194 protein-coding genes and 5 pseudogenes (1 of these 199 running past the window's edge) are annotated in these 230,686 nt (G+C 63.8%); 100 read left to right on the top strand and 99 right to left on the bottom strand.

The window, feature by feature from the left end; all coding sequences use genetic code 11:
- Positions 1-1,070, bottom strand: partial view of a D-amino acid dehydrogenase gene (locus KMZ29_RS17945; protein WP_215620473.1) — the 5' portion only. 196 nt of this gene lie to the left of the window's left edge; the window shows 1,070 of its 1,266 coding nt (coding positions 1-1,070); the start codon lies at positions 1,068-1,070; its stop codon lies off the left edge, out of view.
- A gap of 74 nt (positions 1,071-1,144) precedes the next feature.
- The gene (gene aptA / locus KMZ29_RS17950) at positions 1,145-2,425 is read right to left on the bottom strand and encodes an omega-aminotransferase AptA (RefSeq protein ID WP_249779957.1); all 1,281 of its coding nucleotides are present in this window, start codon (positions 2,423-2,425) and stop codon (positions 1,145-1,147) included.
- Positions 2,426-2,637: 212 nt separating this feature from the next.
- Between aptA and KMZ29_RS17955 the strand changes: the two genes are divergently transcribed.
- Positions 2,638-3,186, top strand: coding sequence for a cupin domain-containing protein (locus KMZ29_RS17955; RefSeq protein WP_215620475.1), 549 nt, complete (start codon positions 2,638-2,640; stop codon positions 3,184-3,186).
- Positions 3,187-3,277: 91 nt separating this feature from the next.
- On the opposite strand, the gene KMZ29_RS17960 is transcribed toward KMZ29_RS17955, so the two are convergent.
- The 6 genes from KMZ29_RS17960 to KMZ29_RS17985 are packed head-to-tail and all read right to left on the bottom strand — an operon-like array spanning position 3,278 to position 9,299.
- Positions 3,278-4,729 carry an aldehyde dehydrogenase gene (locus KMZ29_RS17960; RefSeq protein ID WP_215620476.1) on the bottom strand — a complete coding sequence of 484 codons (1,452 nt, stop codon included), beginning with the start codon at positions 4,727-4,729 and terminating at the stop codon, positions 3,278-3,280.
- 46 nt (positions 4,730-4,775) lie between these two features.
- On the bottom strand, positions 4,776-5,501 hold the full coding sequence (locus KMZ29_RS17965) for an ABC transporter ATP-binding protein (protein WP_215620477.1): 726 nt from the start codon (positions 5,499-5,501) through the stop codon (positions 4,776-4,778).
- Entirely contained in the window at positions 5,494-6,243 is a 750-nt protein-coding gene (locus KMZ29_RS17970; protein WP_215620478.1) for an ABC transporter ATP-binding protein, read from the bottom strand. Before KMZ29_RS17970 ends, KMZ29_RS17965 begins: the two co-directional genes overlap by 8 nt.
- Positions 6,240-7,178: a branched-chain amino acid ABC transporter permease gene (locus KMZ29_RS17975; protein WP_215620479.1), complete on the bottom strand. Its 939-nt coding sequence runs from the start codon at positions 7,176-7,178 to the stop codon at positions 6,240-6,242. Before KMZ29_RS17975 ends, KMZ29_RS17970 begins: the two co-directional genes overlap by 4 nt.
- Positions 7,175-8,044, bottom strand: coding sequence for a branched-chain amino acid ABC transporter permease (locus tag KMZ29_RS17980; RefSeq protein WP_249779727.1), 870 nt, complete (start codon positions 8,042-8,044; stop codon positions 7,175-7,177). The genes KMZ29_RS17975 and KMZ29_RS17980 overlap by 4 nt, the downstream gene beginning before the upstream one ends.
- A 31-nt stretch (positions 8,045-8,075) precedes the next feature.
- Positions 8,076-9,299: an amino acid ABC transporter substrate-binding protein gene (locus tag KMZ29_RS17985; protein ID WP_215620480.1), complete on the bottom strand. Its 1,224-nt coding sequence runs from the start codon at positions 9,297-9,299 to the stop codon at positions 8,076-8,078.
- A 151-nt stretch (positions 9,300-9,450) separates the two neighbouring features.
- Here KMZ29_RS17985 and KMZ29_RS17990 point away from each other — a divergent pair, with 151 nt between their 5' ends.
- Positions 9,451-10,374 carry a helix-turn-helix domain-containing protein gene (locus KMZ29_RS17990; RefSeq protein WP_249779958.1) on the top strand — a complete coding sequence of 308 codons (924 nt, stop codon included), beginning with the start codon at positions 9,451-9,453 and terminating at the stop codon, positions 10,372-10,374.
- Positions 10,375-10,384: 10 nt separating this feature from the next.
- Here KMZ29_RS17990 and KMZ29_RS17995 read toward each other — a convergent pair whose 3' ends face one another.
- Positions 10,385-10,888, bottom strand: a complete 504-nt coding sequence (locus tag KMZ29_RS17995; RefSeq protein WP_215624326.1) for an Lrp/AsnC family transcriptional regulator — start codon at positions 10,886-10,888, stop codon at positions 10,385-10,387.
- A 154-nt stretch (positions 10,889-11,042) separates the two neighbouring features.
- Between KMZ29_RS17995 and ald the strand changes: the two genes are divergently transcribed.
- The gene (ald, locus tag KMZ29_RS18000) at positions 11,043-12,158 is read left to right on the top strand and encodes an alanine dehydrogenase (RefSeq protein WP_215620482.1); all 1,116 of its coding nucleotides are present in this window, start codon (positions 11,043-11,045) and stop codon (positions 12,156-12,158) included.
- Between the two features lie 4 nt (positions 12,159-12,162).
- Here the strand turns inward: ald and KMZ29_RS18005 are convergent, their stop codons facing one another.
- Both KMZ29_RS18005 and KMZ29_RS18010 read right to left on the bottom strand, forming a co-directional pair.
- Entirely contained in the window at positions 12,163-12,375 is a 213-nt protein-coding gene (locus KMZ29_RS18005; RefSeq protein WP_215620483.1) for a hypothetical protein, read from the bottom strand.
- Between the two features lie 108 nt (positions 12,376-12,483).
- A complete protein-coding gene (locus KMZ29_RS18010; RefSeq protein WP_215620484.1) occupies positions 12,484-12,780 on the bottom strand; it encodes a hypothetical protein in 297 nt (98 codons plus the stop codon).
- A 99-nt stretch (positions 12,781-12,879) separates the two neighbouring features.
- Here KMZ29_RS18010 and KMZ29_RS18015 point away from each other — a divergent pair, with 99 nt between their 5' ends.
- The gene (locus KMZ29_RS18015; RefSeq protein WP_215620485.1) at positions 12,880-14,583 is read left to right on the top strand and encodes a thiamine pyrophosphate-binding protein; all 1,704 of its coding nucleotides are present in this window, start codon (positions 12,880-12,882) and stop codon (positions 14,581-14,583) included.
- Positions 14,584-14,593: 10 nt separating this feature from the next.
- Here KMZ29_RS18015 and KMZ29_RS18020 read toward each other — a convergent pair whose 3' ends face one another.
- From KMZ29_RS18020 to KMZ29_RS18030, 3 genes are read right to left on the bottom strand one after another with little or no spacing between them, the layout of a single operon-like run.
- Entirely contained in the window at positions 14,594-15,643 is a 1,050-nt protein-coding gene (locus tag KMZ29_RS18020; protein ID WP_215620486.1) for a hydroxyacid dehydrogenase, read from the bottom strand.
- A gap of 14 nt (positions 15,644-15,657) precedes the next feature.
- A complete protein-coding gene (locus KMZ29_RS18025) occupies positions 15,658-16,551 on the bottom strand; it encodes an amidohydrolase family protein (RefSeq protein ID WP_215620487.1) in 894 nt (297 codons plus the stop codon).
- Positions 16,548-17,516, bottom strand: a complete 969-nt coding sequence (locus tag KMZ29_RS18030; protein ID WP_215620488.1) for a Bug family tripartite tricarboxylate transporter substrate binding protein — start codon at positions 17,514-17,516, stop codon at positions 16,548-16,550. Before KMZ29_RS18030 ends, KMZ29_RS18025 begins: the two co-directional genes overlap by 4 nt.
- A 193-nt stretch (positions 17,517-17,709) precedes the next feature.
- Between KMZ29_RS18030 and KMZ29_RS18035 the strand changes: the two genes are divergently transcribed.
- From KMZ29_RS18035 to KMZ29_RS18045, 3 genes are all read left to right on the top strand, one after another.
- A complete protein-coding gene (locus KMZ29_RS18035) occupies positions 17,710-18,264 on the top strand; it encodes a thiamine pyrophosphate-binding protein (RefSeq protein ID WP_215620489.1) in 555 nt (184 codons plus the stop codon).
- 8 nt (positions 18,265-18,272) lie between these two features.
- The gene (locus KMZ29_RS18040; protein ID WP_215620490.1) at positions 18,273-18,887 is read left to right on the top strand and encodes a thiamine pyrophosphate-dependent enzyme; all 615 of its coding nucleotides are present in this window, start codon (positions 18,273-18,275) and stop codon (positions 18,885-18,887) included.
- A gap of 77 nt (positions 18,888-18,964) precedes the next feature.
- Entirely contained in the window at positions 18,965-19,321 is a 357-nt protein-coding gene (locus KMZ29_RS18045; RefSeq protein ID WP_215620491.1) for a VanZ family protein, read from the top strand.
- Between the two features lie 58 nt (positions 19,322-19,379).
- Here KMZ29_RS18045 and KMZ29_RS18050 read toward each other — a convergent pair.
- A pseudogene (locus KMZ29_RS18050) lies at positions 19,380-19,475 on the bottom strand (DUF1236 domain-containing protein); the annotation flags it as partial.
- Positions 19,476-19,736: 261 nt separating this feature from the next.
- On the bottom strand, positions 19,737-20,033 hold the full coding sequence (locus tag KMZ29_RS18055) for a hypothetical protein (RefSeq protein ID WP_215620492.1): 297 nt from the start codon (positions 20,031-20,033) through the stop codon (positions 19,737-19,739).
- 140 nt (positions 20,034-20,173) lie between these two features.
- On the opposite strand from KMZ29_RS18055, the pseudogene KMZ29_RS26765 reads away from it, so the two are divergent.
- Positions 20,174-20,257: pseudogene (locus KMZ29_RS26765) on the top strand (thiaminase II); the annotation flags it as partial.
- 64 nt (positions 20,258-20,321) lie between these two features.
- Here the strand turns inward: KMZ29_RS26765 and KMZ29_RS18060 are convergent.
- The 5 genes and pseudogenes from KMZ29_RS18060 to KMZ29_RS18080 all read right to left on the bottom strand — a co-directional run bounded on the left by KMZ29_RS18060 (position 20,322) and on the right by KMZ29_RS18080 (position 25,815).
- The gene (locus KMZ29_RS18060) at positions 20,322-21,821 is read right to left on the bottom strand and encodes a tripartite tricarboxylate transporter permease (protein WP_215620493.1); all 1,500 of its coding nucleotides are present in this window, start codon (positions 21,819-21,821) and stop codon (positions 20,322-20,324) included.
- Complete coding sequence (locus KMZ29_RS18065; RefSeq protein ID WP_215620494.1) at positions 21,821-22,324, bottom strand: tripartite tricarboxylate transporter TctB family protein; 504 nt, start codon at positions 22,322-22,324, stop codon at positions 21,821-21,823. Before KMZ29_RS18065 ends, KMZ29_RS18060 begins: the two co-directional genes overlap by 1 nt.
- Positions 22,321-23,289 carry a Bug family tripartite tricarboxylate transporter substrate binding protein gene (locus KMZ29_RS18070; RefSeq protein WP_215620495.1) on the bottom strand — a complete coding sequence of 323 codons (969 nt, stop codon included), beginning with the start codon at positions 23,287-23,289 and terminating at the stop codon, positions 22,321-22,323. The genes KMZ29_RS18065 and KMZ29_RS18070 overlap by 4 nt, the downstream gene beginning before the upstream one ends.
- A gap of 163 nt (positions 23,290-23,452) precedes the next feature.
- A pseudogene (locus KMZ29_RS18075) lies at positions 23,453-23,539 on the bottom strand (IclR family transcriptional regulator); the annotation flags it as partial.
- 146 nt (positions 23,540-23,685) lie between these two features.
- The gene (locus KMZ29_RS18080; RefSeq protein WP_215620496.1) at positions 23,686-25,815 is read right to left on the bottom strand and encodes an acetate--CoA ligase family protein; all 2,130 of its coding nucleotides are present in this window, start codon (positions 25,813-25,815) and stop codon (positions 23,686-23,688) included.
- A 350-nt stretch (positions 25,816-26,165) separates the two neighbouring features.
- On the opposite strand from KMZ29_RS18080, the gene KMZ29_RS18085 reads away from it, so the two are divergent.
- The 8 genes from KMZ29_RS18085 to oxlT all read left to right on the top strand — a co-directional run bounded on the left by KMZ29_RS18085 (position 26,166) and on the right by oxlT (position 35,581).
- A complete protein-coding gene (locus KMZ29_RS18085) occupies positions 26,166-26,858 on the top strand; it encodes a GntR family transcriptional regulator (RefSeq protein ID WP_369810030.1) in 693 nt (230 codons plus the stop codon).
- A 79-nt stretch (positions 26,859-26,937) separates the two neighbouring features.
- Positions 26,938-28,674, top strand: a complete 1,737-nt coding sequence (gene oxc / locus KMZ29_RS18090) for an oxalyl-CoA decarboxylase (RefSeq protein ID WP_215620497.1) — start codon at positions 26,938-26,940, stop codon at positions 28,672-28,674.
- Positions 28,675-28,763: 89 nt separating this feature from the next.
- The gene (frc, locus tag KMZ29_RS18095) at positions 28,764-30,041 is read left to right on the top strand and encodes a formyl-CoA transferase (RefSeq protein WP_215602527.1); all 1,278 of its coding nucleotides are present in this window, start codon (positions 28,764-28,766) and stop codon (positions 30,039-30,041) included.
- A gap of 210 nt (positions 30,042-30,251) precedes the next feature.
- A complete protein-coding gene (locus KMZ29_RS18100) occupies positions 30,252-30,389 on the top strand; it encodes a hypothetical protein (protein WP_215620498.1) in 138 nt (45 codons plus the stop codon).
- A gap of 547 nt (positions 30,390-30,936) precedes the next feature.
- Positions 30,937-31,941: a Bug family tripartite tricarboxylate transporter substrate binding protein gene (locus tag KMZ29_RS18105; protein WP_215615665.1), complete on the top strand. Its 1,005-nt coding sequence runs from the start codon at positions 30,937-30,939 to the stop codon at positions 31,939-31,941.
- Positions 31,942-32,023: 82 nt separating this feature from the next.
- Positions 32,024-32,521 (top strand): tripartite tricarboxylate transporter TctB family protein, encoded by a 498-nt coding sequence (locus KMZ29_RS18110; protein WP_215620499.1) that lies wholly within the window; start codon positions 32,024-32,026, stop codon positions 32,519-32,521.
- Positions 32,522-32,561: 40 nt separating this feature from the next.
- Entirely contained in the window at positions 32,562-34,061 is a 1,500-nt protein-coding gene (locus tag KMZ29_RS18115; protein ID WP_215620500.1) for a tripartite tricarboxylate transporter permease, read from the top strand.
- A 230-nt stretch (positions 34,062-34,291) separates the two neighbouring features.
- The gene (gene oxlT, locus KMZ29_RS18120) at positions 34,292-35,581 is read left to right on the top strand and encodes an oxalate/formate MFS antiporter (RefSeq protein WP_215620501.1); all 1,290 of its coding nucleotides are present in this window, start codon (positions 34,292-34,294) and stop codon (positions 35,579-35,581) included.
- A gap of 301 nt (positions 35,582-35,882) precedes the next feature.
- Here oxlT and KMZ29_RS18125 read toward each other — a convergent pair whose 3' ends face one another.
- Positions 35,883-37,199 (bottom strand): ISNCY family transposase, encoded by a 1,317-nt coding sequence (locus KMZ29_RS18125; RefSeq protein ID WP_215620016.1) that lies wholly within the window; start codon positions 37,197-37,199, stop codon positions 35,883-35,885.
- Between the two features lie 197 nt (positions 37,200-37,396).
- On the opposite strand from KMZ29_RS18125, the gene KMZ29_RS18130 reads away from it, so the two are divergent.
- The 6 genes and pseudogenes from KMZ29_RS18130 (at position 37,397) to KMZ29_RS18155 (ending at position 44,391) form a co-directional block, all read left to right on the top strand.
- Positions 37,397-37,828: a CBS domain-containing protein gene (locus KMZ29_RS18130; protein WP_215620502.1), complete on the top strand. Its 432-nt coding sequence runs from the start codon at positions 37,397-37,399 to the stop codon at positions 37,826-37,828.
- 71 nt (positions 37,829-37,899) lie between these two features.
- Positions 37,900-38,019 (top strand): annotated as a pseudogene (locus KMZ29_RS18135) (2-dehydropantoate 2-reductase N-terminal domain-containing protein); the annotation flags it as partial.
- A 294-nt stretch (positions 38,020-38,313) separates the two neighbouring features.
- The gene (locus tag KMZ29_RS18140) at positions 38,314-39,309 is read left to right on the top strand and encodes an NAD(P)H-dependent flavin oxidoreductase (RefSeq protein WP_215620503.1); all 996 of its coding nucleotides are present in this window, start codon (positions 38,314-38,316) and stop codon (positions 39,307-39,309) included.
- A 27-nt stretch (positions 39,310-39,336) separates the two neighbouring features.
- Positions 39,337-40,311, top strand: coding sequence for a zinc-binding dehydrogenase (locus KMZ29_RS18145; protein ID WP_215620504.1), 975 nt, complete (start codon positions 39,337-39,339; stop codon positions 40,309-40,311).
- Positions 40,312-40,462: 151 nt separating this feature from the next.
- Complete coding sequence (locus tag KMZ29_RS18150) at positions 40,463-41,845, top strand: cation-efflux pump (protein ID WP_215620505.1); 1,383 nt, start codon at positions 40,463-40,465, stop codon at positions 41,843-41,845.
- 221 nt (positions 41,846-42,066) lie between these two features.
- Positions 42,067-44,391: a sensor histidine kinase gene (locus tag KMZ29_RS18155; RefSeq protein ID WP_215620506.1), complete on the top strand. Its 2,325-nt coding sequence runs from the start codon at positions 42,067-42,069 to the stop codon at positions 44,389-44,391.
- A gap of 13 nt (positions 44,392-44,404) precedes the next feature.
- Here KMZ29_RS18155 and KMZ29_RS18160 read toward each other — a convergent pair whose 3' ends face one another.
- Positions 44,405-45,151: a GntR family transcriptional regulator gene (locus tag KMZ29_RS18160; protein ID WP_215620507.1), complete on the bottom strand. Its 747-nt coding sequence runs from the start codon at positions 45,149-45,151 to the stop codon at positions 44,405-44,407.
- A 216-nt stretch (positions 45,152-45,367) separates the two neighbouring features.
- Between KMZ29_RS18160 and KMZ29_RS18165 the strand changes: the two genes are divergently transcribed.
- The 5 genes from KMZ29_RS18165 to hydA are packed head-to-tail and all read left to right on the top strand — an operon-like array spanning position 45,368 to position 50,159.
- A complete protein-coding gene (locus KMZ29_RS18165) occupies positions 45,368-46,363 on the top strand; it encodes an ABC transporter substrate-binding protein (protein WP_369810138.1) in 996 nt (331 codons plus the stop codon).
- A gap of 8 nt (positions 46,364-46,371) precedes the next feature.
- Positions 46,372-47,181, top strand: a complete 810-nt coding sequence (locus tag KMZ29_RS18170; protein ID WP_215620509.1) for an ABC transporter permease — start codon at positions 46,372-46,374, stop codon at positions 47,179-47,181.
- A 3-nt stretch (positions 47,182-47,184) separates the two neighbouring features.
- Positions 47,185-47,973 carry an ABC transporter ATP-binding protein gene (locus KMZ29_RS18175; RefSeq protein WP_215620510.1) on the top strand — a complete coding sequence of 263 codons (789 nt, stop codon included), beginning with the start codon at positions 47,185-47,187 and terminating at the stop codon, positions 47,971-47,973.
- Positions 47,970-48,698 (top strand): maleate cis-trans isomerase family protein, encoded by a 729-nt coding sequence (locus tag KMZ29_RS18180; RefSeq protein ID WP_215620511.1) that lies wholly within the window; start codon positions 47,970-47,972, stop codon positions 48,696-48,698. Before KMZ29_RS18175 ends, KMZ29_RS18180 begins: the two co-directional genes overlap by 4 nt.
- 42 nt (positions 48,699-48,740) lie before the next feature.
- Entirely contained in the window at positions 48,741-50,159 is a 1,419-nt protein-coding gene (gene hydA / locus KMZ29_RS18185; RefSeq protein ID WP_215620512.1) for a dihydropyrimidinase, read from the top strand.
- Positions 50,160-50,190: 31 nt separating this feature from the next.
- On the opposite strand, the gene KMZ29_RS18190 is transcribed toward hydA, so the two are convergent.
- The 13 genes from KMZ29_RS18190 to KMZ29_RS18250 form a co-directional block, all read right to left on the bottom strand.
- The gene (locus KMZ29_RS18190; protein WP_215620513.1) at positions 50,191-53,157 is read right to left on the bottom strand and encodes a bifunctional [glutamine synthetase] adenylyltransferase/[glutamine synthetase]-adenylyl-L-tyrosine phosphorylase; all 2,967 of its coding nucleotides are present in this window, start codon (positions 53,155-53,157) and stop codon (positions 50,191-50,193) included.
- Positions 53,154-54,626: a sensor histidine kinase gene (locus KMZ29_RS18195; protein ID WP_215620514.1), complete on the bottom strand. Its 1,473-nt coding sequence runs from the start codon at positions 54,624-54,626 to the stop codon at positions 53,154-53,156. The genes KMZ29_RS18190 and KMZ29_RS18195 overlap by 4 nt, the downstream gene beginning before the upstream one ends.
- Positions 54,610-55,290: a response regulator transcription factor gene (locus tag KMZ29_RS18200; protein WP_215620515.1), complete on the bottom strand. Its 681-nt coding sequence runs from the start codon at positions 55,288-55,290 to the stop codon at positions 54,610-54,612. The genes KMZ29_RS18195 and KMZ29_RS18200 overlap by 17 nt, the downstream gene beginning before the upstream one ends.
- 369 nt (positions 55,291-55,659) lie before the next feature.
- A complete protein-coding gene (locus tag KMZ29_RS18205) occupies positions 55,660-57,255 on the bottom strand; it encodes a Do family serine endopeptidase (RefSeq protein ID WP_215620516.1) in 1,596 nt (531 codons plus the stop codon).
- 237 nt (positions 57,256-57,492) lie between these two features.
- Positions 57,493-58,836, bottom strand: a complete 1,344-nt coding sequence (locus tag KMZ29_RS18210) for a methyl-accepting chemotaxis protein (protein ID WP_215620517.1) — start codon at positions 58,834-58,836, stop codon at positions 57,493-57,495.
- 166 nt (positions 58,837-59,002) lie between these two features.
- Positions 59,003-59,503 (bottom strand): cytochrome c-type biogenesis protein, encoded by a 501-nt coding sequence (locus KMZ29_RS18215; protein ID WP_215620518.1) that lies wholly within the window; start codon positions 59,501-59,503, stop codon positions 59,003-59,005.
- Positions 59,504-59,645: 142 nt separating this feature from the next.
- A complete protein-coding gene (locus KMZ29_RS18220) occupies positions 59,646-61,628 on the bottom strand; it encodes a heme lyase CcmF/NrfE family subunit (protein ID WP_215620519.1) in 1,983 nt (660 codons plus the stop codon).
- Positions 61,625-62,113, bottom strand: coding sequence for a cytochrome c maturation protein CcmE (gene ccmE, locus KMZ29_RS18225; protein ID WP_215620520.1), 489 nt, complete (start codon positions 62,111-62,113; stop codon positions 61,625-61,627). Before ccmE ends, KMZ29_RS18220 begins: the two co-directional genes overlap by 4 nt.
- Positions 62,114-62,177: 64 nt before the next feature.
- On the bottom strand, positions 62,178-63,281 hold the full coding sequence (gene ccmI, locus KMZ29_RS18230; protein WP_215620521.1) for a c-type cytochrome biogenesis protein CcmI: 1,104 nt from the start codon (positions 63,279-63,281) through the stop codon (positions 62,178-62,180).
- Between the two features lie 145 nt (positions 63,282-63,426).
- Entirely contained in the window at positions 63,427-63,696 is a 270-nt protein-coding gene (locus KMZ29_RS18235; RefSeq protein WP_215620522.1) for a hypothetical protein, read from the bottom strand.
- A 103-nt stretch (positions 63,697-63,799) separates the two neighbouring features.
- A complete protein-coding gene (locus tag KMZ29_RS18240; RefSeq protein WP_215620523.1) occupies positions 63,800-65,200 on the bottom strand; it encodes a hypothetical protein in 1,401 nt (466 codons plus the stop codon).
- Positions 65,201-65,344: 144 nt separating this feature from the next.
- Positions 65,345-66,718 (bottom strand): ATP-binding protein, encoded by a 1,374-nt coding sequence (locus tag KMZ29_RS18245; RefSeq protein WP_215620524.1) that lies wholly within the window; start codon positions 66,716-66,718, stop codon positions 65,345-65,347.
- Between the two features lie 118 nt (positions 66,719-66,836).
- Positions 66,837-67,508 (bottom strand): response regulator transcription factor, encoded by a 672-nt coding sequence (locus tag KMZ29_RS18250; protein ID WP_215602558.1) that lies wholly within the window; start codon positions 67,506-67,508, stop codon positions 66,837-66,839.
- A 354-nt stretch (positions 67,509-67,862) separates the two neighbouring features.
- Here KMZ29_RS18250 and ku point away from each other — a divergent pair, with 354 nt between their 5' ends.
- Positions 67,863-68,828: a non-homologous end joining protein Ku gene (gene ku, locus KMZ29_RS18255; protein WP_215620525.1), complete on the top strand. Its 966-nt coding sequence runs from the start codon at positions 67,863-67,865 to the stop codon at positions 68,826-68,828.
- Between the two features lie 73 nt (positions 68,829-68,901).
- A complete protein-coding gene (locus tag KMZ29_RS18260; RefSeq protein WP_215620526.1) occupies positions 68,902-69,138 on the top strand; it encodes a hypothetical protein in 237 nt (78 codons plus the stop codon).
- Positions 69,139-69,203: 65 nt separating this feature from the next.
- Here the strand turns inward: KMZ29_RS18260 and KMZ29_RS18265 are convergent, their stop codons facing one another.
- A complete protein-coding gene (locus KMZ29_RS18265) occupies positions 69,204-69,368 on the bottom strand; it encodes a Flp family type IVb pilin (RefSeq protein WP_215602560.1) in 165 nt (54 codons plus the stop codon).
- Positions 69,369-69,658: 290 nt separating this feature from the next.
- Between KMZ29_RS18265 and KMZ29_RS18270 the strand changes: the two genes are divergently transcribed.
- From KMZ29_RS18270 to KMZ29_RS18285, 4 genes are all read left to right on the top strand, one after another.
- Positions 69,659-71,203: a thymidine phosphorylase family protein gene (locus KMZ29_RS18270; RefSeq protein WP_215620527.1), complete on the top strand. Its 1,545-nt coding sequence runs from the start codon at positions 69,659-69,661 to the stop codon at positions 71,201-71,203.
- Positions 71,200-72,120 (top strand): ribose-phosphate pyrophosphokinase, encoded by a 921-nt coding sequence (locus KMZ29_RS18275; RefSeq protein WP_215620528.1) that lies wholly within the window; start codon positions 71,200-71,202, stop codon positions 72,118-72,120. Before KMZ29_RS18270 ends, KMZ29_RS18275 begins: the two co-directional genes overlap by 4 nt.
- Positions 72,117-73,715, top strand: a complete 1,599-nt coding sequence (locus KMZ29_RS18280; protein WP_215620529.1) for an MBL fold metallo-hydrolase RNA specificity domain-containing protein — start codon at positions 72,117-72,119, stop codon at positions 73,713-73,715. The genes KMZ29_RS18275 and KMZ29_RS18280 overlap by 4 nt, the downstream gene beginning before the upstream one ends.
- A 160-nt stretch (positions 73,716-73,875) precedes the next feature.
- Complete coding sequence (locus KMZ29_RS18285; RefSeq protein WP_215620530.1) at positions 73,876-75,510, top strand: thiamine pyrophosphate-requiring protein; 1,635 nt, start codon at positions 73,876-73,878, stop codon at positions 75,508-75,510.
- Positions 75,511-75,657: 147 nt separating this feature from the next.
- On the opposite strand, the gene KMZ29_RS18290 is transcribed toward KMZ29_RS18285, so the two are convergent.
- From KMZ29_RS18290 to KMZ29_RS18300, 3 genes are all read right to left on the bottom strand, one after another.
- Positions 75,658-75,879 (bottom strand): hypothetical protein, encoded by a 222-nt coding sequence (locus tag KMZ29_RS18290; protein WP_215602565.1) that lies wholly within the window; start codon positions 75,877-75,879, stop codon positions 75,658-75,660.
- A 107-nt stretch (positions 75,880-75,986) separates the two neighbouring features.
- On the bottom strand, positions 75,987-77,567 hold the full coding sequence (locus KMZ29_RS18295; protein ID WP_215620531.1) for an MDR family MFS transporter: 1,581 nt from the start codon (positions 77,565-77,567) through the stop codon (positions 75,987-75,989).
- Positions 77,568-77,715: 148 nt separating this feature from the next.
- Entirely contained in the window at positions 77,716-78,228 is a 513-nt protein-coding gene (locus KMZ29_RS18300; RefSeq protein ID WP_215620532.1) for a YcgN family cysteine cluster protein, read from the bottom strand.
- 283 nt (positions 78,229-78,511) lie between these two features.
- Between KMZ29_RS18300 and KMZ29_RS18305 the strand changes: the two genes are divergently transcribed.
- The 3 genes from KMZ29_RS18305 to KMZ29_RS18315 are packed head-to-tail and all read left to right on the top strand — an operon-like array spanning position 78,512 to position 81,989.
- Positions 78,512-80,803 carry a transglycosylase domain-containing protein gene (locus KMZ29_RS18305; RefSeq protein WP_215620533.1) on the top strand — a complete coding sequence of 764 codons (2,292 nt, stop codon included), beginning with the start codon at positions 78,512-78,514 and terminating at the stop codon, positions 80,801-80,803.
- 2 nt (positions 80,804-80,805) lie between these two features.
- Positions 80,806-81,384, top strand: a complete 579-nt coding sequence (locus KMZ29_RS18310; protein ID WP_215620534.1) for a DUF1214 domain-containing protein — start codon at positions 80,806-80,808, stop codon at positions 81,382-81,384.
- Positions 81,381-81,989 (top strand): DUF1254 domain-containing protein, encoded by a 609-nt coding sequence (locus KMZ29_RS18315; protein WP_215620535.1) that lies wholly within the window; start codon positions 81,381-81,383, stop codon positions 81,987-81,989. The genes KMZ29_RS18310 and KMZ29_RS18315 overlap by 4 nt, the downstream gene beginning before the upstream one ends.
- A 15-nt stretch (positions 81,990-82,004) precedes the next feature.
- Here KMZ29_RS18315 and KMZ29_RS18320 read toward each other — a convergent pair whose 3' ends face one another.
- The gene (locus tag KMZ29_RS18320; protein ID WP_215620536.1) at positions 82,005-82,769 is read right to left on the bottom strand and encodes a hypothetical protein; all 765 of its coding nucleotides are present in this window, start codon (positions 82,767-82,769) and stop codon (positions 82,005-82,007) included.
- Between the two features lie 17 nt (positions 82,770-82,786).
- Complete coding sequence (locus KMZ29_RS18325; protein ID WP_215615627.1) at positions 82,787-82,984, bottom strand: hypothetical protein; 198 nt, start codon at positions 82,982-82,984, stop codon at positions 82,787-82,789.
- A gap of 229 nt (positions 82,985-83,213) precedes the next feature.
- Here KMZ29_RS18325 and KMZ29_RS18330 point away from each other — a divergent pair, with 229 nt between their 5' ends.
- Entirely contained in the window at positions 83,214-84,188 is a 975-nt protein-coding gene (locus KMZ29_RS18330) for a DUF2336 domain-containing protein (protein WP_215620537.1), read from the top strand.
- 1 nt (position 84,189) lies between these two features.
- On the opposite strand, the gene KMZ29_RS18335 is transcribed toward KMZ29_RS18330, so the two are convergent.
- Complete coding sequence (locus tag KMZ29_RS18335; protein WP_215620538.1) at positions 84,190-84,534, bottom strand: DUF1491 family protein; 345 nt, start codon at positions 84,532-84,534, stop codon at positions 84,190-84,192.
- 334 nt (positions 84,535-84,868) lie between these two features.
- Here KMZ29_RS18335 and KMZ29_RS18340 point away from each other — a divergent pair, with 334 nt between their 5' ends.
- The 3 genes from KMZ29_RS18340 to KMZ29_RS18350 all read left to right on the top strand — a co-directional run bounded on the left by KMZ29_RS18340 (position 84,869) and on the right by KMZ29_RS18350 (position 90,130).
- Positions 84,869-86,845, top strand: a complete 1,977-nt coding sequence (locus KMZ29_RS18340) for a hypothetical protein (protein WP_215620539.1) — start codon at positions 84,869-84,871, stop codon at positions 86,843-86,845.
- Positions 86,846-87,068: 223 nt separating this feature from the next.
- Positions 87,069-88,823 carry a type I secretion system permease/ATPase gene (locus tag KMZ29_RS18345; protein ID WP_249779728.1) on the top strand — a complete coding sequence of 585 codons (1,755 nt, stop codon included), beginning with the start codon at positions 87,069-87,071 and terminating at the stop codon, positions 88,821-88,823.
- Positions 88,820-90,130 (top strand): HlyD family type I secretion periplasmic adaptor subunit, encoded by a 1,311-nt coding sequence (locus KMZ29_RS18350; RefSeq protein ID WP_215620541.1) that lies wholly within the window; start codon positions 88,820-88,822, stop codon positions 90,128-90,130. The genes KMZ29_RS18345 and KMZ29_RS18350 overlap by 4 nt, the downstream gene beginning before the upstream one ends.
- 61 nt (positions 90,131-90,191) lie before the next feature.
- Here the strand turns inward: KMZ29_RS18350 and KMZ29_RS18355 are convergent, their stop codons facing one another.
- Together KMZ29_RS18355 and KMZ29_RS18360 are read right to left on the bottom strand one after the other, a co-directional pair.
- Positions 90,192-90,881 carry a peptidoglycan-binding domain-containing protein gene (locus tag KMZ29_RS18355; protein WP_215620542.1) on the bottom strand — a complete coding sequence of 230 codons (690 nt, stop codon included), beginning with the start codon at positions 90,879-90,881 and terminating at the stop codon, positions 90,192-90,194.
- The gene (locus tag KMZ29_RS18360) at positions 90,874-92,730 is read right to left on the bottom strand and encodes a sensor histidine kinase (RefSeq protein WP_215620543.1); all 1,857 of its coding nucleotides are present in this window, start codon (positions 92,728-92,730) and stop codon (positions 90,874-90,876) included. Before KMZ29_RS18360 ends, KMZ29_RS18355 begins: the two co-directional genes overlap by 8 nt.
- Positions 92,731-93,133: 403 nt before the next feature.
- On the opposite strand from KMZ29_RS18360, the gene KMZ29_RS18365 reads away from it, so the two are divergent.
- Positions 93,134-93,517, top strand: a complete 384-nt coding sequence (locus KMZ29_RS18365; protein WP_215620544.1) for a DUF5330 domain-containing protein — start codon at positions 93,134-93,136, stop codon at positions 93,515-93,517.
- Positions 93,518-93,618: 101 nt separating this feature from the next.
- Entirely contained in the window at positions 93,619-94,044 is a 426-nt protein-coding gene (locus tag KMZ29_RS18370) for a SufE family protein (protein ID WP_215620545.1), read from the top strand.
- Between the two features lie 166 nt (positions 94,045-94,210).
- On the opposite strand, the gene KMZ29_RS18375 is transcribed toward KMZ29_RS18370, so the two are convergent.
- Both KMZ29_RS18375 and KMZ29_RS18380 read right to left on the bottom strand, forming a co-directional pair.
- Complete coding sequence (locus tag KMZ29_RS18375; RefSeq protein ID WP_215620546.1) at positions 94,211-94,627, bottom strand: Ros/MucR family transcriptional regulator; 417 nt, start codon at positions 94,625-94,627, stop codon at positions 94,211-94,213.
- Positions 94,628-94,802: 175 nt separating this feature from the next.
- Positions 94,803-95,693: a DUF308 domain-containing protein gene (locus tag KMZ29_RS18380; protein ID WP_215620547.1), complete on the bottom strand. Its 891-nt coding sequence runs from the start codon at positions 95,691-95,693 to the stop codon at positions 94,803-94,805.
- 329 nt (positions 95,694-96,022) lie between these two features.
- Between KMZ29_RS18380 and KMZ29_RS18385 the strand changes: the two genes are divergently transcribed.
- The 7 genes from KMZ29_RS18385 to KMZ29_RS18415 all read left to right on the top strand — a co-directional run bounded on the left by KMZ29_RS18385 (position 96,023) and on the right by KMZ29_RS18415 (position 102,537).
- Positions 96,023-97,672, top strand: a complete 1,650-nt coding sequence (locus tag KMZ29_RS18385; protein WP_215620548.1) for a glycosyltransferase family 39 protein — start codon at positions 96,023-96,025, stop codon at positions 97,670-97,672.
- Positions 97,673-97,970: 298 nt separating this feature from the next.
- Positions 97,971-99,371 carry a methyl-accepting chemotaxis protein gene (locus KMZ29_RS18390; RefSeq protein WP_215620549.1) on the top strand — a complete coding sequence of 467 codons (1,401 nt, stop codon included), beginning with the start codon at positions 97,971-97,973 and terminating at the stop codon, positions 99,369-99,371.
- Between the two features lie 48 nt (positions 99,372-99,419).
- Positions 99,420-99,854, top strand: coding sequence for a hypothetical protein (locus tag KMZ29_RS18395; protein WP_215620550.1), 435 nt, complete (start codon positions 99,420-99,422; stop codon positions 99,852-99,854).
- Between the two features lie 56 nt (positions 99,855-99,910).
- Complete coding sequence (locus KMZ29_RS18400) at positions 99,911-100,633, top strand: hypothetical protein (RefSeq protein WP_215620551.1); 723 nt, start codon at positions 99,911-99,913, stop codon at positions 100,631-100,633.
- 61 nt (positions 100,634-100,694) lie between these two features.
- Positions 100,695-100,904 carry a hypothetical protein gene (locus KMZ29_RS18405; RefSeq protein WP_215620552.1) on the top strand — a complete coding sequence of 70 codons (210 nt, stop codon included), beginning with the start codon at positions 100,695-100,697 and terminating at the stop codon, positions 100,902-100,904.
- Between the two features lie 254 nt (positions 100,905-101,158).
- Positions 101,159-101,776, top strand: a complete 618-nt coding sequence (locus KMZ29_RS18410; RefSeq protein ID WP_215620553.1) for a hypothetical protein — start codon at positions 101,159-101,161, stop codon at positions 101,774-101,776.
- Between the two features lie 299 nt (positions 101,777-102,075).
- Complete coding sequence (locus KMZ29_RS18415) at positions 102,076-102,537, top strand: hypothetical protein (RefSeq protein ID WP_215620554.1); 462 nt, start codon at positions 102,076-102,078, stop codon at positions 102,535-102,537.
- Positions 102,538-103,445: 908 nt separating this feature from the next.
- Here KMZ29_RS18415 and KMZ29_RS18420 read toward each other — a convergent pair.
- The 3 genes from KMZ29_RS18420 to KMZ29_RS18430 form a co-directional block, all read right to left on the bottom strand.
- Positions 103,446-104,849, bottom strand: coding sequence for a M20/M25/M40 family metallo-hydrolase (locus KMZ29_RS18420; RefSeq protein ID WP_215620555.1), 1,404 nt, complete (start codon positions 104,847-104,849; stop codon positions 103,446-103,448).
- A 118-nt stretch (positions 104,850-104,967) separates the two neighbouring features.
- Positions 104,968-106,287 (bottom strand): glycosyltransferase family 87 protein, encoded by a 1,320-nt coding sequence (locus KMZ29_RS18425; protein ID WP_249779729.1) that lies wholly within the window; start codon positions 106,285-106,287, stop codon positions 104,968-104,970.
- A gap of 48 nt (positions 106,288-106,335) precedes the next feature.
- The gene (locus tag KMZ29_RS18430; RefSeq protein WP_215620556.1) at positions 106,336-107,916 is read right to left on the bottom strand and encodes a helicase HerA-like domain-containing protein; all 1,581 of its coding nucleotides are present in this window, start codon (positions 107,914-107,916) and stop codon (positions 106,336-106,338) included.
- A gap of 358 nt (positions 107,917-108,274) precedes the next feature.
- Here KMZ29_RS18430 and KMZ29_RS18435 point away from each other — a divergent pair, with 358 nt between their 5' ends.
- From KMZ29_RS18435 to KMZ29_RS18505, 15 genes are all read left to right on the top strand, one after another.
- On the top strand, positions 108,275-108,640 hold the full coding sequence (locus KMZ29_RS18435) for a DUF2267 domain-containing protein (protein ID WP_215620557.1): 366 nt from the start codon (positions 108,275-108,277) through the stop codon (positions 108,638-108,640).
- Between the two features lie 22 nt (positions 108,641-108,662).
- Positions 108,663-109,070: a DUF4332 domain-containing protein gene (locus KMZ29_RS18440; protein WP_215620558.1), complete on the top strand. Its 408-nt coding sequence runs from the start codon at positions 108,663-108,665 to the stop codon at positions 109,068-109,070.
- Between the two features lie 83 nt (positions 109,071-109,153).
- Positions 109,154-110,011 carry a dihydropteroate synthase gene (gene folP, locus KMZ29_RS18445; RefSeq protein WP_215620559.1) on the top strand — a complete coding sequence of 286 codons (858 nt, stop codon included), beginning with the start codon at positions 109,154-109,156 and terminating at the stop codon, positions 110,009-110,011.
- Positions 110,008-110,388 carry a dihydroneopterin aldolase gene (folB, locus tag KMZ29_RS18450; protein WP_215620560.1) on the top strand — a complete coding sequence of 127 codons (381 nt, stop codon included), beginning with the start codon at positions 110,008-110,010 and terminating at the stop codon, positions 110,386-110,388. Before folP ends, folB begins: the two co-directional genes overlap by 4 nt.
- Entirely contained in the window at positions 110,381-110,872 is a 492-nt protein-coding gene (gene folK / locus KMZ29_RS18455; protein WP_215620561.1) for a 2-amino-4-hydroxy-6-hydroxymethyldihydropteridine diphosphokinase, read from the top strand. Before folB ends, folK begins: the two co-directional genes overlap by 8 nt.
- 105 nt (positions 110,873-110,977) lie before the next feature.
- Positions 110,978-112,849 carry a methylmalonyl-CoA mutase family protein gene (locus KMZ29_RS18460; protein ID WP_215620562.1) on the top strand — a complete coding sequence of 624 codons (1,872 nt, stop codon included), beginning with the start codon at positions 110,978-110,980 and terminating at the stop codon, positions 112,847-112,849.
- On the top strand, positions 112,846-113,310 hold the full coding sequence (locus KMZ29_RS18465) for a GFA family protein (protein WP_215620563.1): 465 nt from the start codon (positions 112,846-112,848) through the stop codon (positions 113,308-113,310). The genes KMZ29_RS18460 and KMZ29_RS18465 overlap by 4 nt, the downstream gene beginning before the upstream one ends.
- 42 nt (positions 113,311-113,352) lie before the next feature.
- Positions 113,353-115,509, top strand: a complete 2,157-nt coding sequence (gene scpA / locus KMZ29_RS18470; RefSeq protein WP_215620564.1) for a methylmalonyl-CoA mutase — start codon at positions 113,353-113,355, stop codon at positions 115,507-115,509.
- Positions 115,510-115,580: 71 nt separating this feature from the next.
- Positions 115,581-116,342, top strand: coding sequence for an RsiV family protein (locus tag KMZ29_RS18475; RefSeq protein WP_215624328.1), 762 nt, complete (start codon positions 115,581-115,583; stop codon positions 116,340-116,342).
- A gap of 101 nt (positions 116,343-116,443) precedes the next feature.
- A complete protein-coding gene (locus tag KMZ29_RS18480) occupies positions 116,444-117,436 on the top strand; it encodes a tripartite tricarboxylate transporter substrate binding protein (RefSeq protein ID WP_215620565.1) in 993 nt (330 codons plus the stop codon).
- A gap of 45 nt (positions 117,437-117,481) precedes the next feature.
- On the top strand, positions 117,482-117,967 hold the full coding sequence (locus tag KMZ29_RS18485) for a tripartite tricarboxylate transporter TctB family protein (protein ID WP_215620566.1): 486 nt from the start codon (positions 117,482-117,484) through the stop codon (positions 117,965-117,967).
- Positions 117,968-117,970: 3 nt separating this feature from the next.
- Positions 117,971-119,485 carry a tripartite tricarboxylate transporter permease gene (locus tag KMZ29_RS18490; RefSeq protein ID WP_215620567.1) on the top strand — a complete coding sequence of 505 codons (1,515 nt, stop codon included), beginning with the start codon at positions 117,971-117,973 and terminating at the stop codon, positions 119,483-119,485.
- 52 nt (positions 119,486-119,537) lie between these two features.
- On the top strand, positions 119,538-120,530 hold the full coding sequence (gene meaB, locus KMZ29_RS18495; protein ID WP_215620568.1) for a methylmalonyl Co-A mutase-associated GTPase MeaB: 993 nt from the start codon (positions 119,538-119,540) through the stop codon (positions 120,528-120,530).
- A gap of 1 nt (position 120,531) precedes the next feature.
- Positions 120,532-121,191 carry a pyroglutamyl-peptidase I gene (locus KMZ29_RS18500; protein WP_215620569.1) on the top strand — a complete coding sequence of 220 codons (660 nt, stop codon included), beginning with the start codon at positions 120,532-120,534 and terminating at the stop codon, positions 121,189-121,191.
- Between the two features lie 152 nt (positions 121,192-121,343).
- Positions 121,344-122,714, top strand: coding sequence for a TIGR03808 family TAT-translocated repetitive protein (locus tag KMZ29_RS18505; RefSeq protein ID WP_215620570.1), 1,371 nt, complete (start codon positions 121,344-121,346; stop codon positions 122,712-122,714).
- Positions 122,715-122,747: 33 nt separating this feature from the next.
- Here the strand turns inward: KMZ29_RS18505 and KMZ29_RS18510 are convergent, their stop codons facing one another.
- Positions 122,748-124,286: a DHA2 family efflux MFS transporter permease subunit gene (locus KMZ29_RS18510; RefSeq protein WP_215620571.1), complete on the bottom strand. Its 1,539-nt coding sequence runs from the start codon at positions 124,284-124,286 to the stop codon at positions 122,748-122,750.
- A gap of 82 nt (positions 124,287-124,368) precedes the next feature.
- Between KMZ29_RS18510 and KMZ29_RS18515 the strand changes: the two genes are divergently transcribed.
- Together KMZ29_RS18515 and KMZ29_RS18520 are read left to right on the top strand one after the other, a co-directional pair.
- On the top strand, positions 124,369-124,887 hold the full coding sequence (locus KMZ29_RS18515) for a MarR family winged helix-turn-helix transcriptional regulator (protein WP_215620572.1): 519 nt from the start codon (positions 124,369-124,371) through the stop codon (positions 124,885-124,887).
- The gene (locus tag KMZ29_RS18520; RefSeq protein ID WP_215620573.1) at positions 124,884-125,963 is read left to right on the top strand and encodes an HlyD family secretion protein; all 1,080 of its coding nucleotides are present in this window, start codon (positions 124,884-124,886) and stop codon (positions 125,961-125,963) included. The genes KMZ29_RS18515 and KMZ29_RS18520 overlap by 4 nt, the downstream gene beginning before the upstream one ends.
- Positions 125,964-125,984: 21 nt before the next feature.
- On the opposite strand, the gene KMZ29_RS18525 is transcribed toward KMZ29_RS18520, so the two are convergent.
- The 4 genes from KMZ29_RS18525 to KMZ29_RS18540 form a co-directional block, all read right to left on the bottom strand.
- Positions 125,985-126,449 (bottom strand): TIGR03809 family protein, encoded by a 465-nt coding sequence (locus KMZ29_RS18525; protein WP_249779730.1) that lies wholly within the window; start codon positions 126,447-126,449, stop codon positions 125,985-125,987.
- Between the two features lie 539 nt (positions 126,450-126,988).
- Positions 126,989-128,665, bottom strand: coding sequence for a S8 family serine peptidase (locus KMZ29_RS18530; protein ID WP_369810031.1), 1,677 nt, complete (start codon positions 128,663-128,665; stop codon positions 126,989-126,991).
- A gap of 38 nt (positions 128,666-128,703) precedes the next feature.
- Complete coding sequence (locus tag KMZ29_RS18535) at positions 128,704-129,405, bottom strand: hypothetical protein (protein ID WP_215620575.1); 702 nt, start codon at positions 129,403-129,405, stop codon at positions 128,704-128,706.
- On the bottom strand, positions 129,402-129,971 hold the full coding sequence (locus tag KMZ29_RS18540; protein WP_215606762.1) for a sigma-70 family RNA polymerase sigma factor: 570 nt from the start codon (positions 129,969-129,971) through the stop codon (positions 129,402-129,404). The genes KMZ29_RS18535 and KMZ29_RS18540 overlap by 4 nt, the downstream gene beginning before the upstream one ends.
- Positions 129,972-130,413: 442 nt before the next feature.
- On the opposite strand from KMZ29_RS18540, the gene KMZ29_RS18545 reads away from it, so the two are divergent.
- Together KMZ29_RS18545 and KMZ29_RS18550 are read left to right on the top strand one after the other, a co-directional pair.
- The gene (locus KMZ29_RS18545; RefSeq protein ID WP_215620576.1) at positions 130,414-131,562 is read left to right on the top strand and encodes a GGDEF domain-containing protein; all 1,149 of its coding nucleotides are present in this window, start codon (positions 130,414-130,416) and stop codon (positions 131,560-131,562) included.
- Between the two features lie 66 nt (positions 131,563-131,628).
- On the top strand, positions 131,629-132,738 hold the full coding sequence (locus KMZ29_RS18550) for a DUF2336 domain-containing protein (RefSeq protein WP_215620577.1): 1,110 nt from the start codon (positions 131,629-131,631) through the stop codon (positions 132,736-132,738).
- A 34-nt stretch (positions 132,739-132,772) separates the two neighbouring features.
- Here KMZ29_RS18550 and KMZ29_RS18555 read toward each other — a convergent pair whose 3' ends face one another.
- Both KMZ29_RS18555 and KMZ29_RS18560 read right to left on the bottom strand, forming a co-directional pair.
- Positions 132,773-133,411 (bottom strand): NrsF family protein, encoded by a 639-nt coding sequence (locus KMZ29_RS18555; protein ID WP_215620578.1) that lies wholly within the window; start codon positions 133,409-133,411, stop codon positions 132,773-132,775.
- A 2-nt stretch (positions 133,412-133,413) separates the two neighbouring features.
- A complete protein-coding gene (locus tag KMZ29_RS18560; protein ID WP_215620579.1) occupies positions 133,414-133,959 on the bottom strand; it encodes a sigma-70 family RNA polymerase sigma factor in 546 nt (181 codons plus the stop codon).
- Positions 133,960-134,319: 360 nt separating this feature from the next.
- Here KMZ29_RS18560 and KMZ29_RS18565 point away from each other — a divergent pair, with 360 nt between their 5' ends.
- The 3 genes from KMZ29_RS18565 (at position 134,320) to KMZ29_RS18575 (ending at position 137,627) form a co-directional block, all read left to right on the top strand.
- The gene (locus tag KMZ29_RS18565) at positions 134,320-134,952 is read left to right on the top strand and encodes a hypothetical protein (protein WP_369810032.1); all 633 of its coding nucleotides are present in this window, start codon (positions 134,320-134,322) and stop codon (positions 134,950-134,952) included.
- A gap of 105 nt (positions 134,953-135,057) precedes the next feature.
- Complete coding sequence (locus KMZ29_RS18570; RefSeq protein WP_215620580.1) at positions 135,058-135,837, top strand: enoyl-CoA hydratase; 780 nt, start codon at positions 135,058-135,060, stop codon at positions 135,835-135,837.
- A 377-nt stretch (positions 135,838-136,214) separates the two neighbouring features.
- Positions 136,215-137,627, top strand: coding sequence for a TolC family outer membrane protein (locus KMZ29_RS18575; protein ID WP_215620581.1), 1,413 nt, complete (start codon positions 136,215-136,217; stop codon positions 137,625-137,627).
- Here KMZ29_RS18575 and KMZ29_RS18580 read toward each other — a convergent pair.
- Positions 137,579-137,884 carry a hypothetical protein gene (locus tag KMZ29_RS18580; RefSeq protein WP_215620582.1) on the bottom strand — a complete coding sequence of 102 codons (306 nt, stop codon included), beginning with the start codon at positions 137,882-137,884 and terminating at the stop codon, positions 137,579-137,581. The two genes, KMZ29_RS18575 and KMZ29_RS18580, sit on opposite strands and share 49 nt — an antisense overlap.
- 108 nt (positions 137,885-137,992) lie before the next feature.
- Between KMZ29_RS18580 and KMZ29_RS18585 the strand changes: the two genes are divergently transcribed.
- The 5 genes from KMZ29_RS18585 (at position 137,993) to KMZ29_RS18605 (ending at position 145,602) form a co-directional block, all read left to right on the top strand.
- Entirely contained in the window at positions 137,993-141,316 is a 3,324-nt protein-coding gene (locus tag KMZ29_RS18585) for an adenylate/guanylate cyclase domain-containing protein (protein ID WP_215620583.1), read from the top strand.
- Between the two features lie 18 nt (positions 141,317-141,334).
- A complete protein-coding gene (locus KMZ29_RS18590; RefSeq protein WP_215620584.1) occupies positions 141,335-142,015 on the top strand; it encodes a peroxiredoxin-like family protein in 681 nt (226 codons plus the stop codon).
- Positions 142,016-142,413: 398 nt separating this feature from the next.
- Positions 142,414-143,886 (top strand): amidase, encoded by a 1,473-nt coding sequence (locus KMZ29_RS18595; protein ID WP_215620585.1) that lies wholly within the window; start codon positions 142,414-142,416, stop codon positions 143,884-143,886.
- Between the two features lie 94 nt (positions 143,887-143,980).
- On the top strand, positions 143,981-144,895 hold the full coding sequence (locus KMZ29_RS18600; protein WP_215620586.1) for a hotdog domain-containing protein: 915 nt from the start codon (positions 143,981-143,983) through the stop codon (positions 144,893-144,895).
- Between the two features lie 395 nt (positions 144,896-145,290).
- Positions 145,291-145,602, top strand: coding sequence for a hypothetical protein (locus KMZ29_RS18605; RefSeq protein WP_215620587.1), 312 nt, complete (start codon positions 145,291-145,293; stop codon positions 145,600-145,602).
- A gap of 149 nt (positions 145,603-145,751) precedes the next feature.
- Here the strand turns inward: KMZ29_RS18605 and KMZ29_RS18610 are convergent, their stop codons facing one another.
- The 3 genes from KMZ29_RS18610 to KMZ29_RS18620 are packed head-to-tail and all read right to left on the bottom strand — an operon-like array spanning position 145,752 to position 151,568.
- Positions 145,752-149,213, bottom strand: coding sequence for an error-prone DNA polymerase (locus KMZ29_RS18610; protein ID WP_215624331.1), 3,462 nt, complete (start codon positions 149,211-149,213; stop codon positions 145,752-145,754).
- 5 nt (positions 149,214-149,218) lie between these two features.
- Positions 149,219-150,871, bottom strand: a complete 1,653-nt coding sequence (locus KMZ29_RS18615; protein ID WP_215620588.1) for a Y-family DNA polymerase — start codon at positions 150,869-150,871, stop codon at positions 149,219-149,221.
- Positions 150,762-151,568: an ImuA family protein gene (locus KMZ29_RS18620; protein ID WP_215620589.1), complete on the bottom strand. Its 807-nt coding sequence runs from the start codon at positions 151,566-151,568 to the stop codon at positions 150,762-150,764. The genes KMZ29_RS18615 and KMZ29_RS18620 overlap by 110 nt, the downstream gene beginning before the upstream one ends.
- A 269-nt stretch (positions 151,569-151,837) precedes the next feature.
- Here KMZ29_RS18620 and KMZ29_RS18625 point away from each other — a divergent pair.
- Positions 151,838-152,434 (top strand): annotated as a pseudogene (locus tag KMZ29_RS18625) (UdgX family uracil-DNA binding protein); the annotation flags it as partial.
- Between the two features lie 244 nt (positions 152,435-152,678).
- Here KMZ29_RS18625 and KMZ29_RS18630 read toward each other — a convergent pair.
- Positions 152,679-153,851: a M20 aminoacylase family protein gene (locus KMZ29_RS18630; RefSeq protein WP_215620591.1), complete on the bottom strand. Its 1,173-nt coding sequence runs from the start codon at positions 153,849-153,851 to the stop codon at positions 152,679-152,681.
- 242 nt (positions 153,852-154,093) lie between these two features.
- Here KMZ29_RS18630 and KMZ29_RS18635 point away from each other — a divergent pair, with 242 nt between their 5' ends.
- The 4 genes from KMZ29_RS18635 (at position 154,094) to KMZ29_RS18650 (ending at position 159,459) form a co-directional block, all read left to right on the top strand.
- Positions 154,094-155,713, top strand: a complete 1,620-nt coding sequence (locus tag KMZ29_RS18635; RefSeq protein ID WP_215620592.1) for a GMC family oxidoreductase — start codon at positions 154,094-154,096, stop codon at positions 155,711-155,713.
- Positions 155,714-155,997: 284 nt separating this feature from the next.
- The gene (locus KMZ29_RS18640; protein WP_215620593.1) at positions 155,998-156,582 is read left to right on the top strand and encodes a hypothetical protein; all 585 of its coding nucleotides are present in this window, start codon (positions 155,998-156,000) and stop codon (positions 156,580-156,582) included.
- Complete coding sequence (locus KMZ29_RS26930; protein WP_215620594.1) at positions 156,582-158,750, top strand: M10 family metallopeptidase C-terminal domain-containing protein; 2,169 nt, start codon at positions 156,582-156,584, stop codon at positions 158,748-158,750. Before KMZ29_RS18640 ends, KMZ29_RS26930 begins: the two co-directional genes overlap by 1 nt.
- Before the next feature lie 106 nt (positions 158,751-158,856).
- Positions 158,857-159,459, top strand: coding sequence for a hypothetical protein (locus tag KMZ29_RS18650; RefSeq protein WP_215620595.1), 603 nt, complete (start codon positions 158,857-158,859; stop codon positions 159,457-159,459).
- 28 nt (positions 159,460-159,487) lie between these two features.
- On the opposite strand, the gene KMZ29_RS18655 is transcribed toward KMZ29_RS18650, so the two are convergent.
- The gene (locus tag KMZ29_RS18655; RefSeq protein WP_215620596.1) at positions 159,488-159,757 is read right to left on the bottom strand and encodes a DUF3551 domain-containing protein; all 270 of its coding nucleotides are present in this window, start codon (positions 159,755-159,757) and stop codon (positions 159,488-159,490) included.
- Between the two features lie 70 nt (positions 159,758-159,827).
- Entirely contained in the window at positions 159,828-161,219 is a 1,392-nt protein-coding gene (gene hpnO, locus KMZ29_RS18660; protein WP_215620597.1) for an aminobacteriohopanetriol synthase HpnO, read from the bottom strand.
- A gap of 120 nt (positions 161,220-161,339) precedes the next feature.
- Here hpnO and KMZ29_RS18665 point away from each other — a divergent pair, with 120 nt between their 5' ends.
- Entirely contained in the window at positions 161,340-161,951 is a 612-nt protein-coding gene (locus tag KMZ29_RS18665; protein WP_215620598.1) for a DUF2147 domain-containing protein, read from the top strand.
- On the opposite strand, the gene hpnN is transcribed toward KMZ29_RS18665, so the two are convergent.
- On the bottom strand, positions 161,919-164,507 hold the full coding sequence (gene hpnN / locus KMZ29_RS18670) for a hopanoid transporter HpnN (protein ID WP_215620599.1): 2,589 nt from the start codon (positions 164,505-164,507) through the stop codon (positions 161,919-161,921). The two genes, KMZ29_RS18665 and hpnN, sit on opposite strands and share 33 nt — an antisense overlap.
- 445 nt (positions 164,508-164,952) lie before the next feature.
- On the opposite strand from hpnN, the gene ispH reads away from it, so the two are divergent.
- Both ispH and hpnH read left to right on the top strand, forming a co-directional pair.
- The gene (gene ispH, locus KMZ29_RS18675) at positions 164,953-165,879 is read left to right on the top strand and encodes a 4-hydroxy-3-methylbut-2-enyl diphosphate reductase (protein ID WP_215620600.1); all 927 of its coding nucleotides are present in this window, start codon (positions 164,953-164,955) and stop codon (positions 165,877-165,879) included.
- 37 nt (positions 165,880-165,916) lie between these two features.
- Positions 165,917-167,077 carry an adenosyl-hopene transferase HpnH gene (gene hpnH / locus KMZ29_RS18680; protein WP_215620601.1) on the top strand — a complete coding sequence of 387 codons (1,161 nt, stop codon included), beginning with the start codon at positions 165,917-165,919 and terminating at the stop codon, positions 167,075-167,077.
- An 88-nt stretch (positions 167,078-167,165) separates the two neighbouring features.
- Here the strand turns inward: hpnH and KMZ29_RS18685 are convergent, their stop codons facing one another.
- The 6 genes from KMZ29_RS18685 to KMZ29_RS18710 form a co-directional block, all read right to left on the bottom strand.
- The gene (locus KMZ29_RS18685) at positions 167,166-167,900 is read right to left on the bottom strand and encodes a phosphorylase (RefSeq protein WP_215620602.1); all 735 of its coding nucleotides are present in this window, start codon (positions 167,898-167,900) and stop codon (positions 167,166-167,168) included.
- On the bottom strand, positions 167,897-169,870 hold the full coding sequence (gene shc / locus KMZ29_RS18690) for a squalene--hopene cyclase (RefSeq protein ID WP_369810033.1): 1,974 nt from the start codon (positions 169,868-169,870) through the stop codon (positions 167,897-167,899). The genes KMZ29_RS18685 and shc overlap by 4 nt, the downstream gene beginning before the upstream one ends.
- Before the next feature lie 56 nt (positions 169,871-169,926).
- Positions 169,927-171,180 carry a hydroxysqualene dehydroxylase HpnE gene (gene hpnE, locus KMZ29_RS18695; RefSeq protein WP_215620603.1) on the bottom strand — a complete coding sequence of 418 codons (1,254 nt, stop codon included), beginning with the start codon at positions 171,178-171,180 and terminating at the stop codon, positions 169,927-169,929.
- Positions 171,180-172,019, bottom strand: coding sequence for a presqualene diphosphate synthase HpnD (gene hpnD / locus KMZ29_RS18700; RefSeq protein ID WP_215620604.1), 840 nt, complete (start codon positions 172,017-172,019; stop codon positions 171,180-171,182). Before hpnD ends, hpnE begins: the two co-directional genes overlap by 1 nt.
- Positions 172,016-172,894, bottom strand: a complete 879-nt coding sequence (hpnC, locus tag KMZ29_RS18705) for a squalene synthase HpnC (protein WP_215620605.1) — start codon at positions 172,892-172,894, stop codon at positions 172,016-172,018. Before hpnC ends, hpnD begins: the two co-directional genes overlap by 4 nt.
- A 200-nt stretch (positions 172,895-173,094) precedes the next feature.
- A complete protein-coding gene (locus KMZ29_RS18710; RefSeq protein ID WP_215620606.1) occupies positions 173,095-173,337 on the bottom strand; it encodes a hypothetical protein in 243 nt (80 codons plus the stop codon).
- Between the two features lie 500 nt (positions 173,338-173,837).
- On the opposite strand from KMZ29_RS18710, the gene KMZ29_RS18715 reads away from it, so the two are divergent.
- The gene (locus tag KMZ29_RS18715; protein ID WP_215620607.1) at positions 173,838-174,341 is read left to right on the top strand and encodes a hypothetical protein; all 504 of its coding nucleotides are present in this window, start codon (positions 173,838-173,840) and stop codon (positions 174,339-174,341) included.
- A gap of 161 nt (positions 174,342-174,502) precedes the next feature.
- On the opposite strand, the gene KMZ29_RS18720 is transcribed toward KMZ29_RS18715, so the two are convergent.
- From KMZ29_RS18720 to hpaR, 14 genes are all read right to left on the bottom strand, one after another.
- On the bottom strand, positions 174,503-176,851 hold the full coding sequence (locus KMZ29_RS18720; RefSeq protein WP_215620608.1) for an efflux RND transporter permease subunit: 2,349 nt from the start codon (positions 176,849-176,851) through the stop codon (positions 174,503-174,505).
- 328 nt (positions 176,852-177,179) lie between these two features.
- Entirely contained in the window at positions 177,180-177,950 is a 771-nt protein-coding gene (eutC, locus tag KMZ29_RS18725) for an ethanolamine ammonia-lyase subunit EutC (protein WP_215620609.1), read from the bottom strand.
- Between the two features lie 6 nt (positions 177,951-177,956).
- Entirely contained in the window at positions 177,957-179,543 is a 1,587-nt protein-coding gene (locus tag KMZ29_RS18730) for a B12-binding domain-containing radical SAM protein (RefSeq protein ID WP_215620610.1), read from the bottom strand.
- Between the two features lie 158 nt (positions 179,544-179,701).
- Entirely contained in the window at positions 179,702-181,084 is a 1,383-nt protein-coding gene (locus KMZ29_RS18735) for an ethanolamine ammonia-lyase subunit EutB (protein WP_215620611.1), read from the bottom strand.
- Positions 181,085-181,151: 67 nt separating this feature from the next.
- Positions 181,152-182,852 carry a methyl-accepting chemotaxis protein gene (locus KMZ29_RS18740; RefSeq protein ID WP_215620612.1) on the bottom strand — a complete coding sequence of 567 codons (1,701 nt, stop codon included), beginning with the start codon at positions 182,850-182,852 and terminating at the stop codon, positions 181,152-181,154.
- Positions 182,853-182,900: 48 nt separating this feature from the next.
- On the bottom strand, positions 182,901-183,323 hold the full coding sequence (locus tag KMZ29_RS18745; RefSeq protein WP_249779731.1) for a cache domain-containing protein: 423 nt from the start codon (positions 183,321-183,323) through the stop codon (positions 182,901-182,903).
- A gap of 166 nt (positions 183,324-183,489) precedes the next feature.
- Entirely contained in the window at positions 183,490-184,692 is a 1,203-nt protein-coding gene (locus tag KMZ29_RS18750) for a BaiN/RdsA family NAD(P)/FAD-dependent oxidoreductase (protein ID WP_215620614.1), read from the bottom strand.
- Positions 184,689-185,567 carry a transglutaminase family protein gene (locus tag KMZ29_RS18755; protein WP_215620615.1) on the bottom strand — a complete coding sequence of 293 codons (879 nt, stop codon included), beginning with the start codon at positions 185,565-185,567 and terminating at the stop codon, positions 184,689-184,691. The genes KMZ29_RS18750 and KMZ29_RS18755 overlap by 4 nt, the downstream gene beginning before the upstream one ends.
- Positions 185,564-188,008, bottom strand: a complete 2,445-nt coding sequence (locus KMZ29_RS18760; protein WP_369810139.1) for a circularly permuted type 2 ATP-grasp protein — start codon at positions 188,006-188,008, stop codon at positions 185,564-185,566. The genes KMZ29_RS18755 and KMZ29_RS18760 overlap by 4 nt, the downstream gene beginning before the upstream one ends.
- Positions 188,009-188,122: 114 nt before the next feature.
- The gene (locus KMZ29_RS18765; protein WP_215620617.1) at positions 188,123-191,416 is read right to left on the bottom strand and encodes a transglutaminase family protein; all 3,294 of its coding nucleotides are present in this window, start codon (positions 191,414-191,416) and stop codon (positions 188,123-188,125) included.
- A 251-nt stretch (positions 191,417-191,667) separates the two neighbouring features.
- Positions 191,668-193,191, bottom strand: a complete 1,524-nt coding sequence (locus tag KMZ29_RS18770; RefSeq protein ID WP_215620618.1) for a UxaA family hydrolase — start codon at positions 193,189-193,191, stop codon at positions 191,668-191,670.
- A gap of 111 nt (positions 193,192-193,302) precedes the next feature.
- Positions 193,303-194,082 carry an HpcH/HpaI aldolase family protein gene (locus KMZ29_RS18775; protein ID WP_215620619.1) on the bottom strand — a complete coding sequence of 260 codons (780 nt, stop codon included), beginning with the start codon at positions 194,080-194,082 and terminating at the stop codon, positions 193,303-193,305.
- A gap of 54 nt (positions 194,083-194,136) precedes the next feature.
- Entirely contained in the window at positions 194,137-195,222 is a 1,086-nt protein-coding gene (locus tag KMZ29_RS18780) for a malate/lactate/ureidoglycolate dehydrogenase (RefSeq protein WP_215620620.1), read from the bottom strand.
- 220 nt (positions 195,223-195,442) lie between these two features.
- The gene (gene hpaR / locus KMZ29_RS18785) at positions 195,443-195,979 is read right to left on the bottom strand and encodes a homoprotocatechuate degradation operon regulator HpaR (protein WP_215620621.1); all 537 of its coding nucleotides are present in this window, start codon (positions 195,977-195,979) and stop codon (positions 195,443-195,445) included.
- A gap of 109 nt (positions 195,980-196,088) precedes the next feature.
- Here hpaR and hpaH point away from each other — a divergent pair, with 109 nt between their 5' ends.
- From hpaH to KMZ29_RS18815, 6 genes are all read left to right on the top strand, one after another.
- Positions 196,089-196,895: a 2-oxo-hept-4-ene-1,7-dioate hydratase gene (gene hpaH, locus KMZ29_RS18790; protein ID WP_215620622.1), complete on the top strand. Its 807-nt coding sequence runs from the start codon at positions 196,089-196,091 to the stop codon at positions 196,893-196,895.
- Between the two features lie 33 nt (positions 196,896-196,928).
- Entirely contained in the window at positions 196,929-197,327 is a 399-nt protein-coding gene (locus tag KMZ29_RS18795; RefSeq protein ID WP_215620623.1) for a 5-carboxymethyl-2-hydroxymuconate Delta-isomerase, read from the top strand.
- Positions 197,320-198,855 carry a 5-carboxymethyl-2-hydroxymuconate semialdehyde dehydrogenase gene (gene hpaE, locus KMZ29_RS18800; RefSeq protein WP_215620624.1) on the top strand — a complete coding sequence of 512 codons (1,536 nt, stop codon included), beginning with the start codon at positions 197,320-197,322 and terminating at the stop codon, positions 198,853-198,855. Before KMZ29_RS18795 ends, hpaE begins: the two co-directional genes overlap by 8 nt.
- Before the next feature lie 144 nt (positions 198,856-198,999).
- A complete protein-coding gene (gene hpaD, locus KMZ29_RS18805; protein WP_215620625.1) occupies positions 199,000-199,983 on the top strand; it encodes a 3,4-dihydroxyphenylacetate 2,3-dioxygenase in 984 nt (327 codons plus the stop codon).
- A 24-nt stretch (positions 199,984-200,007) separates the two neighbouring features.
- Entirely contained in the window at positions 200,008-200,880 is an 873-nt protein-coding gene (locus tag KMZ29_RS18810) for a fumarylacetoacetate hydrolase family protein (RefSeq protein WP_215620626.1), read from the top strand.
- Positions 200,881-200,908: 28 nt separating this feature from the next.
- The gene (locus KMZ29_RS18815) at positions 200,909-202,537 is read left to right on the top strand and encodes a thiamine pyrophosphate-dependent enzyme (RefSeq protein WP_215620627.1); all 1,629 of its coding nucleotides are present in this window, start codon (positions 200,909-200,911) and stop codon (positions 202,535-202,537) included.
- Positions 202,538-202,633: 96 nt separating this feature from the next.
- On the opposite strand, the gene KMZ29_RS18820 is transcribed toward KMZ29_RS18815, so the two are convergent.
- The 5 genes from KMZ29_RS18820 to KMZ29_RS18840 form a co-directional block, all read right to left on the bottom strand.
- On the bottom strand, positions 202,634-203,866 hold the full coding sequence (locus KMZ29_RS18820; protein ID WP_215620628.1) for an MFS transporter: 1,233 nt from the start codon (positions 203,864-203,866) through the stop codon (positions 202,634-202,636).
- Positions 203,867-203,922: 56 nt separating this feature from the next.
- On the bottom strand, positions 203,923-204,576 hold the full coding sequence (gene alkB / locus KMZ29_RS18825) for a DNA oxidative demethylase AlkB (protein ID WP_215620629.1): 654 nt from the start codon (positions 204,574-204,576) through the stop codon (positions 203,923-203,925).
- Between the two features lie 11 nt (positions 204,577-204,587).
- Entirely contained in the window at positions 204,588-205,337 is a 750-nt protein-coding gene (locus KMZ29_RS18830; protein ID WP_215620630.1) for a 2OG-Fe(II) oxygenase, read from the bottom strand.
- A gap of 162 nt (positions 205,338-205,499) precedes the next feature.
- On the bottom strand, positions 205,500-206,186 hold the full coding sequence (locus KMZ29_RS18835; protein ID WP_215620631.1) for a DUF2848 domain-containing protein: 687 nt from the start codon (positions 206,184-206,186) through the stop codon (positions 205,500-205,502).
- Entirely contained in the window at positions 206,179-207,528 is a 1,350-nt protein-coding gene (locus tag KMZ29_RS18840) for an amidase (protein WP_215620632.1), read from the bottom strand. The genes KMZ29_RS18835 and KMZ29_RS18840 overlap by 8 nt, the downstream gene beginning before the upstream one ends.
- 266 nt (positions 207,529-207,794) lie before the next feature.
- Between KMZ29_RS18840 and KMZ29_RS18845 the strand changes: the two genes are divergently transcribed.
- The 3 genes from KMZ29_RS18845 (at position 207,795) to KMZ29_RS18855 (ending at position 210,377) form a co-directional block, all read left to right on the top strand.
- A complete protein-coding gene (locus KMZ29_RS18845; RefSeq protein ID WP_215620633.1) occupies positions 207,795-208,208 on the top strand; it encodes a Zn-ribbon domain-containing OB-fold protein in 414 nt (137 codons plus the stop codon).
- Positions 208,209-208,213: 5 nt separating this feature from the next.
- Positions 208,214-209,353: a thiolase C-terminal domain-containing protein gene (locus KMZ29_RS18850; protein WP_215620634.1), complete on the top strand. Its 1,140-nt coding sequence runs from the start codon at positions 208,214-208,216 to the stop codon at positions 209,351-209,353.
- A gap of 109 nt (positions 209,354-209,462) precedes the next feature.
- Entirely contained in the window at positions 209,463-210,377 is a 915-nt protein-coding gene (locus KMZ29_RS18855) for an SDR family oxidoreductase (RefSeq protein WP_215602710.1), read from the top strand.
- A 65-nt stretch (positions 210,378-210,442) separates the two neighbouring features.
- Here the strand turns inward: KMZ29_RS18855 and ppc are convergent, their stop codons facing one another.
- From ppc to KMZ29_RS18870, 3 genes are all read right to left on the bottom strand, one after another.
- A complete protein-coding gene (ppc, locus tag KMZ29_RS18860; RefSeq protein WP_215620635.1) occupies positions 210,443-213,241 on the bottom strand; it encodes a phosphoenolpyruvate carboxylase in 2,799 nt (932 codons plus the stop codon).
- Between the two features lie 248 nt (positions 213,242-213,489).
- Positions 213,490-215,034 (bottom strand): acyl-CoA synthetase, encoded by a 1,545-nt coding sequence (locus KMZ29_RS18865; RefSeq protein ID WP_215620636.1) that lies wholly within the window; start codon positions 215,032-215,034, stop codon positions 213,490-213,492.
- Between the two features lie 130 nt (positions 215,035-215,164).
- The gene (locus tag KMZ29_RS18870; protein ID WP_215620637.1) at positions 215,165-215,980 is read right to left on the bottom strand and encodes a crotonase/enoyl-CoA hydratase family protein; all 816 of its coding nucleotides are present in this window, start codon (positions 215,978-215,980) and stop codon (positions 215,165-215,167) included.
- A gap of 107 nt (positions 215,981-216,087) precedes the next feature.
- Between KMZ29_RS18870 and KMZ29_RS18875 the strand changes: the two genes are divergently transcribed.
- Together KMZ29_RS18875 and KMZ29_RS18880 are read left to right on the top strand one after the other, a co-directional pair.
- Entirely contained in the window at positions 216,088-216,960 is an 873-nt protein-coding gene (locus KMZ29_RS18875; RefSeq protein WP_215620638.1) for an SDR family oxidoreductase, read from the top strand.
- Between the two features lie 227 nt (positions 216,961-217,187).
- On the top strand, positions 217,188-218,765 hold the full coding sequence (locus KMZ29_RS18880; RefSeq protein WP_215620639.1) for a fatty acid--CoA ligase: 1,578 nt from the start codon (positions 217,188-217,190) through the stop codon (positions 218,763-218,765).
- Between the two features lie 733 nt (positions 218,766-219,498).
- On the opposite strand, the gene KMZ29_RS18885 is transcribed toward KMZ29_RS18880, so the two are convergent.
- The gene (locus tag KMZ29_RS18885; protein ID WP_215620640.1) at positions 219,499-220,461 is read right to left on the bottom strand and encodes an IS110 family RNA-guided transposase; all 963 of its coding nucleotides are present in this window, start codon (positions 220,459-220,461) and stop codon (positions 219,499-219,501) included.
- A gap of 608 nt (positions 220,462-221,069) precedes the next feature.
- Positions 221,070-222,344 carry an acyl-CoA dehydrogenase family protein gene (locus KMZ29_RS18890; protein ID WP_215620641.1) on the bottom strand — a complete coding sequence of 425 codons (1,275 nt, stop codon included), beginning with the start codon at positions 222,342-222,344 and terminating at the stop codon, positions 221,070-221,072.
- Between the two features lie 223 nt (positions 222,345-222,567).
- On the opposite strand from KMZ29_RS18890, the gene KMZ29_RS18895 reads away from it, so the two are divergent.
- Positions 222,568-223,347 (top strand): enoyl-CoA hydratase-related protein, encoded by a 780-nt coding sequence (locus tag KMZ29_RS18895; RefSeq protein WP_215624333.1) that lies wholly within the window; start codon positions 222,568-222,570, stop codon positions 223,345-223,347.
- 126 nt (positions 223,348-223,473) lie between these two features.
- Here the strand turns inward: KMZ29_RS18895 and KMZ29_RS18900 are convergent, their stop codons facing one another.
- From KMZ29_RS18900 to KMZ29_RS18910, 3 genes are read right to left on the bottom strand one after another with little or no spacing between them, the layout of a single operon-like run.
- Positions 223,474-223,854, bottom strand: coding sequence for a DUF6285 domain-containing protein (locus KMZ29_RS18900; protein ID WP_215620642.1), 381 nt, complete (start codon positions 223,852-223,854; stop codon positions 223,474-223,476).
- 1 nt (position 223,855) lies between these two features.
- On the bottom strand, positions 223,856-224,845 hold the full coding sequence (locus KMZ29_RS18905) for a phosphotransferase family protein (RefSeq protein WP_215620643.1): 990 nt from the start codon (positions 224,843-224,845) through the stop codon (positions 223,856-223,858).
- Entirely contained in the window at positions 224,842-225,633 is a 792-nt protein-coding gene (locus KMZ29_RS18910) for an enoyl-CoA hydratase/isomerase (RefSeq protein WP_215620644.1), read from the bottom strand. Before KMZ29_RS18910 ends, KMZ29_RS18905 begins: the two co-directional genes overlap by 4 nt.
- A 177-nt stretch (positions 225,634-225,810) precedes the next feature.
- On the opposite strand from KMZ29_RS18910, the gene KMZ29_RS18915 reads away from it, so the two are divergent.
- The 3 genes from KMZ29_RS18915 to KMZ29_RS18925 all read left to right on the top strand — a co-directional run bounded on the left by KMZ29_RS18915 (position 225,811) and on the right by KMZ29_RS18925 (position 228,715).
- Entirely contained in the window at positions 225,811-226,590 is a 780-nt protein-coding gene (locus KMZ29_RS18915; RefSeq protein WP_215620645.1) for an SDR family NAD(P)-dependent oxidoreductase, read from the top strand.
- Between the two features lie 156 nt (positions 226,591-226,746).
- Complete coding sequence (locus tag KMZ29_RS18920) at positions 226,747-228,021, top strand: acyl-CoA dehydrogenase family protein (protein WP_215620646.1); 1,275 nt, start codon at positions 226,747-226,749, stop codon at positions 228,019-228,021.
- A gap of 76 nt (positions 228,022-228,097) precedes the next feature.
- Positions 228,098-228,715: a flavin reductase family protein gene (locus KMZ29_RS18925; protein ID WP_215620647.1), complete on the top strand. Its 618-nt coding sequence runs from the start codon at positions 228,098-228,100 to the stop codon at positions 228,713-228,715.
- A gap of 15 nt (positions 228,716-228,730) precedes the next feature.
- Here the strand turns inward: KMZ29_RS18925 and KMZ29_RS18930 are convergent, their stop codons facing one another.
- Positions 228,731-230,404, bottom strand: coding sequence for a flavin-containing monooxygenase (locus KMZ29_RS18930; RefSeq protein ID WP_215620648.1), 1,674 nt, complete (start codon positions 230,402-230,404; stop codon positions 228,731-228,733).
- Positions 230,405-230,686 lie beyond the last annotated feature (282 nt).

A 230,686-nucleotide genomic window follows, 5' to 3' on the forward strand; every position in this document is an offset into this window, starting at 1 on the left:
GGCCGCAACCCGCTCCAGAATGTGGCCTCCGCCAGCCGGCCGCCGCGCGGGAACAGGTCGGTCAGGGAATGGTCGAGCGTCGCCTGTCGGGCCGGATGGAGCTTGTTCGAATAACCTGACACCTCGGCGGTGCCGCCGACACGAATGCGGTCACCAAGCCGCGTGATCGCCACCTTGTAGCTTTCGTCCATCACCGTCGATACCGGCGCCGCATCGGGATCGGCGATCGGCACGGTGATCGAGTAGCCCTTGACCGGATAGACCGGGATCGAAATGCCGAGCGGCCTGAGCAGGCGCGACGACCAGCTGCCGAGCGCGACCACATAGGCGTCGGCCCGCAACACGCCCGCGCTCGTTGCGACACCGGCGATCCCCGTGGCGTCAGCCATCAACCGCTCGATTGTTGTCTCGAGGCGGAACTGAACGCCGAGCTTCGCCGCATGCGCCGCGAGTGCCTGCGTGAACATGTGGCAATCGCCGGTCTCATCCTGCGGCAACCGCAGGCCGCCGGCGATCTTGTGCTTCACGGCGGCGAGCGCCGGTTCCGCGCCGACGCAGCCATCGCGGTCGAGCACCTCGTATGGCACGCCATACTGCTTCAGCACCGCGATGTCGTCGGCGATGCCATCGACCTGGGACTGCTTGCGGAACAGTTGCAGCGTGCCGCGGCTGCGCTCGTCATAACGGATCGCGGTCTCCGCGCGCAGCGTGCGCAGGCAATCGCGGCTGTATTCGGCCAGCGGAATCATGCGGCTCTTGTTGACCGCATAGCGCGCCGAGGTGCAGTTGCGCAGCATCTTGGCGAGCCACAGCCACATCGCTGGATCGAGCTTCGGGCGGATCACCAGCGGTCCGTGCTTCATCAACAGCCACTTGACCGCCTTGACCGGTACGCCCGGCCCGGCCCACGGCGAAGAGTAGCCGGGCGATACTTCCCCGGCGTTGGCAAAGCTGGTCTCGAGCGCAGTCGCCGCCTGGCGGTCGACGACCGTGACCTCGTGCCCGCTCCTTGCGAGATAGTAGGCGGTGGTAACGCCGATGACGCCGCCGCCGAGAACCAGTACCTTCACGATCGTCCATGCTCCCGCTGCGGCCGCTGCGCCATCGCTTTCGAAACTCTCCGCAGCCCGCTGACTAGCAAGGATCAGGCCACGCGCTTCAGCGCGTCGCCGAGTATGGTCACGATTTCGTCGATCTGGCCGCGCTCGATGATCAGCGGCGGCGACATTGCGATGATGTCGCCGGTGACGCGGACCACGAGGCCGCGGTTGAAGCAGTCAACCATGACATCGTAGGCGCGGCTACCTGCCGCATCCGGCCGTGACGACAGCTCGATGCCCGCGACGAGACCGATGGCACGGATATCGATCACGTTCGGCGAGCCCCGCAGCGAATGCATCGCGTCCTGCCAATAATCGGCAAGCTCGGCGCCACGCGTCAGCAAGTTCTCCTTCCGGTAGATTTCCAGCGTCGCAAGCCCGGCCGCGCAGGCGACCGGATGGGCGGAATAGGTATAGCCGTGGAACAATTCGATCTGGCTGGTCGGTCCGACCATCAGCGCATCGTGGATCTTGCGGCTCGCGAATACCGCGCCCAGCGGAATCGTGCCGTTGGTGATTCCCTTGGCGGAAGTGATGAGATCGGGCGTGACGCCGAAATAGTTGGCGGCAAAGGGTGCGCCAAGGCGGCCGAATCCGGTAATCACCTCGTCGAAGATCAGGAGGATGCCGTGCTTGTCGCACAGCGCGCGCAGGCGCTGCAGATAGCCCTGCGGCGGGAGCAATACGCCGGTCGAGCCGGCGACGGGCTCGACGATAACCGCCGCGATCGTCTCGGAGCCGTGCAGCGCGACCAGACGCTCGACGTCGTCAGCGAGTTCGGCGCCATGAGCCGGCAGGCCCCTGCTGAAGGCGTTGCGGGCGAGATCGTGGGTATGGCTGATATGATCGACGCCCGGAAGATGCGTGGCGAACGCCCTGCGGTTGTTGACCATGCCGCCGACCGACATGCCGCCGAAACCGACGCCATGATAGCCGCGCTCGCGGCCGATCAGGCGGGTGCGCGTCGGCTGCCCGGCGGCGCGATGATAGGCCAGCGCAATCTTGAGTGCCGTGTCGACGGACTCGGAACCGGAATTGGTGAAGAAGACGCGATCGAGGCCGGCGGGCGCGATCGCCGCCAGCTTCTCGGCGAAATCGAACGCGATCGGATGCCCGATCTGAAATGACGGCGCATAGTCCAGCGCCATCAGCTGCCGGGAAACCGCATCCGCGATCTCCCGCCGGCCATGGCCTGCGTTGACGCACCACAGCCCAGCCGATCCGTCGATCACCTTGCGGCCATCGACCGTCGTGTAGTGGATACCTTCGGCAGAGGCGATCAGGCGCGGCTCCGCTTTGAACTGCCGGTTTGCCGTGAACGGCATCCAGAATGCGTCGAGGCTTAGCGTGTTCGGGATCTGGTGAATGGTCACGGCGGGCTCCTGCTTGCGGCTTTCCGCATCGACATCATGTTGAAGAATATGCATCAAGTCCTTTTCTTTGATCTCATAAGTCATTGATTTCACGCCTTTTGATTGATAATATTTGTGTGATCCGCAACACCCTCAACAGCAGCATCTCAAGTCCGGGAGTGGCGATGAGCATCGATGTCGGCGACCGGCTGCGCTTCGTCCGCAGCCGTAACAAATTGTCCCAGCGTGAACTCGCCAAGCGTTCCGGGGTGACCAACTCGACGATCTCGCTGATTGAATCCAACCAGATGAATCCCTCGGTCGGCGCGCTCAAGCGCATCCTCGACGGCATCCCGATGGGAATGGCGGAATTCTTCGCGCTCGAGCCCGACCGGCCGCGCAAGGCGTTTTACCGTTCCGACGAGTTGAGCGAGATCGGCAAAGGGCCGATCTCCTTTCGCCAGGTCGGCGACAACCTGTTCGGCCGCGCGCTGCAGATCCTGAAGGAGCGTTACGAACCGGGTGGCGACACCGGGCGCGTTCCGCTGGTCCATGATGGCGAAGAAGGCGGCATCATTCTCAGTGGCCGGCTGGAGGTGACCGTGGACAGCGAGCGCCGCATCCTCGGACCCGGCGACGCCTATTATTTCGAGAGCCGCCGGCCGCATCGGTTCCGCTGCATCGGCGCCAAACCGTGCGAGGTCATCAGCGCCTGCACACCACCGACATTCTGAGGGCGGCAGGGTTTGATCGAAACGACGTTGGCGTCTCTATTCCGTTCGACCTCGCGATCGAAGAAAATTCGATGCCAGCTCTAGCGCCGCCTCAAATCGGATAGTGCTGCGGACCCGTCTCGATCGTGATCCATCGCAGCTCGGTGAACTCGGCGATGCCGGCCTTGCCGCCGAAGCGGCCGTAGCCGGAAGCCTTGACGCCGCCGAACGGCATTTGTGCCTCATCGTGCACGGTCGGCCCGTTGACGTGGCATATGCCGGACTCGATCCGCTTCGCCACTTCGAGCGCCCGCGCAATGTCGCGGCCGAATACCGCCGCCGACAATCCGTACTCGGTATCGTTGGCGACCCGCACCGCTTCGTCCACGCCGTTGACGCGGACGATGGAGACGACCGGGCCGAACGACTCCTCGCCATAAATCCGCATGGTCGATGTCACGTGATCGACCACGGTCGCCGACATCAGGGTGCCGTCGACCTTGCCGCCGGCCACGACGCGCGCGCCCTTCCCGATCGCATCCTGGATCAGGCCCTGGATCCGGTTGGCGGCTTCGACCCCGATCAGGGAGCCGAGCGCGGTATTGCCCTTGCGGGGATCGCCGGCCACCAGCGTTTCCGCCTTGGTCGCGAGCTTGGCGACAAAGGCATCGGCGACTTTCTTGTCGACGACGATCCGTTCGGTCGACATGCAGATCTGCCCCTGGTTCATGAAAGCGCCGAAGGCTGCGGCTGCGACCGCGGCATCGATATCGGCATCGTCGAGAACCAGTAGCGGCGCCTTGCCCCCGAGTTCGAGCAGCACGGGCTTCAGATATTTCGCGGCAGTCAGGGCGATGATGTGCCCGACCCGTGTCGAGCCGGTGAAGTTGATGCGGCGCACGGCAGGATGGGAGATCAGCGCATCGATCAGCCCCGGCGCATCTTCCAGCGCATTGGTGATGACGTTGAGGACGCCCGGCGGCAGGCCCGCCTCGCGCAGGCATTCCGCGATCAGCCGGTGCGTGCCCGGGCAAATTTCGGAAGCCTTGAGGACAACGGTATTGCCGCAGGCCAGCGGCAATGCGATCGCGCGCACGCCGAGGATGACCGGCGCGTTCCAGGGCGCGATACTGAGCACGACGCCGGCGGGCTGGCGGATCGCCATCGCGATGCAACCGGGCTTGTCGGAGGGGATCACCTCGCCGGAAATCTGTGTCGTCATCGCCGCCGCCTCGCGCAGCATGCCGGCGGCAAGATGCACATTGAATCCCGCCCAGCCGGCGGTGGCGCCGGTCTCCGCCGCCATCAGCTCGATGAACTGCGGCGCCTTGCTCGCCAGCACGTCCGCTGCCTTGAGCAGGATCGCGCGGCGCTGGCTCGGCCCGGTCGCCGACCACGCCGGAAAGGCCGCCGCGGCGGCATCGGCTGCGCGCTTGACGTCGGCGATCTTGGCCGCCGCCGCCCGCGTGGCGACCTCTCCCGTCATCGGGTTGAGGCGCTCGAAGGTCACGCCGTCGATCGCCTGAACGTCCTTGTTCTCGAGCAACAGGTTGATCTGATTCATCGCCCTCTCCTCTCCCTAAAGATTCCGCGGCCCTTGTTGGTCCGGCTCATGCCGCGCCGGTCTCGATTCCGCCGAGATAGGCCCGTCGTACCGCCGGATCGGACTGCAGCGCCTGTGCCGTGCCGCTGCCGACGATCCTGCCGTTCTCGATGAGATAGCCGCGATCGGCGAGTGCGAGGCTTTCCCGCGCGTTCTGCTCGACCAGCAACAGGCCGACGCCGGTTTCGCGCACCTGCCGGAGTGCTGCAAACAACTCGCGCACCAGCAGGGGTGACAATCCGAGCGACGGTTCGTCCAGCAGCAGAATGTCCGGGTTCGACATCAGCGCGCGGCCGATCGCCACCATCTGCTGCTCGCCGCCGCTCATGGTCCGCACCATCTGCGGCAGCCGTTCGTTGAGACGGGGAAACAGCGACAGCACCTGCTGGCGCCGCGCCGCCTCGCTGCCGCGCGCCCGTTTCGGATTGGCGCCGAGCAGCAGGTTTTCAGCGACCGTCAGTTCGCCGAAGATACCGCGGCCTTCCGGCACCGACGCCAGTCCCGCCTCGACGATCTCATGCGCCGGGAGGCGGGAAAGGTCGCGCCCGGACAGAGTGACATTCTTGCCGGGCAGGCACGGGACGATGCCGGCGATGGCCTTCAACAGCGACGTCTTGCCGGCGCCATTGGCGCCGAGGATGACGACGATCTCGCCGCGGCCGACGGTCAGCGCCGCATCGCTCAGCGCGCGATGCTGGCCATAGGCGACGCTGACGGCCGAGACATCAAGCATCGGTCGTTACTCCGAGATAGGCCTCGACGACGGCCGGATCGGCCAGCACTTCGTCAGGGCGGCCTTCGGCGATCCGGCGGCCGCTGTTCATGACCACGCAGCGGTCGCAAAGCGAGCGGATCGCGTCCATGACGTGTTCAACCAGCAGGATCGACAGGCCCTCGTCTTTCAGGGAGCGGATCAACTCGATTCCGATCAGGAGTTCCGACGGGTTCAGGCCGGCGAGCCATTCATCGAGCAGCAACAGCCGCGGCTTCAGCGCCAGCGCGCGGGCAAGCTCGAGCCGCTTGCAGTCGATGTAAGTGAGTTCGGATGCCGAAAAGCCGCCACGGCCCGACAGCCCGACCCGCTGCAACAGCCGGTGCGCGGTATCGTCGATCTCGCCGCGCGCCAGATGCGGTCGATGGAAGGCGAGGCCTGCCTTGACGTTCTCGGCGCAGCTCATGCCGTTGAGCACACGAACCAGCTGAAACGTGCGCGCGAGGCCGAGACGGGCGATGCGATAGGCCGGCATGCCCTGGATGGCCTGTCCGGCAAAGCGGATGCTCCCGGAATCCGGACGCAGCACGCCTGAAACCAGATTGAGCGCGGTGGTCTTGCCGGAACCGTTGGGACCGAGCAGCCCGACGATTTCGCCTGAATGCACGACGAGATCGACGGCATTGACCGCGACCAGCCCGCCGAAGGCGCGGGTCAGCCCCGCTATCTCCAGAACCGGCGCAGAGGATGCGGCCGTCGTCATGGCTGCTCCCCTTGCGCGGCCGGCCGCCGCCAGCGCGCGCGCTCCCACAATCCGACGACGCCTGATGGCAGCGCATAGACGATCAGCAGGAAGACGATGCCGATGATCAGGGTCGAGGTAGAGGGAAAACGCGCCGACAGGAACTCGAACAACAGCGTCAGCGGGATCGCGCCGACCGCCGGCCCCCACAGCCGGTGCGCGCCGCCGAGCAGCGCCATGATCACGACCTCAAACGAAATCGTCGGATTGAACGCGATCGAAGGCTCGATATAGGTCCAGCGCGGCGCCATGATCGCGCCGACCAGGGTCATGAAAATCGCGCTGATCGCAAACAGCGCCACCTTGGCAAAGGTGACATTGATGCCGCAATGTCTGGCGACCGTCTCGTCCTCGCCGATGATGCGCAGCGCGAAGCCGAGCCGCGAGCGGGCGATGAGCCAGCCGATCGCGAACACCGCCACCGCAAGACCGAGCAGCTGCCAGTAGATGTCGCTCTGGGTGATATCGACGAACACGTAACGGCCGAGCACCCGGGTCTTGTTGACCTCGTACCAGATCACCAGCTGACGGACGAGTTCGGCGAGGCCGAAGGTGAAGATCACGAAATGCAGGCCGCTGAGCCGCAGCGTGGAGACGCCGACGATCACCGCCATCAGCGCCCCGATCGCAACCGCGATCAGGAGCACCAGCGGCCATGCCAGCAGTTCGCCGAGCACCGCCACGGTATAGGCGCCGACGCCGAAAAACGCCGTCGTCGCCAGCGAGACGTAACGGGTCGGCCCGGAGAACAGTCCCCACGCGGTGGCAAGCACCGTGAACTGCAGCAGGCCGATCGAGAGCGAAAGATGATACGCGTCCGCGTAGAGCGGCAGCAGCGCCAGCGCCACCAGGCCCGCGACGGCGGCGATGCCAGCCGCGATGTGCGCCGGCCTCATCGCTGTGCCCTGCCGAACAGGCCTGCCGGCTTCACCAGCAGGACCCCCAGAAATAGCGCGAAATTCACCGCGAGCGTCAGCCCGGGATCGACGAAGGTTGCCACCAGGGATTCGCTGAGGCCAAGCGCGAGGCCCGCGACCAGGCAGCCGAGCAGATTGCCGACGCCGCCCATCACCACCACGATCAGCGCCTTCATGGTGAAGACGACGCCCGACGACGCGCTGAAGGTGAGGAACATGCTGATCAACACGCCTGCCGCAGCCACCAGCGCGCCGCCAATGGCAAAGGCGAAGGCCGAGATCCAGCGGACGTCGATCGCCACCAGCCGCGCCGCGGAAGGATCGACCGCCACGGCGCGTATCGCGGTGCCGAACCGGGTTCGGGTCAGCGCGAGATAGAGGGCGACGCCGAACAGCACCGCGAGGCCGAAAGCGATCAGCCGGTTCAAGGCCAGGGTTTCACCGAGCACGGCAACCGGAATCGAGAGAAACGAATAGCTGAAATAGGCGCCGCCGAACATCGTCAGCATGATGCCCTGAACGATGAACATCATGCCAAAGGTAGCCAGGATGCTGTCCACCTCCAGCGCGTCGCGCGTCGGCGCGCGGCGCACCAGCGGCGTGAGCAGGACTCGATACAGAATCATGCTCACGCCGAAGCCTGTGGGAACGACGATCGCCAGCCCCACCAGCGGATTCAAGGCCCATCCCGTGAACAGCCAGTACGAAGCAAAGGCTGCCGCGACGAGAAACTCGCCGTAGGACAGGTTCATGATCCGCGCCACGCCATATTGCAGGGTCAAGCCCATGGCGATCAGCGCATACATGCCCCCGAGCATGAGGCCGGTGAGGATGGCGTTGGTCATTGACCCCGGATCTGCCGCAGCGATCTGGAGATCACTGCGCCTTCCATGCCGGCTTGGGAATGATCGGAGTCCGAGCGCCTTCGTTGGTGGCCGGACCGACACCGTAGAACTCGCCGCCCTGCCACTGCCCGACCCACCAGTACTTGGTCGGCAAGTTGTTCTCGAATTTGACCTTGCCGATCACGGTGTCGAAGGTCCCCGTCTGCAGGTCCTTGATAACCGCGGCGCGGTCGATCTTGCCGACGCGTTCGATCGCCTGTTGCAGCATCTGCAGGCTGGCGTAGGTCACGGAGCTCGCCCAGCGATCCGGCTCGGCGCCGTTCGCGGACGCCGCCTTGTGGCGCGCCAGGTAATCCTTGATCGCCGGGCTGTCGCCGTTCCATCCGCCGATTCCCATCACGCCCTCGGCGTTGGCGCCGAACTTCCCCTTGAACAAGGGAAATGCGGTGCCGACGCCGGTGTAGAATATCTTGGGATTGAAGCCGGCGATCCGGGCTTGTTCGGTCAGCCCAAGCGTATCCGGCGGATAGCTGAAGGCGATGAAGACATCGGGGTTGAGCGCCTTGGCCTCGTTGACCAGCGGGCTGAGGTCCTGGGTGCCGACCGGGTAGGTCTTGTCGTAGGCCAGCTTGAAATTGGCCTTGGCAAGTGCAGGCCGCGCTGCGCCCGAAAGGTCGATGCCGAAACCGTCGGCGACGCTGACCATGGCGACGGTGTCGCCGATCTTGCCTTCGCCGCGCAGCTTGACCAGGAGCTCGACCAGCGTATTGGCCGCGCCGGCGCTGGTGCCGAGCAGCCAGAAACTGTTCGGCCAGCGCTTCGCCAGTTCAGGCGCGCGGTCGGTGACCGCGGTGGCGGCCAGATGCGGATAGCCGGCCTTGTTCAGGATCGGTCCGACCGCGAGATTGAGGCCGGTCCCCCAGGGCGGCAGAATGAAATCGACCTTGTCCTGGGTGATCAGCCGGTCCAGCGCTTTTGCTGCCTCTTCCGCGCTGGAGCGATCGTCGTATTGCACGATCTCGATCGGCACCCGCTTGTCGCCGATCTTCAGACCGCCGGCAGCGTTTACTTCCTTCACCCACATTTCGTAGTTCGGCAGCGTGGTTACCGCGGCGCCGCCGGCGTTCGGCCCGGTGCGCGACAGGGCGTAGCCGATCTTGACCGAAGTCTGCGCCAGGGCCGGCCCGACCGAAAAACTGGCGACCCCGGCGATCGCGACCAATCCCGCTGCCAGGCGTGTGACTGATGAAACCATGTTCTCCTCCCAGAGCATTCCGTCCGTCGCCTTGATGGCGTTCGACCCGGGGAGACTATTCGAGCGGTTTCGACAAGAGATTAGACGTATCCGGGCAAAGATTGTATCAATCCGTCAGCTTCCTCCCGATTGGAGCGACGGATTGTCCCAGGTGCTCGACACGACGCTTGTCCCTTCCGGCCCCGCCGGCTTCCTCGCGCAGGCGGGTTCGGCCCTGCACGCCGAGGGATTTTTCGGCGGGCTCGCGCCGCGCCACTGGGTCATCCAGGAGGATAACGTGCGGCGCGCGCATCTGCTCTTGATCGAGAGCCGACGCGGCTCGGCCGTCCTGCGCGGCACGGTCGTGAAGTTCGAAGCCCCCGCCCTGCTCTGGCTGCCCTGCGAGGTCGAGGGCGACCTTCAGGTGGAGGCCGGCGCGCGAGGCTACCTCATCGCGGTTTCGGAGGATCTGTTGACGCGAACGGTGGCCGGCAGCCCGGAGGCATTGCACCTGCGGCGCACCACCGACCGCCTCGTGATGCTGAGCGGCGCGCAGATCGACGGCGCGCTCGACGCCGTGACGAACTCCTGCGCCATGCTGGTGCGGGAACTGCACGCGCCGCAACGCGGCGGCATGACCATGATCTCATCCCATGTGCTGCAGCTCTGCCTGCATCTGTGGCGTTCGGCAGCCTCGGAAGAATCCGGCAGTGAGGATGCGCTGCGCGGCGACGGTCCGCGGCTGGTCGGAAATTTTCTGCAGATGGTGGAATTGCACTATCGCGACGGCTGGCCGATTGCGCGTTACGCCGCCGTGCTCGGCGTCACCTGCGACAAGCTGCATGCGCATTGCAAGCGCGAGAAATCGCGCAGTCCCCGCGCCATCATCCATGAGCGGCTGATCCACGAGGCCCGCACCCGCCTGCACCAGCTCGACCTGCCGGTCGAGCAGATCGGATACGGTCTGGGCTTTCGCGATCCCGGCTATTTCAGCCGCTTCTTCCAGAAGCACCAGGGCATTCCGCCCGGCGCCTATCGGCGTCGCGCCAGGGCCGAGCAGGCGAAACGCGGCCCGTTCTATGCCGCTTGGCCGTAGGTCCACTCGGCTATCGCGCGCCGTGACCGGATCGATGCCGGCGCGTTGCGCCAAAGATCACCGGCGGGACGGCGCGGTTCACGACTTCGCGCATCGCAAAGCTCGATTGAATCCGCGCCACCCGCGGCAACCGGGAAAGCTCGGTCCTGTGGATGCGTTCGAAGTCCTCGATGTCCCGCGCCATGACGATGACGATGTAGTCGTCGCTGCCGGACATCAGGAAGCATCGAACGACTGACGGACAGTTGATCACGGCGGCTTCGAACGATTTGAGCGCATTCTCGTTTTGGCTTTCGAGGGTGACCCTGACCAGAACGGTGGTGGAGAGACCAAAGCGCGCCAAATCCAGCACGGCCTGATAGCCGCGGATGAAGCCTTCTTCCTCGAGCATCTTCTGCCGCCGGGCGATCGCGGTGCTTGAAAGCGCCACGCGTTCGGCAAGTTCAACCTGGCTCGCCCGGGCATTGATCGTGAGTTCTGACAGGATCGTCGTATCAATATTGTCGAGCTGCATCGTCTTGATTCCCGTCATTTCGATTCCTGCGCCATACCGCCATTTTATGCAGCTTTTCAGCAAAAAATCGAAATAAATCGCCGATATCGCAAGGTTCTTAACCCGAATCCACCGTAAAATATCAACCTTGGATTCCAAGAAGGAGTGTCGAACGATGCGGATCGGGGTGCCGAAGGAGATCAAGATTCATGAATATCGCGTCGGACTCACACCGGACACCGTTCGTGAGTACGCAGCTGCCGGCCATAGCGTCGTCGTCGAGGCCAATGCGGGTGCCGGGATCGGCGCAACCGACGAGGCCTACCGCAAGGCGGGAGCTGCCATCGCCGACACGCCGGCCGAAATCTTCGCAACCAGCGACATGGTCGTGAAGGTCAAGGAACCCCAGGCTCGCGAATGGACCCAGCTGCGCGAAGGCCAGATCCTCTTCACCTATCTGCATCTGGCGCCGGATCCGGAACAAGCCAGAGGCCTGATGGCCTCCGGCTGCACCGCGATCGCCTATGAGACGGTCACGGATGCGAAGGGTGGGCTGCCCCTGCTCGCTCCGATGAGTGAGGTCGCAGGAAGACTCTCCATCGAAGCGGCCGGCTCGGCGTTGAAGCGCAGCGCCGGTGGCCGCGGCATTCTGCTCGGCGGCGTGCCGGGTGTCGTTCCTGCCCGTGTCGTGGTCATCGGCGGCGGGGTCGTCGGCTCCCACGCTGCGCGAATGGCCGTTGGGCTCGGTGCGGAAGTCACGATCCTGGACCGCTCGATCCTGAGGCTGCGTGAACTCGACGAGTTGTTCCAGGGCCGAGTCCGCACCCGCTTCCCCACCACCGAGGCAATCGAACAGGAGATTTTCGCCGCCGACGTTGTGATCGGCGCGGTGCTGGTCCCCGGTGCAAGCGCTCCGAAGCTGATCAACCGGAAAATGTTGAAATCCATGCGGCAGGGTTCGGTACTCGTCGATGTCGCGATCGACCAGGGAGGCTGCTTCGAGACGTCTCGTCCGACGACGCATGACGAGCCGACCTATGAGGTCGACGGAATCATCCATTACTGCGTGGCGAACATGCCCGGTGCGGTTCCCCTCACCTCAAGCCATGCCTTGAACAATGCGACGCTGCCGTTCGGGCTGGCGCTGGCGAACCTCGGCTTCGCGGCGGTGACGCAAAATCCCCATCTGCGTGCGGGCCTCAACGTTCACCGCGGCCGCCTCACCAATAAGGCGGTTGCCGAAAGTCTGGGCCTGGCCTGCTCCCCGATTGAAGGCGCGATCGGCGCCTGAGCGTTCAGGACGGGAAGTCAGCCTGCCTGACCTGAATTCGATCGGCATGCAGCGACCAGTCGCAAAGCGACTGGGTTTCGCAGAATTTCTTCTTGGCCAGCTCCGTGGCGAGGCCCTCATTCGAAGCATCGACTTCCACGGTGCTCTGGCAGATTTCGGACTGCCGGCCGTTCTCGCCGAGCACGTCCTTCATGAACCTGACGACAAATCGCGACATGGAACCATCCTCTTGCGTCCGCAACGCCAAGACAGGCCCATATAGAATTATCATACGGAGAAGGTTTTGACCGTGATCAAAAATACGGCGGAACTGCCCGAAGCGGCCTCAGGCGCCGGCTGACGGCAGACTTGCGGCCGCAATGGCGACGATCAGCTTGAAGCGGCGTCCGATCCGGGACGTTGCCGAGCGCAAAAATGAGTTTACCTGTCGCATCTCGCCAATTCCTTCCGCGCCGGCCGGAACCACCGTTCCGCAGACAGCGCGTTGAACGAAAATGGCCGCGCCCGGGAGGCGTGTCGAGGCCGCGGCGAAAATAGCAACATGGCCATCGTCCGGCGGCTCATTCACAGTGGATTTATTGCCGCCATCCAACCAGAAACGGTTGAATTGTTCTCCCGACAACCATAGTGGTTCACCAGCATCTTGGTCATGTTGATGACGCCGGCTTTCGCCGCCCAAACGGCGATGCGTTCAAGTATCGCTCTATTGGAGAACAATGCGATGACTCTGCCCTTTTCCAATGCGCGCACCGGCGGAAAGATCCTGGTCGATCAGCTCCTGATCCACGGCGCCGACATGGCGTTCTGCGTGCCGGGCGAGAGCTATCTGGAGGTGCTGGATGCATTGTTCGATGTGCGCGACCGCTTCAAGCTCGTCAACGCCCGTCATGAGGCCGGCGCCGCCAACATGGCCGAGGCCTACGGCAAGCTTACGGGCAAGCCCGGCATCTGCATGGTAACGCGGGGTCCCGGCGCGTGCCATGCGTCGGTCGGTGTCCACACCGCATTCCAGGACTCGACGCCGATGATCCTGCTGATCGGTCAGGTCGGCCGCGATATGATGGATCGCGAAGCCTTTCAGGAGATCGACTACCGTCAGATGTTCGGCCCTGTCGCCAAATGGGCGGCGCAGATCGATGTCACGGCGCGGATTCCCGAATATATCGCGCGCGCCTTCCATATCGCGACCTCCGGCCGCCCTGGCCCGGTGGTGCTGGCATTGCCCGAGGACATGCTGACCGAAGTGACACAGGCGGGCGATGCGGTTTGCTATCGGCCGACGCAACCGGCCGCCCCGCCGCAGGCCTTCGCGCCAATTCGCGAACTGCTCGATGGCGCGAAGAAGCCCATGATCCTGGCCGGAGGTCCTGGCTGGAGCGACCGCGCCTGCGCCCAATTGCAGGATTTTGCCGAGGCCAACGGCATTCCGGTCGCGACCTCGTTCCGCCGGCAGGATACTTTCGACAACCGGTCGTCATGCTTCGCCGGCGATCTCGGCACATCCGGGCCGCCCGCTCTGGTGCAGCGCTTCAAGGAAGCCGACCTGTTGTTCGTGATCGGTGCGCGCCTCGGCGAAATGACCACCCAGGGCTACACCATTCTTTCGGCGCCAACGGCCCGACCGAGGCTGGTCCATGTCCACGCCGACGCCGACGAACTCGGAAAGGTGTTCACGCCCGACATCGCCGTGCTGTCGTCTGCCGACAATTTCATGGCTGGCCTGACCGAGTGCCGCTGGTTTGCCGCGGATCGCTGGAGCACCTGGCGCAAATCCGCCCGAACCGACTATCTCAACGCGGTCGCGGCGCCCGACTGCACCCAGGCGCTGGACGTCGCCGCCGCGATGGTCGAACTCGGCAAGCGGATCGGCGACAACGCGATCGTCACGCTCGACGCCGGCAATCACACCGGCTGGCCGCAGCGCTATCTGACCTACGCGCGGCCGGGCCGCCAGATCGGTCCCACCAACGGCGCGATGGGCTATTCGGTGCCGGCGGCAGTTGCCGCGTCGCTGGTCCACCCGGATCGCATCGTGATCGGCTGCGTCGGCGATGGCGGTTTCATGATGAGCGGACAGGAAATCTCGACCGCCGTTCAGCACGGCGGCAAGCCGATCATTCTGCTGTTCAACAACAACATGTACGGCACCATCCGCATGCATCAGGAGCGCGAGCACCCTTCGCGCGTCGTCGGAACCGACCTCGTCAATCCCGACTTCGTGGCGATGGCGAAGGCGATGGGGGCGCATGCCGAGCGCATCACCCGCACCAGGGATTTTTCGCCGGCGCTCGAGCGCGCCATCGCGGCGAAACGTCCAGCGCTGATCGAACTGTGCACCGATCCGGAGCAGATCTCGACACGCACCACCATTACCAACCTGCGCGTAGCGGCCGAACAGCGGCAAACGAAAGCCGCTGCGGACTAAGGGCAAACCGCTAGCCCGGCGCAAACCCAAAAGCCCGCTCGAAACGCCTGGCGTAGGCCGGCCATACTTCGGGGTTGATGATGCGCGGCGGCCGCTTGCCGTCGAGCGCGCCGAGCATCTGCTCGGCGGCGATCCGGCCCATATTGATCCGCGCTTCCCTGGTCACTCCCGCCGTATGAGGGCTCGCCAGCACGTTGTCGAACTGCAGCAGCGGATGGTCCGGCGGCGGCGGCTCCTTGGCCCAGACATCGAGGCCGGCGCCGGCGATGCGCTTGTCGCGCAGCGCATCATAAAGCGCCGCTTCGTCATGGATGAAGCCGCGGGCGGTGGTGATGAAATAAGCATGCGGCTGCATCAGCGCGAATTCCCGCGCGCCGATCATGCCGCGGCTCTCTTTCGTGAGCGGACAATTGATCGAGACGTAATCGGAGCGGCGCAGCACCTCATCGAGCTCGACCTTTTCGCCGCCGCGCGTCGCCATCTCGGCTGCCGAGAGATAGGGGTCGTAGGCCAGCACCTTCATGCCGAGCAAACCCTTGCACAGTTCGGCGATGCGGCGGCCGACATTGCCGAGCCCGACGATGCCGATGGTCTTGCCCTGCGCCTCGGTGCCGATCAGGGCGTTGCGGTTGACATTGGGATCGCGCCGCAGCGCGCGGTCCGCCTCGATGATGCGTTTCGACAGCGTCAGCATCATGCCGAGCGCATGTTCGGCCACGGAATGGGCGTTGCCGCCGGACTGGTTGACGACCAGCACGCCGGCCGCGGTGCAGGCCTCGACATCGACGGGATCGAAGCCGGCGCCGTTGCTGGAGACGATCAACAGGTTCGGCGCCCGCTTCAACAGCTCGGCATGGGCGTGGAAATGCGGCGCCAGTTCGTCGCGCGCGGCGCCGATCTGATAGGCATGCGCCGAAGCCAGGATCGGCGCAAAGACTTCCTCGGGCGTTTCGTTTTCGATCCGGTCGAGCCGCACGTCGGGCCGCGCCGCCAGCATCTCGGCATATATGGGGTGCGCCAGATATTTGACGTAGAACACGCGCTTGTTGTTCACGGACATGGTTGCTGCGACTTTCAGTTCGGGAAGCCATAGAGTTTGGCCGGATTGGCGACGAGGATGCGATGCTGCGTGGCCTGATCCGGCGTCCACGCCTGAAATAGCTCGAACAGGTGTCCGGCATCGGGCATTTCGCCTTCGACGCGCGGATGCGGCCAGTCGCCGCCCCACACCAGCCGTTCCGGATTGGCGGAGACCAGCGCCTCATGAAACGGCCGGGCGTCGGGATATTCGGGCGCGTTGCGACTGAGCCGATGGGCGCCCGACAGTTTGGCCCAGCACCAGCCGTCAGCGACCGCACGCAGCAGGCTCTGAAAGCCTTCCGTCCCAGTGCCGGCGCGGGCATCGGTGCGGCCCATGTGATCGATCACAACCGGCAGTCCGAGCGATTTCAGAACCGGCACGGTCTCGGGCAGATCCTTGACGTCGATCCAGAGCTGAAGATGCCATCCGAGCTCGGCCATGACGGGCGCGAGCGTTTGCGCCGCCGACAGCGGCACGCCGCCGCGGTAGTGCAATTGCCCGTCGCGGAAGAAATGATTGAAGCGCAGGCCGCGGACGCCGAGACGATTCCACTCCCGAAGCTCCGCCGGCGCGATATCGGCGTCGGCCACCGCGACGCCGCGCAGGCGGTCGGGCCGGCGCGCCAGCGCATCGAGCATGGCGGAATTGTCGCGGCCATGCGCGCTACCCTGCACCAGCACGCCACGCGCAAATCCGATTGCATCGAGCATGCCGAGATATTTCTCGAGCGGCGCATCCGGCGGCGTGTAGCTGCGATCAGGGGTGTAGGGAAACCGCGCCGCCGGCCCGAACACATGCGCATGGGTATCGCAGGCATCGGGCGGCGGCGGTACTTTCGGCCGGCTGACATCGCGCGGCGGCAGGCAAGCTTGTATCGTCAATGTCATTCGGCCTTCATGCCGGCGGCCTTGACGATCGGCGCCCACTTCTCGTAGTCGGCCCGAATCTTGGCATCGAACGCTTTCGGCGAACTGCCGATCGGCGACGCGCCGAGCTTGGCCAGCCGCGCCTTCACGGCGTCCGTGTTCAAGGCCGCGACGAAGTCCTGCGAGAGTTTGGCAACGAGATCGGCGGGCATGCCGGCCGGCCCGAGCAGGCCCCACCAGACTTCTGTGTCGTAGCCCGGCACGGTCTCGGACATGCTCGGCACGTTGGGTAGCAGCGACGCCCGCGAAGCAGTGGTGACCGCGAGCGCACGGACCGTGCCGGCCTCGAGCTGCGGGATTGATTCCGGCCCGTTGTTGAACGACATCGCAACCTGTCCGCCCAGGAGATCGTTGATGGCGGGTGCGCCGCCCCTGTAGGGAACGGCATTGAGATCAATCTTGGCGAGATTCTTCAGGAGTTCGCCGGCCAGGTGCGTCGATGTCCCGGTGCCCGCATAGGCAAAGGACAGGCTTCCCGGTTTGGCGCGCGCCTGCGCGATCATGTCGCCGAGCGACTTGAACGGGGAATCGGCACGCACCAGCAGGATGTTGGGCGACGACCCCAGCAGCGATATCGGCGTGAAGTCCTTGAACGTATCGTAGGGAATTTTCGGGTGCAGCAACGGATTGGTGGCGTGGCCGCTGGCGACGACGATCAGGGTGTAGCCGTCCGGCGGCGATGCGACGAGCGCCTGCGACGCGACCAGGCCGCCCGCCCCCGGCCGGTTTTCAACGACGACGGATTGACCCCATTGCTTTGAAACCACATCGCCCAGCGTGCGGGCGAGGATGTCGACGCCGCCACCGGCCGCATAGGGCACGAAGATATGCACGGGCTTCGACGGAAACGACGACTGCGCGGATGCAGTCACACCCGCGCTCAACATCGCCGCCGCGACGACGGCCCACCTCAGAAAGCTGTCCATGGCACCCCTCCCGCTATTCATTATTTCGATTTCTTTTATCGCACAGAGGCATACCCCAAAGGCACAGGTCGCCGCTACGATCGGCGCATGTTGACAATCCCGGAGATCGCGTCAAGTTTCGCCGCGCCGACAGAACGGCCGTGATCGCGTCGCGAACGGAAACCGTCGCAAAAAAGCAATAAGGGAGAATTCGATGGCGGCCGCCGAGGGACAAACCTCGCCTCAAGCTTCCGGGAAGAACTGGCACGAGGTGGTGCTGCAAACGCTCAAGCGCAACGACATCCGGCTGGTGCCCTACGTCCCCGACCGCGTGCTGACGACGCTGATCAAGAGCATTCACGCCGATCCGTTCTTCACGACCTTTCCAACCGCGCGCGAGGAAGAAGCGGTCGGCATCATCTCCGGCGCCTGGATGGGCGGCATGCGCGGCGCCGTGCTGATGCAGACTTCCGGCTTCGCCACGCTGGCCAACGTGCTGGCGTCGCTGGTGGTACCCAGCCAGATCCCGCTGATCATGTTCGTATCAGAGCGCGGCACGCTGGGTGAATTCAACTACGGGCAGACGCTGGTGTGCCGCACCATGCGGCCAGTGCTGGATTCGCTGGCAATGGAGCATCACACCTGCACCAGGCTCGATGAATTCGAATTCATCGTCGATCGGTCGATCAAGCAAGCCATCACCACGCAGGCGCCGGTGGCGCTGATCCTGTCGCCGCTGTTGACCGGCGGCAAAGTCTTCGACAAGTGAGTGAAGCCATGAACACGGCAACCAACGGCCCCGCCCGCAACACCAAGGTGATGAACCGGTTCGATCTCACTTCGAGGCTGGTCGCGAAGCTGAAGAACGAGGAAGCCGTGATCGGCGGCATCGGCAACACCAATTTCGACCTGTGGGCCGCCGGCCACCGGCCGCAGAATTTCTACATGCTGGGCAGCATGGGGCTGGCCTTCCCGATCGCACTCGGCGTCGCGCTGGCGCAGCCGAAGCGCCACGTCTTTGCGCTGGAAGGCGACGGCTCGCTGCTGATGCAACTGGGATGCCTGTCCACCATCGCGACGCTGAAGCCGAACAACCTCACCATGATCGTGATGGACAACGGCATCTACCAGATCACCGGCGCGCAGCCGACCCCGGCCGCGGCGGTGGCGGACATCATCGCCATCGCCATCGGCTGCGGTCTTTCGAACAGCGCCTGGGCGGCCGACGAGGAGGATTTCGAGCGTCTCGTCGATCAATCGATGACGGCCTCCGAGCCTGTGCTGATCGGGGTGCGCATCGACGACAAGCCGGGGGTCGGCGTCACCCGCCGCGATCCCGTGCAGATCCGGGAGCGCTTCATGCACGGCATCGGCGTGCGGGAACCGCTATAAAAAGAGGCATTAACCAAAGGGCATCGTCAGTTCGCATCTGCGGAATATCCTGCCGCCAATCGTGTTATCCCATTCCCATGACGATGCCCCTTCGAATATTCGCCTGGCTGCTCGCCGCGGCGGTGGCCTTTGCGACGCTGGGGCCGCCGGGATTGCGGCCGCATTCCGACCTCGGTCAGAACGGCGAACACGCCCTCGCCTTCGTCCTGATCGGGCTCGCCTTCGGCCTCGCCTATACGCAGCGCCGCCTGCTGACGGCGGCGGCCGCCGTTGTGATGATCGGCCTGATCGAGGTCCTGCAATTCTGGGCGCCGGGACGGCATGCACGATGGTCGGATTTCGTCGTCGACGCGCTCGCCGCCTGCGTCGGCCTCGCCGCAGCGGCGGCGCTGGACTGGGCCATCCAGCGATCCCGCACCCAGACTTCGCAATAAACGTCCCCGCGGGACCGAGTCCCGCGAGGATCAATCTCAGAAGATTCCGTCGAGCGGGTCAGTCGATGATCCTGATAATCCTGCGCGTCCGCGGCTCGACGATCACCCGCCGGTCGTTCACGACCGCATAACGATATTCGGTGTGGCTCGGAACCGACGGGCAAATCAGTAGAGGATTACACCGTGCCTTGCAGTCCCGAAAATGGAAGGCGTAGCAGCAGAGGCACCTTCCTTGCTGCCGATCAGGTCGAACAATGCCCGCAGCTCGAGCCCAAGCTGACATCGCCGTGAGACACCCGGATTTCGGCTATTGACCCAACTCGGAAATCGCGTCTCTTTGATGAACGCTCGTTGTCATGTCGCTAAACTGGGATTGCAAAACATATTTTGCATCAAATCGCTTCGCGATAGAGCCCTACCATCCGGTCCGCTTCTTTAGTTTCTTCACGCGATGCTTCTGATAGTCGAGCACGGCCGCCGCGAAGGGGAGCGTGCGGCGCACGCGCACGTGGGTAAGCGAGATCACGACCGCGCTCTCGACGTCCTCGGGCTGGATGTGGCACATGATTCCGCCGGCATCACCAAGGTAGGAGATTTTCGAGACGGTCTCGATGGACCTGACGGCTGCCGGATTCTGCTGTCGAGCGAGATGCTCGATCAGGTCGGGCATCAAGGCGACCTCGAACGGCACCGCCGCATCTAGAATGGCCATGAGTTCGCGAGTCTTCTTCGGCTTATCGAGCATCGGCGTCACCCGTTTGATATTGAGCGTGATGATTCGATCATTGCTGATGATAGGGAATAGGGCTCAGTAGAGCCACTCCAGATGCGTCGCACAGTCGCCGTTTCGCGGCGCAGATGATCGCGATCTTCAAGGAAGCCACCCGGCTCGAAGCCGACTTCTGGGAAATGGGCTGGCGCGCGGATAAGCGTTGAATGGTCACTGACCACGTACCGAGTCGGAAGGCGTGTGAAACATCGTTGCCAGAGGCACCAGGATCTAGTCCTCGTTCGCCTTGAACCGTCCCAGTCCCTTCAGCACGAACGGCGCCACCAGCGCGATCAGCGCGATGCCGAGCAGCGTCGCCGACATCGGGCTCTGCAGCAGCGCCAGGGGATCGCCGAGGCTGATCGCCAGCGCGCGGCGCAACTGGCTTTCGGCGATCGGTCCTAGGATGAGACCGATGACGACAGGCGCGATCGAAAAATCGAACCTGCGCATCAAAAAGCCCATCACTCCGAAGCCCGCCAGCATCGACAGTTCGACGACCGACGGCTTCGCCGCGATGGTGCCCATCGTCGCGAACACGAGAATCCCGGCGTAAAGCCACGGCTGCGGGATCGCGAGCAGTTTCACCCACAAGCCGACCAGCGGCAGATTGAGAACCAGCAGCATGCAGTTGGCGATGAACAGGCTTGCGATCAGGCCCCACACCAGGTCGGGCCGCTCGGCGAACAACAGCGGTCCCGGGTTCAGGCCGTATTGCTGAAAGCCCGCCAGCATCATCGCGGCGGTTGCCGATGTCGGAAGCCCAAGCGTCAGCAACGGCACGAGGGTGCCGGCAGCGGAGGCGTTGTTGGCGGCTTCGGGCCCCGCGACGCCTTCGATCGCGCCCTTGCCGAATTCCTCCGGATGCTTCGCCAGCCGCTTCTCGGTGGAGTAGGACAGAAATGTCGGAATCTCCGCGCCGCCGGCGGGAAGCGCGCCGATCGGAAAGCCGAACATCGTCCCGCGCAGCCACGGTTTCCATGACCGCTTCCAGTCCTCCTTCGTCATCCATAGCGAGCCGCGCACCGGCTCGAGCTTCTCCTCGGTGTGATGACGGCGCGATGCGACGTAGAGCGCCTCCCCCAGGGCGAACAGGCCGACCGCAAGCGTCGTCACTTCGACGCCATCGAGCAGTTCGGGGATGCCGAAAGCGAGCCGGGCCTGGCCGGTGAGCTTGTCGATGCCAACAAGCCCGAGCGTCAGCCCGATGAACAGGCTGGTCAGTCCGCGGATCGGCGAATCTCCGAAGGTTGCCGACACCGTAACGAAGGCCACGCACATCAACGCAAAATAATCCTCAGGCCCGAAGCGCACCGCAAAATCGACCAGCCACGGCGCCAGAAACGCCAGGCCAATGGTGGCGATGGTGCCCGCGACGAACGAGCCGATCGCAGCGGTCGCAAGCGCGGGACCGCCGCGGCCGGCCTTGGCCATCTTGTTGCCCTCGAGCGCGGTCGCCATCGATGCGCTCTCGCCGGGCGTGTTGATGAGGATGGCGGTGGTCGATCCGCCGTACATGCCGCCGTAATAGATGCCGGCGAACATGATCAGCGAACCGCCGGGATCGAGCTTGTAGGTCACCGGCAGCAGCAACGCGACCGTGAGCGCGGGACCGATGCCGGGCAGCACGCCCACCGCGGTGCCGAGCAGCACGCCGATCAGCGCATAAAGCAGGTTCATGGGCTGGGCGGCGACGGCCATGCCATGCGCGAGCGCGGCGAAGGTGTCCATTACAGCAGTCTTTCCAGAGGGCCGGCGGGAAGGCTCAACGTCAGCAGCCGATCGAAAGCGAGATAGATCACGGTGGTCATCACGAGGGCGATGGCAGAGTCGGCGAGAATGGCGCGCCGTCCAAAGGCCGCCGATGTGGTGACGAACTGCGCCGACGTCGCCAGGATAAAGCCGCCGCCAAGACCGATGATGGCAATCAGAAGCGCAAGCCCGGCGAGAATCAGCCACACCGCCTTGGGATCGGCGCTTTCGCGCGGCGGCAGATTGCCGCGCAGCGCGTCGATCAGATTGCCGATCGAAAGAATGCCGAGCCCGACGGCGATGACGACCGGCATCGCCTCGGGCCCCATTCCGTAGACCGTGTTGGATTGCAGTCGGCTCGCGTCCCAAACCAGCACCCCGGCAAGGGCCGCGAGCGCCAGGGCAATGACGAGACCCGCGGAATCGACGCGATGCGACGCCGGGCCATGTGGAAGATCACCGGGCGCGCCGTCCGGCGTCATGATTTGACGAGGCCGACCGACTTCAACACGTCGGTGACGCGCACAGTTTCCTTCTTCAGGAAATCCGCGAACGCATCGCCGCCAAGATAGGCGTCATCCCAACCCTTCTGCTTGAGGATGTCCCTCCAGGCGTCGGACTTGGCCATCTTCTCCACCGCATCGCTCAGGGTCTTGCGCTGTTCCGCCGTGATGCCGGGAGGTGCGACCACCGAGCGCCAGTTGGCCAGCACCAGGTCGATCCCCTGTTCCTTGAAGGTCGGAATATCGACGCCGGCCAGGCGCTTTTCCGACGTCACGCCGAGCGCGCGCAGTTTGCCGGACTTGATCTGACCTGCGTATTCGCTCAGTCCTGAAATGCCCGCGGTGACTTTCGCGCCCAGAATGGCCGCCAGCGACTCGCCACCTCCGGAAAATGGAATGTAGTTGATCTTCTTCGGGTCGGCGCCGACCGTCCGCGCGAACAGTGCCGCCATCACGTGGTCGACGCCCCCGGCCGAGCCGCCGGCAAACGTTACCTTGGCGATATCCGCCTTGAGGGCGGCGGCAAGATCCTGCGCCGTCTTGATCGGTGAATTCGCCGGCACCACGATCACCTGGACCTCCTCGGTGAGGCGCGCAATCGGCGTCACCTGATCGAGCGTGACCGGCGATTTGTTCATGGCCAGCGCCCCGACCATGACGAAGCCGTTCACCATCATCTGGTTGCCATCGCCCTTGGCGCCGTTGACGAACTGCGCGATGCCGACGCTGCCACCGGCGCCTGCAACGTTGGTGACCTGGACGCTGCGCGCGATACCGGCGGCGACAAGGGCTTGCTGCATCGCGCGCGCGGTCTGATCCCAGCCGCCGCCGGGGGCTGCGGGCGCCATCACCTTGAGTTCGAGCTGCTGCGAGAGGGCCGGACAGCCGGCCGCAAGCGTCAGCGCGACGACGGCGCCGAGCAGGCGCGCATGAAACGGGATCATCGGAGTTCCTCCAGGCCTATGCGGGGCGGCTATTGTTGACGATTGGCCGCCGTGTCATTTCGTCGCATATCAACTGGAAAATCCGCCGCTGTCCAGAAAGGACTGTTCGCCGGCGCCGTGTTTCGCTGCAAAAACGCGATTACGGTGTGGAAAGCGTCAGAGTGGTGGCCAGCACCGCCTTGCCGGCGCCGGACGCCACCATCGCGACGCGGCCGCCGACTTTTGTCAGCGAACGCATGATCTCGCGGCTCTACATCCTGGTCAGCACATCGCGACCTGCATTCATCCGTGGGTGAATGCGTATTCGCTGGCGGATTGGTGAATTCCGCCTTGCCGCGCACGTCGCCATGAAGAACGCCGCTCCGGATCTCCGGAGCGGCGCTCGTCGCTCAGTCCTTACAGCAGGCCCGCGCCGCGCGCCCATTTGTATTTGGCGCCGAGCACCTCGACCGGCAATTCGGTCGAGTAGGCATAGGCCGGAATGCCGTTCTGGTAGAGATATTCGGCGGCCTCCTCGACCTCGACGTCGCCGGCGAGCGAAGCGACGATCGGTTTCACGAAGCCCTTGGCCTCCATCTCCTTCTTCACCTCGACCATGTTGCGGGCGAACACCATCGGCGGGGTGACGATGGTGTGCCAGTAGCCGAGGATCAGCGAATGGATGCGCTCGTCCGACAGCCCGAGCTTGACGGTGTTGACGTAGGTGATCGGCGGCTCGCCGCCGGTGATGTCGACCGGGTTGCCGGCGGCGCCGAACGGCGGGATGAACTTGCGGAATGCCGCATCCAGATCCGGCGGCATCGCCATCAGCGAGAGACCGTTGTCTACAACCGAATCGGACAACAGCACGCCGGAGCCGCCCGCGCCGGTGATGATCAGCACGTTCTCGCCCTTCGGCGTCGGCAACACCGGCACGCCGCGGGCGAATTCGAGCAATTGCCGCAGGCTGCGGGCGCGGATCACGCCGGACTGCTTGAACACGTCCTCGTAGATCTTATCGTTGCCGGCGAGCGCGCCGGTGTGCGAGGACGCGGCCTTGGCGCCCGCCGAGGTGCGGCCGGCCTTGAGCACGATCACCGGCTTCTTCTTCGAAACCCGCTTGGCGGCGACCGCGAAGGCGCGGCCATCCTTCAGGTCCTCGCAGTGCTGGGCGATGAGGTTGGTGTTCGGGTCCTGCTCGAAGAAGGCCAAGAGATCGTCCTCGTCGATGTCGGACTTGTTGCCGAGGCCGACGATCGCGGAGACGCCCATCTTGGCCGAGCGCGAGAAGCCGATGATCGCCATGCCGATGCCGCCGGACTGCGACGACAGCGCCGCGTGGCCCTTGACGTCGTAGGCGGTGCAGAACGTGGCGCAGAGATTGGCGGGGGTATAGTAGAACCCGTAGATGTTCGGCCCCATCAGGCGGACGTTGTACTTGTTGCCGACTTCGACGATTTCGGCCTGCAATTCAGGCGCGCCCGCCTCGGCGAAGCCCGACGGAATCAGAACGGCGCCGGGAATTTTCTTCTCGCCGCACTCGACCAGCGCGCCGGCGACGAACTTCGCCGGGATCGCGAACACCGCGGTGTCGATCACGCCAGGCACATCCTTGACGCTCTTGTAGGCCTTGTAGCCGAGAATCTCGGCGGCCTTCGGATGGATCGGATAGATCTCGCCCTTGTAGCCGCCGTTGATCAGGTTCTTCATCACCGAGTTGCCGATCTTGCCGTCTTCGGCGGAGGCGCCGATCACGGCAACCGCCTTCGGCATCATGATGCGGTTCATCGCGGTGACGATTTCCTCGTTCGAGCGCGGCGCCGGACGCGGCTTGTAGTCGAAATCGACGACGATGCGCACGTCGGCGGCGATCGCGTCGTTCTTGGTGGCGAATACCGGGTTGAGGTCGAGTTCGACGATTTCAGGGAAATCGCTGACGAGCTGCGACACCTTGACGATGACGTCTGCCAGCGCGTCGCGGCTAACCGGATCGCCGCCGCGCACGCCCTTCAGCATGTCATGGGCCTGGATGCCGTCGAGCATCGACAAGGCGTCGTCCTTGGTCGCAGGCGCGAGCCGGAAGGTGATGTCCTTCAAAATCTCGACCAGCACGCCGCCGAGGCCGAAGGCCACCAGCTTGCCGAACGAGCCGTCGGTGATGGAGCCGATGATGACCTCGGTGCCGCCGGCCAGCATCTGCTGGACCTGGACGCCTTCGATCTTGGCGTCGGCCTTGTACTTCTTCGCATTCGCCAGAATGGTGTCATAGGTCTTCTCGGCGTCGGCGGCGGTCTTGACGCCGACCACCACGCCGCCCGCTTCGGTCTTGTGCAGAATGTCCGGCGAGACGATCTTCATCACCACCGGAAAACCCATGCCGGAGGCGATCTTGCCGGCGTCGGCGGCCGACTTGGCGACGCCCTCCTTCGGGACCGGGATGCCGTAGGCATCGCACACCAGTTTGCCTTCCGGCGCCGTCAGGCTGGTGCGTTTGTCCGCCTTGACGGAATCGAGGATTTTGCGGACCGCATCTTTGGAATTCGACATTGGCTTCCCTCCTTGGCGTCTGTTTTTTGGTTCGCTGGCAGCGCGTGCGGGCGTCAGGACTGCAAATTCCCGGCGCACATTCAATCGAGGTTCCCGATGATCGCTTACGCGGGTCCGCGTTGGCTGCGGTATTCCTGGGTGGTAGTGGTCGACCACCTATGGCATTTGGTATGCCAGAGACAAGATTGTCAAGCCGATGCAAGGAGTGGAAGTGCTGAAAACACGGTCAACTTGACAGTGTGGTATTTGGTATGCCAAAAACTCTCTTGGTAATCTTCTGTTAAAAGGCGTCTCCGCAACGGAGGAGACCAGTCGTGCCCACACGGAAACCAACCAAGGCGCCGCCACCCATGGCTGAGGCAGAAATCGCGATCGTCCGCATTGCGCCGGAGACCAGCTTCAAGAACAAAGCCTATGAGGCGTTGAAAGAGGCGATCCTCAAGATGGACATCTACGCGACGCCCGAGCCGGTGATGCTCGACGAGCGCGCGCTGTCCGAACGTCTCGGCGTCAGCCGCACCCCGATCCGCGAAGCGATCGCGATGCTGGAACAGGACGGCTTCGTCAAGACGGTGCCACGCCGCGGCATCATCGTCGTGCGCCGCACCAAGAGCGAGATCGTCGACATGATTCGCGCCTGGGCCGCGCTCGAGAGCATGGCCGCGCGGCTGATCACGACGACTGCGCGCAAGAAGGACATCTCCGCGCTGCGCGACTTCTTCAGGAATTTCGGCAAGGACCGCCTGCCGCAGGACCACGTCGAGGAATATTCCAAGGCCAACATCGCCTTTCACCAGGCGCTGATCTCGCTCTCGGAGTCGCCGACGCTGGTCGATATGACCAACGATATCCTGCTGCACGTGCGCGGCTACCGGCAACTGACGATCGGGCGAACGGACCGCACCGCAACCTCGTTGCCCGAACACATGGCGATCATCGAAGCGCTCGAGGAGCGTGACACCGAATTGGCGGAAAAGCGCGCGCGCGATCACACGCTCGGCCTTGCCGCCTATGTTGAAGCGCACGGCCAGGAGCTGTTTTAGCGAAGGACGGCTTTTTATTTTGGACCAGCTGGATGAGGCAAAGACTCGTCCAAACCAAGAAACGACAGGGAGAAGCGGAATGTCCGCAGTAGTGCAGACCATCGATGCCAACGCAGCCGACGAACGTGAACTGACGGACGGCTTTCATCTCGTCATCGATGCGCTGAAACTCAACGGCATCAACACCATCTACGGCGTTCCGGGGATTCCGATCACCGATCTCGGCCGCATGGCGCAAGCCGCCGGCATTCGCGTCATCTCGTTCCGCCACGAGCAGAACGCCGGCAATGCCGCGGCCATCGCCGGCTTCCTGACCAAGAAACCCGGCGTCTGCCTGACGGTTTCGGCGCCCGGCTTTCTCAACGGCCTGACGGCGCTGGCCAACGCCACCACCAACTGCTTCCCGATGATCCTGATCTCGGGCTCGTCCGAGCGCGAGATCGTCGACCTGCAGCAGGGCGACTACGAGGAGATGGACCAGCTCGCAATCGCCAAGCCGCTGTGCAAGGCGGCGTTCCGCGTGCTGCATGCCGCCGACATCGGCATCGGGCTGGCGCGCGCGATCCGCGCGGCGGTGTCGGGACGTCCGGGCGGTGTCTATCTCGATTTGCCGGGCAAGCTGTTCTCCCAGGTGATGGACGCCGAAGCCGGTGCCAAGTCGCTGGTCAAGGTGATCGACGCGGCGCCAGCGCAAATTCCGGCTCCCGCCGCGGTCAAGCGCGCGCTCGACGTGTTGAAGAGCGCCAAGCGTCCGCTGATCATCCTCGGCAAGGGCGCGGCCTATGCACAGGCCGACGACGACATTCGCGCGCTGGTCGAGAAGAGCGGCATTCCGTTCCTGCCGATGAGCATGGCCAAGGGTCTCTTGCCCGACACCCATCCGCAATGCGCAGGCGCGGCGCGCTCGACCGTGCTCAAGGACGCCGACGTCGTGATGCTGATCGGCGCCCGCCTCAACTGGCTGCTGTCGCACGGCAAGGGCAAGACCTGGGGCGAAGCACCCAAGAAGTTCATCCAGATCGACATCGAGCCCAGGGAAATGGACTCCAACGTCGAGATCGTCGCCCCCGTGGTCGGCGACATCGGCTCCTGCATTGCCGCCCTGCTCGCCGGCATTGACGGCAAGTGGCCGGCGCCGCCGTCCGACTGGACCGGCGCGGTAAGAGCAAAGCGCGACGACAACGTCGCCAAGATGGCGCCGCGGCTGATGAACAACAACTCGCCGATGGACTATCACGGCGCGCTCGGCGCGTTGCGCAGCGTCATCAAGGAACGGCCGGATGCCATCCTGGTCAACGAGGGCGCCAACACGCTCGATCTAGCGCGCGGCATCATCGACATGTATCAGCCGCGCAAGCGCCTCGACGTCGGCACTTGGGGCGTGATGGGCATCGGCATGGGCTTTGCGATCGCAGCCGCCATCGAGACCGGCAAGCCGGTGCTCGCCGTCGAGGGCGACAGCGCGTTCGGTTTCTCCGGCATGGAAGTGGAGACGATCTGCCGCTACAACCTGCCGGTCTGCGTCGTCATCTTCAACAACAACGGCATCTATCGCGGCACCGACGTCAATCCGACCGGCGGTGCCGACGTGGCGCCCACCGTGTTCGTCAAGGGCTCGCGCTACGACAAGATGATGGAAGCCTTCGGCGGCGTCGGCATCAACGCGACCTCGCCGGACGAGCTGAAGCGGGCGGTCGACGCGGCGATGAATTCCGGCAAGCCGACCCTGATCAACGCCGTGCTCGATCCCGCCGCCGGCAGCGAGAGCGGCCGCATCGGCAACCTCAATCCGCAGAGCAAGCTGAAGAAGAAATAACCCGCCATATCGGGCGGGACCGGCACCCGGCCCCGCCCCTCATTCATTCCTGCGCGCGCGCAGGAGCAGACACCATACGGAGCAAGACGATGACAAAGGCGCTGAAGGGCGTTCGCATTCTCGATTTCACCCACGTCCAGTCAGGGCCGACCTGCACGCAGTTGCTGGCCTGGTTCGGCGCCGACGTGATCAAGGTCGAGCGCCCGGGCGTCGGCGACATCACCCGCGGTCAATTGCAGGACATCCCGAATGTCGACAGCCTGTATTTCACCATGCTCAACCACAACAAGCGTTCGATCACGCTCGACACCAAGAACCCGAAGGGCAAGGAAGTCCTCACCGCGCTGATCAAGAACTGCGACGTGCTGGTGGAAAATTTCGGTCCCGGCGTGCTCGATCGCATGGGATTTCCGTGGGAGCAGATTCACGCCATCAACCCGAAAATGATCGTGGCCTCGATCAAGGGCTTCGGCCCCGGCCCTTACGAAGACTGCAAGGTGTATGAGAACGTCGCGCAGTGCACCGGCGGCGCGGCCTCGACCACCGGTTTCCGCGACGGACTGCCGCTCGTCACCGGCGCCCAGATCGGCGACAGCGGCACCGGCCTGCACCTGGCGCTCGGCATCGTCACCGCGCTCTATCAGCGCACGATGACCGGCAAGGGACAGAAGGTCACCGCCGCGATGCAGGACGGCGTTCTCAACCTCGCCCGCGTCAAATTGCGCGACCAGCAGCGCCTCGCCCACGGCCCGCTCAAGGAATACAGCCAGTACGGCGAAGGGATCCCGTTCGGCGACGCGGTGCCGCGCGCCGGCAACGATTCCGGCGGCGGTCAGCCCGGCCGGATTCTGAGGTGCAAGGGCTCGGAGACCGATCCCAACGCCTACATCTACTTCATCACCCAGGCGCCGGTCTGGGAGAAGATCTGCGACGTGATCGACGAACCCGGCTGGAAGACCCATCCCGATTACGCCAAGCCGGCGGCCCGGCTGTCGCGGCTGAACGAAATCTTCGCGCGCATCGAACAATGGACCATGACCAAGACCAAGTTCGAGGCGATGGAGATCCTCAACAAGGACGACATCCCCTGCGGCCCGATCCTGTCGATGAAGGAAATTGCGGAGGATCAGTCGCTGCGCGCCACCGGCACCGTGGTCGAGGTGGATCATCCCACGCGCGGCAAGTACATCTCGGTCGGCAATCCCATCAAGCTGTCCGACAGCCCGAGCGAGGTGACCCGTTCGCCGCTGCTCGGCGAGCACACCGACGAGGTTCTGCGGCAGGTGCTCGGCTTCAGTGATCATCAGGTCGCCGAGATCCACGATTCCGGCGCGCTCGATCCGCCGCGCAAGCAGGCTGCCGAATAGGCAAACGCCCCAAGCGGGCATATTTCAAAGGCCGCCGGTCATTCCGGCGGCCTTTTTCGTCATTTGGAAAGCAGATCGGTCGCCTGCTGCACTGCAATGACTGAAATGCTGCTATGCAAACAAACCGGTTGTTCCTATGGCATCTGGTATACATAGGCTTTTCTTGAGTTTGATGCGGCGCCGCGCTGCACTTCAAGAAAGGGGACGACAATGTCCAAGACTGCTTCCATCGGATTTGTGCCTTCCAACGGCCTGTTCGGCCGCCTGATCGCCTCGATCGACCGGCTGCTGATGACCAGCGCCCGCGCCTCGATCCGCAATGGCGACCTGCCCTATTTCGGCCTCTGAGGCACTTATCTGAGCCTTCCGGGCAAGCCGCAGCTTCGCCCAGGCAGGCATTGGCTCCCTGACTTCGCGTTTCCTCCCAGACTTATGGCCCCGACTTCGGGGCCATTTTTTTTGCCGAAGTTTTGAGCAAAGTGTGCGCGACACCTGCGACAAATTGGCCTACCATTGATCCCGAAAGAGTAATCGTTTGCACTCTGGCATATCGCATACCAATATGCGGTCAGTTAGCGCCAAGCTCAAAAATAGAAGCGCATGACGGGGGAATTGATGCAGCAGGGCGAGTCCGCGAGACAGCCAATGCGATCCGGAGGCAAGTATGATTATTTATCGTACCGCCCCGTTTGTTCCATTCCGAAACTCAAGGTAATCCAAAAGAAGCGGATGCCACGCTGGAGCGTCCCTCATACAATTCTAACTGGCAGGCGTCTCGCAGGAACAATCCTTGCGAGACGATCGACCGGGACGAGGACCGAAGCGCTACTCGGGATCAGTTGACCGCAAAGCCGGCATAGACCGGCATGCTCGAACACATTGGGAGAGAGACAAAATGAAGCGTTCTGTTTTGCGTGTTGCGCTGGCTACGGTCGCTGCATTCTGCACGAGCGGTATCGCGTCTGCTGCCTGGGAACCGGTTCGCCCGGTTGAATTCATCGTACCCGCCGGCACCGGTGGCGGCGCCGATCAGATGGCGCGCACGATCCAGGGCATCGTCACCAAGCATGGTCTGATGAAGCAGCCGCTGGTCGTCATCAACAAATCCGGCGGCGCCGGGGGCGAAGGCTTTCTCGACGTCAAGGGATCGGCGGGAAATCCGCACAAGATCATCATCACCCTGTCGAACCTTTTCACCACACCGCTCGCGACCGGAATTCCCTTCAACTGGAAGGACCTCACCCCGGTCGCCATGTTGGCGCTCGACGAATTCGTGCTCTGGGTCAATGCCGACAAGCCGTACAAGGACGTCAAGGATTACGTCGACACCCTCAAGAAGGCGCCGTCCGGCTCCATCAAGATGGGCGGCACCGGATCGAAGCAGGAAGACCAGATCATCACGGTCGCCGTCGAGAAGGCGACCGGCACCAAGTTCACCTACATTCCCTACAAGGGCGGCGGTGAAGTCGCCGTTCAGCTCGTCGGCAACCATGTCGATTCGTCCGTGAACAATCCGATCGAGGCAGTGGCGCAGTGGCGCGGCGGCAAGCTTCGTCCGCTCTGCGTGTTCGACGGCAAGCCCATGGCCTATGACGAGCAGATCGCGGACGGCAAAGCCTGGAAGGATATTCCGACCTGCAAATCGCAGGGCCTTGATATGGAATATCTGATGCTGCGCGGCATTTTCATGTCACCCAAGGCCACCAAGGACCAGGTCGATTACTACATCGACCTGTTCAAGAAGGTGCGCGCCACTCCGGAATGGCAGGACTTCATGAAGAGCGGCGCCTTCAATACGACCTTCATGACCGGGGCCGACTATGCCAAGTGGGTGGAGGGAGAGGAAAAGCGCCACGAATCTCTCATGAAAGCGGCCGGTTTCCTCGCCACTGGAAATTGATCCACCCCACTCGAGAATGCTGACGAACGCGTAACGCAGAGACGGCTGCGAATCCGAAGCTGCGATTACGCATGGAGTTTCCATGACTACGAATAGTTCAGACGCTGCAGGGCCGAAGCACAAGACCGTGGAAGCCGGTATCGCGCTGCTGATCGCGCTCTTCGGAGCGATCGTGATCGTCGGCAGCCTGAAGGCCGGCATCAACTGGGGCGCCGAGGGGCCGCGCGCCGGATTCTTTCCGTTCTACGTCGGGATCATCATCATCGCTTCCAGTGCGGTGAACCTCCTGCACGTGCTGCGTGACGGGGATAACGGGCTGTTCGCGGAGTGGGGACAGCTTCGTCAGGTCATGAGCGTCGTCGTGCCCACCGCGATCTATGTCGGCGCGATGCCGTTTACCGGTCTGTACGTCGCATCGATCGTCTTCATCGGCTGGTTCATGCGATGGCTCGGCAAATACAGCTGGCTGACGGTGCTCGCCGTGGCGTTCGGCATGCCGATCGTCACCTACTTCATTTTCGAACGCTGGTTTTTGGTGCCGCTTCCCAAAGGCCCCCTCGAGGAATGGCTCGGTCTCTAGAGTCGTCGCGTCGTCAGCTCACGGTTGCAGGACTTACAGCATGGAAGAAATCGTCAATCTTTTTCACGGCTTCGCCGTGGCCCTGCAGCCCTTCAACATCATGGTGATGGTGCTGGGCATCGTGCTCGGCGTCATCATCGGCGTGCTCCCGGGCCTCGGCGGCGCCAACGGCGTTGCGATCCTGCTGCCTCTGACCTTCAGCATGCCGCCGACCTCGGCCATCATCATGCTGTCCTGCATCTATTGGGGCGCGTTGTTCGGCGGCGCAATCACCTCGATTCTGTTCAATATACCGGGTGAGCCGTGGTCGGTAGCGACGACATTCGACGGCTACCCGATGGCGCAGCAGGGCAAGGCCGGGGAAGCCCTGACGGCCGCCTTTACCTCCTCGTTCGTCGGTGCGCTGTTCGCCGTCATCATGATCACGCTGGTCGCCCCGCTGGTCGCAAGCTTCGCGCTGCAATTCGGTCCGGCGGAGAAATTCGCGGTGTATTTCCTGGCGTTCTGCAGTTTCGTCGGCCTGAGCAAGGAGCCGCCGTTCAAGACCATCGCGGCGATGATGATGGGCTTTGCACTTGCCGCCGTCGGACTGGACTCCATCACCGGACAATTGCGCCTGACCTTCGGGTTCACCGAACTGCTCAACGGCTTCGATTTCCTGATCGCCGTCATCGGCCTGTTCGGGATCGGTGAAATCCTTCTGACCATGGAAGAAGGGCTGAACTTCCGCGGCGGCAACGCCAAGATCGACTTGCGGGTCGTGCTGCACACCTGGAAGGGACTGCCCAGGTACTGGATGACCTCGCTGCGCTCCTGCATCATCGGCTGCTGGATGGGCGTTACGCCGGCAGGCGCGACGCCCGCCTCGTTCATGAGTTACGGCATCGCCAAGCGGGTCGCCAAGAACGGCCACAATTTCGGCAAGGGCGAGATCGAAGGCGTGATTGCGCCGGAGACCGCCGCGCATGCCGCCGGCACCGCGGCATTGCTGCCGATGCTGTCGCTCGGCGTGCCCGGCTCGCCGACGGCCGCCGTTCTTCTCGGCGGCCTTTTGATCTGGGGCCTGCAGCCCGGTCCGATGCTGTTCGTCGAGCAGAAGGAATTCGTCTGGGGCCTGATCGCCTCGATGTATCTCGGCAATCTCATGGGCCTCATCGTCGTGCTCACCTGCGTGCCGATTTTCGCGGCCATCCTGCGCGTGCCGTTCAGCATCATCGCGCCGCTCATCCTGGTGCTGTGCGCGATCGGCGCCTATTCGGTTCACAGCAGCACATTCGACGTGATCCTGATGCTGGTATTTGGCGTCGTCGGATATCTGCTCAAGAAGTGCAATTATCCCCTCGCCCCGCTGGTGCTGGCGATCGTGCTCGGCGACAAGGCCGAAGAGGCGTTCCGGCAATCGCTGCTGGGATCCCAGGGCTCGCTCGGCGTGTTCTTTTCGAATGCGCTGGTCAGCACGATCATGATCCTCGGATTGATTGCGCTGTTCTGGTCGGCGATCCAGCAAGGCTATAGCCGTCTGCGAACCGCCGCCGCCTGATCCAATCCGGGCCCTATTTCCCCGTAAAATCTGCGCCTTGCTGCGCCGCAGAAATGCCAGCGACTGCGAACGGCTTCGGCCAGCCTCGTCTGAGGCCGGCATTCCGCTGGGCGCTTTATTCAACCTACTGCGACAAACTGTCGAAATTTCTCTTGTCTACTGGCATATCATATACCACACTTCTCCCATTAGCTGTCAGGCTTCGATAGAACAGCGCTTGGAGGGAAATGATGACGGACACGGTTCACGGAGCGGTCCCCACGACCGCGCGCGTCAGCGATGCCTATCGATGGACGCAGCTGGCCATCGGCGTCGCCGCAATGGTGATGATCGCCAACTATCAATATGGCTGGACGTTCTTCGTCCCCGATATTCAGAAAAAATTCGGATGGGATCGCGCCTCGATCCAGTGGGCCTTCACCCTGTTCGTGCTGTTCGAAACCTGGCTGGTGCCGATCGAGGGCTGGTTCGTCGACAAATACGGCCCGCGCCTCGTGGTCCTGATCGGCGGCATCCTCTGCGCCATCGGCTGGGCGATCAATGCGCAGGCCACCTCGCTGAACGGCTTCTATCTCGGCATGATCATCGCGGGCATCGGCGCCGGCGGCGTCTATGGCACCTGCGTCGGCAATGCGCTGAAATGGTTTCCCGACAAGCGCGGCCTTGCCGCCGGGATCACCGCGGCCGGGTTCGGCGCGGGTTCGGCGCTGACGGTCGCGCCGATCCAGGCGATGATCAAGGATTCCGGCTTCCAAAATACCTTCCTTCATTTCGGGCTGGGGCAAGGCATCATCATCGTGATCCTTGCCTTCATCATGTTCGCACCGAAGGCCGGTCAGGTCCCCGCCGTCATCCACAACGCCGCCGTCATCCAGAGCCGGCGCAACTACCAGCCCACGGAAGTGATCCGTCAGCCGATCTTCTGGCTGATGTATTTCATGTTCGTGATCGTCGGCGCGGGCGGATTGATGGTCACTGCCAATCTCAAGCCGATCGCGGTCGACTGGAAGATCGACAGCACGCCGGTGACGCTGATGGCCGTAACCATGACCGCGGTGACGTTCGCGGCGACCATCGACCGTGTGCTCAACGGCCTGACGCGACCGTTCTTCGGATGGATCTCCGACATGATCGGGCGTGAAAACACCATGTTCATCGCCTTCGGCATGGAAGGCGTCGGCATCTGGGCGCTCTATATGCTCGGCCAGGATCCGGTGTGGTTCGTGCTGCTCTCGGGCTTCGTGTTCTTTGCCTGGGGCGAGATCTACTCGCTGTTCCCCTCCACCTGTACCGATACCTTCGGCGCGAAATTCGCAACCACCAATGCCGGGCTGCTCTATACGGCCAAAGGCACGGCGGCGCTGCTGGTTCCGGTCGCCAATTACATGCAGCAGTCCTCCGGCAACTGGGACCGGGTGTTCCTGATCGCAGCCGGCGCGAATATCCTCGCCTCGCTGCTTGCGATCATCGTCCTCAAGCCGTGGCGCAGGAAAATCGTCGCCCGGGCGATGGCGAACTGACCGGCTGCAACGCCACTGCGAGGAGCGCGCTCATCTCCCCGATGGGCGCGCTCTCTTGCGTTCCGGTTTCTCCGATCCGTGGCATACCTGATGTCTCTTGCGACCATGTTCGTGGGACTTTCATGGCCGGACCGCGCGACCATAAATGTCAGTATTGCTGCCTCTTTATTGCTGTTTAGCACGCGCGCGATTCCCGTGTCCGTAGCGGGTGAAGTTGTCGTATTTTTGTAGCTCGTGATCTGTCGCCTTCGTTATTGAGTTTCGGAGGAGCCGGAAGGCGTGGACGGTTCCGCCGGTTTGGTCATGCCATGGATATTGGTGGCAGGTTAGCCCCTCGGGTTGGTTTCTTTGTTTGACTTGAAGCCCGTTTCTCCGCCCCGACCCGCGCTATCTCGACGGCGGCGCGCGCAGGAGCGGTCAAGGACGCGCACTTGCGCGCCCGTAAGGGCTTGTCCTTGACGGCTCCGAGCACGCTGCCAGGCTGAGGCGCGTCGGGGCTGATCTGCTGTCCATCGGCGGCAAACCTCGCCAATCGGTGCGGGCCAAGGAACACGCCCACGGTGCCATCGGGATACCCGTGAACCCGCACCACGGCCTTGACGAAGTGGGGCCTGAGCCGGCTCTCCGGCAACTGCAGCCGCCGGCCGCTCCATGCGATCGTGTTGTCGTTGGCGACGGTTCGCTCTTCGATCACGCACAGCGCTTCGCGCCAGGCCTCGTGCCGGTCGGCTACGAACGCCGTGCCTTGCTGTTCGGCCACGATCGCAAACGCCGCATTATGCTCGGCGATGTAATGCGCCTTCAACCACGCATTGGCGGCCTCGACCGTCCTGATCCCGGCGAGCCGCAGATCCTTCGGCAGCCGGCCCTGCAGCGTGCCGAACACCCGCTCTGAACGCCCGCGCGCCTGCGGCGAATAGGCCGCGATATGCTCGATCCCAAGATGCGATAAAGCCCGTCCCACCTGGGTTTGTTGCGTCTTCGAGACCTTCGCGCCGGCCTTCGGGGTGTAGAAGTAATGGCTGCCGCGATCGGTGTAGAGCGCGCAGAACAGACCACGCTCGCCAATCACCTCGCCCAAGGCCCGGAACGTCGACGCCGTCCCTTCTTCCTCGACCAGCAGCATCGAGTAGATCTCGCTCGTCGCATCGTCCATCGTGACGATCAGGTCCATCGCCGGCAGACCTTCGATCCAGACGTGGCGCGACCCGTCCTGGTGAAGCAGCATGCCCCGAAGCGGCCGGCGCGGACGCTTCTTGCGGTGCGCCGAACGCTTCGGCGCCTTCTGCACCAAGCCCGCAGCATGCAAGGCCAGCTTCGTCACCGTGTAGCCCAGCACATAGCCATGTCGCTTTTGCAGCTGCTCGTGGAAGTGCTTCACCGTGAAATCGGCGTACTTGTCCCGGAACAGCCCCAGCATCCGCTCCAGCTCTTCCTCCGGCGCACGCCTCGGTGATCGCCGGCCCATGCGCCGGTCGACCAGCCCGTCATCGCCCTCCGCCTCAAAGCGTTCCGCCCAACGTTGGAACGTCCGCACGTTGATCCCCAGAAGCTCAGACGCCGCCTCCTGCGTCAGCTCCTTCGCCTCAGTCCGATCCAGCAAACTCGAAAACCGCATCCGTCGTACACCCTCGTGAATGGATGCCGTGCCCATCGTGCCCCCTTTGTTCCGGGGCACCAAAAACACGACACTTCACGAGCTACAAACAGGCGACAGATCACGAGCTACTGACACACGCGCGCGATTCCCGTTGACATATGGTATATTGTATACCAGTCTGCGCTGACAAATTGAAACCCTTCAGGGAGGTTGCAATGCAAGTCGGAGATGTCCTGCGCAAGAAAGCCGCACGTGTTGCAACGGTTCGAATGAACGAAACCGTCGCAATCGCTTCCCAACTGATGCGCTCCGGCAATATCAGCGCGCTCGTGGTCAAGGATGTCGTGCGCACCGAGGGCAATACCGCGGTGGGCATGTTCACCGAGCGCGACGTCGTCCGCGCCATTGCCGAGCACGGCGCGGCCGGCGTCCATATGAAGGTCTCGCAGCTGATTTCGGTGCAGGAGCTGGTGTCGTGCAGCCCTAGCGATACGCTCGAGCACGTCCGTCATCTCATGCACAGGCACCACATCCGTCATGTGCCTGTGATCGACAACTACAGCCTGATCGGCGTCATCAGCATCCGCGACATCTCGACCGCGTTCGGTGACGAGGCCACGGCCGTCGCGCCAACCGTAGCGGCCTGACAAACTCTTTCGTCGGCTTCGATCTAGCGGCTTTGAGGTGCTCGAAGCCGACGGTTGAACTCTACCGAATCTTGCTCCGCTCGCTTGCTAAAGACGCCACGAAAATCTGCATCTACGGCGCAGGCGCGATCGGCGGGTACCTCGGTGTGCAGTTCGCGCGGGCGGGCGCCAACATCAGTTTGGTGGAGCGTTCGCTCTGAAGCGCATGACGGACTCAAGCCGGACATCACGCCATATCCGAAAAGTGCTAAGAGCGCCGATTTAGGCATGTTCGCAGCATGTCCGGTTAGCGGGTGATCTCGGAAATGCCGGACACTATCCGGAATTGCCCATCGCCCGGAAACAAAAGCTCCGGTTTTGCATGATTGCGTTGCCCTGAGCCCCGACCTGCCCGGTAGACATTTGCGGGGGGTGACGGCATCCTGCGCCTCGAAATTCGAAGAAACGCGCGCGATATTCCGCGCAGAGGAAACCGAGGGCAGACCATGTTGAAAACGCGATTTACCGAGCTCGTCGGCGTCGAACACCCGATCGTGCAGGGCGGCATGCAGTGGGTGGGACGCGCCGAGCTGGTGGCGGCGGTCGCCAATGCCGGCGCGCTCGGCCTAATTACGGCGCTGACGCAGCCGACGCCGGAAGACCTCACCAAGGAAATCGCGCGCTGCCGCAACCTCACCGACAAGCCGTTCGGCGTCAATCTCACCATTCTGCCCTCGATCAAGCCGCCGCCTTATGCGGAATACCGGCAGGCCATCATCGAGAGCGGCATCAAGATCGTCGAGACCGCCGGCAACAAGCCGCAGGAGCATGTCACCGAATTCAAGAAGCACGGCGTGATCGTGCTGCACAAATGCACCAGCGTCCGCCACGCGCTGTCGGCGGAGCGCATGGGCGTCGACGCGATCTCGATCGACGGCTTTGAGTGCGCCGGGCATCCCGGCGAGGACGACACACCCGGCCTGATCCTGATTCCGGCGGCCGCCGACAAGGTCAAGATTCCAATGATCGCCTCCGGCGGCTTCGCCGACGGCCGCGGCCTGATCGCAGCGCTCGCGCTCGGCGCCGAAGGCATCAACATGGGCACCCGCTTCATGTGCACCAAGGAAAGCCCGATTCATCAGCTGGTGAAGGAACGCATCGTCGCCAACGACGAACGCGAGACCGAGCTGATCTTCCGCACCATGCGCAATACCTCCCGCGTCGCCAAGAACGCGATCAGCACCAAGGTGGTCGAAATGGAAAAAGCAGGCGCGAAATTCGAGGACGTCCGCGAACTCGTCGCCGGCGCCCGCGGCAAGATGGTCTACGCGTCAGGCGACGCCGATGAAGGTATCTGGTCGGCCGGACAGGTGCAGGGGCTGATCCACGACATCCCGACCTGCGCCGAACTGGTATCGCGCATCATGCGTGAGGCGGAAGCCATCATCCAGACCCGGCTCGAAGGCATGATGTCTGGCGCCCGCCGTCAGGCCGCCGAATAACTGCCTCGAACGACAGAGAACGATTGCATGAAGGCCTATGTCTACGGCGCCAATGGCGCCGCCATCACCGATGTCGCCAGGCCGTCGCCGAAAGGCGCGCAGGTGCTGGTTCGCGTGCGCGCCTGCGGCCTCAACCGCGCCGACCTCGGCATGACCAAGGGCCACGTCCATGGCGCCGCCGGCGGCGTCGGCACCGTGCTCGGCATGGAATGGGCGGGCGAGATCGCCGAACTCGGCCCCGACGCCCAGGGCGTCAGTGTCGGCGACCGGGTGATGGGCTCCGGCGCCGCCGCGTTTGCGGAGTATGCGCTCGCCGACCATCGCCGGCTGTTTCACATTCCGGCCAGGGCCAACATGAGCTTCGAGGACGCAGCCACCCTGCCCGTCGCGCTCACCACCATGCACAATGCGGTCGTGACCAACGGCGCCCTGCAGCCCGGCCAGACCGTGCTGATCCAGGGCGCCAGTTCCGGCGTCGGCCTGATGGCGCTGCAGATCGCCAGGCTCAAGGGCGCGAAAACCGTGATCGGCTCATCGACCGACGCGACGCGACGCGGCCGGCTGAAGGATTTCGGCGCCGACCTCGCGGTGGATTCCAGCGATCCCGGCTGGGTCGATCAGGTGTTGAAGGCGACCGGCGGCGAAGGCGTCGATCTGATCGTCGACCAGATCTCCGGCAAAGTCGCCAGCCAGAATCTCGCCGCCACCAAAATCAAGGGCCGCATCGTCAATGTCGGCCGGCTCGGCGGCACCCATGCCGATTTCAACTTCGACCTCCATGCCGCGCGCCGCATCCATTATATCGGCGTCACCTTCCGCACCCGCTCGATCGAGGAAATCCGCGAGATTTTCGATGAAGTCCGCAAGGACCTCTGGCCCGCAGTAGAGTGGCGAAAACTGCAATTGCCGATCGACAAGGTGTTCGCCTTCGACGATATCGGCAAGGCGTTCGAACACATGGAAGCCAACCGGCATCTCGGCAAGATCGTGGTGACGCTCTGACTTCGTTGACCTAAAGGTCGACTTCTGCCCGGGTCGACTTCGGCCCATCCAACAATTCAGAACAATTCGCAACAAAGTGCTTCCTGCGGATAAAGTGGCGATGGCGGATCGGCGCTTTAATGTTGGGTGGCGGGCTGCTAAACCGCCGCGCATGAGCCCTGCCGTTCCCAACGTCAAATCCCGCGTCGCGGCGATTTCGATCTTCGCCAGCGCCGGCATGGCGGCGGCGAAGTTCGCGGTCGGCATCGCCATCGGCAGCCTCGCGCTGATTTCGGAAGCGCTGCACTCTTCGGTCGACGTGGTCGCGACCGTCGTGACCTGGATGGTGGTGCGGGTTTCGGACCGCCCGGCGGACGACGAGCATCATTACGGCCACGGCAAGTTCGAGAGCCTGTCGGCGCTTGGCGTCATCGCCATGCTCTATGTGCTGGCCGGCGGCATTCTCGTCGAATCCTACAGCCGCCTGCGCGAAGGCGCGCCGCCGCCGACGCTGTCGGCGATCCCGTTCGTCGTCCTGGTGATCGACATCGCCGTGAACTTCTGGCGGGCGCGGGCGCTGCATCGCACCGCACGCGCAACCAAAAGCCAGGCGCTGGCCGCCGACGCGCTGCATTTTGCCTCCGACGTGCTCGGCTCGATCGCCGTCATCATCGGACTGGCACTTTCCGGGTTCGGCTATGTCTGGGGCGACGCCGTCGCCGCGGTCGCCGTCGCGATCATGATCGCGCTATTGGGCCTGCGGCTGGCGCGCTCCACCGTCGAAACCCTGCTCGACCGCGCCCCCGAAGGCGTGGCGGAGACCGCCACCGCCGCAATCCGGGCCGTGTCCGGCGTGGTCGATGTCGAACGCTTGAGGGTGCGCATGGTCGGTTCGACGCATTTCATCGACGCCATCGTGCAGGTGCCGCGCACCTATCCGATCGACCGCGTCGAAGAGATCAAGCGAATGGCCCAGGATGCCGTCAACAAGGCCCTCGACAACGCCGATCTGACGTTCACCGCCGTGCCGGTCGCGCGAAATAATGAGAGCGTGCGCGAGCGTATCATGGTGATCGCCCGCAATTCCGGCCTCGCCGTCCACCACGTCACCGTGCACGACCTCGGCGGCAAGCTCACCGTCAGCATCGACCTCGAAGTCGACGGCGAGATGGCGCTGACGGCGGCCCACGACATCGCCCATGGGCTGGAGCGCAATATCCGCGAGGAATTCGGCGAGGACGTCGAAGTCGACACCCACATCGAGCCGCTGGAACCGGAATTGCCGCACGGCACCGATGCCGCGCCCGATCGCGTCGAAACCATCAAGGCCGCGCTGTCGCGCTTGGCCGCCGACGGCGCCATCCACGACATCCATAATGTGCGGGTGCGCGACACCGACGCCGGCGAAATCGTCAACTTCCATTGCCGCGCTGCGCCATCGATGAGCGTGATCAAGGTTCATCAGAAGGTCGACGAGATCGAACGCGCGCTGCGCCGCGCGTTCCCCACGGTGAAGCGCGTCATCAGCCACGCCGAGCCGCCGCACGCGCAGTGAAATCCCGATGCCGGGCGCGCGTTCTCCTTTCGGACTCACTTTGCCGGTAATTCTGCAGACATTTCTGCAATCCCGATTCTCCGTTGGACAAGATTTATTTTCATTAACGAATCGTTGACTCTCGACAGCCTGCAAAAAGTGGATTCAAATCGCTGTGATTCGGAAGCGACTGGGGCTGTTCCGGACAGGGTGCAAACAAGATTTTTGGTGGGGGTCCAAGCATGGCGCGCGCACACGCGGCGAGCGCGTGCGTCCAATCCGATTCGATCAAGGGATTGGCGCAATCGATCGCGAAACCGGCCTATCACCGGCTGTTGGTAGCGGAGCCTGCGCTTCGCCGCGCAGTGCCAACCCTGATCGTTGCCTTCCTCATCACCATTTGCCTTGGCGCATTCGTGCAGGTCGTCGATCAGAACCGGCAAAAGCGCGCGGCCGTCAAGCGCGACCTGGCGGCGGTCGCCGATCTGCTCGCCGAGCGCCTCGACCGCATCGCCTCGGTCAGGCAGGACCGGGCGGCAACCATCGACCGCCTGCAGAGCCTGCTGCCCGGCCTCATCCCGTCGTGGGGAGTCGCAGCCGGGCGGCACGTCATCGTCACCGGCGCGGACCAGCGCGTTCTCGCCCGCGTACCGGTCGAGACCACGCTTGGCGACACCGCCAGCACTCTCGAGGCCATCAGCGCCGCACTGTCGCTGACCGGAGCAGCCCAACAAGGCGGCGTGACCGACATCGTCCTGCCCAACGGCAACGGCGCGCTGGCGGTCCAGCATATCGTCAAATCGCTACCCGGCCAGGTCATCATCATCCAGGAAAAAATCGATTCACTGTGGCAGTCGGACGCCGCCCTGTCGGTGACGCTGTCCGCCACCACGGGCTTTGTCGTTCTGATCCTGGGCTTTGCCTTCCACTGGCAATCGACGCGCGCCCGCGAAGGCGATCTCATTAATGACGCAGTGCGCGGCCGGATCGATACCGCGCTCAATCGCGGACGCTGCGGATTGTGGGACTGGGACCTGTCGCGCGGCAGGATTTTCTGGTCGCAATCGATGTTCACGATGCTGGGGCTGGACAGCCGCAACGACCTTCTGACCTTTGGCGAAGTCAACGCGCTGGTGAAATCCGACGACATCGACCTGTTCGCCATCGGCGATCAGCTCATCTCCGGAAAGATTACCTACATCGACCAGACCTTCCGCATGCAGCACACCGGCGGCCACTGGATCTGGCTGCGGGTCCGCTGCGAGCTGAGCCATGGCGCAGCCGACGCCGGCCTGCATCTGATCGGCATTGCCGTCGACATCACAGAGCAGAAGAGCCTCGCCGAGAAAACGGTGGAGGCCGATCTGCGGCTGCGCGACGCGATCGAGACCATCCCGGAAGCGTTCGTGCTGTGGGACGCGGAAGACCGTCTGGTGCTCTGCAACTCGCACTTCCAGCGCCTGCACAAGCTGCCGGATTCGGCTGTCGCGCCGGGCACTTCCTATGAAACCGTGATCGAAGTCGGCAGCATGCCGGAGGTCCGCACAAGGCTGCATGAAACCGCCACCCAGGCGCCGGGCGCACGCACCTTCGAGGCGCAACTGGATGACGGCAGCTGGCTGCATATCAGCGAGCGCCGCACCAAGGACGGCGGTTACGTCTCGGTGGGCACCGACATCACCCGCATCAAGGAACATGAGCAGAAACTGGTCGACAACGACCTTCGCCTGCGCGCCACCGTCATCGACCTGAAACGCTCGCAGACCGCGCTCGAACAACAAGCCATCGAACTCGCCGACCTCGCCGAAAAATATTCCGAAGAAAAGACTCGCGCCGAGGAAGCCAACCAGACCAAATCCAAATTCCTCGCCAATATGAGCCACGAGCTGCGCACGCCGCTCAATGCCATCATCGGATTTTCCGAGATTATGGAAAGCGGCATGTTCGGCACGCTCGGCTCGGAGAAATACCAGGAATACTGCCACGACATTCTCACCAGCGGTCACTACCTGCTGGAAGTCATCAACGACATCCTCGACATGTCGAAGATCGAAGCCGGCCGGATGAAGCTCGACATGGAGCAGCTCGACCTGTCGAAGACGCTGGCGGAATCGCTGCGGGTGGTATCCGGACGCGCCGACGACAAGCAGCTGGCGCTGGACGCGGACATCGACGGCACCATTTCGGTGGTAGCCGACCGCCGCGCGATCAAGCAGATCATCGTCAACCTGCTGTCCAACGCCGTCAAATTCACGCCCGACGGCGGCAAGGTGGTGGTGCGCAGCCGGCTGCTCAGCGACTCGATCGTGCTGATGATCGCCGACACCGGCATCGGGATCTCGCCGCATTCGCTGCAGCGGCTGGGCCGGCCGTTCGAGCAGGTCGAGAGCCAGCTCACCAAGACCTATCACGGCTCGGGGCTCGGGCTGGCCATCGCGCGATCGCTGACCAACCTGCACGGCGGCTCGATGCGGCTGCGCTCGAAACTCGGTACCGGCACCGTGGTCTGCGTATCGCTGCCGCGCGACGCCCGCAAGGCGAAAGCGCGGATCCCGGTCGCCGCATAGCTGGACACCGGATTCAGCCATTGCGCGCGGGCGCGCGCTCCAACGTCAGCAGGACAGCCTCTCCAGTCTTTCGCGTGTGCGTGCTCAGGGCCGCCGCGAACCCCGCCGCATCGCGTGCGCGGAGCAAAGCCATAAAGGTTTCGTGCTCCTCCACGGACTCGGTCCATCGTCGGGCATCGTAATTTGCGACCGCGCGTGCGCGAAAGATGTTCGCGTGCAGCGTCGTCCAGATGTTGAGAAGAACGGGATTGCGGGCCAGCCTGGTGATCTCAACGTGAATGTCCTGGTTCAATCTAAAATATGCGGTGCGAGATGCTTCATGGTGAAGCTGAACCAGCCGCTCGTGCATTGCATTCAGCCTGGCGATGTCGTCATCAGTAGCCAAGGTCGCAGCCTGAATTCCGGCAACGCTATCCAGCGCAACCATGATGTCAAATATGTTGGCGATCTCATCGCGATTGATGGGCGTGATCACGGGTGTTCGGTGCGACCGGAGTTCGATAAGACCCTCGTTAGCCAATATCTTGAAGGCCTCCCGCAAGGGTGTCCGCGACACGCCGAACGTCTCGCAAAGCATCCGCTCGGGTAGCGGGGCGCCCGCTTGCAGTTCGCCATTCACGATCATTTCGCGGACCTTCGCGACCAGCTGATCATGGAGCGACATCCTCTCGATGGGCCTTTTCGAATGGTCCGACGACAATTTCAGCCGGGCCGGCTTGAAACGCGTGCGAAGTCGGGTTCGTGGCGCGGGTTCGCTCATTCCCGGTAATCCTTTTTCATTGCCGCTGCCTCAAAACTGCGCGTTCCGCCCATTGAACAAGCATCTTTCCTAAGATATAATATAACGATCTCTTTGATATTACTAGCTATCTTTATGATTGCATATCGTATCCAAATTGGCACGGAGATTGCTACACCGATACGTCGAACAAGGAATACGCAAACAACTGACTGGAGATCAGCCGTGAGAAAACTTCTGCTGGCTACCCTCATCGCCCTTGGTTTCGCTTCGCTAGACGTCGCGAGCAGCTTTGCTCAAGTCGAACCCTCGATCAAACTCGGTTACGCGAAGTGCGCGCACTGCACACCGATGTCGCTAACTCCGCAATATGCGAAAGGCGTTCAGATCGACGCCGTCGGCTTCAATACCGGGACCGACGCGCTGACTGCGCTGGTATCCAAGAATATCGATGTCGCCCAGGTCACCTACCTTCACTACGCGATTGCACTCGACAAAGGTTTTGATGTGGTGGCGATCTCGGGGCAGGTCAACGGCGGCTCCGCGATGCTGGCCGGAAACGATCTGGAAGTCACGCCAAACGATTGGGCATCTCTCAAGAAAGTCATCGCGGACTTCAAAGCCGCCGGTAAGCCATTTCGCGTAGCAGCGTCCCGCGGAAATGCACAGGACATTCACATGCGCGGCGCATTTGCAAAGCAGGGCATCGATATCAACAAGGACGTGCAGTTCATCAACATTCCGAATCCGTCGGACCACTTGCAGGCCCTTCGACGTGGTGAAATCGAGTTGATCTGCACCGTCGAGCCCTTTGCAACGCAGATACTGCAGAACAAGGCAGCCAAGCTGTTCGGTCTTCCCTACGATCAGGCCGCGGGCAAGCTCACCAACATCATTCTAACCCGGTCGGATGTTGTCGCAGCGAAGCCCAAGGAACTCGAGAACACCGTCCGCGCGGTGGTGAAGGTCGATGAATTCATCGCGGGCGACAAGGCAGCTTTGGTTGCCGTGATCTCAAAGATCACCGGTCTCGACAAGGCAATTGCCGCAGGCGCCGTGGATAATCTCGACCCGGACCCGAAGATGTATCGTGCTTCGGCCGTGGCGATCGCCGGCATGATGCGCGACCTGAAGTACATCAACTCGGATGTCTCCGCCGCGGTCGAGAAGAATATGGATTACCGCTTTCTGGAGGCTGCGACCGGCAAGCCCAAATCCGACCTGGGCTATTGAGGTCGATCATGCTCAACGTCCTCCACCTCAGGAAGCTTGATCGCTACGTCGTGCCCTTCCTGATTCTGGTGGGGTGGGAGGCGTTCTCGCGGTCGGGCGCGCTTCCCGCCGCCTTGCTGCCGGCGCCGTCGACCGTGCTGTGGGCATGGGCGGACTGGATATTCGGTACCGATGGCAACACCCAAACCTACAGCGGGCATTGGGTCTACGACATGGCATCCAGCTTTTCCCGCGTTCTCGCGGGCTTTGCGATCGCGACCTTTCTTGCTGTTGTGCTGGGCGTTGCCATCGGCTGGTCTCGCGCCACCGAAGTAATCATCGAACCGACGCTGCAAATGCTGCGGCCGATTCCACCGGTGTCATGGATACCGCTGGCGATCATCTGGTTTGGAATCGCCAACAAGCCCGCAATTTTTCTCGTGTTTCTCGGCGCATTTTTTCCAATCCTGCTCAATACGATTCACGGCGTGAAGAATTGCGACCGCAATCTCATTCGTGCGGGCGCGATGGTTGGTGGCAAAAATCGCGAACTGCTCCGCTTTATCGTGCTGCCTGCCGCGCTGCCGAACATTTTTGCCGGTCTGCGCATCGGCATTGGGTCGGCTTGGATGCTCACCGTGACCGCCGAGATGGTCGCGGTGAAGAGCGGCCTCGGCTACGTGCTGTGGGATTCGTACTACTTTCTGCGTTACGACCTCGTCCTTGCCGCCATGGCCAGCATCGGGCTGCTCGGCTTCCTGAGTGATCTCGGCATCCGCGCCGTCATGGGCCAGGTCCTTCACTGGCAACGCAATACCACCATCCAGGGCGGGGAATGAGACATGGCCACGATCGAAATTTCCCGCCTGTCCAAAGTATTCAAGGACGCCAAACGGAAGTCCGATGTCGTCGCGCTCGACGATATCAATCTTGAAGTTGCGAAAAACGAGTTTGTTTGCTTGCTCGGGCCCAGCGGATGCGGAAAGTCCACGCTGCTGAATATGATCGCCGGCTTTGAGAAGCCAACTTCCGGCACCGTGACGGTCGATGGACAGCTGATTTCCGTCCCCGGATCCGATCGGGGCGTGGTTTTTCAACAAGCCAATCTAATGCCGTGGCTGCCGGTCTGGGAGAATGTTGCCTTTCATTTGCTTCTGCGTGGCGGCCAAAAACGCGAACGACGCTCCATCGCGCAACGCTATATCGACATGGTCGGGCTTACCGGCTTCGAGAACCACTATCCTTCCGAACTGTCGGGGGGCATGAATCAGCGGGTGGGCATTGCACGCGCACTGCTGATGAATCCGCAGGTTATTCTGATGGACGAACCATTCGGGGCGCTCGACGAGCAAACGCGAATGGACATGCAGAACGAACTCGTTCGCATCTGGCAGGAACACCAGGGCACCATCGTCTTCGTAACCCACGGCATCGACGAAGCTTTGACGCTCGGAACGCATGTCGCGGTGATGAGTGCGCGACCGGGCCGCATTCGGGAGATCATTCCGATCGACTTGTCGCGACCCCGGGACATCACGAGTCCGCAGTTCAACGAAACCAAACGTCATATCCTCGATCTGCTTCGCTCCGAGCGGGCAACTCAACCCTTGGAAACGATGGACCACCAATGACAAAGCGTGTTCTTCTTGGAATGCTCACCCCTTCGTCCAATACTTCTCTGGAACCGATCACAACCGCCATGGTTGCCGGCCTGCCCGAGGTTTCCGCGCACTTCTCCCGTTTCAAGGTCACGGAAATAGCGCTTTCCAGCAAAGCACTCGCTCAGTTCGACAATAACGAAATCCTGCGGGCGGCGGAACTACTGGCGCATGCGAGGGTGGATTCGATCGGATGGAATGGCACATCGTCCGGATGGCTGGGGTTCGAGGCCGACGTCCGGCTTTGCGAACAGATCACTGCGGCCACGGGAATTCCCGCTACGACCTCAATGCTGGCGCTCAACGAGATCCTCGAGCAGCGCAAAGTAACGAGGCTCGGCTACGTCACGCCTTATCTCGATAACGTTCAGGCCAGAATCCTCGAAAACTACGGAAAGCTCGGTATTGTCTGCCAGGGCGAGCGGCATCTCGGCCTGCAGGACAATTTTTCCTTTTCGGAGGTGCCGGTCTCGCAACTGGAGGCGATGACCCGCGACGTTGCAATGGACAGACCGGATGCAATCACGATCATCTGCACCAATTTGAAGGCCGCACCATCGGTTGCGAAGCTCGAACGTGAAACCGGCATTCCAATCTATGACACGATCGCGACTGTAGTCTGGAAATGTCTAAGGCTCGCCGGCGTGGATACCCGGCGCGTGACAGAGTGGGGTTCGCTGTTTCAAGAAGTTGCGTGACCGCTTGCGGCAGGTTGCGTGTTGTTATCTGGAGAATGAACCATGGCTGCCTTCGACACTGTCATCCGTCACGGCACGATCGCTACCGCGAGCGAGACCTACAAGGCCGATGTCGGGATCAGGAACGGGCGCATCGTCTCCATCGGGGAGTCGCTGACCGACGCCGACGAAGTCGTCGATGCCGCCGGCATGCTGGTTCTGCCGGGAGGCATCGACAGCCATGTCCATATTTCCCAGCCCTCCGGGCCCGGGATCGTCATGGCGGACGATTTTGCCAGTGCGACGCGTGCGGCAGCCTTCGGGGGCAATACTTTCGTTATGCCGTACTGTCTTCAGGCCAAGGGGCAGCCGTTGCGGGAGGCCCTGAAGGATTATCACGGGCTTGCGGACCAGAACTGCCACATCGATCATTCCTTTCATCTCATTATTGCTGATCCCACAGAGAGCGTCCTTGGGCAGGAACTGCCCGCATTGGTCGCCGACGGCTACACCTCTCTCAAGATTTTTATGACCTACGCTGACCTGGCACTGAGCGACTTCCAGATCCTCGAAGTTCTTTCGGTCGCTCGCGAGTCGGGTGCCCTCGTTCAGATTCATGCGGAAAACTACGATGCCATCCGCTTTCTCGCCGACCGGCTTGAACGTGCCGGAAATACGGGGCCGTATTTTCACGGCAAATCGCGTCCCATCATCGTAGAGCGGGAGGCCACCAGCCGCGCGATCTCCCTGGCCGAATTGATCGACGTCCCCATCGTCATCGTTCATGTCTCGAACAGGGAAGCGATGGACGAGATCAGGCGCGCGCAGATGCGCGGCTTGAAGATTCAGGGTGAGACCTGCCCACAATATCTGGTCTTGACGGAAGACGACCTGAAGGATCTGGGTATGGAGGGGGCGAAGTATGTGTGTTCTCCGCCGCCACGGGACAGATCAAGTCAGCAGGCATGCTGGGAAGGGCTTCAGCAAGGCATCTTCTCGCTGTTTTCTTCCGACCATTGTCCGTTTCGCTACGACGACGAAGCCGGCAAGCTCACGCCCAACGCACGAACAAGCTTTCGCTGGATTCCCAATGGCATTCCCGGAATCGAGACACGCCTTCCAATTCTGTTTTCCGAAGGTGTCAGTAAGGGGCGCATTTCGCTGAACCAGTTCGTCGCGCTGACCGCGACCAACCATGCCAAGACCTACGGATTGGCCGGAAAAGGCTCAATTGCCGTCGGATATGACGCAGACATTGCTATTTGGGATCCCGGGAGGACAGCAACCCTATCGCAAAAGGATCTTCACCACGGAGCTGATTACACCCCTTATGAGGGCTTGGAGATCACGGGATGGCCGATCGCGACGATGCTGCGCGGTCGCTTTGTCGTACGTGAAGGAAAACTCGTTGGCGACAAACGTTCCGGCCGATACCTCCGTCGAGGAGCGCCGTTCGAGCCCTCGGCGAGGCCGGCGAAATGACGAATACCAGCGCTCCAGGCTCGAAAGCACTTTAGTTCCGGCCTTCGACGAGATCGCCGAACACCCGGCGCACTTCGGTCTGTGTCTCCTTGACCCGCGCCTCCAGCGACGAGAAGTCCGGGGCATCGCCAGCCCGCGCCATCACGCGCAACAGGTCTTCGCCCGCGGTTTCCGGCTTGAACTTCTCGCTGACACAGAGCCGCAGGATCTGCGTCAGGTCATGATAGAGCCGCGCCGCCGAACGCAGGATTTCCGCCGACGATTGCGGCAGCACGCCGAGCCGCGCGGCGTTGTCGAGTACCTGCAGGGTGGAGACGTCGAGTATGTCGGGCTTGTCGGCGGCGTGGGCCAGCTGCAGATATTGTGCGATGAAATCGATGTCGACGATGCCGCCGGCGGCATATTTCAGGTCCCAGACGTCGTCCTCGCCCTTCTCCAGCGCAATGGCGCGGCGCATGTCGGCGACGTCGCCGGCGACGCCGGCGCGGTCGCGCGGTCGGGTCAGCACGCCGCGAATGATCGCTTCGATACGCGCGCGAAATTCCGGCGATGCCGAAATCACCCGCGCGCGGGTCAGCGCCATATGCTCCCAGGTCCAGGCCTCGCGCTCCTGATAGTCGGCGAAGGAATCGATCCGCGAGGCCACCGGGCCCGCGCGCCCCGACGGCCGCAGCCGCATATCCACCTCGTACAGCACGCCGTAATTGGTCCGCGTCGTAAAGGCGCTGATCAGCCGCTGCGTGAAGCGGGCAAAATACTGGGCGCCGTGCAGCGACCGCTCGCCGTCGGAATCTGGATGGTCGTGGTCGAAATCATAGAGCAGGATCAGGTCGAGATCGGATGACGCGGTCATCTCGCGGCTGCCGAGCCTGCCCATCGCAAGGATCGCGGTCTCCTGCCCCCTGATCCGGCCGTGCTGGGCCGCGAAGCGGTCGGTCACGAGGCCATGCACGGTATGGACAATGCCCTCGGCGACGTCGGCGAAGGCGACGCTGGCCTGTTGGGCGGAAACCGTGCCGGACAGGATCCGGGTGCCGATCAGGAACAGGCTTTCCTGGCCGAACAGCCGCAATCGATCGAGAAATTCTTCATAGGAATCCGCGTCCGCCAGCGTCGCCGCGAGCCGCGCCGATAATTCCTGCCGGTCGGGAATAGCGCCGAAGAAGCGCGGATCGATCAGCCCATCCATGATCTGCGGTTGCCGCGCCAGCATGTCGCCGAGCCGGGGTGCCGCGCCGAGGATCAGCGCCACCAGCGCGACCAGGTCGCGGTTCTGGCTGAGCAGCGAAATCAGCCGTCCGCCGCGTTGCAGCGCCAGCAGGAAGCGGTCGAAGGCAGCCACCGCATTGTCGGGCTCTTCGGCGCGGGCCAGACCATCGATCAATCCCGGCACGAATTCGACGAAGGCGTTCCGCGTCGCTTCGACGCGCAGCGCGCGATAATCGCCGGTCATCCATTGTTGCACGGTTCCCGCCACTACCACCGGCTTCTTGAAGCCGAGCGAGACCAGATGTTCGACCAGGCGCGGATCGTCGGGACCGGCGCTGTAATCGGCCGCCGGCAATTTCGCGGTGCCGGTCGGATCGCCCTCGAACAGCTTGCCGTAATGCCCCTGCACGACGTTGAGATGGCCGAGCAGGTCCTTGGCGAACGCGGCGCGGCTGTCGTAGCCGAGGAAGCAGGCGAACCGCTCCACCGCCTCGACGTCGTCGGGCAAGGCATGGGTCTGCTCGTCCGCGACCATCTGCAGGCGGTGTTCCACCCGCCGCAGAAAATGATAGGCCGCGGTCAACTCGTCGCGCGCGGCGAAGGTGATCCAGTTGCTCGAGGCCAGCACCTGCAGCGCTTCCAGCGTCGGCCGCACCCGCAATTCCGGGTGCCGGCCGCCGGCGATCAACTGCTGGGTCTGGGCGAAGAACTCGATCTCGCGGATACCGCCCCGCCCAACCTTGACGTTGTGCCCCTCGACCGCGATCTCGCTCTGCCCGCGAAACGTCTGCATCTGCCGCTTCATGTCATGCACGTCGGCAAGGGCTGCGAAATCCAGGTGCTTGCGCCAGACGAAGGGCGCGATTTCCGCGACCAGCGCCTCGCCGGCCCTGGCGTCGCCGGCGCAGGGCCGCGCCTTGATCATGGCGGCGCGTTCCCAGGTCCGCCCTTCCCGCTCGTAATAATGCAGCGCCGCGGCCATCGAGATCGCCACCTGCGTCGAGGACGGATCCGGCCGCAGCCGCAGGTCGACCCGGAACACGTACCCATCGCCGTTGCGCTGCTGCAGCAGCCGCGCCAAAGCCTGGGTGACACGCACGAAGAACGTCTGCGGCTCGATATCCGGCGCCAGCGTCGGCGCCTCGGAATCGAAGAACACGATCAGATCGATATCACTGGAATAGTTCAGCTCGCCCGCGCCCATCTTGCCCATCGCGAGCACGACCAGACCGCTGTCGTCCTCCGGGGAATCGGGATTGGGCGGCAGCAGCTTCCCCCGTGCGGCTTCCTGCCTCAGCAGGAAGCGCAGCGCCGCCTGCACCGAGGCAACCGCGAGATCGGTCAGCGCCGCGGTCACCTGCATCACCGGCCACAGCCCGCCGATGTCGCACAGCGCGATCAGGAGCGCGGCCTCCGACTTCATGCGGCGAAGCAGCCGCATGACATCGGCTTCGTTCGACGCCGCCGAAACGCCGCGGCGGGTCTTTTCGATCAATCCGGCCAGATGCGGCTCCGGTTCGCATTCAAGCAACCGGATGGCGCGCGCGCCGTCGGCGCGCAGCAGGTCGAACAGATAGGGAGAGGCTTCGGCGATGCCGAGAAGAATGGTCCTGGCGCGGGGAAACCGGCCGGTGAGATCGTCGATCGCAGCCGCCTGCTCCGGCGCCAGATCGGTCAGCCAGTCTGCCAGTCGCTGTTCGGCTATATCGGGAGCGGACACATGCGGTCCGTCCACAAACCGGGCGGCCAGACTCGGTTGGTCCGCGTCGCCCTTCGCGGATGAGGTCATGCCACCTTCTGTGGCACATCCGGCGTTTGAGCCGCAAGCCTGTCACTGACGCCGGCCTTGGCCGGGATCGCCAGGGTCGCCGACAGTCCGGGATGCGCGTCGCCGAGCCGAAGCTCGCCGCCATGCAGCGTCGCCACCGCCGACGCCAGGCTGAGGCCAAGACCGGAGCCGGGCTGGGTGCGGCTGGCCTCGAGCCGGACAAAGCGTTCCACCGCGTGGCTGCGGTCGGATTCCGGTATCCCCGGCCCATGGTCGGTGACGCTGAGCAGCACCGAATCGCCGTCTCGCCGCGCCTCGATCACGATCTCATTGCCGGCGGCGGCTGCGCCCGCGCCGGCGCTCAGTGGCAGAATCGAGGAATGCGGCTTGCCGTATTTGATCGCATTCTCGACCAAATTGGCCAGCGCCTGGCTGATCAATTCGCGGTTGCCATGAACCGGCGCGGGCGAGGTCTTGACGCGCAGGGTCATGCCGTCGTCTTCCGCCAGCGGTTCATAGAGTTCCTGAATGCCCCTGGCGACGTCGGCGGCGTCGAAATCATCCATGTTGCCGCGCGCCTGCCCGGATTCGGCGCGCGCGATCATCAACAGCGCATTGAAGGTCCGGATCAGGCCGTCGGATTCCTCGATGGTTCGCTCCAGCGCGCTGCGGTAGTCGGCCTCGCTGCCGGACTTCGCCAGCGCCTCCTCGGCGCGATTGCGCAGCCGCGTCAGCGGCGTCTTCAGGTCGTGGGCGATGTTGTCGGAAACTTCCTTCAGCCCCATCATCAGGGCCTCGATCCGCTCCAGCATGGCGTTGAGGTTCTCCGCCAGCCGGTCGAGTTCGTCGCCGCTCCGCCCGACCGGCAGCCGTCCGCTCAGATCGCCCGCCATGATGCGCCGGGTGGTGCCGGTCATGGCGTCGATACGCCGCAGCACCCGCCGCGCGACAAAGATGCCGCCGCCGATGCCGAGCACGACGACGACGAGCAGCGACCATTGCGCGGCCTTGGCGACGATGCCGAACAGCCGCCGCCGCTCCTCCAGATCGCGCCCGATCAGGAGCCTGAACCCGCTGGAGAGTTCGGTGACGCGCACCAGCGCGCGATGGTCACGGGTATTCTGCTCGTCGAGCCGCCGGTAGGCGGTCTCCGACCAGCCCAGGCTCGCCATCACGCCCGGGGCCAGCGAGCCGACATTGCCGGCGACCGCCAGTCCCGCCGGCGTGGTCACGAGGTAGAGATTGGCGCCGGGCCGCAGCGCCCGGTTCTCGATCGTGAACACCAGCCCGCGCAGCCCGCGCCGCGCATAGATCTCGCTGATCTCGCCGATTTCCGCATTCACGGTGGTGGTGATCTGCTCGGTGATCAGCCGGCGTGTATTCCAGGCGAAATAGCCCAAGAGCGAAGCGGCGAACAGCGCAAACAGCAACAGATAGACCAGCGTCAACCGGAACGCCGTGGTGCGGATCAGCTTACCGAATGCCGTCACGGATCATGTATCCCGCGCCGCGGATCGTATGAAGCAGCGGCCGGTCAAAACCCTTGTCGATCTTGGAGCGCAACCGCGAAATATGCACGTCGATGACATTGGTCTGCGGATCGAAATGATAGTCCCAGACATTTTCCAGGAGCATGGTCCGCGTCACCACCTGCCCGGCATGCTTCATCAGATATTCCAGCAGCCGGAACTCGCGCGGCTGCAGCGTCAGTTCGTCCTTGCCACGGGTGACCCGGTGCGAAAGCCGGTCGAGTTCGAGATCGCCGACCTTGTAGGTGGTCTCCTCGGCGGGACCGCCATGGCGGCGCGACAGCACCTCGACCCGCGCCAGCAGCTCGGCGAATGCATAGGGTTTCGGCAGATAATCGTCACCGCCGGCGCGCAGACCCTTGATGCGGTCGTCGACCTGCCCGAGCGCCGAGAGGATCAGCACCGGCGTGCGATCGCCCTTTTCGCGCAGGCTCCCGATCAGCGACAGGCCGTCGCGCTTCGGCAGCATGCGGTCGACCACCAGCACGTCGTAGTCGCCTGATTCGGCAAGCGTCAGCCCTTCCTCGCCATCGCCGGCGAGATCGGCGACGTGGCCGACTTCGCGAAACGCCTTGACCAGATAGTCGGCGGATTCGCGGTCGTCTTCGATGATCAAAAGGCGCATGTGGCGATCGGGAGCGGTCAGGGAAGTTGAGCTTTCTGTCACCATGGCGCGGCCAGCATCCTCATGCAAGGCAACCCGTTGCCTCGCGATTCCGTGAAAAAAGCGGGCGGTGAAGCTGGGGGACTTCACCGCCCTTAGGCCCTTCCGACGGAGGGGGGCGTATTCCACCGGAAGGTGCTCGAAGGGAGCGGGCTTTGCGGCCCGCCCCCCGGAAAGAGCCGTCGGCGGGGGCGACTATGCCGGCGACACCCTCCATCTCTCGATCATGATCCGAAAGATCGGATCATGATCTCATCTCCTTGTATGGGCATGATCTTTTCGGAAAACCGGTTTCCACTTTTCCGGATCATGCTCGCAAAACGTCGATGCTCAGCCTTTCGCCAGAGGCACCGCGACGAAGCGCGATGAACCGCCGGTCTTGATGCGCATCAGGACGCTGTTCTTGTTGTCGCTGCGCGCGGCGTTGATCGCTTCGCGCACGTCTGTGGCATTGGTGACGGTCTTGCCGGCGACTTCGAGAATCACGTCGCCTTCCTTGAAGCCGCGCTCCGCCGCCGGGCTCTTCGGGGCGACCTCGGTCACCACGACGCCATCCTTGCCGGCGCCGGCCACGCTGTTGGCGGGCGCGAGCGTCAGGCCAAGCTTCGGCACGTCGGTACCGCGGGTGGCGCCATCCTTGCCGCCCTTGTCGGTATCAGCCTTGGCTTCGATCGTATTCGGCAACTGGCCGAGCGTCAGGTTGATGACCTTTTCCTGGCCCTTGTGCAGCACGTTGAGCTTCACCGCATTGCCGGGCGCCAGACCGCCGATGGTGCGGGCGAGTTCGCGCGCATCCTTGACCGGTTCGCCATTGACCGCCGTGATCACGTCGCCGGATTCGATGCCGGCCTTGGCCGCCGGACCATTGGCCTGCGGTTCCGCGACCAGCGCGCCTTCGGCCTTCTTGAGGCCGAGGCTGTCGGCGATGTCAGCCGTCACCGGCTGAATCTGGACGCCGATCCAGCCACGGCTCACCGAGCCCTTGTCCTTGAGCTGGTTGATCACGCTCTTCACGGTGGAAGCCGGGATCGAGAACGCGATGCCGACGCTGCCGCCGGACGGCGAATAGATCGCGGTGTTGACGCCCATCACTTCGCCTTCGGTGTTGAAGGCCGGGCCGCCGGAGTTGCCCTTGTTCACGGGCGCGTCGATCTGGATGAAATCGTCATACGGGCCGTTGCCGATGTCGCGGCCGCTGGCCGAAACGATGCCGGCCGTCACCGTGCCGCCGAGGCCGAACGGATTGCCGACCGCGAGCACCCAGTCGCCGATCCGCGGCTTGCCGTCGGAAAGCTTGGCGAACGGGAAGTCGGTGCGGCCCGCGACCTTGATCAGCGCGACGTCGGTGCGGGGATCGGTTCCGATCACCTTCGCGGTGTAGGTCTTGCCGTCGTCGGTCGTGACCTCGACCTTGTCGGCGCCGTCGACCACGTGATTGTTGGTCACGGCATAGCCGTCGGCCGAGATGAAGAAGCCCGAACCCTGACCCGTCACCGGGCCACGGCCGCCGCGGGGTCCGCTGCGCAGGCCCGGAGGCAGGCCATCGGGGCCGCCGAAGCGCTTGAAGAAGCGCTCCATCGGCGAGCCCGGCTGGAACGGTGAGTCGTCATCCTTGCCAGCGCCGTCGTCCTTGGCGACCTTCTCGTTGATATTGATCTTTACCGAAATGACCGACGGCTTGACGCGCTCGACGATGTCGGCAAAGCCGACGGGCTTCTGCACCCTGCTGAGGTCGCTGTTGACCTGGGCATGCGCGGTGCTGGTGAAGACATCGACCGGACCATGCGACGGGCCGAAGCCGTAAACGGCAATGCCGAGGCCGGCCACGACGGAAGCCATCAGCGCAAATTTGCGGGCGGAAAACAGCTGATGGCGGGGCTCCCGGAAGGACGGGAGCGACGAGAAATCGGTGGGACGTTCGGTCATGTAGGAAATCTCCAGAGCCTGTTTCGGCGGTGCCGGGGGCAAGCACCTTACAGGGTTCAAGATGGGAGTTTCCGCCTTACCGCGCGCTGGCGGGGGAATTAAACTTTTGTAATGATGCGGGATGCCGATGCGGCGGATTATCGCATGCGGAAAAGGGCTTACCGCAGGGCGAAACCGGCCATCGCCGGGCGTTTCCCGGCCGCCGGTTCCGCCGGTGGCGGACCGCTCCTCCCGGGGTCAGGTCGCCCTGACGCTCAGGATGAAGCCGTCGATTTCCCGTTTCAGGGTTTCGGCCTGCTGCGATAGATCGACAGCCGAGTCGCGCGCATCGCTCGCCAGACGCCCCGTTTCAGACGACGTCGAGGTGATCTGGGCGATATGATTGGAGACGTCCAGCGTGCCCCGGGCCGCGTCCTGGACACTCTTCGAAATTTCGAGCGTCGCGTTTCGCTGTTGCGCCGTGTCGACTTCAATGCCGGACATGATCGCGCTGATTTCCGCGATGATGTTGGAGATGTCCGCCATCGCCTCGCGCGTCTCACCCGTGATGCCCTGAATGCTCGCGACATGGGTGGAGATTTCACCGGTTGCCTGGCTGGTCTGGTGGGCGAGATTCTTCACCTCCGAGGCGACCACCGCGAAGCCTTTGCCAGCCTCGCCCGCCCGCGCCGCTTCGATCGTGGCGTTGAGCGCCAGCAGATTGGTCTGGGAGGCGATCGCCTGAACCAGCTGCACGACGGCACCGATCCTTTCAGCGGCTTCCGACAGCGCGTGGATGGTGTCGCCGCTCTTGCGCGCCTGGGCGGCCGCCCCCTCGGCGCGCTGCGTGGCGTCGGTCACCCGCCGGCTGATGGTGCCGATCGACGTCGTCATTTCTTCAGCCGAGCTGGCGACCGTCTGTACGCTGGTGCTGGCCTGGCTCGCGGCGCTTGCAACCGCACTGGCCTTGGTGCTGGTTTCGTTGGCGGCCTGCGACAGGGTTTCCGCATTGCTTTTCAGCCGCACCGCCGACGAAGCCACGCTGCCGACGACATTGGCGACGAGGTCGTTGAAGTCCCGGATCTTCCCGTCGAGATATCGCGAACGTTCGCCCTGACGCTGCGCTTCCTGCAATTCGTGCTCGGTCAGCCGCTGCCGCTCGATGCCGGTGGTCTTGAAGACTTCCAGGGTGCCGGCAAGCAGGCCGATCTCGTTGGTACGGTCAAGGCCGGGGATCGGGGTTTCGAATTTCTGGTCGGCGACCTGGCGCATCGCGTGCACGATGGCAGCCAGCGGTCCGATGATGCCGTTTCGAACCGCAAAATAGGTCGTCAGGCAGACGGCGGAAGCGACGACCGCAATAGCCACGCAAGCCATCAGGAAATATGAAAACGCTGCCTGGGCCTGCTGATAGATCTGCAACGCATGCTCGCGAGCCGGACCGCTCAGCGCGCCGAATTCGGCGGAGAGACTGGTGATCTGATTGTTCAGGTAGAGGACGGCGACAAACCCCGTGCCGCCGCCTATGGCCAGCAACAGCAGGAGAGCCGCCACGACGGCTCCGATCAGGAAGCGGATGGTCAAATTGCTGTTGGCAAACATCGGTGCGCTCGGCCGGGGGGACTGAAGGGGATGCGCGATGAAATTTTCAGAGAAAGGTCAAGATTGCATGAAGGCTCGATCTTGCGGCCGGCATTAAGCCGTCAGCCAACGCGGCCAGACTGCAAATCGGTCGCATTACCAGCGACAGGCCCGTAGCAATACGGAGCTAAGCCGACTTCTCCGGAGGCGTTTCGCGCGAGATCAGCGCCGACAGCCGCGCCTCTTCGTCCGCCGTCAACTTGAGCAGCGGGTCGTCTTCCGCCGGCGCGGATTTCGCGCGCCGCCGGCTGTTGGCCCACAACGCGAACCCGCCTGCAGCGAGCGCCAAGGGCGGCAACAGCCACAGCAACAGGGTGTGGGGTTTGAGCCGGGGTTTCAGCAGCACGAACTCGCCGTAGCGCGCCACCAGGAAATCGATCACCTGGCTGTCGCTGTCGCCGGAGGCGATCCGCTCCCGCACCAGAAGGCGCAAGTCGCGCGCCAGCGGCGCATCGGAATCGTCGATCGACTGGTTCTGGCACACCATGCAGCGCAGTTCGCGCGACAAATCCCGTGCCCGCAATTCCTTGGCCGGATCGGACATGATCTCGTCGGGCTGCACGGCGCGCACGTTCGATGCGGCAAACGCCGTGAACACGATGATCGAAACAGCAATCAGCTTTCGCATATTCTTCCCTCATCCCGAGGAGCATCCGAAAGGATGCGTCCCGATGGATGGCCAGATCCTCATCCATCGAGACGCCGCGGAGTTTATCATCGGGCGCGCATTCGCGCGACCCGTTGGCGGCTCCTCTGGACGAGGGAAACAGTTACTCCGCCGCCTGCAATCCGCGCAGCGCCTTCGCCGGCTTCGGCGCGCCGACCCGCAAGCGCCGGTCCGACAGCGACAGCAGGCCCCCGAATGCCATCAGCACCGGACCCCACCAGATCATGAGGACCAGCGGCTTGTGATAGATCCGCACCGCGATCGCGCCGTCGGCGTTGGTCTCGCCAAGCGAGATATAGAGCTGGCTGGCGCCGCGCGTCAGCAGCGCGGCCTCGGTGGTCGACGATCCCCTTGTGGTGAAATTGCGCTTCGACGGGGTCATGACGCTCAATCGCTCGCCATCGAGACGGATCGTGAACTGCGCCTGCATTTCGCGGAAGTTCGGCCCCTGCCGCTGTGTCACGCCGTCGAGCTTCAATTCGTAGCCGGCAATTTTCGCGACGTCGTCGGGCTTCATGGTTCCGATATATTCGCTGTTCCACGTGGTTTCGCAGACGATCCCGATCAAGGCGACGCCGACGCCGGCATGGGCGAACGCCGTACCCCAGGTGGCGCGCGGCAATCCGCGCGCGCGCCGCATCGCGATGCCAAGCGGCACGCGGAACAGGCCGGTTCGCTCGGCAAGCTCGCTCAGCGCGCCCGCGATGACGAAGACCGCAAGCCCGATGGCGAGCGGCGCGAAGGCGCTGCCGCCACGGGTCCACGCCCACAGCACCGCGATCGCGATCAGCGCCGCGATCCCCGCGGCGGTCAGGCGCTGCGCCGCGCCGAGGAGATCGCCACGCTTCCACGCCAGCAGCGGTCCAAACGGCACCGCGACCATCAGCGGCAGGAACAGCGGCCCGAAGGTCAGATTGAAGAACGGCGCGCCGACCGAAATCTTGTCGCCGGTCAGGACTTCCAGCGCCAGCGGATACAGCGTTCCAATGAACACGGTAGCGCAGGCGCTGGTCAGGAACAGGTTGTTGAGCACCAGCGCGCCCTCGCGCGAGATCGGCGCGAACAAGCCGCCCTGCTTCAGCGCCGACGCCCTCCAGGCGTAGAGCGAAAGACTGCCGCCGATGAACAGGCAGAGGATCAGCAGGATGAATACGCCGCGCGCCGGGTCGGTCGCGAACGCATGCACCGACGTCAGCACGCCCGAGCGCACCAGGAAGGTGCCGAGCAGCGACAGCGAGAAGGTCAAAATCGACAGCAGGATGGTCCAGACCTTGAGCGCGTTGCGCTTTTCCATCACGACCGCGGAATGTAATAGCGCGGTGCCCGCAAGCCACGGCATCAGCGAGGCGTTCTCGACCGGATCCCAGAACCACCAGCCGCCCCAGCCGAGTTCGTAATAGGCCCAGTACGAGCCCATCGCGATGCCGAGGGTGAGGAATATCCACGCCACCAGCGTCCACGGCCGCACCCAGCGCGCCCATGCCGCGTCGATCCGGCCTTCGATCAGGGCGGCGACGGCGAACGAGAACGAAATCGAGAAGCCGACATAGCCGAGGTAGAGCATCGGCGGATGCACCGCGAGGCCGATGTCCTGCAGCACCGGATTGAGGTCGCGGCCCTCGATCGGCGGGCTGGCGATGCGCAGGAACGGGTTCGAGGTGATCAGGATGAACAGATAGAACGCGCTCGCGACCCACCCCTGCACCCCCAGCACGTTGGCGCGCAGCGACAGCGGCAGATTGTTGCCGAACGCGGCGACCAGACCGCCGAACAGCGCCAGGATCGACACCCACAACAGCATCGAGCCTTCATGATTGCCCCACACGCCGGTGATCTTGTAGAGCAGCGGTTTCGACGAATGCGAATTCTCGTACACGTTGGCGACGGAAAAATCGGAAACGATGTACAACGCGACCAGCGCCGCGAACGACGCCGCCACGAATGCCAGTTGCGCCAGCGCGGTGGCACGCGCGACATTCATCAGCGCGGGATCGCGCCACCGCGCGCCGAGCATCGGCACGGTGGACTGGATCAGCGCCAGCGCCAGCGCCAGCACCAGCGCATAATGTCCGGCTTCCGCGATCACTGCGAAACTCCCTGTTTCGCCGGCGACGCACCAACCGCTGGCTTGGCGCCGTAATCGTCTTTCCAGTGCCCCTGCTTCTTCAGCGCGTCGGCGACTTCCTTGGGCATGTAGGTCTCGTCGTGCTTGGCGAGCACGGTGTCGGCCTTGAACACCCCGGCAGCGTCGAGGGCGCCCTCGGCGACCACACCCTGCCCTTCGCGGAACAGGTCGGGCAAAATCCCCTTGTAGGAAACCGGCAGTGCGGCGCTGCCATCAGCCACCTGGAAGGTGACCGCAAGGTTGTCGCCACGGACCAGCGATCCCGGCTGCACCAGTCCGCCGAGCCGGAAGCGCTTGCCCGCGGCAATATGCCTCTCGGCCACCATCGAAGGCGTCGAGAAAAACACGATCGAATCGCGCATCGCGTTCAGCACCAGAGCCGCCGCGACCGCGAGCACCGCGAGCGAGCCGCCGATCATCGTCAAACGCCGTTGCTTGCGCGTCATGCGTGGCCTCTAATTTCGCGCATGATGCGATCCGAAAACCGCTGCACACTTTTCGGCATCATGCTCATCCGTCGAGCCCGAGATCTTTCAGGCCCTCATTCAGTCGTCGCAGCCGATCGGCGTCGTTGGCGACGGCCTGACGGGCGTCGGTGAGCGCGCTCTTTGCCTTGTCGCGATCGCCCATCACCATATAGGCCCGCACCAGCCGCAGCCATCCTTCGACGTCGTCGCCGTTTTGCTTCAATCGCGTGGCGAGGCGATCGACCATGCCACGGATCATGGCGTCGCGGTCGGTCTCATCCATGCCTTTCGCCGCAGCCATCGCATCATTCGACAGCGCCGGCGCCGGGGAACCGCCGACCCGCGCCAGTGCGGCCTGGACCAGCGGACGCCATGGCGCATCCGAGGGCGCCTTGGCGAGCATGGCGCGCCAGATCGTCGAGGCCTCGCCGGCGCGGCCGTCCTGCTCGGCGGCCAGCCCGAGGAAGTAGCTCGCCTTGACCTCGTCGGCGTTCAACGCGAGGGCACGTTCGAATTCGGCCTTCGCCTCCGCAGTGACGACACCATTCGCCGCGGCGGCCAGGGCTTCGCCGAGATCGGCCCGGCGCTCGGGGCTGTCGCCGTTGTAGGTGATCGAATTGCGATAGGCGCGGACCGCTTCATGGTAGCGGCCGAGCCTCGACAGCACCGGCGCCAGCACGTTCCAGCCACGGCCATCGGTTGGATTCTTCTCCAGATGCGCCTCGACCTGTGCCACCAGGTTATCCAGCGGCTGCGCCACATCGGGCGCGCGGGTGCGCTGGGCGAGCGGAAAATCGCCGAGCCGAGGCGATCCAAGCGGGAGGTAAAGCGCCACCGCAACGATCGGGAGCCCGACCAGGGCCACGATGGCCGCAGAGCGGCGCAACAAGGTGTTCGATACCGCCGGCAGACCTTCCTGACCATCCACCGCCGCCAGCAGACGGCGGCTGATCTCGACGCGTGCAGCGTCGGCTTCGGTGACGCCAATCAGCCCGGCGGCGACGTCGCGATCGATCTCGGCGAGCTGATCCTTGTAGACGGCAGCCTCGCTGCCTTCAATTTGCGGCCGGCCAGCCCGGCTCAGCGGCCAGAGCACGGCGAAGATCGCCGCGGCCGTCATCAGCGCGAACACAAACCACAGCGTCATAAGGCGGGTTCCGGTGGAACGGCGCCAAACCCGAGGCGAGGCGCCGATGCGCCGCTTTACACCACGGGCGGCAAGCCGGGCAATTGACAATTATCAATATGCCGGCACGACCGGAAAGTCCTGAAAACCCCGCAAAAGTCGGGTGTTAGCCGACATAAAACTCGACGCTTTGCGCGACACCGGCGCCATGCCCGTTCAGCGCCTTCAGATAATAGGCCCCTGGCTTGACGGTGCCCGGCAGCCTGATCCGCAGCATCCCGTTGGGGACCGGTGACGCAACCGTCGCGACCGGATCGGGCAACTGCTGGTCGCTGGTCTTGTCGACCAGGACAACCTTGGCGCCGATCATCAGGTTTCGATATGTTGCGGAGATGATGCGATTTTCCAATTCGACGAAATAAAGGACTGGGTTCATTTCTGGAATTCAATGACTTGGTGATGGGGCCCGGCAAAAACGTGTATGTCCCGCATTGGATGCGGTCAACTAAAAATTGCAGTTGGAGAATTTCACTATCTTCTTAACTGGCGCGCTGCGGCTTGCGTTCGCCGGTCACGGCATTTTCGGCCGCCCTGCTCATCAACGATGCATAATCCTGGCCGAACAACACCTCGCAGAAGCGGATGGCCGCCTTGACCTGCATCTGCCGATAGGCGCGCGTCTTGCTATCGCTGCCGCGTAGCGACTGCACCAGCGACTCGGTGGACTTCTCGACATATTGCTGCAGGTCGGAATAGGTCCGCAGCGTGACCTCGTTGATCGCGAGTTCACTGGCATAGGTGCGGCACACCGCAACGAAATCGATCAATGCGGCGGTTTCATCCACTTCGTTGGCGTCGACCTTGGCGCCGGCAGGAATGTCCTTGTCGGGGCGTTGACGCAGCAGACGCCGGACCCGGCCGGGCACACTGTCGATTTCCGATTGCAGGGCGTTGGAAATATCGGCCCGGATCGACGTCAACTGCCTGCCCCAGGAGGAGTCGTTGCGCAGGTCGAGTTCGGTCCGCAAGCCGCGCACGCCGTCATGGAGGGTCTTCAGTTGCTCGGCAACGGTGTCGAAATGGCCGCGCTTGATGTCGGTCCGCAGGCTGGCCGCGAGGAACGACAGGTCGTGCAGCGCCAGGGTGACGGCAATACCGTAAGGCGTGGCGGCAACGCGGATTTCGTCGTCGGATGCGGCCATCTTGATGGCAAGGCGGATGATTTGCCACGGCGCGCTCAGCCGCTGCAACACCATCGACAGTGCGAACGGCAGCAACTGCGGCGTTTGCAGGGACGGAACGTTGAGGGCCGCGCCGATCGAGGCGATTTGCGAATCCGCGAATATCCGCAGGAAACTGGGTAGCCGGCCATTAAGGGTGTCCAGTGCCTCGCGGGCGTGCAGGACCGAGCCGATCGGCAGCAAATCCTCGATCACGTTGGGCGGACCGATGCGGGCCAGCCCGCGCTGCTGGTCGCCGCCGGGCACCGGCGTGGCGATCTTGACAATCGCATCCGCCGCGGCGTGCTGGAACTTGCGGATTGCCGGCTCGAGTTCGGACGAGGTCCCGGCTTCCCGCACCCGGGCCAGCGCCGCTTCGAATTCCCGCGCGGAATCAGGCACGCCGTCGCGGATCAGCCATTGCCACACCGGCAGCAGCGACGCGCGGCGGATCTGCCCCGGCCGCACCGGAGAATTGCCTTCGACCAGAAACGGCTCGAGCGGGCGGAACACCAGGCGGGCCGGATCGTCGGTGCGGGGCCGCGCCTCCTCGTCGGTTCCACGCACGATCTTGCGCAATTGTTCGAGCACGAAGGTCGCGACCGCGGTGTCTTCGCCCCGTTCGATGGCGCGCTCGAACTCCCGCATCAGCAGCGCCTGCGCCTGCGGCGGTAGCTGCGCAAGATAGTCCCTCAGCCGCTCTGTCGATGTCTGGCTCATGCGTCCGGTATGGATGCGTGTTACGTGCGGACGGCACAACGCGTCCGCCGGCCATCTTAGAAGCCCCGGCGTTAAGAAGGCGTTTAGGAATGGGCGCTCGGCAGCTCCCGCTCGAACCACGGGCTTCGGGCGCCCGGGCGAGGCTCATACCCCCGGCAGCACCAGTTCCGCCCGCAGCCCCCCGATCGGCGCGTTGCCGAGGGAAAGACTGCCGCCGTACAGGGCTGCGAGGTCGACCACGATCGACAGGCCCAGCCCGGAACCCGGCTTGGATTCGTCCAGCCGCTGGCCCCGGCGCGAGACCTGCGCCCGCTCGGCCGCCGACAGCCCCCGCCCGTCGTCATCGACGATGATCCGCAGCATCGGGCCGGCGCCGGGCTCCGCCGGCGGCTCCACCAGCACCTCGATGGAGACCTGCGAGACCGCCCATTTGCAGGCGTTGTCGACGAGATTTCCGGCCATCTCCTCGAGGTCCTGCCGCTCGCCGCGAAACTTCGCCTGGGCGTCGGCCTTGATCCCGATGGCGATGCCGCGATCCCTGTGGATCTTCTCCATGGTCCGGCGCAACGCCTCGATCGCGGGCGCAACTTCGGTGACGGTGCCGATCACGGTGAGGCGCGCGGCGATCCGGGCGCGCTCCAGGTGATGCGCAACCTGGTCGCGCATCACGTCGGCCTGTTCCAGCACTTTGGCCGCGAACGGATCGGCGCCGCGCGCGGAGGCTTCATTGACGATCACCGACAGCGGCGTCTTGATGGCGTGCGCGAGATTGCCGACATGGGTACGGGCGCGCTCGACGATCTCCCGGTTGGCATCGATCAGTGCGTTGGTTTCCCGCGCCAGCGGCGCGATCTCGACCGGGAATTCGCCTTCCAGCCGTTCGGCGCGGCCGGAACGGATATCGGCGATCGACTCCGAGATGCGTTTCAGCGGTGCCAGCCCGAAGCGGACCTGGAAGATGGTGGTCAGCACCAGCACGATCGTCAACGCCGCGAAGGTGCCGCCGAGGTAATAGTCGAAGCTGCGCGTTTCGTCGAAGATCTCGGTGGCGTCGCCGGCCACGCTGACCAGGTACTTGCCGTCGATGCCGAGATCGACCGGCCGTTCCACCATCCGCAAGCTCTGGCCCTCGGGGCCGTCGACATAGCCGAGGCGGATGCCGGCCGCGGTCAGATCGGCGCCGTGTTCTTCGAGCTTCGGCAGGTTCTTGTCCCACAGCGAGCGCGACCGGCGCACCTCGGGCTTTTCGGTATCGGCGCGGGCGATCTGCCAATACCAGCCGGACAGCGGCAGCTCGAACAGTGGCTCGCCGAGCGACTGGAACTGGTCGGGCGTGTTGTCCGGCGTCGCCACTTCCGCAATGATGGTGCGGAGATAAAGATTTAGACGGCGGTCGAAGGCCCGCTCGGTGGCGTTGCGGTACACCGACGACAGCACGATGCCGGTGATGGCCAGGATCACCACCACCCAGGCGGTCGCCGACAGGAACAGCCGCGTGGCGAGCGAACTGGCGCGCATCAGAACAGGATCCCGAAAAGCATGTCCCCGGGCCGCGACCCGATGGAGAGATGCCGGTTTTCGGACAGGATCATGTTCGAACACCGGGGTAAGCGAGGGACTTGATCGACACCCCTGATCAAGCGCCCGGCGATGGCGGCGTCAGCAGATAGCCGAGCCCCCGCACGGTCTGGATGATATCGACATCCAGCTTCTTGCGGATGCGGCCGACGAACACTTCGATGGTGTTGGAGTCGCGATCGAAATCCTGATCGTAAAGGTGCTCGACCAGTTCGGTGCGCGACACCACGCGCCCGGTGTGGTGCATCAGATAGGCCAGCAGACGATACTCATGCGAGGTCATCTTGATTGGGTTGCCCGACACGCTGACCCGGCCGGTTCTGGTGTCCAGCGAAACCGGTCCGCAGGTCAGCTCGGACTGGGCATGGCCGGCGGAGCGGCGCAGCAGCGCCCGGATCCGCGCCAGGATTTCCTCGAGATGAAACGGTTTTGCCACGTAGTCGTCGGCGCCGGCGTCGAAGCCCTGCACCTTGTCGCTCCAGCGGTCGCGCGCGGTGAGGATCAAGACCGGCATCGCGCGCCCGTTGCGGCGCCATGCCTCCAGCACCGAGATGCCGTCCATCTTGGGCAGGCCGATGTCGAGCACCACAGCATCATAGGGCTCGCTGTCGCCGAGAAAATGCCCTTCCTCGCCGTCGAAGGCGCGGTCGACCACATAGCCGGCGTCGGTCAGCGCCGTCGTCAGCTGACGGTTGAGATCCGGATCGTCTTCAACGACGAGCAAGCGCAAGCTGGTCTTCCCTCAAAGTTCCCCGGCAAAATCGCCGCCGGCAAGTTGAGACGCCGCGGCGTGAATGCCGGATGAACAGCCATCGACGCGCTTCATTACTTTTTGTTCACGACTGCTCGCACCGGCTCCCCGGCAGCGCGCGGACCTTGCAGTGGCCGGCCATGCGTCAAAATGACGTAACACGTCGAATCGAAAGCCCCAAGAGGGCCTCGGCCCTGCGGTCGCGCCGACCCGCGCCTGGCGGTCGGCGCTTGCGATTAACGCCGTTCCGCGATTCCCTGCCCGGCTTGCTTTGAAACCCGGCCCCCCGGTGGTATTCTGCGTGCTTGGTCTGTTGCGTTTTCGGAGTTTCCCATGGCCCCCCGCGCCAATTGGAAGGGCTTCCTGCGCCTTTCGCTCGTGACCTGCCCGGTCGCCCTTTATCCGGCGACGTCGGATACCGAAAAAGTCAGTTTCAACCAGATCAACCGCAAGACCGGCCACCGCATCAAATATGCCAAGGTCGATGCCGACACCGGCGAGGAAGTCGCCTCCGAAGACATCGTCAAGGGCTACAAGGTCGACACCGATACCTACATCGAGGTGACCAAGGACGAACTCGACGACATCGCGCTGGAATCGACGCATACCATCGAGATCGACGAGTTCGTGCCCAAGACCGATATCGACAACCGCTATTTGATCCGCCCCTATTATCTGGTGCCCGACGGCAAGGTCGGCCACGATGCCTTCGCGGTGATCCGCGAGACCATCCGCAGCATGAACAAGGTGGCGATCGGGCGGGTGGTCCTGACCAACCGCGAACACATCATCGCGCTGGAGCCGCTCGACAAGGGCCTGATGGGCACGCTGTTGCGCTATCCTTACGAAGTGCGCGGCGAGAAGGAATATTTCGACGGCATCCAGGACGTGAAAGTCACCAAGGACATGCTGGATCTCGCCAGACACATCGTCGAAAAGAAATCCGGGTCGTTCGAGCCCGAGCGGTTCGAGGACCACTACGAAGCCGCGCTGATCGATCTCATCAACAAGAAGCGCAGCGGCGTCAGCGTGACCGTGAAGGCCGCGCCGAAGACCAGCGGCAACGTCATCAACCTGATGGACGCGCTGAAGCGCAGCCTCGCCAGCGAAAAACAGACCGCCCCTCCTGCCGCCAAGGCGAAAGGCAAGAAGCCGCGCAAGGCGGCCGCCGGCCAGCGCGAGATGCTGTTGCCGATCAGCGGCAGCGGCAAGCGCGCAGCCGAGGAGGAATCAAAGCAGGAGCCGAAGAAGGCCGAGAAGCCGGTGCGCGCGCCGGTCCGGTCGAAGAAGGCCGGATAGATGCGGCGGCGTCCGCCGCCGGCCGTCCGAGCTCAATACGAGATGGCAACCTTGCAGCACCCCCTCGCCTGAGATGCCATGGTCGACGCCGTTCGATGAGCCGATCCGGCTGCGCGGCCGCGCCAGCCTCACCACGCTGCAGCATGCCGCCGATTACGTCATGACGCTGCCGGAAGAAGTTCAGCAACAGGAGCGCTGGCAAGTCGCGGTGGAGAACCTGATCAACGCCGCGGAGATCGGCGGCGGCTGGCTGATGTTCGCGCGGATCGGGATGATGCGGGCGCTGAACGGGGATGGACAAGGGCAGTGATGCGGCCGCAATCGCCGCCACAGCCTCCGGGCAGAAACTCTTGCATCGCGCTGGCCGGTCCGCCGCTATTTCAGCGACGAATTCACCGAGGTGAAGCTGCCGTTCAGCGTGGTGCCGACGCCGTTGACGGCGACGACGATCACGATGCTGATACCGGCCGCGATCAGGCAATATTCGATGGCGGTGGCACCGGACTCGTCACGCAAAAATTTTGAAAAAAGCTGCCGCATTCAAAACTCCTGTCGACGCGCCACGGGATTCTCCCGCGCAGTGCCCAATGTTGCAAGAACTAGACGGGATTGGTTGACGGGCTGTTGCGGAATACACTGAACGAACGATTAAGAGCGGATGGCGGATGGCGGCATGCCTGGCGAGATTTCCGGATCGTGCGGGTCGCGAATTCCTCGCTCGCCTCGTTCCCCTGGGACCATAATCATGATTTGAGTCAAACGAATTCGCTCAATTATGCTCTCAGTTATGTTTATGTGGTCCCGATGCTCCCACCCACCGGCTTTGGCAAATGAACTCCGTCGACACATCCCGGCCCCCTCTGAAGATCCGGCGCGTCAATCTCGATACCGGACGCGAGAACGTCGTCGTCATTTCGCGGCAGTCGAAGGCCTTGCGTCCGGAAATCTTCCGGGGCTTCAGCCGAGTCGAACTGCGCCGTAATTCCAGGGTGTTGCTGGCCACTCTGCTCATCACGGATGACGATAGCCTGGTCGGCCCCGACGAAATTGGTCTTTCCGAGCCGGCCTTCCGGCGCTTCGCCGAACCATCCGGCAGTCTGGCGACGGTCACCCCGGCTGTGCCACCGGAAAGTCTCGAAGCCGTGCGCGCCAAGATCCGGGGTCAGACCCTGAGCGCTTCGGAAATAGGTGCGATCATCAACGACCTGACCCATTATCGGTATTCCGACATGGAGATCGCCGCGTTCCTGATCTCTTCCGCCAGTTTCATGACCAGTGATGAGCTGCTCGCCCTCACCGGCGCGATGGCTCAGGCGGGAGCGCAGCTGAAATGGGCCAACCCGATCGTCGTCGACAAGCATTGTATCGGCGGAATCCCGGGCAACCGGACTTCCATGATTGTGGTGCCGATCGTGGCGGCGCATGGGCTCACTATCCCGAAGACTTCCTCTCGGGCCATTACGTCTCCGGCAGGCACGGCGGACACGATGGAAGTACTGGCCAGGGTCAATGTGGGCGCCGACGAGATGAAGACGATCGTCGAAGCCTGCAATGGCTGTCTGATCTGGGGCGGACACGTCAACCTGTCGCCGGCCGACGATATCCTGATTTCGGTGGAGCGGCCGCTCAGCCTCGATACGCGCGAGCAGATGGTCGCCTCGATCATGTCGAAGAAACTCGCAGCGGGTTCGACCCACCTCCTGATCGATCTGCCGGTTGGCCCGACCGCCAAGCTCACCAGCGGCATCGAGGCGATGCGGCTGCGCAAACTGTTCGAATTCGTCGGCGATCGCTTCGGCATGTCGGTGGAGGTGATCACGACCGACGGCAGCCAGCCGATCGGCTACGGCATCGGTCCGGTGCTCGAAGCCCAGGACGTGATGGCCGTTCTGGCCAACGATCCCGCCGCGCCACAAGATTTGCGCGAGAAGTCGCTTCGGCTCGCGGCTCATCTGTTGGAATACGATCCGAAGCTGCGTGGCGGCACCGGTTACATCAGGGCCCGCGAGTTGCTCGATAGCGGAGCGGCGCTCAGACAGATGCAGAAGATCATCGATGCGCAGGGTCGATCGGACTGCCGCACCGAATTGGGAACGCTGACCTTCGACGTGATCGCCGCAAGCGACGGCTTCGTCTCCGGCATCGATTGCCTGCAGTTGAACCGGCTGGCGCGGATCGCCGGCGCGCCGCTCGATCAGGGCGCCGGGATCAGGCTGTTCAAGAAGATCGGCGACCGCGTCGAAAGCGGCGAGCCGCTCTATCGCGTCTATGCCTTTGACAAGTCGGAGCGCGATCTCACGGCAGCCGGCGCGAAGAGCAATACTGCCTACACGATCGAAAACACGACATCGTCCCGCAACAAGACGACGCCGTGAGCAAGATCGTCATCCAGAGCCTGCCAACCGGCGCCGGCGATGCCAAACGGCTGGCGGCGCTGCTTGGCCTGTCGTGGCAGGAAATCGCGTTGCATCGCTTCCCCGACGGGGAAATCCGCGTGACGGTCGGCCCGGCGGCGTCGACCACGGTCATCTATGCTTCGCTCGACCAGCCGAACGACAAGCTCATTGCCATCCTGTTCGCTGCGGAAGCGCTGCGGCGCGCCGGCGCAAGCCGGCTCGTGCTGCTGGCGCCATACCTCTGTTACATGCGCCAGGACACCGCCTTTCACGAGGGCGAAGCGATCAGCCAGAAAGCTGTCGGCCGGCTCTTCGCCGCGACCGTGGACCGCGTCATCACGGTCGATGCCCACCTTCATCGCACCTCCGACATCAAGGCGGTGTTTCCCGGCATCGAGGCCGAAAACCTCTCGGCCATACCGGCCATTGCGGACGCGCTGCGCAAGACCGGGATCGATCCCGCAACGGTCGTGATCGGTCCCGACGCGGAGTCGCGCCCCTGGGTGAGCGACCTCGCCGGCCGGCTCCGGCTTGCATCTACGGTGGCGCAGAAAATTCGCCTCGGCGACCGCTCGGTCGAAATCAGCTTTGCCGAAGCCGCCCTGCTCGCTGGCCGGCCGGCTCTTCTGGTGGACGATATCGTCTCGTCAGGAGGCACCTTGATCGCCTGCGCCAGGGCGCTCAAGGACGCTGGCGCGACGGCGATCGATGCCGTTATCACCCATGCCTTGTTTCCACCGCCGATGGCGGCCGAGTTTGCCGCCGCCGGCATACGTTCGGTTCGTTCGACATCGAGCGTGCCGCACCCCAGCAACGCGATTCCGCTCGATGACATCCTTGCCACCGCCTTGCACGGCGAGATCGATGGCAAACGTTTTCCGGAGAAAACCCCATGACCGTGACCGTTCGATTTTGCGGTGCGGCTCGCACCGTGACTGGTTCGTGCTACCTCGTCGAAGCTCCGTCCGGGCGCTTTCTGATCGACTGCGGCCTGTTCCAGGGTCCGAAGACGCTGAAGGAACTGAATTATAACCCCTTCCCGTTCCGGCCCGCCGACATCGATGCCGTGCTGCTGACGCATGCTCATATCGACCACAGCGGGCTATTGCCGAAACTGGTGCGCGTGGGCTTTGGCGGCAGGATTCTCGCGACGCGCGGAACCATCGACCTGTGTTCCTGGATGTTGCCGGATTCCGGGGGCATCCAGGAATCCGAAGTCGCCGCACTCAACCGGCGCAACGCGGCGCGCGGGCGACCGGAGGTCACTCCGATCTATACCCAGGCCGATGCAAAGGCCTCGCTGCAATCGTTCCATCCGGTCGAGTACGAGACGTGGATCGATGTAGTGCCGGGCGTGCGCGCGCGCTACTGGAACGCCGGGCACCTGCTCGGCTCGGCCTCAATCGAAATTGAGTTCGTCGACGCGGGCTCAGGGGGACAACCGCTGCGCCTGCTCGTTTCGGGCGATGTCGGCCCCGATGCGAAACTGCTGCAGCCCGACCCAAAGGCGCCGGCGGGATTCGACTACGTGATCTCGGAAGCGACCTACGGCGACAGGATTCGCGCGAAAACGACGCCGGAAGAACGCCGCCAGCGCCTGGCATCCGAGGTTCGCGATGCAGCGGCGGCCAAGGGCGCCCTGCTGATCCCCGCCTTTGCCGTCGAGCGCACCCAGGAACTGATCGTCGATCTGGTCGACCTGATGGAGCGCGGCGACATACCGGCGGCGCCGATCTTTCTCGATTCGCCGTTGGCGATTCACGCGACGGAAGTTTTCCGGGAGCACGCCGAAAGCCTCGATCCGAATATCGACCTCAATCGTCTGTTCAACTCGCCGCATCTGCGGTCCACCGAGACCGTCGACGAAAGCAAGGCGATCGCGAAACTGACCGGCTTTCATATCATCATCGCGGCAAGCGGCATGTGCGACGCCGGTCGGATTCGACATCACCTCAAGCGCTGGCTGTGGAGCAACCGGGCCACCGTACTGCTGGCCGGCTTTCAGGCCCAGGGAACACTGGGCCGGTTTCTCCAGGACGGCGCCAAGGCCGTCCGGATCCAGGGCGACGAGATCAAGGTGGCGGCCCGGATTCGCATGATCGATGACTATTCGGGTCACGCCGATGGCGCCGAGATTGCACGATGGATCGCCGCGCGCCGCCCGATTCAGCGGGGTGTGTTTCTCGTTCACGGCGAGGAGGAAGCGATCGCAGGCATGGCCGAGCGCATCGCGGAGCGGATCGTGCCGGCGGCCAAACTTTTCCAGCCGGTGCTCGACGACATCTACGAGCTCTCGACGCCTGAGCCCGCTCTCATGGACGTGTCGCGCCGACGCCGGCTCGCGCCTGAAGCGGTGACGCATCTCGATTGGCACAACGACATGTCGAAGCTCGTGCTCGATATCAACGATCGGATCGAGGCGGCCGCCGACGACCGCGCCCGCGGCGTCATCATCCGGCGTCTCAAACGGGCCCTCGAAGAAGCCGGCTGAACCAGGCATGGCCGGAAGCGCCGCGCCGGCTGCCTTCAGAGACGCATATCAGAGCTTCGCGGGATGGCGGCGCCTGCGCTTTACCGGATGAACGATTCCTGTTCCAACTGGCTCTCACAGGCCGAGCCCTCAACATCGGCCGGATTGAGGAGAGAACCGCATGAAGCTCGGCACCGCCATCGCAGAAATCATGAAGCGCGAGGGGATCGAGATCCTCTGCGGCTATCCCGTCAATCATCTCATCGAACACGCCGCCAATGCCGACATCCGCCCCGTCATGGTGCGGCAGGAGCGCATCGGGATCCACATGGCGGACGCGATCTCCCGGGTCACCTCGGGGCAGACGATCGGCGCCTTCTGCATGCAGCACGGCCCCGGCGCGGAGAACGCCATGGGTGGGGTGGCGCAATGTTACGGCGAATCCGTCCCGGTGCTGGTGCTGCCGATGGGCTATGCGCGCCGGATCGCGAACATCGAGCCGAACTTCAATTCCAGTCAGGCGATGCGGGCGTTCGCGAAGTCGGCCGAGCCGATCAACATCGCAGCCGAGGTCTGCAACATTTTCCGCCGCGCCTTCACCAAGCTGAAGAACGGCCGCGGCGGCCCGGTCATCGTGGAAATCCCCTCCGACATGTGGAACGAGGAGGTGCCCGAGCCCCTGAACTACACGCCGGTGCTGCGCACCCGCTACGGCGCCGACCCCGTGCATGTGAAGGAAGCCGCCGCGCTGTTGATCGCTGCCAGGCGGCCGGTGATCTACGCCGGCCAGGGCGTCCACTACGCGCAGGCCTGGCCGCAGCTGAAACGGCTGGCGGAACGGCTCGCCATTCCCGTCACCACCAGCCTCGGCGGCAAGTCGTCGTTCCCGGAAACGCATCCGTTGTCGCTCGGTTCCGGCGGTCTGGCCGTGCCGCGCGCGGTGCCGAAGTTTCTCGCCGAGGCCGACGTGATTTTCGGCATCGGCTGCTCATTCACCGAGACGAATTTCGGCATCGCCATGCCCAAGGGCAAAACCATCATCCATTCAACGCTGGACCCGGCGCATCTCAACAAGGATGTCGAAGCCAGGATCGGATTGGTCGGAGACGCCGGGCTGGTGCTCGACGAATTGCTGAACGAGATCAACAAGAGCATCAAGACCGACCGCGATGCTACTGCTGTTGCAAGCGAAATTGCCGCTTCACACAAGGAGTGGCTGGCGAAATGGATGCCGAAGCTGACCAGCAACGACGCGCCGCTCAGCCCCTATCGCGTGTTGTGGGACTTGCAGCACACCGTCGACATCGAGAACACCATCATCACCCATGACGCCGGCAGCCCGCGCGACCAACTGTCGCCGTTCTGGAAAACGGTCGAGCCGCTGTCCTATATCGGCTGGGGCAAGACTACCCAGCTCGGTTACGGACTGGGCCTTGCGATGGGCGCCAAACTGGCAAAACCCGACAAGCTCTGCATCAACGTCTGGGGCGATGCCGCGATCGGCTTCACCGGCATGGATTTCGAAACCGCGGTGCGCGAGCGGATTCCGATTATGTCGATCCTGTTGAACAATTTCAGCATGGCGATCGAGCTGAAGGTGATGCCGATCTCGACCGAAAAATATCGCTCGACCGACATTTCCGGCGACTATGCCGCGATGGCGCGAGCCTTCGGCGGCTATGGCGAGCGGGTGACCAGGCCCGAAGACATCATCCCGGCGATCAAGCGCGGTATTGCCAAGACCAAAGAAGGCATCCCGGTGCTGCTGGAATTCATCACCTCGAAGGAGACCGAGGTTTCGCGGCCGGGAACGTAGAGCGTTTTCAAGCGAAGTGGATACCGGTTCGCGTGAAGAAAACGCGTCAAAACAAAAAGATAGAGCCCCGTTCCGATTCAATCGGAACGAAAAAGGCTCTAGGCATGCCGGAACGCGAAGGCTGGAACGCGAAGGCTGGAACGAAACCTACGGCTTGAAGAACGCGGGATCGTTGAGCGCCTTGATCATGGTATCGACCATGTCGGCGGCGGCGTGGTCTTCGCGGCCCTCCAGCAGTTCCCACATCTTGCGCAAATTGGCCCGCATCGGCGCCTTCAGCGACGGATCGCGCTCGATCAGGGTCCGCGCAATGCAGAAGGCGATGCCTTCGCTGCCCATCCGTGTCTGTTCGATGGTGGGTTTGCTCATGGCCGGCTCCTTGTCGGATTTCTGATTGCTGGCGCCGCTGTTAGATCAAATCACGGCCCGTGGATAGCCAGCGCGTATCAAGGCAGGAGCGCAACCGCTGGCGCGCCCTACTCCGCCATCTCAGCCGGCACCGAGGCCGGACCGGCCAGCGGCTTCTCTTCCATCAGGATCATGCACAGCGAGGCACAAGCCATGAGTGCCGTGGCGGCGCCGAACACATAGCGGAATGCCGTGACCATGTCGGAGGCGAGAATCGAATTCACCGGGCCGCGATGCTCGCCGCCGAGCGAAATGTCCGCACCGAGCGCCATCAGCAGGATCGCGGTGAACGCCGCCACCGTGAATGACGCCATCAGCGCGCGAAAGAAATTCATCGCGCCGGTAGCGGTGCCGACCTGCGATCGCACCACCGAATTCTGGATCGATACCACGCTGACCGGAAAGGTGGTGCCGAGGCCGAGCGCGAATATCGACAGCAACGCCAACAGGCCCCACAGCGGCAGCGCGGTGAACGCCAGCGCACATCCGCAAAGCGCGGCCATCGACGTTCCGATGATGGCGACCCGCTTGTAGTGCCTGGCGCGGGCCATGGTTCGGCCCGCGATCGCGGCGCCGACGGTCGAAACAGCCGCCAGCGGAATCAGCGCAAGTCCGGCCTCGCTGGCGCTGAGACGGTAGACCACTTCGTAATACAGCGGCAGATTCACCGTCAGCCCCAGCATCGCGCCCATCGCGCAGCTGCCGGCCACCATGGCGTAGGGCACCACTGTTCCCCCCATCAGCGGCAGCGGCAGGAACGGCTCTTCAGCATTCCGGGCATGCCACACGAACGCCAGCGCAAGCGCGACCGAGGCACCGATCATCGCCATGATGACAGGCGACAGCCAGAGATAGCGGTTGCCGCCCCAAGTCAGCACCAGCATGAACACGACGGCGGAGGCCATCAGCAAGAGACCGCCGAGCCAGTCGACCTTGCGCCTGCGGTGAAACACCGGGATCTTGCCCATCTTCGGCAGCAGCAGCGCCAACGCTCCGAGCGCGAGCGGCACGTTGATCCAGAAGATCATCGACCAGTGCAGATGCTCGGCGAACACCCCGCCGAGGATGGGCCCACCTATACCGCCAACGACCCATACGCCGCTGAAATAGGCCTGGTACTGGCCGCGTTCGCGCGGCGTCACCACGTCGGAAATCACGGTCTGAACGATCGGCATGATGCCGCCGCCGCCGAGCCCCTGCAGGCCGCGCGCGAGAATCAGAACCGGCATGTTCGGCGCCACCGCACACAGGATCGAGCCCGCGACGAACAGGCTCAGCGCCGCGATGATCATGGCGCGGCGGCCGTAGATATCGGCCAGCGTGCCGAACACCGGCGCCACCGCGGTCGATGCCAGCAGGTAGGCAGAAATCACCCAGGACAGGCTGGAGACGTCCTGGAACTGGCGGCCGATGGTCGGCAGCGCGGTGGCGACGATGGTCTGGTCGAGGGCGGCCAGAAACATCGTCAGCAGCAGGCTCATCAGGATGGTGCGGACTTCGCCTTGCGTCAGCGGCGCGCGCGGCGCGATCGGCGGGGCGTCGCTGATGTCGATGACCTCGGTCGGGATATCCGACAGCTCTTCGGCGATCGCCTCGGGCAATGTCTGTGGGCCAGCCGGGTCACGGCTCTGCCGTTCGAACTTGTTCATGTGGACGTTGGCTATCGGGGGCGCGCGGAATCGCGAAATCGCCTGCAATCTAGACGGCAAATCCGAGCCGCGGCAGCGGGTTGGGCGCATGGGTGCATCCCGCGCCGATGGCATCCCGTTCGCGTGATAGATTAAGTGAAGAGCAGCCTCAGGCCGGCCGCTTCTTCAGCCGCGCCCGCTTCGGCAACAGCGCCGGCCACTGCACGATGTGGTCCTCGAGGTCTTCGTCGGCGATCTCGTTCTCGGTTCCCTGCACCCGGCCGCGCACCGAGACGCCCGCCTCGTGAACGGTATTGGGATCGCCCGAGATCAGCGGGTGCCACCAATAGAGATCGCGGCCTTCGGCGACGAGCTTGTAGCCGCAGCTCGGCGGCAGCCAGCTCAGGGTGCGGACGTTCTCAGGCGTGAGTCGGACGCAGTCCGGAACCTTGTCGGAGCGGTTCGCATAGTCCTTGCAGGCGCACAGCTCCGCATCCAGCAAGCGGCAGGACACGTGGGTGAAATAGATCTTGCCGGTATCCTCGTCCTCGAGTTTTTCCAGGCAGCAGCGCGCACAGCCGTCGCATAGGCTTTCCCATTCGGCGTTGGTCATCTCTTCCAACGTCTTGGTTTTCCAAAAGAATCCCTCTTGACCCGAGGGTGGCTTGAAAGGTGCGGTCATGAATCCCGAGATTTCCGGCGAGTGTGGGCTGAAGCCCTTCTAGGGGCTGGCGCCGCAAGGGCGCAAGCGACAAGGTCCGGCACCGCCAAAAAGTACCTGATGGCGTTAGCTCTGCTGTTCAAAATCGCGAGCCAGACCATTGGTTTATGGCCCCCGCTCGGTTAGATAGAGTGCGAGTCCCCTTTGGCGCAAAAGCGCCTTGGGTTTGCCGCAACATTCCCGCAAGACGTCTCGGCGGCGCCCGTCCGGGTGCCCGAGCGCTGCGAACTGACCAAGGGTCCCGGTGCGCCAGATCGTACCATCACAGTGGAAGAAGAAGATCCGGCATTTCATGCTGGACCTGGATGCGCGCATCGACTCGACGCTGTTCTCCTCCGGCAAGGGCGCGCGCGAGCTCTACGAGCGGTTTTCCACTTTCATGGACCGCTTTTATGTCGGCCGCTGGAAGCGCTGGGTGTTCATCGAACCCTTGTCGGAAGCCGCGACCATCGGGCTCGGCGGCCTGATCCTGATGCTGGCGCTGGCGATCCCGGCATTTCGCGAAACCTCCGACGACGACTGGCTGAAGAAGTCCGATCTCGCGGTGACGTTTCTTGACCGCTACGGCAACCCGATCGGCAGCCGCGGCATCAAGCACAATGATTCGATTCCGCTGGAGGATTTCCCGGACAATCTGATCAAGGCGACGCTCGCCACCGAGGATCGCCGGTTCTACGAGCATTTCGGCATCGACATCGCCGGCACCGCGCGCGCGCTCGTGACCAACGCCCAGGCCGGCGGCGTGCGGCAGGGCGGCTCGTCGATCACCCAGCAGTTGGCCAAGAACCTGTTCCTGAACAACGAGCGCACCATCGAGCGCAAGGTCAAGGAAGCGTTCCTCGCGATCTGGCTGGAGACCCGGCTCACCAAGAACGAAATCCTGAAGCTCTATCTCGACCGCGCCTATATGGGCGGCGGCACCTTCGGCGTCGATGGCGCGGCGCATTTCTACTTCAACAAGTCGGCGCGCGACGTCAATCTGGCGGAATCCGCGATGCTCGCCGGGCTGTTCAAGGCCCCCACCAAATACGCGCCGCACATCAACCTGCCCGCCGCCCGCGCTCGCGCCAACGTGGTGCTGGACAATCTGGTCGATGCCGGCTTCATGACCGAGGGCCAGGTGTTCGGCGCGCGGCGCAATCCGGCCATCGCGGTCGATCGCCGCGACGAGAACTCGCCGAACTATTATCTCGACTGGGCGTTCGACGAGATGCGCAGGCTGGTCGACACCTTTCCGAAGTCCTATGTCGAGCGCGTCTTCGTGGTACGCACCGCGATCGACATGAACGTGCAGCGCGCCGCGGAAGGCGCCGTCGAAAACCAGTTGCGCCAGTTCGGGCGCGACTATCACGCCACCCAGGCCGCAACCGTGGTCGCCGATCTCGACGGCGGCGTGCGCGCGATGGTCGGCGGCCGCGACTACGGCGCCAGCCAGTTCAACCGCGCGGTGGACGCGATGCGCCAGCCCGGTTCGTCGTTCAAGCCCTACGTCTACACCACCGCGCTGCTCAACGGTTTCAAGCCGAATTCGATCGTGGTCGACGGCCCGGTCTGCATCGGCAACTGGTGTCCGCAGAATTACGGCCACTCCTACTCCGGCGCGGTGACGCTGACGGTGGCGATCACCCGCTCGATCAACGTGATTCCGGTGAAGCTGTCGATTGCGCTTGGCGGCAAGACCGCGAATCCGGCCAAGGCCGGCCGCGCCAAGATCGTGGAAGTCGCACGCCGCTTCGGCATCAAGGCGCCGCTGCCGGACACGCCGTCGCTGCCGATCGGCTCCGACGAAGTCTCGGTGCTCGAACACGCGGTGGCCTATGCGACCTTCCCCAACAAGGGCAAGTCGGTCACGCCGCATGCGGTGCTGGAAGTCCGCACCGGCACCGGCGATCTGGTCTGGCGCTTCGACCGTGACGGAAAGAAGCCGCTGCAGGCGATACCGGCCTCCGTCGCCGCCGACATGGCGGGCATGATGAGCCACGTCGTCAGCGAGGGTACCGCGCGGCGCGCCGCGCTCGACGGCATTCCGACCGCCGGCAAGACCGGCACCACCAACGCCTATCGCGATGCCTGGTTCGTCGGATACACCGGCAACTTCACCTGTGCGGTCTGGTACGGCAACGACGACTACTCGCCGACCAACCGCATGACCGGCGGCTCGCTGCCGGCGCAGACCTGGCACGACATCATGCTCGCGGCGCATCAGGGCGTCGAGATCAAGGAGATCGCGGGCATCGGCGCCGGCACGAAACTGCCTGCGCCCGCGGCCTCCGCGGCCATGGCCGCCAGCGGCGCGTCGAGACTGCCGGACATCAAACCGGGCCCGCCGCCGATCCTCACCAAGCGCGGTGCGGATATTCTGGTGCGCGTGGAAAAGATGCTCGACGAGGCCGGCAAGGCCGCGGGAAAAGCCACACCTGGCGATCCGGTGAAGCCCGGAAAGCCGGTGTCATCAAGCGCGATCGCATTCCCGGATAGTTTTGCCGCGGCAGCACCTGGCGAAGCGGCGGCGACAGCTGCGCCGCGCAAGAACTGACCGTGCGGCTGATCTTCATCACACTGCTGGCGCTGATCCTCGCCACCGTCGTCGGCCTCGGCGCCACCTGGATGACCGCGACGCGCGGCACCGATCTCGGCACGCTGACGATCGGCGCCTGGACCGCCCGGCCGAAGACCGGCACCGCGGACATCGACCCCTATTCACGCGCCTCGATCGCCCGCAGTGGCGAATTGCCGGTCGGCACCGGCGACGGCATCGCCTTCTCGGCGACATCAGACGACCGCAAGAAGCCCCTCGACGGGCGCTGTGACGTGGTGGTCAGCGGCGTCACGCCCGCAGCCCGGTTCTGGACGCTGACGCTCTACGACACCAAGGGACGTCTGGTCGCCAATTCGCTGCAACGCTACGGCTTTACCAGCCAGGAAATCATTCGCGGCGCCGATGGCGCCTTCGAGATCCGGGTGGCGTCGCGGTCGCGCGCCGGAAACTGGCTCCCCACCGGCGGCATCGAACGTTATGCGCTGATGCTTCGGCTCTACGACACCCCGGTCGGCGTCGCGACGCGGACGCAACGCGATGCGCCGATGCCATCGATTGCGACAGTGGGGTGCCCATGATCCGGCTGCTGTTCACGATCCTCGCGGGCGTGGTGCTGGGCGCCGTGGTGCATCTCGTCGCCGTGCTGGCGTTGCCGCGGATCGCGACCCAGGATGCCTATTCGCGTCTGGCGCCGATCACCAAGCTCAACGCAGTGACCGCCCTGCCGCTGGCCGATCCGGGTAACGCGCCGATGCCGTTCATGGATCCGGCGTTCGCGATCGCGATCTGCCGTTACGATCTGACCTCGGGGCCGATCAAGCTCGCGGTCCCGGTCAGCCAGGCCTACACGTCGGTGTCGTTCTATACCCGCAACGAAGTCGCCTATTACGCGATCAACGACCGCTCCGCGGGGCGCAAGGTGATCGAACTCGATCTCATGACCGAGGCGCAGCACGCCGAATTGCCGGAGGAAGAAGACGTGACTTCCGCCGACCGGCTGATCATCGATTCTCCTACCGCGACCGGACTGATCGTATTGAAGGCGCTGGCGCCGGAGCCAGGCCTGATGACGCAGGCGCAGGCCACGCTCGCGGCCTCGAGCTGCAAGGTGCAGACCGAACCGCCGGCCAAACACGAAGAGCCCGCGGCCGTGCCGCAGCCGGCGCCGCGGGGCAAGCGCTGATCAACAGTTCAGTGCTCAGCCCTTCACCGTGACCGCGCGTCCGATCACAGGCCGCGCTGCGACCGGCGGGTTGGCGGTTTGCGCGGCGAGTTCGCCGATCAGGCGATCGGCATCGGCCGCGATCCCGTCGGGCGCCTGGATCACCAGCCGTTCCAGCGCCCAGCGATAGGACGAAATTCGCCGCTCCAGGCTCTGCTGCACCCACTGCACGATCAGGGTATTCTCTTCCATGCGGGCGACGGCGTCGTCGCGCTCGCGCGGCGACAGCTCCGAGACCAGCTTGAGACTGGCGTTGCGCTTCCTGTCGAGTTCGATGACGCGCGCGGCCGAGGCAAAGAACGGCTCGAAGCGGGTGATGTCGTTGCGCACGTCCTCCATCAATACGGCATAGCGTGAGGAATGCGAGCGATGCGGTTCGTCGATCAGCAACCGTCCATAGGCGGTACGGTCGAATATCACCGCCTGCCGCCAAGGCGAGGGCAACGGCTTGTAATCGCCGAACACGGACTTCCACGCGGGGCGCGAATGCGGCGGCTCGATCAGGGGGTAGGCATAGTCGCGGAGTTGCCGTTCGTTGTCGGTGAGCTGGAATTGCGACGCCCTGAGGCCGACGCTTCCGGTCGCCTCGGCGCCGAGCCAGCGATGCATGTCGTCGTTGCGCATGTCCTGGCGGGTGCGGCCGAAGTCGCCGCCGCTGCAGCCGCCGAGCGCTGCGCCGAGCAAAAGCAGCGTCAAGAGCCGAACCTGTCTCGTCCGGATCGGAAAACACGTCTCCGGCATATTGAAATGTCCTGGTGTCAGCGCCGGCGGCGACGGCGGCCGGGGGCCGTTCCCTCTTCCGGTCCGCTGCCGCCGCTGGTTTCATCGGTGTCGCGCTCGATCCGGACGACGGGCAGGATCAGGATGGTCCCCATGCCTTCGCGTGGAGCGCCATCGATGGTTGAGCCCAGCCGCCGCGACGCCGCATCCGCCGGAAATTCGATGATGGTGCCCATGTCCCGCTCTCTCTGGTTGCCGCGCTGACACGATCTCGCCGGCGACATGCCATCATTAAGAACAGGACGTGGTTAACGGCATCTTAATTTCTCTGGCTCCGGCCCCGCGCCGCGCCTTGCCAAAAGCACTGAATTTGCCGGCTCGCCTTCATCGATTGTTTTCCTTAACGAGCTGTTAAAGCAAACCCGCGTAGGCTGGTCAGAGCATTACTCTGTCGCGTACCCTGACATGACCAGACCTCCATTATTTCCGGGCTTCGACGGGCTGATGACGCTCTCCCGCCGCGAGGGCGTCGATATCCGCCCCACGCTGCTGCGCGTGCTGACCGATCTCTACGTTCAGGCCAATGCGCACAGCGACGAAGAAGAGCGGCAGTTCATCGAACTGACCTCCCGCCTGATCGATCAGGTCGACGACGCGACGCGCGCGGCCGTGCGGGCGCGGCTTGCGATCTATCCGGGCACACCGGTCATCGTCCTGCAAAGGCTCAGGTTGAAACCCTCAAATCCCTGCGCGCGGATGCCGGTCGCCGGCGAAATTCCCGCTGATCCCGTCGCGACGCCGCCGGTGAGGCCGCCGACCGAGGCAGAATTGCGGATGGCGTCGAACCTGTCGATGCAGCCGAAGGATGCCGCCGAGATCCACGACATGTTCTTCGCGGCCAGCGCCAGCGAGCGCGTCCTGATCCTGCATAATCTCGCGGAGACACCGTTGCGGGCGTCGGCGCGAATTCCCGCCGCGCGTGCGGCGCGTGCCGTCGAGACGCTGCGGATGGCCGCCTGGGTCGGCGATATCGAAAACTTCACGCTGGAACTCGGCGAAACCCTGATCCTGCCGTCGCGGGTGGCAGCCCAAGTGGTCAACGATCCCGGCGGCGAGCCGCTGGCCTGCGCGGCCAGGGCGCTGGACATGCCGGCCCCCGTGTTTCAGCAGGTATTGCTGTTTCTCAATCCCGAATTCGCAACGGTGACCTACGTCTACCGGCTGTCGCGCCTCTTTGACCGCCTCGGCGAGCGATCCGCGCTGATCATGCTGGCCGCGTGGCGCGGCTCGACCATGGCCGCGACCCGCGCCAAGTACCAGCCCGCGCTCTACGACGACGAACGCCAGCGCACGCGCTCGGCGCCGGCCCAGACGCGCCCTGCCGTGCAGCCCGGCCTCGGCTCTGTCGTACGTACCGGCTCCCAGGGTTCCGGGCGCTAGACTAGCCCCGGGCCAGATCGAGAAAGTGCCGCCCCGCCCTGTCCTCGGTCTCCACGATCCAGGCATCGGGATCGAACCTGATTTCCCTGACCAGGCGCTCTTCCACCGAGGCTTCCGGCACCGGCTCTTTCGATGCCGGCATAAAAAAGCGCTCGATCGGGCGGCTGTCGTCATAGACCGTCTGCGGCGCCGGCATGTACAGCATGGCATGGCCGTCGAGCGTGGCGACCTTGACGAAGACCGCGCCGGCCTCCTCCGCGCCGCGCCTTCGCACGGCGCCGAACACGCCTTCGGCCTGGCAACGGCGCAAATAGGCCGCCACCCATATGCTGGATTTCAGTCGCATGGGGCGACGATATAGGCCAGCGGCAAAATCTACGCCAGTGGCCACCTCGGCATGCGAATGTTTATTCACCCGGCCAGGCGGGCGATCCAGGCACCGGCTCGCCCTAATAAGCTTTTGTGACCTCCGAATGATTTCCACAGGCGGTTGATGACGCTCATCGCGAAGATGTTCCGCCGCATCGTCGATCCGCCATTCGATATCGGCGACATTCGAGCGACAAGAGAGCTTGTTACGCGAGCGCGCGATCCGGTTTCACAGGAGCGTCGTGCGTATGTCACAGCCGTTTGGTTAACGAGACCCCGTTGCGATCAACTACCCAACGGGGAGCTCATCAATGTCAGAACGTCATGGACAGCACGAAACGCGGCATCACCACCACGGGAACGGGTTTGGCAAGAAGGTCTACGGAACCAATGGCGACGATGACATATTCGGGTCGGACCACAGCGACACGATCTTCGGCTTTCGCGGCGATGACACGATTTTTGCTGGCCTTGGCAACGACACCGTCTACGGCGGCCGCGGCGACGATCTGATCGACGGCGGCAGAGGCAACGACAAGCTGTTCGGCGAGAGGGGCAACGACGCCCTGGTTGGCGGCGAAGGCAACGACGATCTAATCGGTGGCTCCGGAAGGGATCTGTTGCTCGGTGGCGCCGGCCGCGACGAGCTCGACGGCAACCAAGGCAACGACACTTTCCTGTTCCGCCAGGGCATGGGGGTCGACACGATCGAACACCTCGATGCCGGCGACCGCATCGACATCCGTGATTTCCATGTCGCTTCCTTTCAGGCCCTCATCGGCTCCGCACAACAGGTCGGTCACAACGTCCAGATCAACCTCGGCAATGGCGACAGGCTCGTCATCGACGACACCCGCATCGCGAACCTCCATGCCGAACAATTCATCATCTCGAACGAGATCAGGGGTCCGTCGAGTTCACAGACTCCCTATCTCCTGAGCAGCGATTCGCACGTCTATGTCGAATCGTTGCTGACCGCGGGCGACAGCGTCGGCGGCTACAGGATGGCCGGCATTCCCGACGGCCTCGGCGCGTTCGACAATGGCAACGGCACCTTCACGGTCCTGATGAATCACGAAATCCCCGCAAGCCAGGGCGTCGCACGCGCCCATGGCGGCACCGGAGCGTACGTGTCTGAGTGGGTATTCGATTCGACAACGCTGCAGGTGCTGTCGGGCAGGGATCTCATCCACGACGTCTGGCTCTACGACGCGACGACCCACAGCTATGTCGACCACAACGCCGCTAACAGTCCGGTGTCGTTCAACCGCTTCTGCTCCGCTGATCTGGCCGATCAAAGCGCATTCTACAGTGCGAGCACCGGCCTCGGCTTCAACGACGGACGGCTCTTCCTCGACGGCGAGGAGGGAGGCGTCGAAGGCAGGGCATTCGCCCACGTCGTCGGCGGCGCCCAGGACGGCAACAGCTTCGAACTCGCCTGGCTCGGCAACATGGCCTACGAGAATCTCGTCGCCAACAGCCACACCGACCGGACGGTTGTCGCCATGATGGACGATGGTCAGAACGGCCAGGTCTATTTCTATGCCGGCGACAGACAGGCGACCGGCAACGCCGTCGAACAGGCCGGCCTGACCGGCGGTCATCTGTTCGGCATCCACGTCAACGACCTGGAAGGCGCGACGAACAACAACGAGCCGAACACCCCTGCCCCGCTCGGCGCGGATGAAGCATCCACCTTCTCGATGGTCGATCTCGGCGACGTCAGCGGCATGACCGGCGCTCAGATCGATGCGGCGAGCGAGGCGGCTGGCGTGACCACGTTCCTGCGCCCCGAAGACGGCGCCTGGGACACCCTCAATCCCAACCGCTTCTACTTCGTGACGACCGGCGCCTTCAATTCGCCGAGCCGGCTGTGGGCGATGGACTTCACCGACGCCAACAACCCCGCCGCGGGCGGCACCATCCGGCTGCTGCTCAACGGAACCGAAGGCCAGCAGATGTTCGACAACATCGCGGTCGACTCCCACGGCCGGGTGGTTCTGTGCGAAGACGTCGGCAACAACGCTCATCTCGGCAGGGTCTGGCAATACGATCCGGCGACGGACGCGCTGACTCAACTCGCTCAGCATGACGCGAGCCGCTTCGTGACGGGGGGAGCGAATTTCCTGACCCAGGACGAGGAAGCTTCCGGCGTGATCGACGTCTCGCACATCCTCGGTAATGCCGGCGAGAACGTCTACCTGGTCGATACGCAGGCTCACTTCGCCGTCGGAGGGGAACAGTACGAAGGCGGCCAGCTCCAGCTGATCCACCAGTATCTCGTGTGACGCGATATCATGACCGGTGGGGCGTTCGCTCCACCGGTCCCCACGCCAAGGAATTCGAAGGCGCCGGCTTTTCAGCCGGCGCCTTCGCATGGGCGTTGGCTGGTTGCCGCGGTGTTGCGATCAACGGGCGATGGCGACCTTCCTCACCAGGCGGACGACCGGCGATCCGGTCCATTGGTGCCGTGACGGCCGCCACAACCCTCAATCCGCGGAGCGACCAAAGGTGACATCAGATCCGCCCGTAACCATCAAGGCAGGGTCGGAGCTGCGCGCCGCGCTTGCTTCGTGCCGCAGCGCGCTGGTCGGTATCGCCATCTTCAGCGGGCTGATCAATCTGCTGAGTCTGACCGGCTCGCTTTTCATGCTGGAGGTCTACGACCGCGTGTTGCCAAGCCGCAGCGTGCCTACCCTTGTCGGCCTGGCCATCATTACGGCCTTATTGTTCATCTTCCAGGGCATCCTGGAACTTACCCGCGGACGCATGCTGGTTCGCGTCGGCAGTCAAATCGACTGGCGCCTCGGCGACCGTGTCTATGATCTGGTGGTGCGTCTGCCGCTACGCACGCGCGGCAGCGGCGACGGACAGCAGCCGATCCGCGACCTCGACACCATTCGCTCGGTGCTATCCGGTTCCGGCCCGGCCGCATTGTTCGACCTGCCATGGCTGCCGTTCTACCTTGCGATCTGCTTTGCGTTTCACCCGCTGATCGGCGCAACAGCGTTCGGTGGAGCCATGGTGCTGGTGGTACTGACGCTCCTCACCGATCGCCTGTCCCGGCGGTCGGTGCAAAAGGCATCAGGCTATGCGGCGGCCCGCAATCGATTGGCGGATGCTAGCCGGCGCAACGCGGAAGTGCTGGTATCGATGGCGATGTCGGCGCGCTTGCTGGCTCGATGGCGTCAACTCGGCGTCTCCTACCGGAAGCAACAGAAGACCGCCAACGACATATCCGGTGGTTTCGGCGTTACCGGACGCATGCTGCGCATGATGCTGCAGTCCGCCGTGCTTGCCGTCGGCGCCTACCTCGTCATTCACCAGGAGGCCTCGGGCGGCATCATTATCGCCAGTTCGATCCTGACCGGCCGCGCCCTGGCGCCGGTGGATCTCGTGATCGGAAACTGGAGAAATTTCATCGCGGCCCGCCAGAGCTGGCAGCGCCTCGAGAAGCTGCTGGCACTGCTGCCCGCCGCCACGGTTCAGCTGCCCTTGCCGGCGCCAACCCGAACCCTTGTGGTGGAGAAACTGTCGGTCACGGCCCCCGAGTCGGAAAGGGTCCTGGTCGCCGATGTCAGTTTTTTTCTGAAGGCCGGCAGCGCGCTCGCCATCGTCGGCGCCAGCGGATCGGGAAAATCGTCGCTGGTCCGCGCGCTTGTCGGAGCCTGGCGTCCGTCGCGCGGCGTCGTTCGGCTGGACGGGGCGTCGCTGGAGCAATGGCCGCCCGATGCCCTGGGAGGTCATATCGGGTACCTGCCGCAGGACGTCGAACTGTTCGAGGGCTCCATCGCCGAAAATATTGCGAGATTTGCTCCGGACCCGCCGATGGAGTCGGTGCTTGCCGCCGCGAACGCGGCCGGCATCCATCAGCTCATCGTCAGTCTGCCGGAGGGATACAATTCCCAAATCGGCGAACAGGGCGCGCTGCTCTCAGCCGGCCAGAAGCAGCGCGTGGCGCTGGCGCGCGCGCTATACGGCAATCCCTTCCTGATCGTTCTCGATGAACCCAATTCAAATCTCGACGCCGAAGGCGAAGAGGCGCTGACACGCGCGATCCTCGCGGTTCGCGCGAGAGGAGGCATCGTCGTGATCGTCGCGCACCGCTCCAGCGCCCTGATCGCCGTGGACTTCGTGATGACGATGCTTCAAGGCAGGCAACAGGCGTTCGGCCCAAAAGATGAAGTGCTTGCAATGGCGGCGCGCCGGGACCCGGGGCCGTCGGCGCCTTTGAAGGTCGTTCCTCAAACAGCAGCATCGACATGATCGACAGCTCCTCCCGCGGCGAAGACCGCACCCTGCGCAATCACCTGATCGGCGGAACTGTGATTGCGCTGGTTCTGACCATCGGAATCGGCGGCTGGGCCGCCACCACCGAACTGTCGGGGGCCATCACCGCTTCGGGATCGGTCGTCGTCGATTCCAACGTCAAGAAGGTTCAACACCTCACCGGCGGGATCGTCGGAGAACTGCTGGTTCGCGAAGGCGACCGTGTCCGTACCGGAGACATGCTGGTGCGACTGGACGAAACCGTGTTGCGGGCGGGCCTTGCGATCTACACCAAGGGACTCGATGAGATGCGGGCCCGCAAGGCCCGGCTCGTCAGCGAACGCGACGGCGCCGAACACATCGTCATTCCGCCCGAGTTGCTCGACACCCCCTTGTCGGCGGAATTTGCCTCGGCGCTGGACAGCGAACGCAAATTGTTCGAGCTGCGGCGTACCGCGCGCCAGGGCCAGAAATCCCAGCTTCGCCAGCGCATCGCGCAGCTCGACGACGAGGTCCGCGGCTACGCCGCCCTGCAGCAGGCCAAGGCGGAAGAGATCGAATTGATCCAGCGCGAGCTGACGGGCGTGCGGATTCTCTGGCAGAAGAACCTCATTCAGATCAACCGGCTCACGCTTCTTGAGCGCGAGGCGGCGCGTCTCAAGGGCGAACTCGCGCAATCGATGGCCTCCAGCGCGCAAGTGCGCGGCAAGATATCCGAAATCGAACTGCAGATCATTCAGATCGACCAGGAGTTGAGCAGCGAGGTAGCCAAGGAACTGCGCGAGATCGACGGCAAGATTGGCGAATTCATCGAGCGCAAGGTGACGGCGGAAGACCAGCTGAGGCGGGTAGCCATCCGCGCCCCGCAAAACGGCGTCGTCCATCAACTCAACGTGCACACCGTCGGCGGCGTGGTGAGCCCGGCCGACCCGGTGATGTTGATCGTGCCGGAAGCTGATTTGCTGACCGTAGAAGCCAAGATTTCGCCGCAGGACATCGACCAGCTCTATCTGGGACAGCCTGCGAGCCTGAGATTCTCCGCCTTCAATCAGCGCACCACGCCGGAAATCCAGGGCGCGATCAGCCGCATCTCGGCTGATGTCATGTCGGATCAGCGCACCGGCCAGAATTTCTATACGGCGCGGGTTTCAATCACGCCCGAGGAGCTGGCGCGGCTGGGCAATGTGAAGCTGTTGCCCGGCATGCCTGCGGAGATCTTCGCCAGAACCTATGATCGTAACGTACTGTCCTATTTCACCAAGCCGCTGTCCGACCAGATCGTGCGCGCATTCCGCGAACGCTGATCGCCGCCGTCGTGATGCCTGGTTCGCTTGGTCGCGAAACCCGAAATGCCAACCCCCTGCCCTAGTCGATCGGATGGCCGATCATCGCGGTGAGTTCGCGCACCAGGCGATCCGATACCTGCCCGGTCACCGGGATCCTGCGCTCGCGCTCGAATTTCTGGATCGCGGCCTGGGTGTCGGAGCCGGCGATGCCGGTCGGTTTCAACTGGCCGTAGCCGTACTCTGTGAGCGTACGCTGCACCGCCGCCACGCGGCGCGCGGCCGGGGTCTGGTTGGCGATGGTCTCATGACGAGATGACGCCGGGATCGGCGCCGGCGGCCGCGCGACATTGGAAGGCGCTGCCGGGGAAGCCGTGGTCGCCTTGACCAGATTGGTCATGGGATCGGCGCTCTTCGGCTCGGCTGCCCTGAGTTCGACTCTTGATTCCATCCTGGGTTCAACCGGCGCTGCATCCGCAGACCGCGCCGCGGCTTCGACCGGGCGCGGACGCGGCAATGGGCTGGCGAGCGCCGGCATCGCGACCACCGTGCCGAACATCGGCGACGGATGACGTCCGGCCTGCAGGAACAGGGCGTTGGCGATGATGGCGCTGACCGCGGCAAATGCCAGCGCGCCCGCCACCATGTCTTTCGGACTGTGCAGCAGGATGCGCATCACGAGGCCGCGTTCGGCTTCCGCTTCCACCGCAACCGCGCTCGCACGGCGGCGGCGGCGCGGCATGTCGTCATCTCTCGTGGTGTTTCTAGGCACTTTTCTTCACCTGATGAAATTGCTCTTGGTGTTTCTCTTGTTCATGGGCCGGAGATCGCAGCGTCGGCGTCAGCGTTGCGATATTGCTTGACGGCTGCCCGGCCTTTGGCGCGAGGGCCAGCGGCAGCGCGACGGTCACGGTGGTGCCCTCGTCGAGCTTGCTTTGCACGGTCATCTCGCCGGCATGCAGGCCAACCAGGCTCTTGACGATCGACAGCCCGAGGCCGGTGCCCTCGTGCCGCCGCTGATAGGTCTTGCCGGCCTGGAAGAAGGGATCGCCGATCCGCTTCAAGTCGTCGGCCGCGATGCCGACGCCGGTGTCGGTGATGCGCAGCACCAGCCGCGATCCCTCGACCCCTGCGGAAACCGTCACCGTGCCGCCGCGCTCGGTGAACTTGATGGCGTTGGCGACGAGATTGAGCACGATCTGCTTGAACGCGCGCGGATCGCCGGTCATGACCGGCAAGTCCTCGGGCGCGCGGGTGACGAGATCGATGCCGTTCTCCCGCGCCTTCAGGGCCAGGAGGTTGCAGCAATTGAGCAGGGCGGCGCGCGGCGCGAACGGTTCCGGCGCAATCTCGAAATTGCCGGATTCCATCTTGGACATGTCGAGAATGCCGTTGACGACCGACAGCAGATGCTGGCCGGAATCGTTGATCAGCTGGGCATATTCCTTGCGGCGCGCGGCATCGACCATCAGCACGTCTTCCTGAACGATCATCTCGGAGAAACCGATGATGGCATTCAGCGGCGTGCGCAGTTCATGGCTCATGGTGGCGAGGAAGCGGGTCTTGGACGCATCCGCCTGCTCGGCGGCAGTGCGCGCCAGATCCAGCGCCTGTTCCTGGATCTTGCGGTCGGTGACGTCACGCATCACGGCGACGACCTCGGCCTCGGTCGTATCAGCCGTTTCCGATGCCTGTTCGAGCGGCCGGCAGCGCATTTCGACCCAGATGAAATCGACCTGACTGTTCGGGCCCCGCGCGCCGCCGCGCGGTGCATCGCGCCTGAGGCGGAATTCGACGCTGCGCGCCTCGCCGCCGCGCGCCGCATCGGAAAGCGCGGTGAGATAGGCCGGACGATCGGCGACATGGACGCGATCGAACAGGCCGTGCCCCAGCAGTCGCGATACCGGCGCTCCCAGCATCGTCTGCACGGCGGGTGAAATGAACTGCACGGCGCCGTTGCAGCTATGGCGGGAAATCACGTCGCCCATGTTCCGCGCCAGCAGCCGATAGCGGTCCTCCTCGACGTAAAGCAGCGCGACGCTGGTGCGCGCCAGCGACTCGGCGGCAAAGGCAAGCCCGGCCGCGTAGAGCGTCGCCGATGCCACCCCGAACGCCATGAATATGCTGCGCGAGATCGCGCTGGCGTCCGGCGGCAACAGGCCGAAATGCCCGATCACGATCAAGATCCCGGCGCAGGCCAGCGCCAGCGCGGAGGCGAACGCTACCACCCGGCGCGATGCCGAGAGCGCGGCTTCGAGCGGAACCACGACCAGCCAGATCGCGGCAAAGGATTCGATGCCGCCCGTGGTCATCGCCACCGTCATGACGAGGCCGGTCAGCGCCAGCGACGACAGCACATGCGCGCCTTCGTAGCGGCCGGTACGCGACAGGAACCAGGACAGCAGGATGGGCGCGATCAGCCAGGCGAATGCCGCGACCTCGAGCGCCGTGGGCGCGCCGCGCATCGCCAGATAGGCAGGGAATGCCGCGAAGGCAGCCAGGCTTCCGAACAGCCGTGGCGCCATGAATGCGCGATGACGCGCCCGCGTCAGCGCGTCATAGCGCGCGGACGGATGCAGCAGCGCATCGAGGCAATCGTGGATGATACTCAAAACTGTCACGGCTCTCGCGCTTCGGCTTGTTCGTCGAACAGACGCGCCGGAACGCCCCCTTATCGTTGCCCCACCGTGTCAGAGCGAAATTAAGCGAACGCTAAGGTTCGCGCGACGGCGCTTCCGGACCTTAATCTTCGCGGGGGTTTCACCGAGCTGAACCGCTCATTCGATGCGAATGGTGAACGTCCGGTTTCCAGCCCCGGCCGGGTATGGTTTCGAAATCGTGGATACGGCCGTTACGGCCAGCTTGTCGCCGAATACGGTCATCAATCGAAAATTTACACCGAATCCAATCAATCGGACTTTTCGCGAATTTTCGGCGATTTAACTTCAATGCAGATACTTGCGATTTATCGACGGCTGTTAGTCAGGCACCAAGGGAAACAAGAGAGATGACCGGGGGCGCGAGATGTTTTTTCTGCTCCGCATGGCATTCTGGCTCGGGCTGGTGCTCGTGCTGCTGCCCAGAGAGAAGACGCCGGAATCCGACAAGCTGCCGCAGATCGGCGCGTCGGAAGCCGTTTCGGCTGCGACCGCCGCGGTGTCGGACATGAGCCAGTTCTGCAAGCGCCAGCCGGCCGCGTGCGAAGTCGGCGGCCAGGCCGCGACCGTGATCGGCCAGCGTGCCCAGGACGGCGCGCGCAAGCTTTATCATATCATCACCGACAAGAAGGCGCCCGACCATACCGGCTCGATCGGCAGTGTCGAGAACGCCGGGATTTCGGTGGCCGCAGCCTCCCACGATACGTTGACGCCGGATGACCTGGCGGCGGATTGGCGCGGCGTGCCCTGACTCCGCGAATCGGGCCGAAACCGCCGCCATTTTCGTCCGACAGCATCGCTTTCGGTCGCCTGCAATCCTATATATGGCTGTGGGATTGAGCGCGGGACACGATGACGATCGACGAAATCAGGGATAATTTTTCGCTGCTGGACGATTGGGACGACCGCTACCGGTACGTCATCGAACTCGGGCGCACGCTTGCGCCGATGCCGGAAGCCGAGCATTCCGCCGCCAACAAGGTACAGGGCTGCGCCAGCCAGGTCTGGCTCTCGAAGCAGATCGACCGCAGCGGCGGCGAACCGCTGCTGAAATATCTCGGCGACAGCGACGCACACATCGTGCGCGGACTGGTCGCGATCCTGCTGACGCTGTATTCCGGCCGCACGCCGCGGGAAGTTCTAGCAACCGATGCGCTCGCGGTATTCGACGAATTCGGCTTCCGCGAGCACCTGACGCCGCAGCGTTCCAACGGCCTGCGCGCCATGGTCGAGCGCATCCGCTCGGACGCGCGCGAGACGCTTGCCGCCGCCTCCTGACTAGTCGTCATTGCGAGGAGCCAACGGGTCGGCGCGAAGCGCCGCCCGATGACAGGCTCCGCGACGAAGCAATCCATCTCGACGTGCAAAGAAAGAATGGATTGCTTCGCGGAGCCTGTCATCGGGCGCGCGTTCGCGCGACCTGTTGGCTCGCAATGACGATGGGCTACTTGCCGCGCCGCCGCCGCTGCTGGCCGAGCCCCATCTTCTTGGCGAGCGCCGAACGCGCCACCGCATAGTTCGGCGCCACCATCGGATAGTCGGCCGGCAGCCCCCATTTGTCGCGATATTGTTCCGGCGTCATGTTGTACCGGCTGCGCAGATGCCGCTTCAGCGACTTGAAGCGCTTGCCGTCCTCGAGACACACCAGATAGTCGGGCGTCATCGATTTCTTGACGGAAACCGCGGGCTTGGCGGGTTCCAGCGGCGCGTCGATCCGGCCGCTCGAAACCCGCTGCAACGCTGCGTGAATCTGGCCGATCAGGGCCGGGATTTCGGAGGCCGGCGTCGGGTTATTGCTGAGATAGGCCGACACGATATCGGCGGTCAGGTCGATGAAACTTTTTCCGGCGCCGTCGCTCATGGCTAAACCTTCCAGAGATCGCAATCGCGCAAGGATCTTTTCGGGATCGGACAGTATTCCGCAACGCCAATACGTTTCGGAATCTTGCACTACTGGCCGAATATGAGCGGATTGCAGCCGACGTGACAAGAACGACGGCGCTTTATTTTTGGCTTCGTCGGAACGACGGGCGCGCTCATTGACGGTGGTCGAGATGCGAGCGCAGTTCATCGATCGAGGCGAACCGCATCATGCCTTCGGGCATCTGCGCCTCAATCGAGCCGTCGGAATACAACGAATAGGCCATTCCATCGACGACGCCCGACTTGAGGACCGTCACCGGCGGCTGGTCGTCGTTTCGCGCAGCCGGCGGGGAGCGGTCCGCGGCGGCGCCTGGTTCGGCAAAGGTCGATGGCGTCCGGCCACTGCGCCGCGGCGGCGCGGCGGCGGCCCTGGGGCGTTCCGGTTTTGGCCAGGCGTCGTCGAACGTCGCAGGCGGCGGCACGCTTGCTTCGGAAGCCGGCGGCGGGACCGGAGGTGCGGGGCGAAGATCAGGCGACGGAAGGTCGGGCGACAGCGGCTCGCTGGTACGGGCCTGGGCGCGCTCACGTTCCTTCCGGGACGTCGACGAAAACAGCAGGTTGCGCCGCTGCTTGGCCTCGGCTGGCGCCGGCACGGCGGGCGCGTCAGCGGACGCGAGATTGCGGGGCGCGGCCTCCTCCTGCCACGGCACCGGTGCCCCCCCTGGCGACGGCGCCGCGGGTTCTGCGATGCCGGCGCCTTCCGCCGCCGGCTGGTCGCGGCTGAACAGGAAGCCGCTTTCCGAAGCGCGCGATGACGCGCCCGGGGCCGCCTCCAGCGCGGCTCCCGCGTGCAATCCGGCCGGGCCCAGCCGCCGCGCGATCGTCTTCAGCTCCTTAACCGCGGTCCAGAAGCCGAGCAGAAGCATCCCGGTGCACGCCGCAATTGTACCGGCGAGGATCAGGGTGTTGCCGAAACCGAATTCGTTGATCGGGATACCGAACCCGATCGCCACCAGGCCAGCCAGCAGAAAGCCAATCCCGGCGACCAACAGCACGACCATCATCGAATTCACCCCCCGGCCGCGCCCGAAATGCTCGCCAGCCGCCATCGCCACGATACCGTCATATTGTGTGCATCGCCAACCACCAATTAGGGATGTGGTTCCCGCGAAAAACCCGATCGGCCTCGGTAGGGGATGCGATCCGGTCCTCCAAACCCGTCCGCAAGACCAGGAGCCCATAGGACGCCGCGACGATTGCTGCGTTGCATCAGGGAAATTACGTCACAATTCCCAATTACTTGGAAAGGGAACTGCGCTATATGGAAGCGGGGGAACGAGGCCCAAAGCGCCAAAGAGCAGGGCCGCAAAGGGACACCGGGTTACCAATAGCCATGTCATCCATCACGACTTCGGCCATCGATACGCCCTTGCGGCGCTCGGTGGAGCGGACATGCGACGACCTCGCCATCCTTGTGCTGGCGGTGATCGGGCTGATCGCTGGCCTGACGTTCCGCGACTATGGACTAGGCTGGGACGACTATACGCACGCCGAATATGCCGACCTGCTGCTGCGCATGTATGGGTCCGGTTTCAAGGACACCGCAGCCCTGTCGTTCGCCAACCTCTATATGTATGGCGGCGGCTTCGACATGGCGGCCGCACTGCTGCACAAGATCATCCCGCTGGACCTGTTTGAAACCCGCCGCCTGCTCGGCGCCGTCGTCGGCCTGATCGGTCTTGCGGTGACGTGGCGGCTTGGCCGGCGTGTCGGCGGCCCGCTGGCCGGACTGGCAACGCTGCTGCTGCTGGCGCTGTGCCCGACCTTCTACGGGCACATGTTCATGAATCCGAAGGATGCGCCATTCGCGGTTTCGATGATGATCCTGATGCTCGGCCTCGTCCGCCTGGCTCAGGAATACCCCTCGCCCTCGCCGCGCACCGTTCTGATCGTAGGGATCGGCGCGGGCCTGTCGATCGGGTCGCGGATTCTCGGCGGGCTGGCCCTGGTCTATGCCGCGGTCGGCTTTGTTCCGCTGTTGCTCGAGGAGATTCACAGGCAAGGCGCGCGTGAAGCCGCTCGCCGCTTTGCCCATGTCGTGTACATGCTGCTGCCCGGCCTGGTTTTCGGCTATCTCGTGATGGGGCTGATCTGGCCGTGGTCGATCATGGAGCCGGGCAATCCCTTCCAGGCCCTGACCTATTTCTCGAACTTCTTCGAGAAGCCGTGGAAGGAAATGTTCGGTGGCGCGCTGGTGTCGGTACCGGACATGCCATGGTCGTATCTGCCGACGCTGTTCGCCCTGCAGCTTCCCGAAATCCTGCTGGGTCTTGCCGCTGTCGGTGTCGTTGGTACGTTCATGTCGCTGTCGCGCGGCGGTGTGCCGGCCCGCCGCAAGACCATCCTGCTGATGCTCACGCTCGCGGCGACGCTGCCGCTGGTGGTGGCGATGGTGAAGCGCCCGGCGCTCTACAACGGCATTCGCCATTTCATATTCGTCATCCCGCCGATGGCCGTACTTGCAGGCGCAGCCTTCGCGTGGGGAATGAACTGGCTCAAGACGAACGGCCGCAGCTGGCAGCCCGTCGCCGTGGCCATATTCACGTTCGGCTTGCTGCTGCCGCTCGGCGAAATGATCCGGCTGCATCCCTACCAGTACACCCACTTCAACCATGTCGCGGGCACGGTTCGCGGCGCCACCGATCTGTTCATGCTGGATTACTGGGGTCTCGCGCTGAAGCAGGCCTCCGACGGCCTGCGCGAGGAAATCGTCGAACGGCAGGAAGCGCCGCCCAGGGGACGCAAATGGAAGGTCGCGGTATGCGGCCCGCAACGCCCCGCCCAGGTCGCGCTCGGCCCCGACTTCACGATCGGCTGGGACGCAAATGCCGCCGACTTCGCCATGACGCTCGGCGAGTTCTACTGCAAGGGACTGACCGCGCCGGTCATGGTCGAGATCAAGCGCGACGACGTGGTGTTTGCCCGCGTCTACGACATCCGCGGCCGCAGCATTTCCAGCCTGCTGGCCATTCCGGCGCCATAAGGCGGCAACCTCGACCGCAGCCACAAGAATTGAAAATTCGAGATTTCAGTGTAGTATTGCCGCCAACAACCTCTGCACTACGAATCAAAACGCCGCCCAATCCCGGGCGGCGTTTTTTGTTGTCGTGCGGTGAAGGTCGCACAACTCGCAATTCAAGATTGGGCGACGCCGCCTGCGGCGGCAGTTGCCAGCAACATAATGCCTGGCGCCGAGGCCGCCATGCAGGAAAATTCGTCGGAAATTAACCCAAACCACCGACATTGCCGGCCGCGACAAAAAAGTGCCGATTGGGGGCTGCATGGCGATTCTTTCTTCACCTTTCCGTTCTTCCACGACGACGGTCCGTCGCGCAGCCGACGCCGCGTTGGCGGCGGCCCAACTGGCCGAACTCGAGGCGCGCGACCAGGCCCTGGTTGCGTGTATCGACGCCATGATCGATGGCCGCCTCGACGTGGAGCGACCGGCGGCGAAGGATCCCTTGTCTGACGCCATCGTCCGGCTGCTGGAACGACTGGCCTCGAGCGCATCCCGCGACCTCGACCGCATCGTCGATCTCAGCATTCAAGGAAGCGAGACCGCGATCTCGACCGCCCGCCTGCTCGCGACATCGCGCGAGGTCGACAAGCGCACCCAGTCGCTGGCTGCCGCGAGCGAGGAAATGGTGGCGTCGATCGGTCAGATCCGGACCACCGCACAGGCCGCAACGGGCGACGCCGCTGAAATGCGCGCCAGCGCCGAGCGCGGCATGTCGACCGCCGGTTCCGCGTCGACGGCCATGGGCCGCGTCAGCACCACCGCAAATCTGGCGTCGGAGAAGATCATTGCCTTGAACGAGGCATCCGAGGCGATCGGAACCATCGTGGGTTCGATCGATGCGATCGCCAAACAGACCAACCTTCTGGCGCTGAATGCAACCATCGAGGCCGCACGGGCCGGCGAGGCAGGCAAAGGCTTTGCCGTCGTGGCGACGGAGGTAAAGAGCCTGTCGCAGCAGACCAGCCGCGCCACCGTCGATATCCGGACCCGCATCGACCAGCTGCGTGTCGACATCCACACCATTGTCGAGGCGATGTCCGACTGCACGAGAGCAGCGGAGGAAAGCCGCGATGTCGTGACATCGCTCGGTGACGCGATGGTCGGGGTCAGCAAGCAGGTATCCAGCGTCACGACCGGCATGGACGAAATCGCCAATATCCTCAATCAGCAGACCGATGCGTCACGCGAAATCGCTCAAGGCGTCTCCTCCATCGCCGCCATGACGCAGCAGAGCGTCGAGCAGGTGGCGGCCATTTCCAGCCAGATCGACGTCGTCCACAGCCTGGTGGGAGAGGAGATTCAGAACGTTTCTAGATTTTCGTTCGACAACAAGATTCCCCGTCTCGCCAAGGCGGACCACGTGATCTGGAAAAAGCGTCTCGCGGACATGGCGGTCGGACGCGTCAAATTGAAACCGGATGAACTGGCGGATCACCATTCCTGCCGTCTCGGAAAATGGTACTACGGCGACGCCTCAGGCGCCTCGCGAAGCCATCGTGCGTTCGGCCTGCTCGAAAAACCTCACGCGCTGGTCCATCAGCACGGCAAGCAGGCGGCGAAATTGTTCGCCGCAGGCGATCTTCCGGGCGCGCTGAAGGAAATCCTGGATGTGGAAGCCGCGTCGAAAGACGTCTTGCGGCTTCTGGACGAACTGGACAAATAGTACGATCCTCGATTTGAGAGAACTACCATCAAGGAAAGTGCGAGCGCGGTGGCCGCTCTACTCAAACCAATTCTGGAAGCTTGGCTTCATCGAGACGAAACGAAAGCGGCGAAAGCGGCTGGCAGCCTCACGTTCTGGCGCAGCGGAATGCTTAAGCAATTGGAGGCAATTGCCAACGACACGGCCACGGCGAAGACAATGACCGAGTTGCGAAAGAATTTCGAAGAAACACAAAGCAGCGTGAACGAGACAATGATCCGGCTGAATGAACTCCGTAGCAAGCTTGCCGGGTCGAAGGTGGCGCGGCAAATCGACCTGATCCTAAATGACTTCCACTATGGGAAAAGCATGATCCGCTCAGAGATTGAAATGATCTTGGAATTCGGGCCAAACGAGTGCGATCGGGCACGACATGTCTGCAACAACATCAAAACGCTCAATTCGGAACTGGAGAGGCTTCATCGTATGGTCTACGAGAAATGATGCCGCTCAGAGGCAAATAGAGGCCATTATGGGCCGTTGGACCTTCGAGGTGGATCATGCGCAGACCACGGGAAATGACGGAATCATTGCCGGGCGACGCCTGGGTAAGGCTTGCTCCGGGTGAGTTCTTCGAGTTTCACGTTGACCGGCCGCTCAACCCGAGCGTTGGAGAGCTTCAGCAATGGCTGCGCCAGATAAGAGGCGGTGTCCTCTCCACGTCCTTCGGCATTGAAAATGAGCTGACATTGCTCGCCCTGGCAAACATGTTCGGAACGAACGATCATGGAGCGGTGAATCGCGAATATTATGAACAGGAGCAAGCTTGGCGCGCTGAGCAGGGGCTGGAAGCTAAGATTGATCGCGTTAAGCCAATCATCCGAAGCCGTCGGGACAAAGAGATCGCCGATACCATCATTCATAAACTGGCGGAATACCGCGAGTTGAGGAACCTACTCGCACATTATCCGGGCTGGATCGAACCCGTGAACGACCACGAGACGAAACTTACGGTGGGACTACGACTTTTCATTGCAGATCGGGTCCATCAGTGGGAAGTGGATACACCACAGGCAACCCATTGGGCTGAAATGCTGTCGTTCGTGCGCGTCTCGGTGGAGAACGTTCGACGTGAAATTGTTGGCGCGCCGCCATTGGCGCCGGACGGCTCACCGCCGCCAGCCGAGTCCGTTATCGGAAACGGAAATACCAGCCAAGCCGTAACGTTTACGGGACGCAAGGAATTACGCGGAATTGCAGTGACGGCACTTAGGGCGGATTAGAGCCAAAGGCGCAATCCGCCGCCCAGCTAACGCCAACGTTGCTTGTGCTATCCTGCGCCGCTTGTCGAACTATCTTCGCGCGTTTGTTCCGGGCGGGTGCTCGTTCTTCACGATCGACCTTTTGGAACGGCGAAAAAGCCTGCTCGTCGATCGCATCGCTATCTTGCGTAAGGTGCTTGCCATGTGCATTGGGGCTGTCGCTGGCGCGGCGGATCACGCCTTCGGCTCCAATCCGCCCTACGGGCTGGCCGGGATGCGACAGGTCAACTAGTGCACGGTCACCGTAATTCCTCTTCGGTGAAGTGCTCGCGTACCTGAGGGCGGTTAGCATGGGTCGCCCGGCTCCGGGGCGTTCCTCTTACTAAGCTATTCCCTGGGCTGCCACGGATGTGGCTAAAAGGACAGTAACCAAAATATCGCACTGAAAGATGTCACACTCCCCGGAAATCGCTTGCTTTTAAGGGGTTTGCGCTTGGGACGCTATTCCGACTTGCCGGAAGTCATGCCTTATTGGGGGGCGAAAGCATGGCGAGTGAAGGGGACACGCTGGCTTTCAGGCAGGCGCTGATGAAGCTAGCTTTCGAAACAGATGACGAAAAGTCTAGATGGCCGTGGGTCGCCCTTGCTGTGGTGATCGCGTTCGTCGTTGCTGCTTGGATTTCCTTCCCTAACGAAATCATTTCGTTCCTGAAGGAAGGCAAGGAATTGCTTGCCAGTAAGGAAGGCAGCGGCAAGCCTGGGCAAGAGAGCAAGAACAGCATGTGTAACGGGTTTATCGTTGTGAACTGCTCCGCTGAGCCAAAAATTGTTCAAGGCAACCCGCCGGAAAAAACTGCGCAGGCTCCTCTGGAGGCGGAAAACAAGATTGCGCCGCCGTTGCAGTACGCGCCTGTGGTCGCTCAAAGCCAGCCAGGTCGATCATCTCCGCAACCTTCCAAGGTCAGGAAGCCCGAGGCGAAGAACGCACTGGCAGAGTCTGATGCCCCTTTGTATCGCTATATTGGCCCAAAAGATGATCTGACATTGCTCGGAATTGATCGCTTCAAGCCTTCGGTAAACTTATGCGCGTTGAAGAAACATGTGACTTGCTACATGCCGCCCGGCTTCGGCAGGGAGTCAATCGTGCGGGAGCAGGAGGACTAACTTCCCTTTTGATGTCGTCACTGTAGCACTCGTCTCTCAATCCTAGCACTTCGGTGACAGTGCACTTTATTTGCCTTTCCCCAGCGAGCTTCCACGCTGGAATTTCGGGAATTTCGGTGACCGTGCAGTCCAGTACACTCAATTTCGATTCGACCAGTCAATTGAACGCGCTGTCACCGTATTCCAATCGAAGGAAGCACAAAGCGCCGGTTCTTCTCGGTGCTGCATCAGGGGGCGATTAAATCGCCGGTGGATGCGGTGAGAGCAGCTGTTGTGGCAGAGCAACGACGGGAGCTAGGATGACGATGCTAGTCAATGCATATTATTGGTCGCAAATCGCTCTAGCTATTATAGCGGCTGTGGCCGCAATTGCCGCTTACGTGCAGATTCAGACGTTCAAGCGATTTGAATTAATGAAGATGTTAGAAACGCCTCATGTAAAGGCGGCGCGCCAAGCCCTCTTTCTGGCAAGTCGAAAGCATCCAGGCGAGAAATGGTGGAACACGGACGATCCAGCATTCGATAAAGAGTTAGAGCAAGCGGCGGCGACCATAGCCGGCTCATTTGACATAGTCGGAATAGTTGCCAAAGGCGCCAATCGTCGATTCTTCCGAAGCCATTGGGGCCATAGCATTCGCTGGACCCATAAGGCTTTGGAAGGGTTTCTGATGGACCGCCGAACCCAGGCCGGGGGAAATCCAGGAGCCTTTTCAGGGTTTGAAGGACTGTATGCGGAAGCCACCCGTCTCCGCCCAAATTAGGACACTACCCCCCCAGCCACGAGAATTGAAAGTTCTCGAATTCCGGTGTGGTATTTTTTCCAACAATCTCTGCACTACGAATCCAAACGCCGCCCAATTCCGGGCGGCGTTTCTTGTTCGGCAGTTCGCCGCCTCCTGGCCGATTTGCGAAAATCGCCAACTGCTTCGCCGCGCGCGCATGCGAAATCTCACGACCGAGTGCGACAAATCAACCCGACGGGCAAGATTCCGCTTAACCCGTCGGGCAAATCATCACTATAGCTCCGCGCGTCTCACCCGATGAGAGGGGCGGATCGCGATCGTCACGAACGCGCGGTGGGATGCGGTGGACGCGGAAGTTGCGACTGACGAGCGCAACTCGAGCGGACGGTGAAGACGTGTGGTCCTGACGCCCCGACGCTGGTGTCAAGTTCGCGGGAAGCAAAACTTCCCGCGGATGACGGTGGCAAGAAAGCCCGGTCACCGGGGAGAGCTCGGAGTAAGCCGTAAAACCATTGCGCAGGGAAGGCCGGATTGCCTCCGCTGAACCTATATGCTCGTGTGCGTTTTTCCCAATAACAATTGCACACGGAACCGCGGGTGCAGCGCGCACCCGGTCTTCCCTGCGCCCTCTTCCTTCAGAGGGTGGCCATCGACGCAAAGCTCGGACGCATCGCGCCGCGACAATGCGGACGCACGCCCTGTCGCTGTTTGACAATTGAATCGGAACTCACCCGCGTCGTCCCGGACAAGTGAGCGCAAGCGAACGCCGATCCGGGACCCATACGCCGCGGCTTCGCGGTGAAGCTCCGGTGTGAGACGGCATCTTCAACATCATTCGCCGGTGGCTATGGGTCCCTTGCTTTCGCAGGGACGACGCGGAAAGATCGCGGTGCCACAGCGAAGCTCACCCATCCTGCACGGCTGCTTTACCGCGGCGCGTCCGCCAACGCCGCGAGAATCCGCGCCCACGAACGGATGCCCTTGTGGAAGCTCTTGAGGTCGTATTTCTCGTTCGGCGAATGGATGTTGTCGTCGTCGAGGCCGAAGCCGACCAGCACCGTGTCGAGACCGAGCGTGCGCTTGAAATCCGCGACGATCGGGATCGACGCGCCCGAACCGATCAAGAGCGCTTCCTTGCCCCACTCGTCGGTCAATGCGCGCTTGGCGGCGGCCAGCGGCTTCATGTTCCAGTCGAGCGCGATCGCCGGCGCATTGGAATGGTCGATGAATTCCGCCTTGCAGTCGCCCGGCAGCCGCGCGGCCACGTAATCGCGGAACGCCTGGCGTATCCTGTCGGGCTGTTGCCCCTCCACCAGCCGGAAGGAAACCTTGGCGGAGGCTTCCGCCGCAATCACCGTCTTCGAACCCTCCCCCGTGTAGCCGCCGATGATGCCGTTGATGTCGCAGGTCGGGCGCGACGAGACCTGTTCGATCAGCAGGCGATCCTTCTCGCCGGCGGGAATCGAAAGACCGATCGGCTTGAGGAAGGAATCCGGCGTCAGGTTCAGATTCTTCCATTGCGCCAGAATGTCCGGCGGCAGGTCCTTCACGCCGTCGTAGAAGCCGGGGATGGTGATGCGGCCATTGTCGTCATGCAGGCCGCCGAGAATGCGCGTGAGCACCCGGATCGGATTTTGCGCGCCGCCGCCGAAGATGCCGGAATGCAAATCGCGATTGGCGGCCTTGATCCGCACCTCGTCGTAGACGAGTCCGCGCAGCGACGTGGTGATCGCCGGCGTATTCGGATCCCACATGCCGGTGTCGCACACCAGTGCGAAGTCGGCCTCGAGGTCCGCCTTGTTCTGCTCAAGAAACGGCACGAAATTCTTCGATCCGATTTCCTCTTCGCCCTCGATGACGATGGTGATGTCGACCGGCAGCGCACCCGTCACCGACTTCCAGGCCCGGCAGGCTTCGATGAAGGTCATCAACTGCCCCTTGTCGTCCTCCGCGCCGCGCGCGACGATGATCTTGCGCCCGTCGGCATGGTCGGTAACCACGGGCTCGAACGGCGGACGATGCCAGAGATTGAGCGGATCGACCGGTTGTACGTCGTAGTGGCCGTAGAACAGCACATGCGGCCGTCCCTTGCCGCCATTGGCTTTGGCGACGATGGCGGGGTGACCGGCGGTCGGCCTGACCTCGGTCGCAAAACCGAGCGTCGCGATATCCCTGGCGAGGTGATCGGCGGCCGCCTTGCAGTCTCCGGCATGGGCGGGATCGGCCGAGATCGACTTGATCCGCAGCAGGGCAAACAGCCGCTCGAGGCTGTTGTCGAAATCGGCATCGATGCGATCAAGGACCGGTTGAAGTTGCGCCGCGTTGGACATTGCGATCTTTCCCTGGGTTACGGCATGATCCCGAAAAGTGGAAACCGGTTTTCGGAAAGGATCATGCCCGACTAAGAAGGTAAGCGACGGGTCTGATTCAGCGAAGCTGGATCAGACCCTAGCGGGGTTGCAGTGGCGTGTCAGGTTGTAGCTTGCCGGCGTCCGGAGACAAGACGCCGGCTGCGGCATCCGGAGGCGGATGAAGGATATGCCAGACCAATCCGCCCGTTATCACGGCGGCGGCCGCGAGGTTGTTGCCCCAGGCCTGCAGGTCGTTCGGAAAGACCGGAAACGACAGGCACATCAGGCCTCCCGCGAACGCCAGGGCGGCCCACGTGCCCGCCCGCACGGCGGTGCGGGAATCATAGGCCGCCCGATGGATCAGGACGGTGATCGGAAAGAACAGCCACATGAAATAATACTGCCGGGCCAGCGGCGAGGCTACCGTCATCAGGCAGAACAGGATGCCGAGTTCTTCCGCATTCGACCGCCGGGTCACGCGCGAGGCCGCCGGCATCACCGCGAGGTAGCCGACCCCGATCAGAAACGATATCGCGAGCACGATCCAGTTGGCGGTCTTGAAGCTGAGATCGGCCAGATTCATGGTGCGCGGCGGCTTGCTCGGATCATCCTGGTTATAGTTCACCGGCCGCGTCAGACGATGCGTCACCGCGATGATGGATTGGTTGACCCAAGACCAGTTTTGCTCGTCGCGCTGGCCGAACCCTTTCTCGGAGCTCGACCCGACCATTCCCCGGTACCACGTCTTCAACTCGGAGACGTTGTGCTGGTAGCCGCGGAACGGCGCCGGGAGCACGAATAGCAACACGCCCAGGAACACGACCATGCTCGCGGCGGTCGCCCATTGCCTGCGCCAGATCAGATAGGGAAACACCGCCACCGGGAAGACCTTGATGGCGGAGGCCAGTGCAAACATGCTGCCGGCCATCCAGGGGCGTTCATGCTGCAGCAGCCAGAACCCGAACAGCATCATGGCGAGCAGAACGAGGTTCGGTTGTCCGAGATCGAACATGTCGAACACGAAGGTAATGGTGACGAAGCCCGGCAGCGCGAACAGCCACGGACCGGGGATCCGGCCGGAGCCCGCCATCGCGTGCGAGAATTGAGCCGTCATCCACCATGCCACCGCGTTGAAAAGCGACAGGCACAGATAGAGCGGTATCTTGCCGAAATAACTGGGGATCGCGAGCAGGACCGCCGACAGCGGCGGATAGATGAAATCGAAAGTGGTGTCGGGATTGCTGGGATAGAGGTCCTTGCCCCCCAGCACCTGCTGCCCGGCCCAGAACCACAGCGGATAGTCCTTGGTCTTGCCGTTGCCCCAGATTTCCGGAACCAGAACGTCGGCCGTCAGCGCGATGACGCAGACCAGAAACAGAATATCGAGCGGCGCTCGCAACGACGGATATCTCAGCACACTCGGCTTTCCGGAAAATCAGAGGGAGATCACGTCGCGCTTCGAATCTTACCGCCGCAGCAACCCGCCAAGCGCGCCGCGCACCAGCGCGCGGCCGACCGAACTGCCCATCGCCCCGCCAAGGGATTTTCCGACACTGGCCGCGACGTTACCGGCCACCTGATTGGTGACTGTCCGCGTGACGCTTCGCGCGATGACCTGACCGGTCGACAGTTTTCCCCGCTTGACGTTGGTGCCGAAGATCGTTCCGACGATGGCGCCGATCTGCGCCAGAACTCCTCCACCGCCTCCGCCGCCGGCCGGGCCGTCCGCAGGCGCCGCGGTTCCGGCCACGCGCTTCTGCAGCATCTCGGAGGCAGATTCGGAATCGACTGTCGTGTCGTATTTGCCTTTCACCGGGCTCTTGCTCATGATCGCCTTGCGTTCCTCCGGCGTGATCGGTCCGATCCGCCCCGCCGGCGGCCGGACCATGACACGCTCGACCATCGCAGGCGTGCCATTGCCCTCCAGGAACGACACCAGCGCCTCGCCCTTGCCCAGTTCCGTGATGACCTTGGTGGTGTCGAGTTTCGGATTGGGCCGGAATGTCTGCGCGGCCGCCGCCACCGCCTTCTGATCGCGCGGGGTAAAGGCCCGCAGCGCGTGCTGCACCCGGTTGCCAAGCTGGGCGAGCACCTTGTCCGGCACATCGATCGGGTTTTGCGTGACGAAGTAAACCCCGACACCCTTCGAGCGGATCAGCCGCACCACCTGCTCGATCTTGTCCATCAAGGCTTTTGGCGCATCGTTGAACAAGAGGTGCGCCTCGTCGAAGAAGAACACCAGTTTGGGCTTCGGCGGGTCGCCGACCTCCGGCAGCTCCTCGAACAGCTCCGACAGCATCCACAACAGAAAGGTCGCGTACAGCCGGGGGCTCTCCATCAACCTGTCCGCCACCAGAATGTTGACCATGCCCCGGCCGTCGCTGTCGGTCTTCATGAAATCCTTCAGCGCCAGCGCCGGTTCGCCGAAGAACTTGGCACCGCCCTGATTTTCCAGCACCAGAAGCTGGCGCTGGATGGTTCCGACGGTCTGCTTGGAGACGTTTCCGTATTGCGTGGTCAGGTCGGCGGCATGTTCCGCGACGAACGACAGGATCGCCCGCAGATCCTTCATGTCCAGCAGCAGCAGTCCCTGCTCGTCGGCCACCCTGAAGGCGATGTTCAGCACGCCTTCCTGGACGTCGTTGAGATCCATCATGCGGGAGAGCAGCAGCGGCCCCATTTCCGAGACCGTGGCGCGCACCGGATGCCCCTGCTCGCCGAACACGTCCCAAAACACCGTCGAAAACTGGTCGGGCTGGAATGCCAGCCCCATCGCGGTCGCCCGTTTGAGGATGAAATCCTTCGCCTCGCCGACTTCCGCGATGCCCGAAAGGTCCCCCTTGATGTCGGCGGCAAACACCGGAACACCTGCACGCGCAAATCCCTCGGCCATCACCTGCAGCGAGACGGTTTTGCCGGTTCCGGTAGCGCCGGTGACGAGACCATGGCGGTTTGCAAGCCCGAGCGTCAGCCAGGCCGGCTGCTCACCCCTCCCGATGAAGATCTTCTCGCCTGTATCGGCCATCTTGTTCTCGGACGTAGCCATTGCATCGCCTCTTCGCGCGCCTACCCAGGGGTCTCAGTCGCCAGACGCCTTATCATACTGCATCTTGCAAGCCGATTGAAACCGGTCAACGCCGCCCAGGGGACCCGAAGCCCGGCTCGTCGACTTTGGATCGACCGGCCTCGTTCGATCGATCGACGAAAGTTGCAGTGAGGCTGCTTGACCCGCGACAAATCTCCGCAGATTCCACGCCTGCTCTTGCAATGCTGCAACACTCGCGGCGCGATCGAGGACGAAAATTACTTTCGAATGCGGCGATCGCTTGTAATTCGTGCAGCAGAAGATCAAGATAAATTCACAAGCAAGGATCCGGCAAACAACGGGTCGAAGGCGGGGCAATATGGACGAACTGATTGGGCAGCTGGCTGCAAAGGCCGGCATCGATGAAGCCGTAGCTGAAAAAACCATCGGCATCATCCTGGGTTTCCTCCGCAACGAGGGTCCTTCCGACAAAGTCCAGGCCTTGATCGACAAGATTCCCGGCGCGGAAGCCGTGATCGCAGCCACGAGCAACAGCGGCGGTCTTGCGAGGTTGATGGGCGGCGGTCTGATGGCGCTGGGAACCAAGCTGATGGGGCTTGGTTTGGGCATGGGCGAGATTCAGAGCATCGCGCGTGAACTTTTCAAGTTTGGCCGCGACAAAATCGGAGCGGATCAGATGGGCGAGATCATCGCAGGGACGCCGGGCCTCAGTCAGTTCGCTTAAAGCACCTTTTTGATCGAGTAGCATGACATACCCCATCTCCGAGATTGACGGCCTGCCAGCCTTCGCCGCTTCGAAACTCAAATCGCTTGGCATTCGCACCACCGACGGGTTCCTCGAGGCCGCCCGCACCGTAAAAGGGCGCAAGGCGCTCGCGGCCAAGACCGGCATCAGCGAGCAGCTGCTGCTCGAATGGGCCAATGTCTCCGACTACATGCGGATTCCCGGCATGGGCAAGGCCAAGGTCGGGCTGGTGCGCGCCGCCGGTGTCACTACGGTCCGCGAGCTCGCGCTCCGCAACCCGGCGCGCCTGGCGCAGAACATGAAAGAAGTGAATACCAGGCGCAAACTCGTCCGGGTCTTGCCGTCGGAAAAGTCGGTCGAGCAGCTGATTGAGAAGGCTCGCAAGCTTCAGCCCAAGATCACTTACTAATCATTTATCAAGCCGCTGCAGAGGCGGCCCGGACGGCGCCCCCGCATCTTGACTCCCATGCGCGGACCGCGCAAAGCGACCGCATGATCGCGACCACGTCCAGAACCGCTCCGGCGGCCACCCCGGCAGATCATCCGGTGCTTCGGGCGCTGTTGTCCCGGCCGTATCCAGCCGTGATGGGCGTCCTGAACGTGACGCCGGATTCATTTTCCGACGGCGGGCAGTTTATCGCGCCGGAGGCCGCGCTGGCGCAGGCTCGCCGCATGATCGCCGAGGGCGCCGACATCATCGATATCGGCGCGGAATCCACCCGGCCCTATGGCGCGAAAGCCATCTCCGCCGACGAAGAACTGAAGCGTCTGACGCCTGTTCTGACCGAGGTGGTTTCCCTCGGCGTTCCCGTTTCCATCGACAGCATGAAATCGGCCGTGGTCGCCTGGGCACTCGATGCAGGTGCATCGATCGCCAACGACATCTGGGGCCTGCAACGCGATCCCGAGATGGCGAGGCTGCTGGCGGCACGCCATTCGCCCGTCATCGTCATGCACAACCGCGATCGGGTCGATGCCGACATCGACATCATGAAGGATATTGCAGCCTTCTTCGCGCGCTCGCTGGAGATCGCCGACAAAGCCGGCATATCACGTGAAGATATCGTGCTCGACCCCGGCATCGGCTTTGGCAAGACCCCCGAACAGAGCATCACGGCGCTGGCCCGGCTCGACGAACTCCACGTCTTCGGCCTGCCGTTATTGGTCGGCGCCTCGCGCAAGCGCTTCATCAGCACGGTAGTGCCGTCGGAGCCGCATCAGCGCCTGGGCGGTTCGATCGCAGCGCATCTCATTGCAGCAAAGGCCGGGGCCAGGATCATCCGGGCGCACGATGTGTCGGAAACCGTACAGGCGCTGCGGGTGGCGGCAGCGATTTGGGATAGGCAATGACCGATACGATCTTCATCACCGGCATCGTCATCCATGCCCGGCACGGGGTGATGGAACATGAGACCGAGGTTGGGCAGCGTTTCGTCATCGATCTCGAACTCTCGATCGATCTTGCGGAATCCTCGCGCACCGATCGCCTCGCCGACACCGTGTCCTATTCCAATGTGGTTGCGACCGCGACCGCGGCTTTCAAGAACGCCAATTACAAACTGCTGGAACGGGCGGCCGGCGCCGTGGCCGAAGCTGTCCTGGCGGCATTTCCGAGGGTGAGCGCGATCAAGGTCACCGTTCACAAGCCGCACGCCCCGATCGCCGCGATCTTCGAGGATGTCGGCGTGGTCCTGACGCGGACGCGGCAAGCGCCGTCGCATGGCTGACGCCCTGATCGCGCTCGGCGGCAATGTCGGCGACGTCCGCGCGACATTCCAAAAGGCGATCGCCAATATCTGCGGCATGACGCAAGCAGCATTGCTGGCGCGCTCCTCCGACTACGCCACCCCGCCCTGGGGCGATGAGCAGCAGGCGCGCTTCATCAACGCCTGCATCGAAATCGAGACCAGCCTCGATCCCCATGCGCTGCTGTTCACGCTGCACAAGATCGAACAAAAATTCGGCCGCGATCGCGCCCGGGAGAAGCGCTGGGGTCCGCGCACCCTCGACCTCGATCTGATCGCCTATGACGACGTCTCGATCCAGAAACCGGAACTGACGCTGCCGCACCCCCGGCTGTTCGAACGGGCTTTCGTGCTGGTGCCGCTTGCGGAGATTGCGCCCGACCGTCTCATTGCGGGACGCAGCGTTGCTGCGGCGCTGGCACAGCTATCAACCGAGGGGATCGAGCGGTTGCCCGCCCTTGCCTGACCGAAATCAGCTGCTTAAACCCCGAAAACAACCGTTTGGCTTGGCGGCCGCCACGTGGCAATTTCCGGCCAAACAACAGAACGGCTCCAGGGAGCGACCTGCCGGATGACATCTGTAAATGACGACCTGCGGCTGGCGGCGGATTTCGCGCCGGCAACCTATGACGACTGGCGCAAGCTGGTCGACGGCGTGCTGAAAGGCGCGCCGTTCGAGAGACTGGTCGGCAAGACCTCGGATGGCCTGAAGATCGAGCCGATCTATCAGCGCACGCGCGCCGCCGCGCCGGTCGCAGGGCGGCCCGCGGCCGCGCCGTGGCAGATCATGCAGCGGATCGACCATCCCGATGCGGGAAGCGCCAACGCGCAGGCGCTGCACGACCTTGAGAACGGCGCCAACGGACTGACCCTGGTATTCGCTGGCGCCAACGGCGCCCATGGTTTCGGGCTCGATCCCTCGGCGGAAGCGGTCGAGAAAGTCCTGGACGGCGTGTTCATCGACGCCGGCATTTCGATCGAGCTGCAGATCGGTCCGCAGTCGCGGACGGCCGCGATCCATGTCGCGGAATATGTCAAGCGCAAGGGCCTCAATCCCGCCGCCTGCGATATCCGTTTCGGGCTCGACCCGATCGGCGGCTGCGCGGTCTGGGGATCCAGCTCCTATGCCTGGCCCGAGATCGTTGCCGCGGTCACCGGCGCGATCAAAGGCCTCGCGGCCATGGGATTCAAGGGCCCGTTCGCCGCAGCCGACGGGCGGGTGATCCATGACGCCGGTGGATCGGAAGTGCAGGAGCTGGCCTTCGTGCTGGCAGCCGGCGTCGCCTATCTGCGCGCCATCGAGAGCGCCGGGATTGGGCTCGAGGATACGCAAGCCATGGTCTATGCGCGGCTTGCCGCCGATGCCGATCAGTTCCTGACATTGGCAAAGTTCCGCGCGCTGCGTCTGCTGTGGGCGCGGATCGAACAAGCCTGCGGCCTCACGCCAAAACCGCTGTTCATTGCCGCCGACACCGCATGGCGGATGCTGACCCAGCGCGATGCTTACGTGAACATGCTGCGCGCGACGATGGCGACGTTCTCGGCTGGGCTCGGCGGCGCCAACGGTATCAATGTGCTGCCGCATACGCTGGCGCTGGGATTGCCCGACCCGTTCGCGCGCCGCGTGGCGCGCAACACCCAGCTGGTGCTGCTGGAGGAATCCAATCTCGCCAAGGTGTCCGATCCCGCCGCCGGTTCCGGCGGCATTGAAACCCTAACGCGCGAGCTTTGCGAAGCGGCCTGGTCATTGTTCCAGGAGATCGAGAAAGCCGGCGGCGTGTTCGCTGCCCTCGAACAAAACCTGATCCAGCGCAAGGTCGCGGCGACGCGGACGGCGCGCGAGGCCAACATTGCCAGGCGCAAGGAAGTGCTGACCGGCGCCACCGAATTTCCGAACCTGCATGAGGCGCAGGTCGCGGTGCTCGATGCCAGGCCCGTTGCGCTCGCGCCCTATGGCGAAGAAAAATACAAGTTCGATCCGCTGCCGCCGATGCGGCTTGCCGAACCCTTCGAACGCCTGCGCGACCGCTCGGATCAGCTTCTGAAGAATTCCGGCGCGCGGCCGAAGGTGTTCCTGGCCAATCTCGGCACGCCCGCCGACTTCACCGCGCGCGCCACTTTTGCCAAGAGTTTCTTCGAGACCGGCGGCATCGAAGCGGTCGATACCGAAGGGTTCACCGATCCAGCGGCGCTGGCCAAGGCGTTCAAGACGTCAGGTGCGGCGCTGGTGTGCCTGTGCTCGTCGGACAAGGTCTATGCCGCACAGGCGGCCGCCGCCGCCAACGCCCTTCAACCCGCGGGCGCGAAGCATATCTATCTGGCGGGCCGGCCCGGCGACCAGGAAGCCGCCCTTCGTGGCGCGGGTGTTAGCGAATTCATTTTCGCCGGTGGCGACGCGCTGGCGGCGCTGCAGCAGGCCTGGCAACGAGTGGAGCGAGCATGACTTCGGCCGCAAAAACCGTTCTGACCGGCGGCTGCCAATGCGGCGCAATCCGCTTTGCGCTGTCGGCGCCGCCGAAGAAGATCAGCATCTGCCATTGCCGGATGTGCCAGAAGGCTTCGGGCGCGCCGTTCGCCTCATTCGCCGACATCGATCACGCCGATTTCGCCTGGACCCGCGGCAAGCCCGCTGCATTCCGCTCCTCCTCTATCGCCGAGCGCGATTTCTGCCGCGATTGCGGCACGCCGCTGAGCTTTCGCCGCATCGACGGCCCCAGGATCGAGATCATGACCGGAACGTTCGATCGCCCGGACATGGTGATCCCGACCCAGCAGTTCGGAACCGAATCCCGGCTCGGCTGGGTGGTGGGTATCGCCAACCTGCCGAGCCAGACTACGCTGCAGAACTACGGTGCGGAGAAGCTGCATAGCATCGTCAGCTACCAGCATCCGGACCACGATTGACAGTGGCGACCCCTGCGGTTGCCTGTGCTATAATGGAAGCCGATGAGCCGCATACCGAACTTTGCGAATATCGCCTTTGAGAAAACCGCCCCCGCCCAGCCCGCCGGCGGCGCCGAGCCGTGGCTGACGCCCGAGGGCATCCTGGTCAAGCCGGGCTATGGCGAGGCCGACCTGGAAGGCATCGACTTCCTCGAGACCTGGCCCGGCATCGCGCCCTATCTGCGCGGTCCCTACCCCACGATGTATGTCAACCAGCCATGGACCATCAGGCAATATGCCGGCTTCTCCACGGCGGAAGATTCCAACGCGTTCTATCGCCGCAACCTCGCCGCCGGGCAAAAGGGCCTCTCGGTCGCCTTCGATCTCGCCACCCACCGCGGCTACGACTCCGATCACCCGCGGGTGTCCGGCGATGTCGGCATGGCCGGCGTCGCGATCGATTCGATCTACGACATGCGCACGCTGTTCTCAGGGATCCCGCTCGACCAGATGAGCGTGTCGATGACCATGAACGGCGCGGTGCTGCCGATCCTGGCGCTGTTCGTGGCGGCCGCCGAGGAACAGGGCGTGCCGCCAGAGAAACTCTCGGGAACCATTCAGAATGACATTCTGAAAGAGTTCATGGTGCGCAACACCTATATCTATCCGCCGGCGCCCTCGATGCGGATCATCTCCGACATCTTTGCCTACACCTCGCAGAAGATGCCGAAATACAACTCCATCTCCATCTCCGGCTATCACATGCAGGAAGCCGGCGCGACGCAGGACCTCGAACTCGCCTATACGCTGGCCGACGGCGTCGAATATCTCCGCGCCGGGCTTGCCGCCGGCCTCGACGTCGACCGCTTCGCACCAAGGCTGTCGTTCTTCTGGGCGATCGGCATGAACTTCTTCATGGAAGTGGCGAAGATGCGCGCAGCGAGGCTGCTGTGGGCCAAGCTGCTGACGCAGTTCAATCCGAAGGACCCGCGCTCGCTGTCGCTGCGCACGCATTGCCAGACTTCGGGCTGGTCGCTGACCGCGCAGGACGTCTACAACAACGTGATGCGCACCACCATCGAGGCGATGGCGGCGACGCAAGGCCATACCCAGTCGCTGCATACCAACGCGCTCGACGAGGCGCTGGCGCTGCCGACCGATTTCTCCGCGCGGATCGCTCGCAACACGCAATTGTTCCTGCAGCAGGAAAGCGGCACCAACCGCATCATCGACCCCTGGGGCGGCTCCTATTATGTCGAACGGCTGACCCGCGATCTCGCGGCGAAGGCCTGGGGCCACATCCAGGAGGTCGAGGCGCTCGGCGGCATGGCGAAGGCGATCGAGGCCGGCGTTCCAAAGCTGCGGATCGAGGAAGCCTCCGCCAAGACGCAGGCGCGGATCGACGCCGGCAAGCAGGCGGTGATCGGCGTCAACAAGTACAAGCCGGTCGAAGAGGCGGCGATCGACGTGCTGAAGGTGGAGAACTCCACCGTGCGGCGCCTGCAGATCGACAAGCTGGCGCGGCTGCGATCCGAGCGCAACCAGAAAGAGGTCGACGAGGCGCTGGCGGCGCTGACCCGCAGCGCCGGTGAAGGCAACGGCAATCTGTTGGCGCTGGCCATCGATGCCGCGCGCGCAAAAGCCACCGTCGGCGAGATTTCCGATGCGATGGAGAAGGTGTTCGGGCGGCACCGCGCCGAAATCAAATCCATCACCGGCGTCTACAAGCGAGAGGCGTCCACCATGTCCAACCGGGTCGAAAAAGTGCAGGCGCTGATCGATGCGTTCGAGGATGCGGAAGGCCGCCGGCCGCGCATCCTGGTCGCCAAGATCGGCCAGGACGGCCACGACCGCGGCCAGAAGGTGATTGCATCGGCGTTCGCCGACGTCGGCTTCGACGTCGATATCGGCCCCTTGTTCGCCACCGCCGAAGAGGCGGCGCGGCAGGCGGTCGAGAACGACGTGCACATTCTCGGCGTGTCGTCGCTGGCGGCCGCCCACCTCACCGCGGTACCGGAACTGAAGGCCGCGCTGAAGAAACAGGGCCGCGAGGACATCATGATCATCGTCGGCGGTGTGGTGCCGCCGCAGGATTACGATGCGCTGTACAAGGCCGGCGCGGAGGCGATCTTCCCGCCCGGCACCGTGATCGCGGATGCCGCCGAAGAGCTGATCCACAAGCTCAACGCACGGCTCGGGCATAGCGAGGCGGCGGAGTAACTTCCGCCGTCGAGCCATATTTCTTCAGAGGATTTCCCTTGCGCGCTGCTGCATTCACGCTTGCCCGCAGGATATGCCTCGCGGTCGCATGCCTGGCTTCGCTCGCTGCAGCTCACGCCGCCGAACCCAAACCCGACGCCTCGATCAAGACCAAAGCGGTCGAGGCCAGCGTCCTGCTCGACGACCAGATCAAGGCCGATCCCGCGCTGGCGGCGGATTGTCTGGCCGAGGGCAGGAAGTGGATCGAGAAGAACGCCGCAGAGGCTGCCGCCTCGCGCAAGCAGGAGCCGCAACTGTTTCGTGACGGCGGCTGGACTTTTGAGCGCAAATATTCCGTGCGCTCCGTAGTCGGCGGGCACTATGTCAGCATCGTCAGGTTCGACTACATGGATACCCGCGGCGCGCATCCCAATTCGGACGTCAACACCATCCTGTGGGACTCCACCGCGCAGAAGCGCATCAGCATCCGGCCGTTCTTCACCGAGACCGCCGATAACGGCCCGACCATGAAGGCGATGCTCAAGGACGTGATCGCTTCTTTGAACGCTGAAAAGAGGAAGCGCGACGCCGCCGATACCGCCACCGCCGAATGGTACAAGGACCTTGCGCCGAAACTGCTCAAGATCGGCGCGGTGACGCTGGCGCCGTCGACCGTATCCGGCAAGAGTTCCGGCCTGACCTTTCATTATCCGCCCTATGCGGTCGGCCCCTATGCCGAAGGCGAATATGTCGCCTTCGTACCGTGGGAAGCCCTGAAGCCCTATTTGTCGGCGGAGGGCACCGCGATTTTCGGCGGTGCGCGGCCCAAGGGCGACGATGACGGCCAGCGCTGACAGGCATTCCCGGCGGACGTCTTGCGACCGCAGCGCAAAGCTGCCTAGAATGCGCGCATCATAAGAGCGCCGGGATTCACCGGCGCCGCGGGGAGAAACACATGCCCAAAATCACGCGCCGCGCCTTTGCCGCTTCAGCCGCCGCTGCCGCGGCAACAGCAGCCTTCGGTTTCAAGCCAGCTCTGGCGCAAGCCTATCCGGCTCGCCCGGTGACCGTGATCGTGCCATGGGGCGCGGGCGGCGGCACCGACGCGACCGCGCGTATCGTAGCGGCGCTGTTGGAAAAAGACCTCGGACAGCCGTTCAACGTGGTCAACCGCACCGGCGGCTCCGGCGTGGTCGGCCATTCGGCGATCGCCACCGCACAGCCCGACGGTTACACCATCGGCATGCTGACGGTGGAAATCTCGATGATGCACTGGCAGGGACTCACCGAATTGGTGCCGAAGAGCTACACGCCGCTGGCGCTGATGAACGAAGACCCGCCCGGCATCCAGGTCGGCTCGACATCGCCCTACAAGACCGTCAAGGAGCTCGCCGACGCCATCAAGGCAGCACCTGTCGGCAAGTTCAAAGCCTCTGGCACCGGCCAGGGCGGCATCTGGCATCTCGCACTGGTCGGCTGGATGCAGGCCATGGGGCTTCCGGCCAATCAGGTTGCCTGGGTGCCGTCGAACGGCGCTGCGCCCGCGATGCAGGATCTCGCGGCGGGCGGTCTCGACCTGACCACCTGCTCGGTGCCGGAAGCGCGCGCGATCATCGAGGCCGGCAAGGCGCGCAGCCTTGCCATCATGGCGCCGGCGCGCAACCCCGCATTCCCCAATGTGCCGACGCTGAAGGAGGCGATGGGCATCGACTATTCGACCGGCGCGTGGCGCGGCATTGCGGGTCCGAAGGGCCTGCCCGCAGATGTCGCGGCCAAGCTCACGGCGTCGCTGAAGAAGGTCTACGACTCCAAGGAGTTCAAGGACTTCATGAGCAATCGCGGCTTCGGAACGGTGTGGGGTGACGCGGCCCAATTCGCAGCCTTCATGGACAAGGGCGACGCCCAGATGGGCCTGGCGATGAAGGCCGCCGGTCTCTCCAAGGCCTGATCCGTCCCGCCGGCTCACTTCCTCGGAAATCCGTGGGGATCGTTCATGCGTCTTCCCGATCGCGTCACGGGATTGTTCCTCGTTGGCCTCGGCGCAGCCGCCGCCTATGGCGGCTGGCTGCTGCCGCCGGTGCCCGGCCAGCCGGTCGGCCCCAACGTGTTCCCGCTGGTGATCGGGAGCGGGCTTGCACTCTGCGGGCTCGCGATCGCGTTCGGCATCGGCCACAGCTTCGAAGAGGAAGAGGAGATCATTCCGATCGAGGGTGGCGAGGCCAAGGCGCCACCCGGCAAGCTCTACGGACTGCGCACCCTGCTGCCGCCGGCGCTGCTGCTGTTCTACGTCGCGGCGGCCGACCGGCTCGGCTTCATCATCACGGCCGCGCTGATCGTCTATGGCACGGCAACCGCGCTCGGCGCCCGGTGGAAGCTTTCGCTGCCGCTCGCCGTGCTGGCGCCGATCGGCATCCATCTGATTTTCAGCAAGCTCTTGCGTGTGCCGCTCCCGATCGGGCTGCTGCCGATGCCGTGGTGATCCATGCTCAACACCCTGATTGAAGCGTTCGGCCTGATTACGACCTGGGAAGTCATCATCGCGATGATGGCGGCGTCGGTCTACGGGCTCGTGATCGGATCGCTGCCCGGCCTGTCCGCCACCATGGCGACCGCCCTGCTGGTCCCGGTCACCTTCTATCTCTCGCCGATCGCCGCGATCGCCACCATCGTGGCGGCGTCCTCGATGGCGATCTTTTCCGGCGACATTCCCGGCGCGCTGCTGCGCATCCCCGGCACGCCCGCCTCCGCAGCCTATGCCGACGAAGCCTACGCCATGACCCGCAAGGGCGAGGCCGAACTCGCGCTCGGCGCCGGCGTATGGTTCTCCGCCGTCGGCGGCATCGCGGGCACGCTCTCGCTGATGATCCTCGCGCCGCCGCTCGCCGAAATCGCGCTGTCGTTCTCGACCTTCGAATATTTCTGGCTGGCGCTGCTCGGCCTGATGTGCGCGACGCTGGTGGCGCGCTCCTCCCCCGTGAAGGCCATCGCCGGCATGTTCATCGGCCTCCTGGTTTCCTGCGTCGGCATCGAAAACCCGGGCGGCGTGCCGCGATTCACGTTTGGCTTCACCGACCTGTTCGGCGGCATCGAGCCGATCCCGGCGCTGGTCGGCGTCTTTGCCGTGGCGCAAGTGATGCGTGCGATGCTCACACCGGAGCCGCCGCCGATCCCCCGACGCAAGTTCGGAAGCATCATGGCGGGCCAGTGGAGGCTCACCAAGAAGTATCAGTGGCAGATGACGCGGGGGAACATCATCGGCATCATCATCGGGGTGCTGCCGGGCGCGGGCGCCGACATGGCGGCTTGGGTGAGCTACGCGATGTCCAAGCGCTTCTCGAAGGAGCCGGAGAAGTTCGGCACCGGCCATGTCGAGGGCCTGGTCGAGGCCGGCGCCAGCAACAATGCCAGCATCGCCTCGGGCTGGGTGCCGTCGCTGTTGTTCGGCATTCCCGGCGACACCATCGCGGCGATCGCGATCGGCGTGCTCTACATGAAGGGGCTCAATCCAGGCCCGACGCTGTTCACCGAGAAAGCGTCGAGCATGTACGCGATCTACCTGATGTTCATCATCGCCAACATCATGATGATCCCGCTCGGCATCGTCATGATCCGGCTGGCGAGCTACGTGCTGCGCGCGCCGCGCTGCAGCGTGATGCCGGTCATCATGCTGTGCTGCGCGGTCGGCTCGTTCGCCATCGGCAACAACATGTTCGGGGTGGTGACGGTCGCGACCTTCGGGGTGATCGGCTACGTCATGGAGGCGAACGGCTATCCGGTGGCCGCGATGGTGCTCGGGATCGTGATGGGCACCATGGTGGAGCAGGCCTTCGTCACCTCGCTGATCAAATCCGACGGCAGCATCCTGCCGTTCTTCGAGCGGCCGATCTCCGCGATCCTCGCCTCGATGGCGATCGGCGCGATGATCTGGCCGGTGCTGGTCTGGCTGTGGCGGCGGTTGAAACGCGAATCACCCGCCCCCGCCACGCCAGCCCGCTGAGCGAGCCCCCGCGCCCTCTCGCATGTCACGCCCGGCCGTTGTAAACGAAGGCATGACCCTGCCGAAACGTGCCTCCCTCGACATCAAAGCATTGGCGAAAGACCTGCGCTCGGGACACCGCGCGGCGCTGGCGCGCGCGATCACGCTGGTCGAAAGCCGGCGCGGCGATCATCAGGCAGCGGCCCGTGATCTGGTGCAGGCGCTGCTGCCCGACACCGGCAAGGCTATCCGGGTCGGCATCACCGGCTCGCCCGGGGTCGGCAAATCCACCACCATCGACGCGCTCGGCATGTTCCTGATCGAACGCGGCCACAAGGTCGCGGTGCTCGCGGTCGACCCCTCCTCCGCGCGCACCGGCGGCTCGATCCTCGGCGACAAGACCCGGATGGCGCGGCTGTCGGCCTCCGATCGCGCCTATATCCGGCCCTCACCTGCCGCCGGCACGCTTGGCGGCGTCGCGGCCAAGACCCGCGAAGCGATGCTGTTGTGCGAGGCCGCGGGCTTCGACGTGGTGCTGGTGGAAACCGTCGGGATCGGCCAGTCCGAGACCGTGGTCTGCGACATGACCGACTTCTTCCTGGCGCTGATGCTGCCGGGCGCCGGCGACGAGCTGCAGGGCATCAAGAAGGGTCTGGTCGAGCTCGCCGACATGATTGCCATCAACAAGGCCGACGGCGACAACATCAAGCGCGCCAATCTTGCCGCGGCAGAGTATCGAGGCGCGCTGCATATCCTCACCCCGCGCTCGGAACACTGGCAGCCGCCAGTCGAGACCTATTCGGCGCTGACCGGGGCGGGCATCGACACCCTGTGGCGGAAGATCCTCGAGCACCGCACCGCGATGAACGCCTCGGGCGAATTCGCCGAACGACGGCGGGAGCAGCAGGTGAAGTGGATGTGGTCGATGCTGGAACAGCGGATGATGGCACGGCTGCGCGCCGATCCGGCGATCCGCAGCAAGGTGAGGAAGATCGAAGCCGAGGTGGCCGACGGCCGCATCGCGCCGGCGCTGGCGGCGGAGCAGATCGCGGACATGCTGGCGTGACATGAGCGACAAACTCCGCATTCTCATCACCGGCTTCGGCCCGTTTCCCGGCGCACCGTACAATCCGACTCAGCCGCTGGTGGCGCGGCTGCTGCGCCTGCGCCGGCCGGCGCTGGGCGATGTCGAACTGTCCGGCCACATCTTCCCCGTCACCTACAAGGCGGTCGACCGCGAGCTGCCGGAATTGCTGGCGGCGAAGAGGCCGCAGGCGCTGCTGAGTTTCGGCCTCGCCTCCCGCACGCCTTACGTCCGGGTCGAGACCCGCGCCCGCAACGCGGTCACCACGCTGTGGCCCGACGCCGATCATACCAGGGTGCGCAAGGGATCGATCGCCGGCGGCGCCGATGCCATGATGTTTGGTCCGCACACCGCAAGACTGTTGTGCACGGCGCTCGGCACCGGCGTCGATGCGCGCGCTTCGCGCGATGCCGGCAGCTACCTCTGCAACTATCTGAGCTGGCGCGCGATCGAGGCGACCTGCAGCGACAACGGTCTCCGCCTCGCCGCCTTCGTGCATGTGCCGCCGCTGGCGCGCGATGGCACGCAGCAACGCAAGGGCCCGGCGCGGCGCGTCACCCTGGAGGAACTGGTCGACGCCGGCGAAGCCATGCTGCTGGAGATGGTGAGGCTGGCGCGAAGGGCCGCGCGGGAGAACGCATGATCCCCTCGTTCCGCTCCCAGCGTGAGGTTAAGATTAACCCTACCCCCAACAATCGCCTTCTTCCGACCTCGCCTTCACCACGCTCCGCCGTATTTTTGCGTTACTCCAAACCTCGCGGACGCATGGCAATTACGTCTGCCGGAGACGCGATCATGGACGTCAATCGCCGCCATCTCATCGGAACAGCCGCCGCCGGTGCGGCGGGGGCGCTGGCAATGTCGTCTGACGCTGCGCGGGCGGCGCCGCCGACGTCGGCGCTTGGGCGCGACGTCACCCAATATGGCGTCCGGCCTGGCAATCCCGACGACCAGACCAAGGCTCTGCAGCGCGCGATCGACGAGGCGGCACGGGCGCAGGTCCCGCTGGCGCTGCCGCCGGGCGTCTATCGCACCGGAATGCTCCGCCTGCAAAGCGGAACGCAGCTCGTCGGTGTACGCGGCGCGACCAAACTGGTGTTCACCGGCGGCGCGTCGATGCTGCAGGGCGAAGGCGCCGGCAACATCGGCCTCACCAACATCACGCTCGATGGCGGCGGCATTCCGCTGCCGAAAAGGCGGGGGCTGGTGCATTGCCTTGGCGGCCGCGACATCCGCATCGTCGATTGCGAGATATCAGCCAGCGGCGGCAACGGCATCTGGTTCGAACAGGTCTCCGGCGATATCAGCGGCAACATCATCACGAGGTCGGCGACCACGGCGATCGTGTCGTTCGACGCGCTGGGCCTGCTGGTTTCTCGCAACACCATCCTAGGCACCAACGACAACGGCATCGAAATCCTGCGCACCGCCATCGGCGACGACGGTACGCTGGTGGCCGACAACCGCATCGAGGACATCAAGGCCGGCCCCGGCGGCTCCGGGCAATACGGCAACGCCATCAACGCGTTTCGTGCCGGCAACGTCATCGTACGCGGCAACCGCATCCGCAATTGCGATTATTCGGCCGTGCGCGGCAATTCGGCGTCCAACATCCAGATCATGGGCAATAGCGTCGCTGACGTCCGCGAGGTGGCGCTGTATTCCGAATTCGCCTTCGAGGGCGCCGTGATCGCCAACAACACCGTGGACGGCGCGGCTTTAGGTGTTTCGGTGTGCAATTTCAACGAGGGCGGCCGCATCGCGGTAGTCCAGGGCAATATCATTCGCAACCTGCTGCCGAAGCGCCCGATCGGCACTGCACCGGACGACGATGCCGGCATCGGCATCTATGTCGAGGCCGATACTTCGGTCACCGGCAACGTGATCGAGAACGCACCCTCGTTCGGGATCATCGCCGGCTGGGGCAAATATCTGCGCGACGTCGTGATATCGGGCAATGTGATCCGCAAAGCCTTCGCCGGCGTCGGCGTATCGGTGGCGCCGGGCGCCGGCACCGCGCTGGTCAACAGCAACATGATCTCGGAAACGCCGCGCGGCGCCGTGGTCGGGCTCGATCACGCCCGGCCGATCACGCCGGATCTGTCCGCCGAGGGCGCGCAACGCTTTGCCCAGGTGGTGGTGGGAACGAACGCGGTGCGGAGGTAGAGCCTTCGTCGCCCCCCCAAAGCGCGTGACACCTCAAGACACGACGGTCCTCCGGCGCCGGACCATCAGGACGAAAACGACCGCGAGCGCCGACGTCACCGTGTACATCGTGAACGCATTGAGATAGCCGATCATCGCCGACTGGCGGGCGATCTCCTTCGCGACCCTGGCGAGGCCCGGCACGGTGTCGAAGTTCCATGCCCCCGTCAGGCCCGGCGTGGTGAGCGCCCGGTTATAGGGCGTGATCATCTCGGTCATGCGGCTGTAATTGGCGCCGGTCGTGCGCACGATCTCGGCGATCGACAGCGAGATGAAGAAGCTCGAGCCAATGTTGCGCAGCAGGTGGAAGATCGAGGACGCTTCGGCGTAGTCCTTCGCCTCCAGGGTGTCGAACGCCACCACCGTAATCGGCACCCAGACGACGCCGACGGCCAAGCCCTGAATGGCGCTGTTGATGACCAGGATCTCCATCGTCACATTGAGATCGAACGTCAGCATCCACAGGCCGGCCACGGTTTGCAGACCGAAGCCAAAGGCCATGCTGATGCGCGGATCGATCCGGCTCATGAAGCCCGCGGCAAGGAAGCCCACCAGCATTCCCATGCCGCGGGATCCGATCACCTGCCCGACCAGCGCATCGGAAAATCCGACATGCTGCTGCAGCAGCGGCGGCAACAACACCATCGGCGTGAAGTTCAACATGCCGTAGATCGTCACCAGCGCGAGTCCGATCGAATAGTTGCGGTCGGTCAGCAGCTTCAGGTTCAGGAACGGCGCGCGGGCGCCGAGGCTGTGCACGATGAATACGTAGAATGCGATAGCCGCGACCAGGCACTCGATCACGATTTCCGTCGAATTGAACCAGTCCAGCCGCACGCCGCGCGCGAGCACGAGCTGCACGGCGGCAAGCGCGGTAGCAAGCGCGAGGAAGCCGGTCCAGTCGAAGCGAACCTTCACCAGCCGCGTGGTGGACGGCAGGGTCAAGCTCATGCCGATCGTGGCGCAGATGCCGATCGGCACCAGCATGTAGAACGACCAGCGCCAGCTATGGATCTCGGCGAGATAGCCGCCGAAAATCGGACCGAAAACCGGCGCGACCGCGACCGCCATCCCGAAGATCGACATCACCATCGTATGCTGGTGGCGCGGGAAGGTGTCGAACAGGATCGACTGCGACAGCGGCACCACCGGCGCGCCCGCGCCGCCCTGAAGGATCCGCCACAACACCAGCATTTCGAGCGATTGCGCCATCCCGCACAGCATCGTTGCGACCGTGAAACAGGCAATCGAGTACACCACGACGCGCTTGGTGCCGAAGCGGGACACCAGCCAGCCGGTCATCGGCGTCACCACCGCGGTCGCGAGAATGTTGAACGTCATCGCCCAGGCGATCTCGTCCTGGGTGGCCGACATCGCGCCCTGCATCTGCGGCAGGATGGTCGATGTCGTCAGCAGCGCCGTGCCGTAGAGCGAGGACCCCAACACCACGGTAGCCAGCGTCAGATAACGCTGCGCCGCGGACATGGTCCTGGCCGGTCCCTCGGTATCGATGCTTGCGGAGCTCGAGGTCATGTCCCTGCGATCGAAAGATAATAACCTAGCTTACCAATTAAATAGCCTAGCTTACTAATTCGCCGGCGGCTACAATTGCCGCATGCCGAACACCGACGAATACATTGGTGTCGTGATCTCGGACGTCGCCCGCCTTTTGCGGACGGAGTTCGATCGCCGCGTGCGCCGGCTCGGGATCACCCGTGGGCAATGGCTGGTGCTGACCCGGCTGCACCGCCATCCGGGTGCATCGCTTTCGGAGCTTGCCGAGATGATGGAGGTGGAGAAGGCGACGGCGGGCCGCATGATCGACCGGCTGGTGGCCAATGGCTGGGTTGCGCGCCGGATCCAGCGTGACGACCGGCGCGTCAAGCGGGTCTTCCTCACGCCGGAAGCCGAGCGGGTGCACAAGCGGATCTGGCGCGTCGCCGAGGCAACGGTCGAGGACGCCCTCGTCAGTCTTTCCATGCGGGAGAGCAAGCAACTGATGACGTTGCTGCAGCGCGTCAAGAAGACCCTGGTTACTGCGGTGGATGACGCCCAGCCAGGGAGCGCTAGGGTTGCCGGCCGAAAACCCGTGCTGCGTGCCGGGCGCGGTCACAATGGGAAGGCCGCGCCATGATGAAGCGCCTGCGACCCTGGGCACTGGTGGGCGTGCCGGTACTCGTCCTTCTCGGCGCCCTGATTGTCTGGCTGCAGGGTGGCCGATACGCTTCGACCGAGAACGCCTACGTCAAGGCGGACATCACCCAGGTCGCCAGCGAAGTGCCCGGCCGGATTGTCGACGTGCGCGTTCGGGACCATGCGGTCGTCGCAGCAGGTGACGTGCTGTTGCGTCTCGATCCCGCGGCCTACCAGCTTGCCCTGGCGAAGGCCGAAGCCGAGATCGATTCCGCGCGCGCCGCCGTCGAGCAACTCAAGGTGAGCCTGCGCGAGATTCGGGCCGAGGCCACCGAGGCCGAGAACAAATTGTTGTATCTTCAAACCCAGGCCAAACGTCATCGCGATCTGTCCGGCCGCGGCGTCACTTCGACGGCCAGGGTCGAGCAGGCCAACAGCGAGGAACAGGAGGGGCAGGACCGCCTCGCGGTGCTGCAGCAGCGCATCGCACGTGTGGAAGCCGCACTCGGCGGAAAGCCGGACAGGCCGACCGACCAATATGCGGCGGTCCGCGAAAAGCAGGCGCTGCGCGATCGCGCGGCCCTGGATCTCGCCTATACGGAGATCAAGGCTCCGCGCGCCGGCGTGGTCGTCAATTTCAGGCTTCAGCTCGGCGAGCAGGTCAAGGCGCAGACGCCGCTATTCGCGCTCGTCACCGACCGCCGGCCCTGGCTCGAAGCCAACTTCAAGGAAACAGACCTGACCCACGTGGCCGTCGGACAGAAGGCAAAGGTCATCCTCGACATGCACCCCGACATCACCTGGGATGCCGAAGTGGAAAGCATCAGTCCGGCGACCGGCGCCGAGTTCGCGATCCTGCCGGCGCAGAATGCCTCGGGCAACTGGGTGAAGGTAGTGCAGCGCCTGCCGGTGCGGCTGCGGCTGATAGAGCGGCCGGGCGAGCCGCCGTTGCGCGCCGGCATGACCGCCTATGTCAGCATCGATACCGGGCGCACACGCAAGCTCTCCAGCATATTTGGCAGCGGCGCTGCGGTTGCAGCGCGCCCCGATCTGCAGGAGACGACCAAGACGGAATAGTGGGCTTACCCGTACGGCGCCCTACAGCGCGTTGCGGAGCAGCGGATAGCGCTGCTCGATCGCGGCACTATCCAGCGTCGGCTCCGGAGCACTCTGCATCGCTGCCACCAATGGCGCGTCTTCAGCACAAACCAGATCGCTTTCCACGAGAGTCGGAACAGCGGACAGCAGCGGCTCGTCCAGGATTTTCAGCGGCTGCGGCGAAGCGGCCTGATCACGCACCATCTCGCGGCGCGGCGGCGGCGCCTTGCTGCGGCCGAGCCATGACATGTCGATGGCGGAATTGTCGAATGACGCCTCGCGCGTCGACAGGCTGCGCCAGGTTTCGACCGCTGTCTTGGCCTCCTGGATATTTTCGAGGAATGCGAGTTCGCTGTGATAGCGGCGCCAACGGCCGGTCTCGAACAGCTCGGTCAGGTATTCCAGCCGCCGTTCGGCGAGATTGCACCAGCGCGCGACGACGTCGCGGCCATCTGCCACGTCCATTCGATGTGTCATGAGCCAGCCCGCAAGGAGAAAAACGGACGCGGACGCAACGAAACGAATCAGTCAAACGTGACAGAGATATTTTGTGGAAAACCTTAACGAAGTCTAGCGAGAGACGTTATTCAACCGCAGGCAGCGGCAGAAAACCGTACTGATGCGGGGTTTTCCGCTCTTTCCACGGTCAAGACACATCGGGGCATAGCCAGGCTGCGGGTTTCCGGTGCCCTGGGGAGCGCCCGCCTCTATCCTCCGATTTCACCGGGCTGAAAGTTTTCCGGATAGTGCCCGCAAAAAACGGCGCCAGAAACGAAAGACCCGTCCGGGGGGACAACCGGACGGGTCAAGCCATATGGGCGCTTGGGGTGGATGGGCGCTCGCGCCGAATACAGCCTCGATGGGGAGGGATAACCGCTCCCACATATATAGGTCGCAGCAGGGTCGCCGGACGTTCAAACCGTCGCGCGATTTTTTTAACTTTCTTGCCTGGTTCTGGGACGGAAAATCTATTGTGCGGCAGGGCGATTGGGCTCGCCGGCGGCCTATTTATCCGACGCCATGGCGGCTGCCGGCTGGTCCAGCGCCCGCGTCGCGGGAATTTCCTGCCGGTCCGGAACTTTCTCGGTCGCAGGCGGGGGCGAAGCCGATGCGACCGGAACCGCCGGGGCGCTGGCAGCCGAGACCGCGGCAAAGGCATCGGCTTCGCCGGCGCCGAATTGATCGTCGCGGCCGGGACTGCCCAGATCCCGTGCAGTCTTGATCAGGATGGCGCGCACTTCGCCGGGCTTCAACGCAGGATTGCGCTCCAGCATCAGGGCCACGAGGCCGCTGACATAGGCAGCGGAAAACGAGGTGCCGGAACTCATCTGGTATTTTTCGTCCGGCGCCGGCAGGAAGATATCGACGCCGGGCGCGGCGACCGCGATGTGGCTGCCGCGGTTCGATGCGGCGAATAGCTTGTCATGGGCGTCGGTGGCGCTGACCGCAATCACATTGCTGTTGGCTGCCGGAAACAGCGGCGGCGATTTCGGCCCGGCGTTGCCGGAGGCCGCGACCATCACGATGTCCCTCGCAGCCGTGGCGTTGATACCGCGCTCGATCAACGGATCCTTCGGACCGGCGAAGCTCATATTGATGATCTGCGCCCCGTGCAGGGCGGCGTAGTTGAGCGCCTTCAGGATCACGAAGGTCGTGCTTTCGGCGCCGTTCTGCGCCACGCCGAAGGCGCGGATGCCCAATATCCTCGCTTGCGGAGCGCTTCCCATCAACCGCGCATGCGACACGATCGCGCCGGCGATACCGGTGCCGTGGACATGCGGGCCTTCCTTGCTGCCGAGCGCGTCGAAATTGTCCGCAACGGCGTTCAGGAGTTCCGGGTGTCTTTCGTCGATTCCGGAATCGATCACGGCGATGGTGACATTGGCGCCGCTGGCCAGCGCATGGGCCTGCGGCAATCGAAGTTTTGCCAGCGCATATTGCGCCGGATCGCCCTCAGTCAATACCGTCTTGCGGTCCTGCAGCAGAAAGCGGAAATTCAGCTGCACCGAGCGAACGCCGGCGGCGCCCGCGAAAGCGCGGCGTACCGTCTCCACCGGGCGGCGGTCGGTGATGCGGAACAGGCCGATGATCGCGCCTATCAGCGGAAAATTCTGCGATTCGACGTGCACCAGGCCATACCGCCGCGCCAGCGCATCGGCCTGCACGTCGGACAGCGAGCCGTCGATCTCGGCCACGAATTCGCCCGGGATCGTGCTCGGGTTGAGCGCTGCCAGCGGTGTATTGCGGCTCGCGCCGCCGTTCTTGCCGTTCTTGGTGGATTTGCCGGCGCCGCCGCCATCTGCCGACGAGACCGGCTTGCCCTGACATTCGCCGCTGCTGGCGCGATAGGCGTAGCTGCAGGCCGACGAAAGATTCGGCGAATAGCGCGCATTGGGAAGCGTCGATGTCACCCCGATGCGCGGCGTCGCCCTCATCGTGACGTCGGGTCGCCCTCTGTCAACTCCCGTCACCGTCCTGCCCGCGACGTTAGGATCGATCCGTGGCGTCACCGTCGGATTGATGGTCGGTATCCTCGGCTGAATGTTGAGGTTGGGCGTGCGCATGACGCTTTGCGCCTGGACCGCCGGGATATCAGGGTACGCACACGACAAGGCGATCGCGCTCACTGCCAGCGCCGCCCGCCACGCCTTCATCAGCCAATTCGCATGATCGTGGAGCATGAGGCCTCGGGTTTACGCAGTATCGCGGATACTGCCGCCTATGGCGCAGCCACCGCGAGACTGACAATCTTCTCGCGCTGCAACCGGCTCAACAGCGCAGCAGCCTCATCCTTGCCCATCGCACTGTTGCCGAATTGCAGCCGGAACAGGCCGCCCTTGGCGCCGTCGACGATCGAGGCCTGATAGCTGTCGAGCAGCGCGGTGATGTCGGCGATACGCGCGTCGGGCACAAACCGCACCAGCGCACGCGGCGGCGGCGCCGGCGCCGCCAGATCGCGGGTGACAGGCGTGTTGGTGCTCAACGACGCCGTCTGGAACGAGGAGGTCTGGTTCTTCACCAGCACGGCGCCGATCACGCCGGCCTGCAGCAGCAGCGCCAGCGCGCCCAGGCTTGTCGACCAGGCCAGTGTCCGCGGCGACAGGCTCGCGAAGAATTCCGCGATCCGCGCCGAAATATTGAGCGACACCGAGGGGGTGCGCGCCGGCTCGCCGTCGATCGCGGCGAACAGCTTCTGCATGGCACGCGCGGACGGCGCGCCGAGGCTCTCGTTGAGGGAAATGGTTTCAGCGTATTCTTCCCGGATCGCGGCATATTGCCGGGCGAGCGCGGGGTCGCGCGCGAGCGCTTCGTCGACGCGGCGGGAATCGCGCACGTTCAGGGTGCCGGCCGCATGCCATGGCAACAGCATCTCGATCTCGCTGGGCTCTTGATCCAGCATTTGCCTGCTCAATGCCATCATGGCCAACCCCGTTCTATGCCGGCTGCCTTCAGCAAATCGGCCAGTTTCTTGCGCGCATAAAACAAGCGCGTCTTCACGGTGTTCTCGGGTATCCCGACGATTTCAGCGACCTCTTCCACGGATTTCTCGTGGTAGTAGACGAGATCGACGATCTCCCGATGCTCCGACGAAAGTGCGGTGAGGCACTTGCGCAACGCTTCACTGGTATCCTTCTTCTGCACCGCCACTTCGGGATCGTCGGACGTATCCTCGATCGCGTTGGCGGCCTCGTCATCCAGTTCACCGTCCTTCCTGCGCCGCAGCGCAGACAGGGCCTTGAATCGCGTAATTGCCAGCAGCCAGGTGGAAACGGCGGATCGACCTTCGAACTTGCCGGCCTGACGCCACACATCGAGGAACACCTCGCTGATGAGGTCCTCCGCAACCTGTTCATCCCGAACGAGCCGGAGCCCGAAACGGAACACCCTGACATGGTGCCTTCCGTACAGCACCTGCATGGCGAGCCGGTCGCCTTGAGCGATCCGAGCGATCAGGACATCGTCCGAAGCCGCCTGTGTCGCACTCAATGGCCGTCTCGCAAGGTTGGTCGGATTGGGTTGGCGGGTGGTTCGATGGGAAAGGCAAGATTCTTCAAATTGTCGCAAGTCCGCGGCTTCAACTGTGACATACCCCACAGAAGACCACAGCCGCGCAACGATCGCACGCAGCGAGGCGAACGAAACCAGGCAAATGGTATCATAATACCGAAAATCTCTCTTCGTCCGGGCGACCATCCACTGGTGACCTTAGCAAGGCTTTGCCGGCAAAGCAGCATCAGCGCACCGCGCCTGCGCCAGCCGGTTCCCAGTCGATTCGAGCGACTGGCATAACCTACCCGGATCCAGCCAATTTCCATTGCAAAACAAGGACAATAGCTGCCCATCGGGACTCCGGGTTCCGTCCCGAAAGATACCAAACCTAAAGGCTTGCTCCCTAAGATTTCGCCTACTCCATTTCATGCGGCGGGACATGAGCAGCGCAGCTTCATCGCTTCAAGGCCAGAGGACTGACGGGACGCCTGCGCTCGCCGGCAGGCTGACACCGGACGCGCTGAGACGCCGTGCCGGCCAGCGCCGTCAGATGTTCGTGGCGCAGGCCGTGAGTTATTCGCTCGGCGGGCTCGTCCTGCTGATCTATTCCTACGCGGGTACGGTCCCGATCATCATTCCATCCAGCTATTTCCTGTCCGGCCTGACCCTGACGGGTGTTTTTGCCGTGCTGTCGGAAGCCCACTTCAACGACAGGTTTGAGGATCACTATCTCACGATCTCCCAGATCGCCTGCAACGTCGCGCTGCAGCTCGGTTTCCTGATGGTAGCCCCCGAGATCGGATATGCGTTTCTGAGCGTACTTTTCCTCATCTTCGGATTTGGCGCGCTGCGGATGACCTCGTGGCAGGCAGCCATTGCCTGGACCCTTACGGCGCTGGGCGTGGCTCCGATTTTTCTGTTTACCGACGTTCCGATCGGAATGCCGGTCTCAACTCCCATGGAACGCCTGGCCGCGATGCTCGCCTTCGTCCTCACGATCGGACAGTGTGCGTTTGTGGGCCTCTACGGCAGCTCGATGCGAATGATGCTCTACAAGCGCGGTGTCGAGCTCAAGGCAGCCAACAAGCGCATCGAGGAACTCGCCGAGCTCGACGAGCTGACCGGCTCGTTCAACCGCCGTTGCATCATGCGGGTGCTGGATGACGAGGTCGCCCGCGCCCATCGCAGCAAGGCGCCCTGCTCGGTCGCCCTGATTGATCTCGACTGGTTCAAGCGCATCAACGATGCCTATGGCCACCCCACCGGCGACGAAGTGCTCAGGACATTCGCCATCACCGTGTTCGCGAACCTCCGCGCCATTGACAAGTTCGGCCGTTATGGCGGCGAGGAATTCCTGCTGGTGCTTCCCGATACGCCCGATGACAGTGCCGCTCGCATCCTCGACCGGCTGCGCGCGATCATCGCCGATCTCGACTGGAGCGCGTTCTCGCCCGGCATGCGGGTGACGATCTCCGCCGGCGTCGCGACGCTGAAGCCGAATGAGACGCCCGACGCCATTCTCGCGCGCGCCGACAGCGCGCTTTACGCAGCCAAGGCACAGGGACGCAATCGCATCGCCAGCGCCTGATCTCAAATACCCTCCCGGGGACGGAGAAACCGTCGCCATATTACATATACGCTCCAGGATAGAGTCATGGGTTCGAAGTCCGCCGCCAATACCGAAAGTCTGCTCGACGAACTGCAGACCACGCTCGCACATGGGACCGTCGCGCGCCGGGTCGAGACGCTGCGAAAGGTAACCGATCTCTTCATCAACGGCGCGGTGGATTATTCGGACGAACAGATCGGACTGTTCGACGACGTCTTCCAGTGCCTGATGGAGCACATCGAGACCTCCGCCAGGGCGCTGCTGGCCAATCGCCTCGCGCCGATCGACACCGCCCCGACCGGCACCATTCGCGCGCTGGCGTTCGACGACATCATCGAAGTCGCGGCTCCGGTACTGTCGAGATCGGAGCGCCTCGACGACGAAACGCTGATCGAGACCGCGCGCAACAAGAGCCAGGCGCACTTGCTGGCGATTTCGATACGACGGGTGCTGAGCGGCGCGGTAACCGACGTGCTGGTACTGCGCGGCAATGACGAGGTGATCCACAGCACCGTCAACAATCCCGGCGCTGAATTCTCCGAGCGGGGCTTCACCCGGCTGGTGCATCGCGCCGAGGGCGACGACAGCCTCGCGACCTGCCTCGGCATGCGCCCGACGATTCCGCGGCATCTCTACCTGAAGCTGATCGCCAAGGCGTCAGCGACGGTGCGCGAGCGCCTCGAAGCCGCCCACCCGCGGCAGGCGGGGGAAGTGCCGACCGCGGTGCGGGAAGCGACGCGGCGCGCACGTTCGGCGCCCGTGGCGATCACCAAGCAAACCGAGATCACTCACGCACTGATCAAGTCGCTCTACGCGGACGGCCGGCTCGACGAGTTCCAGGTGGCAACGTTTGCCGAGGCCGGCAAATTCGACGAAACCAACGCGGCACTCGCGGCACTCGCCAACGTGCCGGTTGCGATCGCGGAAGACATGATGCTGGAAACCCGCGCCGAGGGCGTGATGATCCTCGCCAAGGTCGGGGGGTTGTCGTGGTCGACGGTGAAGGCGATCATCAACATGCGCGGCGACCTCTCGGGGACGGAACCAGCCGACCTTCAGACCTGCAAGGCCACCTATGAGCGGTTGCGGCCTTCGACCGCGCAGCAGGTGCTGCGCTTCCACCGCATGCAGCAAAATGCGTCGCCGGCGGCATAGACATTCGGCGTCGTCCCGGCGGACGCCGGGGCTGCTAGAACCGCAGCACCCGCGATCCCGCCAGCGCGCCGATCGCGGTGACCATGGCGGTGGCGATCGTGTACCAAGTCGCCACGAACAGCGGTGAATCGTCGATGCAGTGCGCGGCGTAGAGCGTCGCCGCCAGACCCGCCGACAACAGGCCTGCGATCGCGCCGGCGACCGCGGGCCGTGCCGGCGCGCCGTGACGCAAGCCGATCAGCGCCGCCGCCAGCAACGGCAGCGACAGCAGCGGAATGGCCGTCAGACAGACCATCGAATTGCGGCCGACCAGCCGCGTCATGACAGGCAGCCGCTGCGGCATCATCATCTCGCTTGCGATCCCGGCGACGAGAAGCCCGGCCGGAATCAGCAGCAGCCATCCCCAGCCCTGCAGCGAGGCTTCCGGCCGCGACAGATGCAGGCTGATGGCGATGGCCGAGATCGCCAGCGCCAGCGTCACCGCAAACTTCAGGTCGAAGAACGGATTGCGCATCGCGGTCATGACATCCGGCCTGACGCCGAGCTCGGCGACGAACATCGCCACCGAAACCGGCGCCGCCGACAGCAGCGCCAAGGCCAGCACCCACCCGACCGGACGCGCGCGGTGCGCGTTGTCGGCGGCGAGGATACGAATGAGCTGTTCGGTCTCCATTCTCATTGTCCCCGTAGTTTGGCGGTGAGGCTGGCAAGCCCGCGATGCAGCGCCACACGCACCGCGCCCTCGCTCATCGCGAATTTCTTCGCCGTGTCCTTGATCGAGGCGCTTTCGACCGCAATCGACTGCAGCACGTCGCGCTGACGCGCCGGCAGCGACTGGAGCTGGGCCGCGACCTCGCTCGCCGGAGCGGTCTCCGCAGCCGGCTCGCCGGGAAGCAACTCGGCGAAATCGTCGATGTTGACGAAAACCCGCCGGCCGCGGCGGCGCAGCGCATCGATCAGCTTGTTGCGGGCGATCGCAAACAGCCATGGCGCGAACGGGGCGTCGGCGTCCCAAGTATGCCGCTTCAAATGCACCGCCAACAGAATGTCCTGCACGATGTCCTCGGATTGATCGACCGGTTGACCTGCCCGCGACAGACCGCGACGCGCCGCGGCCCGGAGCACCGGCGTGACGGCCTTCAGCAGGCGATGATACGCCGCACTATCGCCTGCAATGGCCGACCGCATCAGGCCGGTCCATTCGTCCTCACGTTCGCGCACGCGCGCTCCTGCATTGCAATTCGGTCGAACTTTCAATTTGTTACGCCGGAAAGCCGAAATCACGAAATCGTGATCAAGGCTTCGGCGGCGGCCGGAGTCCGCCCCCCGCATTCCGGGAATCGCGACCACGAATTCCGCACCTCGCAGGCTCATAACACCGATCGTTTCCGCTCGCACCCGCCGCACCGATGGCATGACGTTTCGCATATCCATGCCGGCGTGCTGCGCACCCGGCACAGCCTCCCCGTTGCCCTGCTTTCGCCCGGTCCAGCCCGAAGATTCCCTTTTTTTGCCCCGCTGCGGACACGCCTCAGGGTCTCATTTCGCTCGTTGGGGGCGGGCATATGGGGAGATTGCCAGATGATCATCAAAGCCAGCGGGCGCTCGGCGTTGATCCTCGTTACTGGGCTGTTCGTGTGTTTCGCGGGGCCGTCGCAGGCGGCGCCGGACGCTGACAAGGCGACCGCGAGTTCAAGATCCGAAAGCGCCAAGGCGGCGACTGCTGCGAACAGCAAGCAGGCCAAACGCAGCGCGCGCTCCTGGAAGAAATACGCGCAGCGGAAATCCAGCAGGGCCGCACTGAAATCCTCGGCGGGCAAGAAGGCGACCGACGACGCCGACAACAGCGTCGATAGCTCGGCCAAGATCCCGCCTTCGGTTGCCAACGCCAACGCCCAACTGGCATCCACCGAAGCGCCGGCCGACAGCGCCAGGGCGATGTCCGCAAAGGCCACCACGATCCTGCAGGCTGCCGCGGACAAGCCGGCCGACAGCCAGGTGGTCTCCGCCGATCAGCTCAACGACCTCGACCGCGCATTGCAGGAGAGCAGGCCGCCCGCACCAACCCTGGCGCTGGCCTCGGCCGAGCCGCCCACCCTGGCCAGCAGCAAGGAAGACTCCACCTGGGACCGGACCTCACTGATCGGGAAAATCTTCATCGGCTTCGGCGCGCTGCTGACGATGGCCTCCGCCGCGCGCATGTTCATGGCGTGACGCGGCGCCTTGGCGCTGCGTCGCGTCCGGGACACGGACATCACCCCACTTGAAGCGCCCCCCGCCAGCGGGCACATTGCCCGCGAAATCAGGCACGGGGTAACCATGAGCACGTTCGAACACATCATCGTCGAAAGCAAAGGCGCGGTCGGCATCATCACGCTGAACCGTCCGAAGATGCTCAATGCGCTGTCTTTCGACGTGTTCAGGGAGATCGCCGCCGCGGTCGACGATCTCGAGGCCGACGACGGAATCGGATGCATCGTGCTGACCGGCAGCGAAAAGGCCTTCGCGGCGGGCGCCGATATCAAGGAAATGCAGCCGAAGACCTTCATCGACATGTTTTCCAGCGATTTCGCCGCCGTCGGCGGCGACCGCGTCGCCAATTGCCGCAAGCCGACGATTGCCGCCGTCAGCGGCTATGCGCTGGGCGGCGGCTGCGAACTGGCCATGATGTGCGACATCATCATCGCCGCGGACACCGCCAAATTCGGTCAGCCGGAGATCACGCTCGGCACCATTCCCGGCATCGGCGGAACGCAGCGGCTGACGCGCGCGGTCGGCAAATCCAAGGCGATGGACCTCTGCCTCACCGGCCGGATGATGGATGCCGCCGAGGCGGAACGCTCGGGCCTGGTCAGCCGCGTCGTGCCCGCAGACAAATTGATGGCGGAAGCGCTGGCGGCGGCGGAAAAGATCGCCGCGATGTCGCGTCCGGCGGCGGCCATGGCCAAGGAAGCCATCAACCGCGCCTTCGAGACGCCGCTGTCGGAAGGCATGAACGTCGAGCGCAATCTGTTTCACGCGACCTTCGCGCTGGAGGACCGCTCCGAAGGCATGGCGGCGTTCATCGAGAAGCGCAAGCCGGTGAACAAGAACAGGTAACCGCGCAGTTTCCCGCTTGTCGTCCCCGCGAACCGGGCCGTGCAAGAACCACCCTTTGGTGCTGGATTTTGCGAGGCAGAGATTGATTCGGGGGCGAGATGGCACACGCGGAAGGCCAGTCGCGATATCAGGCGACGCTGTATCCGGAGACATTGGACGAGGTGATCGCCCGGCATCTGCTCACGGTTTGCATACCAGTCCTCCAGCCGCTTCCGGTGCGGGCATCCGGGCTCGAACCGCAACACCTCTCCGGAATGAGTTGAAAGTCCACCGTTTTCCCGCGCGGCAGTTTGCCTGTGGCGTCCGCGCGCTCTAAACAGGTAAGGGTGTCGAAGGCGTCGGCGGGGGCGGACGGCCGGGGGTTGTAGCGGGATCACATGGTTGGGCGTGCCGCTAGAGTTGGCCACGTGGGAAGGCGCGTGCTTCGATCGGGCATTTGTCTTGGCGTGGCGCTGTGTTTTGCCGCTACCGCGGCTCGGGGCGAAGCCCTCCCGGAGGCCCTGGCCAAGGCCTATCAGTCCAATCCGCAGCTCAATGCCGAACGGGCGCGGCAGCGGGCTACCGACGAGAACGTGCCGCAGGCGCTGGCGGGTTACCGGCCGCAAATCGTCGCCAGCCTCAGCGGCGGCCTGCAGGCGGTGCGCAACCTGCTGCCGGACAATACGGTTCAATCGGCGACCCTGAAACCCTGGACCATCGGGGTGACGGTGACCCAGACGCTGTTCAACGGATTCAAGACCGCCAACAGCGTCCGGGTGGCGGAACTGCAGGTGCAGTCCGGCCGCGAAGCGCTGCGCAATGTCGGCCAGGGCGTGCTGCTCGACGCCGTCACCGCCTACACCAACGTGCTGGCCAATCAGTCGCTGGTCGCAGCGCAGCGCTCCAACGTCGCCTTCCTGCGGGAAACCCTCAGCATCACCCAGAAACGCCTCAACGCCGGCGACGTGACGCCGACCGACACCGCGCAGGCCGAAGCACGGCTCAACCGGGGCCTTGCGGATCTCAACGCCGCCGAGGTCAGCCTCGCCATCAGCCAGGCGACCTACACCCAGGTGATCGGAAATCCGCCGGCGGAATTGCGCCCCGCCGAAACCGTGGACCGCTATCTGCCGCGCAGCCGCGACGACGCCACCGGCCTCGCCTTCAAGGGCCATCCCGCCGTGCTTGCCGCCGGTTTCGACGTCGATGTCGCCTCGACCACCATCCGCGTCGCCGAGAGCAGCCTGCTGCCCACCATCACCCTGCAGGGCAGTGCCAGCCGCAGCAGCCAGGCAGACCCGACGCTGGGCACATTCGGGACCGATCAAGCCTCCATCCTCGGCCAGATGAACGCGCCGATCTACGATGGCGGCGCGGGGGCATCGCAGACCCGACAGGCCAAGGAACTGGCAGCGCAAAGCCGGCTGGTGCTCGATCAGGTCCGCAATCAGGCGCGCACCGCGGCGGTCGGCGCGTGGGTCGCCAATGAAGGCGCCAAGATCGCGGTGACGGCATCGGAGTCCGAAGTGCGCGCCGCGACCGTCGCACTGCAGGGGGTGCAGAAGGAAGCGCAAGGCGGCCAGCGCACCACCGTCGACGTGCTGAACTCGCAGCAGGATCTGATCTCGGCGAAGGCCCGGCTGATCGGCGCGCAGCGCGATCGCGTGATCGCCTCCTACACGCTGCTCAGCGCGATCGGCAGGCTCGACGTCAAGACGCTTGGGCTCAATACGCCGGACTACCTGCCTGAAGTGCACTATCATCAGGTGCGCGACGCCTGGCACGGCCTGCGCACGCCGTCAGGGCAGTAAGGCTGGTCCCTCAGCCGGCCGAAACGGCCAATCTGGCTGCGCACCGCGCGCATCGAATTGCCGAGGCCGCAGCGGAGCGCGAATTTCATCAGCGTTGCCGGCGTTGCCGGGCCAGCGAGACCGGCGATCAGCAGGATACGGCTGACGTCAGCCTCGCTGCGCAACCGCGTCAGAAAGTCGCCGAGCATTTCGCGCGCGGCGATATGCGGGACCGGATTGTAACCGGTGCGGCGCAGCGCGGTAAAGGCAGCAACCACCGCTTGCTCTTCCGGCGCTGCGAGCCCATTCTTGCCAGGGATCCAGGACCCGATCGATAAGGTCCGGGATCAGATCGCGCCATCGCGGCTCCCGCGAGGTATTGATCCATGAACTGCTCCGGTTGCGGTTTCGAGGTTCAGAGCGGCTTTGCTTTCTGTCCGAAATGCGGGGTGAAGCAACCGAATGCGTGCCCCGGCTGCGGCCATGCGTGCGCACCGGATTTTACGTATTGCCCGAAATGCGGCGCCCAGATCGACGACGCCGTTAAAGCCGGCAACCGACGGAAGCCGTCGTCTCCGACGATTCCGACGACGGTCCCGATTGGGGCCCAGCCACCAGCGCCGATGCCGGACCCGATTGCCGCGACCGAGCGAGGACACCGCAGGGCAGACACCGAAGCCAACCGCCGGACCATTACCGTGCTGTTTGCGGACCTCAGTGGCTTTACCACCATGAGCGAGCAACTCGACCCGGAAGTCATGCAGACTCTTCAAAACGAATTGTTCGAGGAATTGACGGCAGCGGTGCAAAGTTTTGGCGGCTTCGTGGACAAATTCATCGGCGATGCGCTGCTCGCGCTGTTTGGTGCGCCGGCCGCGCACGAAGACGACCCTGAGCGGGCGGTTCGCGCGGCCCTCGACATGATCAAGCGGACGGCGCAGCTCGGAGAACGTTCGCAGATATACGCCGGTTCGCCGCTCATGCTCCATATCGGCATCAACACCGGGCACGTGGTTGCGGGTGGGCTCGGTGCGGGGGTCGCCAAGTCCTATTCAGTGACCGGCGATACGGTGAATACCGCCCAACGATTGCAGTCGATGGCACCTCCGGGCGAGGTGCTGGTGGGGCCACTGACCCACCGCCTTACCCGCCATGCATTTTCGTATGAATCACTTGGCGACGTTACGCTCCGCGGCAAGATGGGCAGCGTGCTGGTCCATCGTCTGAAGGGGCCGCTCGACACGCCGCGTGCGGCACGAGGACTCGAAATACTGGGCCTGAGCGCGCCGCTGATCGGGCGCGACGCCGAGATTGCCCGCATGATCGGGAGCCTCGATCTGGCGTGTGGCGGAACTGCTCAACTGATGCGCCTGGTTGGCGAAGCCGGCATCGGAAAATCTCGCCTGGTGGATGAATTCGTTACCCGCACCCGTGATGAGGACCGCTTCGCAGGCGTGGCAATCCGGCGGGCGGTCTGCTCGCCGCTGGGTGAGCAATCCTACGGTACTCTTGCCGCGGTGCTGTGCAGTGCTTATGGCATCGCGCACAAGGCTTCGGCGGTAGAGGCGCAGGCCAAGCTGACCGAAGCGCTGTCGGAGCTTGGCCTGGCGGCCGAAGAGATCGAGCGCCTGATGCCCCTCTACTTCCACGTTCTCGGTCTCGGCGACCCCGACGAGGCCCTGCAACATGTCGAGCCGGAACAACTCCGGCGACAGATTTTTTTCGCAATCCGCACAGTGTTCGAACGGCGTCTGGCCCTGTCGCCCCTCCTGATCATTGTGGAAGACCTGCACTGGGCCGATGCCGCGTCGCTCGAGGCGCTGCGGTTCCTGATGGATCGGCTGGAGCGCCGACGGCTGATGCTATTGTTCACGCACCGGCCAATGCTTGAAATGGATCAACTCGATTCAAGTCGAATTAGCCACACAATACTCCGGCTGGCGCCCCTCGGCGCCGCTGACGGGCAAAGGCTGCTCGCGGCGTTGTTCGGTCTCGGTTGCAACGAATTATCCGGCAATCTATCCAATCGAATCCTTGAACGCGCGAGCGGGAATCCGCTGTTCATCGAAGAAATCATACGCGGTCTCATCGAAGCCGGCGTTTTGGAACGCGACGGCTCGCACTGGCAGATCAAGTCCGATGAGGCGGCCGCCGACATTCCGGCGAGCATTCAGGCGTTGTTGCTCGCGCGCGTGGATCGGCTACCACACGTGGTGCGCAGGTTGGCGCAGGAGGCAGCAGTCATCGGGCCGCGCTTCGATGCTTCCCTTCTCGGCGCCACGGCGACCGACCCGGCGAAAGTAGAGGCAGGGCTTGAACTGCTGTGCGACGCCGAGATTATCGAGGAGATCTCGGGCGCGAATTCGATTTCGCTGCAATCCTACCGTTTCACGCAAACCATGCTTCAGGATGTAATCTACCAAAACCTGCTTCTGCAGCGGCGCATCGAGATGCATGGCCGGATCGGTGCCGCTCTGGAGCGGTTGTATGGAGATGATCCCGAGCGGCTCGAAGACCTCATACTGCTGGGACATCATTTCAGCCTCAGCGCGAGCAAGCCGAAGGGCGCACGCTACCTGAGCGCGGCCGGCGATCGAGCACGCGCGACTTACGCCAACGACGACGCCATCCGTCTCTATCAGCAGGCGCTCGCCGTCTTGTTGACCGCCGGCGATCAAGGACCGGAACGGCTCGTGCTGTACGAGCGAATAGCCGATCTGTGCCGGGCGGCCGGCCGTCGGAACACGGCCGACGAACATTACCAGACGGTGTTGGAGGCCCACCGCGCTTCCGGGAACCGCGCCGCCGCAGCGCGAATACTTCGCAAGCTTGGCCAGTTGCTGTGGGACGCCGGCAAACGAAACAAGGCGGAGGCGCATTACGCCGAGGCGGCTGCGCTGCTTGAAGGGACCGATGCGCCGATCGAGTGGGCGCACCTCTTGCAGGAGCGCGGCCATCTCGCGTTTCGCATGGGCGATCACGCGGCGGCTGCGAGATGGGCAGACGAGGCGCTTGGCTACGCTCAATCCGTGCCGCCGGATCTGGATGAGCAGACTAGACTCGAGGCGGCGCGCGCCACTGCAGAGGCTCTCAATACCAAAGGGGTTGCGCTGGCGCGGCTGGGACGGAGCCGGGAGGCCGTATGCGAGGTGGAGCGAAGCGTCGCGGCTGCCGAAGCCGCCGGCCTTCTCAGCGCAGCCTGCCGCGGTTACACCAATCTTGGCGTGCTCTACACCATGGTCGATCCGGCGCGAGCCATCGAGGTGTGCCGGCGCGGCCTCGATGTGGCGCGTCGGATCGGCGATCTCGGCTTTCAGGCGCGGCTTCTTGCCAATCTCGCCGTCGCCTGCTGCACTTTCACGGACAGGTGCGCCGAGGAAGGCGTGCCGGCTGCCGAAAAGGCGATCGAACTCGACCGCGCGCTGGATCAGCGCGAGCATCTCGCCGTGCCGTTGATCGTGTTGGGGCAAATCTATCAATGCCATTGCCAGCCGGAACTGGCCGCCCGCTGCTACCATGAGGCAATCGAGGTGGCGCAGGAAACAGGCGAGCCGCAACAGCTCTTTCCATGCTATGATGGGCTGGCGACGCTGAACCTCGATCGAGGCGATATGCCGGAGGCCGAGCGGTATTTCGCCCTGGCACACGACGTCTGCGCCCGGCACGGGCTTGATCCCCAGGGGCTGATCGTATTGCCGTTTCTTGATTAGCAAGCAAAGGAGGTCACCATGACCGAACTTCATGTCGATGGGCCACTCCAGCCGGGCGACCGCGCACCGAACATCGTGCTGGACGCGATCACACGCCAGGGCAAGATCGCACTGGATGACTTTCGCGGCCACAGCCCGATATTGGTCGGCTTGTTTCGAGGCCTGCATTGCCCATTCTGCCGGCGCCATATCGCGGCCCAGGCGCAACTTGACGTCGCCCTGCGCGAGAAAGGCATCGAAAGTCTCACGGTGGTCAATACGCCGATCGAGCGTGCGCGGCTCTATTTCCGTTACCATCCGTTGCCCAACCTGCTCGCCGCGTCCGATCCCGAGCGCATCTCGCACCGCGCGTTCGGCTTGCCCAATCTCGAGTTCACCGAGAGCGAAACCGAATGGCCGCGCAAGATGGGCATGAACGCGGTGATGAGCATGCGGATGGCATTGCCGGGCGAACTGCCGGAGCCGATGGATCCGATAGCGGCGGCTGATGTCCTCAACGCAAAAGACGGCTACGAAATGACGGAAGCCGATCAGCGCATGGCCGCAACGGGCACAGGCCAGCTGTTCGGTCAGTTCCTGCTCGACCGGGAGGGGATCGTGCGCTGGAGCTTTACCGAAGTTCCCGAAGGCGGCCGTCGCATGTTCGGAGCGCCGACGTCGCAGGAACTGATGTCGGCCGCCTCCCAGGTTGCGGGCTAGGCGCCGTAGCGTCTTTTCGGTGCGCGATCCTGCTGCAAGCAGCACCAGGCCTATCGCGCGATAAGCATGTTTGCTCGCAGTGGTTCCTGTCGTGCGTTTCGTCTGAAACGTTCAGCATGATGTTCTCCCCTCGGCTGACATTTCCCGAGCTGGGTTGTAACCACGTCCAGAGTGCGACTCGCGGAGCCGGACGGTTCGCAGCCAAAGCTGACATCGCATCGTGAGGTCCAGACTTCGGCTCTTGACTCAAAGCGGACTTCCATCGCGATCCCGATCAAACGCAGGTTGTTTCAAGGCGGGTGACGCGAACCGCCTGAGCCGGATTCCCGTGCATCTCAATTGATTGACTTGCCATGATGCGAAACTAAGGTGGCGCCGCACCGAAGGGATTGAATCGCATGACTTTGCCGATGAGCTGGAACGATTGGGCGCAGCACGACGGAGTGGCGCTGGCCGCGCGCGTCAGGAAGGGCGAGCTGACGGCAAAGGAATTGGCAAGTCAGGCGGCCGCGGGCATCGCCAAGGTCGATCCGGCGCTGTCGGGAGTGGTCGAGGTCTTCGAGGACGCGATCGCCGATCCCGGCAAGGACACCAATCTCGCGGGGCCCTTTGCCGGCCTGCCTTTCCTGATGAAGGATCTGGGCCCGACGATGAAGGGGCGTTTGCAGGAAATGGGCTCGCTGCTGATGCGCGGCAATCGCGCCACCGCCGATACTTTCCTGACGGCGAAGATGCGCCAGGCGGGACTCAACCTGATCGGACGGACGACCACACCGGAGTTCGGAGTTTGCAGTTCGGCAGACAATCCCGCCGTCTACGTTACGCGCAACCCGTGGAACACGGACTACACGACATGCGGATCATCCGCCGGCAGCGCCGCCATGGTCGCGGCGGGCGTCGTACCGATCGCGCATGCCACTGACGGCGGAGGCTCGATCCGCATTCCGGCCGGGGTCAACGGAAACATCGGTCTCAAGGTTTCACGGGGAGTGTTCTCGCTCGCACCGCATCTTTCGGATTTGACGGGGCTGGTATCGATCCAGGGCTGCCAGTCGCGTTCGGTACGCGATACCGCTGTTTTCGTGGACGCATGCCGGGGTCCCGCATCAGGCGAATTCATGCCGTTCTGGACCTCACCGGAGCCCTACCAGGATATGATCAAGCGTGATCCGGGACCGCTCAAGATCGCGCTCTCGCACCAGTGGGGCGACTATCGGGCGACACCGCAGATCGCATCGGAGCTCGAAAGAGTCGGGCGATTCCTCGAAGGCCTCGGCCATCGCGTGGATTATGCGTTGCCCGCTATCGACTATCGCGCCGCCTTCGACGCCCAGACCACCTGCTACATCAGCAATTTTGCGGTCGTGATCGGCAACATGCTCGCGGCACGCGGGCTGGACCGGCCGCCGGCGGATCTCGTCGAGCCCGTCAACATACGGATCTGGGAAGCTGGCCGGCACACGTCGTTTGCCGAGCGGGCGCGCATGCAAGCGGTCTTCAACACCACCTCCCGCGGCTTCGGGACGTTTTTCGAGGAATGGGATATCATCCTGACGCCGATCACCGCGCTGCCGACGCCGAAAGTCGGCACCGTCGAATACCTGACGATATCGGACAATCCATCGGTGCTGGATTGGTTCGGCAATCTATGGCGCAACTTCGCCTTCACGCCGCTCGCCAATCTGTGCGGGATTCCCGCGATCTCGCTGCCGCTGGCGGAACATGAGAATGGGTTGCCGCTCGGCATACAAGCTCAGGCCAGGCAGGCCAACGATGGGCTGCTGCTGCAGCTGGCGGCGCAGATCGAGCGGGCGGTCGGCGGCCAGTGGAATTCCGGACGGAAGCCCAGGGTGCACGTGGCGAATGGCTGAATGGCAGGCGCACCCAATCCCGCTCCAGAGAAACGTTCCCGGAGCGAGGCGCGCCATCTCTTGCTCACTTCGCAATATGCTCTAGAACGCCGGCATGTCCAAAACACCGATACTCAATACGCCGCTGCCGTTTGACGAACTGGCCGAAGCCATCCAGGGCCGCCGCTCCGTCTATGGTTACATCAGCGGACTTCGGCTCGACCGCGCCGCCCCTGGCGAAGCCTGGTCGAGCCTGCCGTACCGCCCCGTCTTCGTCGGCGACACCGGGACCGGCGTTCTTCACGGCGGCGTCGTCACCGCCATGCTCGACGAGAGCTGCGGCATGGCCGTCCAGCTCGCGCTCGATGGGACGCGCGCGATCGCCACGCTCGACCTGCGCATCGACTATCAGAAGCCCGCAACGCCCGGCCTCGACATCAAGGCGCATTCGTTTTGCTCCCGCGTAACCCGCTCGATCGCCTTCGTGCGCTCGACGGCCTACCAGGAATCCGAGGACGATCCCGTCGCCACTGCAACAGCCTGCTTCATGATCGGCGCGAACCGGACCAACATGCTTCGGGACCGTGCGATGGAGGATCGCGCGCTGCCGACGCTCGAAGCGCCGGAGGATCCGACCGGCCCATTCGCCCAAAGCCCCTTTGCGCGTTGTCTCGGCATCCGCATCGGCGAGGATGGCACGCTGGTCATGCCCTTCTCGCCGAGGATCATCGGCAATCCGATCCTGCCCGCCATCCACGGCGGCATGACCGGCGCCTTCCTCGAAACGGCCGCGATCGTGGGCGTGACGCGCGAACTCGGAGTGTCGCCGCCGAAGCCGATCGGCCTCACGATCAATTATTTGCGTTCCGGCCGTGCGCTGGACAGCCACGCCAATGTGTCGATCGTCAAGCAGGGTCGGCGCGTCGTCGCTTTCGAGGCGCAGGCCTGGCAGGACGACCGGGCCAAGCCCATCGCCTCGGCGTTCGGTCATTTCATGCTGAGGCAGGCGCCGGGCGTGGATGAGGAATAGGCCTGTCCAGGCGATTGCGCGCCGTCTCGACAGGCTTCGGCATCCCGGCACATCGATAGGACAGCAACGCTGGCTTGATCGATATCATCGCGCATGACAGCATTCGCGCCATCGGGGATCGTTGGTCCGACACACTGGCAACGCACCGCGCCTCATTTCAGTGAGACCGTGCGTCCCATGGCGTGGTTAGGCACGGTTACGTTCGACGCAGCTCGACGCAGCACACCTCCACGCAAACACCACGCAACGGCAAGCCGTCAGGGTCATCTCTCTGGCGGCTTGCGTGTGGGTATCGCCTTGTTTCGCAGCGAAGGATGGCCGCATCGACACCACGCAACCCAAGGCATCACTCGATAACTGGCATGTGAAAGCAGGAAACCAAAGGGGACCTTGCCATGGCGAATATCGAAGAAACTCCGCGCAAGTGCATTTTGAAGGCAGGCTCAACGACGCTTACGCTCGACAAGGAGTCCGGCAAGGCAACGCTGCAGCAGAAGATGCTGCTGTGGAACAAGAAGCCTGTCGAGTTCGCTCTCTCCGATATCGACGACATCGCGGTGAAGTCGGACGTGGACGGCCTTTCCGGCGCGGCAATCCATCACAGCGTCTTGCACAGGCGCACCGGCGAGATCACCGTCCTGACGACCGAGGAAGCCAAGGACGCCGCCGAAACGGTGAAAAAGCTGCGTGGATTTGCTGGACTGTAGGGTTCAGGAGCAAAACGGTTCACCGTCATTGCGAACACCTCTAATGTCGTCATCCGCGAAAGCGGATGATCCAGTACTCCGGGACTTCACGGTTCAATCTCAAGTGCCGCGGCGGGTATGACAATGAGGGGTGTGGCGGGCAAATTCGCTCAATGAAAATCCCGCGAGGGCGGCAGGATCCGCACATCGCGCGGATGGCGGATTTTCTGGGCTGGACTGTCGGGATGCTCGCGAGGGTCGTCGTTGAGCGGTTCGATCAATGCTGGGCCCGCCGGCACCGGATGTTTTCGGCTGAGCGCGTCGTTGGCGAGACCGACCAGATCATGCGAGCGGTCGCAGAGCCGTTGCGCGACCAGATGCGTCACCTGTTCCGGGCTGCTCTGGATATAGCCCTCGACCAGGATGAGCCGCGCACCCATCACTTCTTTTCGGAACTGTTCCATCACCTTCGGCCATACCACGATATTGGCGATGCCGGTTTCGTCCTCCAGCGTCATGAACACCACGCCCTTGGCGCTGCCCGGACGCTGCCGCACCAGCACCACGCCGGCGCAGCGTACGCGCTTTTTGTCGTTGGCATGGCAGACGCGTTCGCAGGCGAGGACGCCCTCCTTCGCAAACATCGGCCGCAGGAATTCCATCGGATGGCCCTTCAGCGACAGCCGGATGGTCTGATAGTCGGCCACCACCTGCTCCGGCAGCGGCATCTCGGGCAGCGGATGCGCCTTCTCGTCGGGCTGCTCGCGCGCCACGGCGATTTCGAACAGCGGCAGCGGCACGTCGTCGGGCAGCCGCCGCACCGCCCACAATGCGGCGCGGCGATCGAGCCCGATCGAGCGAAACGCATCGGCATCCGCCAGCAGGATCAGCGCGCGCTTGGGCAAGCCAGTGTCGCGGGCGAAATCCTCCAGCGAAGTGAAGGGGCGGCGGGCCCGCGCGGCGACGATGCGCTCGGCCCAGTCCTCCATCTTCTCGCCCTTGTCATTCCGGGGCGTCGCGCTAGCGACGAACTCTGATGTGCTATCGCACATCTGAGAATCCCGAGATTCCGGGTTCGTCGCTGACGCGACGCCCCGGAATGACGGAACGCTTCTCTTCAACCTCGCCTCATCCGGATCGTCCCAGTGAAAGCCGTCGATCTGGCGGAAGCCGAGCCGCACGGCGTGATATTTTCCGCTTCCCTCCTCAAGCATGTTCTGCGCGTGGCTGAACGACACGTCGACCTCGCGCACCTCGACGCCGTTGTTGCGCGCATCGCCGACGATTTGCGCAGGGGCGTAAAAACCCATCGGCTGCGAATTCAACAGCCCGCAGCAGAATGCATCGGGATGGAAATGCTTCAGCCATGACGAGACATAGACCAGCTGGGCGAAACTTGCGGCATGGCTTTCCGGAAAACCGTAGCTGCCGAATCCCTTGATCTGGTCGAAACAGTTTTTCGCGAACGTGGGATCGTAGCCGCGCGCGATCATGTTGTTGACCATCTTGGATTCGAACTTGCCGATGGTGCCGACGTTGCGGAACGTCGCCATGGCGCGGCGCAGGCCGTTGGCTTCCTCCGAGGTGAACTTCGCCGCCTCGATGGCGATCCGCATCGCCTGTTCCTGGAACAGCGGCACGCCGAGGGTCTTGTGCAGAACCTTGTACAGTTCATCCGGGGAGCCGTACTCGAGCGAAGGCGACGGATAGTTTTCCTTTTCAACGCCGTTGCGCCGACGCAGATAGGGATGCACCATGTCGCCCTGGATCGGCCCGGGCCGCACGATGGCGACCTCGATGACGAGGTCGTAAAATATCCGCGGCTTGAGGCGCGGCAGCATGTTCATCTGCGCGCGGCTTTCGACCTGGAAGACGCCGAGCGACTCGCCCCGGCACAGCATGTCGTAGACCTCGGGCACATCCTGCGGGACCGTCGCCAGTTCGTAGCGCTCGCCCTTGTGATCTGAAATCAGGTCGAAGCATTTGCGGATGCAGGTCAGCATGCCCAGCGCCAGCACGTCGACCTTCATCATGTTCAAGGCGTCGACGTCGTCCTTGTCCCATTCGATGAAGGTGCGGTCGTCCATCGCGGCGTTGCCGATCGGCACATAGCTGTCGAGACGGTCCTGGGTCAGCACATAGCCGCCGACATGCTGCGACAGATGCCGCGGAAATTCGATCAGTTCGGCGGCAAGCTCGACGGCGAGGTCGACCATGGGATTTTGCGGGTCGAGGCCCGCCTGCCTGACCTGCATTTCGTTGAGGCCCTTGCCCCAGCTGCCCCACACCGTATCGGCCAGTGCGGCGGTGACATCTTCCGTCAGCCCCAGCGCCTTGCCGACGTCGCGGATCGCGCTGCGCGGGCGATAATGAATCACAGTGGCGATGATCGCGGCGCGATGCCGGCCATATCGGCGGTAGACATACTGCATCACCTCCTCGCGCCGCGAATGCTCGAAATCGACGTCGATGTCGGGCGGCTCCAGCCGTTCCTTGGAAATGAACCGCTCGAACAGCAGATCGACCTTGGTCGGGTCAACCGAGGTCACGCCGAGCACGTAACAGACGGCCGAGTTCGCCGCCGATCCCCGGCCCTGGCAGAGGATATTCTGGCTGCGCGCATAACGGACGATGTCGTGCACGGTGAGAAAATAATGCGCGTATTTCAGCTTCCGGATCAGCCGCAGTTCCTTGTGCAGGACCTTCCTGGTCTTGGGCGAAATCCGGACCGGAAATCTCTGGTGCGCGCCGGCCCAGGTCAGGTCTTCCAGATGGCGCTGCGCGGTCTTGCCCGGCGGCACCGGTTCGTCGGGATATTGGTATTTGAGCTGATCGAGCGAAAACGTAATGCGATCCGCGAACCGCTTGGTTTCCGCGATCGCCTCCGGCGCATCGCGAAACAGCCGCGCCATTTCGTGTCCCGGCTTGAGGTAGCGTTCGGCATTGGCTTCGAGACGCCGGCCGATGGCGTCGATGGTGGTCTTTTCGCGAATGCAGGTAAGAACATCCTGCAGCGGGCGGCGCGCGGGATGGTGATACAGCACCTCGTTGGTCGCCAGCAGCGGCACCCGGGCGGTGGCGGCGATCCGCTGCAGCCGTCCGAAACGGCGCCTGTCATCACCGCGATACAACAGGCTCGCCGCCAGCCACACGCCATCGGCGCGGCTGCGCTGCAACAGGTCCAGCAGCTGAAACGCTGCGGCCGCCTCGAAGCGATGCGGCAGCGCCAGAACCAGAAGCTGCCCTTCGCTGAATTCGAGGAGATCATCCAGCTTCAGGCGACATTCGCCCTTATCGGTCTTGTCGGCATCGTCGCCGCGCTTGCCGCGGGTAAGCAGCTGGCATAGCCGGCCGTAAGCCGCACGGTCACGCGGATAGACCAGGATGTCCGGCGTGCCGTCGATAAAGACGAGGCGCGAACCGACCAGAAGCTTCGGCCGGCATCTGACCTCGGGGTTTTCCAGCTCCTTGTAGGCCCGCACCACGCCGGCCAACGTGTTGTGATCGGCAATGCCGATGGCGGGAAGCCGCAATTCGCTCGCCTGCTGCACATATTCCTGCGGATGCGACCCGCCACGCAGGAACGAGAAATTCGTGGCGATGCCGATCTCGGCATAGGCCATGCCATCCATGCGGCTCATGCGAACAGTCCATGCACGAACCAGTTCGGCTGAGCGATTTCGCCCTCGCGCTGCGCGATCTCGCGATTGTACAAACCGTCGCGGTACAGCCAGAACCGCAGGCCGGCTTCGTCCTCGACGCGGAAATAATCGCGCGTCAGCATCTCGGCCGGGGAACGCCACCATTCCATGGCGACGCGCTCCGGACCTTCGACGCGCATCACCGTATGGGTGGCCCGCCGCCACTGAAACCACGCCGGCGGCCCATCCGGCACTTCCGCGATCACCTTGATCGCTTCCGGCCGCGCGAACAGCCGCAGCGGCCTCAAGGGAGGTTCGCTCTCCGCCCGTACCGGCCAGTCCGCCTGCTGGGCCGCAGCAAGATGATGCTGCGCCTGCGCCGCCAGTACCGCGCGTTCGGGAATATGGGTGTCCTGCGGCAAGTACACGACCACGCGCCGTCCGCCGATCCGCGCGGCGATGCGGTCGATCAGGGCCGCTAGTTCGTCATTGTCGTGCACCTTGGCGTCGAGATCGCGCTGCTGCTGCACGACGATCTCGACGCGGCTGGCCGACAGGCGAATGAGATCGAAGCCGAAACCGGGATCGAGCGGATCGTTCAGGGCATCGAGCCGCTCGCGAAACAGCCGGTCGATCACCTCGGCCTTGGTCACGGGCTGACCGGTGTCGACCGCGATCGCGCGAACGATCCCGTCGGTGCGGAAGAAATGGGCTTGCAGCTGCCGCGCGCCCTTGCCCTGCCGGTCCATCGCCGCGACCAGCATCCCGGCCAGACGCGACAGCGTTGCCGAGATCACGGCTTCGGTGGCGACCGGTTCAGAGAACCTTTTCTCCACGATGTAATCCGGCAGCGGTTTGCGCGGACTGATCGGCGCATCGCCCTGCCCCAGCGCGCCTTCCAGCAGGGTGGTGAAATCAGCGCCGAACCTTGCCGTGATCTCGTGACGCGCGCGCGCGGCCACATCGCCGATGGTTTTCAGCCCGGCGCGGCGCAGGCCGCGGGTGATGGCGTCAGCGGCGCCGAGCGCGGACACCGGCAGCGGCCCGACCGCAGCGGCTTCCTCGCCCTCGGCGATGATTTTTCCCGAAACATGGCGCGTCATCGTCCGCGCGCAGATCGAGGTACTGGCGATGCCTGCGCTGACGGCAAAGCCGTGCCGCGTCAGCGCGCCGCAGACGATATCCATCAGCGCGGCCTCGCCGCCGAACAGATGGGCGCAACCGGTGATGTCGAGAAACAGGCCATGCGGGGGGTCGAGCGCCACCAGCGGCGTGAAGCGGTCGCACCAACAGGCGATGTCGTCCAGCGCCCTGGCGTCGGCCGCCTCATCGGCATCGAACACTGTTATTTGCGGGCAGATGGCGCGGGCATTGGCGAGCGGCAGGCCGATCGAAAGCCCGAGGCGCGCGGCGGCGTCATCGAGCGCGAAAATGTGCAGCGCGTTGTTTTGCCTGGCGACGACGATGCTGGGACCGTTTTGCGTTGACGCGTTTTCTTCACGCGAACCGGCACCCACTTCGCTTGAAAACGCTTTGGTACTAACCAGCAAGTCGCCGACGCGCGCGAGCTGGCGCTTGATGCGATCGATGGGCAGGCGCGGCAGCCACAGGCTGAGGATACGCCGCCGGTTTCTCGAAAAGGCACTCATCACATTTCCATTCCATGATCCACCGCCCGACAGGGCCATGACGGTTGCGGACGAGTTGCGCGTCGAACACTGGCGCGCCCCACGCGCTCCCAAGCGCCGCAGGCATTAAAGCTGGAGCAGGCGGCGAATGCGCCGCGCGCACGATCCATCGTGTCTCCGCCGTCGAGGGCTGAGGTTCCGCCGCCACCCGCAGCACTAATCCGGTGACTCCGGAAGCCTGCGCCGCCAGCGTCAGCTTGCGGCTGGCGACGAGATCGAGCTGTCGTGTTTCGCCCCAGACTTCCAGCACCACGGCGCCAAGCGCATCGCAGGCCAGCGCGTCGGCGGCGGTGCGCAATGCGGCGTTGATGTCGGCGGCGCGCACCGTCACCACGAGGCGCGGATCGAGGCCGAGTTCGGCCAGCCCGCTCATCGACAGCGCGCCGGATTCCAGCTCGACGAAATCCTGCCGTACCCAGACCAGAGGCCGCCGCGTCGCCGCCCGCCCCGCCAGGCCTGCGATGAAGCCCGTCGCCGCGGCGCTCTGCCGTCCCTCGGCGAACACCTCGTGCACCGCGGCCAGCGCGAGGCCGCCCTGCAGCGTCGCATCCGCATCCGCATGCCCGAGCGCGACGCGCGCAGGCGCGTCGGCATGGGCCTCGATACGCTCGATGCTGCCGCGCAAACTCGCAAGCGTGTTCGTGCGTGCGCCGCTCATGCGCCGCTCCCTCTGGGATGGTGGCCGCCGCCGGTTCAGGAGAGAACCAGCGACCGGCCCATTTGTTCATGATATGTTCTAATATAAAGCTAATAGGCCCTGCGGAGTCAATCGAGATCCGCATTCACGATTTTCGTGAACAATTCCAATTGGATGTAAAGGAGCCTTCGACGCCCTGCCCGCATTGGCTCCCGGCTCGGCGCAGTGATAGCCTCAACGGGAAGCGGAAAACGCCCATGACCCCAGCGTCTCACCCCTCCGGCGTCAGCCTCGAAGCCTTGCGCGAGGAGGCCGCCGGCTGCCGCGCCTGTCCGCTCTGGAAAGATGCGACGCAGACCGTGTTCGGCGAAGGCCCGCCGCACGCATCACTGATGCTGGTCGGCGAGCAGCCCGGCGACAAGGAAGACCTCGCCGGCAGGCCGTTCGTGGGGCCTGCAGGAGTGATGCTCGACCGCGCGCTGGAACAGGTCGGCATCGACCGCAAGAAGGTCTACGTCACCAACGCGGTGAAGCATTTCAAATTCGTGAGGCGCGGAAAAATCCGCCTGCACCAGAAGCCGACGACGCCTGAAATCAGGGCATGCCGGCCATGGTACGAACGCGAACTCAAGTCGATCAAACCCGATCTGGTGGTGGCGATGGGCGCCACCGCGGCGCAAAGCGTGTTCGGCAAGATCACGCCGATCAACCGGAGCCGCGGCCGCCTGATCGATCTCGACGACGGCTGCAAAGCGCTGGTGACGGTGCATCCGTCCTATCTGTTGCGGCTGCCGGATGCGGCCGCCAAGGCGCGGGAATATCAGCGCTTTGTCGATGACTTGAAAATTGCCGCCGATCTCATGAGAAAATTGGCGCGCGCAGCGTAAGGATATGCACACCATTCATGCACGAGCTTCGCCGCAAGGATTTGACATTCATTCGCACAACCTTTAATTGTAAGTGTATTAGCGCCGTGACGTTCTCAGGGGTCGGCGCGCTGCGTGGCGGCCCTAGCCCCGGACGCTGCGCAGCGCGCCGCTCTTGCGGCGCGCGACAATCCCGCCATGTTCCGCCTCATCGCGATATCAGCCGCGCCGTCAACGTCGTGCGACGGAGGGGGCAGACGACGGCTCACGCCGCCAGCGTGTTCTCGACCAGCTTGATCCAGTATGACGTGCCGTAGACGATGGCGTCGTCGTTGAAGTTGTAGGCGGGATGGTGCAGGCCGGCGCTGTCGCCATTGCCGCAGAAGATGAACGCCCCCGGACGCGCCTCCAGCATGTAGGCGAAATCCTCCGCACCCATCAGCGGCGGCATCTCGTGCACGTTGGCGTCACCGGCAATTTCCTTCGCCACCTGGATCGCGAAATCGGTCTGCGAGGCGTGATTGATCACGACCGGATAGCCGCGTTCGTAGACCAGATCGATCCTGGCGCCGGTCATCTGCGCCACACCCGCAACCACCTCGCGCACCCGCTTCTCGATCAGTTCCCTCACGTCGGCCGTCAGAGTGCGGACGGTGCCCCGCAGTTCCGCAGTCTGCGGGATCACGTTGCGGGCGTTGCCGGCGTGGAATTCGCACATCGAAATCACGGCCGATTCCAGCGGATCGATGGTGCGCGCGACGATCGACTGCAAGGCGTTGATGAGCTGCGCGCCGACCAGGACGGAATCGATGCATTTGTGCGGCCGCGCCGCGTGGCCGCCGAGCCCTTCGATCCGGATGTCGATGGAATCGGTCGCCGCCATGATCGGCCCCTGCCGGATCGCGAAGGAACCGACGGGAATTCCCGGGCCGTTATGCATGCCGTAGACCTGATCGATGGCGAAGCGGTCCATCAGGCCGTCCTTGATCATCGCCGCGGCGCCGGCGCCGCCCTCCTCCGCCGGCTGAAAGATCACCACCGCGTCGCCGGCGAAATTCCGGGTCTCGGCGAGGTAGCGCGCCGCACCCAGCAGCATCGCGGTGTGCCCGTCATGGCCGCAGGCGTGCATCTTGCCCGGCGTCTTGGAGGCGTATGGCAGATCGGTCTCCTCCTCGATCGGCAGCGCGTCCATGTCGGCACGCAGCCCGATCACCTTGACGTCGCCCTTGCCGGCGGGCTTGCGGCCCTTGATGACGCCGACCACGCCGGTGACGCCGAGGCCGGTGGCGACCTCGTCGCAGCCGAATTCACGCAACCGGTCCGCCACAAATGCCGCGGTGCGGTGAACGTCGTAGAGCAATTCGGGGTTTTCATGGATATCGCGGCGCCAGGCCTGGATATCGGGTTGCAGATCGGCGACGCGGTTGACAATGGGCATGGGAAAAATCTCGGTTGGTTTGAGTGCTTCGTCCTCTCTAGCATGCAAGAACCGATCCGCCCAATACTCCTGCTGCGGACTGCGATACGCCGGACGGCCTGCCAAAGCCGTCATGGCCGGGCTTGTCCCGGCCATCCACGTCTGACTATTAGAGAAGGAAGACGTTATCAGAGAGGAAGTCGTGGATGCCCGGGACAAGCCCGGGCATGACGATCAATGGTAGACCACCGGAATTCGAACACATGCCGCGAAGGCTTGAAGGTGATTTCGACTATATCGTCGTCGGCGCGGGCACTGCCGGCTGCATCGTCGCCAACCGGCTGTCGGCCGATCCCACGAAGCGGGTGCTGATCCTGGAGGCCGGCGGCAACGACAACTGGATCTGGTTTCACATCCCGGTCGGCTATCTCTTCGCGATCGGCAATCCCCGTTCCGACTGGATGTTCCGGACCGAACCGGAACCCGGGCTCAACGGCCGTTCGCTGGCCTATCCCCGCGGCAAGGTGATCGGCGGCTGCTCCGCCATCAACGCCATGATCTCGATGCGGGGACAAGCCGCCGACTATGATCACTGGCGCCAGCTCGGCCTTGCCGGCTGGGGCTATGACGACGTGCTGCCGGCGTTCCGGCGGCTGGAGGATCATTTCCTTGGGCCAAGCGAGCATCATGGCTCAGGCGGCGGCTGGCGCATCGAAGCGCCGCGGTTGTCCTGGGCCATTCTCGACGCGGTTGGCGATGCCGCGGAAGAAATGGGCATCCGCAAGATTTCGGACTTCAACACCGGCGACAATGAGGGCGTCGGCTATTTCCATGTCAACCAGAAGCGCGGGCGCCGCTGGTCTTCCGCGCGGGGGTTCCTCAAGCCGGCATTGACGCGTCCCAACCTGCGGCTCGAAAAGGACGTGCTGGTCGACCGCCTGATCGTCGAGAATGGCCGCGCCGTCGGCGTGCGATTCATGCAGGGCGGCGAAGTGGTCGAGGCCCGCACCAAGGGCGAAGTGATCTTGAGCGCCGGCTCGATCGGCTCGACCCAGGTGCTGCACCGCTCCGGCATCGGCCCGGCCGACTGGCTGGCGCCGCTCGGCATCGATGTCGTGCTCGACCGCCAGGGCGTCGGACGCAATCTGCAGGATCATCTGCAGCAGCGCGCGATCTACAAGGTGCAGGGCGTCCGCACCCTCAACGAGACCTATTACTCGCTGTTTCGGCGCGGCCTGATGGGCCTCGACTATGCGTTCCGCCGCCGCGGCCCGCTGACCATGGCGCCGTCGCAGCTCGGGATCTTCACGCGCTCCGACGCTACCCGCGAGCACGCCAACATCCAGTTCCACGTGCAGCCGCTGTCGCTGGACAAGTTCGGCGATCCGCTGCACCGCTTCCCTGCGATCACCGTGAGCGCCTGCAATCTGCGGCCGACCTCGCGCGGCACCGTGCGCATTCGCTCGGCTCAGGCCGACCAGGCGCCGGCGATCGCGCCTAATTATTTGTCGACTGCCGAAGACCGCGAGGTCGCCGCCGACGCCATCCGCGCCACGCGACGGCTGATGAAGCAGCCGGTGCTCGCGCGCTATCATCCGGAAGAATATCTGCCGGGGCCCTCGGTCGGCGATGACGATGCCTCGCTGGCGAAAGCCGCCGGCGATATCGGCACCACGATCTTTCACCCCGTAGGCACCGCGAAGATGGGCACGGCCGGCGATCCGATGGCCGTGGTCGATGAGCGGCTGCGCTTTCACGGACTTGCCGGCCTGCGCGTGGTCGATGCCTCCATCATGCCTACGATCACGTCGGGGAATACCAACACCCCGACCGCGATGATCGCCGAAATGGGCGCGACGATGATTTTAGAGGATGGGCGCTGATCGGCCGCAGTGGCGCGGGAAGCCGCCCATCATACACGCGCCATCGTCACGTCATCCATTCTCTTTCGATCAAAGGTTGCAGCGCTCGATTACCAATATCCATCGAGCGATAACGAACCTTTAACTTTGATCCAACGTGCAATCATCCGTGCGACGAAAAAGTGACTATTGACATCGGGAAGCGCACGAGCAATCTAAGGTTGTTACGTTTGTTGACTCAGATCTGACCTGCGCGACCAAGTTGATGGTGGTCTCCAAATGAACTGTACGGTCCGATGAGACGAATGAACGAAGTCACGGCACGTTATGCCAGACGCTTCAAGACCGTGATCTTCGCGATGCTTCTCCTTGTCAGCGAGTGTGCGTCAACATCATGGGCAGCAATCTACCAAACTGGCCCGTTTCGGAGTGTCTGCAGCTCGGTTGAGATTTCGGCGGAGCCGGAGGTGTTTCAACGCTTTGTACATGCAACCGTCAATGAAATTGTCGCGCGCACGATCGAAGCGCGCTTGCGCACGCTGGGGCTTACCTATCCGGTCCTCGCAGGACCGGATTGTCTGAGGGAACGCGCAAGCGCGCCGCGGCAGTTGAGCCTCCAGTTCTATGCGCGTGCGGTTTCCGACCCCGAACACCCCCGCCGGCTGCTCATCTCCTTGATCATGCACAGCTACTACAAGGATACGACGGCGGAAGGCCCTTACCATCGCGATATCCCAAGGGCACACCACGAGTTCCCAACGGAAGTTAGTTTCTGTTCGGCGGAAACCGATCCTTCGCGCTGCCTGACTGATCGCGTGATCAACTACTTCGACGCGACCATGCTGAAAATCATTGAACGCGCTCAAGAACTCCAAAAAAGGGGACGATGATGACGGCAGCCCAGAATATTGCCGAGCTCCTAACCGGCTACAAATGGACAACCACCACCATCACCTACACCTTCATAACCGAGTACGCGCCTTACACGCCTGAAGGCTATCAAGAGCCAGGAGGGCCGACCCTTCTATCTGAGGAGCAAAAAGCCGCGACGAGGCAACTCTTTGCTGACGTTCAAAGCTTTCTTGGCGTCCAGTTCGTCGAAGTCGGCCAGGACAACAGCCAAGACCAGATAGGCCAAATCGCGATCGGAATGCGCGGCAACATCATATCGCCAGACGTTGCACTGACGAACGCCAATCTCAGCACTCCCGGTGACGGAGGTGATATATGGCTCAGAGCCGGATCATACGGCGACGGCGCGGTTACCAATCTTTTCCTTAATACTATGCTGCATGAGATCGGGCATGCACTTGGCTTGGGCCATCCATCGTTTGGAGGCGTGCAGAATACACCGCGTTACACTGTCGACTCAGACATTGCTGGTGACTTGGGACGTCCGACAAAACTGCAACTCTACGACATCAGCGCACTGCAATATCTTTATGGTGCTGCCAGCAGCCGAAATCCCGGCAACACTACATATTCCTACTCTTCAGGCGATCCAATGGAGTCCATTTGGGACACCGGCGGGAATGACACCATAACCGCAGCCGGCCGGTCGGCGAGCGTTGTGATCAACCTCAACGATACGGCATTCAGTTCGATCGGCTTTACAGCGAACAATCTAGAGGCGCCAAGCAAGAATATCTCGATTGCGAAAGGCGTCGTCATCGAAAACGCAATTGGCGGAAATGGCGCTGACGTTCTGATTGGAAACGCTACCGGGAACACGCTAACCGGAAATGACGGAGATGATTTCATCTTTGGCGACGAGGTCACGGCCCGCGGATTCTTTCCGGCAGCCGGAGCCTCAGCGACAATACGCGGAATCTACTGGGACGGCGACTTGCTCTCTGTCGGCACTTACCAAACGGCAGGTACGGACTCGACAACCGACAATGACGTCATCGATGCCGGAGCGGGAGCCGATTGGGTGTTCGCCGGAAAGGGCGCCGATAAGGTGGATGGCGGAGCCGGCAACGATTTCCTCGATGGCGGCGACCAGATTGACGAGATGGCCTACAATGGCATCAGCGGCAACGTGCAGATTCAGAAGCTTGCAGCGTCGTCGGTCCCCAATGACATTGCCGCGAACGGACAGCCCGTATTCCAGATAACCGTCCAGAGGAATGGCAGCTCCGAGATCGACACGATTCGCGGGTTTGAAACGGTGTCGTTTGGCGACGGATCGCAGAAATTCAAGGGCGACTTCTCGCTGGGCGATGATTCGCTATTGCTTGATGGCGGAGCCGGCGTCGACTCTTTCGACTTCTCGACTGCATCCAATTCAATCACTATTTACACAGGACCAGTTAACGGAGAAGAGAATTCAGTTATCAGTGGAATGGGTGTTTCGCTCAAGAATTTTGAAGCCTTCGTTGGTTCAGCAAATAATGACGTCTTTTGGTTCAATGATGGCGATCAACTCCTCTATGGGCGCTCGGGAGATGACAATCTCAGCGGCGGCATCGGAAACGATGTCCTGGAGGGAGGCGAAGGAGAAGATATCCTTTATGGAGGCGATGGAGCCGACACGTTCATCTTAGGAGATGGTTTCGACTTTATCATGGATGCTGATGCAGGCGACCGCTTGTTCATCCGCCTCCCGGCAATTGCCGGAAACGGTTCGGGTGAGACCGTCGTGCCAATTCTCGGGGGGTTCTTTGAGAATACGGCCTGGGATCCCGGACCACACGGCACCACCATCGGGGACAGTGCCGCCATTTTCAAACCTCGCGACGTGATTTGGGGTGAGGCTGATGCTTCGCTCTATCAATCTCTGGGTACCGACTTCCAGATCGATTTCTGGCTTGATGGTACCGATCTCATCGTCTCTATCAACACGCAAGCGGGCGAACAGGTCGGTGGTGCCGTCATAGTTGGCTATGAACCCGGCGACCTCGGACTTGTATTTGAAGAGAAGATATCACCGTACCAAGTGGACGGTGTCCGTTCGTGGTTCGATGAAGCCGAGCTCGCCTGGGAGGCGGGACATAAGGCCCTGCTCAACAACGGGGTCTTTGGCAGCATTCAGCAAGCCTCGGACTTCATCATCTAGTATCGATGCTTCCACGGCATCGCCGGCCCGCGCGTTGCCTCTCTGTTCGTTGACTCAAACTTGACGGCCCCGGTGGTGGTGGTTCCAAAATGGAATGTAGGGTCCGATGAGACAAGTGAACCAAGCATTGGCGCATTATGCCAGACGGCGCAAGAACGAGATGATCGCCACGATCCTCATTGCCAGCGCGGGCGCCTCAACATCACAGGCAACAACCCTTCCGTTTGAGTACGGGGCATTTCGGAGCGTCTGCACTTCGGTGGAGATTTCGGCGGATCCGCAGGTGGAACAGGGATTTGCCAGGGCAACCATCAATGAAAACGTCGCACGTGCAATCCAGGAGCGACTTCGCGTGTTGGGTCCTACTTACCCGGTCGTTGCCGGACCGGCCTGCTTGAGAGAGCGCGCGACAGCGCCGCAACAGTTGGGCCTCCTGTTCTATGCTCGCGTGGTTTCCGACCCTGAACATCCGCGCCGACTGATCGTCTCACTGATCATGCACAGCTTCTACAACGATCCAAAGTCGCCAGGTCCCTACCATACCGACATTCCAAAAGCACAACATGAATTCCCAACTGACGTGAGTTTCTGTTCTGCCGAAGTGGACCCTTCGCACTGCCTGACGGATCGCGTCGTCGGCTACTTCGATGTGACGATGCTCAAGATCATTGAACTTGCCCAAGAACTTCTTAGAGGAGGACGGCGGTGACGGCGGTACCTCCATGCGTTGGATCAGCTCAATCGACGCGGCGATGCCGCCGGTCTCGTCGTCCCGGTGCCGCTTTTGCGCCCGCGTAATATGGATTGATGATGCACTGTGCAGCGCGGCCCGATGCCGACATATTGCACTGTGCCAGCGAGGTATAAGCGCATTCGAAGTAATAGTCCCTCCAACCCTGGTAGACTTGCAGGCAGACCGGATAATCCGGGCTATAAGTCTGGGCCAGCGTCGGCTTCGCTGTCAGAAGCGTTGCGATTGTCAAAATCGCCAAAGCCAGAATGCGCATCGGAATCTCCCTCGAGCTTGGCGCTACGCGCGGTGCCTGTCACCGGGCGCGCATTCGCGCGACCCGTTGGCTACGCCGACTTCCGCACGGCGTTGTCGACCAGCGTCTTGCCGAGCGACCAGATCGCGCCGGGGACCTTGTGGCTGGCGGCGATGACGGTGTCGAACGCCGTCTCGATCCAGGTGCAGTCTTCCTGCGTGATAGTCAGCGGCGGCAACAGCTTGATGGTGTGGCTGCCGTGGCCGGAGACCTGCGTCAGGATCTTGTGATCCTTGAACAGCGGCACGGTGATGAGCTGGCAGAACAGGCCCTTGTTGGCGCTCTCCAGCAAATTCCACGACGCCTTCAGCTTCAGCGATTTCGGCGGGCCGAACTCGACGCCGATCATCAGTCCCTTGCCGCGGACTTCCTTCATCAATTCGTAGCCCGGCACCATCCGGGTCAGCGCCAGCCGCAGTTCGGCGCCGCGCTTGGCCGCCTGCTCGACCAGCTTCTCGGCCTCCATCACTTCCAGTGTCGCGATTCCGGCGGCCATTGCCAGATCGTTCTTCGCAAAGGTCGATCCGTGCACCACCGCACGGTCCATCTGATTGAAGATCTTGTCGAAGATGCTCTTGCGGGTCAAAAGCGCGCCGACCGGAACGTGACCGCCCGACAATGCCTTCGCCAGGAGCACCATGTCGGGTTCGACATTCCAGTGCTCGATCGCGAGGAAGCGCCCGGTGCGGCCGATACCGGTCTGGATTTCGTCGGCGATGAACAGGGTGCCGTATTTGCGGCAAAGCGCTGCAGCGCCGGGCAGGAATTCATCGGTGGGCATGTTGACGCCCTTGCCCTGGATCGGCTCGACGATGAAGGCGGCGACCTCGCGCGACGACAGCGCCCGCTCGAGCGCGGCGAGATCGTTGAAGGGGATCGAGGTGCATCCGGGCAGCAGCGGTTCGAATCCGGCGCGGAAGTTCGGATCGTCAGTCAGCGACAGTGCGCCGTAAGACAATCCGTGAAACGCATGCTCACAATAGACGATGCCGGGGCGTCGGGTGGCGCCGCGCGCGAACTTGATCGCGGCCTCGACGGTTTCAGCCCCGGAATTGGCGAAGAACACCTTGTCCAGCCAGGGGACGTATTTGAGCAGCCGTTCGGCCAGCACGCCCGCCAGCGTCGAGACGTCGAGTTGCACGAGATTGGGCAGATCGGCATCGAGAACGCTCTTCAACGCCTTGCGCAGCGCCGGATGGTTGCGGCCAATCGCAAAAACGCCAAATCCGCTCAGTAGATCGAGGTAGCGCGCGCCGTCGCGATCGTACAGGTACTGGCCCTGCCCCTTCTGAAAGCCGACGTCGTAGCCGATGGTCTTGAGAACCCGTACCAGCTGCTCATTGAGGTGGCGGGCATGCATGGAACTGCGCTGCGCCTGCCGGTCCACAAACATCTCGGAAACGTCTAGATTTGAATATAGCATTCGTTACTTACTTCGGTTGATGGGCATTTCGTCAACTGAAAACGCAAAATGCGGCGTTTTGACCCCCGCTCCGATCCACTAAGCACAGGTTTGAACATGTTGCACTGCCCACGAAATATCATGCGCACCGTCGCCTATTGCGGTCTGTTTTTGGCCACCGGACTTGTTCCGGCGCTGGCTGCAGATCCGACCGGTGACTGGCGGGTGTCGGACGGGGTCGCCAACATCCGGGTTGCCGAATGCAATGGCAGCATGTGGGGCGTGGTTGCATGGGAGAAAACGCCTGGAGGCCGCGACAAGAACAATCCCGATGTCTCAAAACAGAACAGGCCGACCCTGGCCATGCCGATCCTGATCGACATGAAGAAGAAAGCCGCCGTCGATGCGTGGGAAGGCCAAGTCTATAACGCCAAGGACGGCCAGTTCTACAGTTCGACGATCAAGCCGGTCGGTGCCGATCAGCTCGAGATTCAAGGCTGCGTGCTCGGCTTTCTCTGCGGCGGCGAAACCTGGACCCGCGTCGCGGGCCCGATTCCCTCGAGCCCCGCCAACAGCATGGCCAAGGGCGCCCCGAAAGCCACGGGAGCCCTGCCCAAAGCCGCGGCAGCCGCCGCTCCGGCTGCGCCGAAGACCACCGGCTCGGCCAAAGCGAATCAGAAGCAGGCGGCCGGGCAGCCCGGCGACATCGGCGATATCTGCCTACTCCCCGATATCGCGCGGTTTGCCCATTAGCGCCGGCTGGAACAGCAGCACCGCGGCGAGCGTGGTGACGAGCGAGAGCGCCAGCAGCTTGCCCATGCTCGCGGTTCCCGGATGACTCGATAGCCACAGGCTTCCGAACGCCGTGGCGGTCGTCAGCGCGCTGAAGAAGATCGCGCGCGTCAGGCTGGTCTGCAGCAGATTCGTCCTGCCCGACCGCCAGGCGGTGACGTAATAGATCTTGAACGCGACGCCGACGCCGAGCAGCAGCGGCAGCGCGACGATATTGGCGAAGTTGAGCGGCAGCCCGATCAGCACGCAGATTTCCAGCGTCACCGCCCCCGCCACCAGCAGCGGAACCAGTGTCAGCAGCACGTCGGTGACCCGCCGCAACGCCAGCCAGAGCAGAACGCTGATCACGACCAGCGCCCAGATGCCGGCGTGAATGAAGGCCTTCACGACGGTGTCGCCGGACTTGAGAATCGATACCGGCCCCCCGATCGCATTCGGCTCGGCTTCCAGAACGGCGCCGGCGAACTTGCGCAGCGTATCGTTGTCGTTGGGATCGCCGCGCGGCAGCGCCTCGACACGCATCAGGCCGTCCTTGGTTTTCCAGGCCGCGACCAGGTTGGCCGGCAGCGTCTTCAGGCTGACCGGCGCCGCCTGCAGCGAGTTCTTGAGCTGGTCGAGCACCACTTTCAGCGGCGTGACGAAAGCGGCCTGGGCCTTGTCCCGCGTCGCCTCGTCCGATTCGGCGAGTTTCGACAGCGCGTCGGCGAGCCGGCGCGAGGCTACCGCCCCCGGGCCCTTGGCGTCGCCGGCGGCCTTGCGCAGGCTCTCCGCCGATCCCTTCAAGGCCTCGACATTCTCCTGGTCGGAGGGCGGGGCGTCGATCGACTCCGGATTGAGCGCGGGCTCGAGCACCTTCGCCCCTTGCGCGATCAGCTTCAGCTTGGCCGGCTGGCCGCCGGGCACAAAACTGTCCAGAGATATCACGCGAAGCACTTCAGGTACTTTCTCAAGTCTCGCTTCGATCTTCTTGGCGTCGGCTTCCGATTTCGTCATCACGTTGATGGCGTTGGCGCCGGTGTTCGGGTCCTTTCTCAGGTCCAGAAAGGTCGCGATCGACTCGACCTGCGAATTGCGCAGGTTGATCGGGTTGAAGTCGAACTTCATGAAGTACAACAGCGGCAGGCCGGCCACCGCGACCAGCAGCGTGCCGGCGATGATCCCGACGCGGTGCTTTTCGAGGAACTCATCGACCGGCGCCAGGAACGCGTAGCCGACCGGCTCGCTTTCGCCGGGCGGATTGAGCAGTTTCAGCAGCGCCGGCAGCACCGTGATGCTGGTCAGGAAAGCCGCCAGCATGCCCACGCCGGCGATCTTGCCGAGCTCGGAAATGCCCTTGTAGTCGGTCGGCAGAAAACACAGGAAGCCGGCCGCCGTTGCCATCGCGGCGAGCGAGAGCGGCACCGCCGAGCGTTCGGCCGCCCTCTCCAGCGCCAGCGCCAGATCGTCGTTCTTGAAACGCTCCGAACGGTAGCGGACGCTGAACTGGATGCCGAAATCTACGCCCAGTCCGACGAACAGCACGGCAAAGGCGATCGAGAGCAGGTTCAGCGAACCGACCATCATCAGGCCCACCGCCGTGGTGATCGAAAGTCCGATGAAGAGGTTGAGGAACACGGCGAAGATGATCTTCGACGAATGCAGCGCCATCCAGAGGATGACCAGCACGACCAGGACGGTGCCGATACCGTTGACGATCGCGCCGTCCTGAACGGTCGAGAACTCCTCGTTGGCGATCGGAACCGGCCCGGTCAATCTGACCCGGGCGTCATATCCGCCGGCCAGGTTGAGTTCGGAGGCCGCCTGCCGGATGGCATCGGTCGCAGCCTTGCCGGGCTCCAGCGCATTGAAATCGAGGATCGGCTTGAATTCGATGAAGGCACGCCGGTCGGAATCGGTCAACGGCTTGTCGCTGACGAGTTCGCGCCAGGAGAAGGTGGCAGCCCCCTTGATCAGCACATTCTCGACCGTCTGGGCGATCAGGTTGAACGGCCGCTCGGTACTATCGAGCTTGAACTGGCCGCGCTTGACGCCGGCAAGGCCGGTCTCCAGCGCGCCGGTCAGGCCGCGAATGCTGGGATCGCCAGCCATGATCTCGATCAGCGGGGCGGCGGACGAGAACTGGCCGGTCAGCCTGCCGACCTCCTCGACGGAGAGGAACAACAGGCCGTTCTTCTCGAAGAATTCCCCCGCCCCGAGTTGCTGGACCGATTCGAAATGCCTGGTGTCGCCGACGAGCTTGTGCGCAAGCGCGGCGGCCGCGGTGCTGGTCAGCTCGGGCGTCGGCGCCTCCACCACGGCCAGGATGGTGCGCTCGCGATCGAAGGCCTCGCCGAATTGATTGTCCCGCTTGCGCCAGTCCAGATCGGGCGAAATCAGGGTGTTGATGTCGGTGTTGATGGCGAAGTTCCGGGCCGTGTAGAAGCCCGCCGCTATCGCCAGGATGAGCGCGACCAGGACAGTTGGGAGGGCGAACCGCGTGCAAGCCTTAACAATCGAGACAACAATACTTGTCAGCACTTCTTTTCTTTCTAGCGTTAACGGCTTGCCGGAAACGCCCGCTGTCTACCGGAGTTCCGCAGGCTGATCTAATGTTGATTTTGTGGACTTTTTCTCAGCAGGCATGACCAAATAGCGCAAAATGTGCCGAAACTGCGCTGCCGGGCTGATATAGTCCGCCTCATCAGGCGGTAAAGTGACGAACAAGTGAGGGGGTCAGGGGGTTCACCCGCTGCGGTTGGAACATTACTGTATCATATTACCGGGTCCCGGCTTAACGCCGTTGGGCCTTTCTTTGCGATCCGCCTTTCGCAGCCGATCGTTTTTTGACACAAAGTCCTGTCTCTCCATGGGCTTGGGGCGGGGCGGACAGATGCGAGAAACTCGGCATGGTGCGGATATTGCAGATATCCAGCGCGGCCGGAGAGTGAAATGAGGTTGGTGCAGCTTGCGTAATGGGCCTCCCATGAAAGTGTATCTTGCGCAACCGCGTGGATTTTGCGCGGGCGTCGTGCGCGCCATCGAGATCGTCGAGCGCGCGCTCGAGAAATACGGCCCGCCGGTCTATGTCCGCCACGAGATCGTTCACAACAAATACGTGGTCGAGAGCCTGAAGAACAAGGGCGCCATCTTCGTCGAAGATCTCTCCGAGGTGCCGCCGCTTTCGGTCACGGTCTTCAGCGCCCACGGCGTCGCCCGGAGCGTGGAGGAGGAAGCCGCGGTGCGCGGCCTGCCCGTCCTCAACGCCACCTGCCCGCTGGTGACCAAGGTCCACAACCAGGGCAAGCGCTACATGTCGAAAGGCCGGGCTCTGGTCCTGATCGGCCATGCCGGCCATCCCGAGGTCGAGGGCACCATGGGCCAGGTCCCCGGCCCCGTGACGCTGGTCCAGAACGTCGACGACGTGGCCGCCCTGACCCTGCCGGCGGACACCCCGGTGGCCTACATCACCCAGACCACGCTCAGCGTGGATGACACAAAAGACATCATTTCCGCCCTCCAGGCCCGATTTACGGATATTCAAGGCCCAGACATCCGGGATATCTGCTATGCGACACAGAACCGCCAATCTGCGGTAAGGGACCTGAGCAAGCTCGTGGACGTTATCTTGGTGGTGGGGGCCACCAATAGTTCCAACTCCAACCGGCTTCGCGAAATCGGCACCGAGGTCGGGGTCGCGAGTTATCTGATCGCCGACGGCAGCGAGTTGAACCCCGAATGGCTGAAGGACGCCAAGGCCGTCGGCATCACCGCCGGCGCCTCGGCTCCGGAAGTGCTGGTCGATGACGTGATCGAGGCGTTGCGGCGTATCGGCCCGGTGAAGGTCTCCGTGCTTCCGGGCCGCGAAGAAAATATCGAATTCCGGCTTCCGGCCGAACTGACTACGGGCTGACCTACTTCGTTTCCAAGTTCCAGAAAGAAAACACGTGATGGCAATACCGTTCTTCAAAGAGATGCGTATCGGCGGCTACATGCTGAAGCAGAAGCTGCTTGGCCGGAAGCGCTATCCGCTGGTCTTGATGCTCGAGCCGTTGTTTCGCTGCAACCTCGAATGCGTCGGCTGCGGCAAGATCGACTATCCCGACGCGATCCTCAACCGCCGCATGTCGGCGCAGGAATGCTGGGATGCCGCCGACGAATGCGGCGCACCGATGGTGGCTATCCCCGGTGGCGAGCCGCTGATCCACAAGGAGATCGGCGAGATCGTCCGCGGCCTGGTCGCACGCAAGAAATTCGTGTCGTTGTGCACCAACGCGCTGCTCCTGGAGAAGAAGCTCGATCTGTTCGAGCCGTCGCCCTACCTGTTCTTCTCGGTGCATCTGGACGGCCTGAAGGACCATCACGACAAGGCGGTTTCGCAGAAGGGCGTGTTCGATCGCGCGGTCTCGGCGATCAAGGCTGCGAAAGCCAGGGGCTTTGCGGTCAACGTCAACGCCACCATCTTCGACGGCCATGCCGCGGAAGACATCGCCAAATTCCTCGACTTCACCACTGAACTCGGCGTCGGCGTCTCGATGTCGCCGGGCTATGCCTATGAGCGTGCGCCCGACCAGGAGCACTTCCTCAACCGCACCAAGACCAAGAAGCTGTTCCGCGACGTGTTCGCGCTCGGCAAGGGCAAGAAGTGGAACTTCATGCATTCCGGCCTGTTCCTGGATTTTCTGGCCGGCAATCAGGATTTCGAATGCACCCCGTGGGGGATGCCGGCGCGCAACATCTTCGGCTGGCAGAAGCCCTGCTACCTGCTCGGCGAAGGCTACACCAAGACCTTCAAGGAATTGATGGAGACGACCGACTGGGAGACCTACGGCACCGGCAAGTACGAGAAGTGCGCCGACTGCATGGCGCATTGCGGCTACGAGCCGACGGCTGCGAACGCGGCGCTGAGCAATCCCCTGAAGGCGCTGTGGGTGTCGCTGCGCGGCGTCAAGACCACGGGTCCGATGGCGCCGGAGATCAGCCTCGAAAAGCAGCGTCCGGCGCAGTACATCTTCTCGGCGGAGGTGCAGAAGCGGCTGTCGGAGATTCGCCGTGACGAAGCCGCAGCCGCGCAATTGAAGGAACAGCAAAAGGCTTCAACCGCCGCCTGACCCCACCGCACACAACATGCAAAACGGGGCGCGATGCCGATCGCACCCCGTTTTCGTTTTCATGGCGTTTTCGAGCGAAGTGGAGTGCTCAGAGATCCGCCGTGACGAAGCCTTCGCTGCCGAGCAAAAAGCCCCGGCAGCCGCGCAGGCTCTTCAGCGCCCGATTGAAATCGATCCCGGTCGAGACCAGCGCGCGCAGCGTCATCGGGTTGCGCGCCACCCCCCGCAGCACCTTGCGCAGATCGATATCGCCGTTCGGCTTGATCGCGGTCATCGCCAGCGCCGGAAGCGCGCGGGTGGCGGGATCGCTGATGACCCGCAGGGCGGCGAAGGGCAGGCCGGCTTCGGCGGCGTAGGCGGCCGCGATGTGGCTCTCCATGTCGACGGCGGCTGCTCCGGTCTCCGAGCGCAGCGCTGCCTTGCAGGCCCGGGCGGCGACCACTTGCTCGACGCCGGCAAGCCCGCCCCTGACCACGCGCCGGCGCTTGAGCGCGACGCCGGCGATCAGTTCTTCGTTGAGCGCCAGACCGGCCAGCCAGCGGGTATCGCCGGCCAGCACCTCGGTCGCCACCACGACGTCGCCCGATTTCAATGTCGGGTCCAGCCCGCCTGCGACGCCGAAGCTGATGACGCCACGGATCGTCGCCGGGTCGAACACGGTCAGCAGGGCCCGCAATTGCTGCGGATCGCTACTGCTGCAGATAACGGTCATGCCGGGCCCGGCCGCTATGCGGGCTTCCTGCACCAATCCAGTCACAATCAGAACCGGCCGCGAATCAATTTGATTGCCCGCGGACACATCGTCCCCCGCCCCCAAATTCACATTCCGACCCCTACCGCCTTGCTGTTGGTGTTCCTCAGATTCCGATACCGCGCCAACGCCCAGAGCGGAAAGAACTTCGGATAACCATGATAACGCAGATAAAACACCCTGGGAAAGCCCGTTGCCGTGTAGCGCTGCTCGTCCCACAGCCCTTTTTCGGTCTGTGTGGCTATTAGGTACTCCACGCCGCGAGCGACCGCCGGATGCCCGACCTCGCCCGCCGCCATCAGACCAAGCAAGGCCCATGCCGTTTGTGAGGCGGTGGTAGGCGCCCCCTCGAACCCCCTGTAATCGAGTCGGTAGCTGACGGCATCCTCGCCCCAGCCGCCGTCCTCGTTCTGGATCGACAGCAGCCAGTCCACGGCCTTGCGGATGGTGGGGTCCTGGTGGTCGACGCCGGCGGCATTGAGCGCACACAGCACCGACCAAGTGCCGTAAATGTAGTTCAGTCCCCAGCGGCCGTACCACGACCCCTCCGCGAGCTGGGTCCGCCGGAGGTAATCGACCCCAGCGGCGACGGCCTTGCTGGTCTCCATGGTCTCGCCGAGCTGCGCCAGCATCGAGACGCAACGCGCGGTGACGTCCTCGGTCGGCGGATCGAGCAGCGCGCCATGATCGGAGAACGGAATGTTGTTGAGGTAGTATTCGAGATTATCGACATCGAAGGCGGCCCAGCCACCATCGGTGCTTTGCATGCCCTCGATCCACTCGCGGCCGCGGGCAATCGCGACATCGTATTCCGGGTCGTGGCTGGCGCGACGGGCGCGATCCATCGCCATCACCACGACAGCAGTGTCGTCGAGGTCAGGGTAATGGGCATTGTTGTACTGGAACGCCCAGCCGCCGGGGCGAACCTCCGGCCGCTTCACCGCCCAGTCGCCCTTGAGATCCAGCACCTGCTTCGGCTTCAGCCAGTCCAGCCCCTGTTTGGCCGGGGACAACGCCGCTTCGCTGCCGGCTTCGATCAGCGCATGACAGGTCAGCGCGGTGTCCCACACCGGCGAGACGCAAGGCTGGCAATAGGCCTCGTGCTCGCCGATCACCAGAAGCTTGTCGATGCCTCGCCGTGTGATGGCGCGCGGCGGATAATCCGCCGGCTTGCCGAGCACTTCGTACATCATCACGGTGTTGGCCATCGGCGGATAGATCGCGCCAAGTCCGTCTTCGCCGTTCAGCCGTTCCTCGACGAAGGCAACCGCAGCATCGATCGCGCGGGCGCGCAATTTCTTCGGAAACAGCGGCTCGATCGTCCGCAATATCGCATCGAGCCCGCGGAACAGATAGAACCAGCCCGCGCTTTGGTGCGGCGCCTTGGCCGTCATTCCGATCGAATGCGGTTTCTGCAGGAACAGTTCATCGATCCCGACCCCGCTGACATTCTTGGCGCGCGGCTTCAGCGCCGCCAGCACCATCAACGGCACGATCGTGGTGCGCGCCCAGTAGGAAATCTTGTTGAGATGAAATGGCGACCACATCGGCAGCAGCATGATCTCGACCGGCAACACCGGCACGCTCCGCCATGTCAGCACGCCGAACATCGACAGCATGAAGCGTGTGAAGACATTGCTGTGGATGGCGCCGCCTCGCGACCGGATCGCCTCGCGCGCCCGCCCCATGTGCGGGGCGTCAATGGAATCGCCGATCATCTTCAGCGCGAAATAGGCCTTCACGCTGGCGCTCATGTCGAAATCGCCGTCGTGCACCAGCGCCCAGCCGCCATGGGCGCCCTGCACCCGGCGCAGGTAATTGGCGATCTTGGCTTCGAGCGCGGCGTCGCGGGGTTCGCCGAGATAATGGCGAAGCAGCACATACTCCGCCGGGATGGTGCAATCGGCCTCCAGCTCGAACACCCAGTGTCCGTCCGGCTGCCGGTAGCCGAGCAGGCCGCGCGTCGCCGACGCGATGCTCCCCTCCAGGGCGCCGCTTTCAATTCCAACTGATTTGCTGCCGGAATGCATCTTGCTCGACATCCCCAATATTGGCCCTGCCCCGGTCGCGCCGGGAACCGCAGGGCTGCCGTCCCGGATCAGGCCTGACGCATGGCGAGGACGAGATCGGCCGCGCGGTTACCCGACCGTACCGATCCCTCGATGGTCGCCGGTAACCCCGTATCAGTCCAGTCGCCGGCAAGAAACAGGTTTTTCCAGTTCGTGACCGCGCCCGGCCGCAGGGCGTTCTGCTCGGGCGTCGCCTCGAAGGTCGCGCGGCGCTCGCGCACGATCTGCCACGGCGGCAGATCGCCCTGCACGCCCGCGGCCTTGCAGATGTCATCCCAGATCGCCTGCGCGAGCTCCTCGCGCGGCATATCGACCAGCCGGTCGCCATTGCTGATGGTGACCGACAGCCGCTGCGGAAACGCGAACAGCCATTCGACCAGTCCGCCGACAACGCCGAGAATGGCCGGCTGTCCCTTGGGCGGATCGAAGCGGAAATGCGCATTCACGATGGCGCGGAATTTGTTCGGTGTCTTCAGCCCCGGTAGCAACGCCGCGGCGGGGCGCGGCGGCACCGCCATCACCACCGCATCGCCGGGTCCGATCGTGACCGTATCACCGCCGAACCTGAGTTCGCCGACGCCACCTGCCGCCATCGCGAATTCGCGCAGCTCGTGCCCGAACTGAATGCTGGCGCCCTTGTCCTGCAACAGCTTGATGGCGGGTTCGACCAGCACCGCGCTGAGGCCATCGCGCGCGATCAGCGGCCGGCAGGCCTGTCCTCCCGCCAGCAAGGTTTCCCGCACCACCGCGCCGGCGAGCCCCGCGGAGCCCTCCGGCGGGTCGACATTCAAGGCCGCCAGCAGCAGCGGCTGCACCAGCCGCTGGTACAGCGTCCCGTCGCAGGGGATCGCATCGCCGACCAGTTTGCTCTCGGCCGCCCAGATCAGCGGCATCAGCGCCAGATAATCGCGCAGGCGCGTGTCGGGGACGCGGCGCGCCTCGTCGAACACCCACAGCGGCAACCGGCTTTCGCCGAGATCGAGCTGCCAGCGCTGGCCGGTGGTGAGATCGACGAACGGAAACTGCGCGCGTTTCGGTCCGACCAGTCCGGCCTCGGTGCCGATCGACCTTGCGTAAGCGACCGCGGCACGGTTGCCCGAGAGCAACAGATGATTGCCGTTATCGATGGTCAGGTTGGTCGCCGCGTCGAAATAGGACCGGCAGCGGCCGCCGGCCTGCTGCGTGGCTTCGTGGACATGCACCTTGAAATTCGCGTTCGCCAGCCGAACGGCTGCCGAGAGGCCCGAAATTCCGGCGCCGATGATATGGACGGTGTTTTGCATCAGATGAACGCGTAGCGAAGGATGATGAAGAGGCGGGCGAGCTTGTTGAGGCGAACCGGCGCGCGCGGCGCGGCGAAGCCCCTGGCGACCAGCAATTCGAGGATCGCACGATAATATTTCGACATGATCCGCGGCGCCCGCACCGCCCGGCGCGGATTGCGGCGCATGATCTCGTCGGCTTTCTCGAAATGCGCGCGCGCCCGCGCCACCAGCGGCATGCAGACTTTCGGCAGCGCCGGTTCCGATATCACCTTGTGCGGATCGGTGGAGGTGATGCCGGCATGCAGCAAACCCTCGAGCGGCAGATACAGCCGGCCGATGCCGGCGTCCTCGTCGATATCGCGCAGGATGTTAGTCAATTGCAGCGCGCGGCCGAGATGATGCGCGAGCAGGATGCCGTCGTCCTCGGCGAGACCGAACACCCGCACCGACAGCCGTCCGACCGCGCTGGCGACGCGGTCGCAATACAGGTCGAGCGTGGCAAGATCCGGCGCCCGGATATCCTGCGGCACGTCCATCTCCATGCCGTCGACGATGGCCAGAAAATCCTCGCGCTTGAGGTCGAAGCGCCGCACCGACGCGACGTAGTCGCGCAGCCGCGCCGGCGGATGGCCCTGATACAGCGCGTCGATATCGTCACGCCATTGTTGAAGCGCGGCCAGCCGTTCGGGCCGCGGACCGTCGGAATCCGCGATATCGTCGACCTGCCGGCAAAAGCTGTAAATCTGGAACATCGCCTCGCGCTGCTCGTGCGGCAGAATCCGCATCGCCGCGTAAAACGAGCTGCCGGAGGCTGATGCCCCGTAGTCTGCGTTGCCTGCCGCCGTCTCGAGCGTCATGCGCCGGCCGCCGGTTTGGAGACGGGCCGCCGTCCGGTCGCGCGGCGGCCCAGCTCGCTGGCGATCCCGCCGAGACTATGGCCGAGCAGTTCGAGCGGGTTGAGATGCACCCGCTCGCTGAGCGGATCGCGCACCTTCAGCATCTGCACGATCCTGTCGGCAAAGGCCTGGATCACCGAGATCTCGCAGCCGAGCCTGATATCCCTGACTCCGGCGCTGAGCGACTTGCTCTCGTCGAGCAGCGCCTCGGTCCGCACCGCGAGCGCATGCAGGCATTGCAGCAGCGGGGCCGACGACCGCTCTGCGCCGAGCTCCTCGACCGAGGCGCCACTGGCTGCGAGCGCATCGCGCGGCAGATAGACGCGATTGAGCTGGCGAAAATCCTTGCCGCAATCCTGCAGATGATTGTTGATTTGCAGGCCGGCGCAGAGCGCGTCCGAAGCGGCCCAGGTCGAGGTGCTCTCGCCGTGAACGTCGAGCATGAAGCGGCCGACCGGCATCGCCGAGTAACGGCAATAGTGGATCACTTCGTCCCAGTTCTCATAACGCAGCTTGGTCACATCCATCCGGAACGCGATCAGCACGTCGAGCGCGTGACGCGGCGGCATCGAACGTTCGGCGAGCGCGCGCCGCAGATTGACGGCCTCGGGCTGGGTGTCGCCGTTGCCGAGCAGTTCGGCCTCCAGCAGATCGAGAAGCCTGAGCTTCTCGCCGTCCTCGAGCGTTGCATGATCGGCGATGTCGTCGGCGGTCCGGACGAAATTGTAGTACGCAAGGATCAGCGCCCGGTGACGCGGGTGTATGATCCACGACGCCACCGGAAAGTTCTCATCGCGGTGGGTCTTGCCGGATCGCAGTTCGCTCGCGCTGGTCATCAAGAACTGGCTACATTCATCTGGGCATGGTGACGACGCACGCGCCGGCTGGCCCGGCTCATGCGCAGTGATCGCGAACCCCATATAGGGGAATACGACGCTAAAACCAATGCTATCTGCGATTTCTCGCAGATTCCTGACGCTTCGGAATGAGGCCCGTCAACCGCCCGCGGCGGCGATTGCCACAGTCGAGCGCCGCTTCATTGGCCGTGGTTTTTCAGCACCTGATTACACGCCGCGGTCAGCTTGGGACGGTTTTGCTGAAGACACGCCAGAATGGTGAAATCGCCCTGGTCGATCACCGGACGGCAGTAGCGCTGCACGTCACGCGAACAGGCCGCCTGCTCTTCCGCCGTGCCGCTGCGCTGCTGCTGCTGCTGGGCAATGGCGCCGGTGGAAACCGATGCCGACAAGAGCGTGAGTGCAAAGAAAAATTTACGCATCATCTTCCTTCATTCTGGCAATAGGAGATTGCGATCCCAGTGGCGCACGGCTTTTCGGGATGCGGATTGCAAGCGCAGCGAGCTGCAGCATCGAACCCGCAGAAGCACTGGTAAATGCGGCCAAATTTGCGGCGCCCCGATTCCTGACACGGTTCCCGGCAAGGAAACCGGCCACACATCTAACCATTTGATATCTAAGGATTATTTATCGACTCGCATTTTTCGCTATTGACTGTTGCAGGAGAGTGCGGCGGATAGCTACATGTTTCGTTGCGAATCCTGGCGATATCTGCAGGTTTTTGATTTCGCCGAACGCAAAAATGCGGTTCGCAGTGTTATCAGGTTTGTGTATTTTGCCGGCGCCGACCCGATGATGGCGGCCGGCCACTTGCTGCGGGCAGGTCCGTCATTTGAACCTAACACACTGCGGTGACACTAAATCTTCGATGCGGCGAGACGGCTCTTGTATGAGAACGTCAATTTGAATGGGAAAACTTGATATGAAGCTGTTTGGTTCCAGGTTATTCGGGCAGGCGCTCAAGGCCGCCGGTGTCGGCGCCGCGCTGATGCTGTCGGTGTCGGTAAGCCATGCCCAGTCGGGGCCATTTACCGGGTTTAGCGGATCGTGGTCCGGCAACGGCACCGTCGCGCTTTCCGACGGAACGACCGAGCGCATCCGATGCAAGGCCAGCTACAATGTCAACGGCACCGGACTGGGTCTGAAGCAGACTCTCCGTTGCGCCAGCGATAGCTACAAATTCGACCTGAGCACCGACGTGACGAGCCAGGGTGACCGCATTTCCGGCAACTGGAGCGAAGCCAGCCGGAATATTTTCGGCAATCTGCAGGGCACGGCGGGCGGTGGCGAGATCGAGGTGTTCGTCGAGGCTTCGGGATTTGCCGCCACCGTGACATTGCGAACTCGCGGCAACAGGCAGACGGTGCAGATCAGTTCCAAGGGCGAGATCAGGGGCGTCAACATCACGATGGCAAAGGGCGGCTGACGCCGCCTCTCCTTCCGTTCACTCCGCCGGCGTCGAGCGACCCAGAGCCCGGTTCTGATTCAATCAGAACCGGGCTCTTGTCTTTTGCTCCGACGCGGTTTCTTCACGCGAACCGGTGCCCACCCCGCATCAAGTGCGGGGCCGGCTTTCGCTCGAAAACGTTAAGAAGTGCGGCGAAGCCGCTGCGACATGTTGATCAGCCACATCGCCGTCGGCCGCAGGATGAAGAGATCCGCGACCAGGGCCGCGACCATCGCGAAAGCGCTGAGCCAGCCGAACAGGCGCAGCGACGGCAGATCGGAAAACACCGTCACCACCAGTCCGCAGGCCAGCACCACCGTGGTCAGGATCAGCGCAGGACCGACCAGCACGGTCGCGCGCTCGACCGCGAACGCCGGGTCGACATCCGGCGTGGTCTCGAGCCGCAGCCGGTTGAGGAAGTGAATCGTGGCGCTGAGGCCGAGGCCGAACGACACCGTCAGCGCCACCACGCTGGCGAATTGCAGCCCCTCCCCCAGAGCCCACAGCACCGTGCCGGACAGCACCACCGGAAAAATGCCGGGCAGGATGCAGGCGAACATCACGACCCACGACCGGAACGCAAGGCCGATGAAGACGGCAACCAGCACGAATTCGATGGTCAGCCCACGGTTGAGCTTGTCGATCATGTTGGCGCTGTTGCGCGCGGCGATCGCGGACAGGCCGGTGACGGCGACCTCGTAGCCCGGATGCTTCTTGCGCACGGCATCCAAGGCGCCGTCGAGCTTCTCGACCACCGGCAGGATCGCACTGGAATCGAGGTCCGGCACCCTGCCCGAGACCACCACCGCATCCTGATCGGCCGAGATGAAGCGGCGAACCAGGTGCTCGGGAATCACGCTGACATATTCCTTCAGCGTCGCGACGTCGGAACTGCCGGCCTTCTCGGCGAGCCAGCGGCGCAGCGTTTCCAGCGACCAGACGTTGCCGACACCGGCCTGGGTTTCCACCATCGAATGAACGTCCGCGATGGTCTGCAGGGTCTCTGGCGCATACAGCGACGCGCCCTTGGGGAATTCGATCAGGACGTCGATCGGATTGGCGCCGGTCAGCTTGGCGTCGAGGCGTCCGCTGGCCGCCACCGCCTGCTGCTTGTCCGGCACCTGATCGGCGAGCCGGTAGCGCGGCTCGAGGTTGGCATAGATCACGGCCAGACCGCCGACGAAGATCACCGCGATCAGACTGAACAGCCCGGGCCGGCCGACCATGCGCACCGCGATCCAGTAGCAGAAGGCGCGCAGCGCGTTGACGCCGGCGTCGGCCGACTGGAACTTGGCGGCAAACACCTGCTCGTTGCGGACCAGCAGCACCCCGAACACCGGCACCAGCGACAGCACCGCGAGCAGCGCGATGATCGTCGCCGCAAGGCCGGCTTCGCCGAAGGTGCGGATCAAATCCGAATCCGAGAACTGCAACGCCAGGAACGAGATTCCGGCGGTCGCGTGCGTCAGCACACAGGCCGGTCCGACCACCAGAACGGCGTTGCGGAAAGCGGAGAACCGGTCTTCACCGGCCAGCAGCCGGTCACGCGCGGCGAATGTCAGCTGCATCGAATCGGAGAAACTGATCACCATGATGAGCGGGGTCATCACGTTGAGGAACATATTGAGGCTGAAACCGGCCCAGCCGAGGATGCCGAGCGACAACAGAATGGCGAGCAGCGGCGGGAACGCCGCGACGATCATGAACGATACCTTGCGGAAGAACAGGATCGCGATCAGGCAGCCCGCCAGGATGCCGGCGACGTTGTAGATCAGGCCGTCGCGCTCGACCGCGTTGCGGATCTCGAGCTGCATGACCGGAACGCCCGACAACTCCTTGCTGAGCCCGGTATCCGCGAGATCCTCGGCCATGACCTTGCGGATTTCGCCGACCGTGGTCTTCAGCTTGTTGTTGCCGACGATCGAAGGTTCCAGCGAGAGTACGATCAGCGCCAGCGTGCCGTCTTCCGACAACAGCTTGCCGCGGATGATCTCGTTGGTTTTGACGGTTTCGATGAACTTGTCGTAATCGGCGCCCTGCGGCAGATCGGACGGGAACAGCGCCGCGGGCAGCTTGCCCGGCGCCGGCGCCTGGCGCGCCGAGAACAGCGAGATCAGGCCGCGGGTGCCGTCGACGAGTTGCAGGTCCGTGACCAGATCGCGGATCTTTTCCAGGTTGTCGCGTTTGAGCAGGGTCTTGCCCTCGACCACGACCAGCACGTCGAATTCGGTCGAGGGGAAGCGCTTGGTGACTTCCTCGTATTGCCGGTATTCCTTGGTGTTGGAACGGAACAGCTGGCTGAGCGAATCGTCGATCTTGATGCGCTCGATGCCGAACACTGCGCCGATCACCATCGCGAACAGAATGATGCAGGACAGCACGGGCGTGCGGATGGCAATCAGGCCGAGACGCTCCAGCCCGAAGGCGATGCTCATCGGCCGCTGCTCCGATTTCTTCGCATTCGGGTCGACAGTGTTTCTTTCGAGCATGCCCTGTCCAGTTCTCACATCGGCTCAATCTGTCTAGAGCCCGGTTCTGATTGAATCAGAACCGGGCTCTGGTCTTTTATTTTGACGCATTTTCTTTACGCGAACCGGTGCCCACTTCGCTCGAAAACGCTATAGCGGAAATTCGTGGGGTGCGAATGAGACTGGATCGGCCACGTCCGATCGACGCTAGCCCTTGAAAACATGCGATAAATTAGCCGCGCGAGGTGTAGCAGTTCTTGCCCGCATCTCGCAAGCTCACACAAAAAACGCCGAATCGGCGCGGATGCGGAAGATAATGTCTCTCAAGGCTTGGATTCGCCATGTCGGATCAATCGGTCGCGATGCGCTGAGGTATCGGGCCGCCGCTCTCGTCCTTCAACGCGACGCCGGTTACTCCCCGCGCCAGGCCCTCGCGGACCAGCCACGCAATCCTGAACGCGGCCTCGTCGTAACCAAGCCCGGCGCCGTGGATGTTGGAAACGCAGTTGCGCTCGGCATCGGTAATGCCAGGTCGCGGCGCGAAGGTCAGATAGGCCCCGAGACTGTCGGGCGCGGACAGGCCCGGCCGCTCGCCGATCAGCACGACCACCATGCGCGCCCCGAGCATGGCGCCGATTTGATCGCCCAGGGCAACCCGCGCGCCGGAGGCGACGACGGCATGGCCGATCTCGATCCGCTCCCCGGCCAGCCGCGGCATGAGGTTGCGGACCAGCGCGACCGCGTGCGCATTGACGGCCGCCGGCGACAGGCCATCGCCGACCACGATGGCAAGCCGGCACGGCCCGGCATTGCGGCTTGCCAGCAGTTGCCTTGAGGCCTGGTCGAGCTTTCGCCCGAGGTCCGGACGGCGGAGATAATCCGTGCGCTCGCGCGCACAGCTGGATACGGCGAGGGCCTCGAGGCCGAGGCCTTCGAGGCCCGAGATCAGGGCGGGCCCTTCAAAGGCGCCATGAACGGCGTCGCGGGCACGAGCGTGAGCAAGCGTGAACTCGAGCAAAGCCCGGGTGGGCAGGCTGGCGCCGGCCCGGCCAAGCCCGACCCGCGCGGGAGTAAGGTCCCGCAGACGCTGCAGCGAGCGGGACGGCAGCGGCGTTGTCATCTCCGGTTACTCGGCAGGGACCGACGCTTCGCGCAGCCGGATCGAATAATTCGACGCGTTCTGTTGACCGACTGACGCCGCGCGCGCGAACTTGATCAGGTGATGGGCGATCATCGCCGAACCAATCAGGCCCTCGAAATCGCCGCGCCGGAGCCGGCCCAGCGCAAATTTCCAGAACACCTTCCTGTAGTCGCCGAGCACACCGACTTTCCAGAACAGATTGCGCAGCATGATCAGGCCGCGCCTGATATTGGCCCAGCTCCTCATCTCCGGGCTGACCGGTACCTTCAGCCGGTTGGCATAGGTGTAATCGCATTGATGCTGGTAGCGCGCGAACAGCTTCTCTGGCTCATAGGCCACTTCCATGCACCGGCGCCACGAACCGACTACCTGCTCGTAAGGCAACAGGAATTCGACATTGGAGTCGCGACTGTCATCGTCGATCAGCCGGTTTTCGCGCTCCAGCCGATCCCACAGCGGCGTCTTCGGCAGCGCCTGCAACAGATTGATGGTCAGCAGCGGAATCCGGGATTCCTCGACGAAGGCGAGCAGCGCATCGGGGGTCTCGGGCTTGTCGGTATCGAGACCCATGATGATGCCGGAGACAACCTCGATGCCATAGGAGTTGATGGTACGGATGCCCTCCAGGATCGGGACCATCATGTTGTGGTCCTTGTGCATCGCCTTCAGCGCGTCGGGATCGGGCGTCTCGATGCCGCAAAACACGGTGACGAAGAAAGCCTCGCGCATCAGCCCGAGGATCTCCGGCCGCTTGGCGATGTTGAGCGTCGCCTCGCAGGCGAGCCGCGTGATGTAGCCGGTTTTCTTCTGCCACTCGACCAGATGCGGCAGCAGATCCAGCGCCGCCTTGCGGTTGCCAATGAAATTGTCATCGACGAAATACACCGTGTCGGTCATTCCGCATTCGCGCAACTTGTCGAGCTCGGCGATGATCTGCTGCGGCGTCTTGAGGCGCGGATTGCGGCCATAGAGACCCGGGATGTCGCAGAATTCGCACTGATACGGACAGCCGCTCGAATACTGGATGCTGCCCAGGAAATATTTCCGGGTCTCGGCAAGCTCATAGGCCGGTATCGGAAACTCGCTCATGTCGATGCGATCGGCGGTTTTCAGGACGACCTGCTGTTCGGGGCGCGACGGATCGCGCGCCAGCCGCGCCAGCAGCTCGTTGGTCGCATCGCCCAATTCGCCGACATGGAGATAATCGAAAGACGGATAGTAATCCGGGCAGGCGCTTACCGACGGTCCGCCGATGGCAACGGGAAGATCGAACGCGTGGGCCCGGCGGCAGATGTCGTTCATCTGCTGGCGCTGGATATGCATGCCGCTGACAAACACCGCCTCCGCCCATTCGAAGTCTTCCCGGGTGGCCGGGCGGATGTTCTCGTCGATGAAGCGGACCGGCCAATGCTCCGGAAGGTAGGCTGCGATCAGGAGCAGCCCCTGCGGCGGCATGAAGGCGCTGACGCCGTCGGTCAGCGGATAGGCGTGTTCGAACGTGCCGAAAGAAGACGTGTAGCGCGGAAAGACGCACAGGATGCGCCGAACCGTCTCGATGCCCACAGCTCTCATCAAACTTCCTCTGGGAACGCTCGTAAAACCTGCCCGGCCGCCAAGTTTAACCACGCGAACAGAGGCTGGGCTACAAATTCTTCAAGATTGTGGCAGCCATTTCAAGCTGTTGATGGCCTGATGGTCGCCGGGGAACCCGGCGGCGGCGCTTCCGGCGCTCAGACCAGCAAGCGCGACGCAAAATCGGGCAGCGACCCCGTGTTGTCGGCCAGCCGAAAGCCGGCATCGGCAAGGCCTGCGCGGAACAGCCAGTCGTCGAATTCCGGCGCCCGCTTCAGGCCGAACAGGTCGCGGATATAGAGCGCGTCATGGAACGAGGTGGACTGGTAGTTCAGCATGACGTCGTCGGCCCCGGGCACCCCCATGATGAAGGTGACGCCGGCGGCGGCGAGCAGGGTCAGGAGATTGTCCATATCGTCCTGATCGGCCTCGGCGTGGTTGGTGTAACAGACGTCGACGCCGAGCGGCAGGCCGAGCAGCTTGCCGCAGAAATGGTCCTCCAGCCCGGCGCGGATGATCTCCTTGCCGTCATAGAGATATTCCGGGCCGATGAAGCCGACCACGCTGTTCACCAGTAGCGGATCGAAAGCGCGGGCCACCGCGTAGGCGCGCGCCTCGCAGGTCTGCTGGTCGACGCCGCGATGGGCGTTGGCCGACAGCGCCGAGCCCTGCCCGGTTTCGAAATACATCACATTGCTGCCGACGGTTCCGCGCCGCAGCGACAGTCCCGCCTGGTGGGCCTCCCTCAAGAGCGCGAGATCGATGCCAAAACTCCGGTTCGCCGCCTCTGTGCCCGCGATCGACTGGAACACCAGATCGACAGGCAAGCCCTGCTCCATCAATCCGAGCGTTGTCGTTACGTGGGTCAGAACGCAGCCCTGCGTGGGTATCTGCAGCCGGGCGATGATATCGTCGAGCAACCGCAGCAGCCCGCCGATCACGGCGGGATCGTCGCTGGCCGGGTTGATGCCGATACAGGCATCGCCGGATCCGAGCAGGAGGCCGTCGAGGATCGAGGCGGTGATGCCCTTGGCATCGTCGAAGGGATGATTGGGCTGCAGCCGCACGCTCATCCGTCCGCGCAGCCCGATGGTGTTGCGAAAGGCCGACGTCACCGCGCATTTCTTCGCCACCAGGATCAGGTCCTGGTTGCGCATCAGTTTCGAAACCGCCGCGGCCATCTCCGGCGTGACACCGCGCGACAATTTCCCGAGAACGTCGGGGGTGGCCGCGTCGGAAAGCAGCCAATCGCGGAACGCGCCGACCGTCAGCGACGAGATCGCCGCAAAGGCCGCATCATCGTGGGTATCGACGATCAGGCGGGTGACTTCATCGTCCTCGTAGGGAACGACGGCCTCCTGCAGGAATTGCCTGAGGGGAACGTCTGCCAGCGCGATCCGCGCTGCGATCATCTGCTCGGCGCTGTCGGCGGCCAATCCCGCCAGGCGATCGCCGGAGCGCGGCGGCGTGGCCTTGGCCAGGAGATCGCGCAAGTCTTCGAACACATAGCTGGTGGCATCGATGGCGTGGCGATAGACCATGGCGGCTCCCGGCCATCACCGCTGAATGCGCGGGCGGCCCAGTACCAGACTATCACCTGAAGGGATTCTAAGCAGCCCGGACGGTGGCGAGGAATTTGACCACCTCGGCCTTGAGGCGCTTGTTTTCGTCGGAAAGCAATTGCGCCGATGCCAGCACCTGCGCCGATGCCGAACCGGTATCGCCGGCGCCGCGGTTGACGTCGGCAATGGAGGTTGCGACCTGGGTGGAGCCGATCGCCGCCTGCTGCACGTTGCGGGCGATCTCCTGGGTCGCGGCGCCCTGCTCCTCGATCGCGGCAGCGATCGCCGCGGCGATTTCGGAAACCCGGCCGATGGTGCCGCTGATCTCCTTGATGGCGACCACCGAATCCTGCGTCGCCGCCTGCATCCCGGCAATCTGGGTAGAGATCTCGCTGGTGGCCTTGGCGGTCTGCGAAGCGAGCGCCTTGACCTCCTGCGCCACCACCGCAAAGCCGCGACCGGCCTCGCCCGCGCGGGCGGCCTCGATGGTCGCGTTGAGCGCCAGGAGGTTGGTCTGCTCGGCGATCGTGGTGATCAACTGGGTGACGTCGCCGATACGGCTCGCAGCAAGCGACAATTCGGCGATCCGCGCGTCGGTCCTTTGCGCCTGCTCGACCGCCTCGTTGGCGATCCGGTTGGAATCCGTCACCTGGCGTCCGATTTCGTTGACGGAGCTGGCCATTTCCTCGGTCGCCGACGCCACCGACTGCACGTTGGTCGAGGTCTCTTCCGAAGCCGCGGCGACCACGGTCGAGAGCTCCTGGGTTGCGGTGCTGCTCTTGGTCAGGATGACGGCGGAATTTTCCAGTTCGCTCGACGCCGAGCCAACGTTCTCAATGATATTGCCGACCGCGGTCTCGAAACGATCGGCCAGGTTATGCAGCTCGGCGCGGCGGGCCGCCGCCAGTTCGCGGGTTTTTTCTTCGCGCTCGGCGGTCTCGCGTTCGGCCTTGGCGATGGCCTGCACCTTGAATTCCTCGACCGCGCGGGCCATCTGCCCGACTTCGTCGCTGCGGTCCAGCCCCGGCAACTGGACTTCGAAATTGCCGACCGCGAGTTCGCGCATCGCCTTCGACATCGCGACCACCGGGCGGGAAATGTTCCGGCCGATGAAGAACGAAACGACGATGCCGGCGAACGCCACGACCAGAAGCACGGCCATCAGCGTCAACTGCTGCTGCTCGAGCCGCATCCCGGCGCGGGCAATTTCGCGATCCTTGCTGTCGCTGCTGCGCGTGATCAGATCGTCGGTCAATTTCTCGATCTCGGCGAAATTCCGCTCCGCGCCCTTGATGAACAACAGCGCCGATCCGGCATCGCCGTCGGCCATCTCGATGGCGTTCCTGGATTGCTTGAGATAGCCAGCGACGGCCGCTTTCAGTTTTTCCAGGCCATCCGATTTGACGCCGCCCTGGGTGCTTTCGACCGCCTTCAATGCCTCCGAGATCTTAGCGGCGGCACTGGAGGCTTCCTTGGCGATGGCCGTAACCTTCTTGGTATCGGTTTCATTGGCCGCGGTCGCCGCCAGCCGGTACAGCTTGGCATGCGCCATCCAGGTCGTGGTGGTGAGTTCGTTGGCCAGCTCGGATTGCCGCATCGGCCCCGAGACAAGCGCATCGACCGCGGTCTGGTTCGACCGCAGCGCCTGCAGGGCATAGGCGCCAACGCCGATCAGGACCAGGATCAGGAACGCCGGCGCGAGCTGAACTTTCCAGGACAGCCCGATATTCTTGATCCAGCCGAGCATATCAATCCTTCGATGCGACGATCGCCGGGCGACGCCGGTCGTTGCGTGTCAGAGCTTGTAGATGCCGGCACACACAGCCGTGTTGTCCACCTTCTCGCAGTACATCTGCTTCGGCTCGACCTTCTTGGTCACCGGATTGACGAACTTGTAGTCCTGCCAGAACGAGGGCTGCTTGGCGGCCATTTCGACCCGCTCCTTGACATAGAGCTTGCCGTCGACGTCCTGCGCATCGATCAGGTCCTTGCCGACGAACTTGGCGTTGGAACCGTGGGCCAGCACCTTGCCGTCGAGCTGATAGACGACGACGTACAGATCGCGATCGATGAAGTTGGCGGCCTTGCCGGTGAATTCGGCATAGGCCTTTTCAGCACCCTGCCCTTTGATGAAGGTTACGGCTTTCTTGACCATCGCGACGGCTTCGTCCTTGTTGGCACCATCGGCAGCCGCGGCAGCGCCCACGAAAATGAGCATGGCAGCCACGCCAGAAACGAGCGACTTGGTTGACCAATTGTTCACGTTATCTCTCCGGATCGACTGATTTGGGACGCGGTCAAAGCACCGCACACGGAATGATTGTCACAAAAGAGCGAACCATCCGTTAAAATGCCTATCCGTATAGCAACGGGGGGCGCACCCCCTAAGCGCTACGGCCTGCCGCCGCCCCCGATGACCAGGCCCATTGAAAATTGAAGCCGCCGAGGTGGCCGGTGACGTCGACGACCTCGCCGATGAAATAAAGCCCGGGGACGGATCTGGATTCGAGGGTTTTCGAGGAAAGTCCTGACGTGTCGACACCGCCCAGCGTCACCTCCGCGGTACGGTAGCCCTCGGTGCCCGCAGGCCTGATGTGCCATCGTTGCACCGCCGCGGCGACGTCGGTGAGAAGCTTGTCGGAGAAATCGGCGAGGCGGTCCGGGCCCCCGACCCCGCCGGCAACGACCGATGCGAGCCGCCTGGGAAGAAAGCCTGAAAGCGCGGTGGCCATTTCCTGCTTCGGATGATCGCGGCGCAGCTCTTTCAGCGCGGCCAGCACGTCGATGCCCGGCGCCATGTCGATGACGATGTCCTGGCCCTCACGCCAATAGGAGGAAATCTGCAGGATCGCCGGACCGCTCAACCCGCGATGGGTGAACAGCAACGCCTCGTCGAAACGCGCCTTGCCGCAACTCACGACCGCGTCGACCGAAACCCCCGCGAGATCCTTGAAATGCGCAAGCAGCGCCGCCTCGAACGTCAACGGCACCAGCGCCGGCCGCGGCGTCACGATCGCAAGGCCGAACTGTTCCGCAATCCGGTATCCGAATCCGCTCGATCCCATTTTCGGAATCGAGGGACCGCCAGTTGCCACCACCAGCGACCGGCCGCGGAACTCGCCCTGATCGGTGACGACGGCAAAGCCGTCTTCGCCTTTCGAAACCGCGGAGATCCGCACGCCCAGCCGCAGCTGCGCATGGGCCTTGCGGCACTCCTCCAAGAGCATGTCGATGATCTGCCGCGACGAGCCGTCGCAGAACAATTGGCCGCGGGTCTTCTCGTGCCAGGCGATGCCGTAACTCTCGACCAGCGCGATGAAATCGTGCTGGGTGTAGCCGCTCAGCGCCGAACGGCAAAACCGCGGATTGTCCGACAGGAAATTGGCGGGGCTCGCGTGCAGGTTGGTGAAATTGCAGCGACCGCCGCCGGAAATGCGAATCTTCTCGCCCGGATGCCGCGCCTGCTCGAGCACCAGCACCGAGCGCCCGCGCTGGCCGGCGACGCCGGCGCACATCAGGCCAGCGGCGCCCGCCCCCAATATGATGACGTCATGGACGATCAGGTGCGGATGGCGGGCTTCTGTCATTCCACCAGCAGCACATCGACGGCGACCGCGAGCTTCTGCTTGCGCGATCCCACGATGATGCCATCGACCGGCGAGACGTCGGAAAAATCCCGCCCCATGGCGAGCTCGATGTGGTCGTTTTCGACCAGGATGTCGTTGGTCGGATCGAGGCCGATCCACCCCAAGCCCTCGCCGCACCACAGTGAGACCCAGGCATGGGTCGCATCCGCGCCCTGCAGGCGCGGTTGGCCCGGCGGCGGGATGGTGCGCAGGTAGCCGCTGACATAAGCGGCCGGCAGTCCGAGGCCGCGCAGCCCGGCGATCATCACATGGGCGAAATCCTGACAGACGCCGTGGCGCTTCTCGAACACCTCCTTGAGCGGCGTCGAGATCACGGTGGCTTTCGGATCGTATCTGAACTCGGTGCGGATCCGGTGCATCAGGTCGACCGCGCCGGCCAGGACCCCGCTTCCCGCCGGAAAGCTTCGTGACGCATAGGAAGTGACCGGCTGCTGCACCGGCACCAGCGAACTGGCAAAGACGTAACCAATCGGCGACGCCGGCCCGAGGCTGGTGGACTCGAATGCGAGGTCGCGCACGCTCTCCCAGGCCGGGCTCGGCGCGGCGCGGCCGGGCGCCTGGCGGGAAACCGACACCCGCGACCGCGAGTCGATTCGCAACGTGCGATGCGGGGCTTCGATCAGGATGCTCTCGGTATGGGTCCCGAAAAAATCGCGCCGCACGTTGCGGTCCACCGGCCGCGGCCTGATCTCGACGGAGTGCGAGACCAGCTCCTGCCCGTCACCGCTCCTCGGTTCCAGCCGCAGCGAGCATCGCGCGAAACTGACGGAACTTTCGTAAGAGTAGGTGGTGACGTGACGGATATCGTAGATCACGCGAGGCCCGTCAGCTTTTCGGGCCGGCTCGCGTTGGGCCCGTGCGGGAAATAGTGCAATCCGATGGCGTCGGCCAGCGTCAGCAGATCCTGCTCCAGCGCGAACAGCGTCTTGGTATCGAGGCTCGAGGCCTCCGCCGTCGTCAGCGTCGCCTGCAGGGCGACGGCGAGCCGCTGCGGCCGCTCGATCAATCCTCCCTCTTTCAGGGTCGGCAGGCTCGCAATGTGCTCATTCAGCGCGGCGACCTGAAACGCAACCGAGCGGGGATTGTAGGGATCGAGCACCACGAGATCGCACACCGGCGCCAGCAGAGGACCGACCAGGTAGCGCGAGCGATAGGTGATCTGGCAGTCCACCAGCGTCAGCAGGACGTCGAGGTCCTCGCCGCTGGCTTCGTCGTAAGCGAACTGGCGCGCGAAACGCATGGTGTTGATGGCGCGCTCGGCGCGGCGGCCCATTTCGAGAAAGCGCCAGCCGGCGGCGCGGTTCATGTTTTCCTGCGCGAGACCCGCGAAGCTTGCCAGTTCCTGCAGCGTCAGTTCGGCGGCGCTGACGATGCCGTCGTCGTCTTCAACCTCCTGGGCGAGGCGTTCCACCATCTCGGTGATGACCTGCCAGGCGTCCGGCGACAGCCGCTCGCGCAGCGACGTCGCGGTTCGCTGGGCCGATCGCACCAGCGACAGGGCCGAACCGAATCTTTCTTCGCTCTGCAAGGCTTCGGCCGCGATCTTCGCCGACTGCGACCGCGCGGTCTGCGACGTCGCGCCCCACGTCACGAGCAGCCGCTGAATCCGCTCGACCGAATGAAGAGCGGTCGACGATCCCTTGCCCGGATCGCGCTGCGAGGTTCCGAGCGCGCGTATCAGCCGCAGCGTCGCCTCCGCGCGCTCGAGATAGCGGCCGAGCCAGAACAGATTGTCGGCGGCGCGGCTCGGCACCACGCCGGCAATGCGCCGGATTCGCACCGTATCAACCGCGGGCAGCAGCGTGGACGGCGAAACCGCCTTGTCGGACACCACCCAGACGTCCGCCGCCCGCGCGCCGTCGCCCATCGAGACCGCGCGGGCATCGGGCTGGTCGGCGATCCGGCAGAAGCCGCCGGGCATGATGGTCCAGCCATTGGGCGTTGCGGCCGCGAACACCCGCAGCACGAAGGGTCGCGGCGTCAGGCGGCCGTTATCCCACACCGGCGTCGTCGACAGCCGGACCAGCTCCTGGCCGACATAGTCGATGCCGCGATCGGCGATCGCGCTTTTCAGCCGTTCGCGCTCGGTCGGCGAGAGCTCGTTGGCGAGCACGGGCCCGTTGCCCGGGAAACCGGGAACACCGCGGCCGTAGGCTCCCTCGATCGCCACCTCGTCGAGCCGCGACAACACTTCCTCGCGCGCGGATTTCTGGCCGCACCACCAGGTCGCGATATGCGGCATCTTCAGATCTTCGCCGAAGAAGCGCCGGCTCAGACTCGGCAGGAAGCCCAGCAGCGCCCGCGCCTCCATCACACCCGAGCCCGGCATGTTGGCGACCACGACGCCGTCCTTGCGCAGCACGTCGATCAGGCCGGGCACACCGAGCTGCGAGGAGGCATCGAGCTCCAGCGGATCGAGCGAATTGGAGTCGACCCGGCGCAGCAGCACGTCGAGCCGCTTCAGTCCGGCGACGGTGCGGATATGAACGCGGTTGCCGCTGACGGCGAGATCGTCGCCCTCCACCAGCAGGAATCCGAGATAGCGCGCCAGCGTGGCGTGTTCGAAATAGGTTTCGCTGAATTGGCCGGGCGTCAAAAGACCGATGCGCGGCTCGTCGCGGTCGGCGCTGGCGCGCAGCGAGTCGCGGAAGGCTTCGAAGAACGGCGCCACCCGTTCGACGTTCATCGACTTGTAGAGTGAGGCAAAAGCGCGCGACAGCACCAGCCGGTTTTCCAGCGCGTAGCCGGCGCCGGACGGCGCCTGGGTGCGGTCGCCCAGCACCCACCAGCGCCCGTCGGGGCCGCGGCCGACATCGGCGGCGTACAGACTGAGGTATCGGCCGCCCGGCGGCTTCACGCCGCAGACCGCGCGCAGATATTCGTTGCTGCCGGCAATGGCTGCCGCAGGTATCGCGCCCTCCGCCACCAGGCGGCCCTCGCCGTAGAGATCGCTCAGTACCAGTTCCAGCAATTGCGCGCGTTGCACGATGCCGGCAGTCAGTTGCTGCCAATCGGCGTCGTCGACCAGGAGCGGCAGATGGCTCAACGGCCACAGCCGGTCGGCGGTTTCGCCGGGCGCGCGATAGGTCACGCCGGCTTCCCGCAAGTGCCGGTCGGCGGAGCCGAAACGCCGCTCGATATCGCCCGGCGTCAGCGCGGCGAAGGCATCGAAGAACCGGGTCCAGACCGCGCGTGGCGCCCCGTCCGGCCCGATATACTCATCGGGAATTCCCGGCAGGCGGGCATAGTCGCGCATCCACTGCGCCACGCGCCGATCGGCCGGGCGGGCCTTGCTTCCCTGACTGTTTGCCCGGCTGTTTTCCTGGCCGTCCTGTCCCGCCATCCCAACTCTCCCGCCCCAGGGGCCTATTCAATGCAGGAGCGGCGTCCTCAAGTCGAGTGTCAAAGGAAACTCAATTGTGCGTTCCTCGCGCGGCGGATCGATCTTGCCGGGCGTATGGCCATGGTCCTGAAACCGGGCCAGCCTCCGCGCCTCGGCCTCGTAGGAATTGACCGGCTTGGTCTCGTAATTTCGTCCGCCGGGGTGCGCCACGTGATAGACGCAGCCACCCAGCGACCTGCCGTTCCAGGTATCAATTAAGTCAAATGTCAGCGGAGCGTGAACCGGGATGGTCGGGTGCAGCCCGGATACCGGCTGCCAGGCCTTGAAGCGGACGCCCGCCACCGCCTCGCCGGAGCGGCCAGTTTCGGTCATCGGCAGCCGCCGGCCATTGCAGGTGACGACGTGGCGGCCCTCGACAAAGCCAGATGCCTTGACCTGCAGCCGCTCGACCGACGAATCGACATAGCGCACGGTGCCGCCGGCTGACCACTCTTCGCCGAGAACGTGCCAAGGTTCCAGCGCCTGACGCACTTCCAGCGCGACGCCGCCGTGGTGGACCCGGCCGAACACGGGAAAGCGGAATTCAAGTTGCGCGGCGTACCAGTCCGGCGAAAAGTCGTAGCCGGACTGTTTCAGCTCCGTGAGCACGTCCAGAAAATCTTCCCAGAGAAAATGCGGCAGCATGAAGCGATCATGCAGCGTGGTGCCCCAGCGCACGAACTTGCCCGCCTGCGGTTCGCGCCAGAGCTTTGCGATCAGCGCCCGGATCAGCAATTGCTGGGCCAGCGACATGCGCGGATCGGGCGGCATTTCCAATGCGCGGAATTCGATCAGCCCGAGCCGGCCGGTGGGACCGTCGGGTGAATAGAGCTTGTCGATGCAGATTTCGGCGCGGTGGGTGTTGCCGGTGATATCGACCAGGATGTGCCGGAACAGGCGATCGACCAGCCACAGCGGCGCCGCGGTCCCGGGCTGCGGCACGTGGGCAAGCGCGATCTCCAGTTCATAGAGGCCGTCATGCCGGGCCTCGTCGATGCGCGGCGCCTGGCTGGTCGGGCCGATGAACATGCCCGAGAACAGATAGGACAGCGACGGATGCCGCTGCCAGTACAACACCAGGCTCTTCAGCAAATCGGGACGGCGCAGGAATGGCGAGTCCGCAGGCTTGCTGCCGCCGACCACCACATGATTGCCGCCGCCAGTGCCGGTGTGGCGGCCGTCGACGAGGTACTTGTTGGCCCCGAGCCGGACCTGGGCCGCATCCTCATAGAGGCCGAAGGTGATATCGACGGCTTCGCGCCAGCTCGACGCCGGCTGGATATTGACTTCGATCACGCCGGGATCGGGCGTCACCTTGATCACCTCGATGCGCGGGTCGAACGGCGGCGGATAGCCCTCGACATGGACCTGCATCTGCATTTCTTCGGCGGTGGCCTCCACCGCAGTCACCAGTTCGAGATAATCCTCAAGCTTCTCCACCGGCGGCATGAAGGCGCAAAGAATGCCGTCGCGAATTTCGATCGACATCGCGGTGCGCACACCACCGCCGACGCCCTTGAGCTGCTGCTCGTGCACCTCCTGATGCGGCGCGCTCCCGGCCGATGGGGTGGCGTCATACACCGGCAGCGCCTCGCGCGGCTCCAGTGGATCCTGCTCGACGATGTAGGGATATTCGTCGGCCGGGATATGCGGCAATGATGCGATCGGCAGCCGCAACCCCAGCGGGGAATCGCCCGGGGTCAGGAACAAGTTGCCGCGGCGAAGTTTCCAGCGCTCGCTCTTCCAGCGCGAGGAAGATTTGCTTGCCTCGGCGTTCCAGCGCTGGATCGGCAGCACGAATCCCTTCGGCGTGTTCAGCCCCTGATCGAACACCCGCGCCATGCGCGAGCGCTCTTCCGGATCGGACAGTTTGGAATCGCTGGGCTCGACATTGGGCGGCAAGGCTGCTTCCTTCTGCAGCCAGTGCGAGGGATCCTCGAACGCCGGCAGGATGAATTCGGCATCGACGCCGAGTTTTCTCGCCGTGCCTTCCGCGAAACGCTCGGCGTCCTGGATCCGGGCCCGGTGCGGGCCTTCGATGGTCGCGATCAGATCCGGATTCTTCCAGATCGGCACGCCGTCCTTGCGCCAATAGAGCCCGAACGCCCAGCGCGGCAGGCTTTCGCCGGGATACCATTTGCCCTGACCATAATGTAGCAGCCCGCCCGGCGCGAAACGCGTCCGCAACTTGCGTATGAGATCGTCGGCCAGCCCGCGCTTGGTCGGGCCGACCGCGGCAATATTCCATTCCGGCGATTCCAGGTCTTCGACCGACACGAAGGTCGGCTCGCCGCCCATGGTCAGGCGCACGTCGCCGGCCTTCAGGTCGGCATCGACCTTTTCGCCGAGCGCGTCGAGACGCGCCCATGATTCATCCGAAAACGGCCGGGTAATCCGCGGCGCTTCCCGGATCCGCCTGACGCTCATGTCGAAGCCGAATTCGACATTGGCGAATCCGACCGCGCCCGAGATCGGCGCCGCCGAGCGATAATGCGGCGTGGCGGCAACGGGAATGTGCCCCTCGCCGGTCAGCATGCCCGAGGTGACGTCGAAGCCGATCCACCCCGCACCGGGCAGATAGACCTCGGCCCACGCGTGCAAATCGGTAAAATCGTTCTCGACCTCGCGCGGTCCCTCGACCGGATCGATATCGGGGCGCAACTGAATGAGGTAGCCGGAGACGAAGCGCGCGGCGAGCCCGAGATGTCGCAGCGTTTGAATCAGCAGCCACGCCGAGTCGCGGCACGATCCCGCGCCGGACGCCAACGTCTCTTCCGGGGTCTGGATGCCCGGCTCCATGCGGATGATGTATTTGACTTGGTCGCGCAATTTCGAATTGAGATCGACCAGGAAATTGACCGTGCTCGCCGCCTCGCGCGGAATGCCCGCCAGGTATTTCGCAAACAGCGGACCGGGCTCGATGGTCGCGAGATAAGGCGCCAGCTCGGTCTTGAGATCGGCGGGATAGGCGAATGGAAAACTGTCGGCATAGGGCTCGACGAAGAAATCGAACGGATTGATCACGGTCATCTGCGCCGTGAAATCGACCTCGATCTTCAGCTCGCTGGCCTTCTCCGGGAAGACGAAGCGGGCCAGCCAGTTGCCTTGCGGATCCTGCTGCCAGTTCACGAAATGGTTTGAAGGCGTGACCTTGAGCGAATAGCTCAGGATCGGCGTGCGGGTGTGCGGCGCCGGGCGCAGGCGTATCGTTTGCGGGCCGAGGTCGATCGGTCGATCATATTTGTAGTGCGTGACGTGATGTAGTGCGACGAAGATCGACACAGGCGGGCTACTCCAGCAGCTTTTTTAAGCAGAACACTGGTTCCGGTGTGGATCAAGCATTAACAACGGGCAGCGGGTGCCTATGGGACGTGCGGAAGGCCAACCTTGGCCGTCATTGCGAGGAGCGAAGCGACGAAGCAATCCATCATCCCGCTTGCGGCACTACGGATTGCTTCGCGGAGTTTATCATCGGGCGGCGCTTTGCGCCGACCCGTTGGCTCGCAATGACGGTTGAGACAGCTTGCCTGCAATCACATCGTCGCCCCCAGCACCCATGGCGCAAACTCCGCGCCGCCGAAATCGAAGCTCTCGCTCTTGGTCGGCTGGCCCGAGGCGGTCTTCAGCATCAGGTCGAAGATGCGCTGGCCGCATTGCTGCACTGTCTCCTCGCCGTCGAGAATAGTGCCGCAATTGACGTCCATGTCGTCTTCCATCCGCTTGTACATCGCCGAGTTGGTGGCGAGCTTGATGGAGGGGGCGGGCTTGCAGCCGAACACGCTGCCGCGGCCGGTGGTGAAGCAGACGAGGTTGGCGCCGCCGGCCACCTGCCCGGTGGCCGCGACCGGGTCGTAGCCCGGCGTGTCCATGAAGACGAAACCCTTCTTGGTGACGGCTTCGGCGTAATTCAGAACGTCGACCAGATTGGTGGTGCCGGCCTTCGCCATCGCGCCGAGCGATTTTTCCAGGATCGTGGTGAGCCCGCCGGCCTTGTTGCCGGGGCTCGGATTGGCGTTCATCTCGGCCCCCTCGCGCGCGGTATATTCCTCCCACCAGCGCATCAGCCCGACCAGCTTCTCGCCGACCTCCCGGCTGACCGCGCGGCGCGTGAGCAGATGTTCGGCGCCGTAGGTCTCCGGCGTTTCCGACAGGATCACGGTGCCACCATGCTGCACCAAAAGATCGCTCGCAGCGCCCAGCGCCGGATTGGCGGAGACGCCGGAGTATCCGTCGGAGCCACCGCACTGTAGCGCCACCGTCAACTCGCTCGCGGGTACGGGTTCGCGCTTCACCTTGTTGGCGTCGGTGAGCGCCTCGCGCACGAAGGCGACGCCGGCTTCCACGGTCTTGCGGGTGCCGCCGACTTCCTGGATGTCCATCGCGCGCAAACGGCCGGCGAGTTTCTGCTCCTGCATCAGCCCGCCGATCTGGTTGACCTCGCAGCCCAGCCCCAGCACGATCACGGCGGAAAAATTCGCATGCCGGGCATAGCCGCCGAGCGTGCGCCGCAGCAGCGTCAGCGGCTCGTCCTGCGTCATGCCGCAGCCAGTCTTGTGAGTCAGCGCGACCACACCGTCGACATTGGGAAAATCGGCCAGCGGATTGTCGCCGGTGAACGGATTCTTCTTGAAGACGTCGGCAACCATGCCGGCGACATGCGCGCTGCAATTCACCGAGGTGAGAATGCCGATGTAGTTGCGGGTCGCCACCCGCCCGTCGGGACGGCGGATACCCTCGAAGGTCGCGGGCAGATCGAAGTTCGGCACAGGCTTCACGTCGACGCCGAAGGCATAGTCCTTGGAGAAATCGCCCATGCCGCAATTCTGGGTGTGAACGTGCTGGCCCGGCGCGATCGGCGCGGTGGCAAAGCCGATGATCTGGCCGTAGCGGCGGATCGGCTCGCCCACTGCGATTCCGCGGATCGCCACCTTGTGGCCGGCCGGAATCCGATCGAGCGTGGTGACGCCGTCGGCCACCACCATGCCGGGCGGCAGGCTCGCGCGCGCGATCAGCACGCCATCATCGGGATGCAGGCGGATGACGGGAGCCGGGGCCATGGGGTGTTCTCCTTAATGAGGGGCGAATAGCGAATGGCGAGTAGCGAATGGTGTTACTCCACTCGCTACTCCCTACTCCCTACTCCCTACTCCCTATTCGCTTCTTCAGTCCTAAGCTTTGCCGGCCGACTCTTTCCGAGTCTGCGCCACCTGCATCTTGGCATAGGTCATCATCAGCCCGCTTTCGTTCGACAGCGTGACCAACTTGAAGCCCATATTGATCGCGCGCACCGCGCCCTCGGCGCCCGAGCAGTGAATGCCCGGATGGAGGCCCCGCTTGCCGCACTCCTTTACGATCTTCTCGTAGATCTTGAGAATTTCCGGCTCGTCGCGGTCGAGCTTCGGCACCAGCCCGTAGGAGAAGCCGAGATCGGACGGACCGATATAGACGCCGTCGATGCCCTCGACATCGAGGATCGATTCCATGTTCCCGACCGCGGTCTTGGTCTCCATCATCGGCAGCAGCACGATCTCGTCGTTGGCGGTCTGCTGATAGGCACCGGCCGAACCGTACATGCCGGAACGGATCGGGCCGTTCGAACGCGTGCCGCGCGGCGGATATTTGGCGTATGAGACGAGGTTCTCCGCTTCCTGCCTGGTGTTGACCATCGGGCAGATCACGCCGTAGGCGCCGCCGTCGAGCACCTTGCCGATGATGCCGGGCTCATTCCAGGGCACGCGGACCATCGGCGTCACCGGATGGCCGTTCATCGCCTGAAAGCATTGCACCATCGACTGGTAGTCCTGCACGCCGTGCTGCATGTCGACGGTGACGCTGTCGAAGCCGCATTGCGCGATCACTTCGGCGGAAAAACCCGACGGGATCGCCAGCCAGGCGTTCACCACCGCCTTGCCCGAGGCCCAGACTTTCTTGACGTTGTTGGTTGTCATTGATCGCGTTTCCTTTTGTGATCGTTGCAATCGGATTGAGATTCCCGGAGCCGCCTAACTCGCGGCCCTCTGGATGCTGACTTCGCTGACGCCGACCTCGCGGGCGGTATTGACGATCGCCGCCCAGGTATCATCAGGCAAGGGCACGCCGTTTTTGGTGCGGTCGGCGCGCATTTTCCGCTCGGGATCGCCCGGGATCAGCACGGCATCGACGCCGGCGACCGGTTTGGTCGCCCGGATGAAGTCGGCGTAGCGCGAGATTTCGCCGTCGAAGAAATTGCTGGTGTCGACCACCTTGGGATCGATGTAGATCGCGAGCATGCCATTGGCGAAACGCCGGTCCGGCGCGGTGGCGCCGGTGCCGGTCAAGGCGCCGCCGAGCAGTTCGCAGATGAACGCCAACCCCGAGCCCTTGTGCTCGCCGAACGCGCGGATCGCCCCGGTCCCCTTGGTGTGGTCGCGCGGCCCCTCGGCCGTGTGCGGTCCGTACAGCACGGCCGGATCTTCGCTCAGCGTGCCGTCGGCGTCGATCAGCGCGCCCTTGGGCAACTTCTTGCCGCCGCGGCTGGCGACCAGCACCTTGCCTTCGGCAACGATCGAGGTGGCGAAATCGAGCACGATCGGATCCTGCCCCTTGCGCGGAATGCCGACGCAGTAGGGCGCGGTCGACAGCCGCTTCTCGACGCCGCCGTAAGGCGCGACCAGCAGCGAGCCCGCGGCGTTGACGAAGTGGACCGAGACCAGTCCTTCGGCTGCCGCCATTTCCGCCCAGTCGCCGACCCGGCCGATATGCCCGGCGTTGCGCAACGCCACCGCCGCGAGACCCGCCTTCCTGCATTTCTCGATGCCGATCCTGACCGCCTGCGGCGTGACGGTCTGCCCGTAACCGAATTTGCCGTCGACCACCGCCAGCGACGGCGTATCGACCACGACCTCGGCGGTCTGATTCGGCACCACAGAACCCATCTTCTTCCATCTGATATAGACCGGCACCCGGATCACGCCGTGGCTGTCGTGTCCGGTGAGATTGGCCGTCGTCAGATAGGTCGCGATGCGCTTGGCTTCTTCGGGCGAAGATTCCGAATGGGTGAAGACTTCAGCAACGAAATTGATCAGATTTGGAACCTGGATAGTGACCATGTGCGGATTTTCGCCTGTCCTTGTACCGGGCCGGCCGCACCGTCGACGGCGAACCCTTAAACTCCCGCGCCGGTTTTCATGACCGGCTTGGAGGCCACTTTGAACGAAAAATCGCGTGCATGTCTATGGCTTCGACCATGATCGCAGCATGATTGCGATCATTTGCCCGGCCGCTATGCATGATGCCGATAGCATCATGTGGCATCATGCAAATTTGCGCTCACTCGTCCGCCTCCGCGCTTGCTTCATCCGCTGCTTCCATTCCCGAGAGGCTACCCTCCAGCACCCCGAGCATGTCCTGCAGCTCGGCGAGCTTGCGGGCGCCGTAACGTTTGGTGATGGCGGCATAGATCGCTTCCGACGACGGCGCCACCGCCTCGATCAGCTTGAGTCCTTTCGCCGAAATCGACACCACGGCGCGGCGCAGATCCGACTTCGCGGCCTCGCGCTCGATCAGGTGCCGGGCTTCGAGGTCGCGCAGAATCCGCGACAGGCTCGGCCCCAGCAGAAAGGCGACGCGTGCGAGCTCGGTGACCTCGATGGTCTCGACTGCCGCCAGCGCACGCAGGATCCGCCATTGCTGTTCGGTGAGCCCGTGATGGCGCAGCGACGGGCGGAACTGCCGCATCACGGCCTCACGGGCGCGCAACAGCGACATCGGTAGCGAACGGGAGAAGTCGCGCATCGGCACCCGCCGCGCCGCGGGTGCGCCGGCCGGACCGGAACCGGTATTTCCTGAGGATTTCTTCCGAGCCATGGCCGATCAGTCTTCTTTCGGTTTGCGCTGCAGCAAGTCTCATTCGGTTTGCGCCGATACATTTAACATGTTAATCATATTCCGGCATCCTCTTTTTCACCGGTCCCGCATGGCCCTTTCCGCAGACGAAATCCGCAGCGCCGCCGAACGGCTCGATCAGGCGGAGAAGACGAAGCAACAGATCCGGCAGCTCTCGCTGGACCATCCCGGCATCACCATCGCCGACGCCTATGCGATCCAGAAGGCGTGGGTCGCGATCAAGGTCGCGCAGGGCCGCGTCGTCAAGGGCCACAAAATCGGCCTCACCTCGAAGGCGATGCAGAGCGCGCTCAATATCGACGAGCCGGATTCCGGCATCCTGCTCGACGACATGTTCTTTGCCGATGGCGGCCTCGTGCCATCGGACCGTTTCATCGGCACGCGGGTCGAGGCCGAACTCGCCTTTGTCATGAAGCAGCGGCTTAGCGGGCCCGGCTGCACGATGTTCGATGTGCTCAATGCGACGGATTTCGTCGTCCCCGCGCTGGAAATCCTCGATACCCGAATCCAGCGGGTCGATCCCGTGACCAAGTCGACGCGAAAAATCTTCGACACCATCGCCGACAACGCGGCCAACGCCGGCATCGTGCTCGGCGGCCGCCCGTTGCGCCCGCTGGATGCCGACCTGCGCTGGATCGGTGCCTTGTGCTATCGCAACGGCCAATTGGAAGAGACCGGCCTTGCCGCCGGCGTGCTCAATCATCCCGCCACCAGCGTGGCCTGGCTCGCCAACAAGATCGCGCCGAACGGGCTCGCGCTCGAAGCGGGGCAAGTGGTGCTGGCGGGATCGTTCATCCGTCCGATCGAGACCCGCAAAGGCGACACGATTCAGGCCGACTATGGTCCCTATGGCACGGTGAGCTGCTACTTCGCTTGAAGCAATCGGCTAAATCGCTGGAGTAAACAGGACATGCCGCATTTCACCATCGAATATTCCGCCAATCTCGACGGCCGCGTCGATATGGCCGAAGTCGTCGAGGTGGTCCGCAAGGCCGCGGTGGAGACCGGGATCTTCCCGCTCGGAGGCATCCGCGTCCGCGCCGTCAGGTGCGAGCACTACGCCATCGCCGACGGCAACCCGCAGCTCGGCTTTCTCGCCATGGTGCTGCGGCTCGGCGAGGGCCGCGACCTCGCCACCCGCAAGAAGGCCGGCGAACACATCTTCAAGGCGCTGTCGGCCCATCTCGATCCGGTATTCGCGGCAAGTAAGTTCGCGCTGTCGTTCGACATGCAGGTCAACGACAAGGAAACCAGCTGGAAGCGCAACAACATCCACGACGCCCTGAAAGTGGAGACCGCCAATGGATAAAGCCACGCCGAAAGATCTGTTCCAGGCCAATCGCGACCGCGCCGCCCCCCTGCTCAAGCAACTGCGGGCCGACGGCATCGGGCACATGATCGACGGCAAAATCGTGCCGTCGATCTCGGGCGACAGCTTCGAGACCAAATCGCCGGTCGATGGCGCGGTGCTCGCGACCGTCGCCCGCGGCGGAGCTGAGGACATCGACCGCGCCGCCACCGCGGCGGCGCTGGCGTTCAAGTCCTGGCGCGACATGGCCCCCGCGATGCGCAAGAAGCTGCTGCACCGGGTCGCCGACGCGATCGAGGACCGCGCCGACGATATCGCGGTGCTGGAATGCATCGACACCGGCCAGGCCCACAGGTTCATGGCCAAGGCCGCGATTCGGGCTGCGGAGAATTTCCGCTTCTTCGCCGACAAATGCGCCGAGGCCCGCGACGGCCTCAACACGCCGAGCGAGGAGCACTGGAACATTTCGACGCGCGTGCCGATCGGGCCGGTCGGCGTGATCACGCCGTGGAATACGCCGTTCATGCTGTCGACCTGGAAGATTGCACCGGCGCTGGCGGCCGGCTGCACCGTGGTGCACAAGCCGGCGGAATGGTCGCCAATCACGGCCGACCTGTTGGCGAAATTGGTGAAGCAGGCCGGGGTGCCCGACGGCGTGCTCAACACCGTACACGGTATCGGCGAGGAAGCCGGCAAGGCGCTGACCGAGCATCCCGCCATCAAGGCGATCGGCTTCGTCGGCGAAAGCGCGACCGGATCTGCGATCATGGCGCAGGGCGCGCCGACCTTGAAGCGCGTGCATTTCGAACTCGGCGGCAAGAATCCGGTGATCGTGTTCGACGACGCCGACCTCGACCGCGCGCTCGACGCGGTCGTGTTCATGATCTACTCGCTCAACGGCGAGCGCTGCACCTCGTCGAGCCGGCTGCTGGTCCAGGACAGCATCGCCGGGAAATTCATCGAGAAGCTCACCGCGCGCGTCAAGGCGCTGAAGGTCGGCCACCCGCTCGATCCCGCAACCGAAATCGGGCCGCTGATCCACGAGCGCCATCTCGCCAAAGTCTGCTCTTACTTCGACGTCGCGCGGAAGGACGGCGCCGTGATCGCGGTCGGCGGCAAGGCCCATGACGGCCCCGGCGGCGGACATTACGTGCAGCCGACGCTCGTCACCGGTGCGCACGCCAAGATGCGGGTGGCGCAGGAAGAGGTGTTCGGGCCGTTCCTCACCGTGATCCCGTTCCGCGACGAGAAGGACGCCGTCGAGATCGCCAACGGCGTGCAATACGGCCTCACCGGCTATGTCTGGACCGGCGACATGGGCCGCGCGCTGCGCGTCGCCGACGCGCTGGAGGCCGGCATGATCTGGCTGAATTCCGAAAACGTCCGTCATCTGCCGACGCCGTTCGGCGGCATGAAATCGTCCGGCATCGGCCGCGACGGCGGCGATTACTCATTCGATTTCTACATGGAAACCAAGCACGTCTCGCTGGCACGGGGCACGCACAAGATTCAGAAGCTGGGAGTGTAACATCAGCCTCGCCGCAAAATGACCGTCATTGCGAGGAGCGAAGCGACGAAGCAATCCACACTTTCTTCGCTGTTTCAAAAGAAGCTGGATTGCTTCGCTTCGCTCGCAATGACGCCGTAGTGACAACGTCAAAAAGGCCCCCGCATGCCCGTCCCGCAACACGTCTTCGATCCGCCGTTCAACATCATCCGCTGCAGCCACGTCGTGCTCGACGTGGTTGACCTCAACGCTTCCAGCGCGTTCTACGAAACCACCGTCGGGCTGCATGTCGAGGATCGCGACGACAGAGCGGTTTATCTGCGCGGCAGCGAGGAGCACCAGCATCACTCGCTGGTGCTGCGCAAGGCGTCTGCCGCCGCCTGCAACCGGCTCGGGTTCAAGGTCGGCAACGAAAACGATCTCGACAAGGCGGCCGCCTTCTTTTCCGAGAACGGTGTTACGTACGCATTCACCGAGCAGCCGTTCCAGGACCGCACGCTGCACTTCACCGACCCCTTCGGCTTCCAGATCGAACTCTATGCCTCGATGGAAAAGCGTCCGCATCTGCTGCGGCGCTATGACCTCTACAAGGGCTGTCATCCGCAGCGGCTCGACCACTTCAACGTGTTCGCCGCCGAGGTTCAGGACACCGTCGATTTTTACGCGCGATTGGGCTTCCGCCTCACCGAGTATGGCGAGGAGGACGGGCCGCAGGGCCGCATCGCCGCGGCCTGGATGCATCGCAAGGGCAACGTGCACGATTTTGCGATTACCAACGGCAAGGGCCCTCGCCTGCACCATTTCGCGTACTGGGTGCCGACCGCGATGAACATCCTGCACCTGTGCGACGTGATGGCCTCGAGCGGCTTCCTCAAGAACATCGAGCGCGGGCCCGGCCGTCACGGCATTTCCAACGCCTTCTTTCTCTATGTCCGCGACCCCGACGGCCATCGCCTCGAGCTCTACACCAGCGACTACTTCACCGGGGATCACGACCATGAGCCGATGCGCTGGTCGCTGAAAGATCCGCGGCGGCAGACGCTGTGGGGCGCGCCGGCGCCGCGCTCCTGGTTCGAGCAGGGATCGCCGTTTACCGGACAGACGGTCCGCGAGCCGCTGTTCGTCGCCGACGTCACCATTGCCGACTGATTTCCCGATCGTATCGGACACCTGATGACTTTTCCCCGCCTTGCGACCTACGCCATCGACGGCTCGACCAGATACGGCGCGGTCGTCGATGGCGGCATCGTCGATCTCTCCGCGAAATTCGCCAAGCAATACCCGACGTTGCGCGAGGTGATCGCCGCGGGCGCGTTGACGAGGCTGGCCGAGGAAGCCGCGCGGCATCAGCCGGACCATGCGCTGGACGCCATCACCTGGCTGCCGCCGATTCCCGCGCCGGAAAAGATCATCTGCATCGGCGTGAATTACCCCGACCGCAACGCCGAATACAAAGACGGCCAGGAGGCGCCGAAATATCCGAGCATGTTCATGCGCACGCCGCGCTCCTTCGTCGGCCACAACACGCCGCTGGTGCGGCCGCGCGCCTCGGCACAGCTCGATTACGAGGGCGAACTGGTGCTCGTGATCGGCAAGGCCGGCCGGCACATTCCGGAAAGCGCGGCGCTGGATCACATCGCCGCCGTCACGCTGTGCAACGAGGGCACCATCCGCGACTGGGTCCGGCATGCCAAGTTCAATGTCACGCAAGGCAAGAACTTTGACTCTACCGGCAGCCTCGGCCCCTGGCTGGTGCCTTACACCGATGAAAAGCAGATCGCGGATATCCGGCTGACGACGCGGGTCAACGGCGAGACGCGGCAGGACGACCGCACCGGCCGCTTGATCTTCGGCTTCCGCTATCTCATCAACTATCTCTCGACCTTCACGACGCTGGTGCCCGGCGACGTCATCGTCACGGGCACGCCGACCGGCGCCGGCGCGCGGTTCGATCCGCCGCGCTATCTCAAGCCCGGCGACGTCGTCGAGGTTGAGGCCGAAAACATCGGCGTGCTGCGCAACGGCGTGATCGACGAGGCCCCATGATCTTTCTTGCGAGCGATTGGACAAGACAATGACAGTGAGTTCCGGCGGCGAAGCGATTGTCAGCGGCCTGGTCGCGCACGGGGTCGACACCGTGTTCGGCCTGCCCGGCGCGCAGATCTATGGCCTGTTCGACGGATTTCATCTGGCGCAGCTCAAGGTGATCGGCGCACGGCACGAGCAGGCTTGCGGTTACATGGCCTTTGGCTATGCGCGATCGTCCGGCAGGCCCGGCGTGTTCAGCGTGGTGCCCGGTCCGGGCGTGCTGAACGCCGGCGCTGCGCTACTGACCGCGCTCGGATGCAACGAACCGGTGCTGTGTCTCACCGGACAGGTGCCGACGCAATTCCTCGGCAGGGGCCGCGGCCATCTGCACGAGATGCCGGACCAGCTGGCCACGCTCCGCACCTTCGTGAAATGGGCCGACCGCATCGAATATCCCGATAACGCACCGGCGCTGGTCAGCCGCGCCTTCCAGGAAATGCGGTCGGGCCGGCCCGGGCCCGCCGCGCTGGAAATGCCTTGGGACGTCTTCACCCAGCGCGCGGCAACCGGCCCGTCAAAGCCGCTCGATCCGTTGCCGGCGCCGCTGCCCGATCCGGACCGCATCAAGGCCGCCGCGGCGCTGATCGCCGGCAGCAAGACGCCGATGATCTTTGTCGGCAGCGGCGCCATTCACGCCCGCGACGAAATCCTGGAACTGGCGGAGCTGATCGACGCGCCCGTGGTGGCGTTCCGCAGCGGCCGTGGCATCGTCTCCAACGCCCATGAACTGGGATTGACCATGGCGGCGGCCTATCGGTTGTGGCCAAAGACCGATCTGATGATCGGGATCGGCACCCGCATGGAACTGCCGGCCTCGTCGTTCCGATGGCCGTTTCAGCCGGCCGGCCTGAAATCCATTCGTATCGATATCGATCCGTCGGAGATGCGCCGCTTGACGCCGGACGCCGCTGTGGTTGCTGACGCGGAGGCCGGCACGCGCGAACTGCTCGCGGCGGTGAGAAAGGCTGGTTACACCAGGACCAGCGGCCGCCGCGCTGCGATCCGCGAGGCCTCGGCGGCGGCGCTGCGTGAGATCCAGTCGGTACAGCCGCAGATGGCCTACCTGAACATCCTGCGCGAGGTGCTGCCGTCGAACGCCATCGTCACCGACGAGCTGTCGCAGGTCGGCTTTGCCTCCTGGTACGGCTTTCCGGTCTACGAGCCGCGCACCTTCATCACCTCGGGCTATCAGGGCACGCTCGGCTCGGGCTTTCCGACCGCACTCGGCGCCAAGGTCGCGAATCCAAATACCCCGGTGGTCGCGATAACGGGCGACGGCGGCTTCATGTTCGGCGTGCAGGAGCTGGCGACGGCCGTGCAGTTCAACATCGGCGTGGTGACGCTGGTGTTCAACAACAATGCCTATGGCAATGTGCGACGCGACCAGCGCGAGCGTTTCGAGGGGCGCGTGGTGGCGTCCGACCTGGTCAATCCGGATTTCGTCAAGCTCGCGGAATCCTTCGGCGTCGGCGCCGCCCGCGTCACCTCACCGGACCATTTCCGCGCCGCGCTGGAAAAGGCGCTGGCGTATGGCGGGCCCTATCTGATCGACGTCGAAGTGCCCAGAGATTCGGAAGCCACACCGTGGACGTTCATTCACCCGGCGAAGCCTTAAACCCACCCTTCGTCATTCCGGGGCGCGAGCCATTGGCGAGCGAACCCGGAATCTCGAGATTCCGGGTCTGGTCCTTCGGACCATCCCGGAATGACGTCAGACCCTTCTCAACTGCGCGCTCTGCTGCACCCGCGACGCCGCGATCACCAGCAACCCCGCGCCGGCGACCGACCAGCACGCCACCGGCGCCCACTGCAGCAGCGGGGCGTATTCCGGCAGCTTCTGCAGGCCGCCCGCGACCGCCGCCATCCGCGCGAAGGTGGCGAGCGCCAGCGCGGAAAACACCAGCCCCACCACCTTGCCCTCGGCGCCGGTGTCCCCGATCGCCAGCGCGGCTGCAACCGCGCTCATCAGCATGCAGCCCCAGGCCGCGCCCGCGACGAACTGCGCAGCAATCAGCATGTTGAGATTGCCTGCGAACTCCGCGCCGAGCACCGCCAGGGCGCCGAGCAGGCCGGCCGCGCCCATCACGATCAAGCCGCCGCGATGCTTGACCACCACGCTGGCCGGAAACATCGCGATGTTGAAGCCGATCCAGAACACCGGCAGCAGCCACTGCAGATCGTCGGGCTTGGCGAAGCGCAGGAAGAACGGCGCGCTGTTGATGCTGAAGTGCAATTGATAGCCCAGCGAGAGAAGGACCATCGATGCGACGAAAAACATCGGCATCTGGCCGAGCGGCTTTGCGGACTCGGCCGGCTTTTGCGCGGATACCGGCTGCTGCGACAGATCGCGCTCGACCCTGGACAAGGCCAGCGCGGTGAGCAGCAACACCACGCCCGAAATCACGAAGGGAAGCCGAGCGTCATGATTGCGCAGCACCACGCCGAGATAGGGCGACACCGCGCCGGCCAGACCGTAACCGAGCATCGCCAGCGCCGACAGAAACGGAATCGCCGGCTTGGCGCGGTGCTTGCCGAGCAAGGTAAGCGGCGGCGCGCGCAGCGCCGACGAAGTGACGACCCAAACCACGATCAGCGTGATGAACCAGACCTGCGCGCCCGGGCCGGTGCCGGCGACGAACGGCAGCGCCACGAAGGCCGCACAGGAGACCGCCGTGACGACGCCGACGAACGCGCCGAGCCGGCCGACGAACGGCGCGATCCTGTCGGCGGCGATTCCCATCGCGGTATCGGTGATGGTGAAGATCGCCTGATCCAGCATCAGGATCAGGATCACGGCCGTCGGCGCGATCCCGACCTGCGCGGCGAGCTTCGGCAGATAGATCACGTAAGTGGTCCAGCCCAGCGTAAATACCAGCTGCAGGACCGCGAGATAAACGCCGGTCCGGTTGGTGGTCGCGTCGGCCGTCATTGCGGTATCGCTCATGGTCGCCTCCCAGCGCGGGAAGCATAGACCGGAGGAGGCTTTGATGGAAAGCAGCCTTAGCGCACCTTGCGGAAGGTCAGGTTGATGCGCTGCCGCCCCAGCACAGCGTGCTCGCCGTCGGCGAGCGGCGCGACGCCGTGGAATGCCAGCCGCGCCGGCCCGCCCCATACCACGACGTCGCCATGCTCCAGCCGAAACCGGCGCGGTTTGTCGCTGCGCTGCAAGCCCCCGAACAGAAAGATCGCGGGCAGCCCCAGCGAGACCGAGACGATCGGCGCGCCGAAATCCTGCTCGTCCTTGTCCTGATGCAGCGACATCCGCGCGCCCGGCTCGTAGCGGTTGATCAGGCAGGCATCCGGTGAAAAGCCGGCGAAGCCGGCCTCAGCCGCCGCCTGCGCGGCCATTGCGCGAAGCGATGGCGGCATCGCCGGCCATGCCTTCCGGGATTCCGGGTCGACACCGTCGTAACGATAGCCGGCGCGATCGGTTACCCAGCCGGCGCTGCCGCAATTGGTCATCGCCACCGACATCTGATGGCCGCCCGGCGTCACCATGTGGCGAAACGGCGCCTGCTCGACGATCCCTCCGATGTCAGCGATCAGCTCGACTGCGAACGGCCTGGCGAAGCCGCGCAGCAGCACGGCGCCCTCCGCCATCGTCTCCCGCGACGGGCGGACATCGGGAACGCCTTCGAACAGATCAGCCGTCAATAAACCCGCGCTCACTTCGCATCGTGAAAGATCACACCGGCGGTGTGGCGGTGGCCGGAGCGGATCCGGCTCACGCCATGGCGCAGATTAACCCGGTAGACCCCGCGCGCCCCCTGCACCGGCCTGACATGCACAGCAAAAGCCACAGCATCGCCCTGCGCCAGCGGCACCACTTCGGGCCGCGACTGCATCCGCGGCCGCTGCTCGGTCAACACGAATTCGCCGCCGGTGAAGTCGCGACCCGGTTCCGACAACAGGATCGCGACCTGCAGCGGAAACACGTGTTCGCCGTAGAGATCCTGATGCAGGCAATTGTAGTCGCCGGTTTCGTATTGCAGCAGCAGCGGCGTCGGCCTGACCTGGCCGGCTTCATGGCAGCGCTTCAGGAACGCGTCGTGGCTTTCGGGGTAGCGAATGTCGATGCCCATCGCCTCGTTCCAGCGATCGGCGATACCACGAAGCCGGGCATAGAGCGCCGGGCGCAGCGCCGCGATCACAGGGGGCAACGGATAGGAAAAATACTTGTACTCACCGCGGCCGAAGCCGTGGCGTCCCATCACCACCCGGCTGCGGAATTGGCTGTCGTCCGGATAGAGCGCGGCCAGTGCGCGGCATTCTTCCGCCGACAGCAGTCCCTTCAGGACGGCGCAGCCCTGCGCGTCGAGATCAGTGGCCGCCTGCGTCCAGTCGACCGCGTCGACGCGCGCGGCGATGTCGGAAGGTGGTGCGGGACGGATGATGGCTTTTGCGGTTATTTTCATGAACGGCAGTTTCGCAAATTGACCCAACTCGCGCCACCCGATTTCCGGGAGGTCTATCCCTTCCGTCATTGCGAGCGAAGCGAAGCAATCCAGCTTTGGAACTAGCGGAACCCAAGCTGGATTGCTTCGTCGCTAACGCTCCTCGCAATGACGGCTAAATCCTCAGCCCAGCACCGGCAGCACGATCACGTCATAGGCGTGCCGGATGCTGCGCTTGAGCACGGGGTCCTCAAGTTCATACTCGAAGCGGTCGGCGGGGCGGATGCCGCCCTTGGCTGCAAAGGTGCCGCCGAACATGGCGCAACCGTCAGGCAGCCCCTTGCCGCCGAAACCGCGCTCGATGAGTTCCTTGACCGGCAACATGCTGTCGAGCGTGCCTTCCTGGTACAGGACGCGTTCGCCATCGATCCGCGCCCATGAGCGCAGGATCAGCCGGTCCCAGTGGCCGATGACGTCCTTGAGTTCCCACAGCACTGGCGCCATCACCTTGTCGCACATCTGTTTCGACACCGTGACGCTGTAGGCCTCGACCTTGCGGTCGGTATGATCGGAGCCGAGGCCGACAAGGATGCGGCCCTGCCAGCCGATCAGCACGAACTCGACCTCCCCGCTGGAATCTCCGCCGCAGACCTCGATGCAGTCGGTGGTCGTCAACCGCCGGGCGGAGACGCGGTAATAGATCGGCGTCGAGGCCGGCCGGGCAATGCCGATCGCCTCGAGTTCGGCGATGTGCTTGTCGCGCGCCACCGGATCGCGACCGGTCCAGCCCGCGATCACGGCCTTGTCGATCGGCAGCGTCAGCGGCGTTGTCGTGCCCTGGGCATCGACGGTGAATGTGAGATCAACCACGGATCGCCTCCTCGATGCCGGCGGCGAGTTCGAAGATGCGGCGGTCCGATCCGCCCGCTGCCGCCAGCATCAACCCGACCGGCACCTCGCCTTCGCGATGCGCGGGCAGCGAGATCGCGCAGCCGTCGATCATGTTGATCAGCGTGCAATTGCGCAGCGACCGCAAATTCTCCCTGGCGAAATCCTTGTCGTCGGCGAGATCGGCGATGCGCGGCGGCGTATTGGCGGTGGTCGGCATGACCACCGCGTCATAGGGCGCCAGACGAATGGCGGCGCGCGCGACCAGCGACTTCCGGGCGCCGACAAGATCGACATAGTCGGCCGCGCTCAGGCTTTCGCCGCGCATGATCCGCATCGACACCCGGGGATCGTAGACATTGCCCTTGGCGGCAATCAGGTAGCGATGCCAGGCATAGCTTTCCGCGGCGACAAAGCCGCCCTTGGCGATCATCACCACGACATCGAGGAATTCCGGCACCTCGATCCGCTCGATCAGCGCGCCCTGGCGCGAAAGCGTCTCCAGCGCGCGCTCGAATGCTTTCGCGACCGCCTCGTCGAGATCGTCGAGCGCCACCGTGGTCGGCACCGCCAGCCGCATGCCCTTGATCGGGCGCGGCTGCAGCGAAACGAGGGTTTCATCGGCGAGCACGGCGTCGAGCGCCGCGCAGCAGGCAACGCTGCGCGCCAATGGACCGATGCTGTCGAGCGTGAACGAGAGCGGCACCGCGCCATCGAGCGGTACCCGGCGCTGCGTCGGCTTGAAGCCGACGATGCCGTTATAGGCCGCCGGAATCCGGCAGGAGCCGCCGGTGTCGGTGCCGAGCCCGCCATGCGCCATGCCATCGGCGACGGAAACCGCAGCACCCGACGACGACCCGCCGGGCACATGGCCGGCCTTGCGATCCCACGCGCCCTTCGGCGTGCCGTAATGTGGATTGATGCCGATCCCGGAATAGGCGAACTCGGTCATGTTGGTGCGGCCGATCACGACGAAGCCGGCGCGGCGCAATCGCGCCACCGCAGGCGCGTCGACTTCCGCCGGCGGCGAATCGTCGAGCGCGCGCGAACCGGCCCGGGTCACCTGCCCCCTGATGTCGAACAGATCCTTGATCGAGACGGGAATGCCGGCAAAGCGCGACGGCGCGGCCTTGACCTCGCGCAGCCGGTCCATCGCTTCGGCGGCCTCGATCGCGGCTTCCGCATCGACGTGAATGAAGGCCCGCGCGCCCTCTCCGGAAGCGTCGGCGATCCTGGCGAGACATTCATCGACCAGCTTGCGGGCACTGGTACGGCCGCAGTCGAGATCGTCGGCCAGGGTGGCAAGTGTCGGGGTGTTCGGCATCGCTAATTCTTTCCCTCCATCATCGCCGCGCCCTTGTCGGCGAACTCAACCGCAGGCTCGATGCGAACGGATTGCTTCGTCGCTGCGCTCCTCGCAACGCCCGGGACCCTAGCGCGGGAGATCGTTGGCACACAAGCGCTCTGGGCTGCAGGAATGAGGCTATGCAGCATTGCGGCTGGACCGTTGACGCCGGATGGTCAAATGTCGCATCAAGATCGCAACAAGCGGGCCGTGCGGCCCGATCCCGAAACGGAGGAAACGACAGGATGGCAGAGCCAGCGCGCGCGCGACCGAAACCGACTCCGGAAACCCAGCATTTCTGGGACGGCACGGCCGCCGGCGAACTGCGCCTGCAACGCTGCGACGCCTGCGCCAACGTCTATTTCCCGCCGCGCCCGTTCTGCCCGTCCTGCGCCTCGCGCAAGGTCAGCATCTTCAAGGCCAGCGGCAAGGCCACGCTCTACAGCTACGTCATCAATCACCGGCCCGCCGCGCCCGGCTTCACGCCGCCTTACGCGATTGCCGTCGTCGAACTGGACGAAGGCCCGCGGATGATGAGCAACATCATCGACTGCCCGCAAACGCCGGAGGCGCTCGAACTCGACATGAAGCTGGAAGTTGCGTTCGAGAAGCTCGACGACAAGATCACCCTTCCCCAATTCCGTCCGGCGAAGGGCTGAGCATCATGCGAAAGAATCAGGTCGCCGTGGTCGGCGCCGCCGAGACCACCGAGCTCGGCGTCATTCCCAACATGTCGCAGATCCAGCTCCACGCCGACGCGGCGCTGAACGCCATTGCCGACGCCGGACTGAAGCTGTCCGACATCGACGGCATCGCCACCGCGGTGGAGACGCCGCAGCAGATCGCACATTACCTCGGCATCACGCCGACCTGGGTCGACGGCACCTCGGTCGGCGGCTGCTCGTTCATGCTGCATGTCCGCCACGCCGCTGCCGCGATCGAGGCCGGCCTGTGCAAGACCGTGCTGATCACGCACGCCGAAAGCGGCAAGTCGATGATCGGCAAGCAGCCGCGTTTCACGCCGCCGGACAGCCTGAACGGCCAGTTCGAATCGCCGTTCGGCGTGTTCGGGCCGCCGAGCATGTTTCCGATTCCGGTGCTGCGCTACATGAAGACCCACGGCATCACCCATGAGCAGATCGCCATGGTCGCGGTGGTGCAGCGCGAATGGGCCGCAAAGAATCCGCGCGCCATGATGAAGGCGCCGATCACGGTCGAGGACGTCTTGAACTCGAAGATGATCGCCTATCCGTTCCGCATCCTGCAGTGCTGCCTCGTCACCGACGGCGGCGGCGCTCTGATCCTGACCTCGGCCGACCGCGCCAAGGACTTTCCGAGGAAGCCGGTGTACATCCTCGGCACCGGCGAGAGCGTGGAAACCCCGATGGTCAGCCAGATGCAGACTTTTGATAGCTCGCGCGCGTTCCGGACCGCAGGTCCCCTCGCGTTCAAGGAAGCCGGCATCACGCACAAGGACGTCGACCACCTGATGATCTACGACGCCTTTGCGCATCTGCCGCTGTTCGGCCTCGGCGATCTCGGCTTCATGCCGCACGAAGAGACCGGCAAGTTCATCGCCGACGGCAACACCCGCCCCGGCGGCAAGCTGCCGCTCAACACCAACGGCGGCGGCCTCAGCTACATGCATTCGGGCATGTACGGCATGTACGCGCTGCAGGAGAGCGTGCGGCAGATGCGCGGCATCGCGCCGGCGCAGGTCAAGGACGCCAGGATCTCGGTCTGCCACGGCGTCGGCGGCATGTTCGCGGCATCCGGCACCATCATCTTTACGAACGAACGGTAATCGCCTTCGTCATTCCGGGATGGTCCGAAGGACCAGACCCGGAATCTCGAGATTCCGGGTTCGATGCTTCGCATCGCCCCGGAATGACGAAGCACAACGGGAGAACCCAATGACAAAATCACTGCAGGATAAAGTCATCATCGTCACCGGCGCGGGACGCGGCATCGGCCGCGAGATCGCGCTGCTCTGCGCGGCGGAAGGCGCCAAGGTCGTGGTCAACGATCCCGGCGTCGCCGCCGACGGCTCGGGCACCAGCGCCGCGCCGGCCGAGGAAGTGGTCGAGGAGATCAAGAAGCGCGGCGGCACCGCGATCGCCAATTTCGAGTCGGTGGCGGAAGCGATCCCGGCCAGCAAGATCGTCAAGATGGCCACCGATCACTTCGGCAAGCTCGACGGCGTCGTCAACAACGCCGGCATCCTGCGCGACATGATCTTCCACCGCATGAGCGTGGAAGCCTTCGAATCCGTCATCAAGGTGCATCTGATGGGTTCGTTCTACGTCTCGCATGCCGCGGCGCGGCTGTTCCGCGAGCAGGAAAGCGGCTCGTTCGTTCACTTCACCTCGACCTCGGGCCTGGTCGGCAATTTCGGCCAGGCCAACTACGCCGCGGCCAAGCTCGGCATCGTCGGCCTGTCGAAGTCGATCGCGCTCGACATGAACCGCTTCAACGTGCGCTCGAATTGCGTCTCGCCCTTCGCCTGGAGCCGGCTGATCGGCACCATTCCGACCGAGACCGAGGAGGAAAAAGCGCGCGTCAAGAAGATCCAGCAGATGGGCCCGGAAAAGATCGCGCCGATCTGCGCCTTCCTGCTCAGCGACGCCGCCAAGGACGTCACCGGGCAGATCTTCGCGGTGCGCATGAACGAAATCTTCCTGATGAGCCAGTCGCGCCCCTTACGCTCGGTGCATCGCGGCGAAGGCTGGACCACCCAGACCATCGCCGAGCACGCCATCCCGGCGCTGAAGTCGTCGTTCTACAAGCTCGACCGCTCGGCGGATATCTTCAACTGGGATGCGATCTAGAAGAGTGCGAATGGGCAGTGGCGAATAGCGAATAGGGTTCTTTCATTCGCTATTCGCATCTTGCCTCACCCGCTATTTCTCAACCCCGCCGAAATCCCGTTGATGGTGATCTGGATGCCGCGCAGCACCGCTTCGTCGGGGTTTTGCGCGCGGTGTTCCTTCAACAGCTCCACCTGCACGTGGTTGAGCGGATCGAGATAGGGAAAGCGGTTGCGGATCGAGCGCTCCAGCAACGGATTGCTTTGCAGCAGGCGCTCCTGGCCCATGATGTCGAGCAGCATTTCAATCGAAGAGTGCCATTCGCGCCGGATCCGGCTGAAGATCTTTTCGCGCAGCTCGGCATCCGGCACCAGCTCGGCATAGCGCGAGGCGATCGCGATCGAGCTTTTTGCCAGCACCATGTCCATGTTCGACAATAGCGTGCGGAAGAACGGCCACTCGCGGTAGAGTTCCTTCAGGAACGGCATGCCCTTGTCGGGATGCTCCGCGATCCAGGCCTCGACCGCGCTGCCGAAGCCGTACCAGCCCGGCAGCATCAGCCGGCATTGCGCCCAGCTGAACACCCACGGGATCGCGCGGAGATCCTCGATCTCGCGGGTTTTCTTGCGTGAGGCCGGACGGCTGCCGATGTTCAGCGTTGCGATTTCGGTGATGACGGTGGAGGACCAGAAGTAGTCGGCAAAGCCCTCGGTCTCATAGACCAGCCCGCGATAGGCTTTGAAGGCCAGCGACGACAGCTCTTCCATCGCCTGCAGATATTCGGCGCGCGGCGCGCTGTGCTTGGGCTGCAGCAGGCTTGCCTCCAGCGTCGCCGCGGCGAGGATTTCCAGGTTGCTGCGGCCGACTTCAGCGTTGGAATATTTGCTGGAGATGATTTCGCCCTGCTCGGTGATCCGAATCTGGCCGTTCACCGCGCCGCCGGGTTGCGCGATGATGGCGTCGTAGCTTGGTCCGCCGCCGCGGCCGACCGAGCCGCCGCGGCCGTGAAACAGCCGCAGGCGGACGTGGTGGCGTTCGAACACCTCGATCAGGCCGATCTCGGCCTTGTAGAGCTCCCAGCCCGAGGTGACGAAGCCGCCGTCCTTGTTGCTGTCGGAGTAACCCAGCATCACTTCCTGGACCGCACCGCGGCTGTCGACCAGCTTGCGATAGTCGTGAATCGACAGCATGCGATCCATGATGCCGCTGGAAGCCTGCAAATCCTCGATGGTCTCGAACAGCGGCACGATGTTGATCGCGCTGCGGCCGGAGGGATGCACGAGGCCGGCCTCCTTCAGGAGCAGCGCGACCTCCAGCATGTCGGACACCCCCTTGCACATGGAGATGATGCATTGGGGAATGGCATCGCTGCCGAACTTGGCATGGGCCTCGGCCGCCGCGTGGAAGACGGCGAGTTCGCCCAGCGTCTCCTCGCCGTATTTGACGAAGGGCGAGGTCAGCGGCCGCGCGTTGCCCAGTTCCTTCGCGAGCAGCGCGATCCGCGCCTCCTCGCTCAAGGCCAGGTAGGACATGCCGGGCATCGCCGCGTCGATCAGCTCGGCGACCGTGCGCTCGTGCACGGCGGAGTTCTGCCGGATATCGAGGCTGGCGAGGTGGAAGCCGAAACAATCCACGGCGCGGCGCAGCAGCCGCAGCCGCCCGCGCGCGATCACGCCGGCATTGTTCGAGATCAGCGAGCGATAGAGAATGTCGAGATCGGCCTTGAATTCCTTCACGCCGTCATAAGGCGCGGCTTCGCCGACCGGCCGCCGGGTAATTCCGACATCCAGCCGCAGCGCAGTCGCGGTGAGCCGCGCGTAGATGCCTGACACCGCCAGCCGATACGGCTCGCCGCTTCGATGCGGCGACTTGTCGGGCGAGCGCTCGGCGAGCGCCCGCAAATCCTTCGAGATATCGGTAAGATGCGCCGCCAGCGACAGTTCGGAGCCGAGTACGTGCAACTCCTCGAGATAGAAGCGCAGCACGCGGCTCGACTGCAGCCCGAGCGTTCCCCGCATCACTTCCGCCGTCACGAACGGGTTGCCGTCGCGGTCGCCGCCGATCCAGCTTCCCATCCTTAGGAAGGACGCCAGTTCGCCGCGCGCGGCGCTGTCGCCCTCGTTCAACCGGTCCTCGAGCGCGCAATGCAGCCGCGGCACCTCGCGCAGGAAGGTGTAATCGTAGAATGAAAGACCGTTGGTGACTTCATCGAGCACGGTGAGCTTGGTGCGGCGCAGGAGATTGGTCTTCCACAGCGTCAGCACCGCGCGGCGCAGCTGTTCGTCGCTCGCCTCGTTTTCTTCCGGAGTCAGCTGCACCCGTTCGCGCCGGTCGAGCAGGGCGGCGATCTCCATCTCGCGGTCGATCGTGCTCTTGCGGCGAACCTCGGTGGGGTGCGCGGTCAAAACCGGACTGACCAGCGCTTCAGCAAAGAACTTGCGCAGGTCGGCCGCGCTGAAGCCGGCCGTGCGCGCATGCGCCAATGTCAGCGCCAGCGTTCCCGGGCGCGGGGTGCCGCCGGCGGTCGCGCGCACCCGCATCTGCCGGATGTTGTTCTGATCCTCGGCGATGTTGGCGAGATGCGAAAAATAGCTGAAGGCGCGGACGATGCGCACGGTCTGGCTGGTCGACATGCTGTCGAGGATGAGTTCGAGCTCGTGCCGCGCCGGCTTGTCGTCATCGCGATGGAACCGGATCGAGGTCTGCCGGATGCGTTCGACCAGGTCGAACACGTCGGCGCCCTCCTGATCGCGCACGGTGTCGCCGAGGATGCGCCCGAGCAGACGGATGTCTTCGCGGAGCCGCGCGTCCGCCTCGATGGCGGCGATATCCTCGCCACGGCTGGGACGCACGTCAGACTCTGAAGGCATGGTCTGGGACGACATGACGCTGCTCCAGAAATTGCCCGGCCTCTATTGAGTCGCAATTTTTTTGCCGCAGCGCAAGATAAAGATGGAGGCGATGCCAACCAGAACTGCCGACCTCATCCTGAGGAGGCCGCGACGCGGCCGTCTCGAAGGATGGGCCACACGGGCCTTTCATGGTTCGAGACGCGCGCCGGACAGCGCAAGGGCGCTGCCGGGAAGACGCGCTCCTCACCATGAGGAACTGCTGGTTTTCCCGCAACAGCGAGCTAAATCTTCCGCCCTGCCCGCTCCCAATAGGGATCGCGGAGGCGGCGCTTGAAGATCTTGCCGGAATCCTCGCGCGGCAGGCTGCCGTGGATTTCGACGTGTTTCGGCACCTTGTAGTCGGCCAGCGAGGCCTTGAGCTGCGCGCGGATCGAGCCAGCATCGAGCGTGACGCCGGGCTGCGGTTCCACCACCGCCATCAGCGCCTCGCCGAATTCGGCGTCGGGAATGCCGAACACCGCGCAGTCGTGCACCCCCGGCACCGCATGCAGCGCGGCCTCGATCTCGGCGGGATAGATGTTGACCCCGCCCGAGATCACCATGTCGCGCTTGCGGTCGCAGATGAAGACATAACCATCCTGGTCGATATAGCCGACGTCGCCGGAAGTAATGAAGCCGTCGAGATCGATCTCGGCGCGCTTCTCCGGCTTGTTGTGATAGGTGAAGTCCGGATTGCCCTCGATCTTCGAATAGATCTCGCCGATCTCGCCCTGCGGCAGGATTTTCCCGTCTTCCCCGACGAAGCGGAGTTCGGCGCCCGGCGCGATCCTGCCGACGGTGCCGGGCTTCTTCAGCGCATCCTCGGAATTGGCGAAGGTGACCGCGCCTGACTCGGTGGAGCCGTAGAATTCATAGATCACCGGCCCCCACCATTCGATCATCGCGCGCTTGACGTCGGCCGGACAGGGCGCGGCGGCATGGATGATGTGGCGCAGCGAAGACATGTCGTATTTCCTGCGCACCTCTTCCGGCAGTTTCATCAGCCGGATGAACATGGTCGGCACCATGAAGATGGTGTCGATCTTCTCGCGCTCGACCAGCCGCAGGAATTCCTCGGGATCGAACCGCGGCATCAATACCAGCGCGCCGCCGAGACGGCCGGCGCGCAAGCCAAACGAGTTCGGTGCGGAATGATACAGCGGGCCCGGCAGCAGCGCCCGCGCGCCCGGCTTCAGGCCATAGATCATCGCCCGCATGGCTTCCGCGTTGGCGGTCTGCTCCGGCGTCGGCGCGTTGCGCTTTACCCCCTTGGGATGACCCGTGGTGCCCGAGGTGTAGATCATGTTCTGTGGCTGCGGCAGCGCCGGTCCGTCATAGGGCGCCTGCTGCTTCAGCCAGGATTCCAGATCGGTCGCGAAATCGGGCGTGGCGAGATGCGCGGGATCGATCTTGTAATTGCCAAGGATTTCCGGCGGCGTCGGCACGCTGAGCACGGTGACGCCTGGGGAAATCGCGTCCCGCAGTTGGTGCAGCATATCGGCGTGGCCGATCAAGACCGGCGTTCCGGAATCCTTCAGGATGTAATTGATTTCCTCCGGCTTGAAGTGCCAGTTCACCGGCACGCCGTAGGCGCCGAGCCGCATCGCGGCATAGGCCGCCTCGATGAAGGCGATGTCGTTGCGCATCAGGATGCAGACGCTGTCGCCCTGCCTGACGCCGAGCTTCTGCAATCCGGCGGCGATGCGATCGGCGCGATCGGCGACCTCGGCGTGGCTGCGCTTGCGTTGACCGCTGATGATGCCGAGGAAAAGCTGTTGGGTTGTCATTGTCTCTTTCCGATCTGAAGTCGGGTTATGGAGTAATCCGGTCATTCCGGGGCGATACGGAAGCATCGAACCCGGAATCTCGAGATTCCGGGTCTGGTCCTTCGGACCATCCCGGAATGACGATGAAGATTCATCCAACGTCCGCAAACCGCGGCGCGCGCTTGTCGATGTTGGCGCTGACAGCCTCGAGCTGGTTGGGGCTGCCCATCAGTTTCATCTGCTCGACGGATTCGGCGAGCAGCGCCGGACCGGGATCGACGGACAGATTGTTCAGCATGCGCTTGCAGGCGCGGATCGCGTCCGGGCTCTTGCCCGCGATCTCGCGTGCGAGTTCGAAGGCGGTGGCGCGCGGATCGTCGCAGATGCGGGTGGCGAGGCCATAACTCAGGGCCTCCTGCGCCGAGAAAATCCGCCCGGTATAGGTGAGTTCGCGCAGGATATCGTCGCGGACCAGGCTGGCCAGGATCGGCGTCCCCGCCATGTCAGGCACCAGCCCCCATTTGATCTCCATGATCGACATCCGGGCGTCGGGGGTTAGGAAACGCATGTCGGCGCCGAGCGCGAGCTGAAATCCGCCGCCGAACGCCACGCCCTGGATCGCAGCGATCACCGGCACCGGCAGCTGCCGCCAGCCCCAGACCGCAGCTTGCGGGAAATTGGCCTTGCCATGGGTGCGCGCGGAAAGGTCGCGCTTTTCGCCGCCCGCGATCCCGTTGCCGCCCTTTTCCTTCATGGCGGCAAAGCGTCCCATATCGAGACCGGCGCAAAACGCTCGGCCTTCGCCGGACAATACTACCGCTCGCACGCCTTTTTCCTGGGCCAGCCGGGAGGAAGCGGCAACCAGCGCCTCGAACATCGCGGCATCGAGCGCGTTCATCTTGTCCGCCCGCATCAGGCGGACGTCGGCGACGCCCTCCGAAATCGTGATCTTGACGCGATCTTCCATCCGAATTCTCCCCTGCACTTCTCTTTGTTGCGGCTTTACAGAAAGGCGTTGGACGGATTTAGTCAATCAACCAATTAACTGACAATCCCTTTGGGCGGAAGCCAGACATGTTCAGCGAACAACTCCTTGCCGGCCGGCGCATCCTCGTCACCGGAGGCGGCACCGGGCTCGGCAAATCCATGGCCGAGCGCTTCCTTCAATTGGGCGCCGAAGTCCATATCTGCGGCCGCCGCAAGAGCGTCTGCGACGAAACTGCAACCGAATTGATGGACCTGCACGGTGGGCGTGTGGTCAGCCACGGCGTCGATATCCGCAACGCCATGGCCGTCGACGAGATGATCGAGGCGATCTGGACCAGCGGCCCCCTCACCGACCTCATCAACAACGCCGCGGGCAATTTCATCTCGCGCTCGGAAGACCTGACCCCGCGCGGCTTCGATGCGGTCGCCAACATCGTGATGCACGGCACCTTCTATGTAACCCATGCGGTGGGCCGCCGCTGGATCGCCGCCAGGCAGCGCGGCAATGTGGTCTCGATCACCGTCACCTGGGTGCGCAACGGCTCGCCCTATGTGGTGCCGTCGGCGATGAGCAAATCCGCGATCCACGCCATGACCATGTCGCTCGCGGTGGAATGGGGCAAATACGGCATCCGCCTCAACACCATCGCGCCCGGCGAAATCCCGACCGAGGGCATGAGCAAGCGCATCAAGCCCGGCGACGAGGCCGGCGCCCGCACCAAGGCGCAGAACCCGATGGGCCGCGTCGGCACCATGGAGGAACTGCAGAATCTTGCGGTGTTCCTGATTTCCGGCGGCTGCGACTGGATCAACGGCGAGACCATCGCCATGGACGGCGCCCAGGCGCTGGCGATGGGCGGCAACTTCTACCAGTTGCGCGACTGGTCGGATGCCGACTGGAACCAGGCGCGCGAGTCGATCAAGGCGCAGAACGAAAAGGACCGCGCTGCAAGGGGGTGATCCACACTCGATGTCGTCCCTGCGAACGCAGGGACCCATAACCACCGCCGGCAGTTGTTACAAAGGCAACTTGCGACATTGCCTGAATTGATGGGCCCCGGCGTATGGGTCCTCGCGTTCGCGAGGACGACATCGCTGAGAAATAGTCAGGGATATCGGCCCGTATTGTCTTTGCCGCGCAACGACGCCACTATCGCGACAATAAAAACAAAACCCACGGGAGAAACATGTCCGAGACCCAGGAACCGGCCAACCTCGCCGACATGGTGCGGGCGCGGGCGAAGGCCCGCGGCGATGCCATCGCCTATGAATTCGACGGACGCCAGACCTCGTTCGCCGAGTTCGACATCAAGACCAACCGCGTCGCCAACGCGCTGATCGCGCTCGGGGTCAAGCCGGGCGAACGCATCGCCTATCTCGGCAAGAACAGCGACATCTATTTCGAACTGCTGATGGGCGCGATCAAGGCCAATGTGGTGATGGCGCCGGTGAACTGGCGGCTGGCGGGGCCGGAAGTCGCCTTTATCGTCGATGACTGCAAGGCGCCGGTGCTGTTCGTCGGCCCCGAATTCATCGCCCAGGTCCGCAATATCCTGCCGCAGCTGCCGAGCGTTCGCCACGTCGTCACCACCGAAGGCGGCGCGCCGGAATGGCAGGATTTCACGGCGTGGCGCGACGCTGAGAGCAGCGACGACCCGAAGGTCCCGATCGACCGCAAGGACATCGCGATCCAGCTCTACACCTCCGGCACCACGGGCAAGCCGAAAGGCGCGATGCTGTCGCATGCCAACTTTCTCAATCTGGTGGAAACCGGCCGCGACCAGAAGCCCGACTGGAACAAATGGTCTGTTGACGACGTCTCGCTGGTGGCAATGCCGATCTTCCATATCGGCGGCTCCGGCTGGGGCGTGATGGGCCTCTATCACGGCGCCAGGGGCGTCATCGCGCGCGAGTTCGATCCCACCAAGGTGCTGGATTTCTTCGAGCAGTCCGGAATTACAAAGCTGTTCATGGTGCCGGCCGCGATGCAGTTCGTGGTGCGGCAGCCGCGCGCACGTCAGGTGGATTTCTCGCGGCTGAAATACATGCTCTATGGCGCATCGCCGATCCCGGCGGCGCTGCTGAAGGAATGTATCGAGGTCTTCAAATGCGGCTTCGTGCAGATGTACGGCATGACCGAGACCACCGGCACCATCGTGGCGCTGCCGCCGGAAGATCATGTCGAGGGACTGGACCGGATGCGCTCGGCCGGCAAGGCGCTGCCCGGCATTGAACTTGCGATCCTCGATGCCAACGGCAACCAGCTGCCGCCGGGCGAAGTCGGCGAGATCGCGACCCGCTCCGGCTCCAACATGGCCGGCTACTGGAATCTGCCGGAGGCCACCGCCAAGACGCTCGGCAGCGACGGCTGGCTGCGCACCGGCGATGCCGGCTATATGGACAAGGACGGCTACCTCTACATCCACGACCGCATCAAGGACATGATCATCTCGGGCGGCGAGAACATCTACCCCGCCGAGGTCGAGAGCGCGATCTGCGACCATCCCGACGTCGCCGAAGCCGCTGTCATCGGCATCCCCGACGACAAGTGGGGCGAAGCGGTCAAGGCGATCGTGGTGATGAAGCCGGGCAAGAGCGCAACCTCATCCGACATCATCAACTTCACCCGCGAACGCATCGCCGGCTTCAAGACGCCGAAATCGGTCGACTTCCTCGATGCGCTGCCGCGCAACCCCTCCGGCAAGATTCTGCGGCGTCATTTGCGCGATCCGTATTGGGCGGGGAAAGACCGGCAGGTGAATTGAAGCGAACCCGCAGGCGTCGTCCCCGCGAACGCGGGGACGACGTGGTGAGAGAGCTGAGCGCATTGCGAGCCCGGTACCGGCCTCGGGGTCGACCGCCTCACCAACACCGTCATTGCGAGCGTAGCGAAGCAATCCATCTTCCTTTGCTTTGTCGAAATGGATTGCGTCGCGGAGCTCGCAATGACGTTGATGGATTCCGTATCCTCCACGCTAAGCTTGCTGCGGCAAAATAACCCGTCGGGCAAAATTTCCCTTTCGCTGTCGGGCAAATCACTTCTACGACTCCCGCCATCCTCTCCCGGAGGAAGGGGCGTTGGCCATCGTCACCGAACGTTGGGATGGGATGCGGTGGACGCGGCGGCATCGTGCGCGCGATGGGATGGCAGGGCGGGCTTCACGGCCCGTGAGCGGTCACAGGACGTGCTGACGAGCGGTGCTGCAGCGTACGGTGAAGTCGTGTGGTCCTGACAGCCTCTGGGTTGGCGTCAAGTCCTTGCGGAGGCGAAGCCGGCCCAACCGGGCGTCAGGCCAGCCATATCCGCGGGGCGACGGTGACAAACAAATCCTGATCGCCGGGGAGCAACTGTATTTTACGTAGACCTGTGATCGGCCGGCCTCAAGGCTGGCGCTGCGCGCCACCGCCTTCGGCGGCTGACGGCCTTGACCCCGTCCGCTCACCGGTCTTTTGGCTTTGCATGCGCTCGGTCCTGGACCGAGCGCAGGGTTCGCTCGATCAGCTGACCGCGTAGCGTTTGGCGTCCCACTTCTGGCGCCGCTCGATCATGATGTTGAGAATGCTGATCAGCTTGCGCATGCAGGCAGTGAGCGCCACCTTCTTCAGTTTTCCCTTCGCCACCAGGCGGTCGTAAAAGGCCTTCAACACTGGATTGTGCTGTGTCGCCGCCCCAAGGCAGGCCATATAGAACATGTTGCGGGTCCGGCGCCGTCCGCCCTTGATGTGCCGTTCGCCTCGACGTCGGCCACTGTCGTCATCGTAAGGAGCTACACCCAACAAGGAGGCCACGATCTTGTTGTTGGCCTGGCCCAGCTCCGGCATGGCGGCAATGAGCGCAGCAGAGGTGACACGGCCGAGTCCCGGAACGCTTTCGATGATCTCGGCGAGTTCGGTAAAACGCGGCGTGGCCTGGATCATGGCTGAGATCTCAGCCTCGATCTTGACCAACTCGACGGCGATCGTCTTCGATATCCGGGCGTGAATCCGCTGCACCGCAGCCGGTAACGCATGCTCGCCCTGGCTTGCCAGCTTGGTTTGCATATCCTTCAGTGCCTGGCGCGCATTGACCATCTGGTGAAGCTGCTCGCACGTCGCATCGTAGGCCTGGCCCCGAGCTTCGTCGAAGGTCTCGGCGAACCAGGCAATCATCTCGGCATCGATCGTGTCATTCTTGGCGAGCCGCCCGGCCGATTGAGCGAAGCTGCGAACCCGCTTCGGATCGACGATCCGAACCTCGATCCGGGCGTCACGCAGCACCTTGGCCCACTCGCGCTCGTAGCCGCCGCTCGCCTCCATCACCGCCTTGCCGACCTTCTTCCGGCGGAGCCACGAGGCCAACTCGCGCCGGCCCTCCGCCGTGTTTGCGAACGTGCGCCTCAACGACAGCGAACGAATGCAACCATCCACCTTGTCTTTAGCGACATCGATCCCCGCGACAACGAGATCATTTTGTGCCATCATCCAGCTCCCTTCCTTGCTCGGTCCGGGCTCTAAGCCCATGCAACTGTTCGGGTTGAGGAAGACACCGGATCTGTCCCACGCTCCCCGGCAGGCTCTAACGGCCTTCGAGCACGAACGGGCTCAGATCCAGCGACGGGCGGTTGGTGAGAACCGCCCGTTCGCACATTCTGGCAGATTTTGCGGACACAAGAGCGCGCTATAAGCCGTAAAGCCATTGCGCAGGGAATGTCGGATCGCCTCCGCTGCCCTGTATGCTCGTGTGCGTTTTTTACTCGTGCATTTTGCACACGAGACCGCGGGTGCAGCGCGCATCCGGCATTCCCTGCTCCCTCTTCTTTCGAGGGACAACGAAACGCAAACCTCGGGCGCATCCCGTCGCGAGAACGCAAACGCGTATCTGCTGTTTGACATTCGAATCGGAAGGCGGCGACGAAGGCGACACATTCTCGCGTCGTCCCCGCGAACGCGGGGACCCATACGCCGTGCCGTAGTGGCTACGGGAAGTGAAAGTGGCCTTGTTGAAGCGTCACGCTCCCACAATAGACGACCGGGGTTATGGGTCCCCGCGTTCGCGGGGACGACGTGGTGATGGAGTTGCGGTCTCCCCTCTAATGCTTCCCCGCCCCCATATATCCGAACAGGAATCCCGCGACCTTCCGCTTCTGGATTTCCTCGCTGCCTTCGGTGATGCGGTAGCGACGGTGATGGCGGTAGATGTGTTCGAACGGCTTGTGGCGTGAATAGCCCATGCCGCCATGCACCTGCATGGCGCGGTCGGCGGCCTCGCAGCACAGCCGGTTCGCCCAGAAATTGCACATCGAGACCCGGTCGGACAGCGTGTGCTCGACCTGGGCCTGGGTCAGCTGGTCCATCTCCCAGGCGGTCTTGCGGATCAGAAGCCGCAGCATCTCGGCTTGCGTCGCCAGTTCCACCAGCGGCCACTGGATCGCCTGGTTCTCGGCCAGCGCCTTGCCGAACGGCTTGCGCTCGCGGGCGTATTTCACGCTTTCATTGATGCAATAGACCGCAGCGCCCAGCGAACTCGCCGCCTGCCGGATGCGATTTTCGTGGACGAAGCATTGCGCCAGCGACAGGCCGCGGCCGATTTCGCCGAACAGCGCGTCGTCGGGCACGAACACGTCGGTAAAGCTGACGCGCGGATGATCGGTCGGCATGTTGAAGGTCCACATGTACTCCTCGACCTTCACGCCTTTGGCTTTCGCCGGCACCAGGAAACAGGTGATGCCGCGGGCATCGCCGTCATTGCCTGACGTGCGGGCAAACAGCGCGCAGTGGGTGGCGACATGCATGCCGGTGGTCCACATCTTCTCGCCGTTGATCACCCAGCCCTTGACGCCGTCGCGGGTCGCCTCGACCGCGCGGGTTTCCATGTGGGTGGCGTCCGAACCGTGCTCGGGCTCGGTCAGACCGAAGGTGATGCGGTATTTGCCGGTGATCGAACCGTCGATCATGGCCTTCTGGTCGTCGCGGCCGTAGCGGTCGAGCATGGTGACGATCGGCAGGTTGCCGACGATGGAATGCTCGTTCTGCAGGTCGTTGTGCAGGCCGAGCCCCTTGGCCGCGAAATGCTCGCGGATCACGGCCATCCAGAGATTGGAGCCGTCCTTGCCGCCATAGCGCTTCGGGATCGCGAAGCGCAGATGGCCGGCGGCATCGGCGAGATTCTTGGCCTTGCGCAGCAGCACTTCCCAGTCATGCCGCGGCAGGCCGCCGTTGTCGAAATCGGTGCGCGCCCATTCGCGGCGATGGTCGAAGAAGCGGATGTTATCGTCGGCCTCTTCGAGCGGCTTGATCTCGCGGGCGATGAAGCGGTCGAGTTCGTCGAGATAGGCGACCAGATCGGCCGGCAGATTGAAATCCAAGGCGGTCTCTCCCGGAGATATCGTTATCGTCGATTTGCGTTTAGGCGCTGCGAGGCGCTGCTGCTCGGATCGATTAAGGTGAGAAGACGACGGCCAAGTCAAGCAACCGCATGGGGCTTGGCACGCGCAGGCGCTTTGCGTAATTGGATGGTATCGGACGGCGGGCACACGCTACTATCCCGGCCAATATTCTTCGCCGCAGAAAATCGAAATGGGAGCCAACATGGACCTGAAATTCTCCAAGGTAACGCGCAAGGGCCCGGTCACGATCGTGACGCTGTCGCGCCCCGAAGTGTACAACGCGCTGCATACCGACGCCCATTTCGAGCTGCAGAAGGTGTTCGACGATTTCTCTGCCGATCCGGAACAATGGGTGGCGATCGTCACCGGCGCCGGCGACAAGGCGTTCTGCGCCGGCAACGACCTGAAGTGGCAGGCGGCTGGCGGCAAGCGCGGCTGGGACAAGGGCGGCTTTGCCGGGCTGACCTCGCGCTTCGACTGCGACAAGCCGATCATCGCCGCCGTCAACGGCGTCGCGATGGGCGGCGGCTTTGAAATTGCGCTGGCCTGCGACCTCATCATCGCATCGGAGAATGCCACCTTCGCGTTGCCCGAGCCGCGTGTCGGCTTAGCTGCGTTGGCTGGCGGCGTGCACCGGCTGCCGCGCCAGATCGGGCTGAAGCGCGCCATGGGCATGATCCTGACCGCGCGCCATGTCGGCGCCAAGGAAGGGCTCGAACTCGGCTTCGTCAACGAGGTGGTGCCGCAGGGTGAAGCGCTGGCGGCGGCCGAGCGCTGGGCGGAGACGATCTGCAAGAACTCGCCGATGTCGATCCGCGCCTCCAAGCAGGCGATCCAGAAGGGGCTGTCGGTGTCGCTGGAGCAGGCGATATCGGAGCAGCGCGAGTATCCTGCGGTGAAGGCGATGGCAGCGTCGCAGGATTACATCGAGGGCCCGAAGGCGTTTTCGGAGAAGCGCCCGCCGAAATGGGTGGGGAAGTAAGGGGACGCATCCCCCTATCCGCTGTCATTGCGAGCGAAGCGAAGCAATCCATGGATCAACAGAAAGAAAGATGGATTGCTTCGTCGCAGGTGCTCCTCGCAATGACGATGCGGGTAGGCGGTCGCACTAAGCGCCCTTACTTCCCAACTCCCTCTTATATGACGCATAATTCGGCTGATCGACCGCGAGCTTGTCCATCGTGGTCTGCCAGAGGTGTTCGGCCAACCCAGGCGTCTGCAGGTCGGCTTCGCCGCTGGCGATGCGATCGGCGAGCATGCGGTTGAGTTCGCCGAGCGAGCCCTGCTGGCCGAGCAATTGCGACAGCCGGGCGAGTTCCGCCGTATCGCTGCCCTCTTCGAGCTCGAGTTGGCGCGTCACCAGATCGAGCGCGTTGATCGAAACCCGCAGCTTGAACGCGTTGTGCCCGCTGATCAGGGGTGCGATGTCGTTGCGCAGGAAATCCGCGACCGCCTTGATCAGTTCTTTCGGTGTCGGTTCGTCCTGCATCTCAGCCTCGCTCTCTCGGTGCCAGCAACCGCAACAGATCGATCTCGGTTTCCGAGGAGCGGCGGCCGATCATGGCGCGTTCGATGGAGTGCTCGGGCGAGAGGCGAAAACGCTGCATCATGCCGCAGCACATGATGCCCCAGCGCAGCGTGCCCATCACTTCCCAGAATTTGACGCGATCGGGATCGACGCGGCGGCCGGCCGCCTCGTAACCGGCAAACAGTTCCTCGCGCGTGCCGAAACCGCCGACCGGCTTGTCGATCTCGCCGAAGCGCCACGAATTGACGCAGATCCAGCCGAGGTCCTCCATCGGATCGCCGAGATGCGCAAGCTCCCAGTCCAGCACCGCGCGCACGCCGTCGGGGCCGATGATGAGATTGCCATGGCGGAAATCGCCGTGCACCAGCGTCACTTCCCCGGATGGTCCGGGATCGTGGTCGCGCAGCCAGCGCAGCGCCAGCTCGAACACCGGCCGCGGCCAATCAAAGCTGCGGTAGTCCCGTTCGAACTCGTCGATTTCCTTCGCCGCCGTCATGCGGCGAAGCTCGGGCAATTGCGCCGGATCCAGTCCGTGGATGCCGGCCAGTACCTTGCCGATCTGGCGCGCCAGGATCGGACGCGCCGATGCAAACTCGGCGTCGCGCAGGATCTTGCGCGGGATGGTTTCGCCCTCGACCCGCGCCATGATGAAGCCGGTGCCGAGTTCGTCCTGCGGCTGCAGCACATGCAGCACCCGCGGCGACGGCACGCCCGCATCGTAGGCGCGCTGCATCAGGATGGCCTCGGCATCGAGCCCGGCCGCACGCGAGGGCGCTGCGCCATAGCCCGGCGGCGCGCGGCGCAGGATCGCGCCTATGTTGCCGCCGGGATGGACAATGTCGAACGACCAGGTCTCCTGGCTGGCGCCGCCGGAGAGCCGGGCCGCGTTGATCACGCCGGTCGCGCCCTCACACCACGTCGCGACGCAACGCCCGAGCGCTTGCTCCATCATTTGCCCTTGAACTTTGCGGGCCGCTTCTCGAGGAACGCGGTGACGCCTTCCTTGAAATCTTCCGCCGAACCCGCCAGCCGCTGCGATTCAAATTCGAGGTTGAGCTGCTCCTCGAACGAGTTGTCGGGGCTTTCCCAATACATCTTGCGGATCAGCGACAGCGCGATGGTCGGGCCGTTCGCCAGCTCATGAGCAAGCTTCATGGTCTCTTCCGTCAAGGCCGCGTCGTCATAGACCCGGTTGACCAGACCCCATTCCAGCGCCTTCTCGGCCGGCAGGCGTTCGCCCAGCAGCGAAAGCTCCACCGAGCGCGCCTTGCCGATCAGCCGCGGCAACAGCCAGGTCGAGCCGCAATCCGGCACCAGGCCGATGCGGCGGAACGCCTGCAGGAAGTACGACGAGCGCGCGCACAGGATGATGTCGCCCATCAGCGCGAAGCTCATGCCGGCGCCGGCGGCCGGTCCATTGACCGAGGTGACGATCGGGCAATGCAGGTTGCGCAGACGGCGCAGGAACGGATGGAATGCGGTTTCGAGCGAAGAACCGGCATTGCTCTTGCCCGGCTTCTGGTTGTTGCGGCCCTGCAGATTGGCGCCGGTGCAGAATGCGCGGCCCGCGCCGGTCAGAACGAGGCAACGCACCTCCGCCTTCTTCTCGTCGATGGCGTCGAGCGCCTCGCCGAGACCGCCCAGCATATCGATGGAGACCGCGTTCATGACCTCCTGATGGTCGAGCTTGAGAACCGCGACCGGTCCATCGAAATCGAGCGTGACGTGCTTGAATTGCATTGTTTCCTCGTGCGTTGTAGCCCGCGTTGTAAGCCGCGGTGGGCCGGATCTGAACTCTCGGGCCATATTTGATTTTCTGCGCGGCCTTGTCCATGGTTGGGCCAGTACACCTGCCCGCCATCGGACGCACATCTAAAGTGCGCCAGACCAAATGAAAACACCCCAAAGGAAACTCTCATGAGCATTTTCGACCTCACCGGCCGCGTGGCTGTCATCACCGGCGGTAACGGCGGCATCGGTCTTGGCATCGCGCAGGCGCTGGCCGCCGCCGGCTGCAACGTCTCGATCTGGGGCCGCAACGCCGACAAGAACAAGGCCGCTGCGGCGACCATGGCGGGTGCGAAGGGCAAGATCGATACGCGTGTCTGCGATGTCAGCGACGCCGCTTCGGTCAAGGCTGCGATGGCCGCGACGCTGGACAGCTTCGGCCGGGTCGACGGCTGCTTCGCCAATGCCGGCATCGGCGGCGGCGGCAGGCGCGCCTTCATCGAGCGCACCGAGGAAGAATGGCGCACGATGTTCGCCACCAATCTCGACGGCGTATTCCACGTGTTTCAGGCCGCCGCCCGGCATATGACCGAGCGCGCCGCATCGGGCGATGCCTTCGGCCGGCTGGTCGCGACCTCGAGCCTCGCCTCGCTGTTCGGCACCGCGCGCAACGAGCACTACGCCGCGACCAAGGCCGGCATCAACGCGCTGTGCCGCGCGCTCGCGGTCGAGCTGGCGCGCCACGGCGTCACCGCCAACGCCATCCTGCCCGGCTGGATCAAGAGCGACATGACCGCCGGCATCATGGCCAACGACAAGTTCGTCGCCAATGTGATGCCGCGGATCCCGGTGCGGCGGTTCGGCGAGCCCTCGGATTTCGGCGGCATCGCCGTCTATCTCATGAGCAAGGCGTCGTCCTACCACACCGCCGACTGTTTCGTGATCGACGGCGGCTATACCGCGTTCTGATTTTCCGCGACGCGGACAAACCCGGCACCTGAAGAACTCGCCTGCCCCGTCTGCTTGTAAAGGCCGGGCGGGCGTCTAGACTATCGGCAAGAGCGCTTCAGACAGATCGCCCGGCAATGGGGCAGTAACGATCTGCACGAATGGGAGGATCACCAGATGAAACATGACTACGTGCCCCGAATGACGTCCTACACCCTCAATCCGGAGGACGAACTCAACGATCTCAGAATGTCGGATCGGGTCCGGCCGCTTTACGACCATGTGCGAAAGTTCATCCGGGAAACAGTCGAGCCGATGTCGGTCGAGTTCTACCGGCATGGCGAGAAGAAAACCGATCGCTGGAGCTTTACGCCCCAACAGCTCGAGGTGCTGGGAAAAGCCAAGGACAAGGCCAAGGAAGTCGGACTGTGGAACTTCTTTCTGCCCGATGCGGAGACCGGTGAAGGCCTGAAAAATCTCGACTACGCCTATATCGCCGCCGAACTCGGCAAAAGTCCGCTGGCCTCGGAGACCATGAACTGCTCGGCGCCGGACACCGGCAACATGGAAGTGCTGGAGCGTGTCGGCACCAAGGCGCAGAAGGAGAAGTGGCTGAAGCCGCTGTTGAACGGTGAAATCCGCTCCGCCTATGCGATGACCGAGCCGAATGTCGCGTCGTCCGACGCCAAGAACATCTCGACCACCGCAAAGCTCGTCGGCGACGAATGGGTGATCAACGGCGAGAAATATTACATCTCCGGCCTCGGCGACCCCCGCTGCAAGATCATGATTGTGATGGTGAAGACCAATCCGGATGCACCGCCGAGCAAGCAGCAATCGCAGATCCTGGTGCCGAAGGACACGCCCGGCGTCGAGATCATCGGGCCGATGCACGTGTTCGGCCACGACCATGCCCCGCGCGGTCATATGCATCTGCGCTTCAACAATGTCAGGGTGCCCAAGGACAACATGCTGCTCGGCGAAGGCCGCGGTTTCGAGATTTCGCAGGTCCGCCTCGGCCCCGGCCGCATCCATCACTGCATGCGGACGATCGGCAAGGCGGAAAAGGCGCTCGACCTGATGGTTTCACGCGGCCTGACGCGCGAAGCCTTCGGCAAGAAGATCGCGCATCTCGGCGGCAATCTGCAGATCATCGCGCAGGCGCGCTGCGAAATCGAGGCGATGCGTCTGATGGTGCTGAAGGCCGCCAAGGCCATGGACGTGCTCGGCAACAAGGACGCGCGCATCTGGGTCAGCATGGTCAAGGCCATGGTGCCGGAGCGCGCGGCAAAGATCATCGACCAGGCCATCCAGATGCACGGCGCCACCGGCATCTCGCAATGGACGCCGCTGGCCGAAATGTACACCGACGTGCGCCACCTCCGCTTCGCCGACGGTCCCGACGAAGTGCACTGGATGGTGGTCGGCCGCCACGAACTGAGCATGCCGTAGGCTCAACCTTCGCCCTCTCTCCGCTTGCGGGGAGAGGGCGGCCAAACGGCAAAATCCGTCAAACAGGAAATGCACGATGGAATACGCCCCAGAGGATCTGACGTCCCGTGAGCGCTACAAGGTGCTGACGGGGTTCGTCCTGCCGCGGCCGATCGCCTGGGTGACGACGATCGGACCGACCGGCGTGGTCAACGCTGCGCCGTTCAGCTTCTTCAACGTGTTCTGCGAGGATCCGCCGCTCTGCATGTTCGCCGCCAACCCGCGGCCCGATGGCCGCGTCAAGGACACGGTGGTCAACATCCAGCGCACCGGCGAGTTCGTGGTCAATCTCGCCGATGAGCCGCTGGCGCGCGCGATGCACGATTCCAGCGGCGACTTTCCACCTGAAGTCGGCGAGCCCGATTACCTCGGCCTGAAACTGGCGCCGTCGACAAAGGTCGCGGTGCCGCGACTGGCCGACGCGCCGTGGGCGATGGAGTGCAAGACCTGGAAGACGATCGATGTGAACGGCAACCGCCAGCTGATCATGGGTGAAGGCATCCATTTCCACATCCGCGACGAATTGTGGGATGCCGCTTCGATGCGGGTGAACATGGACCGCTATCACCCGGTCGGCCGCATGTTCGCCGACCGCTACTGCCGCACCGACGACCGAATCGTGTTCCCGCCGGCCGAAGGGACACCTGCAGCGTGAGGCGCAAACCGCACCCTACGATAGCGCCGCCGCTCTTTGCGGTTGCTCTGCCGCCGTCATCGTAAAGCCCTCGTATCCCTTGGCCGCGACGTCGTTGCAAATCTGCCGGTAAACCCCGACGCCGCCGATATAAGGCATGAAGACCTGCGGCTTGCCGGGGATGTTGGCGCCCATGTACCAGGAATTGGCCTGCGGATAGAGCGTGCCCTGAGCGACTTCGTTGACGTGCGCTACCCACTTGTCCTCGGCGGCCTTATTCGCTTCGATGATGTCGAGGCCGCGGTCGCGCATATGGGCGAGGCAGTCGGCGATCCAGTCGACATGCTGCTCGATCGAAACGATCATGTTGGAGAGCACCGACGGACTGCCGGGCCCGGTGATGATGAACAGATTGGGGAAGCCAGCGCTCATCAGGCCGAGATAGGTCTTGGGACCCTCGGCCCATTTCTGGTTCAGCGCCTGCCCGTTGCGTCCGCGGATGTCGATCTTTGCAACTGAACCCGTCATGGCGTCGAAGCCGGTTGCAAGGACCAGCGCGTCGACTTCGTAATCCTCATCCGCGGTCCGCACCGCGTTGGGCAGGATCTCCTGAATCGGATTCGACCTGATGTCGACCAGCGTCACGTTCGGACGATTGAAGGTCGCGTAGTAATCGGTGTCAACGCAGATGCGCTTCGACCCGATCGGATGGTTGTCGGGCTGCAGCAGCTTTGCGGTTCGTGGATCCTTGACGATCTCGGCGATCTTGTCGCGGACGAAATCGGCGGCGGTGTCGTTGGCGGCCTTGTCGAGCGCCAGATTGTTGTAGGCCATCATGAAGGTCAGGCCGCCGCGGCTCCAGCGCGTTTCGTATTTCGAGCGCCGCTCGCTATCGCCATCGTCGAGCGCGCCGCGATCGGGCATGTCGGTATAGATGCCGTTACGCGCCTCTTCCCGCGCAAAGCGCCTGATTTCCGGGTATTTTGCGCGAAACGCCTCGCGCTCCTCCGCCGTCAGCGCGGCGTTGCGGGCCGGTACGCTGAAGTTGGCCGTGCGCTGGAACACCGTGAGCTGGCTCGCCTGCTCGGCAATGATGGGAACCGACTGGATCGCCGACGATCCCGTACCGATGACGCCGACGCGCAGGCCGGCGAAATCTATCCGTTCATGCGGCCAGTTGCCGGTGTGATAGACTTTGCCTTTGAAATCCGACAGACCCTTGATATCGGGCACGCGCGCGTTCGACAGGCAGCCGGTGGCGAGCACGACGTGTTTCGCCGTCACCGTCTTGCCGTCGGAAGTCGTCACCGACCATGTGTTTGAGCTTTCGTCGAAGGCCGCCCGATCGACGCGGGTATTGAGCTGGATATCGCTGCGCAGTTTGAAGCGGTCGGCGACGTGGTTGGCGTATTTCAGGATTTCGGGCTGCGGCGCGCAGCGCTCGCTCCAGTTCCATTCCTGCTGCAGTTCGTCCGAGAACGAATAGGAATACTGCATGCTTTCGACATCGCAGCGCGCCCCGGGGTAACGGTTCCAGTACCAGGTGCCGCCGACGTCGCCGCCCTGCTCGTAGACCCGAGCCGACAATCCCTGCCCGCGCAGCTTATGCAGCATGTACATGCCGGCAAAACCCGCGCCGACCACGACGACGTCGTAAGCCTCGGTGCCTGCGGTCTGGCCTTTGCCTGAAATGGATTGCACGGCGGACATTGGTGCGAACTCCCTCGAGATTTTCTTTATGTTGGGATCAGCATTCTACCCGCGGCGCGAAAGCGCAAGAGCCAAAACCGCCGTTCCGGGCTGCATATTTTGCCTCACGGAATACGCAACAAACGGCTTTCGCCGCATCGGCTCTGCCCGGCGCCTCGACGCAAGACCAGGCCGACCCGCTTGGCTTCGATGCCCCCGATGCGCTAGCGTCGCCGGAACATGCACCCATCCAGACCTGGAATGAACAGCGTCGCTCAAGACGCGCCCAAGCCGCCCCCTCTG

Source organism: Bradyrhizobium sediminis, assembly GCF_018736085.1.
Taxonomy (GTDB): Bacteria; Pseudomonadota; Alphaproteobacteria; order Rhizobiales; family Xanthobacteraceae; genus Bradyrhizobium; species Bradyrhizobium sediminis.

Excerpts from the sequence above, each read along its gene's own strand:
- KMZ29_RS18065 (WP_215620494.1), bottom strand. The coding sequence starts at position 22,324 with ATGACGCCGGACGGCGCGCCCGGTGATCTTCCACATGGCCCGGCGTCG.
- hpaH (WP_215620622.1), top strand. The coding sequence starts at position 196,089 with ATGGCCCTTTCCGCAGACGAAATCCGCAGCGCCGCCGAACGGCTCGAT.
- KMZ29_RS18375 (WP_215620546.1), bottom strand. The coding sequence starts at position 94,627 with ATGAGCGACGGCGCCGGAAAAAGTTTCATCGACCTGACCGCCGATATC.
- KMZ29_RS18885 (WP_215620640.1), bottom strand. The coding sequence starts at position 220,461 with ATGATGGCACAAAATGATCTCGTTGTCGCGGGGATCGATGTCGCTAAA.
- KMZ29_RS18615 (WP_215620588.1), bottom strand. The coding sequence starts at position 150,871 with ATGAGTGCCTTTTCGAGAAACCGGCGGCGTATCCTCAGCCTGTGGCTG.
- ccmI (WP_215620521.1), bottom strand. The coding sequence starts at position 63,281 with ATGACGCTGTGGTTTGTGTTCGCGCTGATGACGGCCGCGGCGATCTTC.
- KMZ29_RS18400 (WP_215620551.1), top strand. The coding sequence starts at position 99,911 with ATGCGCAGACCACGGGAAATGACGGAATCATTGCCGGGCGACGCCTGG.
- KMZ29_RS18830 (WP_215620630.1), bottom strand. The coding sequence starts at position 205,337 with ATGAAAATAACCGCAAAAGCCATCATCCGTCCCGCACCACCTTCCGAC.
- oxlT (WP_215620501.1), top strand. The coding sequence starts at position 34,292 with ATGACGGACACGGTTCACGGAGCGGTCCCCACGACCGCGCGCGTCAGC.
- KMZ29_RS18240 (WP_215620523.1), bottom strand. The coding sequence starts at position 65,200 with ATGAGCCAGACATCGACAGAGCGGCTGAGGGACTATCTTGCGCAGCTA.
- KMZ29_RS18040 (WP_215620490.1), top strand. The coding sequence starts at position 18,273 with ATGAACACGGCAACCAACGGCCCCGCCCGCAACACCAAGGTGATGAAC.
- ispH (WP_215620600.1), top strand. The coding sequence starts at position 164,953 with ATGAAAGTGTATCTTGCGCAACCGCGTGGATTTTGCGCGGGCGTCGTG.
- KMZ29_RS18265 (WP_215602560.1), bottom strand. The coding sequence starts at position 69,368 with ATGCGGCAGCTTTTTTCAAAATTTTTGCGTGACGAGTCCGGTGCCACC.
- KMZ29_RS18235 (WP_215620522.1), bottom strand. The coding sequence starts at position 63,696 with ATGAACCCAGTCCTTTATTTCGTCGAATTGGAAAATCGCATCATCTCC.
- KMZ29_RS26930 (WP_215620594.1), top strand. The coding sequence starts at position 156,582 with ATGACGGCAGCCCAGAATATTGCCGAGCTCCTAACCGGCTACAAATGG.
- KMZ29_RS18550 (WP_215620577.1), top strand. The coding sequence starts at position 131,629 with ATGGGTTCGAAGTCCGCCGCCAATACCGAAAGTCTGCTCGACGAACTG.
- KMZ29_RS18105 (WP_215615665.1), top strand. The coding sequence starts at position 30,937 with ATGAAGCGTTCTGTTTTGCGTGTTGCGCTGGCTACGGTCGCTGCATTC.
- KMZ29_RS18520 (WP_215620573.1), top strand. The coding sequence starts at position 124,884 with ATGATGAAGCGCCTGCGACCCTGGGCACTGGTGGGCGTGCCGGTACTC.
- KMZ29_RS18280 (WP_215620529.1), top strand. The coding sequence starts at position 72,117 with ATGACCGTGACCGTTCGATTTTGCGGTGCGGCTCGCACCGTGACTGGT.
- KMZ29_RS18715 (WP_215620607.1), top strand. The coding sequence starts at position 173,838 with ATGAAGCTGTTTGGTTCCAGGTTATTCGGGCAGGCGCTCAAGGCCGCC.
- KMZ29_RS18080 (WP_215620496.1), bottom strand. The coding sequence starts at position 25,815 with ATGTCGAATTCCAAAGATGCGGTCCGCAAAATCCTCGATTCCGTCAAG.
- hpaE (WP_215620624.1), top strand. The coding sequence starts at position 197,320 with ATGGATAAAGCCACGCCGAAAGATCTGTTCCAGGCCAATCGCGACCGC.
- KMZ29_RS18340 (WP_215620539.1), top strand. The coding sequence starts at position 84,869 with ATGTCAGAACGTCATGGACAGCACGAAACGCGGCATCACCACCACGGG.
- KMZ29_RS18535 (WP_215620575.1), bottom strand. The coding sequence starts at position 129,405 with ATGATGGCATTGAGCAGGCAAATGCTGGATCAAGAGCCCAGCGAGATC.
- folK (WP_215620561.1), top strand. The coding sequence starts at position 110,381 with ATGGCTGACGCCCTGATCGCGCTCGGCGGCAATGTCGGCGACGTCCGC.
- KMZ29_RS18115 (WP_215620500.1), top strand. The coding sequence starts at position 32,562 with ATGGAAGAAATCGTCAATCTTTTTCACGGCTTCGCCGTGGCCCTGCAG.
- KMZ29_RS18510 (WP_215620571.1), bottom strand. The coding sequence starts at position 124,286 with ATGACCTCGAGCTCCGCAAGCATCGATACCGAGGGACCGGCCAGGACC.
- KMZ29_RS18565 (WP_369810032.1), top strand. The coding sequence starts at position 134,320 with ATGATCATCAAAGCCAGCGGGCGCTCGGCGTTGATCCTCGTTACTGGG.
- KMZ29_RS18020 (WP_215620486.1), bottom strand. The coding sequence starts at position 15,643 with ATGTCCGTGAACAACAAGCGCGTGTTCTACGTCAAATATCTGGCGCAC.
- KMZ29_RS18415 (WP_215620554.1), top strand. The coding sequence starts at position 102,076 with ATGACGATGCTAGTCAATGCATATTATTGGTCGCAAATCGCTCTAGCT.
- KMZ29_RS18190 (WP_215620513.1), bottom strand. The coding sequence starts at position 53,157 with ATGACCTCATCCGCGAAGGGCGACGCGGACCAACCGAGTCTGGCCGCC.
- KMZ29_RS18880 (WP_215620639.1), top strand. The coding sequence starts at position 217,188 with ATGTCCGAGACCCAGGAACCGGCCAACCTCGCCGACATGGTGCGGGCG.
- KMZ29_RS18590 (WP_215620584.1), top strand. The coding sequence starts at position 141,335 with ATGACCGAACTTCATGTCGATGGGCCACTCCAGCCGGGCGACCGCGCA.
- KMZ29_RS18025 (WP_215620487.1), bottom strand. The coding sequence starts at position 16,551 with ATGACATTGACGATACAAGCTTGCCTGCCGCCGCGCGATGTCAGCCGG.
- KMZ29_RS18795 (WP_215620623.1), top strand. The coding sequence starts at position 196,929 with ATGCCGCATTTCACCATCGAATATTCCGCCAATCTCGACGGCCGCGTC.
- KMZ29_RS18110 (WP_215620499.1), top strand. The coding sequence starts at position 32,024 with ATGACTACGAATAGTTCAGACGCTGCAGGGCCGAAGCACAAGACCGTG.
- KMZ29_RS18460 (WP_215620562.1), top strand. The coding sequence starts at position 110,978 with ATGACATCTGTAAATGACGACCTGCGGCTGGCGGCGGATTTCGCGCCG.
- KMZ29_RS18145 (WP_215620504.1), top strand. The coding sequence starts at position 39,337 with ATGAAGGCCTATGTCTACGGCGCCAATGGCGCCGCCATCACCGATGTC.
- eutC (WP_215620609.1), bottom strand. The coding sequence starts at position 177,950 with ATGACAACGCCGCTGCCGTCCCGCTCGCTGCAGCGTCTGCGGGACCTT.
- hpnH (WP_215620601.1), top strand. The coding sequence starts at position 165,917 with ATGGCAATACCGTTCTTCAAAGAGATGCGTATCGGCGGCTACATGCTG.
- KMZ29_RS18215 (WP_215620518.1), bottom strand. The coding sequence starts at position 59,503 with ATGCGAAAGCTGATTGCTGTTTCGATCATCGTGTTCACGGCGTTTGCC.
- KMZ29_RS18845 (WP_215620633.1), top strand. The coding sequence starts at position 207,795 with ATGGCAGAGCCAGCGCGCGCGCGACCGAAACCGACTCCGGAAACCCAG.
- KMZ29_RS18130 (WP_215620502.1), top strand. The coding sequence starts at position 37,397 with ATGCAAGTCGGAGATGTCCTGCGCAAGAAAGCCGCACGTGTTGCAACG.
- KMZ29_RS18620 (WP_215620589.1), bottom strand. The coding sequence starts at position 151,568 with ATGAGCGGCGCACGCACGAACACGCTTGCGAGTTTGCGCGGCAGCATC.
- KMZ29_RS18545 (WP_215620576.1), top strand. The coding sequence starts at position 130,414 with ATGAGCAGCGCAGCTTCATCGCTTCAAGGCCAGAGGACTGACGGGACG.
- hydA (WP_215620512.1), top strand. The coding sequence starts at position 48,741 with ATGGCTGCCTTCGACACTGTCATCCGTCACGGCACGATCGCTACCGCG.
- ald (WP_215620482.1), top strand. The coding sequence starts at position 11,043 with ATGCGGATCGGGGTGCCGAAGGAGATCAAGATTCATGAATATCGCGTC.
- KMZ29_RS18930 (WP_215620648.1), bottom strand. The coding sequence starts at position 230,404 with ATGTCCGCCGTGCAATCCATTTCAGGCAAAGGCCAGACCGCAGGCACC.
- KMZ29_RS18385 (WP_215620548.1), top strand. The coding sequence starts at position 96,023 with ATGTCATCCATCACGACTTCGGCCATCGATACGCCCTTGCGGCGCTCG.
- KMZ29_RS18600 (WP_215620586.1), top strand. The coding sequence starts at position 143,981 with ATGTCCAAAACACCGATACTCAATACGCCGCTGCCGTTTGACGAACTG.
- KMZ29_RS17980 (WP_249779727.1), bottom strand. The coding sequence starts at position 8,044 with ATGACCAACGCCATCCTCACCGGCCTCATGCTCGGGGGCATGTATGCG.
- scpA (WP_215620564.1), top strand. The coding sequence starts at position 113,353 with ATGAGCCGCATACCGAACTTTGCGAATATCGCCTTTGAGAAAACCGCC.
- KMZ29_RS18745 (WP_249779731.1), bottom strand. The coding sequence starts at position 183,323 with ATGCTCATTTTCGTGGGCGCTGCCGCGGCTGCCGATGGTGCCAACAAG.
- KMZ29_RS18855 (WP_215602710.1), top strand. The coding sequence starts at position 209,463 with ATGACAAAATCACTGCAGGATAAAGTCATCATCGTCACCGGCGCGGGA.
- KMZ29_RS18380 (WP_215620547.1), bottom strand. The coding sequence starts at position 95,693 with ATGATGGTCGTGCTGTTGGTCGCCGGGATTGGCTTTCTGCTGGCTGGC.
- KMZ29_RS18575 (WP_215620581.1), top strand. The coding sequence starts at position 136,215 with ATGGTTGGGCGTGCCGCTAGAGTTGGCCACGTGGGAAGGCGCGTGCTT.
- KMZ29_RS18500 (WP_215620569.1), top strand. The coding sequence starts at position 120,532 with ATGAGCGACAAACTCCGCATTCTCATCACCGGCTTCGGCCCGTTTCCC.
- oxc (WP_215620497.1), top strand. The coding sequence starts at position 26,938 with ATGTCCGCAGTAGTGCAGACCATCGATGCCAACGCAGCCGACGAACGT.
- KMZ29_RS18850 (WP_215620634.1), top strand. The coding sequence starts at position 208,214 with ATGCGAAAGAATCAGGTCGCCGTGGTCGGCGCCGCCGAGACCACCGAG.
- KMZ29_RS18820 (WP_215620628.1), bottom strand. The coding sequence starts at position 203,866 with ATGAGCGATACCGCAATGACGGCCGACGCGACCACCAACCGGACCGGC.
- KMZ29_RS18300 (WP_215620532.1), bottom strand. The coding sequence starts at position 78,228 with ATGACCGCACCTTTCAAGCCACCCTCGGGTCAAGAGGGATTCTTTTGG.
- KMZ29_RS18900 (WP_215620642.1), bottom strand. The coding sequence starts at position 223,854 with ATGCAGGACGAACCGACACCGAAAGAACTGATCAAGGCGGTCGCGGAT.
- KMZ29_RS18530 (WP_369810031.1), bottom strand. The coding sequence starts at position 128,665 with ATGCTCCACGATCATGCGAATTGGCTGATGAAGGCGTGGCGGGCGGCG.
- KMZ29_RS18720 (WP_215620608.1), bottom strand. The coding sequence starts at position 176,851 with ATGCTCGAAAGAAACACTGTCGACCCGAATGCGAAGAAATCGGAGCAG.
- hpnD (WP_215620604.1), bottom strand. The coding sequence starts at position 172,019 with ATGACGCTCGAGACGGCGGCAGGCAACGCAGACTACGGGGCATCAGCC.
- KMZ29_RS18665 (WP_215620598.1), top strand. The coding sequence starts at position 161,340 with ATGCGCACCGTCGCCTATTGCGGTCTGTTTTTGGCCACCGGACTTGTT.
- shc (WP_369810033.1), bottom strand. The coding sequence starts at position 169,870 with ATGTCGAGCAAGATGCATTCCGGCAGCAAATCAGTTGGAATTGAAAGC.
- KMZ29_RS18125 (WP_215620016.1), bottom strand. The coding sequence starts at position 37,199 with ATGCGGTTTTCGAGTTTGCTGGATCGGACTGAGGCGAAGGAGCTGACG.
- KMZ29_RS18070 (WP_215620495.1), bottom strand. The coding sequence starts at position 23,289 with ATGATCCCGTTTCATGCGCGCCTGCTCGGCGCCGTCGTCGCGCTGACG.
- KMZ29_RS18270 (WP_215620527.1), top strand. The coding sequence starts at position 69,659 with ATGAACTCCGTCGACACATCCCGGCCCCCTCTGAAGATCCGGCGCGTC.
- KMZ29_RS18155 (WP_215620506.1), top strand. The coding sequence starts at position 42,067 with ATGGCGCGCGCACACGCGGCGAGCGCGTGCGTCCAATCCGATTCGATC.
- KMZ29_RS18515 (WP_215620572.1), top strand. The coding sequence starts at position 124,369 with ATGCCGAACACCGACGAATACATTGGTGTCGTGATCTCGGACGTCGCC.
- KMZ29_RS18210 (WP_215620517.1), bottom strand. The coding sequence starts at position 58,836 with ATGTTTGCCAACAGCAATTTGACCATCCGCTTCCTGATCGGAGCCGTC.
- hpaR (WP_215620621.1), bottom strand. The coding sequence starts at position 195,979 with ATGGCTCGGAAGAAATCCTCAGGAAATACCGGTTCCGGTCCGGCCGGC.
- hpaD (WP_215620625.1), top strand. The coding sequence starts at position 199,000 with ATGCCCGTCCCGCAACACGTCTTCGATCCGCCGTTCAACATCATCCGC.
- KMZ29_RS17985 (WP_215620480.1), bottom strand. The coding sequence starts at position 9,299 with ATGGTTTCATCAGTCACACGCCTGGCAGCGGGATTGGTCGCGATCGCC.
- KMZ29_RS18350 (WP_215620541.1), top strand. The coding sequence starts at position 88,820 with ATGATCGACAGCTCCTCCCGCGGCGAAGACCGCACCCTGCGCAATCAC.
- KMZ29_RS18015 (WP_215620485.1), top strand. The coding sequence starts at position 12,880 with ATGACTCTGCCCTTTTCCAATGCGCGCACCGGCGGAAAGATCCTGGTC.
- KMZ29_RS18045 (WP_215620491.1), top strand. The coding sequence starts at position 18,965 with ATGACGATGCCCCTTCGAATATTCGCCTGGCTGCTCGCCGCGGCGGTG.
- meaB (WP_215620568.1), top strand. The coding sequence starts at position 119,538 with ATGACCCTGCCGAAACGTGCCTCCCTCGACATCAAAGCATTGGCGAAA.
- KMZ29_RS18875 (WP_215620638.1), top strand. The coding sequence starts at position 216,088 with ATGTTCAGCGAACAACTCCTTGCCGGCCGGCGCATCCTCGTCACCGGA.
- KMZ29_RS18730 (WP_215620610.1), bottom strand. The coding sequence starts at position 179,543 with ATGAGAGCTGTGGGCATCGAGACGGTTCGGCGCATCCTGTGCGTCTTT.
- KMZ29_RS18325 (WP_215615627.1), bottom strand. The coding sequence starts at position 82,984 with ATGGGCACCATCATCGAATTTCCGGCGGATGCGGCGTCGCGGCGGCTG.
- KMZ29_RS18060 (WP_215620493.1), bottom strand. The coding sequence starts at position 21,821 with ATGGACACCTTCGCCGCGCTCGCGCATGGCATGGCCGTCGCCGCCCAG.
- KMZ29_RS18035 (WP_215620489.1), top strand. The coding sequence starts at position 17,710 with ATGGCGGCCGCCGAGGGACAAACCTCGCCTCAAGCTTCCGGGAAGAAC.
- KMZ29_RS18205 (WP_215620516.1), bottom strand. The coding sequence starts at position 57,255 with ATGACCGAACGTCCCACCGATTTCTCGTCGCTCCCGTCCTTCCGGGAG.
- KMZ29_RS18525 (WP_249779730.1), bottom strand. The coding sequence starts at position 126,449 with ATGGACGTGGCAGATGGCCGCGACGTCGTCGCGCGCTGGTGCAATCTC.
- frc (WP_215602527.1), top strand. The coding sequence starts at position 28,764 with ATGACAAAGGCGCTGAAGGGCGTTCGCATTCTCGATTTCACCCACGTC.
- KMZ29_RS18915 (WP_215620645.1), top strand. The coding sequence starts at position 225,811 with ATGAGCATTTTCGACCTCACCGGCCGCGTGGCTGTCATCACCGGCGGT.
- KMZ29_RS18175 (WP_215620510.1), top strand. The coding sequence starts at position 47,185 with ATGGCCACGATCGAAATTTCCCGCCTGTCCAAAGTATTCAAGGACGCC.
- KMZ29_RS18650 (WP_215620595.1), top strand. The coding sequence starts at position 158,857 with ATGAGACAAGTGAACCAAGCATTGGCGCATTATGCCAGACGGCGCAAG.
- KMZ29_RS18005 (WP_215620483.1), bottom strand. The coding sequence starts at position 12,375 with ATGTCGCGATTTGTCGTCAGGTTCATGAAGGACGTGCTCGGCGAGAAC.
- KMZ29_RS18330 (WP_215620537.1), top strand. The coding sequence starts at position 83,214 with ATGACCAGACCTCCATTATTTCCGGGCTTCGACGGGCTGATGACGCTC.
- KMZ29_RS18610 (WP_215624331.1), bottom strand. The coding sequence starts at position 149,213 with ATGGATGGCATGGCCTATGCCGAGATCGGCATCGCCACGAATTTCTCG.
- KMZ29_RS18920 (WP_215620646.1), top strand. The coding sequence starts at position 226,747 with ATGAAACATGACTACGTGCCCCGAATGACGTCCTACACCCTCAATCCG.
- KMZ29_RS18410 (WP_215620553.1), top strand. The coding sequence starts at position 101,159 with ATGGCGAGTGAAGGGGACACGCTGGCTTTCAGGCAGGCGCTGATGAAG.
- KMZ29_RS18150 (WP_215620505.1), top strand. The coding sequence starts at position 40,463 with ATGAGCCCTGCCGTTCCCAACGTCAAATCCCGCGTCGCGGCGATTTCG.
- KMZ29_RS18030 (WP_215620488.1), bottom strand. The coding sequence starts at position 17,516 with ATGGACAGCTTTCTGAGGTGGGCCGTCGTCGCGGCGGCGATGTTGAGC.
- KMZ29_RS18840 (WP_215620632.1), bottom strand. The coding sequence starts at position 207,528 with ATGCCGAACACCCCGACACTTGCCACCCTGGCCGACGATCTCGACTGC.
- KMZ29_RS18055 (WP_215620492.1), bottom strand. The coding sequence starts at position 20,033 with ATGGCCATTCTAGATGCGGCGGTGCCGTTCGAGGTCGCCTTGATGCCC.
- KMZ29_RS18140 (WP_215620503.1), top strand. The coding sequence starts at position 38,314 with ATGTTGAAAACGCGATTTACCGAGCTCGTCGGCGTCGAACACCCGATC.
- KMZ29_RS18245 (WP_215620524.1), bottom strand. The coding sequence starts at position 66,718 with ATGCGCGCCAGTTCGCTCGCCACGCGGCTGTTCCTGTCGGCGACCGCC.
- KMZ29_RS18290 (WP_215602565.1), bottom strand. The coding sequence starts at position 75,879 with ATGAGCAAACCCACCATCGAACAGACACGGATGGGCAGCGAAGGCATC.
- KMZ29_RS18910 (WP_215620644.1), bottom strand. The coding sequence starts at position 225,633 with ATGCAATTCAAGCACGTCACGCTCGATTTCGATGGACCGGTCGCGGTT.
- KMZ29_RS17955 (WP_215620475.1), top strand. The coding sequence starts at position 2,638 with ATGAGCATCGATGTCGGCGACCGGCTGCGCTTCGTCCGCAGCCGTAAC.
- KMZ29_RS18630 (WP_215620591.1), bottom strand. The coding sequence starts at position 153,851 with ATGCCCATTGTCAACCGCGTCGCCGATCTGCAACCCGATATCCAGGCC.
- KMZ29_RS18285 (WP_215620530.1), top strand. The coding sequence starts at position 73,876 with ATGAAGCTCGGCACCGCCATCGCAGAAATCATGAAGCGCGAGGGGATC.
- hpnC (WP_215620605.1), bottom strand. The coding sequence starts at position 172,894 with ATGACCAGCGCGAGCGAACTGCGATCCGGCAAGACCCACCGCGATGAG.
- KMZ29_RS18770 (WP_215620618.1), bottom strand. The coding sequence starts at position 193,191 with ATGGCCCCGGCTCCCGTCATCCGCCTGCATCCCGATGATGGCGTGCTG.
- KMZ29_RS17960 (WP_215620476.1), bottom strand. The coding sequence starts at position 4,729 with ATGAATCAGATCAACCTGTTGCTCGAGAACAAGGACGTTCAGGCGATC.
- KMZ29_RS18925 (WP_215620647.1), top strand. The coding sequence starts at position 228,098 with ATGGAATACGCCCCAGAGGATCTGACGTCCCGTGAGCGCTACAAGGTG.
- KMZ29_RS18490 (WP_215620567.1), top strand. The coding sequence starts at position 117,971 with ATGCTCAACACCCTGATTGAAGCGTTCGGCCTGATTACGACCTGGGAA.
- KMZ29_RS18295 (WP_215620531.1), bottom strand. The coding sequence starts at position 77,567 with ATGAACAAGTTCGAACGGCAGAGCCGTGACCCGGCTGGCCCACAGACA.
- KMZ29_RS18595 (WP_215620585.1), top strand. The coding sequence starts at position 142,414 with ATGACTTTGCCGATGAGCTGGAACGATTGGGCGCAGCACGACGGAGTG.
- KMZ29_RS18320 (WP_215620536.1), bottom strand. The coding sequence starts at position 82,769 with ATGCCGGAGACGTGTTTTCCGATCCGGACGAGACAGGTTCGGCTCTTG.
- ku (WP_215620525.1), top strand. The coding sequence starts at position 67,863 with ATGGCCCCCCGCGCCAATTGGAAGGGCTTCCTGCGCCTTTCGCTCGTG.
- KMZ29_RS18905 (WP_215620643.1), bottom strand. The coding sequence starts at position 224,845 with ATGATGGAGCAAGCGCTCGGGCGTTGCGTCGCGACGTGGTGTGAGGGC.
- folB (WP_215620560.1), top strand. The coding sequence starts at position 110,008 with ATGACCGATACGATCTTCATCACCGGCATCGTCATCCATGCCCGGCAC.
- KMZ29_RS18710 (WP_215620606.1), bottom strand. The coding sequence starts at position 173,337 with ATGCGTAAATTTTTCTTTGCACTCACGCTCTTGTCGGCATCGGTTTCC.
- KMZ29_RS18810 (WP_215620626.1), top strand. The coding sequence starts at position 200,008 with ATGACTTTTCCCCGCCTTGCGACCTACGCCATCGACGGCTCGACCAGA.
- KMZ29_RS18870 (WP_215620637.1), bottom strand. The coding sequence starts at position 215,980 with ATGGAAGATCGCGTCAAGATCACGATTTCGGAGGGCGTCGCCGACGTC.
- hpnO (WP_215620597.1), bottom strand. The coding sequence starts at position 161,219 with ATGCTATATTCAAATCTAGACGTTTCCGAGATGTTTGTGGACCGGCAG.
- KMZ29_RS18370 (WP_215620545.1), top strand. The coding sequence starts at position 93,619 with ATGACGATCGACGAAATCAGGGATAATTTTTCGCTGCTGGACGATTGG.
- KMZ29_RS18200 (WP_215620515.1), bottom strand. The coding sequence starts at position 55,290 with ATGCGCCTTTTGATCATCGAAGACGACCGCGAATCCGCCGACTATCTG.
- KMZ29_RS18365 (WP_215620544.1), top strand. The coding sequence starts at position 93,134 with ATGTTTTTTCTGCTCCGCATGGCATTCTGGCTCGGGCTGGTGCTCGTG.
- KMZ29_RS18640 (WP_215620593.1), top strand. The coding sequence starts at position 155,998 with ATGAACGAAGTCACGGCACGTTATGCCAGACGCTTCAAGACCGTGATC.
- KMZ29_RS18775 (WP_215620619.1), bottom strand. The coding sequence starts at position 194,082 with ATGACAACCAACAACGTCAAGAAAGTCTGGGCCTCGGGCAAGGCGGTG.
- KMZ29_RS18100 (WP_215620498.1), top strand. The coding sequence starts at position 30,252 with ATGTCCAAGACTGCTTCCATCGGATTTGTGCCTTCCAACGGCCTGTTC.
- KMZ29_RS18430 (WP_215620556.1), bottom strand. The coding sequence starts at position 107,916 with ATGGCTACGTCCGAGAACAAGATGGCCGATACAGGCGAGAAGATCTTC.
- KMZ29_RS18505 (WP_215620570.1), top strand. The coding sequence starts at position 121,344 with ATGGACGTCAATCGCCGCCATCTCATCGGAACAGCCGCCGCCGGTGCG.
- KMZ29_RS18585 (WP_215620583.1), top strand. The coding sequence starts at position 137,993 with ATGAACTGCTCCGGTTGCGGTTTCGAGGTTCAGAGCGGCTTTGCTTTC.
- hpnE (WP_215620603.1), bottom strand. The coding sequence starts at position 171,180 with ATGCAAAACACCGTCCATATCATCGGCGCCGGAATTTCGGGCCTCTCG.
- KMZ29_RS17965 (WP_215620477.1), bottom strand. The coding sequence starts at position 5,501 with ATGCTTGATGTCTCGGCCGTCAGCGTCGCCTATGGCCAGCATCGCGCG.
- aptA (WP_249779957.1), bottom strand. The coding sequence starts at position 2,425 with ATGCCGTTCACGGCAAACCGGCAGTTCAAAGCGGAGCCGCGCCTGATC.
- KMZ29_RS17970 (WP_215620478.1), bottom strand. The coding sequence starts at position 6,243 with ATGACGACGGCCGCATCCTCTGCGCCGGTTCTGGAGATAGCGGGGCTG.
- KMZ29_RS18865 (WP_215620636.1), bottom strand. The coding sequence starts at position 215,034 with ATGACAACCCAACAGCTTTTCCTCGGCATCATCAGCGGTCAACGCAAG.
- KMZ29_RS18635 (WP_215620592.1), top strand. The coding sequence starts at position 154,094 with ATGCCGCGAAGGCTTGAAGGTGATTTCGACTATATCGTCGTCGGCGCG.
- KMZ29_RS18740 (WP_215620612.1), bottom strand. The coding sequence starts at position 182,852 with ATGCTCGGCTGGATCAAGAATATCGGGCTGTCCTGGAAAGTTCAGCTC.
- KMZ29_RS18170 (WP_215620509.1), top strand. The coding sequence starts at position 46,372 with ATGCTCAACGTCCTCCACCTCAGGAAGCTTGATCGCTACGTCGTGCCC.
- KMZ29_RS18655 (WP_215620596.1), bottom strand. The coding sequence starts at position 159,757 with ATGCGCATTCTGGCTTTGGCGATTTTGACAATCGCAACGCTTCTGACA.
- KMZ29_RS18570 (WP_215620580.1), top strand. The coding sequence starts at position 135,058 with ATGAGCACGTTCGAACACATCATCGTCGAAAGCAAAGGCGCGGTCGGC.
- KMZ29_RS18480 (WP_215620565.1), top strand. The coding sequence starts at position 116,444 with ATGCCCAAAATCACGCGCCGCGCCTTTGCCGCTTCAGCCGCCGCTGCC.
- KMZ29_RS18435 (WP_215620557.1), top strand. The coding sequence starts at position 108,275 with ATGGACGAACTGATTGGGCAGCTGGCTGCAAAGGCCGGCATCGATGAA.
- ppc (WP_215620635.1), bottom strand. The coding sequence starts at position 213,241 with ATGTCGTCCCAGACCATGCCTTCAGAGTCTGACGTGCGTCCCAGCCGT.
- ccmE (WP_215620520.1), bottom strand. The coding sequence starts at position 62,113 with ATGACGCGCAAGCAACGGCGTTTGACGATGATCGGCGGCTCGCTCGCG.
- KMZ29_RS18260 (WP_215620526.1), top strand. The coding sequence starts at position 68,902 with ATGCCATGGTCGACGCCGTTCGATGAGCCGATCCGGCTGCGCGGCCGC.
- KMZ29_RS18085 (WP_369810030.1), top strand. The coding sequence starts at position 26,166 with ATGGCTGAGGCAGAAATCGCGATCGTCCGCATTGCGCCGGAGACCAGC.
- KMZ29_RS18440 (WP_215620558.1), top strand. The coding sequence starts at position 108,663 with ATGACATACCCCATCTCCGAGATTGACGGCCTGCCAGCCTTCGCCGCT.
- KMZ29_RS17975 (WP_215620479.1), bottom strand. The coding sequence starts at position 7,178 with ATGAGGCCGGCGCACATCGCGGCTGGCATCGCCGCCGTCGCGGGCCTG.
- KMZ29_RS18760 (WP_369810139.1), bottom strand. The coding sequence starts at position 188,008 with ATGCGCGACTATGCCCGCCTGCCGGGAATTCCCGATGAGTATATCGGG.
- KMZ29_RS18160 (WP_215620507.1), bottom strand. The coding sequence starts at position 45,151 with ATGAGCGAACCCGCGCCACGAACCCGACTTCGCACGCGTTTCAAGCCG.
- KMZ29_RS18420 (WP_215620555.1), bottom strand. The coding sequence starts at position 104,849 with ATGTCCAACGCGGCGCAACTTCAACCGGTCCTTGATCGCATCGATGCC.
- KMZ29_RS18750 (WP_215620614.1), bottom strand. The coding sequence starts at position 184,692 with ATGACAGAAGCCCGCCATCCGCACCTGATCGTCCATGACGTCATCATA.
- KMZ29_RS17995 (WP_215624326.1), bottom strand. The coding sequence starts at position 10,888 with ATGCAGCTCGACAATATTGATACGACGATCCTGTCAGAACTCACGATC.
- KMZ29_RS18335 (WP_215620538.1), bottom strand. The coding sequence starts at position 84,534 with ATGCGACTGAAATCCAGCATATGGGTGGCGGCCTATTTGCGCCGTTGC.
- KMZ29_RS18605 (WP_215620587.1), top strand. The coding sequence starts at position 145,291 with ATGGCGAATATCGAAGAAACTCCGCGCAAGTGCATTTTGAAGGCAGGC.
- KMZ29_RS18555 (WP_215620578.1), bottom strand. The coding sequence starts at position 133,411 with ATGGAGACCGAACAGCTCATTCGTATCCTCGCCGCCGACAACGCGCAC.
- KMZ29_RS18390 (WP_215620549.1), top strand. The coding sequence starts at position 97,971 with ATGGCGATTCTTTCTTCACCTTTCCGTTCTTCCACGACGACGGTCCGT.
- KMZ29_RS18315 (WP_215620535.1), top strand. The coding sequence starts at position 81,381 with ATGATCCGGCTGCTGTTCACGATCCTCGCGGGCGTGGTGCTGGGCGCC.
- KMZ29_RS18735 (WP_215620611.1), bottom strand. The coding sequence starts at position 181,084 with ATGGTCTATCGCCACGCCATCGATGCCACCAGCTATGTGTTCGAAGAC.
- KMZ29_RS18780 (WP_215620620.1), bottom strand. The coding sequence starts at position 195,222 with ATGGTCACTATCCAGGTTCCAAATCTGATCAATTTCGTTGCTGAAGTC.
- KMZ29_RS18895 (WP_215624333.1), top strand. The coding sequence starts at position 222,568 with ATGGACCTGAAATTCTCCAAGGTAACGCGCAAGGGCCCGGTCACGATC.
- KMZ29_RS18465 (WP_215620563.1), top strand. The coding sequence starts at position 112,846 with ATGACTTCGGCCGCAAAAACCGTTCTGACCGGCGGCTGCCAATGCGGC.
- KMZ29_RS18485 (WP_215620566.1), top strand. The coding sequence starts at position 117,482 with ATGCGTCTTCCCGATCGCGTCACGGGATTGTTCCTCGTTGGCCTCGGC.
- folP (WP_215620559.1), top strand. The coding sequence starts at position 109,154 with ATGATCGCGACCACGTCCAGAACCGCTCCGGCGGCCACCCCGGCAGAT.
- KMZ29_RS18815 (WP_215620627.1), top strand. The coding sequence starts at position 200,909 with ATGACAGTGAGTTCCGGCGGCGAAGCGATTGTCAGCGGCCTGGTCGCG.
- KMZ29_RS18180 (WP_215620511.1), top strand. The coding sequence starts at position 47,970 with ATGACAAAGCGTGTTCTTCTTGGAATGCTCACCCCTTCGTCCAATACT.